The organism is Pseudooceanicola profundus (assembly GCF_054919315.1).
Map to the genome: position 1 here is coordinate 1,975,095 of NZ_CM142898.1, position 224,440 is coordinate 2,199,534.

Below are 224,440 nucleotides of genomic sequence, written 5' to 3' on the forward strand. Positions count from 1 at the left end.
CCGGCGCCTTTGCCCAGACCCGAAAATATGCCGCCATGGCCGCCGAGGCGCTTGGCCTCGCGCTGCCGGACGCGCGCTGAACCCAACAGACTTCGAGGAGATTTCCCATGCGCGATGCTGTCATCGTTTCAACCGCACGCACCCCGATCGGCAAGGCCTTTCGCGGGGCCTTCAACGCCACGCAGGCGCAGGAGCTGATCGGCCATGCCGTGCGTCACGCCGTCGACCGCGCCGGGCTGGAGGGCGGCGAGGTGCAGGACTGCCTGATCGGCTGCGCGATCCAGCAAGGCTCCACCGGGGGCAACATCGGCCGTCAGGCCGTGATCCGCGCGGGCCTGCCCACCTCGGTTGCGGGCATGTCCATGGACCGGCAGTGTGCCTCGGGGATGATGGCGATCGCCACGGCGGCCAAGCAGGTGGTGCAGGACGGCATGGACGTGGTCATCGGCGGCGGGGTCGAGTCGATCTCGCTGGTGCAGAACCAGAAGATGCGCACCGATCACCTGCGCGACCCGTGGATCACCGACCATGTGCCCGCGCTCTACATGTCCATGCTGGAAACCGCCGAGGTGGTGGCCGAGCGCTATGGCGTCAGCCGCGAGGATCAGGACGCCTATTCGCTCCGCTCGCAGCAGCGCACCGCCGCCGCGCAGCAGGCGGGCCGGTTCGATGACGAGATCGTGCCGCTGACCAGCACCATGGCCGTCATGGACAAGGAGACGAAGGAGGTCTCCTACAAGGAGGTCACGCTGGCGCAGGACGAGGGCAACCGTCCCTCCACCACGCTGGAGGGGCTGCAATCGCTGGCCCCCGTCTTCAAGGACGGGCAGGTGGTGAAGGAGGGCAAGTTCATCACCGCGGGCAATGCCTCGCAGCTCTCCGACGGGGCCTCGGCCTCGGTCCTGATGGAGGCGAAGCTGGCCGAGAAGCGCGGGCTGCAACCGCTGGGCCGCTACGTGGGCGTCATGGCCGCGGGCCTCGACCCTGACGAGATGGGCATCGGCCCGATCCACGCGGTGCCCAGGCTGCTTGCGGCCCATGGCCTCAAGATGGACGACATCGGCCTGTGGGAGCTGAACGAGGCCTTCGCCTGCCAGGTGCTGCAGTCGGCCCGTGTCCTCGGCATCCCGGACGAGATCCTGAATGTGAACGGCGGCGCGATCTCGGTCGGGCATCCCTATGGCATGTCCGGTGCGCGGATGGTCGGTCACGCGCTGATCGAGGGCAAGCGCCGCGGCGCGCGCTACGTGGTCTGCACCATGTGCGTCGGCGGCGGCATGGGCGCGGCGGGCCTCTTCGAGGTGCTCTGATGGTCGCGCTGACCGTCGTGCGGCACGGGCAGGCCTCCTTCGGGGCGGCTGACTACGACGTACTGTCGGAGAAAGGCTATGCGCAGGCGTATGCTCTCGGGCAGGCGCTGAGGGGGCAGGGCCTGCGGCCGGAGCGTTTCGTCACCGGCACGCTCCGCCGCCAGAAGGAGACGATGGCGGGGCTGCTGGAGGGGCTGGGCCTCTCGGCGCAGGTCGAAGAGCACCCGGGCCTCGACGAATACGACTTCGCCGGCCTGCTGGCGGCGCGGTTCCGCGACGGCGGCGCGCCCGACGGCATGATGCAGGACGCCAAGACCCATTTTCGCACCCTGCGGGCCGTGGTGGGCGAATGGCAGCAAGACGCGGTGGCCGACCCGCCCGAGACATGGGCCGCCTTCACCGCGCGGGTCGAGGCGGCGCGGGCCCACATGGCGCGGGAGGGGGCGCAGAGCGTTCTGGCCGTCTCCTCCGGCGGGGCGATCGGACAGCTGGCGGCGGCGGCGCTTGGCGCGCCGGGCGCCGCGCAGTTGGCCCTGCAACTGCAGATGAAGAACTGCGCCGTGACGCGCCTGCTGGTGACGCCGCGCCAGACATGGCTGACCGGCTTCAACGAAACGCCGCACATCGACGCCGCCACCGAGGCGGCGTTCCTGAGCTACAGCTAGGGAGGGCTGGGACATGCAGGACAGCGCAACGCTGGACACCGGGGCGGTCGCCCGCTGGCTGAAAGACAACGTCGAGGGGTTCGAGGGCCCGCTGGAGGCCGAGAAATTCGCAGGCGGCCAGTCGAACCCGACCTATCGTCTGAAGACCCCGCGCGACACCTACGTGCTGCGCCGGAAGCCGCCGGGCAAGCTGCTGAAATCGGCCCATGCGGTCGACCGGGAGTACCGGGTGCAGAAGGCGCTGGCCGGGACTGCGGTGCCGGTGGCGCGGATGCATGCGCTCTGCGAGGATGACAGCGTCATCGGCTCGGCCTTCTACGTGATGGAGGAGGTGCGGGGCCGTAACATCGGCCTGCCGACCATGCCGGAGGTGGCCTTCGACCAGCGGCGCCGGATCAACGCCGAGATGGCCCGCGTACTGGCCGCGATCCACGGGGTCGACCTGCAGGCCACGGGGCTGTCCGACTACGGGCCGGAAGGGAACTACTACCGTCGCCAGATCGACCGCTGGACCAAGCAGTACCGCGCCTCCGAGACCGAGGTGATCCCCGAGATGGAGGAACTGATCCCCTGGCTCGATGCCAATATCCCGGGCGAGGACGGGCGGCGCACCCTGGTGCATGGCGACTACCGCATCGACAACCTGCTGTTCGACAGCACGCAGCCGCGCTGCCTCGCGGTGCTGGACTGGGAACTGTCGACCACCGGGCATCCCTTTGCCGACGTGGCCGCGGTGATCATGCAGTGGCAGATGCCCGAGACGAACCGCGGCCTGCGCGGCCTCGATCGCAAGGCGCTTGGCGTGATGGAAGATGAAGACTTCCTCGAAGCCTACTGTGCAGAGGCCGGCATTTCGCAGATTGAAAGGTTCGGCTTCTACCTTGCCTTCACCTTCTTCCGGATGGCCGGTATCATCCAGGGCGTCAAGAAACGCGCGCTGGACGGAAACGCCTCGAACCCCGCGCTCGCGGCGAAGGTGGCCCGGTCGGTGCCCGAGTTCGCGCGCGGCGGGCTTCAGGCGGCACACAGTGTTTGACCCCCGAGGAGACGGAATGAGCGAATTGGAACTGGACCCGGCGCTGGTGGAGGATCCCTATCCCTTCCAGCGGCACATGGGATTCAAGCTGGTGGCATGGAAGGAGGGCTATTCGCGCTTCGAACTGCCCTGGGACGACTATCTGGGGAACCGCTACGGTATCCTGCACGGCGGGATTCACGGCGTGCTCTGCGACACGGTGATGGGCTTTGCCGGCTGCTACACCGGCGATCCGGAGCGCAAGCAGCTGGCCATGACGCTGTCGCTGAACGTGAACTTCATCGGGCAGCTGCAGGGCAAGGTGATCATCGCGGAAGGCTTCCGCACCGGCGGCGGGCGCAAGACCTTCTTTGCCGAGGCCAAGGTGCGCGACGATCTGGGCAACCTGCTGGCCACCGGCTCCGGGGCTTTCCGGATGCGTGGCTGAACGGCGGCCGGATGACGAATGCGAGGGGCGCGGTCCGGCAGGGTCCGCGCCCTTTTTCCTGCGCGGGTCTAGAACAGCGCCTCGGCGCGGAAGGCCTCGGGCACGGCATCGACGCCCTCCAGCACGAGGTCGGCCATGACCTGCGCCACCTTGGGCGCCATGCCGAAGCCGATCTTGAAGCCGCCGTTGGCGATGTAATGCCCGGGCCGCCCCGGCCATGTCCCCAGCACCGGCGCACGGGTCTTGGCGCGGGGGCGCAGCCCGGCCCAGCGGTCGATCACCGGGGCGCCGCGCAGGGCGGGCACCACCTCGCGCGCGCGGGCCACCACGTCATCGAGGAGCTCGTCGGTTCCAAACGGGTCCGTATACTCCCGCTCGCTGGTGGAGCCGATGGCCACGGTGCCGTCCTCGTGCGGCACCACGTGCACCCCGCCCGCGTAGATCTGCGGCATGTCATGGGCGTCATGGGCCAGCAGCGCCGCCTGTCCCTTCACCCCGTTTCCGAGCGACTTGCCGCTGTCCTCGCTCAGGGACTGGAGCCCGGCGACACCGGTGGCCCAGATCACCGCGCCCCGGTTCGGCCCCTCGCTCTCGACCCGGCCGCCCTTGGCGCGGATCGCGGCGACGAGGGCGTCGCAGGCCATGCGCGGATGCATCCGCGCAGTCAGCGTGTCGTGGATCACCTGCCCCGTAGGGCTCTGCGGGGCCCACTCGCTCTGCGCCGGGATCGGCAGCACGCGCCAGTCCGCCAGCCCGTGCCACAGCGTCCGGGCCGAGGCCGCGCGCTCCTGCGCCAGTGTCAGGGATTTCTCGTCCGCCAGCGGCTGTATGCGCCCCAGTCGCTTGTAGCCCGGCGAGCGGCCGGAGATGTCCTCGACCTCCTCCCAGAACGGCTCGGCCATGATCAGGCTTTCGAACTGGAACTGCTTCTTCTCGTTCCACTGGTCGGGCACATGGGGCGCCAATGCGCCCACCAGCCCGCCCGAGGCCCCGGCGCCCGGCCCGAAGGGGTCGATCACCGTGACCGAGGCCCCGGCCTTGAGGCAGGCCCATGCACAGCTGAGCCCGAAGATGCCCGCGCCGCGTACCGTGACCTCTGTCCTTGCCATCGCCCTGATCCCTCGTATCCTTGCGCCGCCATCCATAAGGGAACACGACATGCAGGACCAGACGCCCGAGCGTCGCGGCGGGGTTGCCGATCTCGACTGGCGCGAGGGGGAGATCCCGGTCTCGCGGCTCTTCGACGATCCCTATTTCAGCCTCGAGAACGGGCTGGCGGAAACGGCCTATGTCTTCCTCGCGGGCAATGACCTGCCGGCGCGGTTCCGGGACGGCTTCCACGTGGCCGAGCTGGGGTTCGGCACCGGGTTGAACCTGCTGGCGGCGCTGCGGCTCTGGCGCGAAACGGGGCAGGCGGGGCGGCTGCACTTCACCACCTTCGAGGCCTATCCGATGACCGCGGCCGAGATGCGCCGCGCCCATGCGGCCTTCCCTGAGATCACGGCCCTGTCGGAAGAACTGGCCCCGGTCTGGGGGCAGGCGGCCTTCGACCTGCCGGACCTGTCGTTCCGCATGATCCGCGGCGACGCCCGCGAGACGCTGCCCGCGTGGCAGGCCCGTGCGGACGCCTGGTTCCTCGACGGATTCGCGCCGGCCAAGAACCCCGAGCTCTGGGAGGAGGGCCTTATGGCGCAGGTCGGGGCCCATACCGCGCCGGGTGGCACGGCGGCGACCTATACGGCCGCAGGTTTCGTCAGGCGGGGCTTGCAGGCGGCGGGGTTTGACGTTGTCCGCGCGCCGGGATACGGGCGGAAACGGCACATGACCCGTGCCGTCTTACCGGACCCCTCCCATGGCTGAACAGAACACGCGACTCGGCATCCTGCTGATGATCCTGACGACCTTCGTCTTCTCGGTGCAGGACGCGGTGTCGCGGCACCTGGGCGACAACTACCCGGTCGAGATGATCGTGATGATCCGCTACTGGTTCTTCGGCATCTTCGTCATGGTGCTGGCCGGGCGTCAGGCCGGCGGGCTGCGCAAGGCCGCCCATACGGGCTACCCGCTGCTGCAGGTGCTGCGCGGCGCCCTGCTGGTGGTGGAAATCGGCGTCATGGTGATCGCCTTCACCCTGCTGGGGCTGGTGGAAACCCATGCCGTCTTCGTCTGCTACCCGCTGCTGGTGGCGGCGCTCTCGGGCCCGGTTCTTGGCGAGCGGGTGGGCTGGCGGCGCTGGCTGGCGATCGGCGTGGGCTTCGTCGGCGTGCTGATCGTGCTTGAGCCGGGCTTCGGCGTGTTCAGCGTGAAAAGCCTCGTGCCGCTGGCCGCGGCGCTGATGTTCGCGATCTACGGCCTTCTGACGCGCTACGTGGCGCGGCGCGATGCCTCGGCCACCTCCTTCTTCTGGACCGGCGTGACCGGGGCCGTCATCGCCACCGTCTGGGGCATCTGGTACTGGACGCCCATGACCGGCGGGGACTGGGTGTGGATGGGGCTGCTCTGCATGTCGGGCGCCCTGGGCCACTACCTGCTGATCCGGGTCTACGAACTGGCCGAGGCCTCGGCGGTGCAGCCCTTCGCCTACTTCCAGCTCGGCTTTGCCTCGGTCATCGGGATGATCGTCTTCGGCGAGGTGGTGCGCCTGAACGTGGCCATCGGCGCGGCGGTGATCGTGGGCGCGGGCCTATTCACCTTTTGGCGCGAACGGCGGGCCCAGCAACAGGCTTGAGCCCTTCAGTTCCTTGGTGAAGGGCTGCGGCAGGGGCGCCTTGCCCAGCCGGGCGCGGTAGACCGGCAGGCTTTCCGCCACCCGCATCACGTAGTTGCGCGTCTCGCGGTAGGGGATCAGCTCGACCCAGTCGACCACGTCCACATCCTCGTCGCGCGGATCGCCGAAGTCGTTGATCCACTGCTCGGGCCGCCCGGGCCCGGCGTTGTAGCCCGCCGCCACCAGCAGCACGTTGCCGTCGAAGCGATCGGCCAGGTCGGCGAGGTAGGCGGTGCCGAGCCGCGTGTTGTAGGTCCAGTCGCTGAGGACGGCGGCGGCGTCATGGGGCGTGTCGAAGCCCCGGGCCACCAGCCGCGCCGTGGCGGGCATCAGCTGCATCAGCCCCTGCGCACCGGCATGGCTGCTGACCGAGGGGTCGAATTCGCTTTCGCGCCGGGCGATGGCGAGCGCCATTTCGGGCGGCACCGGCATCTCCATCGCGGCCAGCGGGTGCAGCGCGTAGTAGAACCGCGGCAGCACGATGTCGCGCTGCGCGGCGGCCTTGCCCAGCATGATCTGAAGATGCGGAGAACCCTCCTCCTCCAGCAGGCGGCCCAGCCGTCCCAGCCCGGTCCGGTCAAGGTGATCGGCAAGGTTCACGAGGAACCGCTCGCCGTCGTAGCCCTGACCGGCGGCCAGCAGCAGCATGCCCGCCTCGATCTGGTCGGAGCCCGCGAAATCCGCCTCGTGCCAGTCGCCGAAGTCCTCGTCGCCCGCGAGATCGGGGTCGGGCGGCAGCCCGGCCTTCTCGGCCGAGAGCAGCCCGTAATAGGTCGTCTGGTAGCCGCCGCCCTCGGTATAGGCGGCCATGGCCTCGGCGCTGCGGCCCATGGCCTCCTCGGCACGGCCGATCCAGTACCACGCACGGCCCAGCGAGATCGGCGTCTCGACCCCGTCGCGCAGGCGCTCGAAATGCATCAGCGCGCGCTCCGGGTCATCCAGCCACCGCAGCGCGATGAAGCCTGCGAGGAACTCCAGATCGGCGAAGGCCGCGCCCCCGGTCAGCTGGTTCTGCGCGGCAAGGCGATAGGCGAGGCCGAAGTCTCCCTCGTAGATCTTCTCGCGCACGTAGTAGCGGCGCCGCGGGGCCCAGCTTTCCGCCAGCCCCAGCCCGCCGGGAATCGCCGAGCGTTCCAGCATCAGCGCGATGGCCTCCTCCTCGCGGCCCTTGCGGACGCGCCAGTCGAAGCGTTCGAAGGCCAGCCCGGCATCCTGTTGCAGGGCCTCGGGCAGCGCCTCGATCAGCGTGTCCACGTTGCCTGCGTCATCCTTCAGGCCGCGGCGGGCCAGCGCCAGCTTCCAGCGGGCCTCGCTCACCAGCGGCACCATGCGGTTGGCATCCGCGCTCCAGCCCTGCCAGAGCGCCCGGTCCAGCCGGGCCTCGTGGTGCGGTTTCAACAGGTCGGCGTGGGTGGTGAGGAAGGCGTTATGCTCCTCCTGCGTGAGCGACATGCTGCGCCACGCCAGCACGAGGCTGGCCTCCGCCTCGCCCTGCTGGCCATTGGCAGTGAGCGCCGCTGCGCGCAACAGGACGCCGGTGCCGGTCTGGGCCGCGGTGTCGCCGAAGAAGGCGAGGATCTGATCGGGGCCGGCACCCTGCAACTGGTCCTCGTGCCGGCGCCGCAGGTAGTCGAGGCCGGGCCAGTCAGGGTGCGCCTTCAGGAAGGCCAGCACCTGCTCGAGCGATCCTGCGCCGCTGCGCAGCCGGGTCCATTCGATGATCTCCGCCGCCACCGGCCCGTCGCGCAGCGCCAGCATCTGCGCCCGCGCCCAGTCCCCGCGCCCGGCGGCATGCAGCGCCGAGGACAGCGGCCGTGGCGGCTTGCGCGCCAGCTCCTCGGGAGAGGGCGGTTCCGGTGTCTGGTCGGGCTGCTCCTCTGCCTCCTCGTCCTGCGGGCCGGTCTGCTGCGACAGGACCGGGGCGGCAGCGCCGAGAACGGCCAGAAGCACCAGAATGCGGTAGCGCCGGTGCAAGATCACTTGCAATTCCCCTAATGAAAACGGATAGACACGCGGGAAGATAACCCGGCGCCCTTCGCTCTCAACTCACATTCGCGGCAGAGGCGTCTTTTCGCATGGGTTCGCCTGCACAAACAGCGTCGCAGGCCCGCCCGCCACGTAGAAAGGAGCGTGTCATGTTCAAAGGGTCCATTCCTGCCCTGGTCACGCCGTTCAAGAACGGCGAGCTGGATCTGGAGACGCTCAAGAAGCTGGTCGACTGGCATGTGGAGCAGGGCTCCAACGGCCTCGTCCCCGTAGGGACCACGGGCGAGAGCCCCACGTTGAGCCACCGCGAGCACGAGACCGTCATCGAGGAGGTGGTGAAGGCCGCCGCCGGTCGCATCCCGGTGATTGCGGGCGCGGGTTCGAACAACACCAAGGAAGGCATCCGCCTCATCCAGCATGCCGAATCGGTTGGTGCCGATGCGGCGCTGGTGGTGACGCCCTACTACAACAAGCCGACGCAGCGCGGCCTGATCGAGCATTTCCGCGTGCTGCATGACTGCTGCACCCTGCCGATCGTGATCTACAACATCCCCGGCCGCTCGGTCATCGACATGACCCCGGCGACCATGGGCGAACTGGCCAAGCTGCCCCGGATCATCGGCGTCAAGGATGCCACCGGCAAGCTGGAGCGCGTAAGCCAGCAGCGCATGGCCTGCGGCCCCGAGTTCATCCAGCTCTCCGGCGAGGATGCCACCGCGCTCGGCTTCAACGCCCATGGCGGCGTCGGCTGTATCTCGGTCACCGCGAACGTGGCGCCCAAGCTCTGCGCCGAGTTTCAGGCCGCGACGCTGGCGGGCGACTACACGCTCGCACTCGACTATCAGGACCGCCTGATGCCGCTGCACGAGGCGATCTTCATCGAGCCCGGCCTGGCCGGTGCCAAGTTCGCCATGGCCGAACTGGGCCTCTGCTCGGACGAGGTGCGCCTGCCGCTCACCGGCCTCGAGGACAGCACCATGACCACGATCCGTGCCGCCATGCGCCACGCGGGCCTGATCAACTGATCGCCTGATCCATCGGAAGACAGTGAAGGCCCGGGACGACACCGTCCCGGGCCTTTTCCTTTGGCCTTCATCTTTCCCCAAATACTCCGGGGGAGTCCGCGCCCCGCGCGGACGGGGGGCAGAGCCCCCTCCCGGAAAATGCGCATTTTCCGGTCCGTTTTCTTCGAAGAAAACGGGCAGCGCGGCGGGGTCAGTAGGGATCTTTCGGGCTGCGGTCCTCGGAGAGCGAGCGCGTGGTTGCCGTCGTCAGCCGCTCGATCGCATCGGCGAGGTGCGCCGTCTGGATGTTGTAATCCCCCTGCTCCACCCGGATGTGATGCGCTTCCAGCAGGACGGCGGCATGGCTGACGCCTGCGGGCGGCTCGAACCGGTAGGAGGCCAGTTCGACAAGGAACCCGAGCGGGTCCTTGAAGTAGATCGAATCCATGAAGCCCCGGTCCTTGGGGCCGGAGTGCTTGATGCCGCGTTCGTCGAGCCGCTTGACCGTCTGGGCAAAGGTGGCCTGGCTGACGTTGAAGGCGACGTGGTGCACGCAGCCGGGATCGGTGGGGGTCCGGTCATGGACCGGCACACGTTTCTCGTTGGTGAAGACCGTGATCAGCCGCCCGTCGCCGGGATCGAAGTAGAGGTGCCCCTCGTCCGGGTTGTCGAGGTTCGGCTGATCGAAGACGAAGGGCATCCCCAGCACGCCTTCCCAGAAGTCGATGGTGCTCTGCCGGTCGGCGCCGGTGAGGGTGATGTGATGCACCCCCTGTACCTGAAGCTTGCGCATGGCTCTCTCCGCTTGTAGTTGCGGACAGGGTGCGCAGCGGGGCCGTGCGGGTCAACGGTCTAGGCGCGCAGTGACTGTGCGGGGATTGTGCAGGAGCGCGGGCGGAGGCGGCGCGCGTCCAAGAATTTTTGAAAATTCTTGGCAAAATTCGTCGGAGAATTTTGCGGGGCTCTGCCCCCTTGCGCCGCTGCACGGCGCAATTCCCCCGGAGTATTGGGGGAAAGATGAAAGCCCGGGGCGCGTCTCTGTCCCGGGCCTCATCATGTCCCGTGGCGGGGGTCAGATGCCGGCGTCGATGATCGCGCGGGCAAGGATCGGCACCGTCTGGCTGTTCAGCCCGGCGATGTTCATGCGGCTGTCGCCCACCATGTAGATGCCGTGGTCCGCGCGCAGCTTCTCGACCATCTCGGGCGAGGTGCCGAGGCGCGAGAACATGCCGCGGTGCCGGGCGAGGAAGGCGAAGCGGTCGGAGTTCGACAGCCGTGCCAGCTCTCCTGCCAGCTGCTCGCGCAGGCCCAGCATGCCGAGACGCACCTCTTCCAGCTCGGCCATCCAGTCGGCGCGCAGCTCGGCATCGCCCAGGATCGTCGAGACGAGGCGGGCGCCGTGGTCCGGCGGGAAGGAGAAGTTCTGCCGGTTCAGGAAGGCCAGCGTCTGCTGGTTCACCGCCGTCTTGGAGGTGTCGTGCGAGATCGCCATCAGCACGCCGGTCCGCTCGCGGTAGATGCCGAAGTTCTTCGAGCAGCTTGCCGCCACGATGGTTTCGGGCACCGAGGAGACCACCAGACGGGTGGCGGCCGCGTCTTCTTCCAGCCCGTCGCCGAAGCCCTGGTAGGCGATGTCGATCATCGGCACCGCGCCGGTTTTCAGCAGCGTCTCGACCACGGTCTGCCACTGGTCCAGCGTCAGGTTGGCGCCGGTCGGGTTGTGGCAGCAGCCGTGCAGCAGGATGATGTCACCCTTCCTGGCCTGGCCGAGGTCCTCGATCATGCCCTCGAAGTTCACCTCGCCGGTGGCGCTGTCGAAGTAGCGGTAGGGCACGGTTTCCACGCCCATGAACTTCAGGATCGACAGGTGGTTCGGCCAGGTCGGATCGGAGACGAAGACGCGCACGTCGGGCTTGGCCAGCCGCGCCATCTGGAAGCCGTGGTGCACGGCGCCGGTGCCACCGGGGCTGGCGGCGGCGGCGACCGTGTCGCGGGCCACCGCATCGCCCAGCACGAGCGAGATCATCGCGTCGAGGAAGGCGGGCTCACCGGCGAGGCCGGTGTAGCTCTTGGTGGTTTCCTCTTCCCAGATGCGCTTCTCCGCGGCCTTCACGGCGCGCATCACCGGGGTCACCCCGGAGGCGTTCTTGTAGACGCCCACGCCGAGGTCGATCTTGGTCTCGCGCGGGTCTTCGCGGTACTTCTGCATCAGTGCGAGGATCTTGTCCTCGGGCAGTGGTTTCAGGGCTTCGAACATCAGGCGTCTCCGGTGGCAATCGGGAGGGTGGGGAAGGCACCCCATTCGGTCCAGGACCCGTCGTAGAGCGCGTGATCGGTCTTGCCGATCCGCTCGAGGGCGAGACTGAGCACGGCCGCGGTGATCCCGGAGCCGCAGGAGGTGATCACGGGTTTCGTCATATCGACGCCGGCCGCGTCGAAGATCGCGCGGATCTCCTCGGGGGATTTCATTGTCCCCTCCGCGGTCAGCAGGGTCGAGAAGGGCACGTTGCGCGCGCCGGGGATGTGGCCCGAGCGCAGCCCGGGGCGCGGCTCGGGCGTGGCACCCGAGAAGCGGTCGGCGGCGCGGGCGTCGACGATGACATAGTCGCCCAGCTTCGAGGCGGAGGAGACCTGCGTCACGTCCTTCACCATCTGGTTCTGGCGCCGCACCGTCATGTGGCGGTCGCGGATCACCGGCGGCATGTCCTCCACCGGGCGGCCCTCGGCCTGCCACTTGGGGAAGCCGCCGTCCAGCACGGCCACGTCGAACTGCCCCATCAGGCGGAACAGCCACCAGACGCGGGGCGCCGAGAAGAGGCCGGTGCTGTCATAGACGACGACCTGGTGCCCGTCGCCCACGCCCATGGCGCGCAGCCGGGACATGAACTTCTCCACCGGCGGGGCCATGTGGGGCAGGTCCGAGCGCAGGTCGCTGATCTCGTCGATGTCGAAGAAGCGCGCGCCCGGGATATGGGCGGCGTCGAACTCGGCCTTGGGATCCCGGTCCGAGCCGGGCATGAACCAGCTTGCGTCCAGGATCCGCAGGTCGGGATCCTTCAGGTGAGCGGCCAGCCACTCGGTCGAAACAAGCGTCTTCGGATCATCCACGGCGTCGTCCCCCTCATACGAAAAACGAGGGTATAGCTAGCGCCGCAGCGCCGCAGAGGCAAGCGAGGGCTGGCGGAAACCCTAGTGGTTTTCGCGCAGCAGCCGCTGTTTCTGCCGGTTCCAGTCCCGTTTGGCCTCGGTTGCGCGCTTGTCGTGGGTCTTCTTGCCCTTGGCGATGCCGATCTTCACCTTCACCATTCCGCGGTGGTTGAAGTACATCACCAGCGGCACCAGCGTCATGCCCTTCCGCCCCGTGTCCTGCCACAGGCGGGACAGCTCGCGCTTGGAGACCAGCAGCTTGCGGCGGCGGCGCTCCTCGTGGCCGAACATGGCCTGCTCGTAGGGTGCGATGTAGCTGTTCACCAGCCAGAGCTCGCCTTCGTCCACCGCGGCATAGCTTTCCGCGATGTTGGACTGCCCGGTGCGCAGGGATTTCACCTCGGACCCGGTCAGCACGATGCCGCACTCGAGGTCTTCCTCGATGGCATAATCGTAGCGGGCGCGCCGGTTCTCGGCGATCACCTTGTAATTCGGGTCTGTCGGTTTCTTGGCCATGGTCGCGCTCCTCTACACCAAGCCGCGCGGGCCGTCCATGTTCCCGGCGTGACGCAGCGTTGATGAAGGGCCCTATATTGGGTCGCCCGCCCCCGCGCGCTAGGGTTTGGCGGGAGAAGGAGTATTCCATGACAGAGATGATGAAACGAATCGCGCTGGCGAGCCGTCCCGCGGGCGAACCCACGGCCGAGAATTTCCGCCTCGAGGAGAGCGCCCTGCCGCAGCCCGGCCCGGGCGAGGTGCTGGTACGCTGCCACTACATGTCGCTCGATCCCTACATGCGGGGCCGCATGAGCGACGCGGAAAGCTACGCCGAGCCGGTGGCCATCGGCGAGACCATGACCGCCGGTGCCGTGGGCGAGGTGATCGCCTCGAACCACCCGCGTTTCGCGCCCGGCGATTTCGCCTTCGGCATGTTCGGCTGGGCCAGCCATGGTGTGCAGCCCGGCGACCAGCTGCGCAGGGTCGACCCGCAGGCGGTGCCGATCTCGACCGCGCTCGGCGTGCTGGGGATGCCCGGCCTCACGGGCTGGTCCGGCCTCAGGGCCTACGGCAAGCCGCAGGCGGGCGAGACGCTGGTGGTGGCCGCGGCGACGGGGCCGGTCGGCTCCATGGTGGGCCAGATCGCCAAACGCGCGGGCTGCCGGGTGATCGGCGTCGCGGGCGGGGCCGAGAAATGCCGCATCGCGACCGAGACCTTCGGCTTCGACGCCTGCATCGACCACCGCGGCAAGGACGCCAAGGCGATGCGCGAGGCCCTGGCCGAGGCCTGCCCCGACGGGATCGACATCTACTTCGAGAACGTGGGCGGTGCGGTGCTGGGCGGGGTGCTGCCGCTGATGAACCTGCACGGACGGATCATCGTCTGCGGCATGATCGCCTGGTACAACGGGGTCGAGGACGACCCGACCGCGCAGATGCCGCTGGCCGCGCTCTGGCGCCGCACGCTGGTCAAGCGCCTGCAGATCAACGGCCTGCTGGTGGGCGATCACTTCCACCTCTTCCCAGACTTCGCCAAGGAGGTCGCCCCGCTCGTCGCCTCGGGCGAGATCGCCTACCTCGAGGACGTGGCCGAGGGGCTGGAAAACGCGCCCGCGACCTTCATCAAGCTTCTCAAGGGCGGCAACACCGGCAAGCAGGTGGTCAAGCTCATCTGACGCGAAAGGGCCCCGGCAGTGCCGGAGCCCGTCCATCTTTCGCTCGGAAATATCCCGGGGGGTGCGGGGGGCTGGCCCCCCGCCCGCCTGCGTCGCCCGCTCAGGCCGCCATCACCCGCGACAGGTGATAATCCGTATCCCCCAGCTGCGCGTCGATCATGACGATCCGCTTGGCGTAATGCGCCCCGGGATACTCCCATGTCATCGCGATGCCGCCGTGCATCTGGATCGCCTCCTCGGCCACCAGACGGCCTGCGCGGCCGATCAGGTTCTTGGCCATCGAGGCGTAACGCCCGGCGTCGGGACCGCCCAGTTCGGCCGCGGCCTTGATGGTGATCGACCGCGCCTGCTCGATCTCCGTCAGCATGTCCACCGCGCGGTGCTGCAGCGCCTGGAAGGAGCCGATCGTGCGGCCGAACTGCTTGCGCTGCCCGAGGTACTCCACGGTCATCTTGTGCAGCACGTCCATCAGCCCCACCGCCTCGGCGCAGAGCGCGACGATGCCGGCCGCCTGTGCGTCCTCCAGCGCGGCGCGGGCGTCGGCCAGCAGAAGCTTGCCCGGCGTGGCGTCCAGCACCACTTCCGCCGCGCCGCCGCCGTCGATCATGCCGTAGCCGGTGACCGAGGCCTCCGCCGCCGTCACCTCGAAAAGCGCGAGTGCTCCGTCGAGTGTCGCTGCCACCAGCAGCCGGTCGGCGGCCTGCCCGCCGTAGACCGCGCTCTTGCGGCCCGTGAGCGTGTGGCCCTCACCGGCCGGCGTCGCGGCACAGGCGATCCCGTCGAGGTCATAGGGTGCATCCAGCTCGCCCACGGCCAGGGCATAGGTCACGGCGCCCGACATCAGGTCATCCGCATCGGCACCCGCCGCGGCCAGCAGGCGCGCACCCATGGCGGCCCCCAGCAGCGGCTCGGGGCAGAGTGCGCGGCCCATGGCCTCGAACACGACGGTGATGTCGAAGCCGGAGCCGCCGAAGCCGCCCTGCTCCTCTGTGCCGAAGGCATAGAGCGCCCCCAGTTCCGACAGGCCGGCCCAGAGGGCGGGATCGTGGTAGGGCGCCTCGTAGGCGACCTTGGTGCGGTGCTCGAAGGGGCATTTGTCCGCGAGGAACCGGTTCAGGCTGTCCGACAGCATCTGCCGGTCTTCGGTCAGATCGAAGTTCATGTCACAGCTCCAGCATGGTCTTGGTGAGGATGTTGCGCTGGATCTCGTTCGACCCACCGTAGATCGAGGTCTTGCGCCCGTTGAAGTAGCGCGCGGCATTGTTCGCCGCCTCGACCGGTGCCAGCATCAGGTTGCCGTCGGTGATATGCCCCGGGAAGGGTGCCGACGAGGGGCCGAGCGCCCGGCGTGCCAGATCGCGCAGTTCCTGCATGATCACCGTGCCCTTGATCTTGAGGATCGAGGTCTCGGGCCCCGGAGAGCCCTGTTTCTGCGCCGTGTAGAGCATCCGCAGGTTGGTGATCTTCATCGCCTCGAGGTCGATTTCCACCTGCGCCACGCGGGCGGCAAAGAGCGGGTCCTCGATCAGCGGACGGCCATTGCGCGTGGTGCGGCGGGCCAGTGCTTTGACCTCCTCCAGCGCCTGCATCGAGAAGCCGACACCGGCGATGTTGGTGCGCTCATGGGTCAGCAGGTACTTGGCGATGGTCCAGCCCTGGTTCTCCTCGCCAACGAGGTTGGTGACCGGCACGCGCACGTCGGTGAAGAAGACCTCGTTCACCTCGTGGCCGCCCTCGATCAGGCGGATCGGACGGACCTCGATGCCGGGGGTGTCGATGTCGATCAGCAGGAAGGAAATCCCCTGCTGCTGCTTCACGTCCGGGTCAGTCCGCACGAGGCAGAAGATCCGGTTGGCGTGCTGGCCCAGCGTCGTCCATGTCTTCTGGCCGTTCACGACATACTCGTCGCCGTCGCGCACCGCGCGGGTCTTGAGCGAGGCAAGGTCGGAGCCCGCGCCCGGCTCGGAATAGCCCTGGCACCACCAGTCGTCACCGTTGAGGATGCGCGGCAGGTAATAGTCCTGCTGTTCCTTGCTGCCGAACTTCTGCAGCACCGGCCCCAGCATGGCGAGGCCGAAGGACAGCGGCCGCGGCGCGTAGGCGCGGCAGGCCTCCTCCTCGAAGATGTGGCGTTGTACCGGGCTCCAGCCGGTGCCGCCGAACTCGACAGGCCACGTAGCGGCCAGCCAGCCCTGCGCGTTCAGGATCGCGTGGTAGCGTTCCAGCATCTCCTTGCCCAGTTCGCCGCCATTGCGCACGGCGGTGCGGATGTCCTCGGGCATCTTCTCGGCGAAGAAGGCGCGCACCTCGTCCCGGAAGGCGATGTCCTCGGGGGAATAGCTCAGATCCATCTCAGCTCTCCTTGTTCAGATCGGCAAAGGTGGTCCCGTCCGCGGCCATCTTCCGCAGCAGGGCAGGCACCTGCCAGTAGTAGTCGTCTTCCTGGGCGTAATGCTCGATCCTCTCGATCAGGGTCTTGGCCCCGATGGTGTCGGCATAATGCAGCGGGCCGCCGCGGAACCGCGGGAAGCCGTAGCCGAAGAGGAAGACCATATCGACGTCCAAGGGGCGGCGGGCGGTGCCGTCCTCGACCACGCGGGTGGCCTCGACGATCATCGCGGTCATGTAGCGGTCCACGATCTCCGCGTCGGTGAAGGGATGCTCGAGGCTGCCTTCCTCCTTGCGCACGTCGTCGATGATCCGCAGGGCGCCCGGGTTGGGCACCGGCGCGCCGGTGTCATAGAGGTAGTAGCCCTTGCCGGTCTTGCGCCCGAACCAGCCCTGTTCGCAGATCCGGTCCGCGATGGTACCGGCATAGCGCTGTTCGGGGTCGCGGGTCGCGGCCTTGCGCTTGCGCGTGGCCCAGCCGATGTCGAGGCCCGCGAGGTCGCCCACCCTGTAGGGCCCCATGGCAAAGCCGAAGTCCTCCAGCGCGTGGTCGATCTGTTCGGGCGAGGCGCCGTCCAGCACCATGTAGTCCGCCGCCAGACGGTAGTGGGCGAGGATGCGGTTGCCGATGAAGCCGTCGCAGACGCCCGCGCGCACGCCGACCTTCTTCAGCTTCTTGGCCAGCAGGAAGCCGGTGGCCGTGACGTCCGCCGCGGTCTTGTCGGCGACGACGATTTCCAGCAGGCGCATGATATGGGCCGGGCTGAAGAAATGCAGGCCGATCACGTCCTGCGGGCGCGAGGTGACCGCCGCGATCTCGTTCACGTCGAGGTAGGAGGTGTTCGAGGCGAGGATCGCCCCCGGCTTGCAGATCGTGTCGAGCTTGGTGAAGATCTCCTTCTTCACCGACATCTCTTCGAACACCGCTTCGATCACCATGTCGACCGGGGCGAGGTCGTCCATCTTCAGCGTCGGCAGCAGCTTGGACAGCGCCGCATCGCGTTTCTGCGCGCTCATCTTCCCGCGCGAGACCGCGCCGTCGAGGTTCTTGGTGATCGTGGCAACGCCCCGGTCGAGGCCGTCCTGCGCCACTTCCACCAGCGTCACCGCGTAGCCTGCCGTCAGCAGCGCCGTTGCGATGCCGGAGCCCATGGTGCCGCCGCCGATCACGCCGATGCTTTCCAGCGGACGGGTCGGGCCCTTGGCCTCGGAGATGTTGGAGACGGCGCGTTCACCGAAGAAGGCGTGGATCAGCCCGCCGCGCTGCGGGGTCTCCATGCAGTCGAAGAAGGCCTGACGCTCGAACTTCAGCCCCTCCTCCAGCGGGCCGGTGGAGGCCGCGACCGCCTCGACGCATTTCAGCGGCGAGAAGAGGTGCGGCTGCTTGGCCTTCAGCATGGCGGCGGTGTCTTCCAGCACCTGATCGTCGGGCGTGACCTGCAAGTCGCCCGTGCGGCGGGTGGGCAGGGTGCCGGCGATGACCTCCTGCGCGGCGGCAAGCGCCACGTCGCGGGGCTCACCGGTGGCGATCCGGTCAATCGCGCCCTTCTCAAGCGCCTCGGCTGCGGGAATCTGGCGACCCGAGAGGATCGCTTCCAGCGACCACGGGATATCGGTCAGGCGGGGCAGGCGCTGCGTGCCGCCGGCGCCGGGCAGGATGCCCAGCAGGACCTCGGGCAGGCCGATGCGGGCGCCCTCGATGGCGACACGGGCATGGGTCGACAGTGCCAGTTCTAGCCCGCCGCCAAGCGCGGTGCCGTGGATCACGGCGACCACGGGGGTCGTGCTCTGCTCGATGCGGTTCAGGACCTCGGGCAGGATCGGCTGCATCGGCGGCTTGCCGAATTCACGGATGTCCGCGCCCGCGACGAAGGTCCGCCCGGCGCAGTAAAGGCCGATGGCCTTGGTCTTGCCGCCTGCGTTGATCTCGTTCAGCGCGGCGTCCAGCCCCGCCCGGACGGCGTGGCCGGTGGCATTCACCGGCGGGTTGTCGATGCAGATCAGCGCGACGTCGCCCACGTATTCCACCGTGACGACGTTGTCGGTTGTCGCTGCCGTGTCCATGCGGACCTCTCCTCCTGATGTCTCCTCTGCGCGGCAGGCACGGGGCAGCCCGGCCCGCCGTCGCGGGGTCAAATTAGGGGAGCAGAGAGGTGGGGTCAATCTGCGGAATGATTTTTTGCACTGCGGAAGTTTGCCGTGAGCATGCTTTTCCGCAGAGGGGCTTAGCGTGGGTCAGCCGGGGATGATCTCGAACTTCACCACGTCCACCATGCCGCGATCCGTGATCTTGAGCGCGGGAATCACCGGCAGCGCCACGAAGGCCAGCTGCAGGAACGGCTCCTCCAGCACGACGCCGAGGCTCTTGGCCGCCGCCCGCAGGTCGATCAGCCGGTCGCGGACCTCCTCGAAGGGCTCTAGGCTCATCAGACCCGCCACCGGCAGCGCCAGCTCCGCCAGCACCTTGCCGTTGCGCACCACGACGAAGCCGCCCTCGATCTCGCCCAGCCGGTTCGCGGCAAGGGCCATGTCGTCGTAGTCCGCGCCCACGACGGCGATGTTGTGGTGATCGTGGCAGACGGTCGAGGCGATCGCCCCGTGCTTCAGGCCAAAGCCCTTCACGAAGCCGGTGGCGATATTGCCGTTGATCCCGTGCCGTTCCACCACGGCCACGCGGATCAGGTCGCGGGCGGTGTCGGGGCGCTTGTCGCCGTCCTCGATCGGGATCTCCTCGCGCAGGTGCTGGGTGATGATCTTGCCCTCCATCACCCCGATCACGTCCGTCATGGTCTGGTTGGAGGTCGCGCGGAACGAGGTCGCCGTGACCTTGGGCGCCTTGACCGAGTTGCGCCCCACCGGCGGCGCGATCTGGCGCGTGGCAAAGGCCGCGTCATCCACCACGACGCCACCGGCCAGCACCATTTCGGCGCGGCAATCCTCCAGCGAGGACAGCGCGACGATATCCGCCCGCTTGCCCGGCGCGATCTGGCCGCGGTCCTTCAGGCCAAAGGCCTCGGCGGCCGAGAGGGAGGCCGCGCGATAGGCGGCCAGCACCGGCGTGCCTTGGGCGATCATCCACCGGATCATATAGTCGAGGTGCCCATGTTCGCCGATGTCCAGCGGGTTCCGGTCGTCGGTGCACAGGCACATATAGGCCGAGGTGATGTCGGTCAGGATCGGTTGCAGCGCGGCCATGTCCTTCGACACCGAGCCCTCGCGCAGCAGCACACGCATCCCCTTGCGCAGCTTTTCCAGTGCCTCTTCCGCCGTGGTCGCCTCGTGCTCGGTCCGGATGCCGGCGGCGACATAGGCGTTCAGGTCCTTGCCCACCAGCTGCGGGCAGTGGCCGTCGATATGGCCGCCGCGGAACATCTCGAGCTTGGCCATGCAGCCCGGGTCCTGGAAGATCACGCCGGGGTAGTTCATGAATTCGGCCAGCCCGATGACCTGCGGGTGATCGCGCAGCGGCGCGAGGTCCTCCGCCTCGATCCGGGCACCCGCCGTCTCCATGTGCGAGGAGGGCACGCAGGAGGACAGGTTCACACGGATGTCCATCACCGTCTGGCTGGCGCTGTCGAGGAAATACTGGATGCCCTCCACGCCGATCACATTGGCAATCTCATGCGGGTCGCAGATCGCCGTGGTGATCCCGCGCGGGCCCACGCAGCGGTCGAACTCATGCGGCGTGACGAGCGAGCTTTCGATGTGAAGATGCGTGTCGATGAAGCCGGGGACCAGCGTCAGGCCGGTGACGTCGATCACCTCGACCCCCTCGTAGTCGGCGCCGATGCCGACGATCGTGTCGCCACAGATCGCCACGTCTCCCTCGACGAAAGCGCCGGTGACCACATCCAGCACGCGCCCGCCGCGCAGCACCTTGTCCGCAGGCGCGTCGCCGCGTCCCTGCGCGATCAGATCGGAAAGGGGCATCGTCATGGGGCGTCTCCTGTACAGCTGTGGCGCCAAGCCTCCCGCAATCCGAGGGGTCTGTCCAGCGGTGCCCGTCATCGGTGTCCTTCGGGCAGGGGACGCAGAGAGTGGCTTCTCAGGCGCGCGGGAACGTGGCAGGTAACTGGTATATTAGTGTAAAGGAATCGCCATGAGCCTCTTCGATCTGCCGCCGATCCCCGACATTCCCGTGCTGGGCGAGGGCGAAGGCTACCCGGTGCGCCGCATCTTCTGTGTCGGGCGCAACTATGCCGCCCATGCCGCCGAGATGGGCTACGAGGTGGACCGCGAGCAGCCGTTCTATTTCACCAAGTCGCCCGCCAACATGGTGCTGACCGGCGCCGCCACGCCCTATCCCGGCGGGACCGAGGATTACCATTTCGAGATCGAGCTGGCCGTCGCCATGGGCGCCGAGGTCTTCCAGTGCACCGCGGAAGAGGGCGCCGCGGCGGTCTATGGCTATTGCGCCGCGCTCGACATGACGCGCCGCGACCTGCAGATCCGCGAACGCACCAAGCTGCGCCCGTGGTCGCTGGGCAAGGATGTCGAGCAATCCGCCGTCTTCGCGCCGATCACCAAGGCTGCCGACTTCACCCCCGGAACACAGCGCATCTGGCTGGACCAGAACGGCGAGACCAAGCAGGACAGCACGCTCGACCTGCTGGTGCACAAGGTGCCCGAGATCATCGCCCACCTCTCGACCTTCTATCACCTGCGGCCCGGTGACCTGATCATGACGGGCACGCCCGAGAACGTGGGCCCGGTTCAGCCGGGCGACGTGCTGGAGGCCGGGGTCGAAGGGCTGAGCCCGATCTCCCTGACCATCACCGAGATGGCCTGACCCTCAGCGGAAGAGCCGTCCAATGAAGATCAGGGCGAGGCCGCCGAGATAGAAGGCGGCCCCCAGCCCGAGGATGTAGAGCACCAGTCCCCCGGTGCCGACCGCGCCGGGGTTCAGGAAGTAATAGGGATAGGCGTCGCCGCCCTGCGCCCGGGCAAAGACATAGGCGACATAGAGCAGCGGATAGGCCAGCCAGATCAGCGCCTGCCGCTGCCCCAGCCGGGCCTTGGGCGCGAAGATCACCCACCACAGGCCGACCGCCGCGGGCACGTAGCTGTGCAGCCCCTGATCGGCCAGCCGCCCGATCAGGCGCGGGCCCGGTGCGCCCGCAAGGAGCAGCCAGTAAACCGCGCTCACGATCCCGATCCAGAGCGTCAGGGCCGTCAGCCAGCCGGGGCGGGTCCGTGCGCGGCCAAACCCGATGGCGAGGAAGGTGCCCGCCACGAGGACATTGGTCGTGATGGTGAAGAAGCGCAGCAACCGCCACGCCACCTGAAGCGGCCCGAGGTCCGGGTTGCCCACGGCGGTGTTGATGAACTCACCCGCGAGCGACAGGGCGGCAAGACATCCGATGAGGGCGGCGCTGAGGCGGGCAAGGCGGGTCATGCGCCTTGGGTGGCAGGTTGCGGCGGGGCGGGCAAGGCCTGCCGTACGGGGGTGGCGGGCTTTTTGACAGGTCTGCGCAGCGGCTTGCGTGGTCGGTGCCTGGCCTGTGCCTCTCCCGTGCGTAGCCCGTGCGTAGCCCGTGCATGGCCTGTGCGCGGCCATCGTCCGGGGGTGGCCTGCATTCGAGCCATTGCCGTCTGGCCTTGTCCCGAAGCCGCGGTCTAGGGTGCAGGGCAGGCCCGCGCGGGTGGGCCGTGGCAGTGGGCTGTGACAACGGGCCAGTCCAGACGGGCCAGTCCGGAGGGCCAATCCGGAAGGGCCCATCCAGTGGGCAGGTGCAGGGGAACCGAGATGACCTTTTCCATGATCGGGCGCTGCCCGGAGAGCGGCGCCGTCGGGGCCGCAATCACCACATCCGACCTCGCTGTCGGCAACCGCTGCGTCCACCTCGTCCATGGCCGGGGCGCGGTGCTGTCGCAGCACCGCACCGACCCGCGTCTCGGGATCCTCGGGGCAGACCTGTTGCACCGGGGGCTGGAGGCCGAGGCGGTGCTGGACGAGATCGTCGCCGCCACGCCGGACATCGGCTGGCGGCAGGTGGGCGTGCTGGATGCCCGGGGTCACTGGGCGGTGCACCACGGTGACCGGATGTATTCGATCTACACCCACAGCGCCGGGCCTGAGTGTCTCGCGCTTGGCAATATCCTTGCCAATGACGGGGTGACCGATGCCATGGTCGCGGGGTTCTCTGCCGCCGCCGGCCAGCCGCTGGCCGCGCGCCTGCTGCGCGGGCTGGAGGCCGGGCTGGCTGCGGGGGGAGAGATCCACGGGCCGCTGAAGTCCGCCGCCTTGCAGGTGACGGGGGCGGAGGACATCCCGCAATGCGACCTGCGCATCGACATCTCCGCGGGCTGCGCCGTGGCTGATCTGCGGGCGCTCTACGAGGCCTATGCCCCCCGGGCCGCGGCCCTGCGCCGGGTCGCGCTGACGCCCGACGACGTGCCGGTCAACCGCGGGCTCTTCGAGGCCAGCCTCGACCGGATCGATGACCTCGGTCTGGCAGACCGCTTCCCCGCGCGTCGGAACCGCGCAGGCTGGCAGGTTGCGGACTGACGGCACGCCCGCTGCAGCGCAGCTTCATGGTAAGGGCATCGTGCGGGCGGGGCGGGGCCATCCGGGTGGCCTCTGGGCACATTTGGGCGCCTCGATGCGGCAGAAGCATTTCGCTCCCTGCAGCCCCGCCATGCGTTCAGATGATTTGGAGCAAAATCATTTGAATTACCAACCATTCTCGCGCACATGGACGGCATGTCCGATATTGCACCTCCTCCCGTGCCGGTCCGCGAGCGGATCGGCTTCACCTTCGTGACCCTTGCCCGTCGCTGGCGCCGCGCGATCGACCATGAGCTTGCCCGCGAGGGTCTGACCGATGCCAGCTGGGCCCCTCTGATGCACCTCGCCGAAGGTGGCGACGGCATCCCGCAGGGCGAGTTGGCGCAGCGCGTCGGGGTCGATGCCTCCTCGCTGGTGCGGCTGATCGACCTGCTGGTCGCCCGTGGCTTCGTCGAGCGGCGCATCCCGCCCGATGACCGCCGCGCCCGCCACATCGTGCTGACCCCCGCCGGGGAGGAGGAGGTCCTCCGCGTGCGGTCCCGGGTGCTGAGCATCGAGCGGCGCATGCTGGCGGACCTCGACGATCGCCAGGTCGAGCAGATGATGGCCGCACTGGACGGGATCAACGCCCGCGTGCAGGGCCTGCTGGACGGGGAGCCCACGCCATGACCGCGTTTCTCGCCACGGCGGGCTTCGACGCCGGCCGCCTCTCCTATGCGGCGCGGACCGCAGTCGCCGCGGCCCTCGCCTTCGTGCTCGCGTGGCTTCTGGGGCTGGAACATCCGCAATGGGCAGGCATGGCGGTCTGGGCCGCCTCGCAGCCGACCCGCGGCCAGCTGATCGAGAAGAGCCTGTTCCGGGTGCTGGGCACGGTCGTCGGCTCCATCGCCGGGGTGCTGCTCGTGCTGGGTGCGCAGTACGACACCTCCCTGCTGGTGATCGGTCTCGCGCTCTGGGTGGCGCTCTGCACCGGGGCGGGCAACCTGCTGCGCGGCTTCGTCTCCTACGGGGCGGTGCTGGCGGGCTATACCGCCGCCATGGTCGCCCTGCTGGATGCGGCGCATCCCGATCGCGTGCTGGCGCTTGGCGCGGACCGGATGGCAACGGTGCTGACCGGTGTCATCGTGGCCGCCCTCATCGGCTACGTCTTTGCGCCGCCCGCTGATGGCGGGGGCCTGCGCCGCGGCGTCCTTGCACTGCTGTCGGACCTGCTGGCCCGCGCCGCGCGGCCCGCGCCGACGGATGCCGAGGCCGTGGACCAGGCGATGCTGCACCGGATTGCCGAGGCCGAGGAACTGCTCGACCAGCATGGCGCGGGCTCGATCCGGTCGCGGCACATGGTGCGGGCGACGCGGGACCTGCTGATCGCGGCCATTGCGTTGCTGCTCTGGCGGCGTGGCCGCGGGCGGAGCTTCGAAAGCGCGGCGAGCGCGGCCGGGTTGCAGGACGCGGCCGAGGCGCTGCGGGCGGGCCAGATCGGCAGCGCCGCGCGTGCGCTGGAAGAGGTCTGTGCCACCGGTGGCGCGGTGACCGAGGTGGGTCTCGACCGCACGCTGGCCCCGCTGGCCGAGGCGCTGCGCAGCTGGTCCCCCGAGGGGCCGGTCCGGTCCGAGGCCGCCCTGCCGCAGGTGCTGCACCGCGACTGGGTCGGCGCCCGCGAGGCGATGATCCGCGCCGGCGGCATGATCCTCCTCTTCGGCGCGATCTGGCTTGCGACGGGGTGGAGCGCCGGGGCCTACATGCTGCTCGGCCTGTCGATCATGCTCTCGCTCTTCTCCACCTTCCCCAACCCCACGGGGATGATGCGCTTCGTCTTCACAGGGCAGCTCCTCGGCGTGCTGGGGGCGCTGGCCTGTCGCTGGCTCGCCTGGCCGCTGGCCGGGAGCGAGACGCAGATGATCCTGCTCACGCTGCCCTTCATCCTCGTCGGGCCCTTCCTTGTGGCCCATCACCGGACCACGGCGGCCAGCTTCGACTACAACATGGTGCTGCTGCTGATGCTTCAGCCGCACTGGCCGCTGGAGGGCAGTTTCGTCCAGTCCGCCACCGCCGGGATCGCCGTGATCGCCGCGCCGGCCACGGCCTATGTCGCCTATCGGCTGGTCTATCCCCTGTCTCTGCGGCGGCGGAGCGAGACCCTGCTGGCGATGATGCGCCACGACCTTGCCGATCTCGCCGCCGACCCGCGCGCGCTGGAGCGGCGCAAGACGTGGCAGGCCCGTCTCTATCACCGCACCCTGCGGCTGGTGCGGGTGTCCGAACGCTCCGCCCGGGCCAACGGGCAGGCGCTGGAGGTCTCGCTGGCGCTGCTGACGCTGGGCCACGCGGTGCTCTACTGCCACGGGCTTCTGTCCGATCCGCAGGCGAGCGCCAGCGACCGGCGCGCGGCCCGCGCGGCACTGGCCCGGGTGGCGCGGTTCCGCAGCCAGCCGGAGCGGGCGGGCAGTGCCCTGTCGCGCCTTGCTCTGCGCCGGCGCACCGGCGAGGCCGAGATGCTGCGCGCCGCCGCGGCGGGGCTGCGGCTGGTGGCGCCGGTGGCCTGAGGCTGGCGTGACAGCGGCGGGCAGACCGTGTGCGGTTTGGTTTGTCTGCCTGCACGACAGGGATGCCGATTGTTCGGTCAGGCCGAAAAGAGGGTTCATTCCCCGCCCTCTGGTATCCCTGGGCGGAGTGCATATCTCTGGTACGGGAGGCGCAGACCGCGCTTCACGCCCCATTCAGAGGCCAACAGGAGGGTCATCATGCACCTGCTTTTCCTCACCTGCGCCGCCCTCGCCGCGATCGCCCTTGGCGGTCAGCTGCGGGCCGCCCAGCCCCGCCCGGCCCTCGCCGTGGTGCCCGTGACTGGGCGCGACGCCCGGCCCGCACGACGGTACTGACCACTGCGGCCCGCCAGACGGGCGGGTCAGGCTTCACTCCGAAGCATCGACATTACCCAAGACCACCACTCACGCAGGGCGCCCCACGGGGCGCCCTTTTCGCATCTGTGCCGGTTCGGGACGGACAGGGCCCAAGTCCGGTGGACAATCGCCGGGTGGCTGTTTCTCTCTCGCCAATAACCCGGGCGGTCCGCTCTGGCTGCTGCCCTCAAGCGGTTGCGCGGCGCAGGGTGCCTTCCGTGGCGAGTGGCCCATGGATGGTATGTTGATGGTCGGACGGGTCACTCAGAGTTCATTCTCGAATAGGCCTGCTGATCGAACAATGAATGCAATGATTGATGTCTAATCTCGGAAGGTATGGTGCCTATCTCTTGTTCTGTAAGGCACGACGAAAACAGTCGCGCACCACACTGGACACACACCGACCAAGGAGAGATGTCATGAAATTCGCAGCACTTGCCGCCACCGCCCTGACGATCACCGCGGGTGCAGCCGCTGCGGCACCGCTTGCTCAGGAGGCACAGCAGGTTACCCGCAACGTGCCCGCCGAACTGATCTATGCGCCGACCGACCAAGCCGCGCAGATCAACGACGAGGTTCCGGTGACCCGCGGCACCGTCCGCCACACGGACGCCGACCAGTTCTACAGCTTCGGCGACCGGGCCAAGATGGGTCTGGATGCGGAGCGCACCGTGGGCGTGACAACCTTCCCCCGCGGTGAAACGGGCCCGCTCCCCGATAACGGCCGGTAAGGGCCACGGGGCAGGGCGTGCCGCTCCAGAGGGGCGGCCCCGTTGAAGGCCCCGCTGACCCACCCCACGACCCTCCCGATTTCCTCGGGACCACGGGGCGCGTTTCCCGGACGCGACCCCCACGAGGAAGCCGCCGCTCCCGCCTGACTCCTCCCTGACATGCAGGCGGTGACGCGGCGGCGCTTCGCCACCGGTCCTTCGGGACCCTTGCACTTTTGTGCACTATTCTGATCCAATGGCGCCATGATTGGTTCGTGGTGGCCGGTTGATGGCCTGTCCATCCACCCGTCCCTGCGTCCTCGCCGGCGTCAGGGTTTCAGGCGTTTCAACAAGGATGAACGGCATGGATACCGTCGCACTGCAGGCCTATGCACTGATCATCGAGGAGGGCAGTTTCTCCGCGGCTGCGCGGCGGCTCGGCATCTCCAAGAGCATGTGCTCCAAACATATCAGCGATATCGAGGCCCGGCTTGGCGCCCGGTTGCTGACCCGCTCCACCCGCTCCGTCCGTCCGACGGCGATCGGGCTGGACTACTACGGCAAGGTCCGGCGGATCCTCGACCTCATGGCCGAGGCCGACGAGAGCGTGAAGGCCGAGGTGAACACCGCCTCGGGCCGGCTCAAGATCGGTGCGCCGCTGTCCTACACCAATGCCGTGTTGCAGCCTCATATCCTGCGGTTCTGCCGGAACTACCCGGCGATCCAGCTCGAGATGGTGCTAGACGATGGCATCGTCGACCTGATCGGTCAGGGCTACGACGCCGCGATCCGGGTGGGTGAACTGGAAGACAGCGCGTTGCACGCCCGGCGCATCGACAGCGTCTCGACCTTCATCGTGGGCGCGCCGGCGTACCTTCAGGAATACGGTATGCCCGAGCGACCCGGCGACCTCGCCCAGCATCGGGCGCTGCACTATACCAACATGCGCGGTGCGGGCACCTGGCCGTTCCGGCTGGGACGCGAGGTGCAGCATCAGAAGGTGCACCCCGCCTTCATGACCAATAACGGCGAGATGATCCGCGCCGCGGCGGTGCTGGCATGGGGCTGGCCTTCATGCCCGAGTTCCTGATCCGAAAGGACGTGGAGGAAGGGCGCCTGGTCAGCGTGCTGACGGAATACGAGATGCCCGAACTCCCGGTGAACATCGTCTATCCGTCGCGGCGCAATGCCTCTGCGGCGCTGCGGGTTCTGCTCGACTTCGCGCCGCGGATGGAGGTGCGCTGAGCCAGCGCGCCAGGATTGTCGCCTGATCCGACCTGCCCCGGAGCCGTTCGTTCGGCCCCGGGGTTTCTGTCTGGGCAGCAGCTGTGGTCGTGGCGCCGCGTCCGCGCGGGAGTCGTCGCGCACCTCCTTGATTCGGGTCGCGCCGCAGGCTTTCATGGCCGCGATGGCGCCCGTGGGGGCCCGCAGTTAGGCAAGTATCATGGCAGTGTTTCCCGTCTCCGGTCGTCTCAACCCCCTGTCGCGGCCGGGGGACAGGATGCGGGGGGCGGGCCTGGCGCTGCTTTTGTGTGGTTTGGCGGGCTGCGTATCGCTGGATGCCACGGTGCCCCGCAGCGAACCGCGCCCACAGACCGAGGTGCCGGTGGTGGCCTCTAGCGGGGCCGCGCCGACCCGCGTCATGCCGCTGGTGGAGGGCAACGACGCCCTTGGCGCGCGGTTGAGCATGATCGACCGCGCCCAGCATCGCATCGACATCCAGACGTTCCTGATCCGCCCCGACATGGCCGGGGCGCTGGTTTCGCTGGCGCTGATTGACGCCGCCGACCGCGGTGTCGCCGTGCGCCTGCTGGTGGATGACGCCATGACCACGGCGCGGGATTCGCAGATGGCCTTCCTGTCCTCGCACCCGCGGATCAGCGTGCGGGTGTTCAACCCTCTTGGCGTGCGGTCGTCCAAGGCGCTCAGCTACCTGACGGACTTTCCCCGGGTGAACCGGCGGATGCACAACAAGGCCTTCATCGTCGATGGCCGCCACGCCATCCTCGGCGGGCGCAATATCGCGGATGAATATTACCAGATCGATACCGAATCCGAGTTCGCGGATTTCGACCTGTTCCTGACCGGCGGCGAGGTGGCGGATCTGACCAAGGTCTTCGAGCTCTACTGGAACGACGGCTTCTCCCTGCCGGTCGAGGCCTATGCCCGTCCCGCGCGCACCGACTTCCGCGCCGTGATCGAGGAGGTGCTGGCCCGTAACGCCGAACGCGGCGCAGGGGATGTCTACCGGCAGGCGGTCGGCTCGACCTACCTGAAGGACGTGCTCTCGGGGCGGCGCGCGCTTTACTCCGCCACGGCGGAGGTGCTGTCGGACACGCCGGACAAGCTGCGCCAGAAGGTGCGCGGCGGGCCCCGGCTGCTGGCCGAGGGGCTGATGCAGCGCATCGTCGCGGCGCAGAAGCAGGTGACGATCATCACCCCCTACTTCGTGCCGGAGGAATGGGGCGCGTCGATGCTCGAAGAGCTGGTGGCGCGCGGGGTCCGGGTGCGGGTGGTGACCAATTCCCTTGCCGCGACCAATCATCCCTACGTGCACGGCGGCTACCTGCCCTTTCGCGATCGCCTGCTCGCGGCGGGGATCGAACTCTACGAGGTGAAGCCCTTCCTGCGCGACGCGCCCGACCATCGCCTGACCATGCACACCAAGCTGGTGCTGATCGACGATACCGACACATTCGTGGGATCGCTGAATTTCGACCCGCGCTCGATCAAGGTGAACACGGAGATGGGCGTCGTGGTCCACAGCGCGTCGCTGACCCGCGATCTGCTGGCGGGGATCGAGGATGACATCGCCCGGCTGACCTACCATCTCTCGCTCGATTCCGAGGGTAAAACGCTCTGGTCGGCGCGCGATGCGGGCGGTGCCTACAGCTTCCACGATGAGCCCACCGCCGGGGCGTTCCGGAAGCTGATCGCGAACCTCGCCTGGCTCCTGCCGGTGGATGGGCAGCTCTGACCGCGGCGCGGCGGAGCGGTCGGCCATAACGGAAAAAGCCCCTGAAACCGATTGGTTTCAGGGGCTTTTTTCTGCCAACGGCAGTTGGTGCCCAGGAGAGGACTCGAACCTCCACGACCGTAAGGTCACTGGCACCTGAAGCCAGCGCGTCTACCATTCCGCCACCTGGGCAGGTGCCGTGGAGGGGCGTATATTGATGCTGGCGGGGGGTGTCAACGAACTTTTTGCAGGTTTTTATCCATTCTCTTCTTAACGCCTTGCCGGGGCCCGGGTGGGGGGCTAGGAACAAGGGGAAAGCGCGGTAGCGGGGAGATTTCTTGATGGCAAAGCTGGTGACCATTTTTGGCGGTTCGGGCTTCATCGGGCGCTATGTGGCCCGCCGTATGGCTCTGGATGGCTGGCGCGTGCGCGTCGCCGTGCGCCGTCCGAACGACGCAGGTTTCGTCCGGACCTATGGCAACGTCGGCCAGGTCGAGCCGGTGTTCTGCAACATCCGTGATGACGAGTCGGTCCGGGCCGTGACCCGCGGTGCCGATGCCGTCGTGAACTGTGTCGGCGTGCTGGTCGAAAGCGGCAAGAACTCCTTCGAGGCCGTGCAGGCCGAGGCGCCGGGCCGGATCGCGCGCATCGCGGCAGAGGAAGGCGTGGCCTCCCTCGTCCAGCTCTCGGCGCTTGGGGCCGATGCCGGATCGGCCAGCGACTATGCCCGCACCAAGGCCGCCGGCGAAGAGGCCGTGCTGGCCGCCTTCCCCGGCGCCGTGATCCTGCGTCCCTCCGTGGTCTTCGGGCCCGAGGACGAGTTCTTCAACCGCTTCGCCTCGATGGCGACCCGCGGCCCGGTCCTGCCGGTGGTCGGCGGTGACACCAAGTTCCAGCCGGTCTTTGCCGATGACGTGGCCGCAGCCGCGCAGCTCGGCGCCGAGGGCAAGGCGCCCGGTGGCATCTACGAGCTGGGTGGCCCCGACGTGGTGACCTTCCGCAAGCTGATGGAAGACATGCTGCAGGTGATCCGGCGCAAGCGCATCGTGATGAACGTGCCCTTCGGCGTGGGCAAGCTGATCGGCTGGGTCTTCGACCTGATCCAGAAGGTGACCGGCGGTCTGCTGACCAACAAGGTGCTGACCCGCGATCAGGTGAAGAACCTGAAGAGCGACAACGTGGTTTCCGACGGGGCCAAGGGCTTTGCCGATCTGGGGATCACCCCGGTCGCCTATGGCGCGGTCCTGCCCAGCTACCTCTGGCGCTATCGCCAGAGCGGCCAGTATTCCGACATCAAGAATTCGGCCCGCAACCTCAAGATCTGAGGCCAAGAACTGAAGTTCGGCCCGCAGGACATGAAAAGGCCCCGCTCTCGCGGGGCCTTTTGCGTTCGGGAGAGGCAGCCGGGCGGCAGGGTCGGATCAGGCGTAGATCCAGATCAGCAGCACCACGCCGAGGATCAGCCGGTAGATGACGTAGGGCGTGTAGCTGACGCTGCGCAGCAGGCGCATCATCAGGGTCAGCGCCACGAGGGCCGAGAGGAAGGAGAAGACGGCCGCGATCGCCATGTCGGTGAGGGAGGCCTCTCCGGTCGCGATCACCTCGGCCAGCAGGTAGGCGGCGCTGGCGATGATCGTCGGGATCGACATCAGCATCGAGAGCTTGGCCGCGTCGCGCCGGGTATAGCCCAGCATCAGCGCCGAGGTGATCGTGATGCCGGACCGCGAGGTGCCGGGGATCAGCGCCACCGCCTGCCACAGGCCCATGATCACCGCGTCCTTCACCGACCATTCCCGGTCCTGCTTGAGGCCGCCCTTCTTCTGGTCCGCCCAGTAAAGCAGCAGGCCGAAGCCGATCATCGTCACCGCGATCACCGTGGCGGAGCGCAGCAACTCATCGATGCCCGTCGCCTTCAGCAGCAGGCCGAAGAGGATCACCGGGATCGTCGAGAGGATCAGCAGGAAGGCGAGCTTGGAGCCCGGGGTGTCCATCTTGCCGCAGAGCGCCCGCGGCAGGCCAAAGGTCGCCTCGCGCACATCGGCCCAGAAATAGAGGATCACCGCCCCCAATGTGCCGACGTGAACGGCGACATCCAGCGCCTGCCCCTGATCCGCCGCTCCTGTCAGAGCGGGAATCAGGATAAGATGCCCGGAGGACGAGATGGGGAGGAATTCCGTCACCCCCTGGACCACGGCCAGGAGCAAAAGGTGCAGGAGAGTCATCAGGAGCTCCGATGGTTTCGAGAGTCGGTTTCACCTTTAACCGGTGGTCCCGAAAAGGAAAGTGGGACGGTAGGTATCATATCGGACCTATTTTCGGGGGGAAAAATGACCTCTGACTGGCATTGGGGGCATTTTTCTGATATATAAGTCAGCACTTCTGACTTTTATTCATCCGGGACATTCCGTAAAGAGAACTCCGATCTAGGGACACTAGGAAAGGCAGCGACGTGGCGAAGCAACCTATGCTGAAATTCGTGACCGTTGAACGCGACATGCCCGTGAAGCGTGGCGCCGAAACGCGGAACAAGGATTTCGACGAAATCTACGCTGAATTTGCCGATGCGAAGGCCAAGGAGCAGTCCAGCCGTTGCAGCCAATGTGGCGTGCCCTATTGCCAGTCGCATTGCCCGCTGCACAACAACATCCCCGATTGGCTGAAGCTGACCGCGACGGGCCGCCTGCAGGAGGCCTACGAGGTCAGCCAGGCGACCAACACCTTCCCGGAAATCTGCGGTCGCATCTGCCCGCAGGACCGCCTGTGCGAGGGCAACTGCGTCATCGAGCAATCGGGTCACGGCACTGTGACGATTGGCGCTGTCGAAAAATACATCACCGATACCGCATGGGAAGAGGGCTGGGTGAAGACCATTACCCCTGTGGTTGAGCGCGACCAGTCGGTGGGAATCATCGGCGCGGGCCCCGGCGGCCTCGCGGCGGCCGACATGCTGCGCCGCGCCGGCGTGCAGGTCACCGTCTACGACCGGTATGACCGCGCGGGCGGGCTGCTCACCTACGGCATCCCCGGCTTCAAGCTGGAGAAGGACGTGGTCATGCGCCGGATCGAGCAGCTGGAAAAATCCGGTGTCGAATTCGTGCTGAACTGCAACGTGGGCGAGGATCTCTCCTTCGATGCGATCCGCGGCAAGCACGACGCCGTGCTGATCGCCACCGGCGTCTACAAGACCCGCGACCTGACCGGCCCCGGTGCGGGCGCCGACGGGATCGTGCGCGCCATCGACTACCTCACGGCCTCGAACAAGGCCTCGAACTTCGGCGACGAAGTGCCCGAGTTCACCAGCGGCGAGCTGAACGCCAACGGCAAGAAAGTCGTGGTCATCGGCGGGGGCGACACCGCGATGGACTGTGTCCGCACCGCTGTGCGTCAGGGCGCCGAGTCGGTCAAATGTCTCTACCGCCGCGACCGGGCCAACATGCCCGGCTCGCAGCGCGAAGTGCAGAATGCCGAGGAAGAGGGCGTCGAATTCGTCTGGCTCTCGGCGCCCAAGGCCTTCGCCGGCGACAGCGTCTCCTCGGTGACCGTGCAGAAGATGCGTCTCGGCGCGCCGGATGCCTCGGGCCGTCAGAGCCCCGAGGTGATCGAGGGCGCCGACTACGCCGAGGATGCGGACCTCGTGATCAAGGCGCTCGGCTTCGAGCCCGAGGACCTGCCGACGCTCTGGGGCCAGCCGGAACTGGCCGTGACCCGCTGGGGCACGATCCGCGCCGAATACGGCACCGGCAAGACCAGCCTCGATGGCGTCTTTGCCGTGGGTGACATCGTGCGCGGCGCCTCGCTGGTGGTCTGGGCAATCCGCGACGGGCGCGACTGCGCCACTGCGATGCTCGATTACCTCAACACCGGCGCCGAAGCGGTCGCTGCCGAGTAATCACCGCGGGCCGGGACGGAGCGGATCAGGGAGACGGGGACGATGGAGACCATCACGGGGCACTGCCTCTGCGGCGCCGTCACCCTTACCCTGACAACCTACCGGGCCGAGGTCGGCGTCTGCCACTGCGCCATGTGCCGGCGCTGGAGCGGCAGCGCCTACGCCTTCTTCACCGCCCCCGATGACGCGATCCGTGTCGCGGGGGAGGTGCGCACCCACCGCTCCTCCTCGTTCTCGCAGCGGAGCTTCTGCCCGACCTGCGGCAGCAGCCTCTGGCTGAAGGACGACGGAGCGGAGGAGACGGAATTCTGCGCGGGCCTCTTCGAGGCGGCCCGCGACTTCCCGCTGATCAGCGAAGCCTACGTCGATCAGCGCCTCACCGCCCTCACGCTCGAGGGCGACCATCGGCGGGTGACTGCCGAGACCTATGAAGAGACGTTTCCCTTCGTCCCCACGGCCGAGCTGCCGCAGGGGCGGACCTGAGAAGGAGCCAGCCATGACGACGTTCGACGAAAACTGGGTCGCAGCCGAAGAAGCCAAGCGCAAGTGGATGGCGGAGAACTCGCTGTTCCGCGAAGAGGACGAGAAGTCCTCCTGCGGCGTGGGCCTCGTCGTCTCCATCGACGGCAAGAAGAGCCGCAAGGTGGTCGAGGCGGGCATTCAGGCGCTCAAGGCGATCTGGCACCGCGGCGCGGTGGACGCAGACGGCAAGACCGGTGACGGCGCGGGCATCCACGTGCAGATTCCCGTCCCCTTCTTCTACGACCAGATCAAGCGCACCGGCCACGAGCCGCGCACGGATGAGCTGATGGCCGTGGGCCAGGTCTTCCTGCCCCGCACGGATTTCGGCGCGCAGGAAGCCTGCCGGACCATCGTCGAGACCGAAGTCCTGCGCATGGGCTACTACATCTACGGCTGGCGCCACGTGCCCGTGGACATCACCTGCCTTGGCGAGAAGGCCAACGCGACCCGCCCCGAGATCGAGCAGATCCTGATCTCGAACTCCAAGGGCGTGGATGAAGAGACCTTCGAGCGTGAGCTCTACGTGATCCGTCGCCGGATCGAGAAGGCCGCCGCCGCCGCGCAGGTGAACGGGCTCTACATCGCGTCGCTGTCCTGCCGTTCGGTGATCTACAAGGGCATGATGCTGGCCGAGCAGGTCGCCGTCTTCTACCCCGACCTGATGGACGAGCGGTTCGAGAGCGCCTTCGCGATCTACCACCAGCGCTATTCCACCAACACCTTCCCGCAGTGGTGGCTGGCGCAGCCCTTCCGGATGCTGGCCCACAACGGCGAGATCAACACCATCAAGGGCAACATCAACTGGATGAAGTCCCACGAGATCCGCATGGCCTCGTCCACGTTTGGCGACATGGCGGAAGACATCAAGCCGATCATCCCCGGCGGGTCGTCCGACTCCGCCGCGCTGGATGCCGTCTTCGAGGTGCTGGTGCGGGCCGGCCGGAACGCGCCCATGGCGAAAACCATGCTGGTGCCCGAAGCCTGGTCTCAGCAGGCGATCGAGCTGCCGCAGGCGTGGCGCGACATGTATTCCTACTGCAACGGTGTCATGGAACCCTGGGACGGCCCCGCCGCCCTCGCCATGACCGACGGTCGCTGGGTCTGTGCCGGTCTGGACCGGAACGGCCTGCGCCCGATGCGCTATGTCGTCACCGGCGACGGCCTGCTGATCGCGGGCTCCGAGGCCGGCATGGTGCCCTCGAACGAGGCCACCGTGCGTGAGAAGGGCGCGCTTGGCCCGGGCCAGCTGCTGGCCGTCGACATGGCAAGCGGCAAGCTCTACCACGACACCGAGATCAAGGACAAACTGGCCGCCTCGCAGCCCTTCGGCGAATGGGTCGGCAAGATCACCGATCTGGATCAGCCGCTCTCGGCCGTGACCGAGAAGGCGCTCTATACCGGGGGTGAGCTGCGCAAGCGGCAGATCGCGGCGGGCTATTCGATCGAGGATCTGGAAACGGTGCTCTCGCCGATGGCCGAGGACGCGAAGGAAGCGCTCGCCTCGATGGGCGACGACACGCCCTCCGCGGTTCTGTCGAACAAGTACCGCCCGCTGAGCCACTTCTTCCGGCAGAACTTCTCCCAGGTGACCAACCCGCCGATCGACTCCTTGCGCGAATTCCGCGTGATGAGCCTCAAGACGCGGTTCGGCAACCTCAAGAACGTGCTCGACGAAAGCTCGGCCCAGACCGAGATCCTCGTGCTCGACACGCCCTTCGTCGGCAATGCGCAGTTCGAAGAGCTGATGACGCATTTCAACGCCGACATGGTCGAGATCGACTGTACCTTCCCGGTGGGCGGCGACGATGGAGACGCGCTGCACAAGGGGCTGGAGCGGATCCGCGCCGAGGCCGAGGACGCCGTGCGTTCCGGCGGTGGCCACATCGTTCTGACCGACCATCACCAGGGCCCCGACAAGGTGGCCATGCCGATGATCCTTGCGACGTCGGCGGTGCACTCCTGGCTGACCAAGAAGGGCCTGCGCACCTTCTGCTCGCTCGGTGTGCGTTCGGCTGAATGCATCGATCCGCATTACTTCGCCGTGCTCATCGGCGTCGGTGCGACCATCGTGAACCCCTACCTCGCCGAGGACAGCCTCGCCGACCGGATCGACCGGGGCCTGCTCGACGGCACCCTGACCGAGAACATGGCCCGCTACCGCGAAGCCATCGACCAGGGCCTGCTCAAGATCATGTCCAAGATGGGCATCTCGGTGGTTTCGTCCTATCGCGGCGGTCTGAACTTCGAGGCCGTGGGCCTGTCCCGCGCCATGGTGGCCGAGTATTTCCCCGGCATGACCTCGCGCATCTCGGGCATCGGTGTCTCGGGCATCCAGAAGAAGGTCGAGGCCGTGCACCAGCAGGGCTGGCTGGGCGGTCAGGACGTCCTGCCGATCGGCGGCTTCTACAAGTCGCGCAAGTCGGGCGAGACCCACGCCTGGGAAGCGCAGACCATGCACATGATGCAGGCCGCCTGTAACCGCGCCTCCTACGAGCTGTGGAAGCAGTATTCCGCGCGGATGCAGGCGAACCCGCCGATCCACCTGCGCGACCTGCTGGCGATCAAGCCGCTCGGCACGCCGGTGCCGATCGAAGAGGTCGAAAGCATCACCTCGATCCGCAAGCGTTTCGTCACGCCGGGCATGTCGCTGGGCGCGCTGAGCCCCGAGGCCCACAAGACGCTGAACGTCGCCATGAACCGCATCGGTGCGAAATCCGACAGCGGCGAGGGCGGCGAGGATCCGGCACACTTCGTGCCCGAGCCCAACGGCGACAACCCGTCCGCCAAGATCAAGCAGGTGGCCTCGGGCCGGTTCGGCGTCACCGCCGAATACCTGAACCAGTGCGAAGAGCTTGAGATCAAGGTGGCCCAGGGCGCCAAGCCCGGCGAGGGTGGCCAGCTGCCCGGCATGAAGGTCACCGACCTGATCGCGCGGCTGCGGCATTCGACCAAGGGCGTGACGCTGATCTCGCCCCCGCCGCACCACGACATCTACTCGATCGAGGACCTTGCCCAGCTGATCTACGATCTCAAGCAGATCAACCCGGGCGTGAAGGTGACGGTGAAGCTGGTGGCCTCCTCGGGCGTCGGCACCATCGCCGCGGGCGTGGCCAAGGCCAAGGCCGACATCATCCTGATCTCGGGCCACAACGGCGGCACCGGGGCGTCCCCGGGCACCTCGATCAAGTTCGCCGGTCTGCCCTGGGAAATGGGCCTGACCGAGGCGCACCAGGTGCTGGCCATGAACAACCTGCGCGAGCGGGTGACCCTGCGGACCGACGGTGGCCTGCGCACCGGCCGTGACATCGTCATGGCCGCCATGATGGGCGCCGAGGAATACGGCATCGGCACCGCCGCGCTGATCGCCATGGGCTGCATCATGGTCCGCCAGTGCCAGTCGAACACCTGCCCGGTGGGCGTCTGCACCCAGGACGACAGCCTGCGGGCCAAGTTCACCGGCAACGCGGACAAGGTGGTGAACCTCATCACCTTCTACGCCACCGAGGTGCGCGAGATCCTCGCCTCCATCGGTGCCCGGTCGCTGGACGAGGTGATCGGCCGCGCCGACCTGCTGAGCCAGGTCAGCCGCGGGGCCGAGCATCTGGATGATCTCGACCTCAACCCGCTGCTGATCACCGTCGATGGCGCCCATGCCATCGTCTACAACCGCGACAAGCCGCGCAACGCCGTGCCCGACACGCTGGATGCGGAAATCGTGCGCGATGCCGCCCGCTTCCTGAAGGACGGCGAGAAGATGCAGCTCTCCTACGCGGTGCAGAACACGCACCGGACGGTGGGCACGCGGACCTCGTCGCACATCGTGCGGAAGTTCGGCATGCGCAACGCGCTGCAGCCGGATCACCTGACCGTCAAGCTGACCGGCTCGGCCGGCCAGTCGCTGGGCGCCTTCGCGGCCCCGGGCCTCAAGATCGAGGTGGCGGGCGAGGCGAACGACTATGTCGGCAAGGGCCTCTCGGGCGGCACCGTCGTGGTGCACCCGCCGATGTCCAGCCCGCTGGTCGCCTCCGAGAACACGATCATCGGCAACACCGTGCTCTACGGTGCGACTGACGGTTACCTCTTTGCCGCTGGCCGCGCGGGCGAACGCTTCGCGGTGCGGAACTCGGGCGCCAAGGTGGTGATCGAGGGCTGCGGCTCCAACGGCTGCGAGTACATGACCGGCGGTGTGGCGGTGATCCTCGGCTCGATCGGCGCGAACTTCGGTGCGGGGATGACGGGCGGCATGGCCTATCTCTATGACCCCGAGGCGAAGTCCGCCTCGCTGATGAACATGGAAACGCTGGTGACCTGCCCGGTCACGGTGGCCCATTGGGAAGCCCAGCTGAAGGGCCTGATCGAACGTCACGCCGAGGAGACCGGCAGCCGCAAGGCCAAGGACATCCTGCAGCACTGGGACGTGGAGAAGGCGAACTTCGTGCAGGTCTGCCCGAAGGAGATGCTGGTGCATATCCCGCATCCGCTCGCCATCGAAGAGGCCGCGATGCCCGCGGAGTGATCTGCCGGTTCATGGATGAGAAGGGGCCCCGTCGGATGCGACGGGGCCTTTTCGTTTGGGGGGGCTGCACCGCGCGCTCCGGCCGGGTGCTGCGCTGCCGCTCAATCATGCCATGTCTGGCCGGTCTCCCCGGCCCTTTGGACTTAAGCCCGTGCCCTGCGCGGACGGGGGTCTGTACCGGGGCAACTGGCAGAGGTCAGCTCCTGCGCCGGGCACGGCGCTTCGCCGCGTCTTCCCGTCCCGTCAGCCGCCGTTTCGCTTCCGCGTGTCCCGCCCTTGGCCTATAGTCGCGCCGTGGCACGACAGGCAAAATCATCGGGCAAGCCCCGCAAGGGCAAGGCCACCGGATCGAAGGCAAAGGCCGGGACGGCGAAGAAGGCGCGGATCAAACCGGTCCGCTGGCTTCTGCGAATGTCCCTGCGCGCCCTTGCCGTGGCGGTCGTTCTGGTGCTGCTTCTGGTGCTGGTTACCAGCAAGGCCAACCCGCCCATGGGCGTCTACATGCGGCAGGAGCAGGCCCGCCTCGGCACCATCGAACGCACGTGGGTGCCGCTCTCCGACGTGGCGCCGGTCATGGCGCGGTCCGTGGTGGCGGCGGAGGATGCGAACTTCTGTACCCACTGGGGCTTCGACATGAGCGCGATCCGCACCGCCATCGAACAGGGCGGGCGGCGCGGCGGGTCGACGATCACCCAGCAGGTGGTGAAGAACGTCTTCCTCTGGCACGGGCGCAGCTATGTCCGCAAGGCGCTGGAGGCGCTGCTGACCCCGGTGGTGGAAACCTTCTGGTCCAAGCGCCGCATCGTCGAGGTCTATCTGAACGTGGCCGAGTTCGACGAGGGCATCTTCGGCGTCGATGCCGCGGCCCGGCATTACTTCGGCGTGGCTCCCGACACGTTGAGCGCGCTTCAGGCGGCGCGACTGGCCGCCGTGCTGCCCGCACCGCAGAGCTGGTCGGCCTCCAACCCCAGCAATTACGTGCGCAAGCGGACCGGGATGATCATGGACGGGGCGGCTACGATCCGCGCGGATGGCCGCGCCGCCTGTTTCGAGGATTGAATTTCCCCGTTTTCACAGGCAAGGACGTGGAACCTTCGAAACATCGGCACATCTTTCCGCTCATGACCATGGCCCGCCTCTATCACGTCCCGCTCTCCCCCTTCTGCCGCAAGGTCCGCCTCGTGCTGGCCGAGAAGAAGATCGATTGCGAGTTGGTCGAGGAACGCTACTGGGAGCAGCACCCCGACTTCCTGCGCCGCAATCCGGCGGCCAAGGTGCCGGTGCTGCGGATCGACGGCAAGACCATGTCCGAGAGCGGCCCGATCTGCGAGTGGCTGGAGGAGATGTATCCCGATCCGCAGTTGATCCCCGACACGCCGGACGAGCGCTATGAAGTGCGGCGGCTGGTGAACTGGTTCGACGACAAGTTCCACCACGAGGTGACCTCCAAGCTGCTCTACGAGCGGGTGAACAAGAAGGTCACCGGGCAGGGCTATCCGGACAGCAAGAACGTGAAGTTCGGCGCGCAGCGGATCAAGTTCCACCTCGATTACATGACATGGCTGCTGGACCACCGGCGCTGGCTGGCCGGTGACCGCATGACGCTGGCGGATTTCACCGCCGCGGCGCATCTGTCCTCGCTTGACTATATCTCGGACGTGGACTGGAACCGCTCCGAGGCGGTGAAGGACTGGTACGCCAAGATCAAGTCGCGGCCGGCCTTCCGGAAGATCCTGATCGACCAGGTCCCGGGCTTCCCGCAGCCGCCGCATTACTCCGACCTGGATTTCTGACCGGCGATTTCTGACTGGCGACGTCTGATTGGCGACCGGGCGGGAAGGGGGGCCAGCCCCCCGTCGCGTGCCGCGACTCCCCCCGGGATACTTGGGAAACGAAAATGGACGAGGTGAAGACCCGGCTGATCGCGCGCGCCCTCGAGGAAGGGTTCGATGCCGCGCGGATCTGCCGGCCGTCCGCCGTGCCCGAGGTGGCCGGGCGGCTGAGCGGGTTCCTGGAGGCGGGCTATCACGGGCAGATGGGATGGCTGGAAGATCGCGCCCATTGGCGCGGCGATCCCGCGGCGCTCTGGCCCGAGGCGCGCTCCGTGATCATGCTGGCGGAGAGCTATACGCCGCAGGATGATCCGCTGGCCGGGCTTGCCGAGCCGGAGCGCGGCGTGATCTCGGTCTATGCGCGGGGCAAGGATTACCATGACCTCGTGAAGAAGCGGCTGAAGCGGCTGGCCCGCTGGCTGATCGCCGAGGCAGGCGGCGAGGTGAAGGTTTTTGTCGATACGGCGCCGGTGCCGGAGAAGCCCCTGGCGCAGGCGGCGGGGCTGGGCTGGCAGGGCAAGCACACCAATGTCGTCTCGCGCGAATTGGGGAACTGGATGTTCCTCGGGGCTGTCTTCTCGACGCTGGAGCTGCCGGTCGATGCGCCGGAGGTGGATCACTGTGGCTCCTGTCGGCGCTGCCTGACGGCCTGCCCGACGGACGCCTTTGTGGCACCCTACCGGATGGATGCGCGGCGCTGCATCTCCTACCTGACGATCGAGCACAAAGGCCCGGTGGCGGAGGAGCTGCGGGGGAAGATGGGCAACCGGATCTACGGCTGCGACGATTGCCTTGCGGTCTGCCCGTGGAACAAGTTCGCGCAGGCGGCGCGGGAGATCGGCTACCAGCCGAAGCCGGGCAATACGCTGCCCGAGCTGGCGGAGCTGGTGGGGCTGGACGATGCGGGGTTCCGCGAGCGGTTCCGCGGCTCGCCGATCAAGCGCATCGGGCGCGACCGTTTCGTGCGCAACGTGCTCTATGCCATCGGGAATTCGGGCGCGGCGCATCTGCTGCCGGCGGCGCAGGCGCTCTGCGAGGATGCGGACGAGGCCGTGGCCGACGCCGCCCGCTGGGCCGTGGCCCGGTTGCGCCCCGCCTGAGCGGGGCGCGCAGGGTTTCAGAGGCGTTCGATTGCCAGGGCGATGCCCTGACCGCCGCCGATGCACATGGTGATCAGCGCCTTCGAGCCGCCGATCCGCTCCAACTCGTAGAGCGCCTTGACGGTGATGATCGCGCCGGTGGCACCGACCGGGTGGCCAAGCGCGATGGCGCCGCCGTTCGGGTTCACCTTGGCGGTGTCGAGGCCGAGGGCACGGTTCACCGCGATGGCCTGGGCCGCGAAGGCCTCGTTCGATTCGATCACGTCGAAGTCGCCCGCCGACAGGCCGGTCTTCTCGAGCAGTTTCTCCACCGCCGGGATCGGGCCGAAGCCCATCACCTCGGGGCGCACGCCGGCATGGGCATAACCCAGCACGCGAGCGCGGGGCTTGAGGCCGGCCTTCTCGGCTGCCGCACTACGGGCCAGCACCAGCGCCGCAGCCCCGTCATTGAGGCCCGAGGCGTTGCCCGCCGTCACGCGGCCGTCCTTGCGGAAGGCGGGGCGCAGGCCGGAGAGGGCCTCCAGCGTGGTGGCCTTCGGGTGTTCGTCGGTGGTGAAGGGCACCATGTCGCGCTTCACCTTGACCTCGACCGGCACGATCTGGCGGTCGAAATGGCCAGCGGCAATGGCCGCCGCGGCGCGGGTCTGGCTCTCCAGCGCGAAGGCGTCCATGTCGGCGCGGGTGATCTCGCTCTCGTCCGCCACGTTCTCGGCGGTGATGCCCATGTGGCCGGTGCCGAAGGGGCAGTTCAGCGCGCCCAGCATCATGTCGAGCGTCTGCACGTCGCCCATCTTCTGGCCCCAGCGTTGCGAGGGCACGATGTAGGGCGAGCGGCTCATGTTCTCGGCCCCGCCGGCGAGGGCGAAATCCGCATCGCCAAGCGCCAGTGACTGAACCGCCGAGACGATGGCCTGCGCGCCCGAGCCGCAGAGCCGGTTCACGTTCATGGCAGGGGTCGTATCGGGGATGCCGGCCTGGATCGCAGCGACGCGGCTCAGGTACATGTCGCGGGGTTCGGTGTTGATGACGTGGCCAAAGACCACGTGGCCGATCTGGCCGCCCTCGACGCCCGAGCGCTCCAGCGCGGCCTTGGCCGCCGTCGCGCCGAGGTCGATGGGGGCGACGCCGGAAAGGCTGCCGCCGAAGGTGCCGATGGCCGTGCGGGCCCCGTCGAGGATAACGATATCGTCCATGTCTGGTCTCTCCCTTGAAGGGGCGCTCGTCCTCGCCCCGGTCGCGCGGACATTGCCGCGCAGGTCGGACCATTGCAATGCTGCACCGCCAAAGACGCTGCGACGGTTGCGCGGAATGAAACGAATAGACGGGGTCGGCGGGGGTCAGCCCTGGTCCGCTGTCCCGGTCTCCTCGGGCTCCACCGGCAGGGGACGGGGGCCCTCTGCCTCCAGCACCCAAGCGGCGTGCCCCTCGAGCCGCGCCGCGGTGGGCATCCGGCCATAGCCCGCGCCGCTGTCGAGATCGATCCGGGGCCCGAAATGGCGCGGGGCCTCCAGCGCCGTATGGCCATGGACCACCAGCCAGGGCAGGTCCTGCGCGGCCTCGTAGAAGGCGTCGCGGATCCAGATCAGGTCGTCGATCCGCTGGTCCTGCAGTGCCACGCCCGGCACGATGCCCGCATGAACGAAGAGCTTGTCCCCGGTCTCCAGCCAGTAGGGCAGGCCGGCGAGGAAGGCGGCATGGGCCTCCGGCACGGCGGCCAGCGTATCGGCGTGGATATCCTCCATCGGGCGGCGTTCGTCCACGTCCACGCCATAGCTCTGCAGCGTCGCGAGCCCGCCAAGCCGCCGGTGCGGCCAGGGCAGGCCGGACTTGATATTGGCGTCATGCACGGTGGCATCGGCGAGGAAGCGGCGGAACATCACGTCGTGATTGCCCGCCAGAACGGTCATGTTGCGCCCGGCGGCGGCTTCCGCGATCAGCAGGTCGATGACCCCGCGGCTGTCCGGGCCGCGGTCCACGAGATCGCCCAGCAGGACGAGCCGCGCGCCCGGCCCGCCATCCTGGTCGACCCTTTCGAGCAACTCCTCCAGCCAGGCCCGCTGGCCGTGGATATCGCCGATGGCATAGATCGGATCGCTCATGAGCCCGTCTCCTGTCTGCGCTACCTTTGAACCACCCGGCGGTCCGAACCTCCACCCCCGGCTTCATCTTTCCTGCAATACTCCGGGGGAATTGGCCCCGGCACGGGGCCAAGGGGGCAGAGCCCCGCCGCCGCGCCCCAGCGCGGCCAGACGTCGTGTCGCGCGGGACGCGCGCCCTTTTGGTCAAAAGTGGCGGGACGCGCGTCCTTTTGGTCAAATGTGGCGGGATGCACATCCTTTCGCTCGGGCCCGCCCTTCAAACGAAAAAGGCCCCGGCGTTGCTGCCGGGGCCTCTCGTCTGATCTCGTCCGCCTCAGGCGACGTCGAATTCCAGCGGCTTGACCTGCTGGAACTTGCCGGTGGCCTTCAGCGCGTCGATCGCGTCGTTGGTCATCGCGCCGTCGAGGTAGAGCAGCGCGATCGCCTGACCGCCGGCCGAGGCCCGGCCGAGGGTGAAGTTCGCGATGTTCACGCCGTTGGTCCCAAGCGTCGCACCCAGCGTGCCGATGATGCCCGGCACGTCCTCGTTGGTGGTGTAGAGCATGTGCGGGCCCACTTCGGCGTCCACGTTGATGCCCTTGATCTGGATGAACCGGGGCTTGCCGTCCGAGAAGACGGTGCCGGCGGCAGACCGCTCGCGCTTGTCGGTGACCACGGTCACCTTGATGTAGCCGTCGAAGGCGCCCGACTTGTCCTGGTTCGTGGTGGAGATGCGGATGCCGCGCTCCTTCGCCACGACCGGGGCCGAGACCATGTTCACGTCCGGGTTGGCCTTCTTCATGATGCCCGCCACGACGCCGCAGTTCAGCGCCTCGAGGTTCATGCCCGCCACGGTGCCGTCGTAGAGGATGTTGATCGCCTTGATCGGCTCGTCGGTCATCTGGCCGATGAAGGAGCCGATGTGCCCGGCCAGCTTCAGCCACGGACCCATGACCTTGGCTTCCTCGGCGGTGACGGAGGGCATGTTCAGGGCGTTCTCGACCGCGCCGGTCAGCAGGTAGGCCGACATCTGCTCGGCCACCTGAAGCGCGACGTTTTCCTGTGCCTCGGTGGTGGCGGCGCCGAGGTGCGGCGTGCAGACCACGTTGGGCAGGTTGAAGAGCGGGTTCTCGGTCGCGGGTTCTTCCGAGAAGACGTCGAAGGCCGCGCCGGCCACGTGGCCGGATTTCAGCAGCTCTGCGAGGGCCGCTTCATCGACGAGGCCACCGCGGGCGCAGTTGATGATCCGCACGCCCTTCTTGGTCTTCTCGAGGTTTTCCTTCGAGAGGATGTTCTTGGTGGTCTCGGTCAGCGGCACGTGCAGCGTGATGAAGTCGGCGCGGGTCAGCAGCTCTTCCAGCTCGACCTTCTCGACGCCCATCTTCTCGGCCTTCTCTTCGCCGAGGAAGGGGTCATAGGCCACGACCTTCATCTTGAGGCCGCGGGCGCGGTCGCAGACGATGCCGCCGATGTTGCCGGCGCCGATCACGCCGAGGGTCTTGCCGGTCAGCTCGACACCCATGAACTTCGACTTCTCCCACTTGCCCGCATGGGTCGAGGCAGAGGCCTCGGGGATTTGGCGCGCCACGGCGAACATCATCGCGATGGCATGTTCCGCCGTCGTGATCATGTTGCCGAAGGGCGTGTTCATCACGATGATGCCCTTCTTGGACGCGGCGTCCTTGTCGATGTTGTCGGTGCCGATCCCGGCGCGGCCGATGACCTTGAGGTTGTCGGCGGCGGCGATGATCTTCTCGGTCGCCTTGGTGGCCGAGCGGATGGCGAGGCCGTCATACTGGCCGATGACCTCCAGCAGCTTGTCCTTGTCCTTGCCAAGGTCGGGCTGGAAGTCGACGTCGATGCCGTGGTCCTTGAAGATCTGGACGGCGGCGTCGGACAGCTTGTCGGAAATGAGAACGCGGGGGGCCATGTCTGGGCTCCTTTGGATAAGATCGGGGTGTGGACCGGCACTGCAAGCGCCGGCCGTGCCGTCAAATTCGGGGAAGATGGGGGCGGACCGGGGCCCGCCCGTCAGATCGGATCAGGCCGCTTCGGTCTGGGCCGCGATCTCGGCTTCGAAGGCATGGGCCACCCAGGGCATCAGCGCTTCGACGTCCGAGGTCTCGATCGTGCCGCCGCACCAGATCCGCAGACCGGCCGGTGCATCGCGGTAGGCGCCGAGGTCGAGGCCCACGCCGGCCGCTTCGAGGCGCTTGGCCACGGCCTTGGCAAAGGCGGCGCCGTCCTTGATGCGGTCGTCGGTGAACTTCAGGCAGACCGAGGTGTTCGACCGGGTCGCGTCATCCTCGGCGAGGTTCGCGATCCAGTCATTGGCCTCGCAGAAGTCCCAGATCACCTTGGCGTTCGCATCGGCGCGCGCCATCAGCCCCTTCAGGCCGCCCACGGAGCGGGCCCAGTCCAGCGCGACGAGGTAATCCTCGACCGCCAGCATGGAGGGGGTGTTGATGGTTTCGCCCTTGAAGATGCCTTCGTTGAGCTTGCCGCCCTTGGTCATGCGGAAGATCTTCGGCAGCGGCCATGCGGGGGTGTAGCTTTCCAGCCGTTCCACGGCGCGGGGGCTGAGGATCAGCATCCCGTGGGCCGCTTCACCGCCCAGCACCTTCTGCCAGGAGAAGGTCACCACGTCGAGCTTGTCGAAGGGCAGGTCCTGCGCGAAGGCGGCCGAGGTCGCGTCGCAGATGGTCAGGCCTTCGCGGTCGGCGGGGATCGCGTCGCCGTTGGGGACGCGCACACCGGAGGTGGTGCCGTTCCAGGTGAAGACGACGTCGGTGTTGAAATCGACCTCGGCGAAGTCGACGATCTGGCCGTACTCGGCGGTCTTCACCTCGGCGTCGATTTTCAGTTGCTTGACGACATCGGTCACCCAGCCTGCGCCGAAGCTTTCCCAGGCCAGCATGGTGGCCTTGCGGGCGCCCAGCATGGACCAGAGCGCCATTTCGACGGCGCCGGTATCGGAGGCGGGAACGATGCCGATCTTGTAGTCGGCGGGCACGCCCAGCAGGTCACGCGTCTCTTCGATCGCGGCCTTCAGCTTTTCCTTGCCGATGGCAGCACGGTGCGAGCGACCGAGTGCGGCATCAGCCAGTTTGTCGAGCGTGAACGTGGGGATCTTGGCACAGGGGCCAGAGGAGAAACGCGGGTTTGCCGGCCGCGTTGCCGGTGCATCAATAGCCATGTAGCTATCCTTCCAGATAAGCGCCCTTCGTTGGGGAAGGGTGTCCCACGGACGCATCTAGTGCCTGTCGCGACGTCGCGCAACGAAAATTTTCAGGGGAAAGACGACAATTTGAATGCCGAAAACGACATGGTGTCGCTTTCGGGAGTTCAGGCGCGCAGGGCGTCGTAGGGGACCATGACATGGTCCCGGTAGGCCGGGCGTTCGGTCAGGCGGGCGTAGTAGGCGGCGAGCGCGGGCAGCTCCGGGCGGTCGACCTCGATGTCGTAGTAGCGGTAGAGGACATGGCCGAACTGGATGTCCGCCAGCGTGAACGCCTCGCCCGCGAGGTGGGCGTGGCGGGTCAGCTGCGCCTCTGCGATTCGAAGCGGTTTTTCCAGCGCTGTCATGGCCTTGGCGATGGCCTCGGGGTCCCGCTGATCGGCGGGCGTGCGCACCACGCGCCAGAAGACGGGGCCGGTGAAGCCGAGGGCGACGTTGATCTTGGCCCATTCCGCCCAGCGGTCGATATCGCTCCGGTCGAGGAGGTCGGAGGGCCAAAACGGGCTCCCGCCGTAGCGCGTGGCGAGGTAGCGCAGGATCGCCCCCGTTTCCCACAGGGGCGGGTTGTCGCCGTCGCGCAGGACCGGAACGGTGCCGTTCGGGTTCATGGCGAGGAAGCCCTCGGTATCGGTGACGCCATGGACATGCCCGGCGTCGATCCGCTCATGGGGCAGCTTCAACTCGGCCACGGCCCACATCAGGGCCTGCACGTTGGACGATGTCTTGCGTCCCCAGATCGTCAGCATGTCGTGATTCCTCTTTCGGCTTTGCAAAGCTGTGGTGATTTCGGGCGCGGACAAGGGCGTGCCCGAACCAATGACGCGAACGTGCCTGTGGCCCGGTGCGACGGGCGGGCACCTCGACGGGGCCTTTGCTGGAGCCTTTGCTGCGGCCAGTGCCGGGCGCGCGGGTCCGGCATACGGTGGCCCCGAGGCCGCGCGGGAAAATTCTTGGATGCGCCCGGCGGGCACCAGCCCCGTCAGCCGAGGTGGATCTGCCCTGCGGGGTAGCGCACGCGTGGCGTCGACCGGGTGGCGAGGAAGAAGCCCAGCGTCAGCGGGCCGACACGGCCGAGGAACATGATTGCCATGATCACCGCCCGGCCGAAGCCCGAAAGCTCCCCGGTGAAGCCGCGCGACAGGCCCACGGTGCCGAAGGCGCTGGAGACCTCGAAGGAAATGTCGAGGAAATGCCCCTCATGCGAGGCGGCCAGCAGGAAGACCCCCATGAAGACGATCATCACGCTGATCGCGGTCAGGGCCATGACCTTCAGCACCTCTTCGAGGCTGATGCTGCGCCCGAAGGCGTGCAGCTGCGACTGGGGGCGGAAGAAGGCCATCGTGGCGATCAGCATGACGACGAAGGTGGTGACCTTGATCCCGCCCGCGGTGGAGGTGGGGCCGCCGCCGATCAGCATCATCGAGATGAACATCATCGTCGTGCTGTCGTGCATCGCGCTGATGTCGGTGGTGTTGAACCCGGCGGTGCGGGTGGTGACGCCCTGGAACCAGCTCACCGTCAGCTTGGCCATGACCCCGTGAAGCTGGCCCAGCGTGCCGGGGTTGTGCCATTCCAGCAGCGCGAAGAGCCCGACCGACCAGGGGATCAGCACCGCCGTCCCCAGCAGCATGATCTTGGTATGCAGCGTCCACTGGCGCCAGTTGCGCTGGTTGAACACATCCTGCAGCACCACGTAGCCGATGCCCCCCACGATGAAGAGCGCGGGGATCACGATGTTGACGATCGGATCGGTGGCATAGGGCACCAACCCGTTCGGAAAGGTCGAGAAGCCCGCGTTGTTGAACGCCGAGATCGCGTGGAACAGCGCGGTCCAGAGCCCCTGCCAGACGCCCTGCTGCGGCACGAAGACCAGTGCCAGCAGCAAGGTGCCGGTCATCTCGCAGAAGAGCACCACCTTGGCGATGGTCTTCATCAGCAGGCGGACCTGCGTCATGGAGCTCTGGTTCAGGTCCTCGCGCAGGTAGACATGGCCGGTGATCCCCACCGGCAGGCCGAGGGCCGCCAGCACCAGCACCGCGAAGGTCATGAGCCCCAGCCCGCCGAGCTGGATCAGCAGCGCCAGAACCGCCTGTCCGAAGAGCGTGAGCCCGGTGCCGATGTCGAAGACCGCCAGCCCCGTCACCGTCACCGCGGAGGTGGCGGTGAAGAGCGCGTCGCCCCAGCTGATCGGGATCGTCCGGGCCACGGGCAGCATGAAGAGCGCCGCCCCGGCCAGGATCAGCAGCGCATAGGCCAGCGCGAGGATCGCCGGTGCGGGCATCCGGGCGATACGGCGGGCGGTTGCCTTGGGGATCAGGGCCATGACGGGCTCAGATCTGGTCGCCGAAGCTGCGCAACTCGGGCCGCTTGCCGAGGACGATGATCTTGTCGTCCTGCTCCAGCGTGTAGTCGCGGCTGTGGGCGGGGCGGAACTCGGTCCCGCGCATGACCCCCAGCAGGGTCAGGTCATGGCCGGTGAAGTCGAGCTCCTTCAGCGCCTTGCCCGCCATGCGTTCCGGCACCGCCATGTTGACCACGGAATAGCCGTTGCCGAGGCTGACGTAGTCCAGCATCACGGGGTTGTTCAGCATCTGCGCGATATGGCGGCCCATCTCCTGCTCCGGCAGGATGACCCGGTCCGCGCCGAGCTTCATCAGGATGCGGTGGTGGGTCCGGTTCGAGGCCTTCACCCAGATCGTGTTCACGCCGCAGAGCTTGAGGTTCATCGTGGTCAGGATCGAGGCCTGGATGTCCTCGCCGATGGCGATCAGCGCCACGTCGTAGCGCTCGATCCCGGCCTCGCGCAGCGCGCCTTCGTCGGTGGAATCGAGGATCACGGTCGCGGTCAGCACCGAGGCCATGCTGTTCACCCGGCGCTCGTCCATGTCGACGCCGATCACGTGATTGCCGAAGCGGGCCAGTTCGGCGGCCACGGTCTGCCCGAAGGCGCCGAGGCCGATCACGGCGAAGCTGCGGGTTTCCTTTGCCATTGCGGGCTCCCTCAAGGCGGAATTGGGTCGGCGGAAATGGCTGCGACGCTGCCGCTGCGGCGCGGCGCTGTCAAGCGCACAGGGGCAGGGGGCATCGGTGCGTCGGCGCGGGTTGTGGGGGAGTGGCCGGGGTTGGCGCCGTGGTAATTGGGGGCCGGGAAAGGGGGGCTGTCTGCCCCCCGTCGCGTGCCGCGACTCCCCCCGAGGATATTTCGGAACAGTGGATGCGGGGGTCAGCGGCGCAGGCGGGCGGCGATCTGGCCGAGGGCGAAGAGGATCACCGCGCAGGTGACGATCGAGGGGCCCGCGGGCGTGTCGAGCACCCAGGCGAGGCGCAATCCGCCGAGGGCCGAGATCGCGGCGACGAGGGCGGCAAGGCCCAGCATCGCCTCGGGGGTGCGGGCAAAGGGCCTTGCGGCGGCGGCGGGGATGATCAGCAGCGCGGTGATCAGCAGGGCGCCCACCACCTTGATGGAAAGCGCGACCACGAGGGCGAGGGCGAGGGTGAGGCCCAGCTGCTCCCGCTCGGGGTCGATGCCGGAGGCAGCGGCAAGATCGGGGTTAAGCGTGGCGGTGAGCAGCGCCTGCCAGCGCCAGGCGAGCCAGACCGCCAGCAGGGCGGTGCCACCCCAGACGAGGGCAAGGTCGGATTTCGAGACCGAGAGGATGTCGCCGAAGAGGTAGCTTTCGAGGTTCAGCCGCGCGCCGGGCAGGAAGGCCACCGCCATCAGCCCGAAGGCCAGTGCCGCATGGGCCAGTACGCCCAGCACCGTGTCCATCGCCTGCCCCCGGCGCGAGAGCGCGGTGATGGTCAGCGCCATGATCAGCGCCACCACGAGGACCCCGCCGGGGATCGGCAGGGCGAATCCCAGCGAGAGCGCCACGCCGAGGATCGCCGCATGGGCGGTGGCGTCGCCGAAATAGGCCATCCGGCGCCAGACCACGAAACAGCCCAGCAGCGAGGCGCCCAGTCCCACGCCGACACCGGCAAGCGTGGCGCGGATCAGGAAATCGTCGAGCATTCAGGAGCGTCCTTGGGCAGCGTGGCGCGGGGCCGGGTCGGTCGGGGTGCCGTGATCGGGCCCGTGGTCATGGGGGTGGCCGTGCGTGTGGCCGTGCCCTTTGTCCAGGCCGCCGCCGTGATCGTGGCCGCAGCTTTCGTCATGGTCGTGATCGTGCTGGTGGCGGTAGAGCGCGAGCGCCCCCTGGGTGCCGGCTCCGAAGAGGGCGCGGTACTCGGGCGCGGAGCTGACCACCTCGGGCGTGCCCTGGCAGCAGATGTGGCCGTTCAGGCAGATCACCCGGTCGGAGGCGCTCATCACCACGTGCAGTTCGTGGCTGATCATCAGCACGGCGCAGCCGATCTCGTGCCGGATCTCGTCGATGAGCTGGTAGAAGGCGGCGGACGCGGGCTGGTCCAGCCCCTGCGTCGCCTCGTCCAGCATGAGGATATGCGGCTCCTGCAGCAGAGCGCGGGCTAGAAGGACCCGCTGGAACTGGCCGCCGGAGAGGTCGGCCATCTGGCGTTTGGCGAGGCTGTCGGCCACCCCGGTGCGGGCCATGGCACGGGCGATCGCCTCGGGTTTCGCGCGGTGCGGCAGGTTCAGGAACCGCGTCACGGTCATCGGCAGCGTCGGGTCGATGTGCAGCTTCTGCGGAACGTAGCCGATGCGCAGGCCGGGGGCGCGGTTCAGCGTGCCGCCCGAGGGTGACAGGGCCCCGGCCAGCACCCGCAGCAGCGTGGACTTGCCCGAGCCGTTGGGCCCGACGATGGTCACGATCTCGCCCGGCTCCAGCGCGAGGTCGACGCCCTGCAGCACCTGCTGACCGCCGAAGCCGGCCGTCAGGCCACGGGCGGTGATCAGGCTCATGCCGCTTCCTCCCGGCAGAGCGGGCAGAGGCCCTCGGCCTCGATGGTGGTCTTCTCGACGGCGAAACCGGCGGCGCTGGCGCTGGCGTCCAGCGGCGTCACGCCCTGGGCCTCGGCCACGGCGCCGCACTTGCGGCAGATGAAGAAGGCCGGGTCATGTACCGCGCCGGGATGGGCGCAGGCCACGAAGGCATTCAGCCGCTCGATCCGGTGCGCCAGCCCGTTGTCCACGAGGAAGCCGAGCGCCCGGTAGGCCACCGGCGGCTTGGAGCCGAATCCGTCCTCGGCCAGCCGCGCCAGCACGTCGTAGGCCCCGAGCGAGGTATGGCTCTCCAGCAGGATCTCCAGGGTCCGCCGCCGCACCGGCGTGAAGCTGAGCCCCTTCTCGGCGCAGGCCTCCTCGGCCCGTGCGAGCGCGGCGCGGGTGCAGGCGCCATGGTCATGGGCGGCAAAGCCCACGATGCCCTGCGGGTCGGTCGGAACGTGGCTCATCTTTCGGCTCCAGGCAGTCGTTTTCCGGGCGGTCACGAACGGCAGCCGGGGGAACCCGGCGTTTCGGGGTTGTGATGTTATAACGTACGAGATAAGTGAGGGCTACTATATAACATCTCCCCGGAGGATTTCCATGAGAACCCGCCTGAATGCAAGCCTTGGCCTCGGCTTTTCCGCAGCGCTCTGGGGCGCGACCACCCTTGCAGGGCCCGTGCGGGCAGAGGTGCCCGTGGTCACGGCGGACATTCCCGCGGTGCAGTCTCTCGTGATGCAGGTGATGGGCGACCTCGGCACGCCGGGGCTGGCCATGACGCCGGGGGCCTCGCCGCACGGCTACCAGATGCGCCCCTCCGAGGCGAAGCAGCTGGCCGGCAGCGACGTGGTCTTCTGGGTCGGGCCCGAGCTGGAGCCCTGGCTGGGCGAGGCGATCGGCACGCTGGCGCCGGACGCGCGTTCGGTGGAACTGCTGAAGGCCCCCGGTGTCGAGACGCTGATGTTCCGGACCGAGGCCCTCTTCGAACCGGCGGAGGGCCATGGTCACGAGGAAGGCCATGACCACGACCACGGCGCGCATGATCAGGATGATCATGAGGGGCACGATCATGAGGGACATGACCACGAGGGACATGACCATGAGGGGCAGGGCCACGAGGATCACGCCGACCACGATCATGATCACGACCACGCCGCCGCGCATGACGACCAGGATCATGACGAAGCGCATGAGGGCCACGAAGACGACCACGACCACGAGGGCGCGCATCACCACGACCACAGCGGCACCGATCCCCACGCCTGGCTCGACCCGCAGAACGCCTCGGCCTGGCTGGCAAGCATCGCGCAGACCCTCGCCACGGCCGATCCCGAGAACGCGGCAACCTACGAGTCCAACGCAACCGCCGCGCAGCAGAAGCTCGCAGCCCTGACCGAGACGCTGGACGCGGAGCTCTCCGACCTGCCCGGTGCCTACGTGGTCTTCCACGACGGCTATCACTACCTCGAAAACCGGTTCGGCCTGCCCTCGCGCGGGGCGATCTCCATGAGCGACGCCACCAGCCCCAGCCCGGCCCGCCTTGCCGAGCTGCGCGAGGCCATCGCCGCCGAGGGCGTGACCTGCATCTTCGCCGAGCCGCAGTTCAGCGCGTCCTCGATGGAGCGGATCGCAGAGGACCTCGACCTGAGGACCGGCACGCTCGACCCGCTGGGGCAGTCGATCCCCACCGGGCCGGACTTCTATGCTGACCTGATGGAAGGGCTTTCGGCGTCCCTGCGCGGTTGCCTCGCCGACTGATCCCACGCCAAGAGATACGAAAAGTGAGGGGGCCTGCCGGGAGACCGGCGGGCCCCCAGGCTGTCAGGGGGGGCGAACATGAACGCCGCCAAGGGGCAATGGTCCCAGAGCAGGGCCCCAGTGAGCGGTTCCCGTGCAGGGCCCTTATGAAAGGGTACCAGCCTTGGGGGCCGTCGACGGCCCCCGCTGACCCTCCTGCCTCAACGCAGAAGGATCGCCCGGAAGTCGTTCACGTTGGTGCCGGTCGGGCCGGGCTCGAACAGCGCCCCGACGGCCTCGAAGGCCGAATAGGCGTCATTGCCGTGCAGCAGCGCCGCCGGGTCCACCCCGGCTGCCCGCATCGCGGCCACCGTGTCGCCATCGGCAAAGGCGCCCGCGTTGTCTTCCGACCCGTCGATGCCATCGGTATCCGCCGCCAGCGCCGCGATCCCCGCCACGCCTTCGATCTCCAGCGCCAGCGACAGCAGGAACTCGCTGTTGCGCCCGCCGCGCCCCTTGCCGCGCAGGGTCACCGTGGTCTCGCCGCCCGAGAGGATCATCACCGGCTTCGTGAACGGCCGGTCCTTGGCCTGTACCTCGCGGGCGATGGCGGCATGGACCTTGGCGACCTCGCGGGCCTCGCCCTCGACCGCGTCCGACAGGATCGCCGCCGGCACGCCCTCGGCCTCGGCCACCTCCGCCGCCGCTTCCAGCGAGCGCGCGGCCGAGGCGATGACGGTGACACTGTTGCGGGCAAAGCGCGGGTCCGCGGGATCGGGCGCGTCCTCCGGCGCCTCGCGCAGATGCGCCATGATCCGCTCCGGCAGGGCAATGTCGTAATCCCGGATCGCCTGCATCGCCGCCGCCCGGCCCACGGTCGTCGGCACCGTCGGGCCCGAGGCCACCTCGCCCGGATCGTCGCCCGGCACGTCCGAGACGATCAGGCTCACCATCCGCGCCGGGGCCGCCGCGGCCGCCAGCCGTCCACCCTTCACCCGGCTCACCTGCTTGCGGATCGCGTTCATCGCCCCGATCGGCGCCCCCGAGGCCAGAAGCGCCTCGTTCAGCGCCACCTCGTCAGCCAGCTCCAGCCCCTCCGGCGGGGCCGCCAGCAGGGCCGAGCCGCCCCCGGTCACCAATGCCACCACGAGGTCGTCCTCACTCAGCCCTTCCAGCGCCGCCAGCACCTCCCGGGTCGCCGCCAGCCCGGCCTCGTCCGGCACCGGATGCGCTGCCTCCAGCACTTTCAGCTGCCGGCAGGGTGCGGCATAGCCGTAGCGGGTCACGATCACCCCCTCCAGCGGCCCGTCCCAGAGCGCCTCGAAGGCCTGTGCCACCTGCGCGGCGCCCTTGCCCGCGCCGATCACGACGGTGCGGCCCCTGGGTTTCTCCGGCAGATGGGCGGCCAGCGCCGCCTTCGGGTCGGCAGCGGCAATGGCGGCCTCGAAACAGCGGATCAGGAGGGCGCGGTCGGCTTCGGTCATCGGGGGCTCCACTTGCATGTCTGCGCGCACCATAGCAGTCCGCCGCCCATGTACCAGCCGCACCGGACCACGCCCGATTGCCAAGTGTCGACAACGCGCCTAGGCTTTGCGCGAACGTCATTTCTTCAGCGGAGCATCGCCATGGACGGCGCATACAAGGACAACGACATTTCCCGCGTGGTCGCGGCGGACCGCGCTCATGTCTGGCACCACCTGACCCAGCACAAGCCCTTCGAGACCGGCGAGCCGCGGGTCATCGTCGAGGGCAAGGGCATGCGCGTCTGGGACCAGGCGGGCCGCGAATTCCTCGACGCGGTCTCCGGCGGCGTCTGGACGGTCAACGTCGGCTACGGCCGCGAGAGTATCGCCGACGCGGTCCGCGACCAGCTGGTGAAGCTGAACTACTTCGCCGGCTCCGCGGGCTCGATCCCCGGCGCGCTCTTCTCGGAGAAGCTGATCTCCAAGATGCCCGGCATGAGCCGCGTCTACTACTGCAACTCCGGCTCGGAGGCCAACGAGAAGGCCTTCAAGATGGTCCGCCAGATCGCCCACAAGCGCTACGGCGGCGAAAAGCACAAGATCCTCTTCCGCGAGCGCGACTACCACGGCACCACCATCGGCGCCCTTTCCGCCGGCGGCCAGCCCGAGCGCAACGCCCAATACGGCCCCTTCGCGCCGGGCTTCATCGAGGTGCCGCACTGCCTCGAGTACCGCGCCCATGACCAGGGCTGGGGGGACCTCTCCGGCGAGGCCTACGGCCGCCGCGCCGCCGATGCCATCGAGGAGGTCATCCTGCGCGAGGGCCCCGAGACCGTGGGCGCCCTCTGCCTCGAGCCGATAACCGCCGGCGGCGGCGTGATCGTGCCGCCGAAGGGCTACTGGGAGCGCGTGCAGGAGATCTGCCGCAAGTACGACATCCTGCTGCACATCGACGAGGTGGTCTGCGGCCTGGGCCGCACCGGCACCTGGTTCGGTTACCAGCAGTTCGGCATCGAGCCGGACTTCGTGACCATGGCCAAGGGCGTCGCCTCCGGCTACGCGGCCATCGCCTGCTGCGTCACCACCGAGAAGGTCTTCGACCTCTTCAAGGACGATGCCGCCGATCCGCTGAACTACTTCCGCGACATTTCGACCTTCGGCGGCTGCACCGCCGGCCCCGCCGCGGCGCTCGAGAACATGCGCATCATCGAGGAGGAGAACCTGCTCGAGAACACCCAGAAGATGGGCGAGCGCCTCACCGCCAACCTCCTCGCCCTGCAGGAGAAACACGCGGTGATCGGCGAGGTCCGCGGCCTCGGCCTGTTCCAGGGGGTCGAACTCGTCTCCGACCGCACCACGAAGGAGCCGGTGCCCGAGACGCAGGCCCAGCAGGTGGTGGCCGAATGCGGCGCCCAGGGGGTGATCATCGGCGTCACCAACCGCTCGCTGCCGGGCCTCAACACCACGCTCTGCCTCAGCCCCGCGCTGATCGCCACCGCCGCCGACATCGACCAGATCACCGCTGCCATCGACGTGGCGCTCACGAAAACCTTCGGCTGACCCGGCCCACACCGACACGACAAAGGCCGGGGCAGGTCCCCGGCCTTTTCCATTCGGCCCTTTTCCATTCGGCCCTTTTCCATACGGCCTATCCCATTTCCGTTTCCCAAATATCCTCGGGGGGAATTGGCCCGCAGGGCCAAGGGGGGCAGACAGCCCCCAACCCCGCCCGCCGCAGGCGCCCCCGCCGACCGGCCCGGAGGGCCGATCCGCGGGGCCTAGACCGCGCGACCCGGCGCGCCGTCGATCACTTTCCGGTCCAGCTCTGCCACCAGCGCGCCAGACGTCCGCGCTTCTCCCGCGCACTGTCGCTCATGTCGTCCCAGGCCTCGCCGGCATCCGCGACCACCGGGTCGATGCGCCGCTGCCGGAAGCGGATCCAGCGCACGCGCACGGCCCAGACCAGGGCCAGGAAGACGACGATGATGATGATGTTCAGCCAGGGGATGAAGCGCACGTCCGGCCCCTCGACCTGTGTGACACCGACCGCGTTCGGGAAGATCGACAGGAACTCGTTGCGCCAGCCGTAATGGGTCACCGCCACCCACTTGGGGTTGTCCGAGGTCGAGCGCAGGTCGGCCGCCTCGGTCTGCAGGTTGTTGGTGTCGAACTTGAAATAGGGCGGCCAGCCCCAGCCGGTGTCCTCGTTGCGATAGACCAGCGGCTTGCCGTTGGTCTTGATCGTCTGGATGAAGAAGACGTCCCGGTTCGCCCCGCCGACCTGGTTGCCCGGCCCGGGCGAGGCCCAGAAGATCGAGTTCTCGCCGAAGTCGATCCGCCGTTCGAAGGTGTCGGTGATCCGCACGATGTCGCGCTGTGGCAGCGTGTAGTGGAAGAATGCCGCCACCAGCAGCCAGACGATCGCCCAGAACGTCCATTTCACATAGACCATGAGGGTCCCCTTACCAGAAGTTCACGTAGTAGATGAGGAAGGCCACCACCATCACCGGGACGATGTAGATCAGCAGGATCAGTTTTCGACGGAAGGACTGGTCGTAGTCTTCCAGTTCCTCGCGCATCCACGCCCTGCGGTCCCCGGTGCGGCCCTCGGCCTTCCAGCGCGCCTTCAGCTTGGCGCGCCGCGTCTCCCGCGACCAGATCGACACGATCACGTAGAGCACCGTCAGCACGACGAAGCCGATCAGGACCAGTCGGAACAGCTGAACCATGGATCACTCCCTTCCGCGCAGCACGGCGCCCCAGGGGCCGACCTGCGCAATCCTGTCATCGGTCGCGGGCCGGGCGGCCGGCGCGGGGCGCGGCGACCAGGGCCCGGGAACGGGCGGCGGCGGGGGGCTGGCCTCCATCGTCGCCTCGTGCCCGAAGAGTGCCTGCCGCGCGCCCGCCTTGTCCACCTGGTATTCCCGCGCGAGGAAGTCGGCCACATAGGCCTTCTTGGTCTCGCCCCAGCCGGAATAGAGCCGGTAGAACAGCTCCTTGTGGCAGATGAAGAGCTGGCGCACGTCCTTCGGCGAAAGCTCGGCCAGCACCATGTTCACGAGGTCCCGGTCGGCATGGTCCGCCGCGCGCAGCGTGTAGAAATAGGCCGGGTGATCCGAGGAGATCCGCGGCCAGCGCCCGCCGTCCTCGGCCCAGGCCAGCAGCAGGCGCAGGGCGTGGTATTCCTCGGGCAGCGCCTCGGCATGATCGCGGGCCAGGGCGCGGATGTCGCGCCGGGTGGCCCCCTGCAGGTCCACGCCGCTTTCCTGAGCCGCATCCACGACGATGAAATCCATCTTCTGGCGCAGGATCGCCGCCGCATCGATGCCGCGGGCCTTCACGATGGGCTCCACCAGCCCGTTCTGTTCAAGGAACCGCGCCACCCGGTTGCGCTGCTGGGTGAGCGAGAAGACCTCGCCCGGCAGCCCCTCCAGCGCCGCCTTCGGCCCGGCCGCCAGGCAGGCCGGATGATCCACCCCGCGAAAGACGTAGAGACCGCCGAAATGCGCGGTCCAGAAGTTCTCCTGCCGGAACGACATGGTCTTGAGCCGCACCGGGTTGCGGGTCACGTCGCCGGTGCGTTTCGCGGTGGTGATCATCCTGGCGATCAGCACGTCATCGAACCAGGCGTCCTCCTCCTGCAGGAACCGGTCCGAGAGCTGGCCCAGCTGCTCTGCCGCGCGCACCGTGCCGGTGGTGGTGTCGGCCTCGATCTCGACCCGCCGGATGTCGAAGAGCCGCGCCGGATCGCGGACCGAGAAGACCGAGTTCACCAGCTCCCCCGCCACCGCGTCCTGCGCGGTCAGCGCAAAGAGCTGGCGTTCGTTCTCCTCGATGAAGCTGCGCAGGATCGACCGCGAGGTCGAGAACTTGGCATTGAGCAGCGGCGCGGTCTTCTGGTCGGTGGTCAGCAGGATGAACTGCCGGTTCACCCCGTTGCGGTTGAGGTAGAGCGGATCGTCCAGCTCCTCCCCGATCTCCGGGCTGAAGCCCGAGATGTCGACGTGAAAGTCCGTCAGCGCCGTGCGCTTGCCCGCCAGATGCTCCAGCGCGCGGTTGTAGCGCTCGACCATGGAGGGCGCCTGGATGTGGACGAGGTTGCCGAACATCAGGCATTTTTCGATCAGGCGTTTCATGGGCGGGCCTCCCCCGCGTCGGGGATGCGCATGATCCACACCGCATCGCAGGCCTTTGCCATCCTGACCTGCAAGGGTGCCAAAGCGGCATGCGTCCGGGGCGCCAGCATCCATCCCCTGGCGGGGATGGGATGGGCGCAGCCGCCCAAGGCGCGGCTTTGACCCTGTTGAGGGAGCAGGGGAGGACCGGCCCCGATACCGCTCCGCTCAGGGCGCGGCATCGAGAGGGATCGGCCGCTTCTTCCGCTCCATACGGATGTGTCCGGACGGCAAACCGCGCTCATCCCTTCCCCTCCAGGTACCGCCGTTTCGCCTCGTCCTGCCGCCCGAAGTCCCGCACCATGGCCTCGATCGCCACCTCGTCCGACTTGTCGGCATAGCGAAACTCGCTGTCGGCGTAGCGGTTGATCTCCTGCACCACCATCTCCACCGTGATCGGCTGGCGCAGCTCCGCGATCATCGCCGCCTTGGTCTCGTAGTCCTTGAAGAGGAACCGCTCCGGCTCTTCCATCCAGGCATCGGGCAGCTCGAAATCCATCGCCCGCACCTTCACCGCATCGGTGATGTTCTTGATCGCCCGCCCGGTGAAGCGGGGATCGGCCTGCTGGATCGCCTTCAGGTACGCCCCCAGCTTGGCAATCGTATCGAGCCGCCCCAGGCGGTCCTCGACCTGCTCCCAGACCGCCAGCAGGCCCGCTTCCTTCGGCCGCCCGTGCCCTTCGAAGGAGGCGGCGACGGCGCGCTTGATCTCCTGCGCGGCGAAAAGCTCATGCGCCCCCAGCGGGATGTCGTGCTTCTTCCCCAGCAGAAGGGCGAGGATGTCGATGTAATCCTCCCGCGTCTGCGGCCCGTCGACGAGGAAGCGCGCGCCAGCCCGCTGGCGCAGGGCGTCATCCACGTTCTCGGGATAGTTCGAGAACATGCCGAAGGTGCAGTTCCCCCGCACCACGGTGTTCGCCCCGGCAAAGGCCTCCATGAAGACCGCCGTCACCTCCTGCTGCCCGGCCGAGGACTGCCGGTCCCCGCGCTTGCCCGCGATCTGGTCGATATCGTCGATGGTGCCGAAGCCGATCACCCCCGGGTCCAGCACGTTCTGGATGAAGGCCTTGGCGTTCTGGCCCGACTTGCCCTGGTAGCTGTCGATATTGTCGATGCCGAAGTTCTGGTAGCGGAAGGGATAGCCCGCCGCCTGGCAGTAGTCGTTCAGCAGCCCCGCCATCATCTGGATCAGCGTCGTCTTGCCGGTGCCCGGTGCGCCGTCCCCCATGAAGGTGAAGATGAAGCCGCCCAACTCGGCAAAGGGATTCAGCCGCCGCTCGAAATCATAGGCCATGAGCATCTTGGCCAGCTTCATCGCCTGGTACTTGGCGATGTGGTTGCCCACCACCTCGTGGGGTTTCTTGAAGGCCATGCTCAGCACGCTGCCGCGCGCCTTCGTCGCCGGGGTGAAACCCTGAAGCGTCAGGTCGTCCGCCTCCACCCGCCATGCGGCGGAGGTGAAGGCCTCCAGCCGCGGGGCGGTGGCCGCGCGGGCCGCGACCTTCTCCATGACCTTCTCGGCAAAGCCCGCGACCACGGCCACCAGCCGCGCCTCGTCGGTGCCGAGCGCCGCGATGTCCTGATCCAGTTCCCAGAGCATCCCGTGCAGCGCCAGCGGCGCATTGTCGGTAAGGATCTCCTCCACCTCGCCCGGCTCCACCGTGACCTCGCCCAGATGCGGGGCCAGCAGGTAGGCCAGCGTATTGGCGCAGACATGGAGCACCACCAGCGCCTCCGCCGTCAGCAACGCGCCGAAGTCCGCCTTCCGGTCGCCCGGCAAAGCCCCTTCGAGGTTTGCCTGCTTCAGCCCGTCGAGCCCGGTGGCCTCCGAGACCTGCTCCCCCATGGCCAGCGCCACGGCAAGGGCCCGGCGCAGCGCCCCCATGACGGCCGCCTGCCGGGGTGAGACCAGCGGGTCCTCCGCCTCCGCGCTCTCGATCCGCTCCAGCAGCCGCACGCCCTCGGGCCGGGCCAGGCTGCGCCCGGCCAGTCCCGGCGTGGTGGAGCGGAACCGCCGCCGCGTGCCGATCCCGGAGGACCGCTCCGCCACCGGTGCAGCCCCGCCCGCCGCGATCCGCGGCGCATGGTCAAAGCCCTCGAGCAGGGCAAAGGCCGCGGGGTAGTGCTTCACGATGTCCTCTTCCCGCAACTCCATGCGGTTCCCGGTCATGCTCATGCGCTCCCCCTCATCTTTCGCTCGAAAATATCCCCGCCGGAGGCCTCATATCTCATGTCCCGCCCTCACCGGTAGCGCAGCACGGCGCCGTCGGGCGCGACCACGAACTTGCGCACGTTGGCGAACCCCGGCGGGTTGCGCTCGCTCAGCACCTGGAAGGGCCGCGCCGGCAGGATGACCGAGCGGACCATCTCCGTCGCTCCAAGGTCCACGCCGCGCCCGCCGAAGGGATCGAGCGCATAGACCTCGCGCTCCACCCGGCCGAACCAGCCCTGCGCCTCGGTGGTCACCCGTTCGCTCTCCAGCCGCTCCTCGGTCCAGACCAGCGCCCAGTCCTGCCCCTCGGTCGAGGAGGCCTCGACCAGCACGTCGTGGATCGGCCCGGACTGGCGCGTATAGGCCGAGGAATGCATCGGCCCGATGTGGAAGCGGCGCAGCCGCTTGGGGTGCAGGTGATCGAAATCCGCGTCGAAGCCGCTGGCGATGGTCAGCAGTTTCAGCCCGCCAAGGCTCTGCGCCATCAGGTGGGCCTGCGCCTCGGGCCAGCGACGCTCGTCCTTGGGCAGGGCAACCTTTCCGGTGTCCTCCACCTCCATCAGGTAGAGGCAGGGCAGGTTCACCTCGGTGTCGTAGACCGACCAGTGCAGCAGGTAGCGCCGCCGCCCCTCGCCGAGATCGCCCAGCCAGACCGCCTCGGGATCGTTGCGCGGCCAGAAGAGGTCTCCCCGCGCCAGTTCCTCGTAGTAGAGCCGCTGCGACAGTGCGAACTGCAGCTTGGTCGGCACCTCGAGGTCCCCGATGATCTTGCGCAGCATCTGCGCCTTCAACTCTTCGACCGTGGGCATGTCGCGCAGGTGACGCAGCGCCTGCTGCGCGTCATTGGCCATGACCATCAGCTCCTGCGCCGCCGGAAAGCCGCTTTCGTGGTTGTCGATGGTGAGCGAGCCGAAGAACCGCCCCGTGTCACGCCCGGTCATCAGGTATTTCATCGAGAGCGCGCGGAAGGTGAAGGTCAGCGCCGTCACGTGCCGTGCCAGCGCCGTCACCTCGGCCCGGGTGAAATCGCCCTCCGCCTCCATCACGCCGGCGACCCGGCCCATGTGGGCCATGATCGCCTCGAAGGTGCGGAAATAGCGCCGGGCCGAGACCCCATCGGAAATCCCCACGTGGTCGTTGGCAAGGCTCTTGCTGCTGTCAGTCATCTTCTGCCAGTCATCTTCGGGTCCGTCCGGTTGGCCGCCATGCCGGAACGCACGCAGGGCCATGGGCCCCGCCGGCGGCCGCGTCTCTCACGCGCCGTAGAGATTCTTGTCGTGTTTCTCGACGATCTTCTGGAACCGGCGGGCAAAGCGTTCGTCCGCCTTGGCCTTGGCTTCCAGCACCTCGCGGGCAAAGACCATGTGGCCCTCGTGGGCCTCCAGCATGTCGGCCATGCGGGCATTGGTGGCCGCGCCGATCTGGGCCATGGCCTGCTGCGCCTGCTTGTCGGTCTCGGTGCCGATCTCGTTGATCCGGTGCGCCACGTCCTGCTGCTGCGCGGTCTTCAGCGACTTGGTCAGCGCATCGTAGAGCACGACCCGCTGCTTGGTGTCGGTCTGCAGCTTGTTGATCAGCACCATCTGGGTCGCCGCCTGGTTCTGCAGGCTGTCGACCCAGGACTTGCCCTTCTCGATGTAGCGCTCCAGCGTCTGCGACTTGGCGAGCTTCACCTGCTCGTCCTGCACCAGCGCGTTGTAGCGCCCGTTCAGGTCGGCCAGTTCGGTCTCCAGCTTGGTGCGGGCTGCGGCGTCCTGCTCGACCGAGATCCTGTTTTCCAGTTCGATGATCTTCGGATCCATCGCCGTGATCTCGGCCCGCACGGCCTCCAGCGCGCCCACGGTGGTCTCGCGCTCGTCCAGCGTGTCGGTCAGGTTGGCCTCGACCTTGGTCTTCTGGCTATTGAGCACCTCCAGCTGGCTCTGCAGCAGCCGCGTGATCACGTCGGACTTGGAAATCAGATCCTGCAGCTTGTCGTCGATGGAGGCGGTGCGGATGCGCTCCTGCCGCATCTGGTCCGACTTGTGGCGCGCGAAGATGCCGACGAAGCTTTCCCACCCGGTCTTGGAGCGGATCTCCTCGAAATCCTTGGAAAAGCCCGCCGTCACATCGTCCAGCCCCATGATCAGCTCGGCGATATTGGCGTTCATCGCCTCGGTGTGGGCATGGACATCCGCCAGCGTGGCGTTCTCGATCTCGGCGATCACGTCGCCGCCGGTCTGCATCTTGGCGCGGGCCGCCTCGATCCGGCTGGTCAGTTCGGCGATCTTGGCCTGCGCCTCGGTCACCTCGCTCTGGCTCTGGCGCAGCTGCGCGTCGAAATCGGCCATCGCACTCTCCTCACTGAAATGTCGTCAAAAGCAATATGGGGATCATGCCCCGGTCCTGCAGCGGATGATACCTGTTTTTCATGCCGGAGGGGGCTGTCGCGGGTCAGGATAACCGGACTTGCCAAGGCCGCTGTCCGTTTGCCATTCTGCCGTGGATACAAGTCCCGGGCGCTGTTTTGCCCCAGTTTCGAGGAATATTTTCATGAAAACCTTTCTGGCCGCTGCGGCTTTTGCCCTCGCCACGTCGCCGCTCTGCGCGGATGAAATTTCCGATACGCTGCAAAGCGCGCTCGACGCCTATACCGACGGGGATGTCGCCTACGCCCTCGAAGAGCTGGAATATGCCAAGCAGCAGATGATGGCGCTGAAACAGGATGCGCTGACCCGGTTCCTGCCGGAGGCGCCCGAGGGCTACACCCGCGAGGTCAATACCGACATGAACGCGGGCCTTGCCCTGATGGGCGGCGGCGTCGGGGCCGAGGCCGCCTACATGGACGGCAGCGGAGAGAGCTTCACGGTGCAGCTTCTGGCCGACAACCCGATGGTCGCGGGCATGGGGGCGCTGATCTCCAACGCGGCCGCCTACGGGGCCAAGATCGAACGGGTCGGGCGACAGAAATTCATGGTGCAGGACGGCGCGGCACAGGCGCTGCTGAACGGGCGCATCCTGATCAAGGCCGAGGGCGGCGACATGGCCACCATGCTGGCGCTGCTGGAAACCATCGACTACGCCGCGCTGGGCAGCTTCGGCAACTGACCCTTTACCTCGCGCCCCGGGCGGGCTCTGATGGCACGCACCATCCGGAGACCGCCCATGCCCATCCTGTCCGTCACCCCCGCCGGCCTGCCCGAGATCGAACGCCCCGCGCCCGAGAAGGTGATCGCGGGCGATCCGGTCTTCACCACATGGAACCTCGTGGAGGAGGACGGGCTCTATGCCGGCATCTGGGAATCCACCCCTGGCACATGGCGCATCTCCTACGATGAATGGGAATACTGCCGCCTGATCTGCGGCGTCTCGATCCTGACCGAGGAGGGCGGCGCGTCGGTGACGCTCCGCGCGGGCGACAGTTTCGTCATCCCGCGCGGGTTCCGGGGCAGCTGGCAGGTGGTCGAGACCACCCGCAAGGACTACGTGATCCGGCTCTGATGGCATGAGTATTTGGGGAAAGAGGAAAGCGGGGCGCCCCGCCGTCGCTTTCCGTTTCCCAAATATCCCCGCCGGAGGCTTGAAATCCGACGGCCCGCGGGCCCTCAGATCACGTTCTTCTCCGGCCCGTAGGGGAAGCCCGTCAGGTTCTCGTTCCCGTCCCCGGTGATCAGCAGGATGTCATGCTCCCGGTAGCCGCCCGCGCCGGGCGTCCCCTCGGGAAGGGTCAGCATCGGCTCCATCGAGACCACCATCCCGGGCTCCAGCACCGTGTCGATATCCTCGCGCAGTTCCAGCCCGGCCTCGCGCCCGTAGTAATGCGACAGCACGCCGAAGCTGTGGCCATAGCCGAAGGTCCGGTACTGCAGCAGGTCGCGCTCGGCGAGGAAGGCGTTCAGTTCGGCCGTCACCTCGGCGCAGGAGACGCCGGGCTTGAGCAGCGAGAGCCCCAGCTCATGGGTCGCCACGTTGGCCTCCCAGATCTTGAGCGAGGCGGGATCGACCGCGCCGAGGAAGAGCGTCCGCTCCAGCGCGGTGTAATAGCCCGAGATCATCGGGAAGGTGTTCAGCGACAGGATGTCGCCGTGCTGCAGCCTGCGGGCGGTGACCGGGTTGTGCGCGCCGTCGGTGTTCAGGCCCGACTGGAACCAGACCCATGTGTCGCGGTACTCGGCATCGGGGAAGGCGCGGGCGATCTCGGCCTCCATGGCGTCGCGGCCTGCCATGGCCACGTCGATCTCCCGCACGCCCTCACGGATCGCGTCGCGGATCGCCGCGCCGCCGAGGTCCGCCACCCGGGCGCCCTCGCGGATCAGGGCGATCTCGGCCGGGCTCTTGGACATGCGCTGGCGCATGGACTGGGCGTGGATCGGCACCAGCGCTGCGGGCGAGAGCAGCGCCTCCATGGCGGCCTCCACCGTGCGGGTCAGGTGGTCGCCCTCGATGCCCAGCCGCTTGCCGGTGCCGGTGACCGAGGCCACGGCCCGCCAGATATTATCACGCGCCCAGTCGGTATAGGTGATCGCGTCGCCATGGGACCGGCGCCAGGGTTGGCCCGCGTCGATCCCGGCCGAGATCGTCACGCAGTCGGTGGCGGTCACCACCAGCGCATAGGGCCGGCCGAAGCTGCAGTAGAGGAAGCCGGAGTAATAGGCGATGCCATGCATCGAGGTGAGCACCGCGGCATCGAGGCCCTCGGCGCCGAGGATCGCGCGCAGCCCGGCAAGGCGGGCGTCGTATTCGGCGGGCGCGAAGGGCAGGGGGGCCTTTTCGCCGTTGTGGAAACGGTAGAAGGCGGGACGGTCGTGCTGGGTCAAGGTGACCTCCTGTGAAAGAGGTCCCGGCGTACAGGACTGTAGGGGAAGGGCCCTGATCCCTGCGGGGGATTCGGCGACGCCATCGCCCGGGCCTGGGCAGAGAGTACAGGGGCCGGGGAAACGCGCAAGAGGGCGTGACGCGGCACCGGCGTTCTACGGTCTTTCCCGCCTGCGGGGGGCGGTCTAGGGTCCGCCGAATGATCAGCGCGAATGATCAATTGACCGACCAGACGAAGGACTTGCCATGCTGCGCCCCGGCCCCCGCAACCTGATCACCGATGTGCCCGGCCTGACGGTGGGCCAGTCACAGGACCTCGAGATCCGCACCGGGGTGACGGTGCTGACGGCGGAGACCCCCTTCACCGCGGGTGTCAACGTCATGGGCGGCGCCCCCGGCACGCGGGAGACGGACCTGCTGGCGCCCGACAAGACGGTGCAGCAGGTGGATGCGCTGGTGCTCTCGGGCGGCTCGGCCTTCGGGCTCGACGCGGCCTCGGGGGTGGCGGACCTGCTGCGCGCCCGCGGCCGTGGCTTCGGCCCGCCGGAGGTGCGGGTGCCCATCGTGCCGGGGGCGATCCTCTTCGACCTGCGCGGCGGCGGCAGGAAGGACTGGGCCGAGAACCCCTACAAGGCGCTGGGCCGCGCCGCGCTGGAGGCGGCGGGCCCGGATTTCGCGCTGGGCACCGAGGGCGCGGGCACCGGTGGCACCACGGCGACGGTGAAGGGCGGGCTGGGCTCTGCCTCGGTCGTGTTGCCGTCGGGCCATGTGGTCGGGGCGCTGGTGGCGGTGAACGCGCTGGGCTCGCCCATCGTGGGCGAGGGTCCGGAGTTCTGGGCCGCGCCCTTCGAGGTGGCGGGCGAATTCGGCGGCATGGGCCTGCCCGCCGCCTTCCCGGACCCGCATCTGCCGGTCACCAAGATGCGGATGCACGGCAATACGACCATCGGGATCGTGGCCACGGATGCGGTGCTGGACCAGGCTCAGTGCACGCGCATGGCAACGGCGGCGCATGACGGCTTTGCCCGCGCGCTGGTGCCGTCCCATACGCCGATGGACGGAGACCTGATCTTCGGCGCCGCCACCGGGGCCGTGCCGCTGGCGCAGCCGGTGCCTGACCTGCTGGCGCTCTGCCATGCGGCCTCGATCTGCATGGCGCGGGCGATCGCGCGCGGGGTTCATGCCGCGCGCGCCCTGCCGGGCGACCCGGTGCCGGCCTGGGCGGCCCGTTTCGGCTGAAAGCGGCGGCGGGGGCTGCCCCCCGCGCGCCGGATCTCAGGCCGGTCTTCAGGCCAGTGTGGAGACCAGCAACTGGCTGTCCGCGATCTCCAGCGGCTCGATCACGTCGAGATGGTGCCGCCCCTCGGCCACGATGCAGTCGACCTCCCAGGCCTGCGCCAGGTCCCGCGCGTCGCGCTTGAAGACCGGGCGTTCCTTGGCACCGACCCAGACCGTCACCGGCACGTCAAGGCGCTGCTTCATCAGCAGCGGGCTCTCCGCGGCGGCTTCGGCCATGTCGAGGCGGAAGATCTCGTTCATCGTGGTCTGCAGCAGCGGCCGCAGATCCGCCAGCGGCGAGATCGGCACCACCCGGCGCAGCCGCGCCGCCACCTCTGCCGGCAGCATCCCCGGTTGCAGCATCCGCGCCGCCAGGTGCCCGCCCGCAGAATGGCCGACGATCACCAGCGGCCCCGGCACCATCGCGGCCATGACCGGCAGGGCGCGGGCGATCTGCCGGACCGTGGCCGAGACCCGTTGCTGCGGGCAGAGCGTGTAGCTGGGCATCGCCACGGCCCATCCCGCTGCCTGTGCCCCCGCCGCCAGATGCGAGAAAAGCTTGCGGTCAAAGCGCATCCAGTAGCCGCCGTGGATGAAAACCATCAGCCCTTTCGGCGGTGTGCCGCCGGGCAGATGGGGCTGGAAGAGGTCGAATCGTTCCCTCTCCCCCGTGCCGTAGGCGAGGTCGGATTGCAGCCGCCCCGCGTTGCACTCGGTCTTGCGCCACTGCGCGGCGGCCTCGGCCCATTGGCCGGAATATTGTGGCCCGCCGGGGATATGGCCTAGGTTGTCGTAGTCGTCGTCCAGTACTCCGATAACGTCCATGCCTGGGCTCCTCCCTGCTCTGGCACAAAGAGATGATAGCCGCTGGCCCTATGCGTTGGGAATACTAAGTGCTTCCTCAACGGAAAGTTGAAAGGAGCCCCCCAATGCTGGACACCGCAACCGATCTGAAATCCCTGCTCAAGGACCCGAGCCTGCTGGTCGAGGCGGCCTATCTGGCCGGTGAGTGGGTGCAGGGCGACGATGGCACCTTCGAGGTGACGAACCCCGCCCGCGGCGATGTCATCGCCAATGTCGCGGATCTGTCGCGCGCCCAGATCGCCAAGGCGATCGACGCCGCCTATGACGCGCAGAAGGAATGGGCCAAGCTGACCGGCAAGGAACGCTCGATCATCCTGCGCAAGTGGTTCGACCTGATGATGGAGAACCAGGAGGACCTCGGCACGATCCTGACCGCCGAACAGGGCAAGCCGCTGGCCGAGGCCAAGGGCGAGATCGCCTATGGCGCCTCCTTCATCGAGTTCTTTGCCGAAGAGGCCAAGCGCATCTACGGCGAGACGATCCCGGGCCACCAGCGTGACAAGCGCATCACCGTGATCAAGCAGCCCATCGGGGTTGCAGCATCGATCACGCCGTGGAACTTCCCCAACGCCATGATCACCCGCAAGGCGGGCCCGGCGCTGGCGGCGGGCTGTGCCTTCGTGGGCCGCCCGGCCTCGGAAACCCCGCTCTCGGCACTGGTGCTGGGCGTGCTGGCGGAACGCGCGGGCATCCCCAAGGGCGTCTTCTCGATCCTGCCGTCCTCCTCCTCCTCCGAGGTGGGCAAGGAGTTCTGCGAGAACCCCAAGGTGCGCAAGCTGACCTTCACCGGCTCGACCGAGGTGGGCCGCATCCTGCTGCGCCAGTCGGCGGACCAGGTGATGAAATGCTCGATGGAGCTGGGCGGCAACGCGCCCTTCATCGTCTTCGACGACGCCGATCTGGATGCGGCGGTCGAAGGCGCGATCCTGTGCAAGTTCCGCAACAACGGCCAGACCTGTGTCTGCGCCAACCGGATCTACGTGCAGGCCGGTGTCTATGACGCGTTCGCCGAGAAGCTGAAGGCCGCCGTGGCCAAGATGAAGGTCGGCGACGGCTTCGAGGAAGGGACCGAGCTGGGCCCGCTCATCACCACCGACGCCATCGAGAAGGTGCAGGAGCATATCGCCGACGCCAAGTCGAAGGGCGCGGAGGTGATCCTCGGCGGTGGCGACGTGCTGCAGGGCAAGGGCAACTTCATGGAGCCGACCATCGTGACCGGTGCCACGAAGGACATGCTCTTCTCCACCGACGAGACCTTCGGCCCGCTGGCCCCGCTCTTCAAGTTCGAGACCGAGGACGACGTGATCGAACTGGCCAACGACACGATCTTCGGCCTCGCCTCCTACTTCTACGCCAAGGACCTGAGCCGCGTGTACAAGGTCGCCGAGGCGCTGGAATACGGCATCGTCGGCGTGAATACCGGCATCATCTCGACCGAGGTCGCCCCCTTCGGCGGCGTGAAACAGTCCGGTCTGGGCCGCGAAGGCTCGCACCACGGGATCGAGGACTACCTTGAGATGAAGTACATCTGCATGGCGGTCTGACCCGATCCATCGGCAGGGACCTGCGCGCGGGGCGGCCTTCCGGGCCGCCCCGTTTGCGTGAGAGGCCCAGACGGCGTGTGGCGTGATGAGGGAAAAACACGTCACGATGAGGGGTTCCCGGGGCAAAATCCCGGTTTGGCGCTGCATCGCAGAAAATCGCGGAACCGATGTGGTTTAAGGGGGCTTTCCTTCCTGTGTGAGTAGGCGCGGTTCCGCCGATCCAGTGAAACAACCTCCAAGGACCTATGGCCCTAACCGATACGCAAGGCATTGCCAGCCACCCCGCCCCGGCTTCCTCCGGAAGCACGAAACCCCACCCCCGACACAGCGCCATTCCGGCGGCCGCACGACACGTCCGCGGCTGGCGGTATTTCGCTGGGCTTTTCGGAGGCGAGCACATCGCCGCCACCGAATTCGTCATCGGGGTGACTTTCGTGACCATGGGCGTGGGCACCCGCGAGGTCCTTCTGGGTCTCCTGCTGGGCAACCTTCTGGCGGTGGCCAGCTGGACCCTCGTCACCGCGCCGATCGCGGTCGAGACGCGGCGCTCGCTCTTTTCCTACCTCGAACAGATTGCCGGGCCCTACTTCTCCAAGATCTACAACGTTGCGATCCTGCTCTTCTACGGCTCGCTGGCGGCGGCGATGATCACCGTGTCGGCCTATGCGTTGCGGTTCGCGCTCGGCGTGCCGGTGCAGCTGGAGTGGTATCCGACCTCCGGCATGTTCATCCTCGTAACGCTGCTGATCGCTGCCGTCGTGGTGGTCGTGGCGGCCAACGGCTTCGAGGCGATGGCGAATTTCGCCACCATCTGCGCGCCCTGGATGCTGGCCTGCTTCATCTGCGGGGCCGCCGTGGCGCTGCCGGTGCTGGCGCTGAACGCCACCGGCGAGACCGGCTTTGGCGGGTTCACCAGCTTCATCGAGGTGGCGAAGGACCAGATCTGGACCGGCACCACGCCCGCCGGCGCGCCCGGCATCTCCCTGTGGGAAGTCGCGGCCTTCGCCTGGGCCAATGGCGCGATGGTGCATCTCGGGCTGATCGACATGGCGATCTTCCGCTTTGCCCGCAAGAAGAGCTACGGGCTCTTCTCCGGCATCGGCATGTTCCTCGGCCACTACGTCGGCTGGATCGCCGCGGGCCTCATGGGCGCCGGCGCGGCCGTCCTCGTCGGGCTGCCACTGACCGGGCTCGACAGCGGTGACGTCGCCTATGCGACGCTCGGCTTCATCGGCATCCTCGTGGTGATCTGCGCCGGCTGGACCACGGCCAACGCCTGTCTATACCGCGCCGGGCTTGCGGCCTCGAACCTGATGCCCTCGGTGCCGCGGTCGCGGGTCACGCTCTACGTCGGCGTCGTCATCGCCGTGGCCGCCTGCTTCCCCTTCGTGGCGCGGTCGATCATGCCGCTGACCGTCTATGGCGCGATGCTGCTGGCCCCCGTCGGCGCGATCGTCATCGCCGAGCATTACCTGCTGCCCAGGCTGGGGCTGACTCGCTACTGGGCCCGGTACCACGGGCTCAAGCTGAACCCCGCCGCGCTGCTGGCCTGGGGCGTGGCGCTGGCCTTTGCCCTGACGATGCTGCTGACCGGCGCGATGAGCTTCTACTTCATCTTTATCCCGGAATACCTGATCGCCCTTGCGCTCTACCCGCTGCTGGCCGCCCGGATGGGCGCCCGCAATTCCTGGCCCAAGCGCGAGGAGCAGCAGGCCGCCCGGGAAGAGGCCCTCACCGCCTACGAGGAACGCCGCGAGGCGCGCGAGGCAGAGGCCGCGGAAGTTGAAGACGACGACGAAGACCCCTCCGGCTTCCACACCGCGCGGCTGGCGAAATGGCTGCTCTTCGGGGCGGGGGTGATGCTGCTCTCGATGATCTTCTTCGCGGTCCGCATCATGGTCCTCTCTCCCGAGCCGGAACTGCTGGAGAGCTTCCGCCAGACCTTCCAGATCACTGCGATCGTCTGCACCCTGTGCTACTTCATCACCGCGATCCTCGCGATGCAGGTGACCGACGCGAACGAGGGCTGATCCTCCGGGACAGACCGTCTTCGGGCCAGTTTCGGGCCCCTTGCGCGACCGAAGCCCGGGCCCATGCCTCGCTCTCCCCGGGCGCCGCCCTGTCGCGGCGCCCGGGTCACGTTCGGGGGAGGGGCCCCCGCGGGCCCCTGCGCCCCATTGACCGGCGGGGGCCGCTTGCCTATGCCCTCTCCATGAACGACTGGATCGGCATTCTCCCCCATGATGACACCTCCCGCAGGGGCTGGCACTTCCACGGTGCGGACCTGCGCGGCCCGCTGGAGGGCACGGCCCTCGATGCGGCGCTCGAGGGTCTGGCGAGCGAGTCGATCCTGATGGCCGATGCCGCGGGCGCGCCGTCCGAAACGGTGCCCGCCAACCTGCTGCCCGACCAGCTGCTGCACAGCCCCGGGGGCCTCGTGCTGCCGCCGATGGAACAGGCCAGCCCGGCGGCCCGCATCCGGGCCGAACGGCTTTTGCTGATCGGCTTCATGGCCCTGAACCCCAACTGGGACGGTGTCGTCTGCCTGCCCGGCGAGGTCACCACCTGGGCCAGCCTCTCGGCGGGCGAGGTGATCTTCCTCCAGCAGAGCGTGACCGGCCGTCTCGCCGCCGCCCTCGGCGCGGTGGAGATGCCCGATACGGCCGCGCTCGACACCACGCTCTCGCGGCCCGAGCGCCTCGCCACCGACCTGCGCGCGGCGGAGCTCTCCGGTCAGCCCGGCGCCGCCATGGGCCACCTGCTCGGGGCCGAACTGGCCGCGTCCCGGGGGCTCTGGCTGGGCCAGCAACTGGCCGTCATCGGCACGGGCACGCTGGCGCGCGCCTATGCCGCCGCGCTCAAGGCGCAGGGTGCCCCGGTGACCGAGGCCGCGCCCGAGGCCATGGCCCAGCAGGGCTTCCTCGCCCTCGCCCAGAAGTTCGGCCTTCCGGGCTGAGCCCTCATCCACTGTTCCGAAATATCCTCGGGGGGAGGCCCCGCAGGGGCCGGGGGGCAGACAGCCCCCCTTCACCGACGCGGCCCGCGCCCGGCCGGTTGAAATCCTGTGGCCCCGATCCTGCCCCCGATCCTGCCGATGCCGCCAAGTGATCCCGCCCCGCGCTTGCCAAGCCTGCCCCGCCATGCGACCGTCGCGCCCGAGTTGGAGGCCAATGTGAGGCCTGAGTTGAGGCCCGCCTTGGGGCCCGAGCCGAGGGGAGGCGCCGATGCCGCAGGACCACACCCAGACTGCCACGCAGGCCGGTCAGGACACGGCTGAAAAGGGCGGCCATCACCAGCTGCCCCAGACGGTGGAACCGCGCAATCCCGGCATGCCGCTGGACATGGCCTGGGTCGAGGCGGCCACCGCCAATGCCCCGGCCATCACCCGCCGCTGCGCCACCCTGCCGGGGCGGCGCACGGTGAAGAAGGACCACCAGGCCGCCTGGCTGGCCCGCGCGATCTCCTGCATCGACCTGACCACGCTGGCGGGCGACGACACGCCGGGCCGGGTCCGGCGGCTCTGCGCCAAGGCGCGCCAGCCGGTGCGGGCCGATCTGGCCGCGGCGCTCGACCTGCCCGACCTGACGGTGGGCGCGGTCTGCGTCTACCATGACATGGTGCGCACCGCGGTGAAGGCGTTGCAGGGCACGGGCATTCCCGTGGCTGCCGTCTCCACCGGCTTCCCGGCCGGGCTCTCGCCCTTCCACCTGCGGGTGGCCGAGATCGGCGAGAGCGTCAGCGCGGGGGCCGCCGAGATCGACATCGTGATCTCGCGCCGCCACGTGCTGACCGGCGACTGGCAGGCGCTCTACGACGAGATGCGCGCCTTCCGGCAGGCCTGCGGCGATGCCCACGTGAAGGCGATCCTCGCCACCGGCGAACTCGGCACCTTGCAGAACGTCGCCAAGGCCAGCCTCGTGTGCATGATGGCCGGGGCGGATTTCATCAAGACCTCCACCGGCAAGGAAAGCGTGAACGCCACGCTGCCGGTGAGCCTCGTCATGATCCGCGCGATCCGCGAGTATCACGAGCGCACCGGCATCCGCATCGGCTACAAGCCCGCGGGCGGCATCTCCAAGGCCAAGGACGCGCTGGTCTACCTGAGCCTGATCAAGGAAGAACTGGGCGACCGCTGGCTGCGGCCCGACCTCTTCCGCTTCGGCGCCTCCTCCCTGCTGGGGGACATCGAGCGCCAGCTGGAACACCATGTGACCGGCGCCTATTCGGCCTCGTGGCGCCATGCGGCGGGCTGAGAGATTGAGTATTTTGGGAAAGATGAAGCGGGCGTCGTGCGGGGGCGGGCAATGAGCGTGAAAGAGATCTTCGAGACCATGACCTACGGCGAGGCGCCCGAGAGCGCGGGCGAGGCCCTGGCCTGGCTGGTGGACCAGGGCGACCGTTTCGGCTGTTTCATCGACGGCGCCTTCGCCGAGCCGGGCGAAACCTTCGAGAGCCGCAACCCCGCCACCGGCGAGGTTCTGGCCCATGTGACACAGGCGAGCACCGGGGACGTGGATGCCGCCGTGGCCGCCGCACGGGCGGCCCAGCCGGGCTGGGAGGCGCTTGGCGGTTATGGCCGGGCGCGGCACCTCTATGCCCTGGCCCGGATGGTGCAGAAACATGCCCGCCTGCTGGCGGTGCTGGAAACGCTCGACAGCGGCAAGCCGATCCGCGAGGCGCGCGACATCGACATCGCGCTCGTGCACCGGCATTTCTACTACCACGCGGGCATGGCGCAGCTGATGGAGGCCGAGCTGCCGGGCCGCCGCGCCATGGGTGTCTGCGGGCAGGTGATCCCGTGGAACTTCCCGCTGCTGATGCTGGCGTGGAAGGTGGCCCCGGCACTGGCCATGGGCAACACCGTGGTGCTGAAGCCCGCGGAATATACCTCGCTCACCGCGCTGTGCTTTGCGGATATCTGCCGTCAGGCGGGCCTTCCGGACGGCGTCGTGAACATCGTCACCGGCGACGGTGCCGTGGGCGAGATGGTGGTGACCCACGCTGGCGTGGACAAGGTGGCCTTCACCGGTTCCACCGAGGTGGGCCGCCGTATCCGCACCGCCACGGCGGGCCAGGCCAAGGGGCTGACGCTGGAGCTGGGGGGCAAGTCGCCCTACATCGTCTTCGAGGATGCCGATCTCGACAGCGCGGTCGAGGGGCTGGTGGATGCGATCTGGTTCAACGGCGGGCAAGTCTGCTGTGCGGGCTCGCGCCTGCTGGTGCAGGAGGGCGTGGCCGACCGTTTCCACGCCAAGCTGCGCGCCCGGATGGACAAGCTGCGCGTGGGCAATCCGCTCGACAAATGCATCGACATGGGCGCGATCGTGGACCCGTCGCAGCTGGAACGGATCAGCCGCATGGTGGCGGAGTGCGACGCGGGCGAGGTCCATGCCGCGCCCTGCGCCCTGCCCGAGGGCGGCTGCTACTATCCGCCGACGCTGATCACAGGGCTCTCCGCCTCCGATCCGCTGATGCAGGAAGAGATCTTCGGCCCGGTCCTCGTCTCAGGCACCTTCCGGACGCCCTCAGAGGCGGTGAGCCTGGCCAACAACACGCGCTACGGTCTCGCGGCCTCGATCTGGTCCGAGAACATCAACGTGGCGCTGGAGGTCGCGCCCAAGCTGGTGGCGGGCGTGGTCTGGGTGAACGGCTCGAACATGTTCGACGCGGCGGCGGGCTTCGGTGGCGTCCGGGAGAGCGGTTTCGGCCGGGAAGGCGGCTGGGAAGGGCTGATGGCCTATACGAAGCCCGTGGCCGAAGGCGCGCCGCTGGCGAAACTGGCCCCGATGCTGGGGCAGGGCGGACCAGGGGGCGGGCTGAATCGCACCGCCAAGCTCTATGTCGGCGGCAAGCAGGCCCGGCCTGACGGCGGCTATTCCCGCGCGGTCTATGGTGCGGAGGGCAAGCTGCTGGGCCATGTGGGCGCGGCCAACCGCAAGGATGTGCGCAACGCCGTCGAGGCCGCGCAGGGCGCCGCCGCCTGGGGCCGCACCACCGGTCACCTGCGGGCGCAGATCCTCTACTACATCGCGGAGAACCTCGAGGCGCGGGCGGAGGAATTCGCCGCGCGGATCGACGCGCTGACCGGCTCCGGCGGGGCCGAGGAAGTGGCGGCCTGCGTGAAGCGGCTCTTCACCTGGGGGGCCTGGGCGGACAAATATGCAGGCAACCTCGCGGCGGTGCCGATGAAGGGGCTGGCCATGGCTTTGCGCGAACCCGTGGGGGTGATCGGCGCGATCTGCCCGGACGAGGCGCCCCTGCTGGGGTTGGTCTCGGTGATGGGACCGGCGCTCGCCATGGGCAACCGCTGCGTGCTGGTGGCCTCGGAGATCTTCCCGCTGGCGGCGACGGATTTCTACCAGGTGCTGGAGACCTCGGACGTGCCGGGGGGCGTGGTGAACATCCTGACCGGGGCACATGCGGAACTGGCCCCTGTGCTGGCCAGGCACATGGACGTTGAGGCGGTCTGGTGCTTCTCCTCGACCGACCTGTCACAGGCGGTGGAAGCAGGGGCCGCGGGCAACCTGAAGCGGACCTGGGTGAACGACGCGCGGGCGCGTCACTGGCTGGGGGCCGAGGGCGAGGGACGGGCGTTCCTGGACGCGGCGACAGAGGTGAAGACCGTGTGGGTGCCCTACGGGCTGTGATCCGTGGCGGCGGGGCCGGGGGGCTGTCCGCCCCCCACGGGGCCGTTGGCCCCTCCCCCCGAGGATATTTCTGAAACGAAAATGGATGAGGGCCGTGGGGCCGGGCGGTGTGCCTCAGGTTGTGGAGGCCCTCTCTGCCGATCCGGGGAGGGCATTGCCCGGGCGTTGACGAACTTTCCGATGCAGGGGCCCGGGGCTTGCGAGACCAGACCGCCTTTCCCGTGCCTCAGGCGGCGAAGTCCTCGCGGGCGTAGCCCTGCAGGTAGAGCAGTGCAGTCAGGTCGCCGAAGTTGATCCGCAACTCGCATTCCGCGGCGACCGAGGGCTTGGCGTGCAGCGCGACGCCGGCGCCCGCGCGGGTCAGCATGCCGAGGTCGTTGGCACCGTCGCCGACAGCCATCACCTCGGCCTCGCTCAGGCCGAGACGGGCTGTGATCTGTTCCAGCGCCTCGACCTTGGCGGCACGGCCGAGGATCGGGCGGTCGACCTCGCCGGTCAGCGTGCCCTCGGAGACGAGGAGCGTGTTGGCGCGGTTCTCGTCGAAGCCGACGAGGGTGGCGACCTGCGCCGTGAAGGCGGTGAAGCCGCCGGAGACCAGCGCCGCGTAGCCGCCCTGGGCCTTCATGGTGGCGACCAGCGCCGGGCCGCCGGGCATCAACTCGATCCGCTCGGCCAGGACCTTGCCGATGACGCTTTCGGGCAGGCCCTTGAGCAGGCCGACTCGTTCGATCAGGGCGCCTTCGAAGTCCAGTTCGCCGTTCATGGCGCGGGCGGTGATTTCCTTCACCCGGTCGCCGACCCCGGCCTCGTCGGCCAGTTCGTCGATGCATTCCTGCCGGATCATCGTGCTGTCCATGTCGGCCAGCAGCATCTTCTTCCGGCGGCCCTCGGCGGGCTGCAGGTTGAGGTCGATCCGCATCTTCTGGAAGTCGTCCCAGGCCTGACGGAAGGTGTCCGGCACGGCGGGCAGCGGGAACTCGGCCGCCTCGCCGGTGGCGAGCCAGCGGATATCGCCGCCGCCCCAGGCATTGCGCAGGGCGCTGACGGCGGCGCCGTCGAGGGCGGGGGCCGCGGGATCGCTGGTGAGGGTCACGACGTACATGGAAATCCTCCGGTCTGTTGCGGGGGGATAAAGCACGGGGCGCGCGCCATGGGAAGGGGTTGCCCCTTGCAAATCGCGGGCCGAGGCGCTCCTCATGGCGCCATGATGGAATGGCGCGACGAAGGTATCCTGCTCTCGGTCCGGCGGCACGGGGAATCCGCGGCGATCGCCGAGGTCTTCACGCCCGGGCATGGCCGCCACGTGGGCGTGGTGCGGGGCGGGGGCTCGCGCCGGATCGCGCCGGTGTTGCAGCCGGGCGCACAGCTCGACATCACGTGGAAAGCCCGGCTGGAAGAGCATATGGGCGCCTTCACGGTGGAGCCCGTGCGCTCCCGCGCGGGGGTGATCATGGGCGACCGGATGGCCCTGGCCGGGCTGAACACCGTGACGGCGCTGCTATCCTTCTGCCTGCCCGAGCGCGAGGTCCACGGGCCGCTCTACCTGCGCACGGAACGCCTGCTGGACCTGCTGGAGCATGGCGAGGTCTGGCCGCTGGCCTACCTGCAATGGGAACTGGCGCTCCTGGAGGAGATGGGCTTTGGCCTCGACCTGACGCGCTGTGCGGTGACGGGCGCGACGGAGGGACTGGTCTATGTCTCGCCGCGTACCGGGCGGGCGGTGTCGAAGGCCGGCGCGGGGGAATGGGCGGACCGGCTGCTGCCGCTGCCCGACTGCCTCGCCGGGCGGGGCGATGCGCCGGATGCGGAGATTGCGCAGGCGCTGCGGGTGACGGGGCATTTCCTGAGCGAGCACCTGGCGCCGGAACTGGGGCGCAAGCCGTTGCCGGAGGCGCGGGCGCGGTACCTCGACCTCTTTACCCGCAGGCTCTCTGCCGGGTGAGGTCAGTCCGCGGGGGCGCCTTCGGCGAAGACAAGCTCGTGATCGTCTGGGCCGGTCAGGATCAGCCTGCCATCGTCCATCCGGGCCTGGTTCGCCGCGCCGAGGGCCTTGAGGAAGGCATCCTCTTCGGCCAGATCGGGGCAGGCCATGCGGGTGGCGCCGATCTGCGTCGAGCTGAAGGCGGGGTAGGTCCCGCTCCAGCCGCCGAAGTAGCTGTTGCAGGGCGCGCGGCCCGAGAACCGGGCCTCGTCCAGCACCAGCGTCGCGCGGGAGGTGAAGGGCGCGCCGTTCAGCGTCTCGAGGTGCCATGTGCGGCTGGGATCGGCGAGTTCGGGGCCGGAGGTCGCGCAGGTGCTGAGAAGGGCGAGAAGCGCCGGGGTCAGCAGTTTCATCTGAGCGCCAGCACGAGGTCCACGAGGGTGCCCATGGCGGAGGCGGTCTTCTTCGTGTCCGCGACGGGCAGCTGGGTGCTGCCGATCTGCGCCGCGTAGAGAATGCGCGCGATCTCGGGATTGGTGACGCCGATCTGGCGCAGCAGCTTCTCGAGGTGGGTGAGGCGCCGGGCATCGATCTCGGCCAGCGTTGCGGCGGCGGTAGGCTCGGTCCGGGCCCAGGCCCGCATCGCGGCCTCGGCCGGCAGGCTGTCGGAGAAACCGTCCTGCATCAGCTTGTGCAGCTGGCCGACCGCCTCGGTCTTGTCCTCGGGGTCTTCGAGTGCGGCACCGGCGCTGTCGCCCCAGAAATCGAGCAGGGCCTTGCGATAGGCGGGCACGTCCGGGAAATGCCAGTAGAACGAGCCCTTGGTGGTGTCGAGGCCACGGGCGAGCGCCTCGGCCTTCAACGCCTCGGGCCCTGCCGCGGCGAGGGCATCAAGACCGGCTTTCAGCCAGTCGTCGGGGGAAAGGCGTTGTTTGCGACTCATGACGTTACTCTACGTACGGTGCCGCATGAATGCATGACTATTTCTGGCGATCCTGCGCCGATTGGCCGAATTTCGCCCTTTTTTGTCAGGGGGCGCGGCCGATCCGGCGATTTTCGGCGGGCTTATGCTGCTTTGCAGCGATCCGGCGGCGTCTGCGTGCGCGCTGCGGTGCGTCATGGCGGCGAGTCGGACCCTCGATGGGGCTGCGGATCAGATCCTGGATCAGACTCTGGGACATGCACGAAAAAAGGGCGCGGCCGAAGCCGCGCCCACTGAGATACGAGGGGTCTTGGGGTCTGAAGCCTTATGCCTCGGCGTTCTCAAGCGCCTTGGCCTCGACCGTATCGCCGGAGGCGATCTCGATGCGGCGCGGTTTCAGCGCCTCGGGGACTTCGCGCAGGAGGTCGATATGCAGCATGCCGTTGGCATGGGTCGCCCCCGTCACGCGCATGTGGTCGGCCAGATGGAAGCGCCGTTCGAAGGCGCGGGTGGCGATACCCCGGTGCAGGTAGGTGCGCTGGCTGTCGTCATCGGCCTTCTTGGCGGCGATCACCAGCATCTTTTCCTTGACCTCGACCGAGAGGTCTTCGTCCGAGAAACCGGCGACGGCGAGCGTGATGCGGTAGCCGTTGTCTGCGGTTTTCTCGATGTTGTAGGGCGGGTAGCTCGGCTGAGCGACGTCGTTGGTCAGGACCCGGTCCATCATGTCGGCGATCTGGTCGAAGCCGACGGTGGCGCGATAGAGCGGGGCAAAGTCGAAGTTACGCATGTGGTTATCCTCTGGATAAGCGATACCTGTGATGCCTTCCCGAAGGGACAGGCTGGGATACGGGACCCTGAAGCGGCGTCCCGTAACTGGGATCTGGGAAGGCGGCGGCGGGGTTTCAAGACCCCCGGCAGGCTGTTGCCTGCTCCGCGCGGATCACCCTGTCGCGAGCGCCGCCATCCCGGGTTTCAGGTCACGTCTTCCAGGCGCCGTGGGCCCAGGTTCGCTGCGTCCAGGGCCACGGAGCCTCAGGTCAATGGACCTTGGACCACCGGGCCTCGGATCATTGAAGCCAGAAGCCCACGGCGAGGATCGTGGCAGAACCGGCGAGGAAGAGCGCCCAGTTGATCAGGGTCTGGCGGTTGCTCTGGGACGGTTTGCCCGCCTTCAGCTCGCACCAGCGGCACTGGGTCTCGCCCTGCGGGATAGGGGTGCCGCAGCCGCTGCAGGCCACGGTGGGCAGGTCCGCGGCATCGGGCTTCGCCGCGCGCCGCCGGGCGGGCGGTGCCGGCAGCTCCTTGGGCATCTGTATCGGTGCGCGGGGGGCGCGGGAGCCCTCCGCGCGGCGGGCGCGGGAGCGGCGGATGCCGGTGCCGATGAGCGCAAGCGCACCCATCGCAGGCAGAAGCGCCTGAAAGGGAAGGGCGGAAAGGGCCATGAAAGCCTCCGTTCAGAATGCGAGTCCGCGGACTCGCGTCAGGTCATGCGTCGTGCGGGGGCATGAGGCTGAACGGGGGCGCCCGGGGTTCGGGGCGCAGGCCGTGGGCAGAGCGGGGATCGAGGGCATCGGCGGGGGCCATGCATTGCGGCAGCGCCTCGTCGTCGCCGAGCGGAAGCACGCAGGCCTCCACCGGCAGCGTGGGACTGTTGCCGCTGTCGCTGTCCGGCTGATCCTCGGTCGCCCGGGTGTTGGCCTTGACCGGCTGCACAAGGGCCATGTCGGTCTGGGACACGGTCCAGGACCGGGTGGTCTCGGCCGCTTCGCCCCGGTCGCCCTGACCGGCAAAAAGCGCCAGTGCCAGGGTCGTCAGAACCTGCAGCAGCCAATGCGCCGCCCGCTCCGCCCGGGGGGCGGACCGCTTGGGGCCATGGGGAATACTGCGGGTCATGTGTCATCCGGGGAACGGAGGGGTAGCGGACAATGTAGTCCTCACGGGCCCTCACGTCCAGCGGAGGCTAGTTTCCGGCCCGGATGAATTTCGCACCGGTGTCATTGCGCTGACCGCCCACCACCACGCGGCTCTGACGCGGGGCGGGACCGAGGAAGACGCCCTTGCCGGCGCTCAGCTCTGCCTTGAGGGCTGCGAGCGGGGCGTCGAGCTGCATGCCGAGGGCGACGGGACGGCCCTCGACCTCGGCCTTGGCCGAGATCACCGAGACGATGCGCGGCTTGCCCTCTTCGATGCTGAAGACCGGCGCGCCGGAGGAGCCGAAGTCCACGTCGCAGGACAGGATCAGGATGCCCTCCTGCCGCGCCATGACCGAGCAGATTTCCTGCAGCGCCGGGGCCTCGGCCCGGTCGTGGGCATAGGAGACGACGCCGATCCGCGTGCCCGCCCGGGCCGTGGGCTCGGTTTCGAAGGGGATCACCGTGGTGTTCCGAATCGGCATCTCGAGTTCCAGCAGCGCCACGTCGTCCTGCACCCGCTTGGTCGAGACGGAGGCGCCATAGCGATATTCCGGATGGACCACGGCGCGGCGCACGTTGCGATAGGCCTCGGCCCGGCCATTGCGCCAGCCGGCGCGGAATTCGATCTTGGTGGGGTCGATCCGGGTCCCGGTGTGGCGGTCATAGAGGCAATGCGCCGCCGTCAGCACAAGGTCCTCGGCCACCAGCGCGCCGGTGCAGAAGCCCTTGCCGTCGATGTCGAGCCGCCCGACCGCTTCCCAGCCACGCGAGTCGTCGCCCGTATCGAGCCGCTGCAGCCGGCTGTCCTGCTGCGCGTGGACCGGCTGGCCGAGCAGGGACAGCAGCAGGATCAGCAGCAGCGCGGGGGCGAGCAGATGCGCAGGGCGAGTCACGGGGCGAAGGGCAGGGCGGAACATGGGCGGTCCTGACGGAATCGTTGATCCCTCAGGACTTATTCCCGCTCTGGGGCGGAATTGGGGAAAGACGATGAACGATCCCGGCGCGACTGGGGCGATCGGGGCGCGACAGCCCCGCACCACGGCGGCCGCGTCCCGGTGCGAGTGCGGACATGGCGCCCTCCTTCAGACGTGGCCGGGCTTGGCCGCCGGGTCCAGTGCCCGGGGCGCGGGTCCGCCGGTCGCCCAGTCGAGCAGTTCGACCGTATGCACCACCGGCACCCCGGTGCCCGATCCGATCTGCATCATGCAGCCGATATTGCCCGCGGCGATGACATCCGGCTTCACCGCCTCGAGGTTGCCCACCTTGCGCGCCTTCAACTGGCCCGAGATCTCGGGCTGCATCAGGTTGTAGGTCCCCGCCGAGCCGCAGCACAGGTGCGGCTCCGCCGGTTCCGCCACGGCAAAGCCCGCGCGTTTCAGCAGATCCTTGGGCGCGGTCTTCACCTTCTGCCCGTGCTGCAGCGAACAGGCGGAGTGATAGGCGACCTTCAGGCCCTTCTCCGTCCCTTCGGGAATCTCAAGCCGGGTCAGCAGCTCGCTCACGTCACAGGCCAGCGCCGAGATGCGTGCTGCCTCCTCTGCCAGCGGATCGTTGCGGAACATGTGGCCGTAATCCTTCACCGTGGTGCCGCAGCCCGAGGTGTTGATCACGATGGCATCGAGGCCTTCGCCCGCGATCTCCTGCCCCCACGCCCTGATGTTGGCAGCGGCGGAGCCGTGGCTTTCCGCCGCGCGGCCCATGTGATGGGTCAGCGCCCCGCAGCAGCCGGCGCCCTTGGCCACCACCACGTCGCATCCCAGCCGCCGCAGCAGCCGGATGGTGGCGTCGTTGATGTCGGTGTTCAGCGCCTTCTGGGCGCAGCCGGTCATCAGCGCCACCCGCATCCGGCGCGGGCCCGTGGCCGGGAAGACCTGCGGCGCGTCATTGGGCGACACCGGCGGCACCCGCCTGGGCGCCATGGCGATCATCGCCCGCAGCCGCGGGTCGGGCAGGAACCGCGCGAAGGGACGGCCCAGCTTGGCCCCCAGCAGCGCCATGCGGAAGCGTCCGGGATAGGGCAGGATCCGCGCCAGCACCCAGCGCAGCGCCCGGTCCGACCATGGCCTGCGATAGTGGTCCTCCACATAGGCGCGGGCATGGTCGATCAGATGCATGTAATGCACGCCCGAGGGGCAGGTCGTCATGCAGGCGAGGCAGGAGAGGCAGCGATCGAGGTGTTTCACCGTGCGCTCGTCCGGGACGCGCTCGTTCTCCAGCATGTCCTTGATCAGGTAGATCCGGCCCCGCGGACTGTCGAGCTCGTCGCCCAGGACCTGGTAGGTCGGGCAGGTGGCGGTGCAGAAGCCGCAGTGCACGCAGGACCGCAGGATCTGGTTCGCCCGCGCGGTGCCCGGGTCCGTCAGCTGTTCGGGAGAGAAAGTCGTCTGCATCAGGCCATCGCCTCCGCCAGGAAAAGCCCCGCCACGGGCACGAGGGTGGAAACCGCGCCAAGCGCCGGGGCCCAGACCGGCAGGTCCGGGGCGCGGCGGCGCAGGATCTGCACGACGAGGGCCGTCAGCCCGACCCAGCCGAGGTAGAGCAGGGCGAGGGCCACCAGCGCCCGGCCCGGCTGGGTGCCGGCATCCAGCGGCACGATGCGCAGCACGAAGAGCCCCGCCAGCAGTGCCAGCAGCACGCCGCCCGCCAGCAGCCGCAGCGGCCCGCCGCGCGGGGCGGGCAAGACGAGCATGCCATAGACGATCAGCCCCACGATCACGGCGAGGGCGGGGACGAGAAGCGACATCAGGCGGGCTCTCCCACCGATGGTCCCACCGGCGTCGGGGCCATCAGCCCCGGGTTCAGGAGCCCGCGCGGATCGAAGGTCGCCCGCAACCGCTCCGCCAGGCGGGCCACGCCCGGTGCCTGCGGCTGGAACATCGGCATCCCGGCGCGATAGCCTTCCGACGCCCGCATCAGCGTCGCATGGCCCCCCAGCGCCGCCACCTCCGTCCGCAGCGCCACCGCCGCCGCGGCACTCTCCTCCAGCAGCAGCCACAGGCGCCCGCCGGACCAGTCGCAGATCGCGGGCCCGCGCAGGTTCGCCGCCTCCAGCGCCGTCAGCAGGCGCGGGGCGTCCGTGGGCTTCACCGAGACCTGCCAGACCGCCCCCGTCCGTCCCGCAAAGGGCGTCACGTCGCGCACCGCGCGCCAGAGCGCGGCACTCTCCTCGCCCTCGACGCTGTCGCAGCCGGCGCAGGCCCCCTCCAGCAGGGCGCGGCGGCGATGGGCCACCGATCCCGGCAGCCCCTCGATCCGCACCAGCGTCAGGCTGTCCTCGCCGGCCAGCCCGGCGTCCAGATGCGCCGTCCCGGTCACGTCATAGGGCGTGCCCATGGCGGCGCAGAGCCGCGCCACACCCGCCGCCCCGTCCAGCCCGCGCAGGATCAACGTGCACTCCACCGGCGGCTTCGCCAGCACCTTCAGGCTCACCTCGCTCAGCACGCCGAGGGTGCCCCAGCTGCCCGCCATCATCTTCACGAGGTCATAGCCGGTGACATTCTTCATGACCCGCCCGCCGTTCGACACGAGGCGCCCCGCCCCGTCCACGAACTGCACGCCAAGCAGGAAATCCCGCGCGGCACCGGCCTGCACCCGGCGCGGTCCGGAGACGTTGGCCGCGATCACCCCGCCCAGCGTGGCCGTGCCGGAGGTCCCCATCAGGGCCCGGGCCTCCATCGGCTCGAAGGCCAGCCGCTGGCCCTTCTCCGCCAGCAGGGCCTCGATTTCCGCCAAGGGCGTCCCGGCCCCGGCCACCAGCGTCTGCGCCCCGGGCTCGTAAAGCCGCACACTCGACAGCCCGCCGGTCTCCAGAACATCGCCTGCCACCGGACGCCACGCCAGCCGCGTGCCGCCGCCGCGTACCTCCACGGGGCCGCCCGCGTCCCGCAGGGCCTCCACCAGCTGGCTCTCGCTCTCAGGTCTCATCCACTGTTCCCAAATATCCCGGGGTGAATTGGCCGCAGGCCAAGAGGTGCAGCGCCCCTCCACCCGCCCCGCAGGGCACTCTACCTTCACCCGACATCGCGCACGTCCCCCTCACGGCGCGGTGCCGACACCGCCAGCGGGAAGACCTTCGCCGGGTTCAGCAGCCACTGCGGATCAAAGACATCCTTCACCGCCATCTGCGCTTCCAGATCGGCGGGGGCATATTGCACCTCCATCAGGTCGCGCTTCTCGATGCCGACACCATGCTCGCCAGTCAGGCAGCCGCCGACCTCGACGCAGAGCTTCAGGATCTCCGCCCCGAAGGCTTCGCATTTCTCCAACTCGCCGGGGGTATTGGCGTTGTAGAGGATCAGCGGATGCATGTTGCCGTCGCCGGCGTGGAAGACATTGCCCACGTCCAGCCCGCAGTCCCGGCTCATCTCGCCGATGCGGCGCAGGACGAGGGGCAGGGCGTTCACCGGGATCGTCCCGTCGAGGCACATGTAGTCGTTGATCTGCCCCATGGCGCCGAAGGCGCTCTTGCGGCCCAGCCAGATACGGGCGCTCTCTTCGGGCGAGGTGCTCTCGCGCAGTTCCACCGGGTCGTGGCGCCGGGCGATCTCGAGGATCACCGCCAGCTGTTCCTCGATCTCCGCGTCGGAGCCTTCGACCTCGATGATGAGCAGCGCCTCGCAGTCCGGGTAGCCTGCGCCCGAGAAATCGTCGCAGGCCCGGATGCACGGGCCGTCCATGAACTCGATCGCCACCGGCACCACGCCGGCCTCGATGATATCCGAGACGCAGGCCCCCGCGATCTCGGAGGAGGCATAGCCCACCAGCACCGGACGCGCGCCCTCGGGCTTGGGCAGGATGCGCAGGGTGGCCTCGGTCACGACGCCGAGCTGCCCCTCGCTGCCGCAGACGAGGCCCATGAGGTCCAGCCCGCCCGCGTCCAGATGCGCGCCGCCCAGCTCGATGATCTCGCCATCCATGAGGACCATTTTCACGCCCAGCAGGTTGTTGGTGGTCACCCCGTATTTCAGGCAATGGGCCCCGCCGGAGTTCATGGCGATGTTGCCCGCGATGGCGCAGGCCAGCTGCGATGAGGGATCGGGCGCATAGAAGAAGCCCTCGGCCTCGACCGCGCCGGAGACCGAGAGGTTGGTGCGCCCGGCCTCGACCCGGATCAGGCGGTTGGCGTAATCGGTCTCCAGCACCGCGGTCATGCGCATCAGGCCGAGGACGACGGAATCCGCCGTGGGCAAGGCGCCGCCCGCCAGCGAGGTGCCCGCGCCGCGCGGCACCACCGGCACCCCGAGGGCGTGGCAGATCTTCAGCGCGGCGGCGACTTCCTCGGTCGAGCGCGGCAGGACAACGGCCAGCGGCGGACAGCGGTAGGCACTGAGCGCGTCGCATTCATAGGCCAGCAGCTCTGCCGGGGCGTCGATCAGCGCATCGCCCGGCAGGACGGCACGCAGTTCCGACAGGAGCCGGGGCTTGAGCGCGAGGACGCGCGGATCGGGCTGCGGCATCTGCATAGGTCTCTCCCCTCACACGGGCCCGTGACGGTCCCTCATCCGGAGCGTGCCCGGGGGCCTGTCCGGCCAGTCTCCAAGCCCGGTCTGGGGCCCTGGAGGGCGCCCGTCGCCGGTCTCCTCTGGCCCCGTGGGGCCGCCGGGTCTCCATCCCGGGTCCTGCGGGAAATACAGGCTGGGGCTGCACCGATCAAGCGCCGTGGCGTCAGGCGGCGGTCACACGCAAGTGTGACACCTGTTTCAGCCCGGCGCGCCTATGCTGCGGGCGATGCAGAAGATTTGTCCCGTTTCCTCGCCCCGCACCCTGACCTGCGCCGCGTTGCTCTCCCTGCTGCCGGCGCTGCCTGCGCTCGCCTCCCCGCCCGAAATCGTCGGCGCCACGGCCAAGCGCGCGGCGGGCGGCTGGAACATCTCGGTCACCCTGCGCCATGACGACAGCGGCTGGGAGCATTACGCCGACCTCTGGGAGGTCCTGGACGAGGGGGGAAACGTCCTTGGCGCCCGCAAGCTGCACCATCCTCACGTGGAAGAGCAGCCCTTCACCCGCACGCTGCGGCAGGTCGTCGTGCCGGACGGGACCCGCAAGGTCTATATCCGCGCGCGTTGCAGTGACGGCACCTGGTCCGAGGGGCGCCACAAGCTCAAGCTGACGCGCTGAGGCAGGATCAGGGCCCATGGGCCGGTCGTGTGCCTGTCTTTCGATGGGCGCCGGTAGCCAACCCACCGCGCTGTGTGATGCCTAAGCCTGTCCCGGAGAGCCCCGCAGAGCGCGGGTGCGGGGCTGCGCTTCTGGCACTGGACAGGGCGGGCAGGGGATCACATCCTCCGCAGCAGGCTGTAACAGGGCTTTTCCCGCTGCGCCCCAGACCCCACATGGGGGGCAAGTCGGGGCCCGGGCCCCATGGCCGCCACGGGGGCACATGGGGGAACCGAGCCCGTATCGAAGCCGACAAGGAGAACCGCATGGCAAGCTATCACAAGGACCCGGCGGCGATCGCCGCGCTGAGCCCCGAGGAATACTGGGTGACGCAGGAGGCCGGCACCGAACGCCCCGGCACCGGCAAGTACCTGGGCAACAAGGCGCCGGGGATCTACGTCGACATCGTCTCGGGCGAGCCGCTCTTCGCTTCCTCGGACAAGTACGAAAGCGGCTGCGGCTGGCCGAGCTTCACCAAGCCCATCGCGCCCGCCAACGTCAGCGAGCTGCGCGACACCAGCCATGGCATGATCCGGGTCGAGGTTCGTTCGACCCATGGCGACAGCCACCTCGGCCACGTCTTCCCGGACGGGCCGGTGGACCGGGGCGGTCTGCGCTACTGCATCAATTCGGCCTCGCTCCGCTTCGTCCATCGCGACGACATGGCGGACGAAGGCTATGGCGATTATCTCGACCAGGTGGAGGATGAGACATGACGAGCGAACGCGCCGTCCTTGCAGGCGGCTGTTTCTGGGGCATGCAGGACCTGATCCGCAAACTGCCGGGGGTGGAGAAAACCCGTGTCGGCTATACCGGCGGGGACGTGCCCCATGCGACCTATCGCAACCACGGCACCCATGCGGAGGGGATCGAGGTGATCTTCGATCCGGAGAAGATCAGCTACCGGCAGCTGCTGGAGGTCTTCTTCCAGATCCACGATCCCACAACCCTGAACCGGCAAGGCAATGACATCGGGCTCTCCTACCGGTCGGCGATCTACTACGTCGACGACGCGCAGAAGGCCTGTGCCGAGGAGACCATCGCGGATGTGGAGGCCTCGGGCCTCTGGCCCGGGCGGGTGGTGACCGAGGTCGAGCCCGTGGGCGACTTCTGGGAGGCCGAGCCGGAGCACCAGGATTACCTGGAACGCATCCCGAACGGCTATACCTGCCACTTCCCGCGACCCGGTTGGGTGCTGCCGAAACGCGCGGCGGCGGAATGAGCCAAAGGCCGGTCCCGAGGGGCCGGCCTTTTTTTCTGGTTCTTTTTCTGGCGCTGCGGGCGCGGCTGGACGGGTAAAATTCTTCGAAGAATTTTACCAAGAATTTTCGCAAAATTCTTGGCCGCGGGGGGAGGGGATGTGCGCCCTTCGAACCGGTGCGCCGCCGCGAGGGGCTATCCGTTTTCTTCGAAGAAAACGGTCCGGAATTTTTGAAAATTCCGGGTCCAGGCGCGCTGTGGGAGTGTCGGGTCTGGCGTGGTGCGGGCCTCGGGCGGGGCGGGGGCTGTCTGCCCCCCGTCGCTGGCACGACGTCCCCCGAGGATATTTCAGAACAGTGGATGGGCTCAGGCGAAGAGCGTGGCGAAGTCGTCGCGCAGGGCCTTCTTCTGGACCTTGCCCATGGTGTTGCGGGGCAGGGCGTCGAGGAAGGCGATGTGCTTGGGCTGCTTGAACTTCGCGAGCCGTTCGTTGAGCGCGGCGGCGATCGTCGGGGCATCGGTGCCGGCGCCCTCGGGAACGATCACGGCCACCACCGCCTCGCCGAAGTCGGGGTGGGGAACGCCGATGACGGCGCTTTCCAGCACGCCGGGCAGGTCGTCGATGACCTCCTCGACCTCCTTCGGGTAGACGTTGAACCCGCCCGAGATCACGAGGTCCTTGGCGCGGCCGACGATTGTGACATAGCCCTCGGCGTCGGTGAAGCCGAGGTCGCCGGTGATGAACCAGCCGTCGGCGCCCAGTTCCTCGGCGGTCTTCTCGGGCATCTGCCAGTAGCCCTGGAAGACGTTGGGGCCGCGGACCTCGATCACGCCGATCTCGCCCTGGGCGACGTCGTGGCCCTCTTCGCGTATGCGCAGCTCGACCCCGGGCAGGGGGAAGCCGACGGTGCCGATGCGGCGCTCGCCCTCGTAGGGGTTGGAGACCGACATGTTGGTCTCGGTCATGCCGTAGCGTTCGAGGATCGTGTGGCCGGTGCGCTCTTCCCAGGCCTTGTGGGTATCCACGAGCATCGGGGCGGAGCCGGAGATGAAGAGCCGCATGTTCGCCGCCCGTTCACGGTCGAGGCGGGGATCGGACAGCAGGCGGGTGTAGAAGGTGGGCACGCCCATGAGGCTGGTGGCCTCGGGCATGGCCTCGAGGATCGCGTCGGGGTCGAAGCCCGCGAGGAAGACCACCGAGGCCCCGGAGAGCAGCGCCACGTTGGTGGCCACGAAGAGCCCGTGGGTGTGGAAGATCGGCAGCGCGTGGATCAGCACGTCCTTGTCGGTGAAGCGCCAGAGGTCGCGCAGGGTTTCGGCGTTGGAGGCGAGGTTGGCGTGGCTCAGCATCGCGCCCTTGGAGCGGCCCGTGGTGCCGGAGGTGTAGAGGATCGCCGCGAGGTCGGAGGCCGCGCGGGGGACGGCGTGGAACTCGCCCGAGGGCTGGGCTGATTGCGCCTCGGCCAGGGTGCCGGTGCCGTCGGCGCCGAGGGTGAAGAGACGGGCCGCCCCGGCCAGCGCCGCGATCTCGGCCTCGCGCCTGGGATCGCAGACCACCACGGCGGGGGTGGCGTCGCCGAGGAAATAGGCGACCTCGGGCCCGGTATAGGCGGTGTTCAGGGGCAGGAAGATGCCGCCTGCAAGAACGGTGCCGATGTAGAGTTCCAGCGCGGTGAGCGACTTGGCCACCTGCACCGCCACCCGGTCACCGGGCTGGAGCCCGGCATCGATCAGGGCGCGGGCCATGCGTTCGGCCCCGTCGAAGAGGGCGCGGTAGCTCACGTCTTCCTGCCCGGGGCGGCTTGCAAAGCGCTTCTCGGGCGTCAGGGTCGCGTGGCGGGCCAGCCGGCTGGCCAGGTAATTCTCGTCGTACATGCTGTTCTCCTCCCTCCGGGGCAGGTGGGGCGGGGCCATCCTGCGCGGGTGTCGTACTGTCGCGGGGGCACGGCATGACGCCGGGGCCCGGATTTCTGTCATCCGGCACGGCGTCCCGGATTGCAAGACCCGGCGGGGATTGCCTATGGAGGGACGACCCCACCGCAAGAAGGCCAGACCCATGCAACCGCTTCGCGGCATCCTCCTGAAGATCGGTGCGGTGCTCTGCTTCATCGGCATGAGCACGATGATCAAGCTGACCTCGGACCGTATCCCGGCGGGGGAGCAGGTCTTCTTCCGCTCGGTCTGTGCGCTGCCGGTGATCCTTGCGTGGATCGCGCTGAAGGGGCAGCTGCGCAGCGGGCTGAAGGTGAAATCGCCGGCGGCGCATTTCTGGCGCGGGCTTGTGGGGACCACGGCCATGGGCTGCGGCTTTGCCGCGCTCGCCTTCCTGCCGCTGCCGGAGCAGACCGCGCTCGGCTATGCGACGCCGCTGCTGGTGGTGGTCTTCGCGGCGATGTTCCTGAACGAGAAGGTCGGCATCTTCCGGATCTCGACCGTGCTGGTGGGGCTCGTGGGCGTCATGGTCGTCATGGTGCCGCAGCTCACCCTCTCGCCCGAGGAGGCGATGAACAGCGCCGCCCCGCTCGGCGTGCTGCTCGTACTCTTCGGGGCGGTCTGTGCGGCGCTGGCGCAGATCCACATCCGCAACATGGTGCGGGTCGAGCAGACCTCCGCCATCGTGTTCTGGTTCTCCTCCACCGCAACGCTGCTGTCGCTGGCGACGATCCCCTTCGGCTGGGTCCTGCCCTCGGGCTGGGAGTGGGTGTTCCTGATCTCCACGGGTCTCATCGGCGGGGTGGGGCAGATCATGCTGACCTCCTCCTACCGCTTTGCCGATGCCTCGGTGGTGGCGCCCTTCGACTATGCCTCGATGCTCTTCGCGATCCTCATCGGCTATACGGTCTTTGGCGATGTGCCGACGCTTCAGACCCTCGTCGGGGCAGCGATCATCATCTGCGCGGGCGTGGTGATCATCCTGCGCGAGCGGCACCTCGGCCTGCTGCGCGGGCAGGCGCGGGAGGCGAAGACGCCCCACGGCTGAGGCTCGCCTGACCTCGTGCCCGGAGGCGCGGGTGGCGAAAGGGTGCCGAGTCCTGGAGGAGCTGCGTCGGAAATGCGTTCGTCCTGCGTTTAACAGGCACGGCCAGCGTGCCGGGAGACACAACAACGGACCCGAGATGCCCAAAGACCTGCCGCCCATTCCCCGTGAACGTCCCATCGACCGGCGCAAGGCCCGCCTGCTCTCACCGCTCAGCAGCCGCTACCGGGCCCGCGCCGGGCTGGCGGAGCTGCCCCTGCAGAAGCAGATCGTCTACAGCCACTGCCTGTTGAGCCATGACGGCAGGCTCTTCTTTCCGAAGAACGCCAAGGCGGCCTCCTCGACCACGCGGCGCCATATCGTGCGGCTGGCCACGGGGCAGTTCGACCGCGCCGCGCCGGAGGTGAAGCAGGGCCAGCGGCACTGGCTGGCCTACGAGGCCGCGGTGCAGGACCCGCGCTGCGTGAAGTTCTGCATCACCCGGCACCCGGTGGAGCGGCTGATCTCGACCTTCTTCAACTTCTTCGTGGACGAGGGGCACAAGTCGACCGCCGCGCATCTGGGGCCGATCGAGGCGCGGGGCTACCTGCGTGGGGGCGACACGGGGCGGAACTTCGACGTCTTCCTGGCCTATGTCGAGGAAGCCCATGCCGAGGGGCTGGTCTACTGCGATCCCCACTGGCGGCCTCAGTACATCAACCTTGCCCATGACGAGATCGCCTATGACCTGACCGGCGATATCTCCGAGCACACCGCGATCCTGCGTGAGGCCTTTTCCCGGGCCGGACATGGCGATCCCTTCGCGGGCGAAGACGGGGCCCGGCGGTTCAACGTCTCCTCGAGCGATGCGTTCGAGGTGGGCGCGGCGCAGCGGCGCAAGATCGAAGACCTCTTCGAGCGGGATTACACCCTTTACGGCTATTGAGACGGTCCTGACGCCCTGGCCGGGGAGAGGACGCCCGGGGCATGAACATCGGGACATGAAACCTGAGGCCATGAAAAAAGCCCCGGCAGATGCCGGGGCTTTCTGATCTCTCGCGGAGGGGCAGATTACTCTGCCTTTTCCTCGGCGTCCTTGGCCAGCTCTTCGCCGGTTTCCTGGTCGACCATCTTCATGGCGAGGCGGACCTTGCCACGATCGTCGAAGCCGAGGAGCTTGACGTAGACTTCCTGGCCTTCCTTCAGAACGTCGGAGGGGTGGTTCAGTCGACGGTTCTCGATCTGGGAAACGTGCACGAGGCCGTCCCGCTTGCCGAAGAAGTTCACGAAGGCGCCGAAATCGACGATCTTCACGACCTTGCCCTTGTAGACCTTGCCCTCTTCCGGCTCTGCCACGATCGAATAGATCATGTCATAGGCCTTCTGGATGGCTTCACCGTTGGCCGAGGCGATCTTGATGATGCCGTCGTCGTTGATGTCGACCTTGGCACCCGAGGTTTCCACGATCTCGCGGATGACCTTGCCGCCCGAGCCGATCACTTCACGGATCTTGTCGGTGGGCACCTGCATGGTTTCGATGCGCGGTGCATGGGCCGAGAATTCGCCAACGCCCGACTGGGCCTTGTTCATCTCGCCGAGGATGTGCAGACGGCCGGCCTTCGCCTGGGCGAGGGCGTTTTTCATGATCTCGGGCGTGATGCCCTGAACCTTGATGTCCATCTGCAGCGAGGTGATGCCTTCCTCGGTGCCGGCAACCTTGAAGTCCATGTCGCCGAGGTGGTCCTCGTCGCCGAGGATGTCGGTCAGGATCGCATAGTCACCATCGTCTTCCAGCACGAGGCCCATGGCCACACCGGCCACGGCGGCCTTGAGCGGCACACCGGCGTCCATCATCGAGAGCGAGCCACCGCAGACCGACGCCATCGAGGAGGAGCCGTTCGATTCGGTGATCTCGGACACGATGCGGATCGTGTAGGGGAAGTCGGTCGCGGCGGGCAGAACGGCCTGAAGGGCGCGCCATGCCAGTTTGCCGTGGCCGATTTCACGACGACCGGGCGAGCCGACGCGGCCCACTTCACCGACCGAGTACGGCGGGAAGTTGTAGTGCAGCAGGAAGTTCGATTTGAAGTTCCCGTGCAGCGCGTCGATGAACTGCTCGTCGTCGCCGGTGCCCAGCGTGGTCACGACCAGGCCCTGGGTTTCGCCACGGGTGAACAGTGCCGAACCGTGGGTCCGCGGCAAGAGGCCGGTTTCCACAGCAATCGCACGCACCTGATCGGTGGCACGGCCGTCGATCCGCTTGCCGTTCTTCACCACGTCGCCGCGCAGAACGCTGGATTCCAGCTTCTTCAGCGCCGAGCCGAGGTTCGCGTCTTCGAGCTGTTCTTCGGTGAGGGTGGCCTTGATGGCCTCCTTCGCCGCGCCAACGGCCGCGACACGCTCCTGCTTGTCGGTGATGGCGTAGGCAGCGCGCATCTTGTCTTCACCGGCGGCTTTCACGGCAGCGTAGAGCTCCGAGTAATCCGGCGGGGTGAAGTCGAAGGGCTCTTTCGCGGCGGCTTCGGCCAGGTCGATGATCAGGTCCAGCACGGGCTGCATCTGCTCATGGGCGAAGGTCACGGCGCCGAGCATCTCGTCCTCGGTCAGCTCGTAGGCTTCCGATTCCACCATCATGACGGCGTCCTTGGTGCCGGCCACAACCAGGTCGAGACGCTGCTCGGGGTTGTTGCGCAGGCCCTGCATGTCGTCGACAGAGGGGTTCAGCACGTATTCGCCATCGACGAAGCCGACGCGGGCACCGGCGATCGGGCCCATGAAGGGCACGCCCGAGATGGTCAGCGCGGCCGAGGCGGCGATCATGGCGACGATATCGGGATCGTTGACCAGGTCGTGGCTCAGCACGGTGCACATCACGAGGACTTCATGCTTGAAGCCGGGGGCGAAGAGCGGGCGGATCGGGCGGTCGATCAGGCGCGCGGTCAGCGTTTCCTTTTCGGTCGGCCGCGCCTCGCGCTTGAAGAAGCCACCGGGCACTTTGCCGGCAGCATAGTATTTCTCTTGGTAGTGCACGGTCAGCGGGAAGAAATCCTGACCGGGCTTGGGTTCCTTGGCGAAGGTCACGTTGGCCATGACCGAGGTTTCGCCCAGGGTGGCGATGACGGTGCCATCGGCCTGACGGGCAACCTTGCCCGTTTCCAGCGTGAGGGTTTCGTCGCCCCACTGCATCGTTTTCGTCGTCACGTTGAACATTCAGCGTATCCTATGAGGGAGTGCACCCGGCCCTCCGGGCCTCCCGTTTTGCGTGGCGGCCCCATTGCCGCCGACCCCATCATCATTCCCTTCACAGCGCCGGGATCCGGGCGCTACGTCTCAGATGGGCGGGCCATACATCAGTTTTGGTCGAAAAGAAAGGAAAACGGCGCAGTCTCCGGACCCGAATGCGGGGGAAACGCTGCGGCGGATGGCCCCGGTCGGGGGCCTGAAGGATGGTATTTCAGGGTGGGATCCGGCGTGGTTGCCGGAGGGACCACCCGCCTGCCGGCTGGGGGGCCGTCCCGGGAGAAGACCCGCCCAAAGAAAAAGGGGCCGCGCAGGCGACCCCTTCGATGCGTTCCCTGGGTGTCCCCGGGGAAAGGCTTAGCGGCGCAGGCCGAGACGCTCGATCAGCGACTGGTAGCGTGCCTGGTCCTTGCCCTTCAGGTAGTCGAGCAGCTTACGACGCTGGGCAACCATCATCAGCAGGCCGCGGCGGCCGTGGTTGTCTTTCTTGTGCGTCTTGAAGTGCTCGGTCAGGGTCGCGATGCGCGAGGACAGGATTGCGACCTGGACTTCGGGCGAACCGGTGTCGCCTTCCTTGGTCGCGAATTCTTTCATCACGCGGGCTTTTTCTTCAACGGTGATCGACATCGGGGTCTCCTTGGTTGAAAGGGTTCGGGCACGAGCCGGGATGTCGTCCAGCAAGGTCCATGGAGTCACCGCACCCTCATGGCGCGGATTGCGGGCTGATAAAGCAAGTTTTCCCTTTTGGAAAGGGGATTCGTTGCACCGGATTCCCCCGGCGGCGGGGGCTGCTCAGGCCTCTGCCAGAAGCTCAGGCCTCTGCCAGAAGGCTGTCGGCCTCGGCCTGGGTCAGCACGACCACGTCGGCCAGCGTTGCCGGGGCCGAACCGGACAGGACCGCGACAACCGATCCGTTGAGGAGGACCTGCTGAAGCCCCTCGCCGGCCACCTCCACCAGCGACACCTCGGCCGGGTCGGTGCCGTCATGCACCACCAGCAGCTGGTCGGTGCCGGGTTCGAAGTCCAGCACGCGCGCGGCCTCTCCGCCCGCCATCCAGTCGCCGACGAGGATATCGTCGAACCCCTGCCCGCCGGTGACGATGTCGCTGTTGCCGGCCACGATCGTATCGGCGCCGCCGCCGCCGTTGAGATAGTCTGCGGTGTCCGTGTCGTGCCAGACGCCCTCGGCGTTCAGCCGGGCGACCACGCCGCTGAGCACATCCGCGCCCCAGCCGCCGAAGAGCGTATCGGCACCGTCTCCGCCCATCAGCGTATCATTGCCAAGCCCCCCCAGCAGCGCATCGTCGCCCAGGCCGCCCTCCAGCCAGTCGGCCCCGGCGCCGCCCTCGGCCGAATCGTTGCCCTCGCCGCCATGGAGCAGGTCGCGGTTCATTCCGCCGAGGAGCGTGTCATTCCCGGCCCCGCCGAAGAGGCTGTCGTGACCCTCGTTGCCCTCGATCAGGTCGGCGCCCGCGCCGCCCGCGAGGCTGTCGTCACCGGTGCCGCCCAGAAGCCAGTCGTCCCCATCCGCCCCAGCGAGGCTGTCCGCCCCGTCGTAGCCGCCGATCTGGTCGGGCCCGGCCCCGCCTTGCAGGACATCGTCACCCGGACCGCCCCACTGGATGCCATCGACGGGCAGGGCGCCTTCGTTTGCGGGGCCGTCGGCCACGTCGTCCGCGCTGTCGTCCGCCATGTTGTCGGGCTGCGGTGCGTCGAGGCTTGAGGCCTCGGTGTTGAGAGCGGGAGGGGAGGTATCGAGGGGGGTGCCCGCATCGGCTTCGGCATAGGGGGGCGCGTCATCGGTCAGCCCCGCCGCATCGCCTGTCGCCGCGCCGTCGGTCACGGGGCGCAGGTCGTCATGCAGGGCAGGATCGCCGTGATCGACACCGGCCAGCACATCACCGGCCAGCAAATCGCCCGCCAGCGGTCCGTCGTCGAGGATCTCGTCGATCATGGACCCGCCGCCCGCGGCATCGGTGAGGCGATCCGCCTCCGCGTCGGGCTGGTCGCTCTCGTCCTCCTCCTCGGCCGGATGCAGACCAAGGAAGGCCGTCGCCCCGGCCAGCAGGACGCCCATAAGGCTCGCAATCAGAAACATGTACGCTCCGCTCTCGTCCTCGCGGACAGACCCTTCCCCGCTGCGCAGTATCGGGGGTGGACCGCGGCGCGGTCAAAGCCAATCGCGGCAAATGGTTAACGGCTCATGCCGGCCAGATCTGCGGCGCCGTGGCGTAGGAGATGTAGAGCGGGTGGCGCGGCTGACCCGCCTTGGTGAGCCCGAGCACGTGAAGGTCGCGCCCCGCCGCGCGCAGCAACGCCGTGACCTCCGCGTCGCGGCCCAGATGCGCCCCGTGAAACCCCCAGCCCGCAAGGATCAGGTCGGCCCGGGCGCAGGCGGCCAGCAGGGTCGCGTCAGTCTCGGGGCCGACGGGCGCGGGCGCGGCGCGCAGCGCCTTGGGGTCGGTCTCGCGCCAGGCAAAGAGGTTCACCACCTCCAGCGCACCATAGCCGAGACGGCGCGCCCGCTCCTGACAGCGGGCGATGGTGGGGTCGTTTGCCGCCTCCGTCGCCTTGGAGGGGTTCAGCATGACGAAGGCGAGCCGGGGCGCCTGCGCGTCCCACGTGCGGGTCAGCGCATAGCGATAGCGCAGGCAGGGCGAATAGAGCGCCTCGGAGCGCGTGGTGCCGTCGTCATGCCGGCGGATGATCACCGGTCAGAACCGGAACACGCGGGTCGGATGCAGTTCACCGCCCTTGAAGATACCCACGGCGACCGGCTGGCCGTCGAGGCTGGCCCAGCATTCCTCGCCGTATTCGACATCATGGGCGATCACCATGCCGGGGTTGCCGTTGGTCAGCCGCGCCGCGCCCTCGGGGGTGGCCTTCACCTCCGGCAGGTCGGCGAGGCCGGTCTCCACGGGCAGCAGGTACGGGTCCAGTTCCTCGGTCCGGGCATGGGCCTCGATGGTTTCGAGGGTCACGCCTCTGGCGGCCTCGAAGGGACCCGACCAGACCCGGCGGAGCGTGGCCACATGGCCGTGACAGCCGAGCGCCGCGCCGAGGTCACGCGCGATGGAGCGCACGTAGCCGCCCTTGCCGCAGACCATTTCAAGCACCGCGTGATCGGCATCGGGCACGTCCAGCAGCAGCAGGGAGTCGACATAGAGCGGACGCGCGTCAAGCTCGACCTCCTCGCCGTCGCGGGCCAGCTTGTAGGCGCGCTGACCGTCGATCTTCACCGCCGAGAACTTCGGCGGAACCTGTTCGATATCGCCGAGGAAGCGGGGCAGGGCGGCCTTGATCTCCTCTTCCGTCGGGCGCAGGTCGGAGGTGGCGATCACCTCGCCCTCAGCGTCGTCGGTGTTGGTGGCCGCGCCGAACCGCACGGTGAACTCATAGGCCTTCAGGGCGTCGGTCACATAGGGGACGGTCTTCGTCGCCTCGCCGAGCGCGATGGCCAGAACGCCCGTCGCCTCGGGGTCGAGCGTGCCGGCATGGCCCGCCTTGTTGGCATTGAGCGCCCATTTCACCTTGTTGACCACCGCGGAGGAGGTCAGCCCCGCAGGCTTGTCCACCACCAGCCAGCCGGAAATGTCGCGTCCCTTGCGCTTGCGTGCCATGGGGCTCCCCTGAATGTTGCGTTTCAAGCCGTGGCGGTTAGCGCAGGAGGGCCGCTGGCGTCAACCTCGGGACGGCAACGGCGGGCCCACCGGGGCGGCGGATCGGCGCGTTTCGGGGTCAGCGGGGTGGGCAGCGCGGGGCGGGGGCGTGGCTCAGAACAGGGAGTCGTGCGCCACGGCGTGACAATTGGCGCAGAGGCAACGCAGGGCATCCAGCGGCACGAGGAAATGATCGCGTCCGCCCACCACGTGCACCTGCAGCGCGGCAAGGCCCGCGGGCCCGTGCTGTGCCACGGGGTCACAGCCGCAGGCGGAGCAGGTGGCGCGGCCGTACATCCGCGTGACCTGCGCCAGTTTCGCCGCCCGCAGGCCAAGGCCGCGTTCGAGGATCAGGTGGGTGATCCGCGCCCGCGAGGGGCCGGCCCAGATCCGGTCCTCGACGGTCAGCGGCTCGCGCCACTTGCGCGCGGTGCCGCGCAGGACCAGCTGCATGCCGGCCGCCTTGATCGTGTCGAAGGCCGGGTTGCCGGGGCCGGGCACGATCTCTCCGGGGGCGATGTCGCGGCCAAGCGCCCGTGCGGCGGCAAGGGCATAGAGCGCCACCGGCGGCAGCCGCTGGCCGTCCCCCAGCACCGCCTCGAAGTCGCGCGCCGGGCCGTAGGGGTGCTCCACCCCCGCCAGCAGGTCGCCGGCGGCATGCCACAAATGCTCCGCGGTGACCGCCTGACGCAGCAGCGCGTCGGGCAGTCGCTCCACCATGTCCATGTCGGTTCCTTCCCGGTCAGTCGGCGTGGCGGCCCGTCTTGTAGGGTGCCCAGTCGGTGATCTCGGGGTAATACATCTTCCGCCAGCGGCGTACACGGGGATTCATCATCCGCCGCCAGACCGGCGGGACCATGGCGATCGCCCCCATGAGGGGATAGCCGTAGGGCAGCTGCGGCGCCTCGCTCTCGTCATAGGTCTGCAGCAGGGGGAAGCGCCGGTCGGGCTTGTAGTGGTGGTCGGAATGGCGCTGGAGGTTGATCAGCAGCCAGTTCGACGCGGTCTGCGAGGCGTTCCAGCTGTGGTGCGGCTTCACGTGTTCGAACTTGCCCTGACCAAGGTACTTCCGGGTCAGCCCGTAGTGTTCGACGTAGTTCGTCAGCTCCAGCAGCCAGACCGCCACCAGCGCCTGCCAGAGGAAGAGCGCCAGCCCGACCCAGCCGCCGATGATCAGCGCGAGCGCCAGCATCACGGCCTGAAGCGCCCAGTACCGCCAGAACGGATTGCGCCGGTGGAACGGGCCCAGCCTGCGCCGGGCCAGCATCCGCACCTCGGCCCGCCATGCGGAGCGCGGGCAGTCCCTGAGCACCCGGAAGAAGAACCGGTGGAAGCCCTCGTTGTACTTGGCCGTCACCGCGTCCTTCGGTGTGCCCACGTCCCAGTGGTGCACCAGCAGGTGCTCCGACCGGAAGTGGGAGTAGAGCACCATCGCCAGCAGGATATCCCCCAGCCAGCGTTCGAGCTTGTTCCGCTGGTGCAGCAGTTCGTGGCTGTAGACGATGCCGATGGCCCCGGTCATCACCCCCACGCCGTAGAACAGCACCACCGTCTCCAGCGTCGAGAGATGATCGCTCCGTGTCACGTAGGCGATGAGCCCGTAGAGCGTGACGAACTGCAGGGGCGCCCAGATGAGCGTCACGAGGCGATACCAGAAGAGCTGCTCGACCCCGGTCTCGGGATCGGCATTCTCCTCGTTCAGCCCCTCGATCTTGTCGAGGATCGTCACCATGACCAGCCCGTAGAGCGGCAACAGGATCACGGTCCAGGCGCCCACCACGGCCCCGATCAGGGCCAGCGGTGCCATCAGTACCGACATCCAGAAGGGCATGGCGCGCCAGAACCGTCCGACAGCTTTCGATGGGATCATCAGGGCCTCCATTTGCCGACCCGGGGTGTGCTCTGGGTGCTCCGGGGCTGTGCGCCGGTCTCCCGGGCTTGGCGTCCCTGTCACGGAGTTTCCAACGCCGGCCGGGCGAGGTCAAACGCCTTTCGCATCACCGTGGGCAGATCCGAGGGGCGAAAGGCCGCAGGGGGCAGGAAGCTGCCGCGCTCCGGGTTTGCGCCCTCGGGCACATGGGCGACCCTGACGGCGAGGCGCAGGTGGAAGTGGGTGAAGGTATGCAGCGCCTCGGCCTCCAGCGCCTGCCAGTCCGCCTGAAGCGGCGGGGCGTCCTGCGGGGCCTCGCCCCAGTCGGAGCCGGGCCAGCCCAGCATCCCGCCCAGCAGACCCTTGTCGGGCCGCCGCTCCAGCAGCCATGCGCCATCCGCGCGACGCGCCACATAGGCAATGCCGAGGCGGGTGGGCTTGGGCTTCTTCGGCGTCTTCTTGGGCAGCTCCGGCGCGGTCCCCGCCACGCGGGCGGCACAGGGATCGCGCCACGGGCAGATGCCGCAGGCCGGGTTGCGCGGCGTGCAGATCGTCGCGCCAAGGTCCATCACGGCCTGCGCGTAGTCGCCGGGCCGGGCCGCGGGCGTCAGCGCCTCGGCCAGTGCCGTCAGCTCGGGCTTGGCGGCGGGCAGGGGGGTGTGCACATCATGCAGCCGGGCCATGACCCGTTCCACGTTGCCATCCACCACCACCTCGGCCCGGTCGAAGGCGATGGCCGCCACGGCCCCCGCCGTATAGGGCCCGATGCCCGGCAGCGAGAGCAGCCCCTCCCGGCTGCCTGGAAAGGTGCCGCCGTGCTCCGCCACCACGGCGCGGGCACATTTCAGCAGGTTCCGGGCGCGGGCGTAGTAGCCAAGCCCCGCCCATTCGCCCATGACATCCCCGTCCTCGGCGGCGGCCAGATCGGCCACCGTGGGCCAACGCGTCGTGAACCGCTCGAAGTAATCGCGCACCGCGGCGACGGTGGTCTGCTGCAGCATGACCTCGGACAACCAGACCCTGTAGGGGTCGGGCCGCAGCCCCGCGCGCCGCTCTGCCGGGCCCGTGCGCCAGGGCATCTCGCGCGCATGGCGGTCATACCATGCCAGAAGGGCGCCGCTCAGCTCAGTTTCACGCATTCTTTATGGTCTCCCGCCGCATTCCTCTGGCTCCTGTGGTGCGAGACACTAGAATAGGGCCGAACCACAGGATGCAACCCATGCCCCGCCGCCAGACCTCGACCTATGGATTTGCCCGGACCTCCAAGCTTCTGGAGACCCGTATCCGTCAGGCCGGCGAGACGCGGGGCTTCGCGGTGACGCGGCTGCTGACCCACTGGGACGAGATCGTCGGCGAGGACCTCGCCGCCATGGCCCGCCCGGTGGACGTGAAATACGGCCGCCAGCAAGGCTTCGGTGCCACGCTGACCGTGCTGACCACCGGGGCGCTGGCCCAGATGGTCGAGATGCAGAAGGACAAGATGCGCGACCGGGTGAACGCGGTCTATGGCTACAACGCCATTTCCCGCGTGCGGGTGACCCAGACCGCCCCCACCGGCTTTGCCGAGGGGCAGGTCGATTTCTCGCGCCCGAAACCCAAGGCCCCGGTGGCGCCGGACCCGATGGTCTCGCAGCAGGCCCGGGCCGTGTCACAGGATGTCGGCGACGAAGGGCTGCGCAACGCCCTTGAGGCGCTGGCGAAGAATGTTCTAGGAAAACGCAAGCAATAGGAAAGGACTGCCCATGGACCGCAGGATCTTCATCGCGGCCGGTGGCGCCGCCGTGGCCGCAGCCGGGGGCGTCTGGTACGGCCTGACCCGTGGCGGCGACACCGGGGTGACCCAGATCGCAGCCGCTCAGAACGAGACGCCGGACGACATCGACACCTCTTCCATCGTCGAGATGGTGCAGGGCGACCCGAACGCCCCCGTCACCCTGATGGAATACGCCTCCTTCACCTGCCCGCACTGCGCGAATTTCCACGCAGGCCCCTACAAGCAGCTGAAGGCGGAATACATCGACACCGGCAAGGTGAAGTTCATCTACCGCGATGTCTACTTCGACAAATACGGTCTCTGGGCCGCGATGATCGCCCGCTGCACCGGCCCGATGCGCTTCTTCGGCATCTCGGACATGCTCTTCGACCGCCAGAAGGAATGGCTCGCCGCCGATACCGAGGCCGGCATCGCCAACAACCTGCGCAACATCGGCAAGGTCGCCGGGCTCGACAACGACACGATCGAGGCCTGCCTCGCCGATGACCAGAAGGCCCGCGAACTGGTGGCCTGGTACCAGAAGAACGCGACCGCGGACGAGGTGAACGCCACGCCGACGCTCTTCATCAACGGGGTCAAGCACTCCAACATGAACTACGCGGAGCTCAAGAAACTGATCGACGAGGCCCTCGCCGGATGAGCTACCCGCTGGCCGGCCTGAAGGTCGTTGAACTCGCCCGTATCCTGGCCGGCCCCTGGGCCGGTCAGACTCTGTCGGACCTCGGCGCCGAGGTGATCAAGGTCGAGGCGCCGCAGGGCGACGACACCCGTCGCTGGGGCCCCCCCTTCGTGGAGCGGGAAGGCGACAAGACCGCCTCCTACTTCCACTCCTGCAACCGCGGCAAGAAGAGCATCACGGTCGACTTCCGCACCCCCGAGGGGCAGGAGAAGGTCCGCGAACTGGTCAAGGACGCGGACATCCTGATCGAGAACTTCAAGCTCGGCGGGCTGAAGAAATACGGGCTCGACTACGACAGCCTGAAGGAGGTGAACCCCGGGCTGATCTATTGCTCGATCACCGGGTTCGGCCAGACCGGCCCTTACGCGCATCGCGCGGGCTATGACTACATCATCCAGGGCATGTCCGGGCTGATGTCGATCACCGGCGATCCCGACGGCCAGCCGCAGCGCGCGGGCGTGGCGGTCACGGATATCTTCACCGGCGTCTACTCGGCCACGGCGATCCTCGCCGCGCTGCACCAGCGGGCCGCGACCGGCAAGGGCCAGCATATCGACATGGCGCTGCTCGACGTGGCGGTGGCGATCACCGCCAACCAGGCGATGAACTACCTGACCACCGGCACGCCCCCGGGCCGGACGGGGAACTTCCACCCCAACCTCACGCCCTACCAGGTGTTCGAGACCTCGGACGGCCACATCATCATCGCCACCGGCAATGACGGCCAGTACCAGCGGCTCTGCGACATCCTCGGGCTGGAGTGGATGAAGACCGATCCCGCCTTCGTCACCAACGCGGACCGGATCGCGCATCGCGAGAAGATGACAGAGTTGCTGCAGGCCGAATGCCTGCGCTTCACGAAGGCCGACCTGCTGGCCGCCTGCGAGGCGCAGGGCGTGCCCGCCGGGCCTATCAACACGATGGACGAGGTCTTTGCCGACCCGCAGGTCGTGGCGCGCGGCATGAAGGTGGAGCTGGACGGCATCCCCTCGGTGCGCTCGCCCATGGTCTTCTCGGACGCCGACCTGAAGCTGACCGCCGCCTCGCCCAAGCTCGGCCAGGACGATTGAGGCAAGGGTCCGCCCAAGAGAATTGAGGCCTCCGGCGGGGATACTTGAGAAACGAAAATGACGGGGGCCTCCCCATTTCTGTTTCAAAAATATCCCCGCCGGAGGCTTGAAAGTTCTGGCGCGTCCCTGTCCCGGGGCGCGCCTTTTCGTTCAGTCCATATGCTCCGGCAGCACGAGGTTCAGCACGATCGACAGGCCTGCGGCGGGCAGCAGGCCCGAGGTCAGCAGGATCTGCATCGTGCGTGGCAGGTGTTGCAGCGCGCCGGGTTCCAGTTGCAGGCCGAAGCCGATGGAGAGCGAGACCGCGAAGATCACCATGTTGCGGCGGTTCCAGTCCACGTCGGAGAGCATGTTGACCCCCGCCGCGGCCACCATGCCGAACATCACGATCACCGCGCCGCCGAGCACGTTGATCGGCACGGTCGAGACCAGCGCGCCGAACTTGGGCACCAATCCGCAGACGATCAGGAAGACGGCGCCGATGGTCACCACGTGACGGCTCATCACGCCGGTCATGGAGATCAGGCCGACGTTCTGGCTGAACGAGGTGTTGGGCAGCCCGCCGAAGACCCCCGCCACGGCGGAACCCAGGCCATCCGCGAAGGTGGCGCCGGCGATCTCCTTGTCGGTGGCTTCGCGCTTGGCGCCACCCTTGCAGATGCCCGAGACGTCGCCGACCGTCTCGATCGCCGAGATCACGGCCATGAAGCACATCCCGACGATGATCGCCGCGTCGAACTCGAAGCCCCATCTGAAGGGCATCGGCACATCGAAGATCGGTGCCCGGCCTACGTTGCCAAAGCTGACCTGCCCCATGACGAGGGCCACCACGTAGCCCGAGACGAGGCCCACCAGCACCGCCGCGACCGAGAGCAGCCCCTTGCCGAAGAAGCTGAGCACCAGCGAGACGACGACCACCACCAGCGCCGGGAACCACATGGCGAGCGAGCCGTACTCCGGCTTGCCGATCAGGGGCACGCCCCCCGCCGCGTACTGGATGCCCACGCGCAGCAGCGCCAGCCCGATCATCAGGACGATCAGCCCGGTCACCAGCGGCGGCAGGGCGAAGCGGATGCGCCCGATCACCGTGCCGAGCGAGAAGTGGAAGAGGCCGCCGATCACGATGCCTGTCATCAGCCCGGCCATCCCGTCGACGCCCTGTCCCGCTACGGCCGGGATCATCACCGGCAGGAAGGCGAAGGAGGTGCCCTGCACGATCGGCAGCCGCGCCCCCACCGGGCCGAAGCCGATGGACTGGAACAGCGTGGCGATGCCGGCAAACAGCATCGCCATCTGGATCATGTAGGTCATGTCCGGGAAGCCGAGCGCCCCCTGGTCCGAGCCGAAGCCGAAGCCGGCGGCGCCTGCCACGATGATCGCCGGTGTCACGTTGGAGGCGAACATCGCCAGCACGTGCTGGATGCCGAGCGGCACCGCGTCGATCATCGGGGGCATGTAATCGGGGTCACGCAGTTGCTCATGCGTGCCCAGTCTGGTGTTCACCATCTTCGTCCAACCCTCTTTACCGTGAAACGGGCCGCCTCTGACGGGCGGCTCTCATCACGAAACTATGAGGATCGGCGGGTCCAGTGTCACTTCCTCCAGATTGGCGGTGTCGCCGATCCGGTCGATTACGGCGAAAAGCCCGGGTTCTGCCAAAGGCGTAAGCACGCCGTGCCAGGTCCCGCGGTGAAAATTCACCGCCTGACCGGGGGCGCAGAAGAAGGCCTGCGGCACGCCGGGGCGCCCGTCCACGTCGGGCGCGACGATCACCATCCAGGGCGCCTGCGACATGGAGACGAAGGCCTGCGAGCCCTCGGGATGCCGTTCCAGCAGGTCGAGCGTGTAGGGCAGGCTGCGCGGCTGCGCCCGGAAGATGGAGAGGCCCGCCCGGCCGCCGGGCCCGAAGTCGAGCTGCGCGCGGTCGTTGTAGCGTTCGCACATCCCGGCGTTGATCAGCTTGTCATAGCTCTCGGTCACCTCCAGCACATCGCCGTAGGGGGCGAAGGCGGCGGCGCTGAGCGGCTCGGCGGTGATCCGGGCGGGCATCTGGTTCACAGGGTCAGCCCCGGATGGCGGTTCACGTCCTTGTAGAGCAGGTAGCGGAAGTCCGTGTCGCCCTCGGCCACACAGGCCTGCGGGCAGAAGGCGCGCAGCCACATGAAATCGCCCGGGCCCACGTCGACCCAATCGGTGTTCAGCAGGTAGCGGCCGCGACCCTGAAGCACGTAGAGCCCGTGTTCCATCACGTGGGTTTCGGCGAAGGGAATGCGGTTGCCGGGGCGGATCGTGACGATGTTCACGTGCATGTCGTGGCGCAGGTCATCCGGCGCGACGAAACGGGTGGTGGCCCATCCGCCGTCGGTGTCCTTCATCTCGATCAGCGTGCCCTCGGCATCGCAGGAGACGAAGCTTTCCGGCACGTCCACACCGGGGGCCACTTCGTAGCGCTTGCGCACCCAGTGGAAGGTCACCGGCGCTTGGGATGTGTTCGCCACCTGCCAGTCCGCCCCGGGCGCGAGGAAGGCATAGCCGCCCTCGCTCAACACATGGGCGGTGCCGTCGATGGTGACGGTGAAGGTGCCCTTGACCACGAAGACCACGCCCTCGGCGCCCGCATCGGGCTCGGGCGCGGTGGCGCCGCCGCCGGGGGCCACTTCTACGATCAGCTGGGCGAAGGTCTCGGCAAAGCCGGTCATCGGGCGGGCGATGATCCAGGCGCGGGTCTTGTCCCAGCCCGGCAGGTTGGAGGTGACGATGTCGGTCATCGTCACCGCCGGGATCAGGGCGTAGGAGGTAGTGAAACGGGCAGGCTCGTAGAGCGCCTCGTTCTGTCCGGGCAGTCCGCCTTGCGGCGCATAGTAGCTGCGGGTCACGGCAGCAAATCCTTCAGTCGGTGATAAACAATACGCTCGACCTGAGCGCAGGCCGTCCGGAACTCGGTCTCGCGGTCATTGGCGAGGCGGGTCTCGAAGGCGGCCATGATGGTCGCCTTGGTATTGTCTTTCGCCGCAATGATAAAGGGGAAGCCGAATTTCGACTGGTAGGCCTCGTTCTGCGCCGTGAAGGTGGCGCGCTCCGCATCGGTCAGCGCGGTCAGCCCGGCGGAGGATTGTTCGTCCTCGCTCTCGGGTGTGAGCCGCTTGGCCTGTTGCAGCTTGCCGGCAAGGTCGGGGTGCAGTTTCAGCACGTCCAGCTTCTCCTCGTCCGAGGCCGAGCGCAGGACGCGGACCAGCGCGTTCTGGAGCCCCACGGCGCGGTCATGTGCCGGGCCCAGTTCGAGGTCGAAGGCCCGCTCCGCCACCCAGGGCGAATGTTCGACGATGCCGCCGAAGGTCTTCACGAAGGTCTCGCGGTCCATCTGCGAGGGCTTGAGCCCGAAGCGCGACGGCGGATGCACGGCCTTCCAGTGCTTGGCGATGTCGATACGGCGCGGGAACCAGACGCCCTCGTGGGACTGCGCGTAGTCGAGGAAGCGTTTCAGCGCCATGATGCGGCCCGGACGGCCGAGGATGCGGCAGTGCATGCCGATCGACATCATCTTGGCCGCGCCGGCCTGCCCCTCGGCATAGAGGGCATCGAAACTGTCCTTGAGGTAGGTGAAGAACTCGTCCCCGCCGCCAAAACCCGCGGCCACGGCAAAGCGCATGTCGTTGGCGTCCATCGTGTAGGGGATCACCAACTGGTTGCGGTCACCGACCGGCAGCCAGTAGGGCAGGTCATCGTCGATGGTGTCAGAGACCCAGTCCATCCCCAGCTCTGCCGCCAGCTTGACCGTGTTCATGGAGCAGCGCCCAGTGTACCAACCCTGCGGCGGGGTGCCCACGACCTCGGTATGAAGCCGCACCGCCTCTTCCATGTGGCCGCGCTCTTCCTCTTCGGTCATGTCCTTGTGCTCGATCCACTTCAGCCCGTGGCTGGCGATTTCCCACCCGGCGTCCTGCATGGCCCAAAGCTGTTCGGGGCTGCGGGCGAGCGCGGTGGTCACGCCGTAGACGGTCAGCGGGATCTTCGCCCCGGTGAACAGCCGGTGCAGCCGCCAGAACCCGGCGCGGGCGCCGTATTCGTAGTTGCTTTCCATGTTCCAGTGGCGCTGGCCGGGCCAGGGCGCGGCGCCGACGATCTCGGAGAGGAACGCCTCGGAGGCGGGATCGCCGTGCAGCAGGTTGTTCTCGCCGCCTTCTTCGTAGTTCAGCACGAAGCTCACCGCGATCTTCGCCCCGCCCGGCCATGCCGGATCCGGCGGCGTGGGACCATAACCGATCAGGTTGCGCGGGTAGCGGTGCATGTGGTTCTCTCCCTCAAGTCAGGACCCCGGCAACTCAACGCCGCAGGCCCGGGCAGTTCAAGGGAAAATACGCGAAGGGAGGCTGCGTCATGGCCGAGGGCTATCTGACGACCCATGTTCTGGACACTGCCCGCGGCACGCCCGCCGCAGGCCTTGCCGTGACACTCTACCGGATCGAGGGCGAGAGCCGGGAGGAGCTGGCCTGCATGCTGACCAACGATGACGGGCGCACCGATGCGCCGATCCTGCCGGCAGAGGATTTCGCGCCGGGCCTTTACGAGCTGGTCTTCGAGGCGGGCGCTTACCTCGACGCCAGCGGTACGCCGCCGGAAGAGCCGCGCTTCCTCGACCGGGTGCCGATCCGCTTCGGCATCTCGGACCCGGACGCGCATTACCACGTGCCGCTGCTGCTCTCGCCCTTCGGCTATTCCACCTACCGCGGCAGCTGAAGCTCAGAACTTCGCGGTCAGGTTCAGGGTCAGGCCGTAGTTCTCGTAGGTGTTGGAGCCCAGCCCCTCGACATAGGCCTGCCCGCCCAGAACCGTGCCCTCCGGCAGGGTGCGGCGGAAGCCGAGCCGCGCCTTGGCCCAGCCATCGTTGCGGCCCGGCAGCGCCACCGCCGTCTCGCCCGTGGCGGTGGAGTTCCAGTTGCCCGAGAGCCCGCCCACGAGGGAGAAGTTGCCCACCTCCGCTGTCAGCGGGACGTCGAAATCGAGCCCCAGCGTGACCCGCCCGATCGCCACCATCTGCGCCGGCAGCCCGGCGCCGAGGCTGTCGGTCACCGCGCCATGCTTGGTGGCGCCATAGATGAAGCTGAGGTTGGGCCGCCATGTCACGTTCTCGCGCGGCATCTCGCCCGAGAGCTTGAGCCGGGTCTGCCAGCGCTGGCTGCGATAGCCCACCCGGCCCGCGGGCAGCGTCAGCTTGCTGCGCGACTGGCCATAGAGCAGCCGCCCCTCGAAGTAGAGCGGATGGTCCGTCAGCTGCGCGATCATGTAAGGCCCGGCCAGCCAGCCCTCGGCGAACTTGTCGTCGCTGGTCGTGCCGGTGCCGCTGTGGTCGACCTGCAGCAGGACGCCATAGACCAGCTTCTCGCCCCGGGGCATGTGGAAGCCGAGGGTCGCGCTCATCGTCTCGGTCTCGGTCCCGTCAAGCTTGGACCAGTTCGCCGCCGCCTCGGCCCAGACCGGCAGGCGGTTGCCGGTCTTCAGGCGCAGCGTGCCGTCGTCGCCGGTCACCTTGCTGTAGAGGTTGAACTTGCGCCGGGTCGTCAGGAAATGCAGCAGGTCGGACTGCTGTGCGATCATGGAATTGGTCCGCGCCTCCATCAGGCTGAGGCTGGTGGAGGTCGCGCTGCTCTCCGCCTGCGCCCGGACACCGGGCGCGGGGAGGGAGAGGGTGGCAGTGAGGGCCGCGCACAGCGTGAGACCCGCCTTGCGCAGGCCTGCGCGGCGGGGCCACCGTCTGGCCCTCCATTTGGCCCTGTCATCATCCGATCGCATAGAGCCCCCTTCCCCGGCTGAACGCGTGTCGTCTGTTCCAATCGCTGCCACGGCGGAAAGCCTATGGCGCGGCCACGCCCCTGAAGGGCCCGTGGCGGGTCGTGTCTTCTGAAAGTCCGCGGGATGGGCGTCTGCGCCCCGCCGCCGGGGCGACGCCGTTGCCGCCCGGAAACCATGTCACATGGCACCACGCGGGGATCGGAATCTCCCGCGCTCACGTGATTCAAAGTAATCACCCGGGGGGACGGGATCAACCGTGTGCAAGGCCTCGGAGGGGGCTGGGGCGATCACAATTTGGCCCGGCCCCGCGTTCAGGCGGGACCGGGCCGAATGTCGGTCAGAAGACAGGCGGGATCAGGCCGGTTTGCGCAGCACGGCCATGTAGAAACCGTCCATGCCGCCGCGCTCTGCCCAGAAATCGGGCCGCAGGCGCAGTCCGCCTTCCTCGGCCAGCCACTCGGGCTCCAGTCCGGGCAGGTCCTCGGGCACCGGATCGACGGTCAGCTGCGGGTTGCGCACCTGTGCCTCCTCGATCTGGACCTCGCCTTCGTCCGGCAGAAGCGAGCAGGTGCAATAGACCAGCCGCCCGCCGGGCTTCAGCAGGCTGAGCGCATGGTCGATCATCTTCTCCTGCAGTTCGAAGAGCCCGGCGAAGTCGCTGCCGTCCTTGGCATAGGGCAGGTCCGGGTGGCGCCGGATCGTGCCGGTGGCCGAACAGGGCGCATCCAGCAGGATCGCGTCGAAGGCCTCACCGGTGAAGGCAAGCGCGTCGGAGGCTATGATCGAGGCCGTGAGCCCGGTCCGGCCAAGGTTCTCGGACACGGTTTCAAGCCGCTTCTCCGAGACATCGACCGCCGTCACATCGGCACCGGCTGCCGCCAGCTGCATGGTCTTGCCCCCCGGCGCCGCGCAGAGGTCGAGCACGCGCTCGCCCGGCTGGGCTGCCAGCAGGCGGGCCGGCAGGGCGGCGGCGGCGTCCTGCACCCACCATGCGCCCTCGTCGAAGCCCGGCAGGGCCGAGATCTTGCCCGGCTCCGTCAGGCGGATCGATCCGGTGGGCAGCAGCGTGCCGCCCAGTTGTTCGGCCAGCGCCGCGGCCTGCGCGGGATCGCGCGGGGTGATGTCGAGGGGCGCACCGGCGGCATGGGCCGCCTCCATGCCCTCGATCGCCTCTTCGCCCCAGCCCTCGATCAGCGGCTCGCGCAGCCACTCCGGCATCTCGGGCACGGGCAGGGCAGTCCAGGCCGCTTCCCCGCCTTCCGAGACGCGCCGCAGCACGGCGTTCACGAGGCCCTTGAGATGGCCGTGACGGGGCAGTTTCGAACAGGCCTCGACGGCCTCGTTCACCACGCCATGGGCGGCGGCGCCCTGCACAAGCTCCAGCGCGGCGAGGCGCAGGATGTTCAGTACCTCGAGGTCGGGCAGGCGTTCCATGTGCTGCGACAGCAGCTGATCCAGACGCGGCAGGAAGCGCAGCGTGTCCGAGGTCAGCCGCTGGGTGCGGGCCCGGTCCTCGGGCGCCATGGGCGCAAGCCCGGGGTGCATTTCGCTCAGCAGCTTGCCTTCGGTCAGGACGCCCTCCAGCAGGCGCAGCGCGGCGCGGCGGGGCTCTTTCGGCAGGCGCGGGGCCTGCGGCGTCGGGCGCTCACCCGCGCCGTGGCGCGGCTTGCGGCCCTCGGCCCGGTCTCGGTTGCCGCCCCGGTTTTCGCCACGGCCTTCACCACGCGGGCCACCCCGGTTTTCACCACGCGGGCCGCCACGGCCTTCGCCACGGGGGCCACGATCATCGCGGGGCCCACCGCGGCCTTCACCGCGAGGGCCACGGTCGTCACGGTATCCGCCGCGGCCTTCACCGGGCTTGCCGCCGAATTTGCCCCGGCCTTCGCCGTCGCGGCCCGGACGCCCCTGTCCCGGTTTGCCAACCGGCTTGCCATCGCGCCGTCCCTCGGGGCGGTCGCCGTCCCGGCGGGGCGGACGACCACCCTCGCCTGCGGGGCCACGTTTTTCCCAGGGTTTGCCGCCATCGCGGCCCCCGTCACGACCCCCGTCACGGCCTTCGCCGTCCCGGCGCGGACCGCCCTTGCCGAAGGATTTGCCCTCGGGCTTGCCGCCAAACTTGCCGCTGAATTTCCCATCGGGCTTTCCGCCGGGCTTGCCGGAAGGCTTGCCACCCATCTTGCCTGCGGGTTTGCCGCCCGGCTTGCCCGGCTTCGCGCCCGGCTTGGCCGCGCTCCGGCGTCCGCTGGTCGAGGGATCGGCCCAGGGGTTGCTGCCGCCCGATGCGGGGGCTGCACCACGGCGCGGGGTCGACCCGCCGCCGCGCGAAGAGCCTCCTGCCGTCGGGCGGGGGCGTTTGGAATTGCGATCGTCACTCATGATGGGGGCTCCTTGCCCTTCCGGGGCGGACCCCTATAACAATGGGCCAGCGAAAGAGGAAGCGAAGATGAGCACATCCGACACCCGCGACCTGCCCCCCGCCGCACAGCGCGCCCTCGCCGAAGCCGAGGAACGCCGCCGCAAGGCCGGGGCGTTCGAACTGCCCACCGAGCTGGGCGGCCGTGACGGCCCCGAACCCGTGCGCTTCGGCGACTGGGAAAAGAAGGGCCTCGCCGTCGATTTCTGACCAAGTTGCCGACGTCCTGCCCGAACGCCGCGCCGGTTTCTCCTGCGCGGCCAGAGCCTTGATGGCTCGCGATGCCGGGGCCCCGTCGCGCGGTGCGCCTAGCGCAGCCGCAGCACGGCCGAGTCGCCCGTCCCGCGATCCGAGGTAAAGCGCAGCGCGCCCGCGCCCTTCTCGACCAGCTGGCAATTGTAGGCAAGCTCCTTGCGCCCCCAGAACATCGTCCGGCAGAAATAGCCGTCCTGCCAGCGCCAGTCGCCGGTCACTTGCCGCCCGAAGGCGCGTCCGTCGATTCGCCCCGCGTCGCTCACCTGCAGGCGAATGCCGGGATAGGTCAGCTCCCGCCCCGTGATCTGCGCGACGAAGCCTTCGCGGCTCTCGACCCGGTCGAAGGCGCTGTCAGCCCGCAGCCCGGTGCCAAGCAGAGCGGAGAGGAGGATCGTCCCGGCCATCAGCAGGTGCGTCCACAGCACCTCGGGTCGCCTGTGGGCGGGAAAGCGTAAGGAAAACGTTCGGTCCGGCATACGGGTCTCCCCTCGGTCGCACTGAAGTGATGCCCGGTATACGGTCCCGCGCCGCGATCGGATCACCCGGCCGTTTCTGTCCTGATCCGGTAAACATGCGGTGACCGGACACGCGAAAGGCCCCGCGCGGGGGCCTTTCAAACCAATGTGCCAGACCAGCGAGGGCGGTTCAGAGCCCCAGCACATCCATCATGTCGTAGGACCCCGGCCCCTTGTCCTGTCCCCAGAGCGCGGCCTTGAGCGCGCCGCGGGCAAAGATCGCCCGGTCGGTCGCCATGTGGCGCAGCACGATCCGCTCGCCGGGCCCGGCGAAGAGCACGTCATGCTCGCCCACGATATCGCCACCGCGAATGGCAGAGAAGCCGATGTCGCCGCGCCGCCGGGCGCCGGTGATCCCGTCCCGCCCGCTGTCGCTCACGTCGGTCAGCTTCACGCCCCGGCCCTCGGCCGCGGCCTCGCCCAGCATCAGCGCGGTGCCCGAGGGCGCATCGACCTTGCGGTTGTGGTGCGCCTCGATCACCTCGATGTCGAAATCCTCGTCCAGCGCGGCGGCGACCTTCTGGGTCAGCTTCACCAGCAGGTTCACGCCAAGGCTCATGTTGCCCGCGCGCACGATCACCGCGTGACGGGCGGCGGCCTCGATCTTTTCCAGGTCCGCGGGCTCGAAGCCGGTGGTGCCGATCACGTGGACGGCGCGGGCCTGCGCGGCCAGTTCGGCAAAGGCGACGGAGGCCGCGGGCGCGGTGAAGTCCAGCACCGCCTGCGCCTTGGCCATGGCCTCCAGCGGGTCATCGGTGACCGTCACGCCGAGCGCAGCGCCGCCCATCGCCTCGCCCAGATCCTGCCCGATCCAGTCACTGCCCTCGCGCTCGACCGCGCCAACGAGCCGGGCCTTGCCGCTGTCCAGCACGGTGCGCGCCAGCATCTGGCCCATCCGACCGGAGGCTCCGGTAATCACGATTCCGGGAAGCTCTGCCATGGTACTCTCCGTTTTCTCGCCCTTTCGCGGGCCGGACCCTGCTTAGCCGGTTGCTCCACGCTTGGCAAAGGGGCGGCGAAAGTCTAGATGCGTTGCATGAAACGTCACCAAGATACCGGTATGGGCGCAGGCCCCTCGCAACGTCAGCTTCGCGTCGGCGAAGTCATCCGCCGTGCCCTTTCGGAGGTGCTGGCCCGTGGTGACGTGCATGACCCGGAGCTGAACCGCCTCTCCATCACCGTCGGCGAGGTCCGCTGTTCGCCCGATCTGAAGATCGCCACCGCCTATGTGCTGCCCCTCGGCGGGCAGGGACAGGAGGAGGCGGTGTCCCTGCTGGCCCGCAACAAGAGCGAGCTGCGCCGGATGATCGGCAAGAAGGTGGCGCTGAAGTTCACGCCCGACCTGCGGTTCCGCCTCGACGAGACCTTCGACCGGATGGACGAGACCCGGCGCCTGTTCAACCAGGACGACGTGCGCCGCGACGTGGACGAAGACGCGCAGGACGACGACGGGCAGGACGACGATTTCGGGGATGACGACCGCACCGATGACCGCTCGTAAGACACAGCGCCGCCATCGCCGACTTGCCGGGGCCCTGCTGGGCCTTGCCCTGCCGCTGACGGCGCTCGCCGCCCCCGCAGCGGCGCGGGCCGAGGAGGCCCCCGTCGCCTGCCGCAACGAGATCTACCAGGGCCGCAGCTTCACGCTCTGCGAGGTGGACGTGACCCGCGCCGACCTGCGGCTCTTCCTCTACGATGCCGGTGGCGCGCCCTACGGCGAATTCACCGCGCTTCAGGCCCGGCTCGCCGGGGAGGGCAAGCAGCTGCTCTTCGGCATGAACGCGGGCATGTACCACGAGGACCGCTCGCCGGTCGGCCATTACGTCGAGAACGGCAAGGAGCTGATGCGCGTGATCCCCAACGCGGGGCCGGGCAACTTCGGCATGCTGCCCAACGGGGTGCTCTGCATCAACGAGAACCGGGTCGAGGTGATCGAGACGCTGGCCTTCCAGGACCGGCCCGCCGGCTCCTGCCGCGATGCGACCCAGTCGGGCCCGATGCTGGTGCAGAACGGCGAGCTGCATCCGCGGATCATGCCCGACGGCACCTCGCGCTACGTGCGCAACGGCGTTGGCACCAGCGCCGACGGCAGCCGCGCGGTCTTCGTGATCTCGAATGAGGTGGTGACCTTCTACGAGTTCGCCTCGGTCTTCCGCGACCTGCTGAAACTGCCGAACGCGCTCTACTTCGACGGCAATGTCTCGCGGATCTACGCACCAGAGCTGAACCGCAACGACCTCGGCCGCAAGATGGGGCCCATCGTCGCCGTCACCGCCCCGGCCTCCTGAGGTCCCCACTTCATCTTTCCCGAAGTACCTCCGGTGGACGTCCGTCCGGCACGGGCGGACGGGGGGCAGAGCCCCCGTCTCCGCCAGCCTCACGGGCTGCGGTCCGGAGTGTTGCGGGACACTGCCGCTCCGCGCCCAAAATTCTTCGAAGAATTTTGCCAAGAATTTTCGAAAATTCTTGGAGGCCACCCGCAGCCGGCCTCCCGAAAGACCCACACCCCAAAAAAGAGCCCCGCCACGAAGGCGGGGCACAGGTAGCGTGTCCACGCGCGACGGGCGCGCGGACACCAGGCGGCTCTATGTTCTGGAAAGCTCTCTTGAAACCGGGGCTCAGTTCATCTCGGCGCGGATCTGCTGGCGCAGGAGGTCGATCGGGACCACCTTGCCGTCGCGTTTGAAGCACCAGTAGGTCCAGCCGTTGCAGGAGGGGGCCCCCTCCAGCTGTGCGCCGACCTGGTGGATCGAGCCCTTGACGTCATTCCCGATCAGCGTGCCATCGGCGCGCACCTTGGCCTTGTGGCGGCCGTTCATCGAGAAGAGTTCCTCGCCCGGGCGCAGCATGCCGCGCTCGACCAGCTGGCCGAAGGGCACGCGGGGCTCGGCGCGTTTGGAGGTCGAGACCTGCAGCGCCTCGCGGTCGTACTTGCGCACGTTCGCCAGCCGCTTCTCGGCCACCTCGCGGTAGGTTTCCTCGCGCTCGATCCCGATGAAATCGCGGCCCAGCATCTTGGCCACGGCGCCGGTGGTGCCGGTGCCGAAGAACGGGTCGAGCACCACATCACCGGGGTTGGTCGAGCCGACGAGGACACGGTGCAGCAGGCCCTCGGGCTTCTGCGTCGGATGCGCCTTGTCGCCGTTGGCGTCCTTCAGGCGCTCGCCGCCGTTGCAGATCGGCAGAACCCAGTCCGAGCGCATCTGGATGCCCTCGTTCAGCGATTTCAGCGCCTCGTAGTTGAAGGTGTACTTGGCGCCTTCCGACTTCGATGCCCAGATCATCGTCTCATGGGCATTGGTGAACCGCTTGCCACGGAAGTTTGGCATCGGGTTCGACTTGCGCCAGACCACGTCGTTGAGAATCCAGTAGCCCTCGTTCTGGAGCGCGGCGCCGACGCGGAAGATGTTGTGGTAGGAACCGATGACCCAGATCGCGCCGTTCGGCTTCAGCAGACGGCGGGCCGCCTTGAGCCAGTCGCGGGTGAACTGGTCGTAGGCCGCGAAGCTGTCGAACTGGTCCCAATGGTCGTCGACGGCATCGACGCGGGAATTGTCCGGACGGTGAAGGTCACCCCGAAGTTGCAGGTTATAGGGCGGATCCGCGAAGATCAGGTCGACGGAACACTCCGGGAGGGAATTCATCACCTCCACGCAATCGCCGGCCAAAATAGAGTTCAGCGGGAGCGCGGACGCCCCCTTCACCTTGGTTTTCATCATTCTCTGCCTCAGTATCGGCGCTGTTTTGGTGCGCTCGTTTGATGCCTCAAAAATGAGTCAAACCTGATTCGGGGTCAATTTCTTTTTTGAATCAGGGGGTTAACTAAACCCCTTTACACAAGATATTGTGGACCGGCTTGAAGGATCTTCTATGGTGCGGGGTTATCCCCAGATTTAGGAGGGCCTCGCGGTGGGCCTTGGAGGGGTAGCCCGCGTTCTTCTCCCAGCCATAACCGGGGAAGTGTTGCGCCAAATCCCTCATGATCTCGTCCCGGGCGATTTTGGCCATGATCGAGGCCGCCGCGATGGAGAGCGACAGCGCATCGCCCTTCACGACGGTGGTCGCCGGGATCGTCAGGCCGCGGGGAATCATGTTGCCGTCGATCAGCAGGTGATCGGGCGCCTCGGGCAGCCCGGCCACCGCCCGCTCCATGGCGAGGTGGCTCGCGCGCAGGATGTTCAGCTCGTCGATTTCCTCGACGCTGGCATGGGCGACGCAGACCACCGCCACCTCGGGCAGAATCGCGGCGAGGGCCTCGCGGCGCTTGGGCGTCAGCTTCTTGGAGTCGTTCAGCCCCTCGGGCAGGCGCGACGGGTCGAGGATGACGGCGGCGGCGGTGACCGGCCCGGCGAGGGGGCCACGGCCCACTTCGTCCACCCCGGCGATGCGGGTGGCACCAGCGGCGCAGGCGGCGTCTTCGAAGGAGAAATCTGGTGTGTTCATGCCATGGGATGACCACAGCGGCGGCCTTTGCACAAGCCATTGCACAAGCCTTCGCACAGGCCTTGGCACAGGCCACTGATCGGGCCATCCGGCCCGCGCAGCGCGCCGGGGCAGACAGGCGAAGGGGGCCCGAAGGCCCCCCGATTGCACCGGTCGTTCGTCAGCGGCAGCTCAGCGGCGGCCCTGCGAGCAGTAGGTGCGGGTGTCGTTCCGGCCGACGTTGCGGGTGTAGCAGGTGCTGACCTGTCCCTGACGGCGATCGTCGTGCCGGTTGTAGCGGCTGCGCTCATCGCGGCGGTCGTCATGCCGGTAGGCATCGCGCCGGTTGTTGTAGCGATAGGCGTCGCGGCGGTCGTGGTTGTTCCAGCGATAGTCGCGCTGATCACGGTACTGCGGCTTGGGCTTCGGGCGCATGTGCGCCTCGGTGTACTTCTTCTTGTCCTTCTTGCTGTCGCTGATGGCATTGCCGATCACGACCAGCGCGGTGGCGCCTGCGAGGAACTTCACGAGGTCGTCCCCATCCCGGGCGCTTGCGGGGGCGGCGGCGAAGGTGGTCAGCGCGATTGCGGCGGCGGCCAGGGTGGTGATGGTCTTGCGGAACATGGGATGTCCTTTCGATGGGGCGTTGAGGCTGGCCCGGCGTGACTCGCCATGTCGGACCTTGCCACCCGAACATCGGTCCGGAGGGCGAAATCGGGCAATAACAGCGGGCTGTTATCGGATAACGAGAGGCTCAAACCCCTATTGTTATTGAATATCGCGCAGGCCGGCCGCATGGTTCCCGGCATGAGCCATATCCTGCGCATATCCGGCCTTCTTCTGGCCCTCACGCTGATGCCCGCTGCGGCACAGGCCGCCTGCTACGCCGATTATAAGGCAAAGCGGGACCGGCCGCTGCAACTGCACTACGGGGTCATGCAGGTGAGCAGCTGTTCGCCTGCCGAGGCCCGGCAGGAGGTCGCCGGCCGGCTTGCATCCGCGGGCTGGACGCTGCTCAATGTGCTCTCGACCTTCGACGAGAGCGGGCTGGAGCGCAGGAAAGCCGATGCAGGACAATACTATCTTCGCTTCTGACGCGCGGCGTGCCGGATCGCGGGTCGTCGGCTTGGGGCTGGCGGCCATCGTGCTGATCCTGATGGTCGCCGCTGGGGTTCTCTTCGCGACCCTGCCCGATGCCAACGCCTTCAATGACCGGGTCGAGCAGATCTTCGTCGAGAACGACAACCTCACCGATCAGGCGGAGGTGAAGCTGCTGGAGATCCTCGCGCTGTCCGGCACCGCCTTTGCCGAGACGCTGACCAGCTACCGCATGGTGATCTTCGTGCTGCTGGTCTTTGCCGCGGCGCTGCTGCTGGCGGCGCTGGTGTTCCTGATCATGCTGGTCACGCTGAACCGCCGCATGGCCCAGATCGAGAGGGCGGGCATCGAGGTGAACTCGCTCCTGATCAGCCGCGAGGAAAAGACCGTCTATCTCAACAACCTCGGCTTCAAGCTGACCGATGCGGCAATCGAGACGCTGTCGGTGCTGGCGGAGGCGCGGATGGATGACGAGGTTCTGTCCGGCGTGCAGATCGAGGCGATGATCTCCGGCAAGGCCGAGCACGACTGCGAGGAGGCCGCCGGGGCGACGCGGATCAAGCGGCTGCGCGATACGCTGGGCAACCAGCTGGTGAGCGAGCTGCTGGTGAAGAACATCGCCCGGCGGGGCTACATGCTCTCGGTCGGCAAGGACGTGATCCGGGTGATCTGAGGCCCGAGTCGAAGCCCGAGTCGAGGCCCGAAGTGAGCGCCGCGCAGCGCTCAGGCGCGTCGCGCTCCTGCACAATCAAGGCCTATGGACAAAAAGGCGCCCCGCCTGCGGGGGCAGTGGCGGGGCGCCACCGCGCTGGTCCAGGGGAGTGGGCCCGGCGCGGTATTCCGTGAGTGTGAGTGGTATCGTGTGAGTGGTGGTCGTCTTGAAATCAGTTCGCCAGAAGCGCGGTCACGAGGCCCGCAACGGCGACAACGGCCAGCGTATCGCTGTCCACGCGCACGACGCGGTCATTAAGGATGCGGTATTCCTGACCCTTCGGCGGCGAGGGCAGCTTCTTCAGCTGGGCCGAGCTGGGACGCGGGGCGCTCCGGGCGGAGTCACCGCGCTGCGGTCCCTGATTGTGTTGCGCCTGCTGCTGGGGTTTTTGCTGGTTGCCACCGGGCTTCTGGGCCTGCTGTTGCTGGCCGTTGCCGGGTTTCTGCGCCTGCTGGCCCTTGTGCTGGCCCTGGTTCTGGGCGTTGCCGCAGGACTTGCCCTGGCATTGCTGCTGGGGAGCGGGGTTGCCGGCGGCCATGGCGAGGGGGGCGGTGCCCATGACCGTGGTGGCGGCGAGCAGTGCGATGAGGGTCTTTTTCATATCCGTTGTCTCCGAAGTTCGGGCGGTTATGAAAAGTGATACGCGGTTGTCCGGTTCTTCCGTCGCCGGAAAGCGAACTTTTTTCGGAAAAGTTTTGCGACCCCGGATCAGGCGGGATTCTCGCATTGGAGACCCCGGTGTCTGGACGGGGATCGCCAAGGTGTGCGTCAGTCGAAGCTCATCGGCAGGGCGAAGGAATACCGCGCATTCGTCAGCCCCTTGGGCGCGGCGGGCATCCGGCCCGCGCGTTGCACGGCCTGCAGCGCGGCACGGTCCAGCTCGCCATTGCCCGAGGACCGCGCGATGCCTGCGCCGGCCACCTGACCCGAGGGCGTCACGGTGATGCTGAGCACCACGCGCCCGCCACCGCGCACCCCACGGGGGAAGCGTTTGTAGCGGGCGATCTTGGCGCGGATCTTGGCGCCCCAGACGGTCTCCAGCTTGGCGGATTGCGCCTTGCTCATGGTCGAGGCCTCGGTCCGGCCCGAGTTGCCCGCGAAGGCCGAGCCGCCGCTGCCGGCGGATTTCTGCGCCGCGGAGCCGGCGGAGGATTGCTGCGCCTTCTCCGCCACCTGCGCCTGCCGCTTCGGTTCGGGCTTGGGCTGCGGGCGTTCGCGCGGGGCCTCGGGGCGCTCCGGCGGACGGGGGGAGGACTGCGGTGCAAGCTCGCTTTGCTGGATCTCGGGTTCGGGTTCCGGTTCAGGTTCCGGCGGCGGCGGGGTCGAGAGGTCGATCTCGGGGGTGTCGGGCCGCTCCTCGGTCATGCTGGGCAGCTGGATCGCGGCGCTCTGCACCGGGGCGAGGTCGGGCGGGGCGCTGTTCAGGCGCGGCGCCTCGGCCACCGGCGTCTCGACCGGCGCGGGCGCGATGTCCTGCGGGGTGTCCAGCTCGGGCGGGCGCTCCCATTGCTCGACCATGGTTTCCATCTGCGCGGTCGCGGCGGCCAGCGTCACCATGGCGTCACCACCCTGACCCCCGGCATCGGCGCCGTCCTCGGTGTCGAGCCGGAGCGCGAAGAGGATATGGACCCCGACGGCGAGCGCCACGAAGGCGAGGAGTTCGGCGATACGGATCATTGCGGCGCAATCACGAGAGAGACATTGGAGAGCCCCGCCGCGGCGAGGTCCTTGAGCAGGCGGGCCACGGCGGTGGCCTCGGCCCCCTGATCGGCACGCAGCTGCGGCGCGGGGGCGTCAGGCCCCGCGGCACCGGCCGCCGCGGCCATGGCGGCGATCGCTGCCTCGCCACGCAGGTCCTCGAAGGCGATCTCGCCCTCGGCGGAATAGAAAAGCACCGGGGCGCTCTCGGCCTCCTCGCCACTGGTGGCGACAGGGGGCGCGACGTCGATCGGCTCCGGCGGGGCGAGGCGCGAGGTCATCAGGAAGAAGATCAGCAGCAGGAAGACCACGTTGATCATCGGCACGATGGATTCGCCGCGGTCCTTCTTGGGCGGGGAGGCGAAATTCAGGCTCATTCGACCAGCACCAGCGCTGTATAGCCTGCACCGCGCAGGGCGGTGCCGATGCTGACGATGGATTGCAGGTCCGCGCCGTCGCGGCCGCGCAGGATGATCGGATCGGTCGGGGCCTCGGTCAGCTCGGCCATGGCGGCGATCAGCGCGGCCTCCTTCATCGGCTGGCCGTTCAGGCGAAGCCCCTCCGGGGTCACGTCCACCAGCCGCGGCGGGCCCTCGTAGGCGGTGCCCCCGCCCGAGGCCAGCGGCATCGGCAGGACATGATCCGTGCCAAAGCGCGAGGCCAGCATGAAGAAGACCAGCAGCAGGAAGACCACGTCGATCATCGGCGTCAGGCTGGGCCTGCGGCGACGCCGGGGTGGATCCGAGAAGAGGGTCATTGCGCGGCGACGTCCATCTCAGCGGCGTAATCCTGGGGCATCTCGCGCGGCAGGTTACTGCCCCGCCCGGCGATGAAGATACGGGCGGCGAGGTCTTCCATGTCCTGACGCACGCTGTCGATCACGGCTTCGAACCACGTCAGGGCGGCAGAGGCGGGAATCGCCACGGCCATACCGGCGGCAGTGGTCAGCAGGGCCTCCCAGATACCGCCTGCGAGCATGGCGGGATCCGCGTTGTTGCCCGCCTCCTGCAAGGCCTGGAAGGCCGAGATCATGCCCAGAACCGTGCCCAGCAGACCCAGCAGCGGGGCAATCGTCGCGATCAGTTCCAGCGGGCGCAGGCCGGTGCCGGCGGCACCCAGCAAGCGCTTGGCCACGCGCGAGGCTTCCTCGCGGGCGCTGTCTTCGGGCAGGTCGAGGCTGGCGCGCATGGTGGCGGCGGTCAGCCGCGAGCGCAGGCCGCGCCGCTTGGCGACCATCTGATAGGCCTGCCGGGTCTGGCCTGCCTCCCAGTATTCCACCGCCTTGCGCGAGGCGCGGCGCGACCAGGCACCGGCGATGAAGAAGCGCCAGATCTTCCACAGGATCAGCGCCACGGTGATGACCGAGAGCGCGGCAATGGCCCAGATCGAGGGGCCGCCATCGACGAGGAAGCTCTGCGCACGGCCTGCGGCCTCGGTCACCGCGGCCTGCGGATCGTCGAGGAAGATGTCGGTGAGCGGCACGGCCTCTTCGGCGGGCGCGTCGGGGGCGGCTTCGGTCGCGGCGAGGTCGGATACGGGCGCATCGGCCTCCGCCGGTGCGGCGCTGTCTGCCGTAGGCGTCTCGGCCTCTGCGGGGGCAGTGCCGTCGGCTGCGGGCGCGGCGGTGGTCTCCGCCGGGGCCTCGGTGGTGGCCGCGGGCGTCGCCGCGTCCGCTGCGGGGGTCTCGGCGCCGGGCAGGGCGCGTTGCGGGGCGGCCTCGTCGCTGGCGGCGGGCAGCGCGGTGCCCTGATCCGCGGGGGCGGCCGGGGCGCTCATGCCGGGCATGTCGGTGCTGACGCTGGGGGCCGCATCCTGCGCCATGGCGGCGCTGCCAAGGCCCAGTGCCAGCAGGGCCGCCGGGACGATCCGAAGTTCCGTGTTCCAGTTGCGCGCCATGAATGGCCCCCTTTGATGTGCTCCGGCGCGCGGCTTGGCGCGGGCCTCTGACCCGGCAGGCCCGCCGGGGCGGTCGCCTGCACAGGGTGCGTCGTGGAACCGGTCCCCGTCAAAGCGCAATTCCGCACGGTCACTCCCGTGGCGGCAGGCGGCTGGCCGGATCCGGCAATGTGATGTCGAGGCTGGCAGGCGAGGGGCGACTCGCCGCGGCTGGCGGGTTAACTGCGCTGCTATATAAGCTGACACAAATGGTCAAGTATTGCCATGCCGCCAGAGGTCAAGCCGGCGTGTATCTCAGACGAGGACCACCGGGCGCTCATCCATCATGCAGACCGGGGCATCGGTGCCGAAGACATCGTAGAGCAGCTTGGCCGAGACGACCTTCTCCGGCTTGCCGTCGGCGACGATGCGGCCTTCCTTCATCACCACCAGCCGGTCCGCGAAGGCGGCGGCGTAGTTGATGTCGTGCAGCACGATCAGGATGGTCTTGCCGTCCTCCTCGGCCATGTCGCGCAGCAGCCGCATGAGCGACCGCGAGGCGGCGATGTCGAGGTTGTTGAGCGGCTCGTCCAGCAGCAGGTAGGGCGTCGACTGGGCATAGGCCATGGCGGCGAAGGCGCGTTGTTTCTGCCCGCCCGAGATCTCGTCGAGGAAGCGGTGCGCCAGCGGCTCCAGCCCGAAGCGGGTGAGGGTCTCCTCGACCTTCTCGCGGTCCTCGGGGCCGGGGTGGCCCTGATGCCAGGGGTAGCGCCCGAAGCCCACGAGATCCCGGATCGTCAGGCGGGAGGAGACCTGCGTGCTCTGCGGCATGATCGCCAGCACCTTGGCGAGGTCGCGGTCCTTGCACTGGCCGATCTTCAGGGTGTCGACGCTGATCTCGCCCGTGGTCAGCGTGGCCAGACGCGCCACCAGCGACAGCAGCGTCGACTTGCCCGCCCCGTTGGGGCCGATCAGCGCCGTGATCCCGCCGCGCGGAATGTCGAGGCTGACATCATGCAGGATCGGGTGGTGGTCGATGGAATGGCTCACGTTGCGGATGGAGATCATGCCATGCGCCTCTTCAGCAGGAGGATAAGGAAGGTGATGCCGCCCAGAACCTCGATCACCACGGCGAGCGGGGTCGAGAGGTGGAGCACGCGCTCCATCACCGTCTGGCCGCCGATCAGCGTGATGCAGGCCAGCATGGCCGCCGAGGGCAGGAGCACCGAATGCTTGTAGGAGGGCGTGATCATATGGGCCAGCGCTGCCACGATCAGGCCGAAGAAGCTGGACGGACCCGCCCCGCCCGAGGACATCGGGCCCGCAAGTGCCGTGGCCGAGGCGGTCAGCAGGCAGATCAGCACCAGCGCCTGCCGCTGGCCGCGCCGGGGCGCCTCGCCCAGACCGGTGGCCGCCACCGGGCCGAGGGCGATCACGTCCAGCCGGTGCCGCATCCGCCACGCCATGACCAGCGCCGGCAGCGCCACGATGGCCGCCATGGCGAGGTTCAGCTTGTCGACGTAAGTGAAGCGGGCGAAGGAGACGCTCTGGATCGTCTGGAATTCCGATGGGTCGATCATCCGTTGCAGGAAGCCGGTCAGCGCCCGGATCAGGATGCCCAGAACGATGCCGGTCAGCACCATCTTGAGGATGTCCCCGCGCCCGCCCTTGATCAGCAGCGAGAAGAGCACGAGCCCCATGCCGGTCATCAGCACGAGGTTCATCACGAAGAGCAGCGGCGCCGGGATCGCGGCATAGCCCGCCGCGCCGAAGCTGTGGACGATGGCCGTCAGGATGAAGACATAGAGCGCGTCGAAGCCCATGACCGAGGGCGTCAGGATGCGGTTCGCGGTGATCGTCTGGAACAGCACGGTCGAGACCGCGAGGCAGACCGAGACCAGCGCCAGCGCCGCCAGCTTGGAGGCGCGGAAGGGGATCAGGAAGCTCCACGAGCCGACCGCGCCGAGGGTCATGTAGCCCACGACGGACAGGGCCAGCAGGGTGCCGAGGATCAGGAAGCGCTTACGCAGCATGGCGCGGCTCCCTGTAGAGCAGGTAGAGGAAGAGCGCCGCGCCCACCACGCCCACGGTGGCCGAAACCGGCACCTCGAAGGGCATCCGGATCACCCGGCCGAGGATGTCCGCGGCCAGCACCAGCGCCGCGCCGAAGAGCGCCGACACCGGCAGCGTGCGGCGCAGGTTGTCGCCCAGCAGGCGCGCGGTGAGGTTCGGGATAACGAGGCCGATGAAGGGGATCGCCCCCACGGTCACCACGGTCATCGCCGTGACGACCGAGATCGCCGCCACGCCAAGCGCGGTGATCCGCGCCACGTTCACGCCAAGGCTGCGCGCCGTGCTGGCGCCGAGGCCGAGCAGCGTGATCCGGTCCGCGATGATCCATGTGGCGGCGGCCGAAAGCCCCGCGATCCAGAGCATCTCGTACCGGCCGCGCAGCACGCCCGACAGCTCTCCCGACAGCCATGTTCCGATGAACTGGGTCATGTCGCCCTGATAGGCCACGAAGGTCACCACCGCGCCGATGATCCCGCCGTAGACCAGTGCCACCAGCGGCACCAGCAGCGGCTGGGTCGGGGGCAGGGGGCGGATCAGGGCGAGCAGGCCGATGCTGCCCACCAGCGTGGTCAGCGAGGCGATCGCCATCTTGGCCCAGATCGGCGCGCCGGGCAGGAAGAGGGTCACCAGCAGGATGCCGAGCGCCGCACTCTGGCCCGCGCCTGCGGTCACCGGCTCGATGAAGCGGTTGCGGGCGAGGATTTGCATGACCTGTCCGGTCACCGCGAGCGCCCCGCCGGACAGGATCGCGGCCAGCGTGCGCGGCAGGCGGCTGATCAGGATCAGCCGGGCGGCCTCCGGGTCCGAGAACAGCGTCCTCGGGTCCAGCGGGATCGCCCCGATGAACAGCGAAAGAAGGGCCAGCACTGCCACCAGTGCCAGCCCGAGGAGAAGCGTCAGCCGCCGCATCGGAAGATCAGGAGGCCGTTTCGAGGGCCCCGATCAGCACGTCGAGCGTGCGGGTCAGCGACTGGATGCCGCCGCCGGCGATGTAGCTGTCCGCCGCGGGCAGGAAGATCACCCGGCCCGATTGCCACGCCTTGGTGCCGTGCACCAGCTCGTTGTCCAGCGTGGTGCGGGCATTGGCGTCATCCGCGCCGATGGCCTGCGCCCGGTCGACGACGATCAGCGTGTCGGGGTTGGCCTTGGCCAAGTACTCGAAGGAGACCGCCTCGCCATGGCTGGAGCCGTCGATGTCCTCGACCGCCTGCGGCCAGCCGAGTTCGCTGTGGATCCAGCCAAACCGGCTGTCCTTGCCGTAGACCGAGAGTTTCGGGCCGTTGGTCATCAGGATCAGCGCATTGCCGTGATCCGCGACGAGGGCGCGGGCCTTCTCCAGCTTCGCCTCCAGGGCGGCGTCCAGCTCGGCGGCCTTCGCCTCGGTCCCGGTCAGCTTGCCATAGGTCGCCAGACGGGCGCGGCCATCGGCCACCGCGTCGAAGCCCAGCGTCATGTCGGCGGTGGGTGCGATCTGCGAAAGCGGCTCCACCTGGGCCTGCGAGCGGCCGCCGGCGATGATCAGGTCGGGCTGCGTCGCGGCGATCAGCTCGTAGTTCGGCTCGAAGAGCGTGCCCGCAGCGGGGGCCTCGATGTCCGAGAGGTAGTCGACGTAGAGCGGCGTCGGAACGCCCGCCAGCGTGACGCCGAGCGCGGTCAGCGTGTCCACCGCCGGCAGGTCTAGCGCGATGATCGTCTCGGGCTTGGCGTCCAGCGTCATCGGCCCCGCGGCGGTGTCGAAGGTCACCTCCTGCGCCAGGGCGGGGGTGGCGGCGAGGGTGGCGGCGAGGGTGGCGAGAGTGGCTGCAAGCGCGCTCAGACGCGCGACGGGGCGCGAGGCGGTGGTGAACATGGCTGTCTCCGGATTGCGGATTCTTGGCTGGCGCGGCGCGCTGGCTGAGGTCCCGGCCTGCGTAAATCTGTTGCGAACCGAAGGTCAAGGTCATAACCTAGTGAAACAATCAAGAATTGGAGAGCGGCCATGATGGAAGCGCATACCAAGTTCGAGACCGCCAATGGCTCGAAGTACATGCAGCAGCTGTGCAAGCATTTCGCGCACAAGGTGGCCGTGGATTACGACGCCGAGCGGGCCGAGGCCGCGCTGCCGCCGGGGCCCGCGAACATGACCGCCGATGCCGGGGGCCTGAACATCACGGTCCGCGCGCAGGAGGCCGAAGGGCTGACCGTGGCCAAGGGCATCATCGAGCGGCACCTGATCAAGTTCGCCTTCCGCGAGCCCTTCGACAGCCTGACCTGGTCGGCCTGAGCCCGATACGGGAGGCTGACACCTTAGTCCGACACTGGGTCGCCATGCTGGCGTCCCACGCCGGGCCCCGAGGTGCCTCCCGCCGCCGGCGCCCATTGCAGGGGCCGGTATGCGCCTCGGCCCCGTCCTCGCGCATCCTGAACTGCCCCCTGCCCCGCCATCCGGCGGGGTGTCGCGACTCTGCGCCGCGGGTTTGCGGGCGCACCTGTTGACATTCAGCCGCCTGCCGCCCGATGGTATGGCCGACCGATGGCGGGCCGCTGCCCGCGCCCTCTGGCCAGCAACGGACCCGCGACATGTACAATTTCGACTTCGTCAAACCCACGACCCTGGCCGAGGCCATCGAGGCCCTGCAATCCGACGAGGCACAGCCGCTCTCCGGCGGGCAGACCCTGCTGCCGACCATGAAGCAGCGTCTCGCCATGCCGGAAACGCTGGTCAGCCTGACCGCGATCCCGGAACTGCAGGGCGTCACCATCGCGGATGGCACGATCACCGTGGGCGGCGCGACGACCCATGCCGTCGTCTCGCGGGAGACCGCGGAGGCCTACCCGGCGCTGTCCAAGCTGGCAGGCGGCATCGGTGATGCGGCGGTGCGCAACCGGGGCACCATCGGCGGCAGCCTGGCCAACAACGATCCCGCGGCCTGCTACCCGGCGGCGGCGCTCGGCTCCGATGCGGTGATCCTGACCAACAACCGCGAGATCCCCGCCGACGACTACTTCGAGGGGCTCTTCACCACCGCGCTGGACGAGGGCGAGATCGTCACCGGCGTGCGCTTCCCGATCCCCGAGGCCGCGGCCTACATCAAGTTCGAGCAACCGGCCTCGCGCTTTGCCCTGACCGGCGTCTTCGTCGCGAAATTTGCCGATGGCGTGCGGGTCGCGGCGACCGGCGCCTCGGAAGACGGCGTGTTCCGCTGGACCGAGGCGGAAGAGGCGCTGACCGCCTCCTTCACCCCCGAAGCGATCGCGGAGCTGACCGTTGAGGCCGACGGGATGATGAACGATCTCCACGGCACCGCCGCCTACCGCGCCAACCTCGTGAAGGTGCTGACCGGCCGCGCCGTCGCCGCCTGTCTCTGAGGCCAGCCTCTGACAGCCTGCCGCTGGCACCTGCATGTGAAGGCGGGCGCCGGGGCTGGCATGGGGAGCCCCGGCGTGGCCCCGTTGCGGGCCGGCATCAGCAGGGGTGCTGGCTCCAGTCAGGGTCCGGAAGACGCCTGGCCGCCGCCTGAACCTCGCTGATCGTGTCGCGGTCCTGGGCGCCTGACGCAGGCGACGGGGTTCAGGCCTCGCCCGGATGATGGGCCGGACCGGGACACGTCCCGGCGTCGGCGGGGTGGTGCGCGCCCTAGCTCTCCGCGATCCATCCGGGGGCGTAGGTGATCGCCTCGCAGCCCGCGAACCGCGCCACCCGGCCAAGTTCCGCCTCCAGCCGCGCCATCCGTCCCTTCGAGGCCTGCACGCCCGGCTCCAGCCACAGCCGCGCCACCTCCAGCGTCGACGTCTCGCGCTGCACCTTCATGTCGATGCGCCCGATCAGCCGTTCGCCCTCCAGCAGAGGAAAGACGTAGTAGCCATATTGCCGTTTCGGCGCGGGGACGAAGATCTCGATCCTGTAGACAAAGCCGAAGAGCCGTTCCGCCCGGTTGCGATCCCGCAGCGCCGGATCGAAGGGGCTGAGCACGCGGATGCGCCCCGGTGCGGGGGCGAGCGTGGCGGCCTCTTCCAGAAGGCCGGGACGGGTAAGGACCTTACGGGCCCGGCCGTCGGCACACAGCAGGCTCACCTCCTCCAGCCGGCCCGCCGCGCGTTCGTCCGCGCACCATGCCGCCGCCTCCGCCGGAGTGACATGGGCCCAGAAGGCCGCGATCTCGCCGCTGGTGGCAAAGCCCAGCCGGTCCAGCGCGGCGGCGTTCAGCCAGTCGATGCTCTCCTGTGCCGTGGGGTGCGGGTGGCGCGCGGCCTCGGGCAGAACGCGTTCGGGCAGGTCGTATTGCTTGCGGAAGCCCTGCCGGCGCGCAATCGACAGCTGACCTGCCCGCCAGAGGTATTCCAGCGCCGTCTTCGACGGGTGCCAGTTCCACCAGCCGGGCTCCCCCGCGGGCCGGGGATCGTCATGGAGGTCGGCGGCGCAAACCTCGCCATGATCCCGGACATGGGCGAGGATGCGATCGAGCTCTGCCAGGTAGTCGTCGCCCTGCCAGCCGGACCAGCGCGCGGGCAGTTTCTGCGCGTCCCGGGCAAAGCGCAGGCGCCAGTGAGGATAGAACTCCGACGGGACGATGGCAGCGTCGTGGGTCCAATGTTCGAAAAGGCTGCGGTCGCGTTCCAGCAGCGGGGTCAGGTGGTGTGGGCGGTAGGCCGGGCGGCGCGCCAGCAGGATCATGTGATGGGCCCGGGCCACGGTCTGGACGCTGTCCACCTGAACGAAGCCAAGGTCGCGGATCAGCTGCAGCAGGTCGTCGCCCTTGCCCGGCCCCTGCGGCGGCTGGCCGAGCAGGTGGCGGTGCAGGAAGACCCGCCGCGCCAGCGAGTTGTCTAGGATCGGCATGGCCGGCGCCATGCCTCAGACCTTGCGGAGCGTGTCGCCGTAGTTGATCTTGGGCGCCAGCTCGATCTTGCCCTCGGGCGTCTCCTTGCCCGCCAGCCGGTCGAGGATGATGTTCGCCGCGAGCTTGCCAATCTCCTGCCGGCAGCTGTCCATCGTGGCCAGCTTGCGCGGCAGGCCCTGGAGGAGCGAGACGTCGTTGAACCCGGCGAGGCCGATCTTGTTCGGAATGTCGTATTTCTGCTCGGTCATCCAGAGCAGCCCGCCGGCCCCGATCATATCGTTGGAATAATAGAGGAAATCCAGGTCCGGGTGGCGCACCATCATGTTGCGCGTCATCTCGCGGCCCTTCGCCAGTGCGGAACCGTCGGTGTAGAATTCCGTGTCCGCCACCTCGACCCCCGCCTTTGCAAGCGCCTGGGTGAAACCTTCGTAGCGTTTGCGCGCGCGGTAATCCCGTCCCAGGCTGGTGCCGAGGAAGCCTATCTTGCGGTGACCGGCGGCGATGATCGCCTTGGCCATTTCGCGGCCGGCCCGGCGGTGCGAGATGCCCACGGCGGAATCGATCGGCGTGCCGTCGGTGTCCATGATCTCGACCACGGGGATGCCCGCCGCCTGCATCATGGCGCGGGAGGCGTCGGAATGTTCGAGCCCCGCGATGATCACCCCCGAGGGCCGCCACGACAGCATCTCGTAGAGGACCTTCTCCTCCTTCGCCTGGTCGTAGTCGGTGACACCGACCACCGGCTGCAGGTCGGTATCTTCCAGCGTGCGGCTGATGCCGGTCATCACCTCGGGAAAGACGAGGTTCGACATGGAGGGGATGATCACCGCCACGAGGTTGACCCGCTGACTGGCGAGCGCCCCTGCGATCTTGTTGGGCACGTAGCCGAGGCGCTTGGCGGCCTGCAGCACCTTCTCCCGCGTGGCAGGAGAGACATCGCCGCGGTTGCGCAGCACACGGCTGACGGTCATCTCGGAGACGCCTGACGCCTCGGACACATCGCGAAGGGTGAGCGGGCGTGTATCGGATCGGGTCACGGGCAGCGTCCTGTGTGATTGACCCAATTCGTAGCGCGAAGTGCCTTGAGGGATCAAGCCGTGGCAACTGTCCCCCGGTGCCGGCCGCACTCCGTAAGCGCGTGGTCGCTGGGCCTTTCCATGTTCCGGGCCGCGTCGCGCCGAGTTGAGATGCCGTCACGGTGTCCGCGCCAGCTGCCTCTGCCTGCTCGACCGAAACCTTGGCACCTGTCTTCGATCTGTCTTTCGCGTCGTGGTCCGTCAGGCGCCGCGCAGGTTGCAATCCAACCACCGGCCCGCCGGACCACGGAATCGAGGGGCGGCACCCGGCGCCCCGAGCGGCGGGACCCGGCCAGCGCGCTCTCAGAACTCGGCCCAACTTTCGTCTACCGGGCTCTCTGCGGGGGGCGCGTTGACCACCTGCCGGGGCATCGCCATGCGGCTGGGGGCGCCGTGCCGGATCACGGGGGTGTTCCCGGGGGCGATGCGGAAGGATGCAGCGATCTGGTTCAGTTTCGCCGCCTCGTTGACCATGACCTTGCCGGTGCCATGCACCTGCGTCGCCACCGCGGCATTCTTCTGGGTCACGCCATCCAGTTGATCGACGGCGGTGTTGATCTCCTCGAGCCCGGCGGATTGCTCGCGCGCGGCGGCGGCGATGGAGGAGACCGAGGCCGAGACTTTCTCGAAGTCGCTGATCAGGCTCTCGAAACTCTTGCCGGCCTTGTCCACCAGATCGACCCCGTTCACGACATTCTCGGCGCTTTCGTTGATCAAGGCGTTGATCTCCTTGGCAGCCTCCGACGACCGCTGCGCCAGTGCCCGCACCTCGGAGGCGACGACGGCAAAGCCACGGCCCGCTTCGCCGGCGCGGGCGGCCTCGACCCCCGCGTTCAGAGCGAGGAGATTGGTCTGGAAGGCCAGGTCCTCGATCACCGAGGTGACCTGCGTGATCTTCTGGGACGAGCCCGAGATCTGATCCATGGCGGTCATCGCGTGGCCGACGACCCTGCCGCTGGTCTCCGCGTCCTCGCGGGCGCGGGCCATGACCCTGTCCGCGTCGCTGGCAGAGTCGGCGGTGGATTTGACCGAGGCGGAGAGCTCCGTGATGGCAGCCGCAGTTTCCTCGAGGCTGGCGGCCTGTTCGATGGCCTTCTGGCTCAGGTCGTTGGAGGCGTTCTCCACCTCGCGGGCGTTGCTGTCGATCTCGCTTGCCGCGCCAACGAGGGAGGTGATCGTCTCGTTCAGCCGGGTCAGCGCGTCATTGAAGCCTCGGCGCAGCCCCTCGTATTCCGAGGCGAAGGGCGAGGCGATCTCGGCCGTGAGGTTGCCGGCGGCCAGCTCGGCGATCCCGGCGCTGAGGCGATCCACGACGACCTGCTGCTCGGCGGCCTGCCGATCGCGGGTCATGCGCTCTGCCTGGGCCTCGGTCAGCCGGTCGCAGAGGTTCTCGAGGCTGCGGGCAAGGTCGCCGACGTCCTCACCGCGCGCGGTGAAGGGGATGGGAGAGGCATAGTCGCCACGAGACATCCCCGTGAGCCGGGCACCCAACTGGCTGAAGGGGCGCGAGATCGCCCGCCCGGCAAGCCAGCCGATCAGCGCGATGACCGCCATCATCCCGGCCAGTTGCAGGATCATGGCGCTGCGCAGAGCCTCCAGCGGGGCCATCAGCTCGGCCTCGGCCTGTTGGACCACGACGGCCCAGCGGGCGTCGCCGAAGGACATGACCTGGGCGGTCAGCAGCGCAGGTGCCCCGTGCAGGCCGGTGGTTTCCATCCGGTTGACCGCAACCCCCTCGAATGCCCTGTCGACCGCCGCCAGTTTGGGTGCGGGCTCCAGCCAGGCGGGTGCCTGTGGAAAGCGAGAGCCCGAGCGCATCCGCCCGTCCGGCCCGATGACATAGGCGTCGCCCGTGTCTCCGACAGCGCCATTGGCCCGCAGCTGTGCGTCGATCCAGCGATGCGACAGGACATAGGCCAGCGTGCCGACCTGCGCGCCTGTCCGGTCATAGAGGGCGATGGCCATGGCGGCATCGGGATGGGCGGGCAGGGCGCCGTCGAAATCCGCGAACCGCGGGCCATCGGCCCCCGCGGCCGCCCGCACGGCATTGGCAAGCGGGCTGGCGGCGAGGCTGCCGCCGCTCAGCGGCAGGCCGAAGCTCTCCTCCTTGGCCGCGGAATAGAGCACCGTCCCGTCCCGTCCCGCGATCACGATGTCGAGCAGCCCGCGCGCCTTCATCAGGCTGCGGAAGTACGGGTGATACTTGGCGTGCATGAAGTCGTATTGCGAGCCGGTCCCCGTGCTGGTGAGTTCATCCCGGCGCTGCGGCGGGTTCGGATTCTCGGTGATATACTCCCGCCGCAGCACCTGCCCCGGGTCACCCTCGAGCGCGCCCCAGGCGAGGGCAAAGGAGCTAGCCGCCGCGAGGACCGTCGGATTGGCGCCCTGCGCGGCAAGGCTCGCGTCGACCTCCGTCAGCTCATCGTGGATCGCATCGGCGTAGGTCTTCACGAGGCTGCCCTGCTGCTGCGAGACCTGCTCATCAAGGATCGCGCGGGCGTCCACGTAGGCGGTGGCGGAGACGACGCAGGCCGCCAGAAGGGCGACACCGGTGACCAGAAGCGGCAGCTTCACGACCAGCCGGAGATTGCCGAGTATCGCGCGCGATGGGAGCGGCCCGCGCCTGCCGGCATCCGTCGTGGTGGACGAACCCGCGATATCAGTCATCCTGTGATCCCCTGCATTGCTCCGGCCCGTGCCGGCGGTCCTGCAGAGTGTTGGCGGGGGGATCTTTCTGTGCGCTTAAGCAAGGCGAAAACACCGATCCAGGCCCCCGATTAAGTGTCGCGCATTTTTCCTATCTCGGAGAACTTTGGCGGTCCGGGGCAAAAAATGCCCGGTTCTCCCAATCGTCGCGAGACATCCGCCAAGGGATTTGCTAGGCGGAGCGCGCTGGCCCCGTGGCTCAACTGGATAGAGCAGCCCCCTCCTAAGGGGCAGGTTACAGGTTCAAGTCCTGTCGGGGTCACCAAAAAATCAAGAAAAACAAATGCCTTGTGGCGGCGCTGGGTTTGGCCTGTGCGCCGCCCGGCAGAACGTGGCAGGAACAGAGCGCCTCGCGGCATCGGGCTTCCGTACAAATCCCGTACAGTCTGTTCGCGAATGTTCTGGTCTCGCAAACGAAAACCCCGGCGCGCTGGCGGGCGCAACCGGGGTCGAAGGTCTCTGGGAAACCGTTCATTTGCAGCCCGAAGATAGCGCTCTTCTAGAGGCGCGTCACCCCATCATCGCACTGCATTGGGGGATCACGGTATGAGCGGCATCCCCTCCTTCTCCGAACAGATGCGCCCGGCGCACCTGAGCACCGTGAAGGCGCTCGGCTATGCCCTCACTCTGGGGGATTCGAGCGCTTGGTGGGGGCTGGTGCCGGTGTTCGCGGCGCGTCTCACCCGCGAAGAGCGTGCACACCTCGCCTTCATGGTGCTCAAGTCCCTCGATCCTGAGGCGTCCTGCGCGACCGCAGCTGCAGCTGGGATTGGTATAGGTCATCCTCTGCCACCGCTTCTAGGGGTGATGGATGATGCGACCCGGTGGGCCACCTGGGCCTCGCCTGCTGAGCTGGACGCATATTGCCTTGCCTGCTTCAAGGCGATGCGCCCTGGGCGGCAGGCTGCCTTTCTCGACTATGTGAGTGGGAGGGCGGCGGCGTGAAGGTAGCGACAAACAAGAACGTGAGACCGCTATCGGAGCCCGGCTCACTTGGGCCTCGCGCCGTCACTCTTTTGAACCGGGCGCAATGGTCCGGCGATGTGACCCCCGAACTCGACCGCCAGTACATCGTGAAGGGCTGGCTCGACAGAGCCACCATCTCGGTGGTCTACGGCCCGTCCAATGTGGGCAAGAGCTTCTTTGCCGTCGATGTGGCACACCATGTCTCGAAAGGCATGGCGTGGGGCAACCGGCGCACGAGAAAGGGCCGGGTTCTGTACCTCGCGGCAGAGGGCGGCGGGAACTTCATCAATCGTGTGGCTGCCCTCGATGACCCCCAGTTCTGGCTGATGTGCCAGCCGATCACGCTGACCGGGCGGGAGACACAGGCTCAGCCGCTCGCTGAAGTCATGGATCATCTCGCGCAAATCGGAGGCGAGCGCTTCGACCTGATCATCCTCGACACGATGGCGCGTGTGATGGGCGGTCTTGATGAGAACGCGGCGCCGGACATCGCTGATCTGGTCCGAAACCTCGACGTGATCCGCACCGCGACTGGCGCCCATGTCATGCTCATCCATCACACCGGGAAGGACGCAGCACGGGGCGCGCGCGGCCACTCATCCTTGCGCGCGGCGGTGGATACCGAGATCGAGCTGACGCGGGATGATTTCGGTACCATCACGGCAGAAGTCACCAAGCAGCGCGACGGGCCTACCGGGTATCGCTTCGAGTATCGGCTACGCCAAGTCGAACTCGGGGAAGACCAAGACGGCGATCCGGTGACCACATGCGTAGTAGAGCCAGCGTTGCCGATGGATGGAACGAAGGCGGCAATCCCGGAGACGGCGCAGAAGGCCCTCGCGGTGCTCTCTGAGCTTTTGTCTGAGCCTAAGCATGCTTTGGAGCATACGCGCTCAGGCGGTGCGCTCTGCGTCCGCGTTGAGCAGTGGGCAGAGGCATGCGCTCTGCCTGATGTGATCTCCGCATCTGCGGAGCCCGAGAACAGGCGCCGCATGTGGCGGAAGAGCCGTGATCAGCTGGTGACGGCTGGGTTGATCCGCCACGAGGACGGCCTTGTCTGGAAGGTAGGTGCCCCATGATTTGAACCGGACCGAGCGCCTTGGTCCGGTCTGGTCCGGTCCGGTCCGGCGCTTCGGACCAAGATTTGCGGTCCGGTCTGGTCCGGATCGGTCCGTAAAGAGACAACCTACTGCGGTGCTTAGAGAAATCGGTTTCTCGCACTTGGTCCGGTTCAGGTCCGGACCTTTGGGTCAGGCGAATGCTGGTCCGGACCGCAGGTAGGTTGGAAGGGCCCCCTTAGGGGGGCCTTCCACCCGGTCGGAGCACGCCCGGATCGCCGAGATTAGGTCCGCCACCACCGGGGGCGGGTCCAAAGTCTGGTTGCGGTCCGAAAGAAGCCCCGTGCTCCCCCCATCCACAGATTTTTTTCTGCCAAGGAGGAATTTCTAAGTGCCTGAACAGATGAAACTTTTCCCAATGGAGGACGCCGGGGCACCTGCGCCAGCAGGTCGCCCAAGACGCGAATTTTCCCAACAGGAACAAGAGCTTGTGGAGAGGCTGCTTACTGCCGGGAAGACCACCCACGAAATCGCAGCCAAAATTGGCTGCTCACAGCCAACCCTCCGCCATTTCTTTCAAGGCGGTCCCGGTTGGAACCCACACGGCAAGGGGCCGAAAACAAAGGAAAATCAAGATGAATGATATCGAATACGAAGAGCAGTGCCGGGCAAAAATCGACGAGCAACTGCACGAAGCGGACTTGGCAGGCAATGACCGGGTCAAAGTGCTGCGGTCTTCGCTGATCTGCCTCGAGGTCCAACGGCGGATGCTCGAGGAGGCGCTGGCCGATCAGGGTTGTGACCTGGACGCAATCCACACCGATGCCATCACGCCGACGATCCGTAAGGGTCTTTACCTGGTGCGCGCGGGTGCGGCCAGCGCGGGCATGACGCCTGCAGAAACCGCTGGACTGCTCTTCGGAGCAGCCATGCGGGTTGCAGAGAACAACCGTGGGCCGCAGCTGGCCTTCGTCTGGGCCTCGCGGATGCTGGCGAAGTTTGCGGACTTGACGGATCGGGGGGCGGCATGCAAACACTGATGAGTGTTCGCCGGATGTTCGCGGGCGCAACCTCTTCGGAGGGGCGCCCTACCGCAACAGACCGCAGGAACGCACCTCAGATCGGAACCGCGCCAGCGGGCCTCGAGGAAACCGGGATGCTATCGCATCCTTCGTTTTGTCGTGGAGCTGGAGCAGTTCAATGACCCTCCAAAAATTTGATACCTCGCCGCGTCTGTCACCGGCCTTCAGCCTCGAAATGAAGGCCAGCCCGCAAGGCGTCATCGAAGGTCTGGCATCGCCGTTCGGCGGTACGCCTGATTCCTACGGCGATTGCATCGCACCTGGCGCGTTCACGAAGTCCATCGCCTCACATCGCGCCGCAGGCACCATGCCTGCGCTTCTCTGGGCGCATGACCCCAGCAAGCCAGTTGGGACATGGAAGCGCATAGAGGAGCGCCCGGACGGCCTTCATGCCGAAGGGCAACTCAATCTCAAGACGCAGGCAGGGCAGGAAGCCTTTGAGCATGTGAAAGCGGGCGACTCCACGGGCCTCTCGATTGGCTTCGTCCTTCCGGCCGGCGCGACCACCTGGCGCGAGGGGGCTCGCTGGATCCTTGAGGCCGACCTTCTCGAGGTCAGCCTCGTAACGATCCCGGCGGCGCCGAAGGCCCGCATTCATTCCGTGAAATCGCTCGAGATCCGCTCGCGGACCGAGCTGCGGGACCTTCTTAGGGAAGCGGGACTCGCGCGCGCGGCGGCAGAAAAACTCAGCCTGGGCGGATGGCCTGCCCTTGCTGGCAACGAAACCAACATGGCGGAGATCGGCGCACTGCTGCGCGCCTCTGCCTCCAAGCTGAAAGGCTAACAGATGAACATTGAAGACATTCAAGCAACCCTTGGTGAAATTGAGCGCAAGGCAGCCGCTGGTGCTGCTCTGCGCGAGGACCTGGGCAAGATCGGCGATCGGCTTGCGGCCCTCGAGATGCGGAATACCGACCTCGAACAGATGCTCGCGAGCGGGAACCGCCGTGGGGGCAGTGCCGAGCGCGGCACTCCGGAACAGCGCGAACACCTCGAGGTGTTTAAAAAGTGGCTGCGGAACCCGAAATCTAGCCGCATCCGTGGTGAACTTGAGGTTGCCGAAACCAAAGCTGCGTCTGGCCTCACGGACACCGCAGGCGGCGCCCTGGTGCCCGAACTCATCCTCGGCGAACTTAACCGCCGCGTGAAAGACGGCAGTCCCATGCGGCAACTCGCGAACGTCATGGATGTTGCCTCGGGGGACATGAAGTACCCCATCGGCAACAATGATGCGACGAGCGGTTGGGTAGGGGAAACCGATACCCGCGCGGCAACCGGCGAGCCGACCATTGAGTCGCGCACCCCGACCGGCGGCACGGTCTATGCCTACATCAAGGCGACCGAAGAGCTGCTGCAAGACTCGCGGTTCCCGATTGATGAATGGTTCGTCAATGCCGTGACGGATGAGATTATCAGCACCGAAGGCGCGGCATTCATCAGCGGGAACGGGACGAAGAAGCCGACCGGCCTGCTGAACGCGGTGCCTGACCGTCGATGACAACATCACGGAACCCGGTATGGTCAAGTGGTACATCCGGCGCCGCGTGTTTGGGACGCCGCTCGATACCGAAGCGATGCTCGCGGTGAAGTGCGCTGAAAGCTGAGGCACACCACCAATCGAAAAGGGGCGCCCTGCGCCCCTTTTTTCATCTACCCTGCATATACATCGCGCGTGAAGCATGCGGCAGCCCACGGGTGCGCGGACTAATTCCGCTTCCGCCGGCAGCTGTGCTCAGGCACTCGTCTTCCAGCGACCACCATCAAGAGGGGGTAGCGTCGAGTACGGAAGGTCAAAATCGCAACGAATGCCGCTATCAACTTCGTCACGCTGTGCCGGTTTTACAGTCCGGCCTTGATCTGCGAGCGTTCGCCGCAGGTCGGCCAGTTCTGCTGCGAACTCGGCTTCACTCTTTGCGTGCATGTTACCCTCCCAGGTTGATCAGGCGATGCTTCGTGTGGATTGCGACGCCAGACCCTATTTTACCACAGTAGTCAATGAAAAGATCGTAGTACTCTCGGACAGCGCTATTCAAACCTGCGTCAGCTCCGAAGTTTTCAATCTTGAGCTTCAGCTTCTCTGACTCAAGGACGCGCATCGGGATGCCTCGACCATGCGAGTTCCACTCTGTTGCATCCCCTAGAAGCTCGGCGATCTCTGTTGCGCGTTGCTTCTTATAATCCTCATCAACTGGGCTCCCGTCGGTCTCTCGGTGGGTCCAGTCCTTGAACTTGTACTTAGTAAGCCACGCTTCGATCAGGTCTGCGGAGTGCTTGCGGGCCTGTTCGATGGTGAAGAGTTCCGCCGGGTCAAACTTTCTGACAAGGAACTCAACTTCGGCCAGGGTAATCTCGCCGTTTCGGCTCTTGTCGATCAGGCTGTTGTACTTCCCGAGGTAGCCCATCCCAGGAACCCATCTGCCATCGCGATTGTAGATCTGCGGGTCAATCGGCCCCAGAACCGAGTAGTAGTCCATATAGATCGCATCTCCGGACAGGCAAAGCACCGTGCCGGCCGAGTAGGCGAAGTTTGGGACCACGAATATCACTGTGTCAAAGTGGTGACGGAACACGTCGCTGAGGCGCTCGACGACCTCGACGCTACCGCCGTTCGTCTCGATGACCACCACCAGTTGGTTACGCCGCCCCTGGGTAGCAGCAATATGCTCAACCTCGCGCCTCACCGTGTCGTCGATGCCAATCTGCATCGGCGCGCGAATTAGGATTACTTCACCTTTAAGCTGGTCCTCAAGCGCCGCGCACTTCTGTGCCAAGAGCTCCTGGATGATGTCGTCGGTTTTAATCGCTACCATGGGTTCAATATCCTAAACTCTGCGAGAATCAGAATCGAAGCCGAACCATGTGTCAAGTACTTCGCTTTACTTCTCTATGCATGAATACGCTAATTTTCCATCAACGTGCGCGCGGACACTTCAGTGGTCCAAGGTGGGGGCACTCCTGAAGCCTAGCTCGCGGTGCTGACGTCGGCGCGACTGCGAAGCGTTGCGGCCCAGCTTGCGGTGCGCGGCTCCTCACACTGCCTGTTCAGGTTGCTGCTGAAGGTCTGGCGCGCTATTGGCACGATAGGTAGTCCAGTCCCCCGAGGGGGATTGACCGTTTCGCGTCTTCTGGGCAATGTGTCCGTGGGCTTCGAAACCCGGACGATGATAGCTGCAACACCTGACTAGGGTTTCATCCGTTGGCGCGGATGACAGCGAATGCGTGACCGCTTGGCGGCGTCACGACCACCGACAGCATATGTCGGGGTGGTGGCGCTATGCAAGACCTTCGGGAAAAACGTCACGCCTCTCTCATCGGAGGTTTCGAACACCCCGGCGCCAGTCCGTCGCTGGCATGGCCTTCGAAAGCCGCAACGATGAGAACCAAAATGACCCAACAAACGACCCGCCCGGACTCCGCCCTGTCGCCTGACGATTGGGCCGTGTTTCACGACGCCCTCGTGCTGGCCCATGACGCCCTGGGCAAAACGCCCGAGGAGGTGGACCCCGCTTACCTGAGCGTCTGCTGTGCTGACCTACGAAGCGCCCTGCGCCGTGTTGGGGGTGCAGCATGAAGACGTTCAAAGCCACCACCATGTCTCGCCGCACTATGCTGACCACGTTTTCCTCTACTGGCGCGATGCTCACCTTGCCTGTGTTGGGCCGAGCTGACGTAGAAGACCCGATCCTACCGCTGTACAGACAGTGGGTCAGTGCGCGCGCCGAATGGTATCGCTACGCCGACCTGCCTGGCAATGGTGACTGGGACATGCCGGAGAGCCAAGCAGCACAAGCCGAGGAAGATGCTGCGTTCTGGGCCTTGATCGAGATGACCCCAACTAGCATGGCAGGCATTGCTGCGCTGGCCCAAGTTCTATGGGACCTCGAGGGGCCCACAGTTACATTGGGTCAAGAAGGGTATCGCGAGCAGGCGTCTACTCCGAGCTGTAAGTTGATGAGCGCGATCTGGCGCGCGGCTAGCGGGCAAAAGGGTTTGCCGTTGGATAGCAAAATGGAGACAGATCAGCGCTGGTAGACATGCGCTCGAACTTTCGGTCATTGACTGATTGCGCGGAGTGTGAGACAACTTCGCTCATTGAGTGATGGAGCGAAAAATGCAGCTTAATGACTTTGCTGAAGAGTTCGGACTTGCACGGGCGGATGCTGAAAACTGGCTGGCGCGGGTCGAGCTGCGCACGGACTACCAGCCGACCGCGCGAGGGCGCTCGCGCGAGTTCAGCCGCGAGAACGTGGTTGAGCTCGCGATGATCGCCAGTCTGGTGGCGGTCGGCTTCCGTCCGTCGAAAGCGGTCGTCTGGGCTGAGATCGTCGTCGATGAATATCGCAACCGGCGGAGCGCGCCGGAGTTCCTGGCATTCCCTGCACAGAAATTCGAGCGCTGCATCAGCGGCGATGAAGTGTCGCCGGACCAACTGGCGGAACTCGCGGCGCTGTCGCCGTTTCGGGCTGCGATCATCATCAACTCCGGGGACGTCGTGCGCCGGGTCGAGTCGCTGTTCACAGAGGCCGCGCTTTGAGACGATAGGTGGTTGGTTCGCGAGGGCCAGCCGCCATGCCTCCGCACCGGCAGCGACTGCCGTCAAAGTAACACACTCCAAGAGTGGGGTTGGACATGAACAAGTCCCAGTTGATTGAAGGGTTGACGACTGGTTCGCGTCTATTGGACGACGGTAAAACCTGTGAGGAATGGTCCAGTATCCTCAAAAGCCGTGGTGTGAAGGCGGAACCGGATACTATCCGGAAAGAGGCGAACAAGCTCGACCTGGGGCACAAGATATTCGGGAAATTGTTTATCACTGGCGAGCAAATCGACCAGATGGGAGGGGTCTTGGAATGCCACTCGAGACAAAGCTGCGAGGCAACGTCTGGTGGGCGTCTGGCCGCGTCGAATACAACGGCCGGCCGATCTCCGGATACGTGCGGAGAAGCACTGGCTCATCTACGGAAAAAGGCGCAAGGGACTGGATCGAAGCCTACGAAGATGCCGAAATCCGTCGTTACCTCCTTGGTCCAGAAGCCGATAAGCTGACGATGGGTGATGCAATCAAGCTCTACAATGCCACTTCATCAGAGGCGAAGAGGCTACTCTTCATCGTGGAAGAGCTTGCAAGCCAAGGCGTGAACTTCCTCGCGCTGCCCGTCGATATTTTCACCGGAAAATACCTGCGGGAACTAGGACGCGACCTGAAACCGAACGCCGCAACGGACACGATGTGGCGCGAGGTCGTGTCTCCTATTCGCGCTGTCATCAACAACGCGCATGATCTCGGTAAGTGTCATCCGATCCGGGTGAAGCGATACTCCGAAAAAGAGCGAATTGCCCACGATGTCGCCCGTGGGAAGCAAAGCCGCGTCGAGCGCACCCCATCGGACAAATCGTGGATCGCTGCGTTCGGCGCGGCTGCTGATCCGTGGAATGCGGCCTTGGCCAGATTCATGTTTGAAACGGCTGCGAGGATCGACCAGGCGGTTTCTATCTCGCCTGGCGATCTCGATCTGATGAACAAGCGCGTCCGTCTCAAAGCGCAGAAGGGCCATCCCGAGCAGTGGGTCACGATCTCACATGCGATGATGGTTGAGCTTGCCAACCTGCCTCCGAAGCGGCCGAAGAACCGGAAGACAGGCAAGCTGATGGAGGCGCGCGTTTTTGGTTACGGCAGCCCCACGGGATACCATGGCCGTTGGAAGACGATCTGCAAGCAGGCGGGTATCCCGTATCTCTCGGCGCACCCTGCGGGGCGCCATGGTTTCTTCACAGAGCTCACTGTGCGGCAAGGTGTGGACCCGGTGGAGGCAGCGAGGGCTGGACGGTGGTCAGACGCTTCTCTGCCGATGAAAACCTATGCGCATGCCGAGCAAAATGAGGCGGATATAAGAGAGAGATTTCGTACAGATCGCGTACAAGTCGACGAGCGAAAAGTCGTTAACAGTCAGAATAGTAAAGGAAAATCGAAAGATGGATGAAACCCTCCTAAGGGGCAGGTTACAGGTTCGAATCCTGTCGGGGTCACCAGCTTCCCGCTCCGGATCATCCCCTCGGCACCGCGGCGTCCCCGCCGGTCCTAGCCGAGCGAGACCAGTGCCTCGGCCACTTTCACCGGGTCGTACTTCGGCGCGCTGTCCTGTTTCAGCGCCATCCGGTGACAGGGGATGCCGTGGCGCTCCGTGACGGCGGTGCAGTCCGTTTCGGAGGTTGAGCTGTCGCAGAGCACGTGGGTGATCAGATCGGCCGTCGCCGGGCCCGCGCCGGTATCCGCCCGCAGCGGTGCGAGGAGCGCCCCCACCTGCGCGGCGAGGTCATGGCCAAGCGCCTCCGGGTCGGGGCCGAGGCTGGGCAGGTAGACCTTTGGCACGGGACGGGCCGCGATCGCCCGCCCGACCCCGGAGGGCAGAAGGTTGGCGATGACGCTGGAATAGAGGCTGCCGGGCGGAAAACAGATCACGTCGGCCCGGGCGATGAGCCTGCGGTTGCGCTCAGGCAAGGGGATCAGGCCGGGCGCGATTTCGCCCGCGCCATCGCTGAGGAAGCAGCGCCGGATCGGCCTGTCGAGCGGCGGCGCCTCCTTGCCGCTGATCAGCCGCTGGCCGATCACCCGCCGCCCGTCGGCGAGCTCGACACCCAGTTGCAGCGTCTCGTCCACCACGGAGCGGACGGTGCCGCGCACGTCCACCATCTTGGACATCAGGAACAGCACCGGTTCCAGCTTGCGCCCGTGGCTGAGGTAGCCCCCGGCAAGGATCAGGTTTCCGATGCTGGCATTGCGGTAGTCGAAGCCAGCCGGGGCCGCCTCGAGGAAATGCCCGAGCAGCGTCTGGATCAGCGCGCCCATGGGCTGCGGCACGGCGACGGCCAGCGGGTGTGTGCCGGCGGCGATCTGCGCCACCTCCGCCCGCAGCGCATCGGGCGCGGCCTCCTGCGACAGGCGATAGCTGAAGAGCGCGTAGATGTCCGGCTGGCCCAGCACGGTCTCGTCGGCGAGGGCCATCAGCCGGCTGCGCAGGTCGCCGACGGCGGGCATGCCGAAGGCCTCGCGCAGGACCTGCGAACTGCCGCCGCTGTCGAAGGGCGTGATCAGGTGCACGGAGTTGAACGTGTAGGTCTTGAGCTGCCGAGAGATCCCGTTGAGCGCGCTGCCGCCACTGAAGAACAGCACCCGCGGGCCAAGGTGCGGCGCGCTGCGGGCCCGGGCGACGCGCAGGTCGTCGGGCACCGGGACCTGACGCTCGATCCGGAGGTCTGTCATCCTGCGCTCATCCGGCGGTCGTCTCCATCCTGCGAGGGGCTGCGTGTCTCGGGCACGCGCGCGGCGCTGTCTCGCAGGGCAGGGGACCTGCTCCGCCGGGCGGTGTCAAGCGGCGAACAGGCGAGGCAAGGCGCCGGGGTCACGCCCGGTGGTCTGACGGTTTCGAGGGGGCAGGACGCGGGCACTGGCAGGCGAAAGCAGGCGGGCGCCAGCCAGTGAGTCCAGCCGGGGGCGGACGGGAGGCGGTGCTTCAGGCCCACGCGCGTCGTTGTCCGGACCGCGGAGTGGCAGCGGGTCGGGGCCCGTGTCGTGAGAGCCGCCCTGCGACCACCGTCAGGGCAGGCCCCGGCCAAGAGAAAAGGGGCGCCGCCTGCCGGCGCGCCCCTCTCCGCGTGTTGCATCCATCCTGCGGCCCGATGGCCGCGTCCGGGTCAGCCCGCCTGGGTGAAGAAGCGGGTGTCGAGGTAGGCTTCGATCGCTTCCGAACCGCCCTCGGTGCCGTAGCCGCTGTCGAGGATGCCGCCGAAGGGCACCTCGGGGATGCCGAGGCCGAGGTGGTTCACCGTCATCATCCCCGCCGCCACGCGCGAGCGCAGCTGGTCGGCGGTGGTGGAGTTGGTGGTGAAGGCATAGGAGGCGAGGCCGAAGGGCAGCCGGTTTGCCTCGGTGTAGGCCTCTTCCGGGTCCGAGAAGCGGTTGATCACGGCGACGGGGCCGAAGGGCTCCTCGTTCATGATCCGGGCCGAGGTCGGCACGTCCGCGACAACCGTGGGCTCGAAGAACCAGCCCTTGTTGCCGATCCGCTTGCCGCCGGTCAGCAGACGGCCGCCCTGATCCACGGCATCGCCGATCAGCTCCTGCAGCGCGGGGATGCGGCGGCTGTTGGCCAGCGGGCCCATGTCGACACCCTCTTCGGTGCCGGCGCCGACCTTCACCTTGGCCGCAGCCTCGGCGAAGCCCTCGGTGAAGCGGTCGGCGACGCCGTCCTGCACGAGGAAGCGCGTGGGAGAGACGCAGACCTGCCCCGCGTTGCGGAACTTGTGCGCCACCATGAGCGAGAGCGCCTTGTCGATGTCCGCGTCATCGAAGATCAGCACCGGCGCATGGCCGCCCAGTTCCATCGTGGCACGCTTCATATGCAGCCCGGCGAGGGCGGCCAGCTGCTTGCCCACGGGGGTGGAGCCGGTGAAGGAGATCTTCTTGATGGTCGGATGCGGGATCAGGTACTCCGAGATCTCCGCCGGAACACCGTAGAGCAGGTTCACCACGCCCGCCGGCACGCCCGCATCGGCGAAGCAGCGGATCAGCTCTGCGGGGGAGGCGGGGGTCTCTTCCGGGGCCTTCACGATGATCGAGCAGCCCGCCGCGAGCGCGGCGGAGAGCTTGCGAACCACCTGGTTGATCGGGAAGTTCCAGGGCGTGAAGGCGGCCACCGGGCCGACCGGCACCTTGTGGGTCATGTTCAGCACGCCCGGGGCGCGGGCGGGGATCACCTGGCCGTAGGTGCGGCGCGCCTCTTCGGCGAACCAGTCGATGGTGTCGGCGGCCATGACCACTTCCAGTTTCGACTGGGGCAGGGGCTTGCCCTGCTCGGCGGTCATCATGGCGGCGATGGCATCGGCGCGCTCGCGCATCAGGTCGGCGGCGCGGCGCATCAGCTTGGACCGCTCCATCGCGGGCGTCACGCGCCAGATCTCGAAGCCGTTCGCGACCGAGGCGAGGGCGCGGTCCATGTCGGGCTTGGTGGCGTGGGCCACCTGGCCGATGACCTCCTCCGTGGCGGGGTCCACCACGTCGATCCGCAGGCCTTCGGCCCCGTCGCACCAGGTGCCGTCGATGAAAAGCCGGGTGTCGGGATAGGTCGTCATACTCTGTCCTGTGGTTGAGGGGGCCCTTGTCGCGCGGGCCGATGCGCAGGGCGTAAGCAAAGCGCGGCAGCGGATCAAGCCAGCCTTGCATAATACTTCCTTATCCGGGGTATTGCGCGTCCGTCCTGACCCTGTCGCGCTGCCCCGGGGGCACCCTCGCGCCCGTCCATGCACCGCCACGCACCCCCACCTGCCGGGGCAGAGCGACGCAAGGCGGCGCTTGCGGTTTCGCCACGGCGCAAAAGACGATATTGCGGAGCGGCACAGGATGGAGCGGAGGCCCGGGCCTCCCGGGGGAGCGGCTGGTGAACACGGAACAGATGGCGGAACAGGTGATCGCGGGCGACCGCCGGGCCCTGAGCCGGGCGATCACCCTGGTGGAAAGCGCCCGCAAGGACCATCGGGAGCAGGCCGTCGCGCTGATCGAACGTCTTGCGGGCTCGGGCCGGCAGGCGCTGCGCATCGGGCTCTCCGGCACCCCGGGCGTGGGCAAGTCCACCTTCATCGAAAGCTTCGGCATGATGCTGACGGCGCAGGGGCTGCGCGTCGCCGTGCTGGCGGTGGACCCGTCCTCGGCGCGCTCCGGGGGCTCGATCCTCGGTGACAAGACCCGGATGGAACGGCTCTCGCGCGATCCGAACGCCTTCATCCGCCCCTCGCCCAGCCAGACCCAGCTTGGCGGCGTGGCGCGCCGCAGCCGCGAGGCGGTGGCGATCTGCGAGGCGGCGGGCTTCGATGTCGTGCTGATCGAGACGGTGGGCGTCGGCCAGTCCGAAACCGTGGTGGCCGAGATGGCCGATCTTTTCATCCTGCTGCTGGCCCCCGCGGGCGGGGACGAGCTGCAGGGCGTCAAGCGCGGGATCATGGAGATGGCCGACATCATCCTCGTGAACAAGGCCGACGGCGATCTCAAGCCGGTCGCGACCCGCACCTGTTCGGACTACGCCGGGGCCCTGCGCCTGCTGCGCAAGCGTCCGCAGGATCCGCAGGGCTTTCCCAAGGCGATGATGGTCTCCGCCATGGAGGAAACCGGCCTCCAGACCGCCTGGGACGAGATGCAGGCCCTCACCGCATGGCGCCGCGAGAGCGGCCATTTCGACGGCATGCGTGCGGCGCAGGCGCGCTACTGGTTCCGCGAGGACGTGCGCAACGCGCTGCTGTCCCAGCTCGACACGCCCGAGGCCCGCACTCGGATGGCCGATCTCGCGGCGGAGGTCAGCGCAGGGGGCCTCACCCCCGCCCGCGGGGCCGAGGAGATGCTGCACTGGCTGCGCCGCGCGTGACGCGCTTCATTTTCTTGCCCCGAGTATCCTCGGGGGATGGCCCCACAGGGGCCGGGGGCAGACAGCCCCCTGCGCGCCCGAGGCGTGCCCCAACAACGAGCATTCAAACCCCGGCCAAGGCACGATAGTTTGACCGTCATGGATTCGGCACTCGACTGGCACATGGCAAAGGCCCTGCTGGAATGGCAGGTGGAACTCGGCGCGACCGAGGCGATCCTCGATGCGCCGGTGAACCGCTTCGAGCTGCCCAAGGCCGAGCCCGCCGCCGTGGCCCCCAAGACGAAGGACGGCCGCCCCGTCGCGCCGCCGCCCCCCGTCAACCGGGCCGAACCCGACGCGGTGGAGATCGCCCGCCATGCGGCCCAGCAGTGCGGCAGCCTCGAGGCGCTGCAGGCGGCGCTGGCGGGCTATGAACATTGCGCGCTCAAGCAGGGGGCCAAGTCGCTGGTCTTCAGCGACGGCCACCCGGGCGCGAAACTGATGATCATCGGCGAGGCCCCGGGCCGCGACGAGGACCGCGAGGGCAAGCCCTTCGTCGGCCGCGCGGGCCAGCTGCTCGACCGGATGCTGGGCGCGATCGGCATGGACCGCCGCTCCGACGACCCGGCCAAGGCGGTCTACATCACCAACGTGGTGCCCTGGCGTCCGCCGCAGAACCGCGATCCCGAGCCGAAGGAAATCGCGATGATGCTGCCCTTCATCCAGCGCCACGTGGCCTTGGTGAAGCCGGACGTTCTGATCCTGATGGGCAATACCTCCTGCCAGGCCGGGCTGGGGCAGCGCGGCATCCTCAAGCTGCGCGGTCACTGGGCCGAGGCCTATGGCCGCCCCGCCATGCCCATGACCCATCCCGCCTACCTGCTGCGCCAGCCGTTGGCCAAGCGCGAGGCCTGGGCCGACCTGCTGGCGATCCGTGCCCGGCTGAACGGGGCCTGAAATGGGGGCCTGAAATGGGAGCCTGAAATTGGGGCTTGAAATGGGAGCCTGAGCGGCGTGCCTCCGACGCCCGGCGCCCCGCCCGCCCCGTTCCGGGCCGCTTTCCAAGGCCCATTCTGCGGGACCAGCCAGACACGATACCGAAACCAGATCGACGACCTGCTCAAGGAGAGGCCCATGGCCGAGGAAAAACCCTTCATCCCCGTCCGGATCGCGGTTCTGACCGTCTCCGACACCCGCTCGCTGGCCGAGGACCGCTCGGGCGGCACGCTGGTGGGGCGGATCGAGGCGGCGGGCCATCACCTCGCGGCCCGGACGATCCTGCGCGACGACCGCGCCGCCATCGCCGATCAGCTGCGTACCTGGATCGCCGACAAGGAGATCGACGTGATCCTTTCCACCGGTGGCACCGGGCTGACCGGCCGTGATGTCACCGTCGAGGCGCACCGCGATGTCTACGAGAAGGAGATCGAGGCCTTCGCCACGGTCTTCACCATCGTCTCCATGAAGAAGATCGGCACCTCCGCGGTGCAGAGCCGGGCCACCGGCGGCGTGGCGGGCGGCACCTATCTCTTCGCGCTGCCCGGCAGCACCGGCGCCTGCAAGGATGCCTGGGACGAGATCCTCGTCCACCAGTTCGACTATCGGCACAAGCCCTGCAACTTCGTCGAGATTTTTCCCCGTCTCGATGAACACCTGCGACGGAAATGACAGGGGCCTGCGTAGGACCCTATACTCAAGATCGTAACGGGAACGTGGCTTGGCGAAAGCGACGTTGCCCTGTTGACTCATCCTGCCGGGCGTTCCGGCCGTAAGCCATTTCAAGACCTGACCGAGGTGCCATGCGTTTCCTGCGCCAGAGCCTGACTGGATTGTTCCTCCTCGCCCTGACCCTGGCGGGGCTGCTCTATGCCGGTGTCCTCGTGAAGGACGCGGTGCAGGACCGGATGAGCCAGGAACCCCGCATCCCGCAGGCGCGGGAGCGGATTTTCACAGTCAACGTGGTGCCCGCGCAGGGCGAACGCATCGCCCCGGTGATGGAGGCCTACGGCGCCATCGCCAGCCGGCGCGAGTTGCAGATCCGCGCTGCTGCTGCAGGGCGGCTGGTGGAGTTGTCCGAGGATTTCGAGGATGGCGCGGCGGTGACCGCGGGGCAGGTGCTGGCCCGGCTCGACCCGGCCCCGGCGCAGGCCGCACTCGACCGCGCAGATGCAGACCTGATGGATGCCGAGGCCGAGCGTCGCGACGCCGAGCGCGCGCTGGAGATCGCCCGTGACACGCTCACCGCCGCCGAGGAACAGGCCGAGCTGCGCGCCGCGGCCTTCCGCCGACAGAGCGACCTGCGCGACCGGGGCGTCGGCTCCGCCGCGCTGGTGGAGGAGGCCGAACTGGCCGCCTCCTCGGCCCGGCAGTCGGTGCTCTCGTCCCGCTCGGCGCTGGCGCAGGCCGAGGCGCGGGTGGATCAGGCGGATACCTCCCTCGCCCGGGCGCGGCTCACCCGTGCCGACCTCGCCCGGGACCTCGAGGACCTGACGATCACCGCGCCTTTCAACGGTACGCTCAGCGAGGTGGCAGGCGTCGAGGGTGGCCTCGTCTCGGGCAATGAACAGCTGGCGCTGCTGGTGGACGGCGACGCGCTGGAGGTGGCCTTCCGGGTCTCGACCCCGCAATACGCGCTGCTGCTGGATGCCAACGGCGATCTGCGCGACCTGCCGGTGACCGTGACGCTGGATGTCTACGGCGTGGCGCTTCAGGCAACGGGCCGGATCAGCCGCGACAGCGCGGCGGTGACCACCGGCCAGTCGGGCCGCCAGCTCTATGCCCGTCTCGATCAGGCGCGCGGCCTCAAGCCCGGCGATTTCGTGACCGTCGCCATCGAAGAGCCGCCGCTCGACAACGTGGTCCGTCTGCCGGCCACGGCAATGAATGCCGCCGGTCAGGTGCTGGTCGTGGGCGCGGACGAGCGGCTGGAGCCGGTCATGGTCGAACTGGTGCGCCAGCAGGGCGACGATATCCTCGTGCGCGGCGACGGGCTGGAAGGCCGCGCCGTGGTGGCCGAACGCACGCCGCTTCTGGGCGCGGGCATCCGCGTGCGCCCGGTCTATCCGGCGGGACGGGAGCCCCGGCAGGAGGCCGCCGTGGACGACGCCGAGCTGATCGAGCTGACAGATGACCGGCGCGCCCGGCTGATCCAGCTGATCGAGGCCAACCCCCGGATGCCGGAGGACGTGAAGGCCCGCATCCTCGGGCAGCTGAGCCAGCAACGGGTGCCCGCCAAGGTGGTGGCCCGGATCGAAGACCGGATGGGGGGCTGACCCATGGCCCACCGGGAGGAGCGCGATCTGGGCGAGGCGAAGGGCCTCCTGTCCTATTTCACCCGCCACCGCACCGCCGCCAACCTGCTGCTGGTGGTGCTTCTGGCCCTCGGCATGGCCGCCGTGCCCCGGATGCGGGCGCAGTTCTTCCCCGACGTGGTGATCGACGACATCGACGTTTCCGTCAGCTGGGACGGTGCCGGGGCGGAGGACGTGGATGCCGCCATCGTCCAGCTGCTGGAGCCTGCCCTGCTGGCGGTGGAGGGCGTGGCGGCGACGTCGTCCATGTCGCGCGAAGGCTCGGCCCGGGTGACGGTGGAGTTCGAACCGGACTGGGACATGGCCCGCGCCGTCAACGACGTGCAGACCGCCGTGGACGCCGTGACCAACCTGCCGGAGGAGGCCGACGACCCCGAGGTCAGCCGCGGCGGCTGGCGCGACCGGGTCACCGACGTGGTGATCACCGGGCCCGTGGGCGCCGAACAGCTGGGCAATTTCGCCGATGAATTCGTCACCCGCCTCTTTGCCGAGGGGGTGACCCGCACCACGATCCGGGGTGTCGCGGCGCCCAACACCGTGGTCGAGGTGCCCTCGATCAACCTAATCGCCCATGACATCACCATGCGCGAGATCGCGGATGCCATCGAGGCCGAGGTGGACGCCGATCCGGCGGGCGACGTGACCGGGGCCAATGCCCGTGTCCGCACCGGGATCGAGAAACGCTCCGCCGACCAGATCGCGGGCATCGTGCTGCGGACCAATGCGGACAATTCCAACCTGACCGTGGGCGACGTGGCGACGATCCGGGTGGAAGGGTCGAACTACAACCGCTCCTACTACGTGGGCGAGAACCCGGCGATCTCGATCCGGGTCGACCGCTCCGAGAAGGGCGATGCGATCAAGATCCAGCGCCAGGTGGAGGAGGTCGCCGCCGAGATGCAGCCGACACTGCCTGAAGGCACCTCCATCGACCTGATCCGCACCCGGGCGGAATCGATCACCGCGCGGCTCGACATCCTCGTGGACAACGGGCTGATGGGGCTGGGGCTGGTGGTCGTGCTGCTGTTCCTGTTCCTCAACGCGCGCACGGCGGTCTGGGTCGCGGCCGGTATCCCGGTGTCGATGCTGACGGCCATCGCGCTGATGTATGCCTCCGGCCTGACGATCAACATGATCTCGCTCTTCGCACTGATCATCACCATGGGCATCGTCGTGGATGACGCCATCGTGGTGGGTGAACATGCCGATGCCCGGTTGCGCCGCTACGGCGAGGGCCCGATCCGCGCCGCAGAGACAGCGGCCCGCCGCATGGCGATGCCGGTCTTCTCGGCGACGCTGACCACGGTGATCGCCTTCTTCGGGCTGACGGTGATCGGCGGGCACTTCGGCTCGATGATCAGCGACATTCCCTTCACGGTGATCGTGGTGCTTCTGGCCTCGCTGGTGGAATGCTTCCTGATCCTGCCGAACCACATGTCCCATGCCCTTGCCCACGCGGGGGAGCGGCATTGGTACGACGCACCCTCGCGCTTCGTAAACCGGGGCTTCGACTGGATGAGCCTGCGGCTCTTCCGGCCGCTGATGGCGGGGGTGATCCGGGCCCGCTACCCGGTGCTGGCCCTCGTGATCGCGGTCTTTGCCTCGCAGGTGGCGGTCTTCATCCGTGGCGACGTGCCGTGGCGCTTCTTCAACTCGCCGGAACAGGGCTCGATCTCGGGCAATTTCGCCATGGTCGAGGGCGCCTCGCGCGAGGACACCTTTGCCATGATGCGCGAGATGCAGCGCGCCACCAATGCGGTCGCCAAGCGCTACGAGGAGAAGTACGGCCGCAACCCGGTGGACTATGTCCTGACCGAGGTCGGCGGCAGCACCGGGCGCGGCCTCTCGGGGACCGAGAACAAGGACGGCGACCTGCTGGGCTCCATTGCGATCGAGCTGATCGACGCCGACCTGCGGCCCTATTCCAGCTTCGCCTTCCTCGGCGATATCCAGGAAGAGGTGCAGCAGACCCCGCAGGCCGAGGTCGTCTCCTTCCGCGGCATGCGCTCCGGCCCCGGGGGCGATGCGCTGGACGTGCAGTTCTACGGCGCCAATGCCGAGACGCTGAAGGCCGCCTCCGAGGCGCTGAAACAGGCGCTGCTGCCCTATCCGGAGGTTTCGGCGGTGGAGGACAACCTCTCCTACGACAAGGAAGAGCTGATCCTCGAACTGACGCCGCAGGGGCAGGTGCTGGGCTTCACCACTGCCGATCTGGGCACCGTCCTGCGCCACCGGCTGAACGGGATCGAGGCGGCGACCTATCCCGACGGGCCGCGCAGCGCGACGATCCGCGTGGAACTGCCCGAGGACGAGCTGACCGCCGACTTCCTGACCCGGATCCAGCTGCGCACCGCCTCGGGCGCCTATGTCCCGTTGGCGGATATCGTGCGGGTCGAGCGGCGGTCGGGCTTCTCCACCGTGCGGCGCGAGAACGGGCTGCGGGTGCTCTCGGTCAATGGCGACATCTCCGAGGACGACCCGGCACGGGCCGCCGAGATTTCCCGCGCACTGGAACATGAGATCCTGCCCGATGTCGCCTCGCGCCATCAGGTCGACTGGCGCATGGCGGGGCTGAGCGAGCAGGAGGACGAGTTCCTTGGCGATGCCTTCACCGGGCTGGTGATGGTGCTGACGGGGATCTACCTGACGCTGGCCTGGGTCTTCTCCAGCTGGACGCGGCCACTGGTCGTGATGGCGATCATTCCCTTCGGGTTGGTCGGCACGATCTACGGCCACGGGCTCTGGGATGTGCCGATGTCGATGTTCACCGTCGTCGGCCTGCTGGGGATGACCGGGATCATCATCAACGATTCCATCGTGCTGGTGACAACGATCGACGAATACGCCGAGAGCCGGGGCCTCTTCCCCGCGATCATCGAGGGCACGGCGGACCGGCTGCGGCCCGTCCTTCTGACCACGCTGACGACGGTGCTGGGCCTTGCGCCGCTGCTCTACGAGAGCTCTTCGCAGGCGCAGTTCCTGCGGCCCACGGTGATCACGCTGGTCTATGGCCTTGGCTTCGGGATGCTTCTCGTGCTGCTGGTGGTGCCGGCACTGATGGCGATGCAGCACGACCTGCGGCGCCAGATGACGGCGCTGCGCCGGGCCCTGCGCGGCAGCGGGCGGGCTCGTGGCCACCCGGCGCGGGCCATGCAGGGGCTGCTGGCGGCGGGCGTGGTGCTGGTGCTGGGCTGGCTGGCGGCGACCATGGGTTGGGTCGCGGTGACCGGCGCGCTGCCCGCGTGGCTGGGGGCGGCCCTGCCGCTTGCGGGGGCCGCGCCGATGCTGGCGGCCATGGCAGTCTTCGTGGCCGGGGCGCTGGTGCTGTCGGTGCTGCTCTTCGCGCTCGGGGCCGGGGGTGTCGCCCTGCGGCGTCGCCCGCACGCTTGAGGGGGCGGGCCTGAGCGGCTTGCGGCTGAGTGGAGCGGAGCGGACGAAGACGACCGGCGAGGCCCTGCCCGTTTTCTTCAAAGAAAACGGTCCGGAAAATGCGCATTTTCCGGTGACGGCCTCGGGCGGATCAGGATCGCGGCGGCGGTGGGAGGCGGATCAGCCCTTGCAGCCGTGGATATCGACGGCGTGGTTCTGTCCGAGCACGGTGATGCGCAGCTGGGACCGTTCCAGCGCGAAGGCGCCGCCGGCGCTGTGCACCAGCTCCGTCCGGGCCACCAGCGTGCCGCCGCGCCGCGCCGTCTCGGCCGGGGCGACCCAGATCATCGGGTCCGGCGTCTCGATCACGGCGATCTCCTGCCCCCCGGCAGAGGGCATCTCGATCTCGGCGGTGAGCGTCAGGCCATCCGCGGCGGGGGCGATCCGGCAGCTGACGCGACCGACGCGGGCCTCGCGCGCGGTGTAGGGCTGATCGGCGAGGGCCGCGGCGAGGGCCGGCGTACGGGTGCCGGCGCCGTCCACGGCACCGTCGAGGTCCAGCGTCGTGAGCAGGCAGGTGTCCTGACAGACGCCCAGTTCGACCTCGCCCTCCAGCCGCACGGCGGCGCCCGCATCGCGGGGATAGATCCGCAGCGGCAGGATCACCCGGTCCTTGTAGCCGATGGTGCGGTAGCCGCCGCTGTCGAAGACCGAGGGCGTGGGCCACATCACCTCGACCCGGTCGAGGTTGCGGGAGCCGCGCCAGACGAAGCTGGGCGGCACGCCGGCATCACCGGGCGCGCGCCAGTAGGTCTTCCACCCCGGCGCGAGGTCCAGTTCCAGCCCGGCCATGTGGCTGCCGTCCGGCAGGCGCCAGCCCTCCACCAGCTTGGCAGAGACCGTCGCGCCCAGCAGGCCGGGCGTCTCGGCGTGGCTCGTGACGGGCAGGAGGGCCGCGCAGGCCCCGGCCAGCAGCCCCAGAAGGCGGCTCCGGCGGGAAGGTCGGACTGTGGTGCTCATGCCTGATCGATGCGCCATTCCGGGCCTTCGGACAACTCACATTCGGGTTAGGGAATTGTCACATCGCGAAGCAGCTTGCCAGTGACGCCTTTTGGCATCATGCTGATACGTATTCGAACAGGGCATTGCGCGGGCGGCATAGAATCTTGGCAGATATCTCCAATTTGACAGGGCAACTTCTGATTGCCATGCCGGGGTTGCGGGATGAACGGTTCGAGCATGGCGTGATCCTGCTCTGCGCCCATTCACCGGACGGGGCCATGGGCCTCATGGTCAACCATCCGACCCGCGATGTGCATCTCTCGCAGATGCTGGAACAGCTCAACATCGACAAGCCGGGGATCGAGGACGACCTGATCGTCTACGCCGGTGGCCCGGTCGAGCCGGAGCGCGGCTTCGTCCTGCATTCGGCGGAGTATTCCTCTGTCCTTTCAACAATCAACGTGCGGCCCGGCATCTGCCTGACCGCCACCCGCGACATCCTCGAGGACGTCGCGGGCGGGCAGGGTCCGCTCGAGACGATGGTCGCGCTCGGCTATTGCGGCTGGGGGCCGGGGCAGCTGGAGCGGGAGCTTTCCGAGAACGGCTGGCTTCTGGGCGAGGCGAGCGCGGAGCTGGTCTTCCACGCCCCCGACGATCGGAAGTGGGCGCTGTCGATGCAGGCCCAGGGAATCTCCCCGCGCAACCTTTCCGGGCAGGCCGGCCACGCCTGACGTGCTTTGGCGTCAGAATCGCTTTACGGCGCATAGGAGGTCGATTCGGGACCTCCCCGCGGGGCGGCGGCGCGGCGCAGCCGGTCATTGATCGCCCGCCCCAGACCGCGATCCGGCACCGGGGCCACCGCGATTCTCTCGGCCCCGGCCCGGTCCAGCTCATGCAGGCAATGGAAAAGCCGCGCGGCGGCCTCCACCAAGTCGCCCGAGGCGGAAAGCGTCATCGCGCCCTCGGCGCCCGCCGGCAGGGGACCGAAGCCGAGGTAGGTCTCGCCCGGCTCGGGCGCGATGGCCTCCAGCCGGACCCGCCCGCGCGGCGCGTAATGCGAGGTCATCTGCCCGGGCGCGGTGATCCCGGCCGCGGCCTCGGGCGGCTGCGGCATCTCTCCCAGCACCTCCGCCAGAGCCTCCGCCGGCAGGCCGCCGGGGCGCAGCAGGCGCGGGGTGTCGTGCGTCAGGCCGAGGATCGTGGATTCGACCCCGACCGCGCAGGGCCCGCCATCCAGCACGGCCTCGATCCGGCCATCGAGCGCCTCCATCACGTGGGCAGGCTCGGTCGGGCTGACCCGGCCCGAGGGGTTGGCGGAGGGGGCGGCCAGCGGGCCGCCGAAGCGCAGCAGCAGGTCGCGCGCCAGCGGATGCGCAGGCACCCGCAGCGCCACGCTGTCGAGCCCGGCCGTCACCAGCGGCGACAGCCCGGCGTTTTCGGCCAGCGGCAAGACCAGCGTCAGCGGGCCGGGCCAGAAGGCCTGCGCGACGGCCTCGGCCCGGTCATCCCATTTCACCAGGCGGCGCGCGGTGGCGATATCGGGCAGGTGCACGATCAACGGGTTGAAGCGCGGCCGGCCCTTGGCCTCGAAGATCCGCGCCACGGCGACGTCCGAGCGCGCATCGGCCGCCAGCCCGTAGACCGTCTCGGTCGGCATCGCGACGAGGCCACCGGCGCGCAGGATGGCGGCGGCGCCGTCCTTTCCGGTGTCATCGGCGGGCAGGAGACGGGTCTGGGACATCGGGCAGGGCACCTCGGGCCGGGATCAGGGATGGGGGCGCGGGCCGTGCCGGCCTTCGGACGCCACGTCGTGGAGCGACGCTATGACGCTGCGTTCCAGTTGATGACAGGGGGCGCGCTCATACGATACGTGCCACCCAGTTGTTACAGGCGCTCAGCCGCTATGCCAAGGTGCCGAAGGGGAGGACCAAGCCATGCCGTATCAATCGCCTGTGCGCGACTTCACGTTCCTGTTCGACAAGGTCGTCGGCCTCGATCAGGTTTCCGCAACCGAGATGTTCGCGGAAGCGACCGCCGAAACGGTCGAGGCGATCCTCACCGAGGCCGCCCGCCTGAACGACGACATCCTTGCGCCGCTGCGCCGGAATGGCGACCTGCATCCTGCCGTGCTGGAGAACGGCGTGGTGCGGACCTCGCCCGGGTTCCACGAGGGCTACAAGGCGATTGCCGAGGGCGGCTGGGTCGGCATTTCTGCGCCCGAGGAATTCGGCGGCATGGGCCTGCCGCTGGCGCTGACCACCGCCTTCAACGACATGATCAGCGGTGCCTGCCTGTCGCTGGGGCTGAACCCGCTGCTGACGCAGGGCCAGATCGAGGCGCTGGAACATCACGCCAGCGACGAGATGAAGGCGCTCTACCTGCCCAAGCTGATCAGCGGCGAATGGACCGGCACGATGAACCTGACCGAGCCGCAGGCCGGGTCCGACGTGGGTGCGCTGCGATCGAAGGCAGAGCCGCTGGAGGATGGCACCTATGCCGTCACGGGCCAGAAGATCTATATCTCCTGGGGCGATCACGACTTCGGCGGAAACGTCTGCCACCTCGTGCTGGCGCGGCTGCCCGACGGTGCGCCGGGCACGCGCGGCATCAGCCTCTTCATGGTGCCCAAGTACCTGCCCAAGGATGACGGCACGCTGGGCGAGGCAAATTCCCTGCGCGTCGTCTCGCTGGAGCACAAGATGGGCCTGCACGGCTCGCCGACCGCCGTGATGGAATTCGACGGGGCCAAGGGCTGGCTGGTGGGCGCCCCCCACAAGGGCATGGCCGCCATGTTCACCATGATGAACAACGCCCGCCTCGGCGTGGGCGTTCAGGGCATCGGCTCGGCCGAGGGGGCCTACCAGGCGGCGCTGGAGTATGCGCTGGACCGCAAGCAGGGCAAGACGCCGGTCGAGGGGCCGGGCGGCATCGTCGACCACGCCGACGTGCGCCGGATGCTGCTGACCATGAAGGCCGAGATCTTCGCCTCGCGCGCCATCGCGCTTGCCTGCGCCGTGGCGTTGGACATGGGCCGGGCCACGGGCGATGCGGACTGGAACGCCCGCGCGGCCTTCCTGACGCCGATCGCCAAGGCCTTCGGCACCGACGTCGGGTGCCGCGTGTCCGACATGGGCGTGCAGGTGCACGGCGGCATGGGCTTCATCGAGGAGACCGGCGCGGCGCAGTTCTTCCGTGACGTGCGCGTCACCGCGATCTACGAGGGCACCAACGGCATCCAGGCGATGGACCTTGTGGGCCGCAAGATGATGGACGGCGGCGAGCAGGCCTATGGCCTCCTCGAGGAAATCCAGTCCCTGTCGGAGAGCGCCCGCACCAGCCACGCCACCCTGGCCGAGCCGGTCTGGCAGGCGGCCGAGACCCTGCGCGAGGCCACCGAATGGATGGTCGGGCAGGAGATGAACGACCGCTTCGCGGGCTCCGTCCCCTATCTGGGGGCTTTCGCCCGCGTGCTGGGGGGGTATTATCACCTCAAGGCCGCCATCGCCGAGGAGGGCGAGGCGGGACCCCGGCACAAGCTGGCGCAGTTCTACGTGGACCGCCTGCTGCCGGAACACAGCGCATTGGCCACCCACGCGATGGCCGGGGCCGAGGGGCTCTACGCGCTCAGCATCGAGGAGCTGACCGGCACATGATGGATGGCGCAGCGGGCACGATCCGCACACCCTGGGACACTCCCCCGGCACCGGGCGAGGCGATCGAGGTGGCGGAGGGCGTGCTCTGGTTGCGGCTCCCCCTGCCGATGGCGCTGGACCATGTGAATGTCTACGCGCTGGACGAGGGCGATGGCTGGACGATCATCGACACCGGCATCTGGACCGAGGGCTGCCTTGCCGCTTTGCAGGCGGCGCTGGAGGGTCCGCTGGCGGGCAAGCCCGTGCGACAGGTGGTGCTGACCCACCACCATCCGGATCACGCGGGCCTCGCCGGCTGGCTGATGGAGACGCAGGGCGCCCCGCTCGCCGCCACCCGGACCAGCTGGCTCACCACGCGGATGCTCCAGCTTGACGAGGAGACGGAGGCGACCGCCGCCTCGGTGGCCTACTGGCAGGCGGCCGGGCTCAGCCCCGAGATGCTGGCCCGCAAGCGGGCCGAGCGGCCGTTCAATTTCAAGGACATGGTCTGGCGCATCCCCACCGGCTACACCCGCCTGAAGGACGGGCAGCGCTGGCGCATGGGCGGGCGCGACTGGGTCATCCGCACGGGCGACGGCCATGCGCCGGAACACGCGACCTTCTGGAGCCTCGACGACAACCTTGTCATCGGCGGCGACCAGCTGCTGCCCTCGATCAGCGCGAACATCGGCGTCAATGCCTCGGAGCCCGAGGCCAACCCGCTGGCGGAATGGCTCGACAGCTGCGCCCGCTTTGCCGATTACGCCCGCGAGGACCAGCTGATCCTTGGCGGGCACAAGCTGCCCTTCACCGGCCTGCCCCTGCGCCTGCGCCAGATGTCCGAGAACCACTACGGGGCGCTCGCCCGGCTGCGTGATCACCTCGCCACGCCGCGTGTCGCGGTCGAGTGTTTCCCGTCGCTCTTCAAGCGCGCCATCGACGAACGTGTTTTCGGCCTCGCGCTTGTGGAAACCGTGGCCCACCTGAACTACCTCCTCGAGGACGGACAGGCGACACGGCGCAAACGGGAGGACGGGGCGTGGCTATGGGAGAGGACATAAGGACGGTGGCCGAAGCGGCGGAGGAGCATTGCCCGCGTCGCCACGAGGCCCATGCCGATCCCGCCTTCGCCCCCGCGGTGGAGCTGCCCGCGCAGGTCACCTCCAAGCCGCAGCGCGCCAAGAGCCCGGCGGAATGGGCCTACGAGCGCCTGATCCTCTACATCCAGAACTTCGAATCCACGCTCGATGCCGAGCACGAGGTCGCCATGGGCTTTGCCGGCTCCGACGCGGGCGTGCTGCGGATCGAGGGCATGGGCTTCTTCGAGCCCGACATCGTCACCTTCTACGGTTCCGATGCCGGCGGGGCGAAGACCCAGCTGATTCAGCACGTCAGCCAGCTCTCCGTGATCCTGCGCGCCATGCCCAAGGCCCAGCCCGCCGTGGCGCCCCGGCGCATCGGCTTCCGTCTTGCGGCGGATCTGGAACAGGAGGCCGAAAAGGACGCGCCCGAAGTGTCGCAGGACGGACAGGAGTGATGACAGCTGTCCTGAATTCGGCTAACAAAATTCCGATTTGGCGTCTCGTCGACGCGCAACAGGGACCCGGTCAGCGACCGGACAGGAGAGGAAGCGACCATGGCAGAGCACAAGCACGGCACGATGAACATCGAACCGCAGGAAAAGACCTTCAACGGGTTCATCACCGCGACCAAGGTCGTCGTGGGCATCGTTTTCGTGGTCCTGCTGATCATGGCTGTCTTCAACAGCTGATCCCCTCCTCTCTGGACAGCGGGGCCTCCGTGCCCCGGAATGGAACGGCTCGTGGAGGAGGCGGGCCACAACGGGAGACGACCCCCGCATGATGCGCCTTCTACTGGTCCTCGCGGCCGTTCTCGGTCTCGCGGCCTGTGCCAACAACCCGACCTCCGCGCCCCAGGCCGAGGTCACCCGCGCGGCCTATTCGATGCCCGGCCAGCCCGAGCTGAAGCTGATCACGATGATCTCGAACCGCACCGGCAAGGGCGGTCATACCGCGCTGCTGATCAATGCCTCGCAGCGGGTGATCTTCGATCCGGCCGGGTCCTTCCACCATCCCCAGACCCCGCGGTCGGGTGACGTGCTCTACGGCATCTCGCCGGCCTTCGAGGATGGCTACCTGCGGATGCACGCCCGGCCCGAGTATCACGCGGTGGTGCAGACGATCACCGTCTCGCCCGAGGTGGCGGAAAAGGCGTTGCAGCTGGCACAGGCCAATGGCCCGGCGCCGGGCGCCTATTGCGCCAACCACACCGCGCGGCTGCTGCGTCAGCTGCCGGGGTTCGAAAACGTGGATCAGACCTTCTACCCGCGCCAGCTGGCGATCAGCTTCTCCGAGCTGCCCGGCGTGCGCACGAACACCCTCTACGAGGAATTCACGCCGGTCGCGGGCGCGGATGACATCTTCCTGCCGAAACGGCGGGTGGCCGCGCTTCAGTAAAGCAGTGCCAGCATCGCGGCGAGCGTCAGGGCGCCTGCCGCGATCGCCGCGAAGGTGTGCTTGGTCAGGACGCCCACGGCAATCGTGACAATGGCAGCGGTCAGCCGGGCAGGCTCCACCTCGCCACCGTTGGCCGCGGGCCAGAGCACCAGCGGTGCCACCAGCGCTGGCAGCACCGCCACGGCGGTGTAGCGCAGGTGGCGCAGCACCCACTCCGGCAGGTTCCGGTCCCCGATCACCCCGAGGAAGACGAACCGCAGGAAGAAGCTGCCGATCCCCAGCAGGATCACGACGGTCCACAGGTCGATACGGTCGATCATTTGGCGCCTCCGGTCATCACTTCCACCCGCGCACCGGCCATCATGCCCGCAATGGCGGCCACCATCAGGCCGAGGTTGTAGGGCATCCACGCCAGCAGCAGCGACAGCAGGATCGCCACCAGCGCCGCGGCGAGATGGGCGCGGGTCTTCAGCATCGGCGCCACCATGGCCAGGAAGGTGATCGGCAGCGCGAAGTCGAGCGCGAACTCCGGCGGGATCCTGTTGCCCACGAGCGCGCCGACGATGGTCAGCAGGTACCAGAACGGGCAGATCGCCGTCACGGTGCCGAGGAAATAGCCCATCTTCTGCGGCGTGCCCCAGTCGGGGTGCTTGGGATAGGTCACCATGGCGAGGGCATAGGACTGGTCCACCGTCAGGTAGGCCGCCAGCGCCCGCTGCCAGAGCGGCGCCGCGCCGAGGTGCGGCGTCAGCGAGGCGGAGTACATCGCCATCCGCAGGTTCACGGCCAGCGCCGAGGCCAGCGCCACGAAGGTCGGCGCATGGTCCGCCAGCAGGCCGATGGCGGTGAACTGTGCGGCGCCCGCGATCACGGCCAGCGAGACGGCGGTCGCCTCAAGGGCGTTCAGCCCGGCGTCGGCGGCCACCACGCCGAAGAGCATGGCAAAGGGGCCGACCACGAGGGCGAAGGGGGCGCCATCGCGCAGACCCAGCCAGAAGGCGGATTTCGAGATTGAGGACATCGCGGGGAGACCTTGGGACAGAACTGCTGACCCGCCTACCTGCCCCGGCGCCACGATGCAATCGCGCGCAGGCGCGGCGAGCGGCCCCGCTCTGTGCAGCGCTGCGAAGACGGGCCGCGCGCGGCCCCTGCATCCACTGTTGGAAAATATCCTCGGGGGGGGGGGCCGCAGGGACCGGGGGGCAGACAGCCCCCCTTTCCTCGTGGGTCCGGTGCGCCCGGCCCGTTTCGGCGCAGGCCGTCGGTCAGCGCAGGCCGGTCTCTTCCAGCATGCCGCGGCGCTTGGCCTCGTAGTAGTAGCCGCGGGAATACCATTTGACCGCATTGTCATAGGAGCCATCGGCCAGCAGCCAGGCACCCCGGAGGTATTTCACCGCGTACTTGAGATTGGTCTCGGCATCGAGCAGATCGGTCGGCTTGCCGGCAAAGCCCATGGAGCGGGCGGTGGCGGGCAGGATCTGCAGCAGGCCGTAATAGGGGCCGTTGCGGGCCTCGGGGCGGTGGGTGCTCTCGCGCACGACCAGCCGCTGCACCAGGGGCACCGGCACCTCGTAGGTGTCGGCATACTTCACGATCAGCTGGCGAAGTTCAGGCGTTTCATTGGGATAGAGCGGAGTCGCAAGGGCGCGGGTCACCTCGGGCGTCTCGTCTGGCGTGTGGCCACAGGCCACCAGCGGCAGGGACAGAGCAAGCGCGAGGCAAATCGTCTTCACGTGTCTGGTCATGGGATGCTCCGGCGCGGAATGCGCCACTGATCCCTCGTTTACCTTATTTTACTGGGTCGACAAAGCGCGCTGCGCTGCGGCAATCCGACCGCAGGCGGAGCTTTGCCGAAGCTTCCGGGCGCGTTCAGTCGAAGATGCCCGCGACCCGTCCCAGCAGCATGAAGGCCCGCGCGGTGCGGGTTTCGGCCAAGTCGTTGATTTCCGTATCGGAGGCGGTCTGTTCCAGTTCCGCGAACATCCGGTCGAAATGGCGCAGGAAGTGATGCGCCGCATCGCGGAAGATCGGGTCCTGTTTCATCCGGCCTGCGGCAAGGGCCAGCGAGGACCGGTCCCGAACGCCACCAAGCGCCGCAACCACGCGGCCCCGTTCGCCCTTGGCGAAGCGGCGCCAGATCTCGGGCCGGGCCAGATCGGGGCGCAGGTCGTCCATGTAGATGCCGTCCTGGCTCATCAGGGTCAGCACGTCCTGCGCGGCCTGGATCAGCTGCGCCGCCTGCCGGTCCTTCAGCGCCTTGCGCAGGGCGGCAAAGCCTTCCTCGTCCTCGGCGGTCTCGGGGAAGTTCAGCGCGCGGATGAAGGTGTTCCGGTCCAGCGGCGGTGCCATGTCCTCGGGCCGCGTGCCAAGGGGCAGGCCGGGCTGGTCGTCCGCCGGGGCGGGCGGGGCCGCCGGTGCGGCGTCGGGGCGGATGCCGTTCTGGTGCCGGATCGTGGTGAAGGTCGCGATTGCCGTCTCGGTCTTCTTCTGGGCGGCGGCGATCTGGTCGAGCTTGCGGGAGATCGTCTCCTCGCTCGACCCGCGCCGGCCCTGGTTCTGGGCGACATAGGCCTGCCGGATGCCGTCGATGGCGGCCCGCAGGCGGGCGCTCTCCTCCCGCATGATGCGGGCCGAGCGCGCGGCGGCGGCGGCCACCCAGATCATCGCCACCGGCAGGAAGATCGCCAGCATGGTCAGGACGAATCGCAGAGTATCCGGCGCAAGGCCGTCGGGGCCGGGCGTCAGCGTCATGAAGAAGACACCCGATCCGGCCAGCCAGAGCAACGAAAGGACAAGCGCGATGATCTCGCCCGCGCCATATTTCGGCGGCTCGGGGCGGTCGTAGATCCCCATGGGGGTGGGGCGCGATTCCTGCGGCTCGCTCATGATCGTCGTCCTGTCCGGCCTGCCCGGACGCCCGCGCCGCCCCTCGGGGGCATGTGCGGGGCCGGGCTCTACTGCGGTCATTTATAGACGATTTTCAGAATTTCATACGAACGTTCGCCGCCGGGGGTGCGGACCTCGACGCTGTCGCCCTCATCCTTGCCGATCAGCGCCCGTGCAATGGGCGACTTGATGTTCAGCAGGCCGGCTTCGATGTTGGCCTCGTATTCGCCGACGATCTGCCAGGTCTTCTCCTCGTCGGTGTCCTCGTCCACCACGGTGACGGTGGCGCCGAACTTGATGGTGCCGGAGAGCGTCTTGGGGTCGATCACGTCGGCCAGTGAGAGGATGCCTTCGAGTTCCTTGATCCGGCCCTCGATGAAGCTCTGCTTCTCGCGGGCGGAGTGGTACTCGGCGTTTTCGCTCAGGTCGCCGTGTTCGCGCGCTTCCGCGATGGCCCGGATGATGGCCGGGCGCTCTTCGGATTTCAGCTTCTTCAGCTCGATTTCGAGTGCGGTGGCCCCCGCGCGGGTCATCAGTATCTTTTCCATTGGCCCATCCGTAGCAGTAGCAAAGGGGCCCGCAGAGGCCCCTTTGCTGAATTTATCAGTCCGGCTACCTGACCCAAGCAGGGCCCCGAATGCAAGGAAAACCCGCGCTGTCGGCAAGCTTCCCCGCTTCCCCAGGGACCGGTGCCGATCCGGGCCTCGATGTCACCCCCCGAAGCGGGGCCCCGCTGCTGATCCGGGATGTCGGGTCTTCCTGCCGGCGTCGCTCAGGACTGGTGCGAGGCCACTTCCCATTCCAGCCCGTCGCGGTCGTGGAAGTAGAACCGCCGCCCCGGCGCGTAATCCGCGTGGTTGCCCGGGGTGAAGCCCGCGGCGGCCACCTTGGCCTCCACCGCGTCGATGTCATCGGTGAAGACGGCGAGGTGGTTCAGCATCCCCACGGTGTCATAGCTGGACAGCCCCGTCTGCACCGCGTCCGCGCGGGTGTAGAGCGCGATATAACTGTCGTCGGTGCCCACATGGACCGAGCGGCCCTTGTCCTTGGACGGGCCCTGCCAGCGGATGTGCCAGCCGAAGACCTCCACCAGCCATGCGGCGGTGGCGTCGGGGTCGGTCACGGTGACATTGGCGTGTTCGAGGCGCGGGATCATGGTCGTCTCCTTCTTCTCGCGTCTGATGTTGTGTCAGCGTACCGCCTCAAGTAAACTTGAGGTCAATGGGAAAGAAATACGGCAGGGCAGGGGGTTGCGATGAGGCGTGGGCTGGCGATCGGCGAAGTGGCTGCGCGTACCGGGCTCGCCGTCTCGGCAATCCGGTACTACGAGGACGAGGGCCTTCTGACTGCCGAACGCAATCCGGCGGGGCAGCGGCAGTTCGAGAAGGCCGACCTGCGGCGGCTCTCCTTCATCATGATCGCGCAGAAGATGGGCTTCTCCATCGCGCAGATCCGGGCGCAGCTGGAGGGGCTGCCCAAGGGGCGCACGCCGACCGCGGCCGACTGGCGCGCGATCTCGACCCGGTTCCGGGCCGATCTCGACCGTCGCATCGCGGTGCTGGAGCGGCTGCGCGACGACCTCGACGGCTGCATCGGCTGCGGCTGTCTCAGCCTCGCAAGCTGCCGCCTGAACAATCCGCAGGACCGCGCGGCGCGACTTGGCGCCGGGCCGCGCTACCTGTTGGGCGACACACCGGACGATGTGCGCAGGGAGGCCAGCGCGGACGAAGGTTGAACGTTGCGTTGGAAACGCCGTGGGATCGCGGCGTTTTGCACGCGCGGCAATTGACCTCTCGGCAAGCGGCGGGCTATCCCTTCGCAACTATCTTACCCACAAGGGCCTGCAGGGAGAGGAAACAGATGACCGAAGTTCAGCGCGAAGCCATGGAATACGACGTGGTGATCGTCGGGGCGGGCCCGGCGGGCCTGTCGGCGGCCATCCGGCTGAAGCAGCTCGATGCCGATCTGCAGGTCGTCGTCCTCGAAAAGGGCTCGGAAGTGGGGGCGCATATCCTCTCGGGTGCGGTGCTGGATCCGGTCGGCCTGACCAAGCTGATCCCCGACTGGAAGGAAAAGGGCGCACCGCTCAACACCCCGGTGACGGAAGACAACTTCTACCTGCTGGGCGAAGCGGGCAAGATCCGCGTGCCGAACTTCCCGATGCCGCCGCTGATGAACAACCACGGCAACTACATCGTCTCGATGGGCAACGTCTGCCGCTGGATGGCCGAACAGGCCGAGGAACTGGGCGTCGAGATCTTCCCCGGCATGGCCTGCTCCGAGCTGGTTTACGGCGAGAACGGCGAAGTCAAAGGCGTCGTCGCCGGTGAGTTCGGCAAGAACGCCGACGGCACCGAGGGCCCGGGCTACGAGCCGGGGATGGAGCTTCTGGGCAAATACGTCTTCATCTCCGAAGGCGTGCGCGGCTCGCTCGCCAAGGAGCTGATCGCGAAATACGACCTCTCCAAGGGCAAGGAGCCGCAGAAGTTCGGCATCGGCATGAAGGAGATCTGGGAGATCGACCCGGCCAAGCACAAGCTTGGCTCTGTCAGCCACACCATGGGCTGGCCGCTCGGCTCCAACGCGGGCGGGGGGTCGTTCATCTACCACCTCGAGAACAATCAGGTCTACGTCGGCTTCGTGGTGCACCTGAACTACAAGAACCCGTATCTCTTCCCCTACATGGAATTCCAGCGCTTCAAGCATCACCCGATGGTGGCCCAGTTGCTCGAAGGCGGCAAGCGTGTGGCCTACGGCGCCCGCGCCATCACCGAGGGCGGCTACCAGTCGATGCCCAAGATGGTCATGCCCGGCGCGGCCCTGCTGGGCTGTTCGGTCGGCATGGTCAACGTGCCGCGCATCAAGGGCAACCACAACGCCATGCTCTCGGGCATCGCCGCCGCCGAGGCCGCCCACGAGGCAATCGCCGCCGGTCGTGCCTCGGACGAGCTGACGGCCTACGAGACCACGGTGCGCGAAGGCGAGATCGGGCAGGACCTCAAGAAGGTGCGCAACGTGAAGCCGCTGTGGTCCAAGTACGGCCTCTTCCCGAGCCTCGCGCTCGGCGGGCTGGACATGTGGACCAACACGCTCGGCTTCTCCTTCCTCGGGACCATCGGCCACGGCAAGACCGACGCCGAGGCGACCGAAACCGCGGACAAGCACACGCCCATCGACTACCCCAAGCCCGACGGCAAGCTGTCCTTCGACCGGCTGACCAACGTGAGCTTCGCCATGACGAACCACGAGGAAAGCCAGCCCTGCCACCTCAAGCTGGCCGATCCAGAGATCCCGCTGAAGAAGAACCTGCCGCAATATGCGGGCCCCTCCGCACGCTACTGCCCGGCAGGCGTCTACGAGTTCGTGGGCGAGGGCGACGAGAAGACGTTCCAGATCAACTTCCAGAACTGCGTCCACTGCAAGACCTGCGACATCAAGGACCCGGCCCAGAACATCAACTGGACCACGCCGCAGGGTGGGGACGGGCCGAATTATCCCAATATGTGATCGCCGGCGATCACGGTTGAGCGAGAATCCGATCAGGCGGGGTGTCCGAAGGGGCACCCCGCATTGATTTGCATAACGCGTCTCGGCTAGCTTGGTTCCCAACCCGGGGAGATTTTTTCCCGATCGACACAGCAGGCAGGGAGCAAGCGCATGTCGGGCAGCAAGATCCGCGCAGTTGCAATGGTTCTGACACAGGGTCTGGCGATCGCCGGACTGGGACAGGGCGCCTCGGCAGAGCCGTTGCCCGGTCTCGCCGGCGAGTATCTCGCCGCACGGCAGGCCCGCGTGACCAGCGACTACGGCTCCGCCTCCGGATATTACGCGGCCGCGCTGAAGGCTGATCCCGGCAATCCCGCGCTGCTTGAAGGCGCCGTCCTCTCCGAAATGGCCGTGGGCCGTCTGGACGCGGCGCTGCCCTATGCCCGCGCGATGGAGGAACAGGGCGCCGAGAGCCAGATCGCCCGCATGGTGCTGGCCGCCGCCGAGGCGCAGTCCGGCGATTTCGCCGCGCTGCTTGCGCGGATCGAGGATGGGCGCGGTGTCGGCCCGCTGGTCGACGGTCTGCTGGTTGCCTGGGCGCATGTGGGCATGGGCGACATGGCCAAGGCGCTCGTCGCCTTCGACGCGGTGGCGGATGAACGCGGCCTGCGCGGCTTCTCGCTCTACCACAAGGCGCTGGCGCTCTCGCTGGCCGGCGACTTCGAAGGCGCCGAGGCGATCTACTCCGGCGAGGAGGACGGCCCGCTCCAGATGACCCGTCGCGGGGCGCTCGCGCGGATCGAGGTGCTGTCTCAGCTCGACCGGCCCAAGGATGCGCTGACCGTGATCGAGGCGCTCTTCGGCCCCGATCCCGATCCGGTCGTCGGCGGAATGCGCGCGGCCCTGCAGGCCGGCCAGACCCTCGATTTCGACTATGCCCGCAACGCCGCAGATGGCGTGGCCGAGATCTTCTATTCCGTCGCTGCCGCCCTCGATGGCGATGCGACCGACGATTACACGCTGATCTACTCGCGCACCGCGGAATACCTGCGGCCTGACCACATCGACGCGATCCTGCTCTCGGCGGAACTGCTCGACGACATGGGCCAGCCCGATCTCGCCACCGCGGCCTACCGCCGGGTGCCGCGCGACAATCCCGCCTTCCACGCCGCCGAACTGGGGCGTGCCGATGCGCTGCGCCGCGCCGGGCGCACCGATGCGGCGATCGAGGTGCTAACCTCGCTCTCGGACACCCACGGCGATCTGCCGCTGGTTCACGCCACCATGGGCGACATGCTGCGCGGCACCGGGCGCTACCGCGAAGCGGTGCAGGCCTATGACGAGGCGCTTGCGCTCTACACCACCGAGGATCGGTCGCAGTGGTTCCTGCACTACGCCCGCGGCATCGCGCAGGAGCGCCTCGGCAACTGGACCGCGGCCGAGGCCGACTTCCGGCAGGCGCTGGAGATGAACCCGGAAGACCCGCAGGTGATGAACTACCTCGGCTATTCCATGGTCGAGAAGCGCGAGAACCTCGACGAGGCGCTTGCCATGATCGAACGCGCTGCCGAGGCGAAGCCAGACAGCGGCTACATCATCGACAGCCTCGGCTGGGGGCTCTACACGCTGGGCCGCTACGAGGAATCCGTGGGCCACATGGAGCACGCGGCAGAGCTGATGCCGGTGGATCCCACGGTCAACGACCACCTCGGCGATGTCTACTGGGCGGTCGGGCGCCACATGGAAGCCCGGTTCCAGTGGACCCGCGCGCTCTCCTTCGACCCCGAGCCGGAGGCCGCCGATCGCATCCGCCGCAAGCTGAACGTCGGCCTCGACGCGGTGCTTGCCCAGGAGGGCATGGAGCCGCTACAGGTGGCGGGCGACGACCGCTGACGGCCGCCTGACCGGGCGCCGCCCCGGCGGGCGGCGCATCGGGACGGGACGAAAGCAGGCTGAGTTCATGACGGACGGGACAACCGCCACGCGGCGCGAGATCGCGCGGGCCAAGATCAACCTCGCCCTCCATGTCACCGGGCAGCGCGGCGATGGCTATCACCTGCTCGACAGTCTCGTCTGCTTCGCCGATTTCGGCGATGTGCTGGAGGTGACGCCGGCCCCGGAAAACAGCCTCACCCTCGACGGCCCCCTCGCAGAGGGCGTGCCTGCCGGCCCCGAGAACCTCGTCTTCCGCGCCGCCAGCTTCTTCGGCCAGCCCGCCGCGATCCGCCTGACCAAGCATCTGCCCATGGCCGCGGGGATCGGTGGCGGCACCGCCGATGCGGCGGCCGTCCTGCGGGCGCTCTCCGCGGCCACCGGCCGTCCCGTGCCGGAGAACGCGGAACGCCTCGGCGCCGACCTGCCCGCCTGCCTGCGGTCCCGCGCGCTGCGGATGCAGGGCGTGGGCGAACGGCTGGAGGATGTCCCCGGCCTGCCGCCGCTGCCCGCGGTCCTCGTGAACCCCGGCCTGGGCGTCGAGACGCCTGCGGTCTTCAAGCGGCTGACCCGCCGCACCAATCCCGCGCTGCCCGTCCGCCTGCCGGACTGGCCGGACGCGGCCAGCTGCGCGGCCTGGCTCTCCGGGCAGCGCAATGACCTCGAGACCCCGGCCCGCGACATCGCCCCGGTGATCGGCGATGTGCTCGAGGCCCTCGCCGCGACGCCGGGCTGCCTGCTGGCGCGCATGTCCGGCTCCGGCGCCACCTGCTTCGCGCTCTACCCGGACCGCCGCGCCGCCGAGGCCGCCGCCGCCAGCCTCGCGCCCACTGGCTGGTGGGCCCGCGCCACGACCCTCAGCTGACGCGCGCCCAGGCTTTCATCTTTCCCCAAATACTCCGGGGGAATTGGGCCCGGCATGGGCCCAAGGGGGCGGAGCCCCCCGGAATTTTCAAAAATTCCGGACCGGAAAATTCGAATTTTCCGATCACCGCGCCCTGCAATGGAAGCGCTCCCTCTCCCCCACGCACAGAAAATTCTTCGAAGAATTTTCCCAAGAATTTTCGAAAATTCTTGGTCGATCCCGGAGAGCCCCCCGGAACGCAAAACGCGCGCCCGGTAAGGGGCGCGCGTTCGGGGAACCCGTGAGGGGCGCTGCGGCTTACGAGACGTCCTTGTAGGAAATCTCGGCCTTGTCGGAGCCGGTCTTGCCGCGGCGCACGATGAGGCGGTTCAGCGCGTGGATATAGGCCTTCACGCTCGCCACGACGGTGTCGGTGTCGGCGGACTGACCGGTCACGATGCGGCCTTCCTCGTCGAGGCGCACCGAAACGGTGGCCTGCGCATCGGTACCCTCGGTCACGGCGTGGACCTGGTAGAGCTGAAGCCGGGCGCCGTGCGGGAAGATCTGCTTCACCGCGTTGAAAGCGGCATCCACGGGGCCGTCGCCGGTGGCGGTGACGCTCTTGTCCGCGCCGTCGACCGAGAGGGTCATCTCGGCGGTCTGGGGACCTTCGGTGCCGCAGACGACCTTGAGCGACTTCAGCACGAGGCTGTCCTCGCCCGCGTCATCGGAGACCCGCACGAGCGCGATGAGATCCTCGTCGAAGACCTCCTTCTTGCGGTCGGCGAGGTCCTTGAAGCGCACGAAGACGTCGTTGAGCTGGTTCTCGCCAAGTTCGATCCCGAGGTCCTTGAGCTTGGAGCGCAGCGCCGCGCGGCCCGAGTGCTTGCCCATGACGAGGTTCGTGGCCGACAGGCCAACGTCCGCCGGGCGCATGATCTCGAAGGTCTCGGCGTTCTTGAGCATGCCGTCCTGGTGGATGCCGCTCTCGTGGGCGAAGGCGTTCTTGCCGACGATCGCCTTGTTGAACTGCACCGGGAAGCCCGAGACCGCGGAGACGCGGCGCGAGATGTTCATGATCTTGGTGCTGTCCACGCCGGTGGCATAGGGCATGATGTCGTTGCGGACCTTCAGCGCCATGACCACTTCTTCGAGCGCGGTATTGCCCGCCCGCTCGCCGAGGCCGTTCACGGTGCATTCGATCTGGCGTGCGCCCGCTTCCACGGCGGCGAGGCTGTTGGCCGTCGCCATGCCGAGGTCGTTGTGGCAGTGGGTCGAGAAGATCACCTCGTCCGCGCCGGGCACACGCTCGAGGAGCATGCGGATCAGGTCGGCGGACTCGCGCGGGGCGGTGTAGCCCACGGTGTCGGGCACGTTGATCGTGGTGGCGCCGGCCTTGATGGCGATCTCGACCACGCGGCAGAGATAGTCATGCTCGGTCCGGGTGGCGTCCATCGGCGACCACTGGATGTTGTCGCAGAGGTTGCGCGCGTGGGTCACCGTCTCGTGGATCCGCTGGGCCATCTGGTCCATGTCGAGGTTCGGGATCGCACGGTGCAGCGGCGAGGTGCCGATGAAGGTGTGGATACGCGGCGAGGGCGCGGATTTCACGGCGTCCCAGGCGCGGTCGATGTCCTTGAAGTTCGCCCGGGCGAGGCCGCAGATGGTCGAATTCTTGGAGTTCTTGGCGATCTCGCTGACGGCGCGGAAATCGCCTTCGGAAGCGATCGGGAAGCCGGCCTCGATGATGTCGACGCCCATCTCGTCGAGAAGCGCCGCGATCTCGAGCTTCTCTTCGTGGGTCATGGTCGCGCCGGGGCTTTGTTCGCCGTCACGGAGCGTGGTGTCGAAAATGAGGACGCGGTCCTGTTCGGATGCTTTGGTCATGTCGGTGTTCTCTCTAATCTCCAGGTGCCTTGGCGCGAAACGGCTATTCCTCTGAGCGGTCGCGCCGAAACGGCACGCTCAGAGGCGCGTTAGGAGAAGCAGCAGGGCGGCAGCCGACAGACCGCCGGAACGGCGGGTCGCGCTCATGGAGATATGATGGCCCTGAGTGGTCATGAGGGCTGTGTAATGCGCGGAAACTGGATTGAAAACCCGGAAATTCCGCTGCAGTGCCGCAATTGGGGAAGGGCCGCTGACGTATCGGCAGGGCCCGGCGGGCCCTGCGATGCCGCTTACTCCGACGGGGCGGTCGGGGGCTCTTCCGTCGCTTCCGCGGTCGTCGCTCCTTCGAGGGCCCCGTTGTCCCAGGTGCCCGAGGCTTCCTCGCCGCTGGAGTAGCGCATGGTGCCCTGCCCATGCCGCTTGCCGCTGAGGAATTCGCCCTCGTAGACATCGCCATTGGCGTAGGTCGCGACACCGGTGCCGCTGATCTCGCCCGCCTGCCAGTCGCCTTCGTAGGTGAAGCCGTCGGGCATGGTGATCTTGCCCGTGCCCTCGCGCTTGCCCGCGACGAAGCCGCCCTCGTAGACGGTGCCGTCGGCATAGGTCGCGGTGCCGGTACCGCTGCGCTGCCCCTCGGACCACTCGCCTTCGTAGCGGTAGCCGTCGGGGAAGGTGATCACGCCGTAGCCGTCGTTCTTGGCGCCCTTGAAGGCGCCCTCGTAGACCAGCCCGTTGGCGTAGCGGGCGATGCCCTCGCCCTCGATCACGCCGGCGGTCCACTCGCCCTCGTAGGTCGAGCTGTCGGGGTAGGTGATCTTGCCCTGCCCATCGGGCAGGTCCTCGCGGAACTGGCCCTCGTAGACGGAGCCGTCGGGATAGACCACGCGGCCTTCGCCGCCGATCTTTCCGGCCACCCAGCTGCCGGTGTACTCGTAGCCGTCCGCGCCCGAGAAGGTGCCGGTGCCATCGCGCCGGTCCTCGTGGAACTCGCCCTCGTAGATGTCGCCGTTGGCATACGTGACCTTGCCTTCGCCCTCGCGACGGCCCGCGATCAGCGTGCCCTCGTAAACGTCGCCATTGGGCTGGGTCAGCGTGCCGATACCGTTGATCTGGCCGTCTTCCCAGCTGCCGGTATAGGTCAGCCCGTCCGGCGTGGTCAGCGTGCCTTCGCCCCAGCGTTTGCCGTCCTTCACGGCGCCCTCGTAGACCTCGCCATCGGCGTAGGAGATCTTGGCCTGACCGCTTTCGACGCCGTTCACCCAGTCGCCTTCATAGGTGTAGCCGGAGGGGGCGACCATCGTGCCGCGCCCGTCATGGAGCGCATTGCGGAACTGGCCCTCGTAGCGCGAGCCGTTGGCATAGGTCACGACGCCCTGCCCGGTGATCTTGCCCTCGGACCACTCGCCCTCGTAGGTGCCGCCGTCGGAGAAGACGATCTTGCCCACGCCGTCGGGTTTGCCCTTGGCGAACTCGCCCTCGTAGACCGAGCCGTCGGGGTAGCGCGCGGTGCCGCGGCCCGCGATCTCGCCCTCGACCCAGTCGCCGGTGTATTCATATCCGTTGGGTAGCCGGTAGGTGCCGGTGCCGTGCTGAAGGCCGTTGAGGAAGGTGCCTTCGTAGACGCCGCCTCCCTCGTATTGCTTGGTCTGGACCTCTCCGTCCTGCGCCATGGCAAACCCGGCCCCAAGGGCCAGCGCCGCACAGGTTGCGATCAACGCGCGTGGTTTCATACCAACTCCCCATTCCGCCCCACCGGCGGGTTGCGTAGGCAAGGTAGAGGACCACCTGCCGCCGGGCAATGTCTTTCCGGGAAATCACCTTTTCCTCCGCCGCTTGCCTCGCTAATCAGGGGAGAACGCAGGAAAGGGGGGCCGGATGGCCGAACGGTTTCGCATCACGCTGGCACAGCTGAACCCCACGGTCGGCGACATCGCGGGCAATGCCGCCAAGGCGCGCGCCGCCTGGGAGGCGGGCCGCGAGGCAGGTGCCGACCTCGTCGCCCTGACCGAGATGTTCATCACCGGCTACAACACGCAGGACCTCGTGGAGAAGCCCATCTTCCACCAGACCGCGATCGCCGCGATCGAGCAGCTGGCCCGCGACTGTGCCGATGGCCCCGCGCTGGCCGTGGGCGGCCCCTGGGTCGAGGGGGCGGAGCTCTTCAACGCCTACCACATCTGCCGCGGCGGCAAGGTCGTGAGTCGCGTGCTCAAGCACGAGCTGCCCAACGAGACCGTCTTCGACGAGGTCCGCATCTTCGACAGCGGGCCGCTTGGCGGGCCCTATTCCGTGGGCAACACCCGCATCGGCTCGCCGATCTGCGAGGACGCCTGGCACCCCGATGTCTCCGAAACGCTGGCCGAGACCGGGGCCGAGTTCCTGCTGGTGCCCAACGGCTCGCCCTACTACCGCGGCAAGATGGACACGCGGTTCAACCACATGGTCGCCCGCGTGGTGGAGACCGGCCTGCCGCTGATCTACCTGAACATGATCGGCGGGCAGGATGACCAGGTCTTCGACGGCGGCTCCTTCGGCCTGAACCCGGGCGGCGAGATGGCCTTCCACATGCCGGTCTTCGACGAGGAGATCGCCCATGTGGACCTGGTCCGCGGGCCCGAGGGCTGGCGCATCGAGGAGGGCCCCAAGGCCCGTATCCCCGACGACTGGGAGCAGGATTACCGCGTCATGGTCGAGGGCCTGCGCGACTATTGCCGCAAGACCGGCTTCGCCAAGGTGCTGCTGGGGATGTCCGGCGGGATCGACAGTGCGCTGGTGGCGACCATCGCCGCAGATGCACTCGGCCCCGAGAACGTGCGCTGCGTGATGCTGCCGTCCGAGTACACCTCCGAGCATTCGCTGGAAGACGCCAAGGCCTGCGCCACCGCGCTCGGCTGCCACTACGACTTCGTGCCGATCAGCGCGGGCCGAGACGCGATCACCGCGACGCTGGCGCCGCTCTTCGAGGGGCTGGCCGCCGACACGACCGAGGAGAACATCCAGTCCCGCCTGCGCGGCCTGTTGCTGATGGCGCTGTCGAACAAGTTCAACGAGATGCTGCTGACCACCGGCAACAAGTCCGAGGTGGCGGTGGGCTATGCCACGATCTACGGCGACATGGCGGGCGGCTACAATCCGATCAAGGACCTCTACAAGACCCGCGTCTTCGAGACCTGTCGCTGGCGCAACGCCAACCACCGCGGATGGATGATGGGCCCCGAGGGCGAGGTCATCCCCGAGCGGATCATCACCAAGCCGCCCTCGGCCGAGCTGCGCCCGGACCAGAAGGACAGCGACTCGCTGCCTGACTACCCGGTGCTGGACGGCATCCTGACGATGCTGGTGGATCAGGATGCCTCGGTCGCGGATTGCGTCGCGGCGGGCTATGACAAGGCGGACGTGAAGCGGGTGGAGCACCTGCTCTACATCAGCGAGTACAAGCGCTTCCAGTCGGCGCCGGGCGCGCGGCTGACGAAGAAGGCCTTCTGGCTGGACCGCCGCTATCCGATTGCGATGCGGTGGCGCGACAACGAGGCGTAAGGCGCGGCGCCGGGGTGCCGGTGCGCTCCGTCGACCGGGGGTGTGCCGATGCCTCGGCGTCTGCCCGGCCCTGAGGCCTGCCAATGCCCCGGTGCCGGCCCGGCCCTTAGGCCGGGCGGGGTCTTCAGGGGCGCGGCCCGCGCCTCACGCCTTTTCCGAGAACTCGTCCCAGGCCTCCAGCGCCTTGGCCGCGTACATCATGGCCGGCCCGCCGCCCATCTGCACCGACATTGCCAGCACGTCACCCAGTTCCTCGCGGGTGGCGCCTGCTTTCATCAGCGCCTCGACATGGAGCACGATGCAGGCCTCGCAGCGCTGGGACACCGCGATGCCGAGCGCAACGAATTCCTTGGTCTTGAGGTCCAGCACGCCGTTTTCGGCGACGGCCTTGCTCAAGCCGCCAAAGGCGCGCGTGGTTTCGGGAATGGCCTTGTAGAGACCGCGCAACTGGGTGCGCGTGCCTTCGATCTTGTCCGTCCAGCTCATGGCTGCGTCCTTTCGAATATACCTGCCCGCAGGAAACACATTCGAAAGGTTGCAACTTTGATCCGGATCAGATTTGGTCCAGATCCGGGCCGCGCCACGGGAAATGACGCGCCGTCAGATCGGGATCAGTTCGCCCGGTGGGCGACGAACATCAGGTTGTTCGCGGGCATCTCGATGACCTTCTCCAGCTCCAGCCAGTTGGCGTGCAGCATCTTGGTCATCTCCGTGTCATCCTTGTAGCCGATCAGCGGATCGCGCGCCTTCAGCTCGGCGTCGAAGCGGACGTCGCCCTCGCTGGTCAGGGCGCCGGAGCGCTTGAAGGGGCCATAGACCGCCAACCGTCCGCCCCGGTTCAGCGCCTTGGCGGCCTGTTCGATCACCATGTCGGCGTCCTGGGTCGAGATCAGGTGCAGCAGGTTCACCACCATGATCAGGTCGTTGCCGCCGTGGATCGCGGACCAGCCGTGCCGGGTGGCGTCGATCCGGATCGCCGGGCGCAGGTTGGGCAGGCCCGCCGCCGCCACGTAGGCGTCGATCGAGGTGATCCGCGTCGGGTCGATGTCGCTGGGCTGCCATGTCAGGCCGGGGAAGGCGCCTGCCATGCGCACCACGTGTTCGCCGGTGCCGGAGGCCAGCTCCAGCGCCTTGCCGGTCTCGGGCACCACCGTCTCCAGCGCATGCAGGATCGGGGCAAGGTTCCTCTGCGCGGCCGGGCTGCTCAACGCGCCTGCCGGCGGGGTGTCGAGAGTGGGGGACAGCGTGTCGATCGTCATGCCGCGAACCTTTCAGGAGAGAGAGCGCCCACCACGGAGGCGGGCAGGGCGGGGGAACGTCCCATCAGAAGATCGGACGCGAGGCGGCTGGCCGCCGGAGCTGTCTGGAAGCCATAGCCTCCCTGTCCGGCCAGCCAGAAGAAATCGGGGCAATCGGGCGCGCGGCCGATCACCGGGGTGCGGTCGGGCGCGAAGCTGCGCAGCCCGGCCCAGGAGGTCTCGACCCGGGTGACCGGGGCGGTGACCATCTCCTCGTAGCGGGCCAGCCCCTCGGCCAGCACCATGTCGTCGGCCCATGCGTCATGGGGCGCGACGGGGTCCTCCTCGGAGGGGGAGACCAGCAGACCACCGGTGTCGGGCTTGGCGTACCAGCTCTCGTTGACCCCATCGATGAAGGGCCAGCCGGAGGTATCCGCCCCGCCCGGTGCCGGCAGCCGCGCCATGGAGCGGCGGAAGGGCCGGATATCCATCGGCCGTGCGCCGGCCATCACGGCCACCTCGTCGGCCCAGGCCCCGGCGGCGTTGACCAGCGTCGCGGCGCGGAAGCTGCGTCCGGCGGTCTCCACCTCCCAGTGGCCGTCTGTGCGGCGGATCGCCGTGACACGGGCGCCTGTGACGATCTCGACCCCAAGGGAACGGGCGCGCTTGCGGGCGCTCTCCATGATCCGGTGGGTGTCCATGTCATAGGCCTCGTCGTACCAGGCCGCGTAGGCGCAGGTGACGGGATGCAGGATCGGCACGGCGGCGCGGGCCTCGGCCACGGTGATCGGGGCCATGTCGTTCGCGGCGGCCTCGGCCTCGAAGGCGGCGCGCTCCTGCGGGCGGCCCACCAGCATCAGGCCGCGGCGGGTCAATACGCCGCCGTCCGTTTCGCGATGCTCTGCCAGGCTGGCGTGGTTCAGCGCGCGGATGGTCTCGTTGCCGTATTGCGCGATGAAGATCGCCGCCGACCGGCCCGAGGCGTGGTAGCCCAGTGCCGGTTCTGCCTCGAGCAGGGTGACCGAAGCGTCCTCGGCCAGCCGGGCTGCGGCGGTCACGCCGGCAACACCGCCCCCGATGATCAGGATGTCTGCCAAATTTGTCCTCCCATTAGGACAAAATGACACAGCTTTGCGAAAGGCGGTAGTCCATCAGGAGATACGAGTATTACCGAATTTGCATATCTCTTGGGCGCGGGCCGATTCCAAGGGGTCGGAATTGCGGTGTGACGCGGCGTTAGTCTTGTTTCGGGAATATGCGGTTTCAACACGCGAAACGGCAATTGCCGCTGTATCGAAGCCGGGCGAAACAGCGCGATGCCGAAACCGAAAAGACCCGCGCCGGAGCGCGGGTCTGAAGGATCGCAGGGCACCGTCCGCGGTGCCTGACCGTCGGGTTACTGGGGGATTTCGCCCGTCAGGCCTTCGACGTAGAAGTTCATGCCGGCCAGCGTGCCGTCATCGGCCACTTCGCCTTCGGCCAGCCAGTCGCTGCCGTCTTGTTTCTTCAGCGGGCCGGTGAACGGATGGTATTCGCCCGCGGAAATGGCGTCGCGCATGGCTTCTGCCTCGGCCTTCACCTCGGCGGGGACCGCGTCGGTGATGTCACCGATGCCGACCATGCCGGTGTTGATGCCTTCCCAGACGCTGTGGCTTTCCCAGGTGCCGTCCATCGTCGCCTTCACGCGCGAGACGTAGTAGGGCGCCCAGTTGTCGATGATCGACGAGACGCGCGGCGAGGGGGCGTATTCGCTCATGTCGCCGGCCTGGCCGAAGCCGATCACGTTGCCCGCATCCTGCGCGGCGGCCAGCGGCGCGGTGGAGTCGGTGTGCTGGAAGATCACGTCGGCGCCCTGTTCGATCAGGGTGCGTGCCGCGTCGGCCTCTTTCGCCGGGTCCATCCAGGTGTAGAGCCAGATGATCTTCATCTCGACGTCGGGGTTCACCTTCTTGGCGTGGATATAGGCCGAGTTGATGCCGCGCACGACTTCGGGGATCGGCACCGAGGCGATGTAGCCCAGCACGTTCGACTTGGTCATGTGGCCCGCGATGGTGCCCATGACGGCGCGGCCTTCGTAGAAGCGCGCGGAATAGGCCGAGACGTTGTCGGCGGTCTTGTAGCCGGTGGCGTGCTCGAACTTCACGTCCGGGAACTTGGCCGCGACGTTGATTGTCGGGTCCATGTAGCCGAAGGAGGTGGTGAAGATGATGTCGGCGCCGCCCAGGGCCATCTGGGTCATGGCGCGCTCGGCGTCGGGGCCTTCGGGCACCGATTCCTGGTAGACCATCTCGACCTTGTCCTCGCCGATCTCCTCGACCATCTTCATGGCGGACTCATGGTGGTGCTGGGTCCAGCCGCCGTCATTGATCGGCCCCACGTAGATGAAACCCACCTTGGTCTTCTCCTGCGCGAAGGCCGGACCGGTCATGGCGAGCGGCAGCGCAACGGCGGCTGCGGCCCCTTTCAGAAACGTTCTCTTCTTCATCTGCATCTCCCGATTATTATTGCAGGGCCTCATTGAGAGGCGTGGAAAGTCCGACCCAGCGAGGCAGGCGCGCCGCTGCGATGGGACGACATGATGACCAGCACGAGGATGGTGATCAGGTATGGCGACATGGAAAGATATTCCACGGGGATGGCAAGGCCCGCCGCCTGCAGGTTCAGCTGCAGCACGGTGACCCCGCCGAAGAGGTAGGCGCCCAGCAGGACGCGGCCCGGTTTCCAGCTGGCAAAGACCACGAGGGCGAGGGCGATCCAGCCGGTGCCGGCGGTCATCCCGTCGACCCACTGGGGCACGCGCAGCAGGCTGATGTAGGCCCCGCCCATGCCCGCGCAGGCGCCCCCGAAGAGGATCGCGAGGATGCGGATGCGCCGCACCTTGTAGCCAAGAGCATGGGCCGCCTCGTGGTTCTCGCCCACGGCGCGCAGGATCAGCCCGGCGCGGGTGAATTTCAGCATCGCCCAGACCGCGACCACGAGGGCAAGGCCGACATAGACCATCAGGTCGTGGCTGAAGAGGATGCGCCCCACCACCGGCAGGTCGCTCAGCACCGGCAGGTCGAGCCGCTGCGCCGGCGGCGGCCGTTCCCCCACGTAGCGTTGCCCGATCAGCGCCGAAAGGCCGAGCCCGAAGAGCGTCAGCGACAGCCCCGAGGCGACCTGGTTGGCGAGCGCATATTGCGTCAGTGCCACGAAGAGCAGCGACAGCCCCGCGCCCCCCGCCGCCGCACCGACGAAGCCCATCAGCGGCGACCCGGTCTCGACTGCGACGGCAAAGCCGCAGATCGCCCCGGTGATCATCATCCCCTCGACGCCGAGGTTCAGGACGCCTGCCTTCTCCACCACCAGTTCCCCGATGGCCGCGAGCAGGATCGGCGTCGCCGCCACCATCAGCGAGGCCACGAGAAGGACGGGATTGATCGCGCTCAGGTCCATGGGGCCAGGCCTCCGTTGATCGTGTCGATACCGCTCATGCCGTCTCCGCCTTCGCCAGTTTCAGCCGGTAGTTGGTCAGCACGTCCACCATCAGCAGGAAGAAGAGCAGCATCCCCTGGAAGACCTGGATCGCCGAGGAGGAGAGCCCCATGCTCGACTGCGCGATCTCGCCGCCGATGTAGGTCAGCGCCATCAGCAGCCCGGCCAGCAGAATGCCCACCGGGTGCAGCCGTCCGAGGAAGGCCACGATGATCGCGGTAAAGCCGTAGCCCGCGTTGAAATCGATGCTGATCCGCCCGGAGGGGCCGGCGACCTCGAAGAGGCCCGCCATGCCGGCGAGCGCCCCCGCCAGCCCCATGCAGAGCAGCACCAGCTGCTTCGGTTTCACGCCGGCAAAGCGCGCCGCGCGGGGCGCCTCGCCGGTCAGCCGGATCTGGAAGCCCAGCAGGTGCCGGTTCAGCAGGATATAGGCCATGATCACCGCGATCAGCGCGGCGACAACGCCCCAGTGCATTCCCGATCCGGCGATCAGTTCGGCGTTATGGGCGCTCGGGTATTGCTGCAGGTTGCGCGAGCCCGGGAAGCCGTAGCCCTCCGGGTTCTTCAGCAGCCCCAGCGAGACCGAGGCGAGGAACTGCTCGGCCACGTAGACCAGCATGAGGGAGACGAGGATCTCGTTGGTGCCGAAGATCACCCGCAGCGCCGCCGGGATCATCGCCCAGAGACAGCCGCCGAGCGCACCACAGATCACCATCAGCGGGAACAGCCACCAGGCCTCCAGCGGGTAGAAGGCCAGCGCCACCCCCGCGCCCGCGATGGCGCCCATGATGTACTGCCCCTCCGCGCCGATGTTCCAGATCCCGGCCCGGAAGCCGAGGCTCAGCCCGATGGCGATCAGCACCAGCGGCGCGCCCTTCACCAGCATCTGCGGCCGGTAGTAGAAGGCGAATTCCCCGAACAGCGGATCCCAGAAGATCGTCCGTATCGCCAGCAACGGGTCCTTGCCGAGGAAGGCAAAGAGCAGCCCGCCCGCCACCATCGTGGCCACCACCGCCACCACCGGCGCCAGGTAGGCCCAGACCTGCGACGGCTGGCGTCGTTTCTCCAGCTTCAGCACGCGCCGCGCCCCCCTTCATCTTTCCGGAAATACTCTCGGGGGGCCCGGGGGGCAGACAGCCCCCCGCCCCTCCGCCAGGACGGGCGGCCAGACTGGCGCCCTGACAGGCGCACGGACTGGCACCGGGTGCGGTCCCCCCCCGGATGGTGTCGCCTGCTCTCAGACATGCGCCACCTCCATCCCGTGCGATCCGCCCATCATCAGCCCGATCTCGTCCACGGTCAGCCCCTGTGCGGGGCGGATGTCGCTCAGCCGGCCCTCGTTCAGCGCCGCGAACCGGTCCGAGATCTCCATCAATTCGTCGAGGTCCTGCGAGATCACGATCACCGCCGTGCCCCCGGCTGCCAGATCGAGGATCGCCTGCCGGATCGTCGCCGCGGCGGCGGCATCCACGCCCCAGGTGGGCTGGTTCACCACCAGCACCTGCGGGTCCTGCATCACCTCGCGGCCGATGACGAACTTCTGCAGGTTGCCCCCCGACAGCGCCCGTGCGGCCACCTCCGGCCCCGGGGTGCGCACGTCGAAGCGGGCGATGACCTCCTCGGCAAAGCTCCGCGCCTTGCCCCATTTCAGGAAGCCGTTCGACATCAGTCCGCGTCGCTCCGCCCCGGTCAGCAGGGCGTTCTCGGTCAGGCTCATGTCTGGCGCCGCCGCATGGCCCAGCCGTTCCTCCGGCCCGGTCAGCAGCCCCAGCCGGCGCCGCGCCATCGGCCCCATCCCGCCCACCGGCGTGCCGTCGAACTCCACCATCGCCGGGGCCGAGAGGATCTCGCCCGAGAGCGCGCCCAGCAATTCGTCCTGCCCGTTGCCCGCGACACCCGCCAGCCCCAGGACCTCGCCCGCGCGCACCTCCAGCGAGATGCCCTTCAGGGAGGTGCCGAATTCACCGGGGCTCTTCACGCTCAGCCCCTTCAGCGCCAGCCGCACCGCACCCGGGGCCTTGGCCTCGCGCGAGGGCGTGTGCAGCTCGCTGCCCACCATCATCTCGGCCATCGCCCGCGCGGTGGTCTCCTTCGGCACGCAGGTGCCCACCTTCTTGCCGAGCCGCAGGATCGTCGCCCCGTCGCAGAGCGCCCGGATCTCTTCCAACTTGTGCGAGATATAGAGGATCGAGGTGCCCTCATCACGCAGCTTCATCAACGTGCGGAACAGGATCTCCACCTCCTGCGGCGTCAGCACCGAGGTCGGCTCGTCCATGATCAGCAGCTTGGGATCCTGCAGCAGGCAGCGCACGATCTCGACCCGCTGGCGCTCGCCCGCGCTCAGGTCGCCCACCGTGCGGAACGGATCGAGCGGCAGGCCGTAAAGTTCCGACACCTCCCTGATCCGCCCGGCCAAGTCCCGCGGCCTCGGCGGGTTCTCCATGCCGAGCGCGATGTTCTCCGCCACGTTCAGCGCGTCGAAGAGACTGAAGTGCTGGAACACCATGGCCACGCCCAGTTGGCGCGCCATCGAGGGCTCCGCCGGGACATAGGACCGCCCGTCCAGCACCATCTCGCCCGCATCCGGCTTCACGAGGCCATAGATCATCTTCACCAGCGTGGATTTCCCCGCGCCGTTCTCGCCCAGCAGGGCATGGACCTCGCCCTTGCCGATCTCGAAGGAGACATCGTCATTGGCAACCACCCCGGGATAGGCCTTGGTCAGCCCCCGGATCGACAGTAGTGACTGGCTCACGCGCGCAATTCCCCCTCGTTCAGGTCTTCGTCCGGGCCCGCACCACGGTGCACCGCGACCGGGCCTGCGCGCAACATCTGCGTCGCGACCCCAAGCGCGATCGCCTGGGGATGCTTGCCTAGCGCCGGGTCCCCGATCGGGCAGGCGATCCGCGCGACGGCCTCGGGCCCGTGGCCCATCCCGGCCAGCCGGTTGCGGAACCGCGCCCATTTCGTCGCCGATCCGATCACGCCCGCGCGCCCGAAGCCCCGCCGCAGCAGCGCATCGCAGAGCGCGAGGTCCAGCGCGTGGGAATAGGTCAGCACGATATGTTCGGCGTCCCGCGGCGCATGGGCGGCCAGCCGGACCGGGTCTGCCACGGGCACCACGCTCACGCCCTCGGGCACCGCGTCCGGGAACCGCTCCGCCCCGGTATCGACCCAGGTCACCGCCATCTCCGGAAGCGGCACCAGCGTTGTCACCAGGGCCCGGCCCACGTGGCCTGCGCCCCAGATCCAGACCGCGCGGGCGGGCACCAGAACGGGCTCCACCAGCCAGCCGCCGTCCAGCTGCACGTCGACCTCCGCGCCCTGTGCCCGGGCCGCGGCCAGCCCCCGGCGCAGCGCCAGCGGCATCTCTCCCGCATCGCCCACCGCACGGGCCACCACCGTCACACCCTCCAGCGCCGCCACATCCGCCGCCGTATAGGGCTCGAAGGCCAGCACGACCGACCCGCCGCAGCATTGGCCCAGCTCCGGCCCCAGCGCGCGCGTCACCAGCCTCGGCGCCTCCAGCGCCCGCGCGAGGGCGATCGCCTCGTGCTCCAGCGCGCCGCCGCCGATGGTGCCCGCGACGGCCCCTGCGGTCACGACCATCGCCGCCCCCGCCTCGCGCGGGGAAGAGCCGCGCACCTGCGCGATGACCACGCGCACGGCGCGTCCCTCACGCGCCACGGCGCGGCTCAGCTGGGCGACATCAAACTCCATCGCGCACCTGCATCACGGCCTTCAGCACCCGTTCCGGCGTGGCCGGCGCGTCGAGGGCGGGGTAGCCCGGCCCGCAGGCCGCCACGGCATCGGACAGCGCCATCAGCACAGACATGCCCAGCATGAAGGGCGGCTCGCCCACGGCCTTGGAGCGATAGATCGTCTCCTCGGGGTTGCGCCCGTCCCAGAGCGCCACGTTGAACACCTCCGGCCGGTCGCCGCAGGCGGGGATCTTGTAGGTCGAGGGCGCATGGGTCCGCAGCCGCCCCTTGCCGTCCCAGACCAGCTCCTCGGTGGTCAGCCAGCCCGCGCCCTGCACGAAGCCGCCCTCGACCTGCCCGATGTCCAGCGCCGGGTTCAGGCTGCTGCCCGCATCGTGCAGCAGGTCGGCCCGCAGGATGCGGTACTCGCCGGTCAGCGTGTCGATCACCACCTCCGAAACCGCCGCGCCATAGGCGAAGTAGAAGAACGGCCGGCCGTGGCCCCGGATGCGGTCCCAGGCCACTTTCGGCGTCTTGTAATAGCCCGTGGCCGACAGGCTCACCCGGTTCTCGTAGGACAGTTTCGCGGCCTCGGCGAAGGAGATCACCTCGCCCCCGATCCGCACATCCCCGCCCTCGAAAACCACCTCCGACCGGCTGGCCTGATACAGCCCAGCCAGGCAGTCCGCCATCCGGGCCCGGATCGTGTCGCAGGCGGCCTTCACCGCCATCCCGTTCAGGTCCGACCCGGAAGACGCCGCCGTGGCCGAGGTGTTGGGCACCTTGCCGGTATCGGTCGCGGTGATCCGCACCGCTTCCATGCCGACGCCGAACCGGCTGGCGGCAACCTGCGCCACCTTCTGGTTCAGCCCCTGTCCCATCTCGGTCCCGCCATGGTTCAGGTGGATCGAGCCGTCCTGGTAGACATGCACCAGCGCCCCCGCCTGGTTCAGGTGGGTCAGGGTGAAGGAAATCCCGAATTTCACCGGCGTCAGCGCGATGCCCTTCTTCAGGATCGGCTGCTCCGCGTTCCACTCCGCCACCGCCGCCCGGCGCGCCGCATAGTCCGAGGTCTCCACCAACCGCTCGGTCAGCCCGTGCAGGATGAAATCCTCAACCGCCTGCCCATAGGGCGTGGTCTGCGCCCCCAAAGGCGCCTCGGGCACCGCCTCCGGCGCCCCCAAAACCGTGGCCCCGCGCGAGGCTGCGTCTTCGTCCATCCACTGTTCGGAAATATCCTCGGGGGGGAATGCCGCGTCAGCGGCAGGGGGGGCGGACAGCCCCCCAACCCCGCCCGCCGCAGGCGCGTCCATGTCCGCCGCACCCGCATCCGCATCCAACCCGGATGCCTCGGCATAGTAATTCACCCGCCGCACTTCCAGCGGGTCCAGCCCGAGCGCGTGGGCCACGTGGTCCATCACCCGCTCGATCCCCAGCATCCCCTGCGGCCCGCCAAAGCCCCGGAAGGCGGTCGCGCTCTGCATGTTGGTCTTCAGCCGGTGGCTTTCGATCCGGCAGTGCTCGAGCAGGTAGGCGTTGTCGGCGTGCAGCATCGCCCGGTCCGCGACCGGCAGCGAGAGGTCCATCGACCAGCCGCAGCGGGTGTACTGCCGGAAATCCACGGCCCGAACGCGACCGGTCTCGTCATAGCCCACATCGTAGTCGATGCGGAAATCGTGCCGCTTGCCGGTGATGACCATGTCGTCGTCCCGGTCATAGCGCATCTTGCAGGGCCGCCCGGTCGTCAGGGCCACCACGGCGCAGGCGCAGGCCAGCGCGTTGCCCTGGCTCTCCTTGCCGCCAAAACCGCCGCCCATGCGCCGGGTCTCGACCCGGACGGCGTGCATCGGCTGGCCGATGGCCTCGGCCACCTTGTGCTGGATCTCGGTCGGATGCTGGGTCGAAGACATGACCTGCACCCCGCCATCCTCCATGGGCAGCACCAGCGCGGCCTGTCCCTCGAGGTAGAAATGCTCCTGCCCGCCCATCTCGATCCGGCCCGCCAGCGTCAGGGGTGCGGCCTCCAGCGCGGCGCGGGCATCGCCCTTCTCGTAGACCCGCGGGCCCTCCTCGAACCGGCTGTCGAAATCCAGCGCATCCTCGATGGAGAGCACCGGCGTCTCCTCGGCAAAGACCATCGCCGCCTTGCGCGCGGCGCGGCGCGCGGCGAGGTGGCTGGTGGCCGCCACGACAAAGACCGGCTGGCCGAGGTAATGCACCTCGCCGGTGGCCAGCAGCGGCTCGTCATGGGCCGAGGGCGAGACGTCGTTGGCAAAGGGCAGGTCGTCCGCGGTCAGCACCGCCACCACGCCCTCCGAGGTGCGCACCGCGTCGAGGTCGAGGGAGACGAGCTTGCCCGCCGCCACCGTGCTCAGCCCGAAGGCCAGGTGCAGCGCATTGGCGGGCAGCGGGATGTCGTCGATATAACGCGCCGCCCCGGTGACATGGAGCTTCGCACTGTCATGGGGCAGGGGGGAGGAGACGCTCATGCCGAGACCTCCCGCACCCGCGTCGCCGCGCCGATATCCTCGAGGAAGTAGCGCGTCAGCATGTTGCGGACCGCCTCCAGCCGGTAGGCGGCCGAGGCCCGCATGTCGCTGAGCGGCTGGAAGTCCTCGTCCCAGGCGCCCCAGGCCGCCTCGATGGCCTCCTCGCCCCAGTCCGCGCCGATCAGCGCGGCCTCGACGGCCGTGGCGCGTTTCGGGATGCCCGCCATGCCGCCAAAGGCGATGCGGGCCCCGGCCACGCGGCCATCCTCCAGCGTCACGTTGAAACAGCCGCAAACGGCCGAGATGTCCTGATCGAACCGCTTCGACAGCTTGTAGCAGCCCAGCCGGTCGGGCTGGTGCGGAATGCTGATCGCCTCGACGAATTCGCCCGGTGCCCGGTCCTGCTTGCCATACTCCAGGAAGAAATCTTCCAGAGCGATCTCGCGCCGGGTCTCGCCCTTGCGCAGGTGCAGCCGCGCGCCAAGCGCGATCAGCGCGGGCGGGCCGTCCCCGATGGGCGAGCCGTTGGCGATATTGCCGCCGATGGTCGCGGCATTGCGCACCTGGACGGATCCGTAGCGCGTCAGCATGGCGGCGAAATCCGGATAGCGCCCGCTGACGGCAGGGATCAGCTGGCTGATGGTGACACCGGCGCCGATCACCAGCGCCTCGTCCGTTTCCTCGATGCCCTGAAGATCGGCGCAGCGATGCAGGAAGGCGACCGGGCCGAGGCGGCGCAGCGCCTTGGTCACATGCAGGCCCAGGTCGGTGGCCCCGCCCACGAGGACGCCGTCGGGATGGGCGGCGTACCAGGCGGCGAGGTCGTCCGAGGTCTCGGGAAGGGCAACGTCGGTCGCGGGGTCGAAGGCGGCGGCGGGCAGGGCGCCGGGCAAGGCGGGGACCACGGCGGGCGCCGCCATAGCAGCCTCGGCAGCGCGCACGATGGGGGCATAGCCGGTGCAGCGGCAGAGGTTGCCCGCCAGCACCTTGTCCACATCGGTCTCGCCCGTGGCATGGGCGGCGGCCAGCGACATGACGATTCCCGGCGTGCAGAAGCCGCACTGGCTGCCGTGCTTGTCGATCATCGCCTGCTGCACCGGGTGCAGCGTGCCGTCGGGGGCGGCGAGGCCCTCGACGGTGGTGACGGATTTGCCGTGCAGCTGGGGCAGGAAGAGGATGCAGGCGTTCACGGCCTTGGGGCCGTGCTCATCGGTGACCATCAGGGTACAGGCGCCGCAATCGCCCTCGTTGCAGCCTTCCTTGGTGCCGGTCAGCCCCCGGATCTCGCGCAGCCAGTCGAGCGCCGTGACCGTCGGATCGGTAACGTCCATCTCCACCCGCTCTCCGTTCAGAAGAAAGGAGATCTCCATGTGTATCTTCCGCCGCGTTACCCTGTTTGACCGGACACACACCCCTTCGATGCGGCGTAGAAGGGCGCTGGCCTTGTTGTTTTCAGACTACAGAAAAGAGGCAGATTCGAAACCACGCAAGAGTTTCCTGCTCAAAGGCTGGGCGGACCCTGCGGAAACGCTCATGAATTCAGCGTGCTGGCGGGGTGCGGCGCCTGCGCGGAAGGCGCCCCCTGCGGCGCAGACATCAAGGGCCGAGCCCCGCGCCTAGGCTGGAAGAACGCCACTATGACTGCCCCGCGCGCGACCGCGCAGGTCTGCCCGGAATTTTCAAAAATTCCGGTCCGGAAAATTCGAATTTTCCGGGCAGAGACGCGGGCCGGTCGCGGGGATCGCCAAAATTCTTCGAAGAATTTTGCCAAGAATTTTCGAAAATTCTTGGGCGCCCGGAGGGGACGGCGGTTACAGGTCCTCGACCGCCATCACCCCGTTCAGGCTCTTGATCGCGCCGCGGATCTCGGGCGAGACGGGGAACTGCTGGCCCGCGTCGATCTCCACCTCGCCGGGCAGCCCCGGGTCCATCAGGCAGAAGCGCACCGGGCCGCGCGCCGCGTTCTTGGCGGCCTCCCGCGCACCTTCGAGGATGCCGGCCACCGCGGGGATCGCCGCCGCCTCCTCGATGAAGACGAGCAGCCCGCCGCCGCCCGCATCGGCCACCACGTTGTCCACCGGTGCGACAGACCGCGCGAGCAGGCGCAGCTGGTCACTCTCCATCGTCGCCTCGACCGTCAGCACCACCTTGCAGCCGGTCTCGAGGTTGTCGCGCGAGACCTCCAGCACGTCCGAGAACAGCATCGTCTCGTAGGCGCCGGTGGTGTCGGAGAGCTGCACGAAGGCAAAGCGGTTGCCCTTGGCGGATTTCCGTTCCTGCCGTCCGGCGACGATCCCGGCCATCTTGGCCACGTGGGGGCCGTTCTGGGCCTTGGCAATCACGTCGTCGAGGGTCATCACCCCCGCCCGCTTCAGCGCCGAGGCGTAATCGTCGAGCGGGTGACCCGAGAGGTAGAAACCGACGGCCTTGAACTCCTCGCCCAGCCTCTCGGCGGGCAGCCAGTCGTTGCAGGGCGTCAGGCGCGGCTCGGGCAGGTCATCGCCCGCCTCGCCGAAGAGCGACACCTGGTTCGAGGTCTTCTGCTCCCAGATCGCGGCGGAATATTGCACCAGCCCGTCGAGGCTTTCGAAGACGCGGCGGCGGTTGCTGTCGATCTCGTCGAAGGCACCGGAGCGCGCCAGCATCTCCAGCGGCCGCTTGCCGACCTTCTTCAGCTCCACCCGGCGGGCAAAGTCGTAGAGGTTCACGAAGGGCTTGTCGCGGCCATCGACCTTGCGGCCGTCGGTCACCAGCTTCATCGCCTCCAGCCCGACGTTCTTGAGCGCGCCGAGCGCATAGACCAGCGCCTGGTCCACCACCTTGAAGGTCGCGTCCGAGCGGTTCACGCAGGGCGGCACCCAGGGCAGGCCGAGGGCCTTCTTCAGCTCTTCGAAATAGACGCCCAGCTTGTCGGTGAGATGGATATCGCAGTTCATGACACCGGCCATGAACTCGACCGGGTGGTTCGCCTTCAGCCAGGCGGTCTGGTAGGACACCACCGCATAGGCCGCCGCGTGCGACTTGTTGAAGCCGTAGTTGGCGAATTTCTCCAGAAGGTCGAAGACCTCCGAGGCCTTCTTGGCGTCCACGCCGTTCTCGCCCGCGCCCTTCTCGAACTTGGGGCGTTCGGCGTCCATCGCCTCCTTGATCTTCTTACCCATGGCGCGGCGCAGAAGGTCGGCGCCGCCAAGGCTGTAGCCCGCCATGACCTGGGCAATCTGCATCACCTGTTCCTGGTAGACGATGATGCCCTGCGTTTCGGCGAGGATATGGTCGATCGTGGGGTGGACCGAGGTGATCTCGCGCTGGCCGTTCTTGACCTCGCAGTAGACCGGGATGTTCTCCATCGGGCCAGGCCGGTAGAGCGCCACGAGCGCGACGATATCCTCGATGCAGGTGGGCTTCATGCGCTTGAGCGCATCCATCATGCCCGAGCTTTCCACCTGGAAGACCGCGACCGTCTTGGCCTTGGAATAGAGGTCGTAGGTGCGCGCATCGTCCAGCGGGATGGCGTTGATCTGGTTCTCGGCCCCCGGCGCGGGCTCGTAGAGTTGGGTGCCGTCGGCGGCGACATGCAGGTCGCGCCCGCCCCAGTGGATCTGCTGGATCGCGTTCTGGATCACCGTCAGCGTCTTCAGGCCGAGGAAGTCGAACTTCACCAGCCCGGCCTGTTCGACCCATTTCATGTTGAACTGGGTCGCCGGCATGTCCGACCGCGGATCCTGGTAGAGCGGCACCAGCCGGTCCAGCGGCCGGTCCCCGATCACGACGCCCGCCGCGTGGGTCGAGGCGTTCCGCAGCAGCCCCTCGACCTGCATGCCGTATTTCAGCAGCCGGTCGACGACCTCCTCGTTGCGGGCCTCGATCCGCAGCCGTTCCTCCTGCTGGAGGGCCTCCTCGATCGAGACCGGCTTCACCCCGTCCAGCGGGATCATCTTGGACAGCCGGTCCACCTGGCCATAGGGCATCTGCAGCACGCGCCCGATGTCGCGCACCGCCGCCTTGGAGAGCAGCGCACCGAAGGTGATGATCTGCCCCACCTTGTCGCGGCCATAGCGCTCCTGCACGTAGCGGATCACCTCTTCGCGGCGGTCCATGCAGAAGTCGATGTCGAAGTCGGGCATCGACACCCGTTCCGGGTTCAGGAAGCGTTCGAACAGCAGCGAGTAGCGCAGCGGATCAAGGTCGGTGATCGTCAGCGCATAGGCCACGAGCGAGCCTGCACCCGAGCCCCGGCCCGGGCCGACGGGGATGTCGTGTTCCTTGGCCCACTTGATGAAGTCCGCAACGATCAGGAAGTAGCCCGGGAAGCCCATGCCCTCGATGATGCCCATCTCGAATTCGAGCCGTTCGTAGTATTCCTCGACCGGGGCGGCATGGGGGATCACGGCGAGACGGGCGTCGAGACCCTCCTTCGCCTGCCGGCGCAGTTCCTCGACCTCGTCATCGGCGAATCGCGGCAGGATCGGCGCGCGCTTGTAGGCCATGAAGGCGCAGCGCTTGGCGATCTCGACGGTGTTCTCGACCGCCTCGGGCAGGTCCGCGAAGAGCGTCACCATCTCCTGCTGCGACTTGAAGTAATGCTGCGGCGTCAGGCGGCGGCGCGGATGCGCCTGATCGACATAGGCGCCCTCGGCGATGCAGATCAGCGCATCGTGGGCCTCGTACATGTCCGACTTGGGGAAGTAGACATCGTTCGTGGCGACCAGCGGCAGGTCCATGGCATAGGCCATCTCGACGAAGCCGCGCTCGGTCAGGCGTTCGGCCTCGGGCAGGCCGCCCTCGCCGGGGTGGCGCTGCAACTCGACATAGAGACGGTCGGGGTAGATCTCGGCCAGCCGGGTCATGAAGGCCTGCGCCTCGGGCCGGTGCCCGCTGCGCAGTAGCTGCCCCACGGGGCCGTTCGGCCCGCCCGAAAGGCAGATCAGCCCCTCCGAGAACTCCTGCAACTGCGCCAGCGAAACCTGCGGCAGCGCGCCGCCCGCGTCCACGTAGAGACAGGAGGAGAGCCGCATCAGGTTCTCGTAGCCGGCCTCGCTCTGGGCCAGCAGCACGACGCCGGCGGGCAGCTTGGGCTTCTCGCCCGGCTGGGTCTCGAGGTAGGTGACATCCACCTGGCAGCCGATGATCGGCTGGACCCCGGCGCCCGAGGCGTAGACGGAAAATTCCAGCGCCGCGTACATGTTGTTCGTGTCCGTCACGGCGACGGCGGGCATATCCATTTTGTCGCAAAGTGCCGGCAGCTTTTTCAGCCGCAGGGCGCCTTCGAGTAACGAATATTCGGTATGGGTGCGGAGGTGGATGAATCGCGGTTCGCTCATGGGGCTCAGCGTATCTCTGCCAGTCGACGGGGAAAAGATCAGATCCGGCGGCACGAAACTGGACGGAAGACCCCCGAACACGGTATGAACCCCGCAAGGGACAGTGAAAAAAGGCCTGAATTGATGAAACGAGCATTCTTCGCGGTCGTCACGACCGTCATGGTCGCTGGCTGCATGGACAGCGGTCAGCCCAAATCCGCACCGCAACCCGATCCGCACACCGTGCCGACGGGCAAGATCAACAAGGTCCACGTCGCGCTGATCTATCCGGAGTGATCCGGACGGGGATCGGCGTCGCAGGACGCTGACGTTGATGCCGTCGCGCCCTCTGGCGCGATGGCCCTACCAGTGCGGCGGTTTCTCGTCGCCAAGGTAGATCGATCCGGGCGCGGCGGACTCCCGTTCCGCCTCCCGCTCCATCAGCAGCTGGACGCGCCGTGTCAGCATGGCGATCTCGGTTTCCTGGCGGGCCACGACGTCCGACAGATCCTCGATCGTGCGTGCCATGTGGGCGACGTGTTCCTCGAGGGCGCTGGGCCCTTTGGCTGTCTGGTCCGTCATATCGGTTCCCCGGTTGTCCCCTGTGTCATGCTACCCGCTGGCCGTCACGACGGCCAGCCTCTGCCCTTGCTCTGCCCGGCACGGTGCGGCGGGGCCTGTCATAGCGGTTGTGGCCCTGTCTGCAAAGGGCGCGTGCAAAGGCCCCCGCTTGCCCCTTACCGGCCCTTGGGCTAGACCGCGCGGCGAGACAGGCTGAGAGGACCACCCGATGGCCAAGGTGAAGAAGACCCCCCGCCCCAAGGCAGAGACGCCGAAGGGCTTTCGCGACTATTTCGGCACCGAGGTGACCGAACGCAGCCATATGCTGAGCCAGATCGCGCGGGTCTACCATCGCTACGGCTTCGAGGCGCTGGAAAGCAGCGCGGTGGAGACCGTCGAGGCGCTGGGCAAGTTCCTGCCCGACGTGGACCGCCCGAACGAGGGTGTCTTCGCCTGGCAGGAGGACGCCGAGGGTGACAAGCCCGGCGACTGGCTGGCCCTGCGCTATGACCTGACCGCGCCGCTTGCGCGCGTCTATGCCCAGCATCGCAACGACCTGCCCACGCCCTACCGGCGCTATGCCATGGGCCCGGTCTGGCGCAACGAGAAGCCCGGCCCGGGCCGCTTCCGGCAGTTCTACCAATGCGACGCGGACACCGTGGGGACCTCCTCCATGGCGGCGGATGCCGAGATCTGCGCCATGCTGGCCGATTGCCTCGAAGAGGTCGGCATCCCGCGCGGCGACTACGCGGTGCGGGTGAACAACCGCAAGGTGCTGAACGGCGTGCTGGAGACCATGGGCCTGTCCGACGAGGGCGGCGCGGATCGCGATGCGGTGCTGCGGACCATCGACAAGTTCGACAAGGTCGGCGCCGATGGCGTGCGCGAACTGCTGACCAAGGGCCGCCTCGATGCCTCTGGCGCCTTCATCGACGGCGTGGGCCTCTCGGCCGATCAGGCCGAACCGGTGATCGCCTTCCTGACCTCCAAGGCCGACGACCCCGCCAAGACGCTGGCCAACCTGCGCGCCGCCGTGGGCGGCTCTGCCGTGGGCGCCGAGGGCGTGGAAGAGCTGGAAACCATCGCGGCGCTGCTGGACGGGCAGGGCTATGATACCGGTCAGATCGACATCGACCCCTCCGTCGTGCGTGGCCTCGGCTATTACACCGGCCCCGTCTTCGAGGCGGAGCTGACCTTCGAGATCCTCGACGAGAAGGGCCGCAAGCGGCAGTTCGGCTCGGTCTCGGGCGGCGGGCGCTACGATGGCCTCGTGAAACGCTTCACCGGGCAGGAAGTGCCTGCCGTCGGCGTCTCCATCGGGGTCGACCGGCTGCTGGCCGCGCTTCATGCCAAGGGCCGTATCGGCGGCACGGCGGCGGGCCCCATCGTGGTGACCGTGATGGACCGCGACCGGATGGCCGACTACATGGCGATCGTGGCCGAACTGCGCAACGCCGGCCTGCGGGCAGAGGTCTACCTCGGCAATCCCAAGAACTTCGGCAACCAGCTGAAATACGCGGACAAGCGTCAGAGCCCCGCCGCCGTCATCGAAGGCGCGGACGAGAAGGCGCGCGGCGTGGTGCAGGTCAAGGACCTGATCCTCGGCGCCAAGATCGCCGAGAACGCGACGCTGGAAGAGTGGAAGGAGCGCCCCAGCCAGTACGAGGTCCCCCGCGACCAGCTGGTGGCCAAGCTGCGCGAGATCCTCGCCGAGAACGGGCTGGGCTGAGCCATGAGCATCGTGAACGATCGCGCCCCCTACCGGGCCGAGGCCGCGCGCCTGCGGGCCATCTTCGAGGCACAGGGCGCCGTCCCGGTGGAGCCTGCGATCCTGCAGCCCGCCGAGGTCATGCTCGACCTCTACGGCGAGGACATCCGTGCCCGCGCCTATGTCACCTCCGACCCGCTGCGGGGCGAGCAGATGCTGCGCCCCGACTTCACCGTGCCGGTGGTGCAGATGCACATGGCGCAGGGCGCAGAGCCCGCGCGCTACACCTACGCCGGCGAGGTCTTCCGCCGTCAAGAAGAGGACCCCTCCCGCCCCAGCGAATATTCGCAGGTGGGCTACGAGGTCTTCGACGGCACCGATCCCGCCGCCGCCGATGCCGAGGTCTATGCCCTGATCGAAAGCGTCGTGCGCCCGCTGAGGCTGAAGGCCTCGACCGGGGACATGGGCATCCTTGCCGCCACCGTTTCCGGGCTGGAGACGACGGAGCGGCGCAAGCGGGCGCTGCTGCGGCACATCTGGCGGCCGCGTCGCTTCCGGGCGCTGATCGACAAGTTCTCGGGCAAGGAGCCCATGGCGCAGCCGCGTCGTGAGTTGCTCGCCGCGGCCGATCCTTTTGCCGGGGTCAAGGTCGACACCGGGCTGCGCAGCCGCGCGGAAGTGGCCGAACGGCTCGACGCGCTGCGCGAGGAGGCAGCCGCCGCGCCGCTCAGCCGCGACCAGGTGGAACTGATCGAGGCGGTGCTGAATGTCCGCGAGACGCTGCCCTTCGCGCTGGAGCGCCTGCGGGACATCGCCGTGGACATGCCCGCCCTCGTCCCGGCGGTGGAGCGTGTCGCGAACCGCTGCGCCGCGCTGGACGCGCGCGGCATCGACGTGGCTGGCCTCGATTTCGAGGTCGCCCATGGCCGGGCGCAGATGGAATACTACGATGGCTTCGTCTTCAGCTTCGCGGTCGAGGGGCGCCCCGATCTGCCACCCGTGGCCGTGGGCGGGCGCTATGACGCGCTGACCCGGGTGCTGGGGGGCGGGACCGAGATCCCGGCTGTCGGCGGGGTGATCCGCCCCGGCCTGATGCTGGACCTGAAGGAGGGCCGGGCATGACCATCAAGCTTGGCGTGCCGTCCAAGGGGCGGTTGATGGAGAAGACCTTCGACTGGTTCGGCGCCCGGGGCGTGACCCTGTCGCGCGCCGGATCGGACCGCGAGTACGCGGGCCGCGTCGAGGGCGCGGAGGGCGTGGAACTGGTGCTGCTCTCGGCGGGGGAGATCCCGCGCGAACTGGCGGCCGGGCGCATTCACCTCGGCGTGACGGGCACCGATCTGGTGCATGAAAAGCTGGCCCAGTGGGACCAGCAGGTCGAGGAACTGGCCGAGCTCGGCTTCGGTCAGGCGGACCTGATCATCGCGGTGCCGCAGTGCTGGGTCGACGTCGACACGCTCGACGATCTGGACGCGGCGGCGGCGGCCTTCCGGCGCAAGCACGGCTTCCGGATGCGGATCGCCACCAAGTACCATCGCCTCGTGCGGGACTTCTTCCGCGATCAGGGCGTGGCCGACTACCAGCTGGTCGACAGTCAGGGCGCGACCGAGGGCACGGTGAAGAACGAGACCGCCGAGGCGATCGCGGACATCACCTCCACCGGCGAGACGCTGCGGGCGAACCACCTGAAAATCCTCGATGACGGGCTGATCCTGCGCTCGCAGGCGACGCTGTTCCGGGCCCGCAAGGCCCCGATGGACGATGCCGACCGCGCGGCCATGACGGCGCTGGCGGCCAAGTTGGGCGTCGATTGAACCGGTCTTGAGAGACGCACGACGGGAGGCGGCTTCGGCCGCCTTTTTCGTGCCCGACAGGGCGACCCTCGCGCCGCCCTCTTCGGGTCGGCGCCTCAGACTAGCCGCTACAGGCTGCTCCGTTCAGGCCGTCCCGATCAGGCCGTCCCGATCAGGCTGCCCTGATCAGGCTGCCCCGATCAAGCTGCCTTGTGTCGCATGATCGCCGCTTCCGGGTGGCTCAGCAGGCGGCGGGCGTAGTGGCCATAGGCACCCGGATCGCGCAGCACCTGCGGGAAGACCTCCTGCAGCCGGGCGCGGTCTTCGGTCCCCAGGAGCGACAGGTCCGCGCTGCCGGGGTGGAAGCTCTCTGCCTCGGTGCCGTTGGCAAAGAGGATCTGGTGGCTGTCCAGCATCAGGTGGATGTAGGTCACCTCCGCCATTTCCAGATCGCGCCGGACCGAGCGCCCGTCCACGAGGTCCCGGGCGGCGACCAGCACTTCGTCGGTGTTGAAGAGCCGCTGCGCCACGGCACCGCGCACCAGCATCCGGTGGCCGGGCGAAACGATCAGCTCTCCCTCGGGGCGGTTCAGGCCGAAGGCACCGGCGCGGATGCGGATCGGGCGCAGCTCGGGCATCGCCATGAGCCGGGCGCCGGTCATGTGGCGCTTGCCGATCCAGCGGATCGGGGACGGGCCGCTGTCCTTGGTCACCACCAGTTCGCCGGGGCGCAGGGTCTCGACCAGGCGGGGGCCTTGCGGGGTGCGGATGCGGGTGCCGGGGGCGAAGCAGATGACGCCGGCCCCGGGGGCGTCGGGCGCCCGCTGTGCCCGCATCAGCCCCGGCGAGCGGGTCCGGTCGAGGCGGCAGCGCACGATCCACAGATCGCGGTCTGCCGGCGGGATCTGATCCACGAACATGAGCAGCGGCTGCAACCGCGGTCCGAGGTCGATCAGCGTGACCCGGTAGGCCTGTCGCCCGTCGGTCACGTCGAAGCCGCTGTCCGCGAAGGGGGCGTCGTCAAGGGTGGGATCGGGCAGGGCCGCGTCCCCTGCCAGTGCCCGCCCCACGAGCCGGCGCACCATCGGGGCCGCCCGCCGATGCAGGGCGATCTGCTCATCCGTCCTTTACAGTCGCAGGACCGCACCGGGCCCGTCCACGCGCAACGGTTCCCCATGCCAACGCCAGACCGTGCCCGGCGTAAGGGCGGAAACCGTGGCACCGGCAACGCCGTCCACATCTGTCTGCGACCAGGAAATGCCGTCCGTGCCACGAATGCACGTTCTCATGCCTGCCTCATTGTCTGCTCGTTGGGGGTCCTTTGGCGGACCCTCCGGTTATGACCTCCTGTATACCACGAAAAGGCGAGCAGGGGAACGCGTCAGTTTCCTGACCCTGAGATTGGTCCCGGGCAGGCGGGTGTTTTTCGGCCCCGTTCGCAAAATGCCCGTCCTTTTCGCGGTTTTTCGGGTATTGTGCCTGCTTTCCGGGCGCTCCTTCTCCGGGCAGATGCCCGCCTGTTGCGCAAATGCCGCGACGCGGCGTGGGTGCGAGTGGTGCAATCTCTGGTTGTTTTGCCGGAGGGGGCGGGCGTGGTATTCTTGGGTCAGTCCCGGGATGTCTCCTCCCTGCCCGGGCCGCGACCTCGGTTGCACGAGGAACCGGGATGCGCAGGCATCCCGGTTTTCCCGTCTCTGCCCTTTCCCTCGCCGTGTTGACATGCAATGCCGGGATTCCCGGCGTGATGCCGAATGGCCATTGCGCGGCCGGGGCCTGCCAGTGATGCTGCGCCGGGGATCACGCGGCCCAGACCGCGACGAGGCCGCGACGAGGGGAACCAGACCACATGACCGACACGCCGCCCGAGCTGCCGCGACACCTCCAGGGGGTGCACAACCTGCGCGACCTGGGTCATATGCCGCTGGAACAGGGCGGGCAGACGCTGCCCAACCGGCTCTGGCGCGGGGATGCGCTGCGCGGGCTGACGGCGGCGGACCGGGCCGCGCTGCGGCGCTGCGGGCTGACCCACATCGTCGATCTGCGCGCCGAGGACGAGGCGCAGCGCGCGCCCAATCCGGCTGACCGTTTCCCCGGCATCCTGCGCGCCCATGTGCCGCTCTACGACGGGCTCGCCCCGGCGGAGCAGGCCGCGCGCGAGGCGGGCGAGAGCTTCGACATGGCCGAGCGCTACCTTGTGGCGCTCGACAGCTGCCGACCGGCGTTCTCGCGGGCGCTGCGCACCATCGCCGCGGCCGAGGAGAGCGGGCCGGTGCTGATCCACTGCACCGCGGGCAAGGATCGGACCGGGTTGATCGTGGCGCTGCTGCTGCTGAACGCCGGGGTGACCCGCGCGGCGGTGATCGAGGATTTTGCCCTGACCGCCAGCCACGGGGCCGCGCTGATGGCGCTCCTGCGGGAGCGGATGCAGGACCGCGGCACCACCGCTGAGGCTGCGGCCCGCATCCTCGCCAGCCCGCCGGAGGCGATGGCACATGTGATCGACTGGCTCGACAGTGGCTTCGGTGGGGCGGCGGGCTATCTCGACGCGGTGGGCGTGGATGAGGCGACCCGCCAGAAACTCGCGGCCTGGTTGATCAGCGCCTGACGTCAGCGGACCGAGGTGACCTTACGGCATGTCGCTTTCCGGCCTGCCGCTCCGGCACCCGAACGCGGGGCACGGTCCTTCAGGGCTTTGCGCCCGGGCGGCGATGATTGCATGCCTTTTACCTGCAAAATCGCCCAAGTCATTGGCTGAAATGGATAAGTGACGCGAAGCGGACGGGGCTGCCCTTGACACACCGGGAAGCCGCGTCATCTTTGACGCGCAGCCGGGCCTGCCAATTCAAGGCAGGCTGCAGGGAGGGCCAGCGTCGAAAACGACCAGTTGCCGCGCCGATGACAAGGCTCCGGGCCGTTTTCTCCTGCCCGGATGCCGCGAGTTCGCAGGACTGCCGCCATCCGGCAACTGCTGAAGATTTTGAGCACGTACCACCCGACGGGAGGAGCAAGAGAATGACATTTCAACGACCCCACCGCCTGCTGAGCAGTGCCGCGCTCGCGCTGGTTCTGGGCGCCGCAGCCGCGCAGGCGCAGGACCTGCGGTTCTGGACCACAGAGGAACAGCCCGAGCGTCTCGCCAAGCAGCAGGAAATGGCCAAGGCCTTCGAGGCCGAGACCGGCGTCGCGGTCGAGGTCATCCCCGTGACGGAGAGCGAACTGGGCACCCGTGCCACCGCCGCCTTCGCCGCCGGCGACCTGCCGGACGTGATCTATCACCCGCTGCAATACGCGCTGCCCTGGGCCGAGGCGGGGATCCTCGACTACGACGCGGCGACCGAGGTGGTCGAGGACCTGGGCGAGGACACCTTCGCCCCCGGTGCCATGGCCATGGCGGCCTTCGACGGCGGCGTGGCCTCCGTGCCGGTCGACGGCTGGACCCAGATGATCCTCTACCGCAAGGACCTCTTCGAGGAGAACGGGCTGGAGCCGCCCACCACCTACGCCGCCGTGGAGGCCGCGCTCGACAAGCTGTCGAACCCGCCCGAGATGTATGGCTTCGTCGCCGCAACCAAGGTCGACGACAACTTCATGAGCCAGGTGCTTGAGCATGTCTTCCTCGCCAACGGGATCACGCCGGTGGGCCCCGACGGGTTCATGGCGCTGGACGAGGCCAAGACCATCGAGGCGCTGGAATTCTACAAGAAGATCGCCGAGGCCTCGCCCCCGGGTGACCTCTTCTGGAAGCAGTCGCGCGAGGTCTATTTCGCGGGCAACGCGGCGATGATCATCTGGTCGCCCTTCATCCTCGACGAGCTGGCCGGCCTGCGCGACAGCGCCCCGCCCACGATCAATGACGATCCCGCGTCGGACGAACTGGCCTCCAAGACCGGCATCGTCACCAACTTCGCCGGGCCGTCCAATCCCGATGGCGCCGCATGGTCCGAGATGAACATGTTCGGCATCACCGTGGACGCCGAGATCGACGAGGCCATCGACTTCGTGAAGTACTCCATGGGCGAGGGCTACATGAACACGCTGGCAATCGCGCCGGAGGGCAAGTTCCCGATCCGCCGCGGCACCGAGGAGAACTCGACCGAGTTCTCGGACGCCTGGGCGGAACTGCCCGTGGGCGTGGACCGCAAGGCGCCGCTCGGCGACCTCTATGCCCCCGAGATGATCGAGGAGATCGTCGCGGGCCTCGACAGCGCGCAGCGCTGGGGCGTGAAGGACGGGCAGCTCGGCCTCGCCTCGAAGATGGTGAACTCGCAGGTCATCAACCGCGCCGTGCGGGAGTACCTCGACGGCGCGCGCGATGCCGCTGCCACCGTCGAGATGATGAACGACGAATTGGCCAAGATCCAGTAACGCCGATCCTGACGCGGCCCCGCCCTTCCCGGCGGGGCCGTCCTGTTTCCAGACCCAATGACCGGCCCCCACATGACCGACCTGACCCCTCCCACCCGCCGAGGCCCGCTGGCCAAGCGCGAGGCCCGGCTGGCCTGGGGCCTGCTGGCGCCCACGCTGGTGAGCGTCTCCCTCGTGGTGATCGTGCCGCTGCTTGCGATCTTCTGGATTTCCTTCAAGCCGGTCGAGCTGGCCGACCTGCGCCCCACGGCCCCCATCGTCCGTGAGAGCCTGCGCGGTGATGGCGACGACATGCGGGTGGAATACCGGCTGCGCAATTCCTCCCGCACCGATCCCATCGCGGGCGTCACCCTGAGTGATACGCTGCCCGAGGGCCTCGTGCCCGCGGGCGAGATCGAGGGGCCCTGTACCCTCGAGGGCCAGCGGCTGACCTGTGATTTCGGTGATATCGAGGGCGGGTTCAGCGACCGCATTCGCGTGCCCGTCGCGCTGGACGGCGATGCAGACGCCGTGGAGGCCGCCGCCGAGGCGAGTGCGCCCGTCGTCACCGGCAAGGGCCGCAACGTGCTGACCGACGCCACCTTCACGCTGGACAACTTCCGCATGGTCTTCGACGGCGGCGAGTTCTGGTCCGTCCTGGGCATCACGCTCTTCTACGCGGTCTTCGGCACCGTCGGTGCGCTGGTCGTCGGGCTCTTCGCCGCGATGCTGCTGGACAAGAGCTTCCGCGGGCAGGGCATCCTGCGCGGGCTCTACCTCTTCCCATACGTGGCCCCGGTGATCGCGGTGGCCTTCACCTGGGTGACGCTCTTCGATCCCTTCTCGGGCTCGGCCAACGCGCTGCTGGTGCAGATGGGCGTGAGCACCCAGGCGATCAACTTCTTCGGCGAGCGGCCGCTGGCGCTGATCATGGTCACGCTCTTCGAGATCTGGCGCTACTTCCCGCTGTCCTTCCTCTTCATCCTCGCGCGGATGCAGTCGATCGACACCGACATGTACGAGGCCGCGGACATGGACGGCGCCTCGCCGTTCCAGAAGTTCTGGTACCTCTCCCTGCCGCAGTTGCTGGGGATCCTCTCGGTCCTCTTCCTGCTACGCTTCATATGGACCTTCAACAAGTTCGACGACATCTTCCTGCTGACCGGGGGCAATGCAGGCACGCGGACCCTGACGGTGAATGTCTACGAACAGGCCTTCGCGCTTTCCAACATCGGGGCCGGGGCCGCCGTGGCGGTGGTGGTCTTCCTCTGCCTGCTGATCTTCTCGGTCCTCTTCTTCAAGACCATGAGCCGGGAGGAGGGGCTGTGACGATGCGTTGTGCGATCACCACGGGCCGGGCGTCCGGCCGCGCCGTCGGAGCCTCCGGCGGGGATATTTTCGAACAGTGGATGATAGGGCCCGTGCAGGCCCGGGAGGTCCGGGCATGACTGCGATCCGTCAGGGACATGTGACCGGCGCGCTGCTGGGCGTGCTCTGGATGGCCGTGGTGGCGGTGACGGTGGCGGTGGCCATGTCCTTCGCCACCGGGGCCGGGTTCCGGCCCGGGCTCATCGGCAGTCTCATTGCGGGGCTCGTCTCGGGGCTGGCGCCGCTCTACCTGCCGAACCGCTGGGCGGTCTCGGGGCTGATGCTGGTGCTGGTCGCCCTGCTGAGTTTCGCGGGCGTGGGGCCGGTCCTGATCGGCTCGGGCGCCGGGGCGGTGGCGGTCGTGCTGTCGCTGATGGTCACGGCGCTTGCGGCGGGCATCGGGCTCTGCGCGATCCTGTCCGGGGTGCGGCCCGGGCCGCTGACCCGCCATGTGTTCGAGGCCGCGGTGATCCGCTTCCTCACCGGCTTCGGCTACATCTTCTTCACCGCGATCGTGATCATCCCCTTCTACGTCATGGTCATGACCTCGCTGAAGAGCCAGCAGGCGCTGTTGCAGAACCCGCTCGACTTCTCGCTCGACCTCGGCCGGGGCGTCGATCTCTTCCGCTCCTACATCGAGCTTTTCCGGGATTTCAACTTCGGCACCTACCTCTGGACATCCTTCTACGTCTCGGTGCTGACGGTGATCATCACGCTCGCCTTCTCGATCCCCGGGGCCTATGCCGTGGCGCGGCTGCGCTTCCGGGGCGCCAAGGCCTTCTCCCGCGGGATCCTGCTGATCTACATGGTCCCGATGATCGTCCTCGCCCTGCCGATCTACATCGGCTTCTCCATGGCGGGGCTGCGCAACACGATCTTCGGGATCGTGATCATCTACCCGGTCACCACGATCCCCGTCGGTCTCTACATGCTGCAGGGCTACTTCCGAGGCCTGCCGGCCGAGGTGGAGGAAGCGGGCCTGATGGATGGGCTCTCGCGTCTCGCCGTGATCTGGAAGATCACCCTGCCGCTGGCGCTGCCGGCGCTGGCCTCGGTCTCGCTCTACGTGTTCATGATCGCCTGGAACGAGTTCCTGCTGGCCTTCATGCTGCTGGACGACCCGTCGAAATTCACGCTCACCCGCGGGGTGACGATGCTCAATTCCTCCGAGATCCCGCGCCAGCACCTGATGGCCGGGGCGGTGATCGCCACGCTGCCGATCATGGTGATCTTCCTCGGGCTGGAACGTTTCATGACCAAGGGCCTGACCGCAGGCTCTGTGAAAGGATAAGACATGTCTGCAATCACGCTGTCTGCGGTGGAGAAATGGTATGGCGACGTCGTCGTCATCAAGGGCATCGACCTCGAGATCGAACCGGGCGAATTCGTCGTCTTCGTCGGCCCCTCGGGCTGCGGCAAGTCCACGCTCCTGCGGATGATCGGGGGGCTGGAAGAGACCAGCCGCGGCCAGATCCTGATCGACGGGCGCGATGTCACCGATCAGCCGCCCTCGGGGCGGGGCCTCTCCATGGTGTTCCAGTCCTATGCGCTCTACCCGCACATGTCAGTGGCCGAGAACATGGGCTTCGCGCTCAAGACGGCCGGCGCGCCGAAGGCCGAGATCGAGCAGAAGGTGACCGCGGCTGCCGATGTCCTCAAGCTCGATGCCCTGCTGGACCGGCGGCCCAAGGACCTCTCCGGCGGGCAGCGCCAGAGGGTCGCCATCGGGCGCTCCATCGTGCGCGACCCCACGGCCTTCCTCTTCGACGAGCCTCTCTCGAACCTCGACGCGGCGCTGCGGGTCGAGATGCGCTACGAGATCGCCAAGCTGCACCAGCGGCTCGGCAAGGCGATGATCTACGTGACCCATGACCAGGTCGAGGCGATGACACTGGCGGACCGGATCGTGGTGCTGGAAGGCGGCCATATCGCACAGGTCGGCCGCCCGCGCGACCTCTACGAGAACCCCGCCAACCTCTTCGTGGCGCAGTTCATCGGCAGCCCGAAGATGAACGTCATGCCTGTGACGATGTCGGCCACCGGTTACAGCCTTCCCGCCGGTCGCGGCGGCGAGGTGACGGGCAAGGGCGCGGCCACCCGCCTCGGCATCCGGCCCGAGCATATCGCCCTCTGCGCCCCCGGGGAGGGCCAGTTGGACGGGACGGTCGACGTGGTGGAATACCTCGGCGCGGATACCTTCCTCGTCCTCGAGTGCGGGCTGGAGGAAAAGGTGACCGTCCGGGTGATCGGCGACAGCGATCTGCGCCCCGGTGCCACCACCGGCCTGGCGTTCGATCCCGCGCGGCTGATCTTCTTCGACGCCAATGGCCAGGCGCTCTGACCGGGCATTTTCGTTTCCCAAATATCCCCGCCGGAGGCCGCGGCCCGTCAGGGCCGCAAAACATCGCTTGCGGGGGCGCCAGCCCCCGCGCCGCAAGGTCAGGCCTGTCTGAGGGCCTGTCTGAGGGCCTGTCTGAGGGCCAGTCTCAGGGCCAGTCTCAGGGCCTGTCTCAGGGCAGCACGGTGAGCCAGAACCACACGGTCAGCAGCGCCGTCGCCGTCGCCACCAGCACCGAGGAGGCGGAGACCCTGAGCGCCCGCCCGTAGATCGAGGCGAAGACGTAGGTGTTGATGCCCGGCGCCACCGAGGCCATGATCACCGCCCCGCGGAGGTCCGCGGGCGACAGCCCCAGCAGGACCCCCATGCCAAGGGCGATGGCCGGGTGCAGGATCAGCGAGAGGAAGCAGATCATCGCGATCACCCGCCCGTCGCCCTCCAGCTTGTAGCGCACGAGGATGCCGCCCACGGCGAAGAGTGCCACCGGCAGGCCGGCGCGGTTCATCAGGGCGATGGCATCCCAGATCGGCTGGGGCAGGGGCAGGTTGATGACGTTCACGATGAAGCCCAGCAGAAGCGCCACCACCAGCATGTTCTTCGACAGCTGGCGCAGGATTTGCAACGGCAGCCGCGCGATGCTCAACCCGGTCTCCCGCGCGCGCACGACCTCCATCACCGTGGTGCCCAGCGTGTAGCCCACCGGCGCATGGATCGAGATCACCGCGTAGGCCGCGTTCAGTTCGTCCTGCCCATAGGCGCGTTCCACCACCGGCAGGCCCAGCATCATCGTGTTGGAGAACTCGGCGATGAAGCCGATCACTACGCTGTCCTGCCAGCTGCGCCCGAAGACGAAATGCGCCACGAGGAAGCCCACCACGAAGGCAGCGATCGCCCCGGTGTAGAAGGAGGCCAGCAGCGCCGGGTGCATCGCCTGCGCAAGGTCGAGCTGCGCCACCCCGGTGAAGAGCACGCAGGGCAGGGCGTATTTCTGCGCGAAGGTCATCAGCCCGTCGATGGCGATGGCCGAGATGCCCCCGGACCGGGTCGCGGCATAGCCGGCCCCGATCACAAGGAAGACGGGGAGGACGACGTAGAAGAGGGTTTCCATGGGAAGGTCAGGCCAGTGGGAGAGTGAGGGTCATGCCATCGTAGGCAGCCGAGATATGTCCGGGCGTCTCCGCTTCGACCGTCGCATGGTCGAGGTCAATATGCATGTTGGTCAGCACGGCGCGTTTCGGGGCCATGCGGTCGATCCAGCCCAAGGATTGCGCAAGATGCGAGTGGGTCGGATGCGGATCGCGGCGCAGCGCGTCAAGGATCCAGATCTCGAGATCCGCCAGTGCGGGCCAGGCCTCGGCAGGGATGTCCTTGACGTCGGGCAGGTAGGCCAGCCCGCCGACCCGGAAACCGAGCGCGTCGATGGAGCCGTGGTTCACCCGGAAGGGCGTGAAGGTCAGGGGCCCTCCGGGACCGTCGATGGTCACGTCGCCGTCGATGGTGTGCAGGTCGAGGATCGGCGGATAGGGCGACCCCTCGGGCTGGACAAAGGCATAGCCGAAGCGCTGGATCAGCGCGTTCTGCGTGTCGCCATCGGCCCAGACCGGCAGGCGGCTCTTCATGTTGAAGACGATCTGGCGCAGGTCGTCGATGCCGTGGACATGGTCCGCATGGGCATGGGTATAGAGCACCGCATCGAGCCGCGCGACGCCCGCGTCCAGCAGCTGCGCGCGCATGTCGGGCGAGGTGTCGATCAGGACCGTGGTCGTGCCCTCCGGCCCCACGCGCTCCACCAGCAGGGAACAGCGCCGCCGGGTGTTCTTGGGATCGGTCGGATCGCAGTCGCCCCAGAGCCCGCCGAGGCGGGGCACGCCGCCGGAGGAGCCGCAGCCGAGGATCGTGGCACGCAGTTCACTCATCAGGCGGCGGCCTCGTAGGCGGCGGCTTTCCAGAACAGCCGGTCGAAGTTCTCCTGCGTCCGCGCCGCGAAGTCCGCGTAGTCGAGGCCGAAGGCCTCGGCGCCCACACGGGCGGTCAGGGCGGAATAGGCGGGTTCGTTGCGGCGCCCGCGATGGGGCGGCGGCGCAAGGTAGGGGCTGTCGGTCTCCACGAGGATCCGGTCAAGGGGGGCGGCGGCAAAGATCTCGCGCAGCTCCTTCGACTTGGGGAAGGCCGCGATGCCGGACATCGACAGGTAGAACCCGAGGTCGAGCGCCGCCTTTGCCAGTTCGGCGGAGGAGGAGAAGCAGTGCATCACGCAGGAGAAGGGCGCGTTCGCGTGTTCCTCGGCGAGGATGCGGGCCATGTCCTCGTCCGCATCGCGGGCGTGGATGATCAGCGGCAGCCTGGTGCGGGCCGCGGCCTCGCAGTGCAGCCGCAGGCTGGCCTGCTGCACCTGCGCCGTCTCGGGCGTGTAGTGGTAGTCGAGCCCGGTTTCCCCGATGCCCACGAACTTGGGATGGACGGCGAAGCCCACCAGCTGGTCGACGGTCGCCGGGGGCTGTTCGGTCACCGACATCGGGTGCACGCCCGCGGCGTAGAAGACGCCCGGATGGGCCTCGGCGATGGCGCGGACATTGGGCTCCTGCGCCAGCTTGGTGCAGATGGTGACCATGCGCGTCACCCCGGCCTCCGCCGCGCGGGCGATGACATCGGGCAGTTCGCCTTCGAAGTCCTTGAAGTCGAGGTGGCAATGGCTGTCGGTGATCTGGATCGGGTCGGTCATGTCTGTCTCGGAGGGGGCGCGCCCGGATGGCGCCGCCCGGATGGATGTGCCCGGATCGCGTGGCCCCGGTCGGGCCCTGCCGGTATGCTGGATGCGCGGCCCCGTCAGGCCCGAAAGGGCAGGGGCTGCGGGGTGGGGCGCGCCAGACGGGCCTCAGCCCGCGGCGGTTTCCTGTATCTTGAAGACGGTATCAAGGATCAGGGCGGCAGGGTCAAGGTTGACCGCCAGCCCGTGCTGCACCCGTCCGCCGATGCTCTGTGCCGCCTCGGCCCAGCGACGCGCTGCATGGGGATTGGGCGCCAGACGCAGCAGCAGCTCCCCTTCGCCCCGGGCGGCCTGCGGTTCGGGCGGCAGGCCCGTCGCGCCGGTGCGGGCGATGCGCATCATCAGGAGGTCGAGGAGCGCCACCAGCAGGGCACGCTTTTCCTCCGCCCCGCGGGCGGCGGCGCCATCGGCAAGGGCGAGCGCGCGGCCCCGGTCCAGCCGCGGCAGGTCGTGGAAGAGCGCCAGCAGGTCGCGGTACATCTCGACCCCGCCCATCTGCGCCAGTCGCACCGCCTCGCCGACGGACCCCGCGGCGAGGGCGGCCAGCGCCTCTTCCGCACCTTCGGTGGCAATGCCTGCCTGCTCCAGCGCGGCGGCGATCTCGTAGGGCGCGAGCGGCGTCAGGCGCAGCTCGCGGCAGCGCGAGCGGATGGTGGGCAGAATGGCGGAGGGCCGGTGGCAGACCAGCAGCAGCACGGTGCGCGCGGGCGGCTCTTCCAGCAGTTTCAGCAGGGCATTGGCTGCCTGCACGTTCATCTCGTCGGCGGCATCCACGATGATCACCCGCCGCCCGCCATCGGCCTGCGACATCTGCAGGAAATGCTTCACCCGCCGCACGCTGTCGACGTTGATCTGCTGGCCGACGCGGCCGGTCTTCTCGTCCACCGGGCGGGTCAACCGCAGCAGTGCGGGTTCCGATCCGGCGCGCATCCGGGCCGCGACGGGGTGGTCTTCGGAGATGTCCAGCGTCTCGGGCGGGGGCGGCGCGCCGAAAAGCCCGCCGCCGTCGTCCTCGGGCGTGGCCAGCAGGAAGCGCGCGATGCGCCATGCCAGCGTCGCCTTGCCCACGCCGCGCGGGCCGGTGATCAGCCAGCCGTGGTGCAGCCGCCCGCCGGTATAGGCGGAGAGGAAGCCCGCCTCGGCCTCGGCCTGACCGAAGAGGCGCGGCGTGTCGCGCGGATGGGGGGCGCCCTCGATCCGGTCGGGTTCGGGCAGGTCTGCGGGGTCGCTCATGCCGGGGTCTCCGCCAACCGGGCCTCGACCACCTGCGTCACCTCGGCGGCCACGGCCTCCAGCGTGCGGTTGCCGTCGATCACCACGAAGCGGTCGGCGTATTCTTCCGCCAGGGCGAGGAACCCCTGCCGCATCCGGCGTTGCAGGTCGGCGCCGAAGGTCTCGAACCGTTCCTCCGTGCCCTGCCGCCCGAGCGCGCGGGACAGGCCGGTTTCCGGGTCCATGTCGATCAGCAGGGTCATGTCCGGTTCGCGACCGATCATCAGGGCGTGCAGCTTGTCCACGACCGCGCGCAGGTCGCCCCGCGACAGGCCCTGATACATCCGCGTGCTGTCGGCGAACCGGTCGCAGACCACCACGGCACCGCGCTCCAGCGCGGGCAGGATCGTGCGTTCCATGTGGTCGCGGCGTGCGGCGGTGAAAAGCAGCGCCTCGGTCTCGGCCGACCAGCGGTCGGGGTCGCCCTCCAGAACGAGGCGGCGGATCTCCTCGGCCCCGGGCGAGCCACCCGGTTCGCGGGTCAGCACGACCTCGCGGCCCTGCGTGCGCAGATACTCCGCCAGACGCCGGGCCTGCGTGGACTTGCCCGACCCGTCTATGCCTTCGAAACTGAGAAACAGGCCCTGTGTCATGCTCCTGCTCTAAGCTGCGCGGGAGCCGCTGTCAAAACCCGTCAAAAACCGCCCTCGGGCCCGTCGCGCAATTGCTTGATCAGCTTGGTCGATGCGGTTCGCAGGCGCACGCCGAAGCCGCCCGTGGTCACATCCGACATGGCGACCAGCGGCAGGCTCTTCTCGGGCAGGCCCTCGGGCTTGAGGATCAGCTGGGCGATCTGGTCGCCGGCCTTGATCGGCGCGCGGATCGGGCCGTTGTAGACCACCTCCGCGGGGACGCTTTCGGCGTTCAGCACCGGCAGCAGGGCCTTCTGGTCCTGCGCCACGGTCAGGCCGACGGAGGGCTGCGCCCCCATCCAGACATCGGCGCGGGCGATCTCGGTTCCGGCGGTGGCTATCTCAGCTTCGGCGAATTGGCGAAAGGCCCAGTTCACGACCGAGCGTGCCTCCTCGGCCCGGGTACGGGTGCTGTCCATGCCGGAGAGCACGAAGATCACCCGGCGGTCGCCCTGCTTGGCGGAGCCCACGAGGCCATAGCCCGCTTCTTCGGTGTGGCCGGTCTTGAGCCCGTCCGCGCCGATCCCCATGCCGAGCAGCGGGTTGCGGTTGTGGACGTTCTGCGGCGCGCGGCCATCGAACTCGAAGCGCTGCTGCGCGAAGAGCGGGTAGAACTCGGGGAAATCGGTGATGATGTGCTGTGCCAGCAGCGCAAGGTCGCGGACCGACATCATGTGCCCGGCCTGCGGCCAGCCGTTCGAGTTGGTGAAGGTGGAGCTGGTCATGCCGAGCTGCTGCGCCCGCTGGGTCATGTACCGGGCAAAGCCTGCCTCGGTCCCGTCCGGGCTGAGCGCCTCGGCGATGACGGCGCAGGCGTCGTTGCCGGAGAGCACGATGATCCCGTGCAGCAGGTCCTCCACCCGGACCTTGTCCGTGGTGTCGAGGAACATGGTCGAGCCGCCGTAGTTCATCGCGTGGGTCGAGACTGGAAGCCGTTCGTCCAGCGTCAGCCGCCCGTCGCGGATCGCCTCGAAGGCGACGTAGAGCGTCATCAGCTTGGACATGGAGGCCGGCGGGATCGGCGTGTCGGCGTCCTTGGCCAGCAGGATCGTGTTCGTGGTCTGGTCGAGGATGAAGGCCGCCCGGGCCGAGGTGTCGAAGGCGCGCGCAGGCAGCGCGGTGCCGAGTGCCAGCGTCATGGCCAGAGCAAGGGCCGGCGTGGCCCCGGCCAGCAGACGTGCGCTGCGCCCGAGGGGCTGCGCAAGGCGCCGGGAAAGGGGCCGGGTGAGCGGCTTGCGCGGCGTGGACGCGCGGGCGGGTCGGGTGCGAAGGGCGGTCATCATCGTCGTCGGCCTCTTTCTGAAAGCCGCCCGGTCGCCGCCCCAGCGGCTCCGGGCCTTGGATCGTCTCAGTTTGTCACGGCATAGGCGTCGGTGAAACCGGTCGCCTTGATCTTCTTGAGCAGCGAGTCGCGTTCGCCCGCCGTGGCGGCGGGGCCCACGACCACGCGCCAGAAGGTCTTGCCCTGGGTAGTCTGCTTGCGGATCGTCGGCACCATGCCCGCGTTGCGCATCTGCCCGGCGGCATTCTCGGCATTGGCCTCGACCGAGAAGATGCCGATCTGCAGGTAGGGCTTGGAGAGCGTCGAGGTCTTGGCCGGGGCTTTTGCCGGGGCCGCGGCGGGCGCTGGGGCCGGGGCAGCGGCGGAGGGTGTGGCCATCGCCTCGGGCGCCATCACCGGCGCGGGGGGGCTCTCGGCCTCGACCGCGTCAAGGGCCGCGGCGGCCCCGGGTGCGGGATCGAGCGCGGTGGCCTCGATCGCATCGGGTGCTGCCAGCGTCTCCGCCTCGGCGGGGGCCGGCACCGGGTCCTCGGCCACTTCCTCGCGGCGCAGCGCGGTCACGTTCAGCTCCACCGGCTTGCCGGCCAGCATCCCCAGCGTCGCCGCCGCGTCAGACGAGACCTGAAGCCGCGGCCCGGGCATGGCCCGTTCCCGGCGGAAGAGCGCGCCGATGACGAAGTTGCCGTTGCTTTCGTTGCGGATGATGACCCGCTCCGGATCGTTCACGTCGGGGTGCGCGACCCAGACGCCGCCCAGCGAGGGCCGCCCATCCCAGAGACCGGCCTCGGTCACCTGGAAGACCTCCGGCGCCTCGACGTCGCGTTCGACGAGCTTGGTGGCGCGCGCCGGGCCCGAGGCCTCGGCGGCACCGCCCTTGGGGCTGAAGAGCGCGAAATCGCCGCCGTCCTGGCAGGCGCCCAGCAGGGTCACGGCGCAGGCCGCGGCAGCGATGCCGCGCCAGCGGCGGGTGGTGCGCAGGCCGGTGCGCAGGTCACTCTGGAGGACGCCGGTCCCCTCGGTGCCGGTCCGGGTGCCCGTCGCGCTCTCGTGGCCCGTCGCGCTCTCTTGGAATGTCATGCCTCGTCCTCTGCCCGATCGCGGTCATTGCCGCCTGTGCGCCGTTCTCCGGCTGTCCTGCCTCTGATGCGGCCCCATGCCGCCTGCGCCGCAGTGTAGCGGCTTGCATGTGTCAAGGAAAGCAGGGGCTGGGGGATCGGCAGATAATCCCTTCGTGATCGGCACCCTTTCAGAATCAATTGCCGGCCCGTATGGACATCCGGACCCGGCCCGACGACCCGCCGGTGGCGCCCGACCGTGGAGGAGTGGCAGAGTGGTCGATTGCTCCGGTCTTGAAAACCGGCGTACGTGCAAGCGTACCGTGGGTTCGAATCCCACCTCCTCCGCCAATTCCCATGTTCTTTGGATGACGGCGGCCTCGTGGACGCAGTATTTCCACGATTTGTCCATGTTGTGCACAACATCTGACCCCAAACCAGCTCACAGGATTTGTGGGGTAAAATGTGGGGTGAAAAAATGGATGGGAATGTCGTCGGTGTTGGCGCACGTGGAAAGCAGCGCGGTCCGCACATGGAGTCGAGGCTTACCGCGGCTTTCGTCCGCTCGGCGCCGCCAGGAAGGCATACTGACGGCGGCGGGCTTTATCTCCATGTCGATGCTACAGGTGCACGACGTTGGTTGCTGCGCTTGACGGTGAGAGGGCGCCGCCGCGACTACGGCCTCGGATCCGCGCGCGTCGTCACGCTCGCGGACGCTCGTGCAAAGGCTCTGGAGTTGCGTCGGGTGGTAGCTGGTGGTGGGAACCCACGGTCGTATGCCAGGGCGATCAAGGGGAAGGACATCACCTTCGCCGAGATGGCGCGCCGGGTTCATGAGCGAAAGTTCAAAGACCGCCACAACAACGGCAAACACATCGCACAGTGGATAAGGACATTGGAGACTTACGCGTTTCCGACCATTGGGCACATCTCTGTCGACGATATTCATCAAGACGAGATCGAACACATCCTGGACCCGATCTGGACTAAGAAGCCAGAGACCGCCAGGAGGGTGCTTCAGCGGATATCCGCAGTTTTCGACCATGCTTGCGGTGCGGGCTACCGAGCGAGCGGGAATCCGGCGCAGGGCCTTGCCCGGCTGATGCGTGACCAGAGGGATCGACCGCAGAACTTCACGGCCATCGATTACGCAGAGCTTCCCTCTCTATGGGGTGCCTTGTGCGAGTCGGAAGCCATTGGAGCATATGCCCTGCGCTTTACGATCCTGACTGCCCTTCGGTCGGGCGCCGTGCGCCTCGCGGCATGGGACCAGTTCGATGACGGGTTTGAGCAATGGACGATCCCAGCGGAGAACATGAAGGGACGAGAGGAGTTCGTGGTGCCTCTCTCGATGCCTGCGCGCGACATCCTTACAGCCCTGGCCGCGAAGAGAACCCCGGCAAGCACGCTGGTCTTCCCATCCCCAAGCAACCCACTGAAGCCTCTCTCTGAGAACACGATGAGGAAGCTACTCCAAAGCCACTATGAGGATGCCACCGTTCATGGGATGCGGGCCGCGTTCCGCACTTGGTCTACTGAGATTGTTGATGCGCGGGACGACGTCGCGGAGACCGCATTGGCTCATGTGGTTGGGAGTAAGACGGTTCGCGCTTACAACCGCGCTGAGCGGATGGACGAAAGGCACATGCTTATGGAGGCGTGGGGATTGTGGGTTCTGGGCGACCACATCCCATTCAACGATTTGAACACGCTCAATGGTGAGATCATGAAGCGATGGATGGGCGGGGAGGATTTCTGAGCCTGCCTCCGACCATATTCTATGGCAGAAAAAGACCGCCGGAATGCATGGCATCCCGGCGGCGATCACTGAGTGATCTATGGAGGTGATCCGCCTCCGCATCACGCATGGTATTGGATCACCAGTTTCGCAGGCTTAGCTGCAACAGCGCCAGTAGCCCGTCACCATCTCCACCTTGCCGAAGCGCAGGCGAGTATGGGGACGAACGTAATGGCAGCAACGAACGGCCATCAGCACGACTCCTCTCAGTCCAGGGCGAGGCCTTGAACCGGCAGGGAAAAAAGAGTATTGTGCCCACAAGTGGGAGGACACATTTCCCCTGCCTCAGAGCGACGCAGCCACAATCACCGGATGCGCTCTGAACCGGATACGGCCTCGTTTGGGTGTGCAAGACCCGCGCGAGGCCGTTTCTACATCCGGCAGCTCTTAGTTATACTGTATCCTGAATTCCGCTGCTTTGCAAGCGTGTATGTTCTGAGTGGACTTGCGTCATTATGACGTGTATGTTGATCGTATCTGGAATTCTGTAACGTCTTGGGGTCGCGCCTATATGACTGATAACGCTCTGAAAAATGCACGGGATGTGAAGTCGGCTATGGCTGCTCGTATCCAGAAGCTTGAGGAAGAGATGAAACAAGCGCGGGCAAACCTCGCAAGAGCTGAGCGATTCATCGCTGAGTATCAAGCGTTCGAATCGGGCGATTCCGAGGGTGTAGAGCAAGCCACGCCGCTTATGCCTGGGCTTCCGGATGAGAACCGGACGCCTGCGGCTTCAGGTGGTTCGAGTCTGGTTTTGCCGAGGCCGAAGAACCCCAAAAAAGAGGATGTCGCCGCCGCTACAGTCTCAATTATCCGCGAGCGCGGAGTTCCCGTGATGCGAGACGAGCTGTTCGATGCGCTAAGCGAGCGCGGGATACATATCTACGGGAAAAACCCGCAGATGGTGCTGTCGACTATGCTGTGGAGGCAGCCTAAAGTTGTGGCACGGTTGAAGCGTGGTGGCTATTGGCCTGCCGAAGATGAGGTGCCTGAGGGGGAAGAGGTCGTGTCTCGAGACGCCGAGGAATGATACATACGAATCGTCCTTGTTCATCTATCTTGCGCTTCAGTGGACATCTTGAGCCTCTGTCTTGCACGGGGTGTCGGTTCTTGTGTGCTGCGTTGCTCCGATCTGGAGTGATGCGGTTGGGCTGTCGCGCTTGCCTGTGAGCGTTCAAGAGACGTGAGCCGGGCGCGGATTGTGTCCCGAAGCATGATCAGCTCACGAAGAATACGGCGAACAGGGCGCCTACGAATGCGCTGCACATTGCCCACAGGAGTGGGCGCAAGCGGCCTGCGCTGGCATTGGCTGGGACCTGATGCTTGGCGAGAAGGTGCCTGGTTCCCTGGATTGTGGTTTCCAGTTCGCCAAGGTTGGCGATGATCCTCGACAGCTCCGACTTGATGTCCTTTGCTGACGTCTGTTGATCGCGCAGGAGGGAAAGCGTTTCCGCCACCCCTGCGATGACCCGCTCCGTGCCCCGTGCTGCTGCGGTCGCAGCTGAACGGGTGTCGCGAACCTCCTTCTCCCAATCGATTGTATCGTGCATTCAGTTTCTCCATGTCTTGGTTGATGGTGTGGATAAGATGGTTTGCATCGGCTCGTGTGTGGCCGCTGTCGATGCTCGTCCACTCCTGCTTTCGTCTGGGAATCTTACCTTCAGCCGTGATCCGTCGAGCTCCAGCTCCCTCGTGAATTGTCGGGATCGTGGCGATGCCGCGCGACGCGTATGATCGGTGATCGATCATCGACGCGTCTGGGTAGCCCCAGGTTCGCATCATCTCGTTGTGAAGATGCGCCCATTCTTCTGCGGCAGCTTCCACGGCGTTCTTGCGCGCCATTCCGATCACGCTCCTTGGCCTGCCGCGTCCGCCGGTCTTCTGGTGTAAATCGAAGCATACGAGGTGGAAATGAGGGTTGGCGCGGTCGTTGCCACTCTGGTCGTGTATTGCGGCGACATATCCGGCTTGACCCTTGGTGATCTGCTCGGCGAAAGCCTGCATAAGTTGGATGCGTTGGGATGGGGACGCTTCCACGGGCAGTGCCACGATGAAGCGCTCGCAAACACGGCCTTTTCGCCGCGCTGCTTCTGTCTCCGCGCGGACGGCTGTTAATGCATGTGATGGCGAGGAAAGCCGTGCAGCGACTACGCTGCGAGCGGCGGTTTTCCGAGTGATGTATCTCAGGTGCGCCGAAGTCTGGCCTGCAATAGCGCGTCGGTTCGCGCCGGCCTTCGGGGAGAAGGTCCGAACGCTATGTCTGAATGAAAATAGTGCCATCTGCCCATTTCGCTGCCGAGGACAAAATCCCTATTTTGTCCGTTGTGCGCCTTACAAACTGGACATAGGGAAGATGATCATGAACGAAAAAATGGAGCGGTCGCTTGAGGGTGTTCTCATGAATGCACTTCGGCATTGCTCGCGTTACCGGCTTTCTCAGCACGATCTTTCGCGGACGCCAAGGAGCGTTCAGCTTGGTATCGCATCGCGGATGATGGACTGGCTCGAAGAAGAAGTCGCCATTGCGGAAGCGACGGTGAGCGGAGGGGCAGGGGCGCGCCCCTCCGGTTCAGACGACGATACGTTCACGCCCCGACATACGCTTACTCGATCAAGGTCCCAGGCGCGCTGACGGCCTTCGGTGAAACCCTGTAGCCTTCACCAATGCTTTCGATGTGCCCATCGGTGACCAGGCTTTCCAGCGCGCGCTTGACAGCCTTGCGTAGGCTGTCGGGGTTGTCGCGCACCTTGCTAAATGCGGCGCCGCAGCTTGCGCCTACGGCGGTCGCGTGCACGATCCCCGCTGGGTCCTGAGCGGCGAACTGCTTCATGAGCCGGAGAACGTCCTCTTGGCGCGCATCGGCCTGGCCGCGTGGCTTCTTGTTGTCATTCGCCGGACTTGCGATTTTAGCGAGGGCGCGTGCCTCCATCGGGCGGGCGACAGGCACAGATACCGCCTCTCCATCTTCGTCGAAGCCGACCCGGTGGCTGGTGACCTCGAATGGAATAGCTCCGACCTCTTGGGCGTTCTTTTGCTTCTTGGCGGTGAGGAAAACCACCTTCGTCGGCCCGTTCTCGGGGGCTTTGTTCAGCATGCAAAGAAGATCGAGGTTGCCCTCGAAGGCTGACGATCCGCGAGGGCGGTCGGAACCGCTACTGCCGACATGATGCACGAACAAGACTGCGGCATTTGCCGACTGTGCGATCCTGCCCGCGTTTCCCACGACTGCGCCCATTGAGGACGAGGAGTTTTCGTCCGCATCGCCAATGCAGCGGTTCAGCGTATCGAACACCACTAATGCCCGATCGGCCTGATGCTCGGCTTTCTTGGCCTCACAGAGCGCGGTGATCCTCGCGACGCATGAGGGATCGGTCAGGTCAGGGGCGTCATGCACGACGTAAAAGGGTGCGGTCGCGAAAGAGGGATCGCTTGCATAGGGAAACGCCCGGCACAAGACGCCGTGAGGGTCTTCGGCGGCGAAGTAGAGGACGACAGAGTTCTTGACTGCGAGGCCGCCGAAGTTCCGACCCTGAGACACATGGGCTGCAAGGGCCGCCACGATTGTCGTTTTCCCGAGGCCGGGTGCGCCGGCGAGCATTCCGACTTCGCCAGGCCAAAGCAGGTTCTTCACGATGTAGGGCCGATTCAGTTCCGGCCGGAAGTCGGCGGCTTTGGTGCACAGTGGTTGGTGCAGTGAGGTTTCGGTTCTATATCCCATGGCAATTTCCTTCTGGGGTGTATGGAGCGGCTTGATTGCTGCTCCCTCTGAGAAGGACATTGTTCCGATGAGGTCCGGACAAAAACGAAATCGGAAAAAAATTTCCCCGGACGGACGGACAGGACCCAAGACCCCCTGAGGGGCTTGGGTCCTGTCCGTCCGTCCGGCGTGAAGTGCTTTCAATCCGTTCTTAATCCACGTCCCGATCAAAGTGGGGCTATTTGTGGGTCGATGTGTTGACAGGTCTTACAAAATACAATAATAACAATATATTAGGTTAGATGTTCGTCGGACACCTCCTCCGCCACTTATTGCTATCATGTGTTTCTTATTTGAATAATTTAGACTCGTGGAGTTGTTGTCCCCCAATTTATCCCCCGGTGCGTTCGGGGCCGGTCCTCTGACGTTTGATGTTCTTGAGGCGGGAGTGTCGACGACCCGGCAGGCGCGAGCACGAGAGCCCTGGCGCCGACTGAAGGTCTTGATTGTGTGCGCCAGGCTTGCCCCGCGTTCGCTGTGGGTGTCGTTGCCCCGACAGCTTGTGCATGGGTGCGTTCCAGCGGCCGGGCTGGCATTCAGCGCCGAGCTGCGAGGCTGCTCCATCCCGGCACAGAGGCCGCTAGCGACCGTGCGTGCGATTTCATCGGCGTCGAGGCCAACGTGGCATTTGGGATCATGTGTCTTCCATTCTTGGACGGCTCTCGTAAGCACACTTGCAGACATAGAGAAAAATGCGAACGATCGGCACGCGTCGTCGTGATACGTCGCGCAGCAAGTTGAAAGTTGGACCGTTTTTCTAACGGATTCCGAACAAGGATTTTAAGACAAGGGCATTCGATGGCTGACGATTTTGGCACTACGGTAGAAACCTCTGGAACCTTACTGATCGGGCGGAGCGTAACCGGCGTCATCGATGTCTCTGGTGATCGCGACTGGTTCGCGGTTCAGCTGGTTGCCGGCCACCAATACACCATCGAACTGGAAGGACAGTCGACCGGGGCAGGGACTCTCTACGATCCGATGATCCAGGGCGTCTACACCGCCGCCGGGAGCCAGATAGCGAATTCCAGCGATGACAACGGCGGCGACGGACGTAACAGTGAACTGCTCTTCACCGCGACGGAGACCGCTACCTACTACATCTCGGCGAGGGCAGCCTCGAGCTCCTACGTGGGCTCCTACCGGCTGTCGATTTCCGATACGGCGAATGCACCTGTCACGGGGGCGGTGGCGATCACCGGCTCCGCCCGGCCCGGCGAGGTGCTGGTCGCCGACACCTCCGCTCTCGGTGACGAAGACGGGCTGGGCGAATTCCTCTACCAGTGGTTCCGCGACGGTGTGGTGACCGAAGGTGCGACGACCGATCGGATCACGCTGGGGGATAGCGATATCGGGTCCACCTTCTCGGTGCAGGTTTCCTACGAAGACGGGGTGGGGGCGCTCGAAAGCCTCACCAGTGCGGCCAGCGCCACAGTTAGTAACCACGCCGAAGGCGACCCGGGCAGCGTGGAGCGACAGGTCTCGGTCGGGACCTTGTATGGCCAGCAAACCGATCCCGCGATGGCGACGCTGTCGGATGGGCGGTTCGTCATCGTCACTGCCTCCTCGAGCGGTGTCTTCGGGCAGTTCTACAGCGCGGCCGGCGCGGCGGAAGGGCCGCGTTTCCAGATCGACGAATTGCAGAACCGCTACCAGTACAACCCGGAGGTCGCCGCGGATGGCGACGGCGGCTTCTTCGTCGTCTGGCAGGGCAATGCAGTGGACGGCACCGGATACAATATCCTCGCCCGGCATTATGACAGCGCCGGACAGGCCATCGGGTCCGAAGTCCAGGTCAACACCGAGGTTGCCGGCCGCCAGATCGAGCCGCGCGTGGCACAACTGTCGGATGGCGGTCACATCGTGATCTGGCAATCCGGCCCGGAGAACCTTAGTGACCTGACGGTCGGCCAGGACGGCTCCGGCTGGGGGATCTTCGGCCAGCGCTATGATAGCGCGGGCGTCGCCGCTGGCGGGGAGTTCCAGGTCAACACGCTGAGCGAGCACCACCAGTGGTCTCCCAGCGTCGCGGCCCTGTCCGATGGCGGTTTCGTCGTCACCTGGTCCACCCGGAACGGCAACACGTCCGACACCGACATTCACGGCCAACGGTATGACGCAAGCAGTGTGGCCGTCGGCGAGGAATTCGTGGTGAACAGCCACACCGACGGGAGCCAAAGTTTCTCAGATGTTACGGCGCTTTCCGGCGATCGCCTCCTCATCACATGGTCCTCCTTCGACGAACGCGCCGTGATCGGACAGATTTTAGACAGCGCCGGCACGCCCTCCGGAGAGGCCTTCGAGATCAGCAGCAGCGAGTCGGCCAGCGTCACCGATACCAGGTATCCGAGCGCTACGGCTCTCTCCGATGGGGGCTTCGTTGTTGTCTGGTCGAGCAACGCCTATCCCAACGATGCCCTCTTGGGGCATCGCTTCGACGCCTCCGGCGCCTCGGCCGGCGGCATCTTCGAGATCAACCTTGACACCAACGGCGAGCGGACGCCCATCGACAGCGGCACCGAGGGTGCCGTGACTGCGCTGGAGGACGGCGGCTTCGCGGTTGCCTGGGAGATTGACTACCGTAACGGCCTGAGCGGCCGGATCTACGCCGACAACCATTTCCCCGCCGGGGAAGTTGTGATCACGGGTGACGCGGCCGAAGATGAACGCCTCCGCGCCGATACCTCGTTCCTCTCCGACGCGGAGGGCCTTGGCAGTCTCAGCTACCAGTGGCTGCGGGATGGCGTCGTGATCAACGGCGCGACCGAGGACGGTTTCACATTGAACCAGCAGGACGTGGGCACCCAGCTATCGGTCGTCGTGACCTACATCGACAGCGAGGGCGCGCTGGAGACAATGACCAGTGCCGCCACCGATGCGGTCCGGAACGTGAACGATGCCCCCACCGGGGTCTTGGGCCTCCAACGTTCCATTACCGAGCGCAGTCTCGCTACCGCACGGCTCAACAGCGTGGATGATGAGGACGGGCTGGGCGAGATGGCGTACCAGTGGTTGCGGGACGGCGAAGAGATCGAGGGCGCGACCCGGCTCACCTACCTGCCGCGTCAGATTGACGTAGGCACGCAACTCACCATCCGGGCGACCTACACCGATGGGCAGGGCACAGTCGAGACACTGACATCTTCCCCGAGCAATCCGGTCATCAACGTGAACGACACCCCGCGCGGTCAAGTCGTGATCACCGGGTCGCCGGTCCAGCACGAGGTCCTCACTGTGGACACCTCGGGTCTTACGGACGCCGACGGGCTGGGCACCTTCTCCTACCAGTGGCTCAGCGATGGCGCCGTTATCGACGGGGCGACGGAGGCGACCTTTGCGCCCGGCCAGGCACAGGTGGGCCGCCAGATCTCGGTGCAGGTCTCCTACACCGATGCCTATGGCACCGAGGAGAGCGTTACGAGCGCCTCCACTGCAGAGGTCACCGACGTCAACGACCAGCCCACCGGCACCATAGCGATCACCGGTCTTGCGCTGCAGGGCAACGTCCTGCGCGCCATTCCCGCTGACCTCGCGGACGAGGACGGACTGGGCTCCTTGACCTATCAGTGGTTCCGGGATGGGATCGCCGTCACCAACGAGACCGGTTCAACCTATACCGTCACCACCAACGACTTCGATGCCTTCCTTACGGTCCGTGCGACCTATGTCGACGGCTTCGGCACGACCGAGACCGTGACCTCGGAGCCCGTGGGCTTCGGCGCGCGGGTTGAGATGACCTCGCGGCCCAGCGTCAACCCGATCACCCACCTCGGCGGTGAGTTGAACGAACGCTTCTCTGGCTATGAACAAGGCGACCTGCTGGCGGGCGGCAACGGCCATGACACCATTCTCGGCGGCGACGGTAACGACACGATCCTCGGCTATCTTGCGGATGCGCAGATCGAGGGGCCCGGCGAACAGTACAACTACGGTGAGGCGGTGTTGGCCGACTACAGCCCCCTGACCGTCTCCATGACAAGCGTGCAGGAAACCTCGGCCAGCAGCGTGACTGTCTCAGGCTTCGTCTCGCCGGAGGTCTTCACGACCGAAAGCGCGGATGTGGTTGTCGTGATGGATATCTCGGGCAGCACCTCAAGCGGCTTCGTCGGGACCTACAACGTGCCCGATGCCAACCGGGATGGCACGGGCGGTACCGTACTGGACGCGGAGATCGTGGCCTTCGACAGCTTGATGGAGTCGATCACCAACGAGGCCCGCATGGGCGACTCCGTGGTCACGTTGATCCCGTTTTCCTCCGGAGCAAGCGTCTATGCACGGGGCACCGCCGGGGCTGATGCGAACCAGGATGGCCTTGCCGATATCGTGCGCGCCTCGCAGAACCTGCGCTCCAACGGTGGGACTGATTTCCTGCCGCCGCTCGATCTCGCGATCTCGCATTTTCAGGCTTCCCCGGCGGAGCAGCGAATTCTCTATTTCCTCTCCGATGGCGAGGCCAGCACCTCCGGGGTGCCTTATCGCGTACAGCAGTTGCAAGCCCTCGGGGTGGATGTCCGCACCTATGCGGTGGGCACGGATGCCTCCGAAGACAACATGGATTACATCGACGACGGTATCCTCAATGGTAGTGCAACCGTCGTGGCCGATCCCAGCCTGCTCTCTGCGCGGCTGACCGAAAGCACAATCGACCGCAGCGCGATTTCAGCCGTTCAGGTGCTGCTCAACGGGCAGGTCGTCAACACCTACGATGCCTCGATCCTCACACCCTCCCCCTTCGGACTGCGCTTCGATTTGGACGTGGACGGGTTGACCAGCGAGACTGACACGGTCGAGGTCCGCGTCATCGCTGCCGATGGGGCGAGCACCACAGTCAACGTCCGAAACGAGATCTACGACGCTGGTCCAACGGATCACGACGTGCTCTATGGCGGCAACGGGCATGACAGCATCGACGGCGGCCCCGGAGACGATGTGCTCTACGGCGGCGAGGGGGCGGACAGCCTGATAGGCAACTACGGCGACGATACGCTCGACGGTGGCGTGGGTGTGGACACGGCCCTGTATGACCTCGACCGTGCCGATGCCTTCATCATTCGCTACGGCGACGAGGCAACAGTAACCTCGTCTTACGGGACAGACGTATTGCGCGCCGTCGAACTGCTTCAGTTCAATGACGAGCTTGTTCGGTTCTCCTCGTTGCCCGACACGGCGCTGATCCGTCACCTCACCCTGACAGGCTCGACCGGCAACGATGTCATGCGTGGCGAAAGCGGGAACGACACGCTGCATGGCGAAGATGGAAGCGACACACTGATCGGCAACGCCGGGAACGACGTGCTGATCGGCGGCAGTTCCACCTTGGACGTGCGGGACGTGATCTACGGCGGCGAGGGCGACGACAGTATCGACGGCGGTTATGGCAACGACGAACTTCGCGGGGATGCCGGTACCGATACGATCACCGGGGGCTTCGGCGTCGACACAATCTTCGGCGGCGATGGCAATGACGTACTGACCGGGCAGGCATGGTCGGACCTGATCTTCGGCGGCGCGGGCGACGATTTCATCAACGGCGGCTTCGGATTCGACCGCGTTAACGGCGGCATCGGCGCAGACCGCTTCTATCACCTCGGCACGGAGGGCCACGGATCAGACTGGATCCAAGATTACAACGGCGCCGAAGGCGACGTGTTGATCTTCGGCCAGACCGGGGCCAGCGCGGACCAATTCCAGGTGAACTTCACCGAGACGCCCAACGCCGGTGCGGACGGCGTGGCAGAGGCCTTCGTCATTTACCGACCCACGGGGCAGATCCTGTGGGCGCTCGTCGATGGCGAGGCACAGCGTGAAATCAACCTCGTCCTCGGTGGTGAGACCTTCGATTTGGTCTACCCGTAGTCTCGGCCCGAGCCTGCGTCTCGGCGGTCTTCGGACGTTCGACGCACGTGCGATCCCGCCCGAGATCCACCGCGGAAGCGGATATTCCGGCAAGCCTGCCTTGCCGGGATCGAGGTGCTCGGCACTGAGGGCGGGAAGCGCACTTGCAGCGGGGCCGCAAGACAACTGAAGCATCAGGCATGAGCGGCCTACGCTCCTCGAACCTCCGAAGCCCATTTGGCAGGGTGCTGAAACAGGTCTGAGGAGCGCGCCACTCGCCTCGCTCGTCAGGCCCCGGTGGGCTGGTCTGCCCCTCTTGGGGGGCGCGGTTAGAAGGTTAGTGCATGATTGGCCTGTGTTCCATCGGGATGGTGGTCTCGGGCGCTGGTGGCCGATAGCCCAGAGCGCTGTGTGGTCGCACGGTGTTGTAGTGGCGGCGCCATCTTCCGATCAGGATCTGCGCCTCTCTCAGCGAATAGAAAATCTCGCCGTTGAGCAACTCGCCGCGGAGCCTTGCGTTGAAGCTTTCGACGTAGCCGTTCTCCCGAGGCGATCCAGGCTCGATGTACGCCGTTCTGGCTCCGACAGCTTCGATCCACTCTCGGACCTTGATGGCGATGAACTCAGGCCCGTTGTCCGACCTGATCTACGCCGGCGGGCCGCGCAGGATGAACAGATCGGTCAATGCATCAACGACGTCGGCGGCGTTGAGCTTGCGCTTTACTCGGATCTTGAGAACCTCTCGGGTATGTTCGTCGATGATGGTGACCATGCGGTAGGCGCGCCCATCCGCTGTCCGGTCCTGTCTTGGACAAAGCCAAAGGACCAGACGTGGTTCGGGCGTTCCGGCCTCAGCCGTACGCAAGATCCATCCACTGCCCGGCAGGGCATTGCGCAGCAATGTCCCGAGAGGGGGCCAGCCAGAGCCGACCGCGTTTCTTCCGTTTTGGCGGGACCTTGAGCCCTTCACCCCGCCAGATCCGTTCCACACGCTTATGGTTCACACACCAACCAGCCTGAACCAGCATCCCGGTCACCTGCCGGTAGCCGTATCGGCCGTAGAGCCGTGCCAGTTCGATGATGTCCGCTGTCTGGCGTTCTTCATCGTGATAGCCAGCGGGGACCTTGCGCTGCGTGGAACGATACTGCTCCGGAGCCCGGCAGGCGCGGCGTTCGCAAACGCCGAGCTCCTGACGAACATGGTCGATACAGCGGCGGCGACGCGAAGAGCTCAATAGGGCTGACACGTTCAGGGCCATAAACCATCCACCGGATGGTTTGCCTTATGCCCTTCATCCCGTGCTGCCTTCGACAGAATGAGCTTGTCCAGCGTCAGGTCTGACACTGCGCGCCGAAGCCGGGCATTCTCCTACTCGAGCTCCTTCAAACGCTTCAGTTGATCGCGGATCATCCCGCCATGTTCACGCCGCCAGCGGTAGTAGGTCTGCTGCGTCACGCCGATCTGCCGCACCGCGTCCGCGATCTTCGCGCCCTGACCCTGTAGTACCTCGACCTGCCGCAGCTTCGTTATGATGTCTTCGGGCTTATCTCGTTTGCCTGCCATCGTCGTAGTCCTCCATGATCCGGGATAAACTATCCCTAGGAATGGACCACTTCAGTGGGGCAAGACCAACCGGACAAGGAGGATTGGCGCACCGTCAGGCGTGCACGGCTGGCATGATTTGGGGAGTGGCCTGGGGGGAACACCGGCGCGGACGGCTCCCGCGCCAGTGTCGCGATCGTCAGAGCAGCAGGTTGGGCAGTACGTAGACGATGCCCGGGAAGACCGCCAGGACCATGACGAAACCCACCATGATCAGCAGGTAGGGCAGCACCATGCGGGCGATCCGCCCAAGCGGTTCCTGCGTGATGTTCTGGATCACGAAGAGGTTGAAGCCCACCGGCGGCGTGACCCTCGCCGCGCCCCTGCTGGCGCAGGGCCTCAAGAAGGTGAAGTTCGCGAATTCCTGGCTGCCCGAGGGCTCGAACCTGCCGGCCTACGTCGCACTTGGGAAAGGCTACTGGGAGGCGCGCGGCTATGACGTCGAGATCACCCCGCGCGTCAGCGGCGAGCAGATCTCGACCGGGGAGTTCGACATCGGTTTCCTCAACGGCTCGACCCTGCCCGTGCAGCGCGCCCGCGGCGTCGACCTGATCGCCGTTGGTCAGATGGACTACAAGACCACCATGGGCGTCGGCCTGCTGGCCTCCTCCCCCATCGCCTCGCCTGCCGAACTGGCCGGGCATTCGCTGGGCTCCTCGCCGCGCTCGTCGGAATATCCCTTCCTGCCCGCCTACGCCAAGGCGGCCGGCCTTGACCTGTCCGAGGTCGAACAGGTGCAGCTGGACAGCCAGGTGCGGGAAACCGCGCTGCTGCAAGGCACCGTGGATGCGATCACCGGCGTCGGCTCGTCGATCCTGTCAAAGCTTCTGCCGCAGGGCGAGAAGGTGAAGTTCATGCTCTATAACGATGCCGGGCTGGACCAGCTGATGGGGCAGACCATGGTCGTGACCCCGGCGATGCTGGACAAGGACCCCGAGATGGTCGCCGCCATCGTCGACGGCATGATGGAAGCCATCAAGTTCGCCGCCCTGAACACGGAAGAGGCGATCGAGACTTTCCTGGGCCAGGTCCCGGAAATGGCGCTGAACGCGGTCGCCAAGGAACAGCTGGCGCTGTCGCTGGGCATCACCCAGACCATGAACCTCGTGCCCGAGGTGCAGGAGAACGGCATCGGCTTCATGAGCGCCGACAAATACGTGGGGATGTGGAACCTCGCACAGGAATACGTGATCAAGG

The 224,440-nt window shown here is 67.6% G+C and carries 199 protein-coding genes, 3 tRNA genes and 3 pseudogenes (2 of these 205 only partly in view); 92 read left to right on the forward strand and 113 right to left on the reverse strand.

Annotated features, from left to right (window positions below; translation table 11 throughout):
• The 5 genes in view from ACX9MO_RS09060 to ACX9MO_RS09080 are tightly spaced (at most 27 nt apart) and all read left to right on the forward strand, a layout consistent with a single transcriptional unit that may run on beyond the window.
• A protein-coding gene (locus tag ACX9MO_RS09060; RefSeq protein ID WP_462214289.1) for an SDR family NAD(P)-dependent oxidoreductase crosses the window boundary here: on the forward strand, window positions 1-80 show its final stretch. 850 nt of this gene lie to the left of the window's left edge; 80 of the gene's 930 nt are visible here — the last part of the coding sequence; its start codon lies off the left edge, out of view; its stop codon occupies window positions 78-80.
• 27 nt (window positions 81-107) lie between these two features.
• Window positions 108-1,310: an acetyl-CoA C-acyltransferase gene (locus tag ACX9MO_RS09065; RefSeq protein ID WP_222490646.1), complete on the forward strand. Its 1,203-nt coding sequence runs from the start codon at window positions 108-110 to the stop codon at window positions 1,308-1,310.
• A complete protein-coding gene (locus tag ACX9MO_RS09070) occupies window positions 1,310-1,975 on the forward strand; it encodes a histidine phosphatase family protein (protein WP_462214290.1) in 666 nt (221 codons plus the stop codon). Before ACX9MO_RS09065 ends, ACX9MO_RS09070 begins: the two co-directional genes overlap by 1 nt.
• 13 nt (window positions 1,976-1,988) lie before the next feature.
• Entirely contained in the window at window positions 1,989-3,011 is a 1,023-nt protein-coding gene (locus tag ACX9MO_RS09075) for a phosphotransferase family protein (protein WP_462214291.1), read from the forward strand.
• 16 nt (window positions 3,012-3,027) lie between these two features.
• Window positions 3,028-3,438, forward strand: a complete 411-nt coding sequence (locus ACX9MO_RS09080; protein WP_462214292.1) for a PaaI family thioesterase — start codon at window positions 3,028-3,030, stop codon at window positions 3,436-3,438.
• Between the two features lie 68 nt (window positions 3,439-3,506).
• Here ACX9MO_RS09080 and ACX9MO_RS09085 read toward each other — a convergent pair whose 3' ends face one another.
• Window positions 3,507-4,547, reverse strand: coding sequence for an NAD(P)/FAD-dependent oxidoreductase (locus ACX9MO_RS09085; RefSeq protein WP_222490642.1), 1,041 nt, complete (start codon window positions 4,545-4,547; stop codon window positions 3,507-3,509).
• Window positions 4,548-4,596: 49 nt separating this feature from the next.
• Here ACX9MO_RS09085 and mnmC2 point away from each other — a divergent pair, with 49 nt between their 5' ends.
• Entirely contained in the window at window positions 4,597-5,298 is a 702-nt protein-coding gene (mnmC2, locus tag ACX9MO_RS09090) for a tRNA (5-methylaminomethyl-2-thiouridine)(34)-methyltransferase MnmC2 (protein ID WP_462214293.1), read from the forward strand.
• Window positions 5,291-6,166, forward strand: coding sequence for a DMT family transporter (locus tag ACX9MO_RS09095; protein WP_462214294.1), 876 nt, complete (start codon window positions 5,291-5,293; stop codon window positions 6,164-6,166). Before mnmC2 ends, ACX9MO_RS09095 begins: the two co-directional genes overlap by 8 nt.
• Here the strand turns inward: ACX9MO_RS09095 and ACX9MO_RS09100 are convergent.
• Complete coding sequence (locus tag ACX9MO_RS09100; RefSeq protein ID WP_462214295.1) at window positions 6,122-8,185, reverse strand: lytic transglycosylase domain-containing protein; 2,064 nt, start codon at window positions 8,183-8,185, stop codon at window positions 6,122-6,124. The genes ACX9MO_RS09095 and ACX9MO_RS09100 overlap by 45 nt on opposite strands.
• A 155-nt stretch (window positions 8,186-8,340) precedes the next feature.
• On the opposite strand from ACX9MO_RS09100, the gene dapA reads away from it, so the two are divergent.
• Window positions 8,341-9,216, forward strand: coding sequence for a 4-hydroxy-tetrahydrodipicolinate synthase (gene dapA, locus ACX9MO_RS09105; protein WP_462214296.1), 876 nt, complete (start codon window positions 8,341-8,343; stop codon window positions 9,214-9,216).
• Between the two features lie 190 nt (window positions 9,217-9,406).
• Here the strand turns inward: dapA and ACX9MO_RS09110 are convergent, their stop codons facing one another.
• The 4 genes from ACX9MO_RS09110 to smpB all read right to left on the reverse strand — a co-directional run bounded on the left by ACX9MO_RS09110 (window position 9,407) and on the right by smpB (window position 12,858).
• Window positions 9,407-9,988, reverse strand: a complete 582-nt coding sequence (locus ACX9MO_RS09110; protein ID WP_462214297.1) for a VOC family protein — start codon at window positions 9,986-9,988, stop codon at window positions 9,407-9,409.
• A gap of 279 nt (window positions 9,989-10,267) precedes the next feature.
• Window positions 10,268-11,452, reverse strand: a complete 1,185-nt coding sequence (locus ACX9MO_RS09115; protein WP_462214298.1) for an amino acid aminotransferase — start codon at window positions 11,450-11,452, stop codon at window positions 10,268-10,270.
• Window positions 11,452-12,303: a 3-mercaptopyruvate sulfurtransferase gene (sseA, locus tag ACX9MO_RS09120; RefSeq protein WP_222490636.1), complete on the reverse strand. Its 852-nt coding sequence runs from the start codon at window positions 12,301-12,303 to the stop codon at window positions 11,452-11,454. Before sseA ends, ACX9MO_RS09115 begins: the two co-directional genes overlap by 1 nt.
• An 81-nt stretch (window positions 12,304-12,384) precedes the next feature.
• Window positions 12,385-12,858 (reverse strand): SsrA-binding protein SmpB, encoded by a 474-nt coding sequence (gene smpB, locus ACX9MO_RS09125; RefSeq protein WP_462214299.1) that lies wholly within the window; start codon window positions 12,856-12,858, stop codon window positions 12,385-12,387.
• Window positions 12,859-12,986: 128 nt separating this feature from the next.
• Here smpB and ACX9MO_RS09130 point away from each other — a divergent pair, with 128 nt between their 5' ends.
• Window positions 12,987-14,015, forward strand: a complete 1,029-nt coding sequence (locus tag ACX9MO_RS09130; RefSeq protein WP_462214300.1) for an NADP-dependent oxidoreductase — start codon at window positions 12,987-12,989, stop codon at window positions 14,013-14,015.
• 100 nt (window positions 14,016-14,115) lie between these two features.
• Here the strand turns inward: ACX9MO_RS09130 and ACX9MO_RS09135 are convergent, their stop codons facing one another.
• The 4 genes from ACX9MO_RS09135 to ade form a co-directional block, all read right to left on the reverse strand.
• Window positions 14,116-15,177, reverse strand: a complete 1,062-nt coding sequence (locus ACX9MO_RS09135) for an acyl-CoA dehydrogenase family protein (protein ID WP_462214301.1) — start codon at window positions 15,175-15,177, stop codon at window positions 14,116-14,118.
• A gap of 1 nt (window position 15,178) precedes the next feature.
• Complete coding sequence (locus tag ACX9MO_RS09140; RefSeq protein ID WP_462214302.1) at window positions 15,179-16,366, reverse strand: acyl-CoA dehydrogenase family protein; 1,188 nt, start codon at window positions 16,364-16,366, stop codon at window positions 15,179-15,181.
• A gap of 1 nt (window position 16,367) precedes the next feature.
• Complete coding sequence (locus tag ACX9MO_RS09145) at window positions 16,368-18,467, reverse strand: 3-hydroxyacyl-CoA dehydrogenase NAD-binding domain-containing protein (RefSeq protein WP_462214303.1); 2,100 nt, start codon at window positions 18,465-18,467, stop codon at window positions 16,368-16,370.
• A 171-nt stretch (window positions 18,468-18,638) separates the two neighbouring features.
• The gene (gene ade, locus ACX9MO_RS09150) at window positions 18,639-20,339 is read right to left on the reverse strand and encodes an adenine deaminase (RefSeq protein ID WP_462214304.1); all 1,701 of its coding nucleotides are present in this window, start codon (window positions 20,337-20,339) and stop codon (window positions 18,639-18,641) included.
• Window positions 20,340-20,502: 163 nt separating this feature from the next.
• Between ade and ACX9MO_RS09155 the strand changes: the two genes are divergently transcribed.
• A complete protein-coding gene (locus ACX9MO_RS09155; RefSeq protein WP_462214305.1) occupies window positions 20,503-21,192 on the forward strand; it encodes a fumarylacetoacetate hydrolase family protein in 690 nt (229 codons plus the stop codon).
• Window positions 21,193-21,195: 3 nt separating this feature from the next.
• On the opposite strand, the gene ACX9MO_RS09160 is transcribed toward ACX9MO_RS09155, so the two are convergent.
• The gene (locus ACX9MO_RS09160; protein ID WP_462214306.1) at window positions 21,196-21,798 is read right to left on the reverse strand and encodes a Pr6Pr family membrane protein; all 603 of its coding nucleotides are present in this window, start codon (window positions 21,796-21,798) and stop codon (window positions 21,196-21,198) included.
• Between the two features lie 351 nt (window positions 21,799-22,149).
• Here ACX9MO_RS09160 and ACX9MO_RS09165 point away from each other — a divergent pair, with 351 nt between their 5' ends.
• The 7 genes and pseudogenes from ACX9MO_RS09165 to ACX9MO_RS09195 all read left to right on the forward strand — a co-directional run bounded on the left by ACX9MO_RS09165 (window position 22,150) and on the right by ACX9MO_RS09195 (window position 29,498).
• Complete coding sequence (locus ACX9MO_RS09165; protein WP_462214307.1) at window positions 22,150-22,911, forward strand: DUF1028 domain-containing protein; 762 nt, start codon at window positions 22,150-22,152, stop codon at window positions 22,909-22,911.
• A gap of 195 nt (window positions 22,912-23,106) precedes the next feature.
• The gene (locus tag ACX9MO_RS09170; RefSeq protein WP_462214308.1) at window positions 23,107-23,580 is read left to right on the forward strand and encodes a MarR family winged helix-turn-helix transcriptional regulator; all 474 of its coding nucleotides are present in this window, start codon (window positions 23,107-23,109) and stop codon (window positions 23,578-23,580) included.
• Window positions 23,577-25,454 (forward strand): FUSC family protein, encoded by a 1,878-nt coding sequence (locus tag ACX9MO_RS09175; protein WP_462214309.1) that lies wholly within the window; start codon window positions 23,577-23,579, stop codon window positions 25,452-25,454. The genes ACX9MO_RS09170 and ACX9MO_RS09175 overlap by 4 nt, the downstream gene beginning before the upstream one ends.
• A 198-nt stretch (window positions 25,455-25,652) precedes the next feature.
• Window positions 25,653-25,790, forward strand: a complete 138-nt coding sequence (locus tag ACX9MO_RS09180) for a hypothetical protein (RefSeq protein ID WP_462214310.1) — start codon at window positions 25,653-25,655, stop codon at window positions 25,788-25,790.
• A gap of 440 nt (window positions 25,791-26,230) precedes the next feature.
• A complete protein-coding gene (locus ACX9MO_RS09185; protein WP_462214311.1) occupies window positions 26,231-26,542 on the forward strand; it encodes a hypothetical protein in 312 nt (103 codons plus the stop codon).
• Between the two features lie 343 nt (window positions 26,543-26,885).
• Window positions 26,886-27,766, forward strand: a pseudogene (locus ACX9MO_RS09190) (LysR family transcriptional regulator).
• 322 nt (window positions 27,767-28,088) lie between these two features.
• The gene (locus ACX9MO_RS09195) at window positions 28,089-29,498 is read left to right on the forward strand and encodes a phospholipase D family protein (protein ID WP_462214312.1); all 1,410 of its coding nucleotides are present in this window, start codon (window positions 28,089-28,091) and stop codon (window positions 29,496-29,498) included.
• 85 nt (window positions 29,499-29,583) lie between these two features.
• On the opposite strand, the gene ACX9MO_RS09200 is transcribed toward ACX9MO_RS09195, so the two are convergent.
• Window positions 29,584-29,669, reverse strand: a tRNA-Leu gene (locus tag ACX9MO_RS09200).
• Window positions 29,670-29,818: 149 nt separating this feature from the next.
• Here ACX9MO_RS09200 and ACX9MO_RS09205 point away from each other — a divergent pair.
• Window positions 29,819-30,802, forward strand: coding sequence for a complex I NDUFA9 subunit family protein (locus ACX9MO_RS09205; RefSeq protein ID WP_462214313.1), 984 nt, complete (start codon window positions 29,819-29,821; stop codon window positions 30,800-30,802).
• A 96-nt stretch (window positions 30,803-30,898) separates the two neighbouring features.
• On the opposite strand, the gene ACX9MO_RS09210 is transcribed toward ACX9MO_RS09205, so the two are convergent.
• Entirely contained in the window at window positions 30,899-31,699 is an 801-nt protein-coding gene (locus tag ACX9MO_RS09210; RefSeq protein WP_462214314.1) for an undecaprenyl-diphosphate phosphatase, read from the reverse strand.
• A gap of 227 nt (window positions 31,700-31,926) precedes the next feature.
• Between ACX9MO_RS09210 and ACX9MO_RS09215 the strand changes: the two genes are divergently transcribed.
• From ACX9MO_RS09215 to queG, 6 genes are all read left to right on the forward strand, one after another.
• Window positions 31,927-33,366, forward strand: coding sequence for an NAD(P)-dependent oxidoreductase (locus ACX9MO_RS09215; RefSeq protein ID WP_222490619.1), 1,440 nt, complete (start codon window positions 31,927-31,929; stop codon window positions 33,364-33,366).
• Between the two features lie 42 nt (window positions 33,367-33,408).
• Window positions 33,409-33,849 (forward strand): GFA family protein, encoded by a 441-nt coding sequence (locus ACX9MO_RS09220; RefSeq protein WP_462214315.1) that lies wholly within the window; start codon window positions 33,409-33,411, stop codon window positions 33,847-33,849.
• A 13-nt stretch (window positions 33,850-33,862) separates the two neighbouring features.
• Complete coding sequence (gene gltB / locus ACX9MO_RS09225; RefSeq protein ID WP_462214316.1) at window positions 33,863-38,404, forward strand: glutamate synthase large subunit; 4,542 nt, start codon at window positions 33,863-33,865, stop codon at window positions 38,402-38,404.
• Between the two features lie 294 nt (window positions 38,405-38,698).
• On the forward strand, window positions 38,699-39,463 hold the full coding sequence (gene mtgA, locus ACX9MO_RS09230; protein ID WP_462214317.1) for a monofunctional biosynthetic peptidoglycan transglycosylase: 765 nt from the start codon (window positions 38,699-38,701) through the stop codon (window positions 39,461-39,463).
• A 68-nt stretch (window positions 39,464-39,531) separates the two neighbouring features.
• Window positions 39,532-40,197 (forward strand): FtsZ-binding protein FzlA, encoded by a 666-nt coding sequence (fzlA, locus tag ACX9MO_RS09235; RefSeq protein WP_222492858.1) that lies wholly within the window; start codon window positions 39,532-39,534, stop codon window positions 40,195-40,197.
• Window positions 40,198-40,301: 104 nt separating this feature from the next.
• A complete protein-coding gene (queG, locus tag ACX9MO_RS09240) occupies window positions 40,302-41,336 on the forward strand; it encodes a tRNA epoxyqueuosine(34) reductase QueG (protein ID WP_462214318.1) in 1,035 nt (344 codons plus the stop codon).
• 17 nt (window positions 41,337-41,353) lie between these two features.
• On the opposite strand, the gene ACX9MO_RS09245 is transcribed toward queG, so the two are convergent.
• The 10 genes from ACX9MO_RS09245 to ACX9MO_RS09290 all read right to left on the reverse strand — a co-directional run bounded on the left by ACX9MO_RS09245 (window position 41,354) and on the right by ACX9MO_RS09290 (window position 52,004).
• Window positions 41,354-42,529 carry an acetyl-CoA C-acyltransferase family protein gene (locus tag ACX9MO_RS09245; protein WP_462214319.1) on the reverse strand — a complete coding sequence of 392 codons (1,176 nt, stop codon included), beginning with the start codon at window positions 42,527-42,529 and terminating at the stop codon, window positions 41,354-41,356.
• A 144-nt stretch (window positions 42,530-42,673) separates the two neighbouring features.
• Entirely contained in the window at window positions 42,674-43,435 is a 762-nt protein-coding gene (locus tag ACX9MO_RS09250) for a metallophosphoesterase family protein (protein WP_462214320.1), read from the reverse strand.
• 313 nt (window positions 43,436-43,748) lie between these two features.
• A complete protein-coding gene (gene serA, locus ACX9MO_RS09255; protein ID WP_222490613.1) occupies window positions 43,749-45,344 on the reverse strand; it encodes a phosphoglycerate dehydrogenase in 1,596 nt (531 codons plus the stop codon).
• 111 nt (window positions 45,345-45,455) lie between these two features.
• Entirely contained in the window at window positions 45,456-46,610 is a 1,155-nt protein-coding gene (locus tag ACX9MO_RS09260; RefSeq protein ID WP_222490612.1) for a phosphoserine transaminase, read from the reverse strand.
• Between the two features lie 149 nt (window positions 46,611-46,759).
• Window positions 46,760-47,398: a glutathione S-transferase family protein gene (locus ACX9MO_RS09265; protein WP_462214321.1), complete on the reverse strand. Its 639-nt coding sequence runs from the start codon at window positions 47,396-47,398 to the stop codon at window positions 46,760-46,762.
• 233 nt (window positions 47,399-47,631) lie between these two features.
• Window positions 47,632-48,975, reverse strand: coding sequence for a TrkH family potassium uptake protein (locus ACX9MO_RS09270; RefSeq protein ID WP_462214322.1), 1,344 nt, complete (start codon window positions 48,973-48,975; stop codon window positions 47,632-47,634).
• Window positions 48,976-48,982: 7 nt separating this feature from the next.
• A complete protein-coding gene (locus ACX9MO_RS09275; protein WP_222490610.1) occupies window positions 48,983-49,642 on the reverse strand; it encodes a potassium channel family protein in 660 nt (219 codons plus the stop codon).
• A gap of 233 nt (window positions 49,643-49,875) precedes the next feature.
• Window positions 49,876-50,664 carry a metal ABC transporter permease gene (locus ACX9MO_RS09280; protein WP_462214323.1) on the reverse strand — a complete coding sequence of 263 codons (789 nt, stop codon included), beginning with the start codon at window positions 50,662-50,664 and terminating at the stop codon, window positions 49,876-49,878.
• The gene (locus tag ACX9MO_RS09285) at window positions 50,665-51,513 is read right to left on the reverse strand and encodes an ATP-binding cassette domain-containing protein (protein ID WP_462214324.1); all 849 of its coding nucleotides are present in this window, start codon (window positions 51,511-51,513) and stop codon (window positions 50,665-50,667) included.
• Window positions 51,510-52,004, reverse strand: a complete 495-nt coding sequence (locus ACX9MO_RS09290; protein ID WP_222490607.1) for a Fur family transcriptional regulator — start codon at window positions 52,002-52,004, stop codon at window positions 51,510-51,512. Before ACX9MO_RS09290 ends, ACX9MO_RS09285 begins: the two co-directional genes overlap by 4 nt.
• A gap of 133 nt (window positions 52,005-52,137) precedes the next feature.
• Here ACX9MO_RS09290 and ACX9MO_RS09295 point away from each other — a divergent pair, with 133 nt between their 5' ends.
• Entirely contained in the window at window positions 52,138-53,295 is a 1,158-nt protein-coding gene (locus ACX9MO_RS09295; RefSeq protein ID WP_462214325.1) for a zinc ABC transporter substrate-binding protein, read from the forward strand.
• Window positions 53,296-53,495: 200 nt separating this feature from the next.
• Here the strand turns inward: ACX9MO_RS09295 and ACX9MO_RS09300 are convergent, their stop codons facing one another.
• Window positions 53,496-54,758, reverse strand: coding sequence for a glycerate kinase type-2 family protein (locus ACX9MO_RS09300; protein WP_462214326.1), 1,263 nt, complete (start codon window positions 54,756-54,758; stop codon window positions 53,496-53,498).
• Window positions 54,759-54,899: 141 nt separating this feature from the next.
• Between ACX9MO_RS09300 and ACX9MO_RS09305 the strand changes: the two genes are divergently transcribed.
• Complete coding sequence (locus ACX9MO_RS09305; protein WP_462214327.1) at window positions 54,900-56,297, forward strand: aminotransferase family protein; 1,398 nt, start codon at window positions 54,900-54,902, stop codon at window positions 56,295-56,297.
• Window positions 56,298-56,544: 247 nt separating this feature from the next.
• Here the strand turns inward: ACX9MO_RS09305 and ACX9MO_RS09310 are convergent, their stop codons facing one another.
• From ACX9MO_RS09310 to ACX9MO_RS09320, 3 genes are read right to left on the reverse strand one after another with little or no spacing between them, the layout of a single operon-like run.
• On the reverse strand, window positions 56,545-57,189 hold the full coding sequence (locus tag ACX9MO_RS09310; protein WP_462214328.1) for a DUF1523 family protein: 645 nt from the start codon (window positions 57,187-57,189) through the stop codon (window positions 56,545-56,547).
• A 10-nt stretch (window positions 57,190-57,199) separates the two neighbouring features.
• Complete coding sequence (locus ACX9MO_RS09315) at window positions 57,200-57,466, reverse strand: hypothetical protein (RefSeq protein ID WP_222494413.1); 267 nt, start codon at window positions 57,464-57,466, stop codon at window positions 57,200-57,202.
• Between the two features lie 3 nt (window positions 57,467-57,469).
• The gene (locus ACX9MO_RS09320; RefSeq protein ID WP_462214329.1) at window positions 57,470-58,873 is read right to left on the reverse strand and encodes a DUF6638 family protein; all 1,404 of its coding nucleotides are present in this window, start codon (window positions 58,871-58,873) and stop codon (window positions 57,470-57,472) included.
• A gap of 30 nt (window positions 58,874-58,903) precedes the next feature.
• Here ACX9MO_RS09320 and ACX9MO_RS09325 point away from each other — a divergent pair, with 30 nt between their 5' ends.
• Window positions 58,904-59,035 (forward strand): hypothetical protein, encoded by a 132-nt coding sequence (locus ACX9MO_RS09325; RefSeq protein ID WP_462214330.1) that lies wholly within the window; start codon window positions 58,904-58,906, stop codon window positions 59,033-59,035.
• 118 nt (window positions 59,036-59,153) lie between these two features.
• Here ACX9MO_RS09325 and ACX9MO_RS09330 read toward each other — a convergent pair whose 3' ends face one another.
• The 3 genes from ACX9MO_RS09330 to ACX9MO_RS09340 form a co-directional block, all read right to left on the reverse strand.
• A complete protein-coding gene (locus tag ACX9MO_RS09330) occupies window positions 59,154-61,088 on the reverse strand; it encodes an AAA family ATPase (protein WP_462214331.1) in 1,935 nt (644 codons plus the stop codon).
• 65 nt (window positions 61,089-61,153) lie between these two features.
• Window positions 61,154-62,290 carry a hypothetical protein gene (locus tag ACX9MO_RS09335; RefSeq protein WP_222494407.1) on the reverse strand — a complete coding sequence of 379 codons (1,137 nt, stop codon included), beginning with the start codon at window positions 62,288-62,290 and terminating at the stop codon, window positions 61,154-61,156.
• Window positions 62,291-62,377: 87 nt separating this feature from the next.
• Entirely contained in the window at window positions 62,378-63,454 is a 1,077-nt protein-coding gene (locus ACX9MO_RS09340) for a hypothetical protein (protein ID WP_222494405.1), read from the reverse strand.
• 202 nt (window positions 63,455-63,656) lie between these two features.
• Here ACX9MO_RS09340 and ACX9MO_RS09345 point away from each other — a divergent pair, with 202 nt between their 5' ends.
• Together ACX9MO_RS09345 and ACX9MO_RS09350 are read left to right on the forward strand one after the other, a co-directional pair.
• Window positions 63,657-64,211, forward strand: coding sequence for a hypothetical protein (locus tag ACX9MO_RS09345; protein WP_462214332.1), 555 nt, complete (start codon window positions 63,657-63,659; stop codon window positions 64,209-64,211).
• Between the two features lie 57 nt (window positions 64,212-64,268).
• Window positions 64,269-64,604, forward strand: coding sequence for a cupin domain-containing protein (locus ACX9MO_RS09350; protein ID WP_462214333.1), 336 nt, complete (start codon window positions 64,269-64,271; stop codon window positions 64,602-64,604).
• Between the two features lie 104 nt (window positions 64,605-64,708).
• On the opposite strand, the gene ACX9MO_RS09355 is transcribed toward ACX9MO_RS09350, so the two are convergent.
• Window positions 64,709-65,920: an aminopeptidase P family protein gene (locus ACX9MO_RS09355; RefSeq protein ID WP_462214334.1), complete on the reverse strand. Its 1,212-nt coding sequence runs from the start codon at window positions 65,918-65,920 to the stop codon at window positions 64,709-64,711.
• Window positions 65,921-66,164: 244 nt separating this feature from the next.
• On the opposite strand from ACX9MO_RS09355, the gene ACX9MO_RS09360 reads away from it, so the two are divergent.
• Entirely contained in the window at window positions 66,165-67,157 is a 993-nt protein-coding gene (locus ACX9MO_RS09360; protein ID WP_462214335.1) for a P1 family peptidase, read from the forward strand.
• Between the two features lie 48 nt (window positions 67,158-67,205).
• On the opposite strand, the gene ACX9MO_RS09365 is transcribed toward ACX9MO_RS09360, so the two are convergent.
• Window positions 67,206-68,021: an alpha/beta hydrolase gene (locus tag ACX9MO_RS09365; protein ID WP_222494389.1), complete on the reverse strand. Its 816-nt coding sequence runs from the start codon at window positions 68,019-68,021 to the stop codon at window positions 67,206-67,208.
• A 104-nt stretch (window positions 68,022-68,125) separates the two neighbouring features.
• On the opposite strand from ACX9MO_RS09365, the gene ACX9MO_RS09370 reads away from it, so the two are divergent.
• The 5 genes from ACX9MO_RS09370 (at window position 68,126) to ACX9MO_RS09390 (ending at window position 76,251) form a co-directional block, all read left to right on the forward strand.
• Window positions 68,126-69,604, forward strand: a complete 1,479-nt coding sequence (locus ACX9MO_RS09370) for an NAD-dependent succinate-semialdehyde dehydrogenase (protein WP_462214336.1) — start codon at window positions 68,126-68,128, stop codon at window positions 69,602-69,604.
• 425 nt (window positions 69,605-70,029) lie between these two features.
• Window positions 70,030-71,634 carry a purine-cytosine permease family protein gene (locus ACX9MO_RS09375; protein WP_462214337.1) on the forward strand — a complete coding sequence of 535 codons (1,605 nt, stop codon included), beginning with the start codon at window positions 70,030-70,032 and terminating at the stop codon, window positions 71,632-71,634.
• Between the two features lie 182 nt (window positions 71,635-71,816).
• On the forward strand, window positions 71,817-72,560 hold the full coding sequence (locus tag ACX9MO_RS09380; protein ID WP_462214338.1) for a 2-dehydro-3-deoxygalactonokinase: 744 nt from the start codon (window positions 71,817-71,819) through the stop codon (window positions 72,558-72,560).
• A 268-nt stretch (window positions 72,561-72,828) separates the two neighbouring features.
• Window positions 72,829-73,857 carry a deoxyribose-phosphate aldolase gene (gene deoC, locus ACX9MO_RS09385; RefSeq protein WP_462214339.1) on the forward strand — a complete coding sequence of 343 codons (1,029 nt, stop codon included), beginning with the start codon at window positions 72,829-72,831 and terminating at the stop codon, window positions 73,855-73,857.
• A gap of 51 nt (window positions 73,858-73,908) precedes the next feature.
• Window positions 73,909-76,251, forward strand: a complete 2,343-nt coding sequence (locus ACX9MO_RS09390) for an aldehyde dehydrogenase family protein (protein WP_462214340.1) — start codon at window positions 73,909-73,911, stop codon at window positions 76,249-76,251.
• Between the two features lie 226 nt (window positions 76,252-76,477).
• Here ACX9MO_RS09390 and serB read toward each other — a convergent pair whose 3' ends face one another.
• A complete protein-coding gene (serB, locus tag ACX9MO_RS09395; RefSeq protein WP_462214341.1) occupies window positions 76,478-77,353 on the reverse strand; it encodes a phosphoserine phosphatase SerB in 876 nt (291 codons plus the stop codon).
• Between the two features lie 105 nt (window positions 77,354-77,458).
• Here serB and recO point away from each other — a divergent pair, with 105 nt between their 5' ends.
• Entirely contained in the window at window positions 77,459-78,193 is a 735-nt protein-coding gene (recO, locus tag ACX9MO_RS09400) for a DNA repair protein RecO (RefSeq protein ID WP_222494431.1), read from the forward strand.
• A 2-nt stretch (window positions 78,194-78,195) separates the two neighbouring features.
• Here recO and ACX9MO_RS09405 read toward each other — a convergent pair whose 3' ends face one another.
• From ACX9MO_RS09405 to ACX9MO_RS09450, 10 genes are all read right to left on the reverse strand, one after another.
• Complete coding sequence (locus ACX9MO_RS09405) at window positions 78,196-78,585, reverse strand: META domain-containing protein (protein WP_462214342.1); 390 nt, start codon at window positions 78,583-78,585, stop codon at window positions 78,196-78,198.
• Window positions 78,582-79,115: a TetR/AcrR family transcriptional regulator gene (locus tag ACX9MO_RS09410; protein WP_222494332.1), complete on the reverse strand. Its 534-nt coding sequence runs from the start codon at window positions 79,113-79,115 to the stop codon at window positions 78,582-78,584. Before ACX9MO_RS09410 ends, ACX9MO_RS09405 begins: the two co-directional genes overlap by 4 nt.
• A gap of 304 nt (window positions 79,116-79,419) precedes the next feature.
• The gene (locus tag ACX9MO_RS09415) at window positions 79,420-79,884 is read right to left on the reverse strand and encodes an Hsp20 family protein (RefSeq protein WP_222494330.1); all 465 of its coding nucleotides are present in this window, start codon (window positions 79,882-79,884) and stop codon (window positions 79,420-79,422) included.
• Between the two features lie 280 nt (window positions 79,885-80,164).
• Window positions 80,165-80,539, reverse strand: a complete 375-nt coding sequence (locus ACX9MO_RS09420) for a hypothetical protein (protein WP_462214343.1) — start codon at window positions 80,537-80,539, stop codon at window positions 80,165-80,167.
• A 43-nt stretch (window positions 80,540-80,582) separates the two neighbouring features.
• On the reverse strand, window positions 80,583-80,990 hold the full coding sequence (locus ACX9MO_RS09425) for a hypothetical protein (protein WP_462214344.1): 408 nt from the start codon (window positions 80,988-80,990) through the stop codon (window positions 80,583-80,585).
• 67 nt (window positions 80,991-81,057) lie between these two features.
• Window positions 81,058-81,927 carry a trypsin-like serine peptidase gene (locus tag ACX9MO_RS09430; protein ID WP_462214345.1) on the reverse strand — a complete coding sequence of 290 codons (870 nt, stop codon included), beginning with the start codon at window positions 81,925-81,927 and terminating at the stop codon, window positions 81,058-81,060.
• A 165-nt stretch (window positions 81,928-82,092) separates the two neighbouring features.
• On the reverse strand, window positions 82,093-83,400 hold the full coding sequence (gene glcF / locus ACX9MO_RS09435) for a glycolate oxidase subunit GlcF (protein ID WP_462214346.1): 1,308 nt from the start codon (window positions 83,398-83,400) through the stop codon (window positions 82,093-82,095).
• Entirely contained in the window at window positions 83,400-83,753 is a 354-nt protein-coding gene (locus tag ACX9MO_RS09440; RefSeq protein ID WP_462214347.1) for a hypothetical protein, read from the reverse strand. Before ACX9MO_RS09440 ends, glcF begins: the two co-directional genes overlap by 1 nt.
• Window positions 83,753-84,934: an FAD-binding protein gene (locus ACX9MO_RS09445; protein ID WP_462214348.1), complete on the reverse strand. Its 1,182-nt coding sequence runs from the start codon at window positions 84,932-84,934 to the stop codon at window positions 83,753-83,755. The genes ACX9MO_RS09440 and ACX9MO_RS09445 overlap by 1 nt, the downstream gene beginning before the upstream one ends.
• Before the next feature lie 86 nt (window positions 84,935-85,020).
• The gene (locus ACX9MO_RS09450; RefSeq protein WP_462214349.1) at window positions 85,021-86,472 is read right to left on the reverse strand and encodes an FAD-linked oxidase C-terminal domain-containing protein; all 1,452 of its coding nucleotides are present in this window, start codon (window positions 86,470-86,472) and stop codon (window positions 85,021-85,023) included.
• A gap of 265 nt (window positions 86,473-86,737) precedes the next feature.
• On the opposite strand from ACX9MO_RS09450, the gene ACX9MO_RS09455 reads away from it, so the two are divergent.
• The 3 genes from ACX9MO_RS09455 to msrA all read left to right on the forward strand — a co-directional run bounded on the left by ACX9MO_RS09455 (window position 86,738) and on the right by msrA (window position 88,388).
• Window positions 86,738-87,127 (forward strand): hypothetical protein, encoded by a 390-nt coding sequence (locus tag ACX9MO_RS09455; protein ID WP_261398348.1) that lies wholly within the window; start codon window positions 86,738-86,740, stop codon window positions 87,125-87,127.
• Window positions 87,128-87,432: 305 nt separating this feature from the next.
• Window positions 87,433-87,882, forward strand: coding sequence for a peptide-methionine (R)-S-oxide reductase MsrB (gene msrB, locus ACX9MO_RS09460; RefSeq protein WP_462214350.1), 450 nt, complete (start codon window positions 87,433-87,435; stop codon window positions 87,880-87,882).
• The gene (gene msrA, locus ACX9MO_RS09465; RefSeq protein WP_462214351.1) at window positions 87,879-88,388 is read left to right on the forward strand and encodes a peptide-methionine (S)-S-oxide reductase MsrA; all 510 of its coding nucleotides are present in this window, start codon (window positions 87,879-87,881) and stop codon (window positions 88,386-88,388) included. The genes msrB and msrA overlap by 4 nt, the downstream gene beginning before the upstream one ends.
• A 344-nt stretch (window positions 88,389-88,732) precedes the next feature.
• Here the strand turns inward: msrA and ACX9MO_RS09470 are convergent, their stop codons facing one another.
• Window positions 88,733-90,241 carry a malonate--CoA ligase gene (locus tag ACX9MO_RS09470; protein WP_462214352.1) on the reverse strand — a complete coding sequence of 503 codons (1,509 nt, stop codon included), beginning with the start codon at window positions 90,239-90,241 and terminating at the stop codon, window positions 88,733-88,735.
• Between the two features lie 181 nt (window positions 90,242-90,422).
• Between ACX9MO_RS09470 and ACX9MO_RS09475 the strand changes: the two genes are divergently transcribed.
• Window positions 90,423-91,346 (forward strand): DMT family transporter, encoded by a 924-nt coding sequence (locus ACX9MO_RS09475; RefSeq protein ID WP_222494308.1) that lies wholly within the window; start codon window positions 90,423-90,425, stop codon window positions 91,344-91,346.
• Window positions 91,347-91,482: 136 nt separating this feature from the next.
• Window positions 91,483-92,268, forward strand: coding sequence for a sulfotransferase family 2 domain-containing protein (locus ACX9MO_RS09480; RefSeq protein ID WP_462214353.1), 786 nt, complete (start codon window positions 91,483-91,485; stop codon window positions 92,266-92,268).
• A 125-nt stretch (window positions 92,269-92,393) separates the two neighbouring features.
• On the opposite strand, the gene pnp is transcribed toward ACX9MO_RS09480, so the two are convergent.
• The 8 genes from pnp to mutY form a co-directional block, all read right to left on the reverse strand.
• Window positions 92,394-94,532, reverse strand: coding sequence for a polyribonucleotide nucleotidyltransferase (pnp, locus tag ACX9MO_RS09485; RefSeq protein WP_222494304.1), 2,139 nt, complete (start codon window positions 94,530-94,532; stop codon window positions 92,394-92,396).
• A gap of 387 nt (window positions 94,533-94,919) precedes the next feature.
• Window positions 94,920-95,189, reverse strand: a complete 270-nt coding sequence (gene rpsO / locus ACX9MO_RS09490) for a 30S ribosomal protein S15 (protein WP_222494302.1) — start codon at window positions 95,187-95,189, stop codon at window positions 94,920-94,922.
• 184 nt (window positions 95,190-95,373) lie between these two features.
• Complete coding sequence (locus tag ACX9MO_RS09495) at window positions 95,374-96,660, reverse strand: calcium-binding protein (protein WP_462214354.1); 1,287 nt, start codon at window positions 96,658-96,660, stop codon at window positions 95,374-95,376.
• Between the two features lie 103 nt (window positions 96,661-96,763).
• Window positions 96,764-97,273 carry a DUF1643 domain-containing protein gene (locus tag ACX9MO_RS09500; protein ID WP_462214355.1) on the reverse strand — a complete coding sequence of 170 codons (510 nt, stop codon included), beginning with the start codon at window positions 97,271-97,273 and terminating at the stop codon, window positions 96,764-96,766.
• Window positions 97,274-97,276: 3 nt separating this feature from the next.
• A complete protein-coding gene (gene truB, locus ACX9MO_RS09505) occupies window positions 97,277-98,182 on the reverse strand; it encodes a tRNA pseudouridine(55) synthase TruB (RefSeq protein ID WP_462214356.1) in 906 nt (301 codons plus the stop codon).
• Between the two features lie 153 nt (window positions 98,183-98,335).
• Window positions 98,336-98,947, reverse strand: a complete 612-nt coding sequence (locus tag ACX9MO_RS09510) for a hypothetical protein (protein WP_462214357.1) — start codon at window positions 98,945-98,947, stop codon at window positions 98,336-98,338.
• Window positions 98,948-98,963: 16 nt separating this feature from the next.
• Window positions 98,964-100,091: an alkane 1-monooxygenase gene (locus ACX9MO_RS09515; RefSeq protein ID WP_462214358.1), complete on the reverse strand. Its 1,128-nt coding sequence runs from the start codon at window positions 100,089-100,091 to the stop codon at window positions 98,964-98,966.
• Window positions 100,092-100,171: 80 nt separating this feature from the next.
• Window positions 100,172-101,230, reverse strand: a complete 1,059-nt coding sequence (mutY, locus tag ACX9MO_RS09520) for an A/G-specific adenine glycosylase (RefSeq protein ID WP_462214359.1) — start codon at window positions 101,228-101,230, stop codon at window positions 100,172-100,174.
• A gap of 80 nt (window positions 101,231-101,310) precedes the next feature.
• On the opposite strand from mutY, the gene ACX9MO_RS09525 reads away from it, so the two are divergent.
• Genes ACX9MO_RS09525 through ACX9MO_RS09535 form a run of 3 tightly spaced genes read left to right on the forward strand, consistent with a single transcriptional unit; the run spans window position 101,311 to window position 103,614 of the window.
• Entirely contained in the window at window positions 101,311-101,820 is a 510-nt protein-coding gene (locus ACX9MO_RS09525) for a DUF721 domain-containing protein (RefSeq protein WP_222494289.1), read from the forward strand.
• Between the two features lie 13 nt (window positions 101,821-101,833).
• A complete protein-coding gene (locus tag ACX9MO_RS09530) occupies window positions 101,834-102,505 on the forward strand; it encodes a DsbA family protein (RefSeq protein ID WP_462214360.1) in 672 nt (223 codons plus the stop codon).
• Window positions 102,502-103,614 carry a CaiB/BaiF CoA transferase family protein gene (locus tag ACX9MO_RS09535; protein ID WP_462214361.1) on the forward strand — a complete coding sequence of 371 codons (1,113 nt, stop codon included), beginning with the start codon at window positions 102,502-102,504 and terminating at the stop codon, window positions 103,612-103,614. The genes ACX9MO_RS09530 and ACX9MO_RS09535 overlap by 4 nt, the downstream gene beginning before the upstream one ends.
• Window positions 103,615-103,764: 150 nt before the next feature.
• Here ACX9MO_RS09535 and ACX9MO_RS09540 read toward each other — a convergent pair whose 3' ends face one another.
• From ACX9MO_RS09540 to puuE, 4 genes are read right to left on the reverse strand one after another with little or no spacing between them, the layout of a single operon-like run.
• The gene (locus tag ACX9MO_RS09540; protein ID WP_222494276.1) at window positions 103,765-105,120 is read right to left on the reverse strand and encodes a uracil-xanthine permease family protein; all 1,356 of its coding nucleotides are present in this window, start codon (window positions 105,118-105,120) and stop codon (window positions 103,765-103,767) included.
• A 54-nt stretch (window positions 105,121-105,174) separates the two neighbouring features.
• Window positions 105,175-105,663: an ureidoglycolate lyase gene (locus ACX9MO_RS09545; RefSeq protein WP_462214362.1), complete on the reverse strand. Its 489-nt coding sequence runs from the start codon at window positions 105,661-105,663 to the stop codon at window positions 105,175-105,177.
• 5 nt (window positions 105,664-105,668) lie between these two features.
• A complete protein-coding gene (locus ACX9MO_RS09550) occupies window positions 105,669-106,490 on the reverse strand; it encodes a bifunctional allantoicase/(S)-ureidoglycine aminohydrolase (protein WP_462214363.1) in 822 nt (273 codons plus the stop codon).
• Window positions 106,487-107,902, reverse strand: coding sequence for an allantoinase PuuE (puuE, locus tag ACX9MO_RS09555; RefSeq protein ID WP_462214364.1), 1,416 nt, complete (start codon window positions 107,900-107,902; stop codon window positions 106,487-106,489). Before puuE ends, ACX9MO_RS09550 begins: the two co-directional genes overlap by 4 nt.
• Window positions 107,903-107,991: 89 nt before the next feature.
• Between puuE and uraH the strand changes: the two genes are divergently transcribed.
• A complete protein-coding gene (uraH, locus tag ACX9MO_RS09560; protein WP_462214365.1) occupies window positions 107,992-108,351 on the forward strand; it encodes a hydroxyisourate hydrolase in 360 nt (119 codons plus the stop codon).
• A 3-nt stretch (window positions 108,352-108,354) separates the two neighbouring features.
• Here the strand turns inward: uraH and ACX9MO_RS09565 are convergent, their stop codons facing one another.
• Window positions 108,355-109,209 carry a hypothetical protein gene (locus ACX9MO_RS09565; RefSeq protein ID WP_462214366.1) on the reverse strand — a complete coding sequence of 285 codons (855 nt, stop codon included), beginning with the start codon at window positions 109,207-109,209 and terminating at the stop codon, window positions 108,355-108,357.
• 549 nt (window positions 109,210-109,758) lie between these two features.
• Complete coding sequence (locus ACX9MO_RS09570) at window positions 109,759-111,024, reverse strand: RsmB/NOP family class I SAM-dependent RNA methyltransferase (protein ID WP_462214439.1); 1,266 nt, start codon at window positions 111,022-111,024, stop codon at window positions 109,759-109,761.
• An 823-nt stretch (window positions 111,025-111,847) separates the two neighbouring features.
• Between ACX9MO_RS09570 and ACX9MO_RS09575 the strand changes: the two genes are divergently transcribed.
• Entirely contained in the window at window positions 111,848-112,027 is a 180-nt protein-coding gene (locus ACX9MO_RS09575) for a DUF1674 domain-containing protein (protein WP_222494269.1), read from the forward strand.
• Window positions 112,028-112,125: 98 nt separating this feature from the next.
• Here ACX9MO_RS09575 and ACX9MO_RS09580 read toward each other — a convergent pair whose 3' ends face one another.
• Window positions 112,126-112,497 carry a dihydrodipicolinate reductase gene (locus ACX9MO_RS09580; RefSeq protein ID WP_462214367.1) on the reverse strand — a complete coding sequence of 124 codons (372 nt, stop codon included), beginning with the start codon at window positions 112,495-112,497 and terminating at the stop codon, window positions 112,126-112,128.
• Window positions 112,498-112,717: 220 nt separating this feature from the next.
• A complete protein-coding gene (gene dapB, locus ACX9MO_RS09585) occupies window positions 112,718-113,527 on the reverse strand; it encodes a 4-hydroxy-tetrahydrodipicolinate reductase (RefSeq protein WP_222494267.1) in 810 nt (269 codons plus the stop codon).
• A 120-nt stretch (window positions 113,528-113,647) separates the two neighbouring features.
• Here dapB and rbfA point away from each other — a divergent pair, with 120 nt between their 5' ends.
• Together rbfA and ACX9MO_RS09595 are read left to right on the forward strand one after the other, a co-directional pair.
• A complete protein-coding gene (gene rbfA, locus ACX9MO_RS09590) occupies window positions 113,648-114,088 on the forward strand; it encodes a 30S ribosome-binding factor RbfA (protein ID WP_462214440.1) in 441 nt (146 codons plus the stop codon).
• Complete coding sequence (locus ACX9MO_RS09595) at window positions 114,060-114,875, forward strand: phosphodiester glycosidase family protein (protein ID WP_462214368.1); 816 nt, start codon at window positions 114,060-114,062, stop codon at window positions 114,873-114,875. The genes rbfA and ACX9MO_RS09595 overlap by 29 nt, the downstream gene beginning before the upstream one ends.
• Window positions 114,876-115,205: 330 nt before the next feature.
• Here the strand turns inward: ACX9MO_RS09595 and ACX9MO_RS09600 are convergent, their stop codons facing one another.
• From ACX9MO_RS09600 to ACX9MO_RS09610, 3 genes are all read right to left on the reverse strand, one after another.
• A complete protein-coding gene (locus ACX9MO_RS09600) occupies window positions 115,206-116,306 on the reverse strand; it encodes a DNA methyltransferase (protein ID WP_462214369.1) in 1,101 nt (366 codons plus the stop codon).
• A gap of 103 nt (window positions 116,307-116,409) precedes the next feature.
• Complete coding sequence (locus ACX9MO_RS09605) at window positions 116,410-117,030, reverse strand: ribonuclease HII (protein ID WP_462214370.1); 621 nt, start codon at window positions 117,028-117,030, stop codon at window positions 116,410-116,412.
• Window positions 117,031-117,201: 171 nt separating this feature from the next.
• Window positions 117,202-117,633, reverse strand: coding sequence for a hypothetical protein (locus tag ACX9MO_RS09610; protein WP_462214371.1), 432 nt, complete (start codon window positions 117,631-117,633; stop codon window positions 117,202-117,204).
• Between the two features lie 183 nt (window positions 117,634-117,816).
• Between ACX9MO_RS09610 and ACX9MO_RS09615 the strand changes: the two genes are divergently transcribed.
• Together ACX9MO_RS09615 and ACX9MO_RS09620 are read left to right on the forward strand one after the other, a co-directional pair.
• Window positions 117,817-118,104, forward strand: coding sequence for a hypothetical protein (locus ACX9MO_RS09615; RefSeq protein ID WP_222494259.1), 288 nt, complete (start codon window positions 117,817-117,819; stop codon window positions 118,102-118,104).
• A complete protein-coding gene (locus ACX9MO_RS09620; RefSeq protein WP_222494257.1) occupies window positions 118,076-118,780 on the forward strand; it encodes a hypothetical protein in 705 nt (234 codons plus the stop codon). Before ACX9MO_RS09615 ends, ACX9MO_RS09620 begins: the two co-directional genes overlap by 29 nt.
• A gap of 211 nt (window positions 118,781-118,991) precedes the next feature.
• Here ACX9MO_RS09620 and ACX9MO_RS09625 read toward each other — a convergent pair whose 3' ends face one another.
• The 9 genes from ACX9MO_RS09625 to ACX9MO_RS09665 all read right to left on the reverse strand — a co-directional run bounded on the left by ACX9MO_RS09625 (window position 118,992) and on the right by ACX9MO_RS09665 (window position 126,314).
• Window positions 118,992-119,420 carry a hypothetical protein gene (locus tag ACX9MO_RS09625; protein ID WP_462214372.1) on the reverse strand — a complete coding sequence of 143 codons (429 nt, stop codon included), beginning with the start codon at window positions 119,418-119,420 and terminating at the stop codon, window positions 118,992-118,994.
• 167 nt (window positions 119,421-119,587) lie between these two features.
• Window positions 119,588-120,496: an energy transducer TonB family protein gene (locus ACX9MO_RS09630; protein WP_462214373.1), complete on the reverse strand. Its 909-nt coding sequence runs from the start codon at window positions 120,494-120,496 to the stop codon at window positions 119,588-119,590.
• Window positions 120,493-120,894, reverse strand: coding sequence for an ExbD/TolR family protein (locus ACX9MO_RS09635; RefSeq protein WP_315900530.1), 402 nt, complete (start codon window positions 120,892-120,894; stop codon window positions 120,493-120,495). The genes ACX9MO_RS09630 and ACX9MO_RS09635 overlap by 4 nt, the downstream gene beginning before the upstream one ends.
• A complete protein-coding gene (locus tag ACX9MO_RS09640) occupies window positions 120,891-121,274 on the reverse strand; it encodes an ExbD/TolR family protein (RefSeq protein WP_462214374.1) in 384 nt (127 codons plus the stop codon). The genes ACX9MO_RS09635 and ACX9MO_RS09640 overlap by 4 nt, the downstream gene beginning before the upstream one ends.
• A complete protein-coding gene (locus tag ACX9MO_RS09645; RefSeq protein ID WP_462214375.1) occupies window positions 121,271-122,413 on the reverse strand; it encodes a MotA/TolQ/ExbB proton channel family protein in 1,143 nt (380 codons plus the stop codon). The genes ACX9MO_RS09640 and ACX9MO_RS09645 overlap by 4 nt, the downstream gene beginning before the upstream one ends.
• A gap of 294 nt (window positions 122,414-122,707) precedes the next feature.
• Entirely contained in the window at window positions 122,708-123,460 is a 753-nt protein-coding gene (locus ACX9MO_RS09650; RefSeq protein ID WP_462214376.1) for an iron ABC transporter ATP-binding protein, read from the reverse strand.
• Complete coding sequence (locus ACX9MO_RS09655; RefSeq protein ID WP_222494247.1) at window positions 123,457-124,425, reverse strand: iron chelate uptake ABC transporter family permease subunit; 969 nt, start codon at window positions 124,423-124,425, stop codon at window positions 123,457-123,459. The genes ACX9MO_RS09650 and ACX9MO_RS09655 overlap by 4 nt, the downstream gene beginning before the upstream one ends.
• On the reverse strand, window positions 124,415-125,374 hold the full coding sequence (locus tag ACX9MO_RS09660; protein ID WP_462214377.1) for an ABC transporter permease: 960 nt from the start codon (window positions 125,372-125,374) through the stop codon (window positions 124,415-124,417). Before ACX9MO_RS09660 ends, ACX9MO_RS09655 begins: the two co-directional genes overlap by 11 nt.
• Window positions 125,375-125,381: 7 nt before the next feature.
• Window positions 125,382-126,314 (reverse strand): siderophore ABC transporter substrate-binding protein, encoded by a 933-nt coding sequence (locus tag ACX9MO_RS09665; RefSeq protein WP_462214378.1) that lies wholly within the window; start codon window positions 126,312-126,314, stop codon window positions 125,382-125,384.
• A 132-nt stretch (window positions 126,315-126,446) separates the two neighbouring features.
• Between ACX9MO_RS09665 and ACX9MO_RS09670 the strand changes: the two genes are divergently transcribed.
• Together ACX9MO_RS09670 and ACX9MO_RS09675 are read left to right on the forward strand one after the other, a co-directional pair.
• Window positions 126,447-126,728: a DUF2218 domain-containing protein gene (locus tag ACX9MO_RS09670; RefSeq protein ID WP_462214441.1), complete on the forward strand. Its 282-nt coding sequence runs from the start codon at window positions 126,447-126,449 to the stop codon at window positions 126,726-126,728.
• A 296-nt stretch (window positions 126,729-127,024) separates the two neighbouring features.
• Entirely contained in the window at window positions 127,025-127,813 is a 789-nt protein-coding gene (locus ACX9MO_RS09675; RefSeq protein WP_462214442.1) for an FAD binding domain-containing protein, read from the forward strand.
• Window positions 127,814-128,081: 268 nt separating this feature from the next.
• Here the strand turns inward: ACX9MO_RS09675 and ACX9MO_RS09680 are convergent, their stop codons facing one another.
• The 3 genes from ACX9MO_RS09680 to ACX9MO_RS09690 form a co-directional block, all read right to left on the reverse strand.
• Window positions 128,082-129,284: a winged helix-turn-helix domain-containing protein gene (locus tag ACX9MO_RS09680; RefSeq protein ID WP_462214379.1), complete on the reverse strand. Its 1,203-nt coding sequence runs from the start codon at window positions 129,282-129,284 to the stop codon at window positions 128,082-128,084.
• 15 nt (window positions 129,285-129,299) lie between these two features.
• Entirely contained in the window at window positions 129,300-130,256 is a 957-nt protein-coding gene (locus ACX9MO_RS09685; protein ID WP_462214380.1) for a LacI family DNA-binding transcriptional regulator, read from the reverse strand.
• Between the two features lie 408 nt (window positions 130,257-130,664).
• Complete coding sequence (locus ACX9MO_RS09690; RefSeq protein ID WP_462214381.1) at window positions 130,665-133,028, reverse strand: methyl-accepting chemotaxis protein; 2,364 nt, start codon at window positions 133,026-133,028, stop codon at window positions 130,665-130,667.
• A gap of 227 nt (window positions 133,029-133,255) precedes the next feature.
• On the opposite strand from ACX9MO_RS09690, the gene ACX9MO_RS09695 reads away from it, so the two are divergent.
• The 6 genes from ACX9MO_RS09695 to ACX9MO_RS09720 all read left to right on the forward strand — a co-directional run bounded on the left by ACX9MO_RS09695 (window position 133,256) and on the right by ACX9MO_RS09720 (window position 137,671).
• Window positions 133,256-133,332 (forward strand) — tRNA-Arg (locus ACX9MO_RS09695).
• A gap of 281 nt (window positions 133,333-133,613) precedes the next feature.
• Window positions 133,614-134,012: a hypothetical protein gene (locus tag ACX9MO_RS09700; RefSeq protein WP_462214382.1), complete on the forward strand. Its 399-nt coding sequence runs from the start codon at window positions 133,614-133,616 to the stop codon at window positions 134,010-134,012.
• A 98-nt stretch (window positions 134,013-134,110) separates the two neighbouring features.
• Entirely contained in the window at window positions 134,111-135,112 is a 1,002-nt protein-coding gene (locus tag ACX9MO_RS09705; protein ID WP_462214383.1) for an AAA family ATPase, read from the forward strand.
• A gap of 614 nt (window positions 135,113-135,726) precedes the next feature.
• A complete protein-coding gene (locus ACX9MO_RS09710) occupies window positions 135,727-136,131 on the forward strand; it encodes a hypothetical protein (protein WP_462214384.1) in 405 nt (134 codons plus the stop codon).
• 160 nt (window positions 136,132-136,291) lie between these two features.
• Window positions 136,292-136,957 (forward strand): HK97 family phage prohead protease, encoded by a 666-nt coding sequence (locus tag ACX9MO_RS09715; protein WP_462214385.1) that lies wholly within the window; start codon window positions 136,292-136,294, stop codon window positions 136,955-136,957.
• 3 nt (window positions 136,958-136,960) lie between these two features.
• A complete protein-coding gene (locus tag ACX9MO_RS09720) occupies window positions 136,961-137,671 on the forward strand; it encodes a phage major capsid protein (RefSeq protein ID WP_462214386.1) in 711 nt (236 codons plus the stop codon).
• Window positions 137,672-138,095: 424 nt separating this feature from the next.
• Here the strand turns inward: ACX9MO_RS09720 and ACX9MO_RS09725 are convergent, their stop codons facing one another.
• Window positions 138,096-138,983, reverse strand: coding sequence for an SDH family Clp fold serine proteinase (locus ACX9MO_RS09725; protein WP_462214387.1), 888 nt, complete (start codon window positions 138,981-138,983; stop codon window positions 138,096-138,098).
• A 757-nt stretch (window positions 138,984-139,740) separates the two neighbouring features.
• On the opposite strand from ACX9MO_RS09725, the gene ACX9MO_RS09730 reads away from it, so the two are divergent.
• The 3 genes from ACX9MO_RS09730 (at window position 139,741) to ACX9MO_RS09740 (ending at window position 142,154) form a co-directional block, all read left to right on the forward strand.
• Window positions 139,741-140,205, forward strand: coding sequence for a hypothetical protein (locus ACX9MO_RS09730; protein WP_462214388.1), 465 nt, complete (start codon window positions 139,741-139,743; stop codon window positions 140,203-140,205).
• Window positions 140,206-140,284: 79 nt separating this feature from the next.
• On the forward strand, window positions 140,285-140,707 hold the full coding sequence (locus ACX9MO_RS09735) for a hypothetical protein (protein ID WP_462214389.1): 423 nt from the start codon (window positions 140,285-140,287) through the stop codon (window positions 140,705-140,707).
• Between the two features lie 316 nt (window positions 140,708-141,023).
• On the forward strand, window positions 141,024-142,154 hold the full coding sequence (locus tag ACX9MO_RS09740) for a site-specific integrase (protein WP_462214390.1): 1,131 nt from the start codon (window positions 141,024-141,026) through the stop codon (window positions 142,152-142,154).
• Window positions 142,155-142,252: 98 nt separating this feature from the next.
• Here ACX9MO_RS09740 and ACX9MO_RS09745 read toward each other — a convergent pair whose 3' ends face one another.
• Both ACX9MO_RS09745 and ACX9MO_RS09750 read right to left on the reverse strand, forming a co-directional pair.
• Window positions 142,253-143,434: a GAK system CofD-like protein gene (locus tag ACX9MO_RS09745; protein ID WP_462214391.1), complete on the reverse strand. Its 1,182-nt coding sequence runs from the start codon at window positions 143,432-143,434 to the stop codon at window positions 142,253-142,255.
• 431 nt (window positions 143,435-143,865) lie between these two features.
• Window positions 143,866-145,302: an NAD-dependent succinate-semialdehyde dehydrogenase gene (locus ACX9MO_RS09750; RefSeq protein WP_462214392.1), complete on the reverse strand. Its 1,437-nt coding sequence runs from the start codon at window positions 145,300-145,302 to the stop codon at window positions 143,866-143,868.
• Window positions 145,303-145,622: 320 nt separating this feature from the next.
• On the opposite strand from ACX9MO_RS09750, the gene meaB reads away from it, so the two are divergent.
• From meaB to ACX9MO_RS09775, 5 genes are all read left to right on the forward strand, one after another.
• Window positions 145,623-146,585, forward strand: coding sequence for a methylmalonyl Co-A mutase-associated GTPase MeaB (gene meaB / locus ACX9MO_RS09755; RefSeq protein WP_462214443.1), 963 nt, complete (start codon window positions 145,623-145,625; stop codon window positions 146,583-146,585).
• Between the two features lie 138 nt (window positions 146,586-146,723).
• Window positions 146,724-147,521, forward strand: a complete 798-nt coding sequence (locus ACX9MO_RS09760) for a uracil-DNA glycosylase (RefSeq protein ID WP_222494230.1) — start codon at window positions 146,724-146,726, stop codon at window positions 147,519-147,521.
• Between the two features lie 177 nt (window positions 147,522-147,698).
• Window positions 147,699-148,232 carry a molybdenum cofactor biosynthesis protein B gene (gene moaB / locus ACX9MO_RS09765; protein WP_462214393.1) on the forward strand — a complete coding sequence of 178 codons (534 nt, stop codon included), beginning with the start codon at window positions 147,699-147,701 and terminating at the stop codon, window positions 148,230-148,232.
• Between the two features lie 131 nt (window positions 148,233-148,363).
• A complete protein-coding gene (locus tag ACX9MO_RS09770; protein ID WP_462214394.1) occupies window positions 148,364-149,836 on the forward strand; it encodes an efflux RND transporter periplasmic adaptor subunit in 1,473 nt (490 codons plus the stop codon).
• A gap of 3 nt (window positions 149,837-149,839) precedes the next feature.
• The gene (locus ACX9MO_RS09775) at window positions 149,840-153,265 is read left to right on the forward strand and encodes an efflux RND transporter permease subunit (RefSeq protein ID WP_462214395.1); all 3,426 of its coding nucleotides are present in this window, start codon (window positions 149,840-149,842) and stop codon (window positions 153,263-153,265) included.
• Window positions 153,266-153,424: 159 nt separating this feature from the next.
• On the opposite strand, the gene ACX9MO_RS09780 is transcribed toward ACX9MO_RS09775, so the two are convergent.
• Window positions 153,425-154,264, reverse strand: coding sequence for a protein-disulfide reductase DsbD domain-containing protein (locus ACX9MO_RS09780; RefSeq protein WP_462214396.1), 840 nt, complete (start codon window positions 154,262-154,264; stop codon window positions 153,425-153,427).
• A 164-nt stretch (window positions 154,265-154,428) separates the two neighbouring features.
• Here ACX9MO_RS09780 and ACX9MO_RS09785 point away from each other — a divergent pair, with 164 nt between their 5' ends.
• Window positions 154,429-154,977, forward strand: a complete 549-nt coding sequence (locus tag ACX9MO_RS09785) for a YqgE/AlgH family protein (RefSeq protein ID WP_315900529.1) — start codon at window positions 154,429-154,431, stop codon at window positions 154,975-154,977.
• Window positions 154,978-155,000: 23 nt separating this feature from the next.
• On the opposite strand, the gene ACX9MO_RS09790 is transcribed toward ACX9MO_RS09785, so the two are convergent.
• Window positions 155,001-155,987 carry an L-threonylcarbamoyladenylate synthase gene (locus ACX9MO_RS09790; protein WP_462214397.1) on the reverse strand — a complete coding sequence of 329 codons (987 nt, stop codon included), beginning with the start codon at window positions 155,985-155,987 and terminating at the stop codon, window positions 155,001-155,003.
• Between the two features lie 193 nt (window positions 155,988-156,180).
• Here ACX9MO_RS09790 and ACX9MO_RS09795 point away from each other — a divergent pair, with 193 nt between their 5' ends.
• The 5 genes from ACX9MO_RS09795 to ACX9MO_RS09815 all read left to right on the forward strand — a co-directional run bounded on the left by ACX9MO_RS09795 (window position 156,181) and on the right by ACX9MO_RS09815 (window position 160,355).
• Entirely contained in the window at window positions 156,181-157,899 is a 1,719-nt protein-coding gene (locus ACX9MO_RS09795; protein ID WP_462214398.1) for an acyl-CoA dehydrogenase, read from the forward strand.
• A complete protein-coding gene (locus ACX9MO_RS09800) occupies window positions 157,896-158,939 on the forward strand; it encodes an MBL fold metallo-hydrolase (RefSeq protein ID WP_462214399.1) in 1,044 nt (347 codons plus the stop codon). The genes ACX9MO_RS09795 and ACX9MO_RS09800 overlap by 4 nt, the downstream gene beginning before the upstream one ends.
• Window positions 158,924-159,415 (forward strand): DUF6173 family protein, encoded by a 492-nt coding sequence (locus ACX9MO_RS09805; RefSeq protein ID WP_462214444.1) that lies wholly within the window; start codon window positions 158,924-158,926, stop codon window positions 159,413-159,415. Before ACX9MO_RS09800 ends, ACX9MO_RS09805 begins: the two co-directional genes overlap by 16 nt.
• Before the next feature lie 99 nt (window positions 159,416-159,514).
• Window positions 159,515-159,649 (forward strand): aa3-type cytochrome c oxidase subunit IV, encoded by a 135-nt coding sequence (locus tag ACX9MO_RS09810; RefSeq protein WP_222494221.1) that lies wholly within the window; start codon window positions 159,515-159,517, stop codon window positions 159,647-159,649.
• Window positions 159,650-159,737: 88 nt separating this feature from the next.
• The gene (locus tag ACX9MO_RS09815; RefSeq protein ID WP_462214400.1) at window positions 159,738-160,355 is read left to right on the forward strand and encodes a hypothetical protein; all 618 of its coding nucleotides are present in this window, start codon (window positions 159,738-159,740) and stop codon (window positions 160,353-160,355) included.
• On the opposite strand, the gene ACX9MO_RS09820 is transcribed toward ACX9MO_RS09815, so the two are convergent.
• The 6 genes from ACX9MO_RS09820 to ACX9MO_RS09845 form a co-directional block, all read right to left on the reverse strand.
• Window positions 160,349-160,675 (reverse strand): AzlD domain-containing protein, encoded by a 327-nt coding sequence (locus ACX9MO_RS09820; RefSeq protein ID WP_222494219.1) that lies wholly within the window; start codon window positions 160,673-160,675, stop codon window positions 160,349-160,351. The two genes, ACX9MO_RS09815 and ACX9MO_RS09820, sit on opposite strands and share 7 nt — an antisense overlap.
• Window positions 160,672-161,376: an AzlC family ABC transporter permease gene (locus ACX9MO_RS09825; protein ID WP_222494218.1), complete on the reverse strand. Its 705-nt coding sequence runs from the start codon at window positions 161,374-161,376 to the stop codon at window positions 160,672-160,674. The genes ACX9MO_RS09820 and ACX9MO_RS09825 overlap by 4 nt, the downstream gene beginning before the upstream one ends.
• A 244-nt stretch (window positions 161,377-161,620) precedes the next feature.
• Entirely contained in the window at window positions 161,621-162,100 is a 480-nt protein-coding gene (locus tag ACX9MO_RS09830) for a transglycosylase SLT domain-containing protein (protein ID WP_222494216.1), read from the reverse strand.
• Window positions 162,101-162,224: 124 nt separating this feature from the next.
• Window positions 162,225-163,241: a hypothetical protein gene (locus tag ACX9MO_RS09835; protein WP_462214401.1), complete on the reverse strand. Its 1,017-nt coding sequence runs from the start codon at window positions 163,239-163,241 to the stop codon at window positions 162,225-162,227.
• A gap of 77 nt (window positions 163,242-163,318) precedes the next feature.
• Window positions 163,319-163,789, reverse strand: a complete 471-nt coding sequence (gene greA, locus ACX9MO_RS09840) for a transcription elongation factor GreA (RefSeq protein ID WP_222494212.1) — start codon at window positions 163,787-163,789, stop codon at window positions 163,319-163,321.
• 224 nt (window positions 163,790-164,013) lie between these two features.
• A complete protein-coding gene (locus tag ACX9MO_RS09845) occupies window positions 164,014-164,397 on the reverse strand; it encodes a VOC family protein (RefSeq protein ID WP_222494210.1) in 384 nt (127 codons plus the stop codon).
• A gap of 99 nt (window positions 164,398-164,496) precedes the next feature.
• On the opposite strand from ACX9MO_RS09845, the gene soxR reads away from it, so the two are divergent.
• From soxR to ACX9MO_RS09865, 4 genes are all read left to right on the forward strand, one after another.
• Entirely contained in the window at window positions 164,497-164,976 is a 480-nt protein-coding gene (soxR, locus tag ACX9MO_RS09850; RefSeq protein WP_462214402.1) for a redox-sensitive transcriptional activator SoxR, read from the forward strand.
• 125 nt (window positions 164,977-165,101) lie between these two features.
• Window positions 165,102-166,748, forward strand: coding sequence for an electron transfer flavoprotein-ubiquinone oxidoreductase (locus ACX9MO_RS09855; RefSeq protein WP_462214403.1), 1,647 nt, complete (start codon window positions 165,102-165,104; stop codon window positions 166,746-166,748).
• 180 nt (window positions 166,749-166,928) lie between these two features.
• Window positions 166,929-168,620, forward strand: a complete 1,692-nt coding sequence (locus tag ACX9MO_RS09860) for a tetratricopeptide repeat protein (protein ID WP_462214404.1) — start codon at window positions 166,929-166,931, stop codon at window positions 168,618-168,620.
• Window positions 168,621-168,687: 67 nt separating this feature from the next.
• On the forward strand, window positions 168,688-169,524 hold the full coding sequence (locus ACX9MO_RS09865; RefSeq protein ID WP_462214405.1) for a 4-(cytidine 5'-diphospho)-2-C-methyl-D-erythritol kinase: 837 nt from the start codon (window positions 168,688-168,690) through the stop codon (window positions 169,522-169,524).
• A 297-nt stretch (window positions 169,525-169,821) separates the two neighbouring features.
• Here ACX9MO_RS09865 and ACX9MO_RS09870 read toward each other — a convergent pair whose 3' ends face one another.
• On the reverse strand, window positions 169,822-171,390 hold the full coding sequence (locus ACX9MO_RS09870) for a 2-isopropylmalate synthase (RefSeq protein WP_462214406.1): 1,569 nt from the start codon (window positions 171,388-171,390) through the stop codon (window positions 169,822-169,824).
• A 290-nt stretch (window positions 171,391-171,680) separates the two neighbouring features.
• A complete protein-coding gene (locus tag ACX9MO_RS09875; RefSeq protein ID WP_462214407.1) occupies window positions 171,681-173,120 on the reverse strand; it encodes an MORN repeat-containing protein in 1,440 nt (479 codons plus the stop codon).
• Between the two features lie 145 nt (window positions 173,121-173,265).
• Between ACX9MO_RS09875 and ACX9MO_RS09880 the strand changes: the two genes are divergently transcribed.
• A complete protein-coding gene (locus ACX9MO_RS09880) occupies window positions 173,266-174,927 on the forward strand; it encodes an NAD+ synthase (RefSeq protein ID WP_462214408.1) in 1,662 nt (553 codons plus the stop codon).
• 144 nt (window positions 174,928-175,071) lie between these two features.
• Here ACX9MO_RS09880 and ACX9MO_RS09885 read toward each other — a convergent pair whose 3' ends face one another.
• The 11 genes from ACX9MO_RS09885 to dnaE all read right to left on the reverse strand — a co-directional run bounded on the left by ACX9MO_RS09885 (window position 175,072) and on the right by dnaE (window position 191,150).
• The gene (locus ACX9MO_RS09885) at window positions 175,072-175,413 is read right to left on the reverse strand and encodes a carboxymuconolactone decarboxylase family protein (RefSeq protein ID WP_462214409.1); all 342 of its coding nucleotides are present in this window, start codon (window positions 175,411-175,413) and stop codon (window positions 175,072-175,074) included.
• A gap of 125 nt (window positions 175,414-175,538) precedes the next feature.
• A complete protein-coding gene (locus ACX9MO_RS09890) occupies window positions 175,539-176,186 on the reverse strand; it encodes a DUF938 domain-containing protein (RefSeq protein WP_462214410.1) in 648 nt (215 codons plus the stop codon).
• Window positions 176,183-177,262 carry an NAD(P)/FAD-dependent oxidoreductase gene (locus tag ACX9MO_RS09895; protein WP_462214411.1) on the reverse strand — a complete coding sequence of 360 codons (1,080 nt, stop codon included), beginning with the start codon at window positions 177,260-177,262 and terminating at the stop codon, window positions 176,183-176,185. The genes ACX9MO_RS09890 and ACX9MO_RS09895 overlap by 4 nt, the downstream gene beginning before the upstream one ends.
• A gap of 299 nt (window positions 177,263-177,561) precedes the next feature.
• A complete protein-coding gene (locus tag ACX9MO_RS09900; RefSeq protein ID WP_462214412.1) occupies window positions 177,562-178,650 on the reverse strand; it encodes a BMP family ABC transporter substrate-binding protein in 1,089 nt (362 codons plus the stop codon).
• A gap of 29 nt (window positions 178,651-178,679) precedes the next feature.
• Complete coding sequence (locus tag ACX9MO_RS09905) at window positions 178,680-179,600, reverse strand: ABC transporter permease (protein WP_222494191.1); 921 nt, start codon at window positions 179,598-179,600, stop codon at window positions 178,680-178,682.
• Between the two features lie 34 nt (window positions 179,601-179,634).
• A complete protein-coding gene (locus tag ACX9MO_RS09910) occupies window positions 179,635-180,717 on the reverse strand; it encodes an ABC transporter permease (protein ID WP_222494189.1) in 1,083 nt (360 codons plus the stop codon).
• A 159-nt stretch (window positions 180,718-180,876) separates the two neighbouring features.
• Entirely contained in the window at window positions 180,877-182,394 is a 1,518-nt protein-coding gene (locus tag ACX9MO_RS09915; RefSeq protein ID WP_462214413.1) for an ABC transporter ATP-binding protein, read from the reverse strand.
• On the reverse strand, window positions 182,391-183,359 hold the full coding sequence (xdhC, locus tag ACX9MO_RS09920) for a xanthine dehydrogenase accessory protein XdhC (protein WP_462214414.1): 969 nt from the start codon (window positions 183,357-183,359) through the stop codon (window positions 182,391-182,393). Before xdhC ends, ACX9MO_RS09915 begins: the two co-directional genes overlap by 4 nt.
• Complete coding sequence (locus ACX9MO_RS09925) at window positions 183,349-185,829, reverse strand: xanthine dehydrogenase molybdopterin binding subunit (protein ID WP_462214415.1); 2,481 nt, start codon at window positions 185,827-185,829, stop codon at window positions 183,349-183,351. Before ACX9MO_RS09925 ends, xdhC begins: the two co-directional genes overlap by 11 nt.
• Entirely contained in the window at window positions 185,826-187,199 is a 1,374-nt protein-coding gene (gene xdhA / locus ACX9MO_RS09930; RefSeq protein ID WP_462214416.1) for a xanthine dehydrogenase small subunit, read from the reverse strand. The genes ACX9MO_RS09925 and xdhA overlap by 4 nt, the downstream gene beginning before the upstream one ends.
• A gap of 441 nt (window positions 187,200-187,640) precedes the next feature.
• The gene (gene dnaE, locus ACX9MO_RS09935) at window positions 187,641-191,150 is read right to left on the reverse strand and encodes a DNA polymerase III subunit alpha (protein ID WP_462214417.1); all 3,510 of its coding nucleotides are present in this window, start codon (window positions 191,148-191,150) and stop codon (window positions 187,641-187,643) included.
• A 123-nt stretch (window positions 191,151-191,273) separates the two neighbouring features.
• Here dnaE and ACX9MO_RS09940 point away from each other — a divergent pair, with 123 nt between their 5' ends.
• Window positions 191,274-191,426, forward strand: coding sequence for a hypothetical protein (locus ACX9MO_RS09940; protein WP_222494170.1), 153 nt, complete (start codon window positions 191,274-191,276; stop codon window positions 191,424-191,426).
• A 66-nt stretch (window positions 191,427-191,492) separates the two neighbouring features.
• Here ACX9MO_RS09940 and ACX9MO_RS09945 read toward each other — a convergent pair whose 3' ends face one another.
• Complete coding sequence (locus tag ACX9MO_RS09945) at window positions 191,493-191,711, reverse strand: SlyX family protein (RefSeq protein WP_462214418.1); 219 nt, start codon at window positions 191,709-191,711, stop codon at window positions 191,493-191,495.
• Between the two features lie 208 nt (window positions 191,712-191,919).
• Between ACX9MO_RS09945 and hisS the strand changes: the two genes are divergently transcribed.
• From hisS to hisG, 3 genes are read left to right on the forward strand one after another with little or no spacing between them, the layout of a single operon-like run.
• Complete coding sequence (hisS, locus tag ACX9MO_RS09950) at window positions 191,920-193,419, forward strand: histidine--tRNA ligase (protein WP_462214419.1); 1,500 nt, start codon at window positions 191,920-191,922, stop codon at window positions 193,417-193,419.
• A 12-nt stretch (window positions 193,420-193,431) separates the two neighbouring features.
• Window positions 193,432-194,520, forward strand: a complete 1,089-nt coding sequence (locus ACX9MO_RS09955) for an ATP phosphoribosyltransferase regulatory subunit (RefSeq protein WP_462214445.1) — start codon at window positions 193,432-193,434, stop codon at window positions 194,518-194,520.
• Complete coding sequence (gene hisG, locus ACX9MO_RS09960) at window positions 194,517-195,212, forward strand: ATP phosphoribosyltransferase (protein ID WP_222494156.1); 696 nt, start codon at window positions 194,517-194,519, stop codon at window positions 195,210-195,212. Before ACX9MO_RS09955 ends, hisG begins: the two co-directional genes overlap by 4 nt.
• 179 nt (window positions 195,213-195,391) lie before the next feature.
• Here the strand turns inward: hisG and ACX9MO_RS09965 are convergent, their stop codons facing one another.
• A complete protein-coding gene (locus ACX9MO_RS09965; protein ID WP_462211731.1) occupies window positions 195,392-196,276 on the reverse strand; it encodes a Hint domain-containing protein in 885 nt (294 codons plus the stop codon).
• A gap of 761 nt (window positions 196,277-197,037) precedes the next feature.
• Here ACX9MO_RS09965 and ACX9MO_RS09970 point away from each other — a divergent pair.
• The 5 genes from ACX9MO_RS09970 to ACX9MO_RS09990 all read left to right on the forward strand — a co-directional run bounded on the left by ACX9MO_RS09970 (window position 197,038) and on the right by ACX9MO_RS09990 (window position 203,244).
• Window positions 197,038-197,796 (forward strand): tyrosine-protein phosphatase, encoded by a 759-nt coding sequence (locus ACX9MO_RS09970; protein ID WP_462211732.1) that lies wholly within the window; start codon window positions 197,038-197,040, stop codon window positions 197,794-197,796.
• A gap of 407 nt (window positions 197,797-198,203) precedes the next feature.
• Window positions 198,204-199,556 (forward strand): ABC transporter substrate-binding protein, encoded by a 1,353-nt coding sequence (locus ACX9MO_RS09975; protein ID WP_462211733.1) that lies wholly within the window; start codon window positions 198,204-198,206, stop codon window positions 199,554-199,556.
• A 72-nt stretch (window positions 199,557-199,628) separates the two neighbouring features.
• Window positions 199,629-200,864, forward strand: a complete 1,236-nt coding sequence (locus ACX9MO_RS09980; RefSeq protein ID WP_462211734.1) for a carbohydrate ABC transporter permease — start codon at window positions 199,629-199,631, stop codon at window positions 200,862-200,864.
• A gap of 115 nt (window positions 200,865-200,979) precedes the next feature.
• A complete protein-coding gene (locus ACX9MO_RS09985) occupies window positions 200,980-202,194 on the forward strand; it encodes a carbohydrate ABC transporter permease (protein ID WP_462211735.1) in 1,215 nt (404 codons plus the stop codon).
• A gap of 3 nt (window positions 202,195-202,197) precedes the next feature.
• The gene (locus tag ACX9MO_RS09990) at window positions 202,198-203,244 is read left to right on the forward strand and encodes an ABC transporter ATP-binding protein (protein WP_462211736.1); all 1,047 of its coding nucleotides are present in this window, start codon (window positions 202,198-202,200) and stop codon (window positions 203,242-203,244) included.
• Window positions 203,245-203,413: 169 nt separating this feature from the next.
• On the opposite strand, the gene ACX9MO_RS09995 is transcribed toward ACX9MO_RS09990, so the two are convergent.
• From ACX9MO_RS09995 to ACX9MO_RS10025, 7 genes are all read right to left on the reverse strand, one after another.
• Complete coding sequence (locus ACX9MO_RS09995) at window positions 203,414-204,349, reverse strand: AEC family transporter (RefSeq protein WP_222494130.1); 936 nt, start codon at window positions 204,347-204,349, stop codon at window positions 203,414-203,416.
• A 7-nt stretch (window positions 204,350-204,356) separates the two neighbouring features.
• Window positions 204,357-205,157 (reverse strand): MBL fold metallo-hydrolase, encoded by an 801-nt coding sequence (locus ACX9MO_RS10000; protein ID WP_462211737.1) that lies wholly within the window; start codon window positions 205,155-205,157, stop codon window positions 204,357-204,359.
• Window positions 205,157-205,963 carry a TatD family hydrolase gene (locus tag ACX9MO_RS10005; RefSeq protein WP_222494126.1) on the reverse strand — a complete coding sequence of 269 codons (807 nt, stop codon included), beginning with the start codon at window positions 205,961-205,963 and terminating at the stop codon, window positions 205,157-205,159. The genes ACX9MO_RS10000 and ACX9MO_RS10005 overlap by 1 nt, the downstream gene beginning before the upstream one ends.
• 153 nt (window positions 205,964-206,116) lie before the next feature.
• Entirely contained in the window at window positions 206,117-207,241 is a 1,125-nt protein-coding gene (locus ACX9MO_RS10010) for a DNA polymerase III subunit delta' (protein ID WP_222494124.1), read from the reverse strand.
• Window positions 207,238-207,873, reverse strand: a complete 636-nt coding sequence (gene tmk / locus ACX9MO_RS10015) for a dTMP kinase (RefSeq protein ID WP_462211738.1) — start codon at window positions 207,871-207,873, stop codon at window positions 207,238-207,240. The genes ACX9MO_RS10010 and tmk overlap by 4 nt, the downstream gene beginning before the upstream one ends.
• A gap of 41 nt (window positions 207,874-207,914) precedes the next feature.
• Entirely contained in the window at window positions 207,915-209,051 is a 1,137-nt protein-coding gene (locus ACX9MO_RS10020; protein WP_222494419.1) for a D-alanyl-D-alanine carboxypeptidase family protein, read from the reverse strand.
• A 209-nt stretch (window positions 209,052-209,260) separates the two neighbouring features.
• A complete protein-coding gene (locus ACX9MO_RS10025; RefSeq protein ID WP_462211739.1) occupies window positions 209,261-210,271 on the reverse strand; it encodes an SPOR domain-containing protein in 1,011 nt (336 codons plus the stop codon).
• 239 nt (window positions 210,272-210,510) lie between these two features.
• Here ACX9MO_RS10025 and ACX9MO_RS10030 point away from each other — a divergent pair.
• The 3 genes from ACX9MO_RS10030 (at window position 210,511) to ACX9MO_RS10040 (ending at window position 213,077) form a co-directional block, all read left to right on the forward strand.
• A tRNA-Ser gene (locus ACX9MO_RS10030) sits at window positions 210,511-210,600 on the forward strand.
• A gap of 127 nt (window positions 210,601-210,727) precedes the next feature.
• Window positions 210,728-212,008 (forward strand): tyrosine-type recombinase/integrase, encoded by a 1,281-nt coding sequence (locus ACX9MO_RS10035; RefSeq protein ID WP_462211740.1) that lies wholly within the window; start codon window positions 210,728-210,730, stop codon window positions 212,006-212,008.
• Window positions 212,009-212,486: 478 nt separating this feature from the next.
• Window positions 212,487-213,077 carry a hypothetical protein gene (locus tag ACX9MO_RS10040; RefSeq protein ID WP_462211741.1) on the forward strand — a complete coding sequence of 197 codons (591 nt, stop codon included), beginning with the start codon at window positions 212,487-212,489 and terminating at the stop codon, window positions 213,075-213,077.
• Between the two features lie 187 nt (window positions 213,078-213,264).
• On the opposite strand, the gene ACX9MO_RS10045 is transcribed toward ACX9MO_RS10040, so the two are convergent.
• Complete coding sequence (locus tag ACX9MO_RS10045) at window positions 213,265-213,597, reverse strand: hypothetical protein (RefSeq protein WP_462214499.1); 333 nt, start codon at window positions 213,595-213,597, stop codon at window positions 213,265-213,267.
• A gap of 175 nt (window positions 213,598-213,772) precedes the next feature.
• Window positions 213,773-214,327, reverse strand: a pseudogene (locus ACX9MO_RS10050) (MobA/MobL family protein); the annotation flags it as partial.
• 73 nt (window positions 214,328-214,400) lie between these two features.
• On the opposite strand from ACX9MO_RS10050, the gene ACX9MO_RS10055 reads away from it, so the two are divergent.
• Window positions 214,401-214,679 (forward strand): hypothetical protein, encoded by a 279-nt coding sequence (locus ACX9MO_RS10055; RefSeq protein ID WP_462211742.1) that lies wholly within the window; start codon window positions 214,401-214,403, stop codon window positions 214,677-214,679.
• Here ACX9MO_RS10055 and ACX9MO_RS10060 read toward each other — a convergent pair.
• Entirely contained in the window at window positions 214,651-215,766 is a 1,116-nt protein-coding gene (locus ACX9MO_RS10060; protein ID WP_462211743.1) for an AAA family ATPase, read from the reverse strand. The genes ACX9MO_RS10055 and ACX9MO_RS10060 overlap by 29 nt on opposite strands.
• An 837-nt stretch (window positions 215,767-216,603) precedes the next feature.
• Here ACX9MO_RS10060 and ACX9MO_RS10065 point away from each other — a divergent pair.
• The gene (locus ACX9MO_RS10065) at window positions 216,604-221,661 is read left to right on the forward strand and encodes a VWA domain-containing protein (protein ID WP_462211744.1); all 5,058 of its coding nucleotides are present in this window, start codon (window positions 216,604-216,606) and stop codon (window positions 221,659-221,661) included.
• Window positions 221,662-221,977: 316 nt separating this feature from the next.
• On the opposite strand, the pseudogene ACX9MO_RS10070 reads toward ACX9MO_RS10065, so the two are convergent.
• Together ACX9MO_RS10070 and ACX9MO_RS10075 are read right to left on the reverse strand one after the other, a co-directional pair.
• Window positions 221,978-223,204 (reverse strand): annotated as a pseudogene (locus ACX9MO_RS10070) (IS3 family transposase).
• Window positions 223,205-223,382: 178 nt separating this feature from the next.
• Entirely contained in the window at window positions 223,383-223,523 is a 141-nt protein-coding gene (locus ACX9MO_RS10075; RefSeq protein ID WP_462211745.1) for a hypothetical protein, read from the reverse strand.
• Here ACX9MO_RS10075 and ACX9MO_RS10080 point away from each other — a divergent pair.
• Window positions 223,510-224,440, forward strand: partial view of an ABC transporter substrate-binding protein gene (locus ACX9MO_RS10080; protein WP_462211746.1) — the 5' portion only. It continues 131 nt past the right edge of the window; the window shows 931 of its 1,062 coding nt (coding positions 1-931); its start codon is at window positions 223,510-223,512; its stop codon lies beyond the right edge, outside the window. The genes ACX9MO_RS10075 and ACX9MO_RS10080 overlap by 14 nt on opposite strands.

Excerpts from the sequence above, each read along its gene's own strand:
- ACX9MO_RS09065 (WP_222490646.1), top strand. The coding sequence starts at position 108 with ATGCGCGATGCTGTCATCGTTTCAACCGCACGCACCCCGATCGGCAAG.
- ACX9MO_RS09070 (WP_462214290.1), top strand. The coding sequence starts at position 1,310 with ATGGTCGCGCTGACCGTCGTGCGGCACGGGCAGGCCTCCTTCGGGGCG.
- ACX9MO_RS09075 (WP_462214291.1), top strand. The coding sequence starts at position 1,989 with ATGCAGGACAGCGCAACGCTGGACACCGGGGCGGTCGCCCGCTGGCTG.
- ACX9MO_RS09080 (WP_462214292.1), top strand. The coding sequence starts at position 3,028 with ATGAGCGAATTGGAACTGGACCCGGCGCTGGTGGAGGATCCCTATCCC.
- ACX9MO_RS09085 (WP_222490642.1), bottom strand. The coding sequence starts at position 4,547 with ATGGCAAGGACAGAGGTCACGGTACGCGGCGCGGGCATCTTCGGGCTC.
- mnmC2 (WP_462214293.1), top strand. The coding sequence starts at position 4,597 with ATGCAGGACCAGACGCCCGAGCGTCGCGGCGGGGTTGCCGATCTCGAC.
- ACX9MO_RS09095 (WP_462214294.1), top strand. The coding sequence starts at position 5,291 with ATGGCTGAACAGAACACGCGACTCGGCATCCTGCTGATGATCCTGACG.
- dapA (WP_462214296.1), top strand. The coding sequence starts at position 8,341 with ATGTTCAAAGGGTCCATTCCTGCCCTGGTCACGCCGTTCAAGAACGGC.
- ACX9MO_RS09110 (WP_462214297.1), bottom strand. The coding sequence starts at position 9,988 with ATGCGCAAGCTTCAGGTACAGGGGGTGCATCACATCACCCTCACCGGC.
- ACX9MO_RS09115 (WP_462214298.1), bottom strand. The coding sequence starts at position 11,452 with ATGTTCGAAGCCCTGAAACCACTGCCCGAGGACAAGATCCTCGCACTG.
- smpB (WP_462214299.1), bottom strand. The coding sequence starts at position 12,858 with ATGGCCAAGAAACCGACAGACCCGAATTACAAGGTGATCGCCGAGAAC.
- ACX9MO_RS09130 (WP_462214300.1), top strand. The coding sequence starts at position 12,987 with ATGACAGAGATGATGAAACGAATCGCGCTGGCGAGCCGTCCCGCGGGC.
- ACX9MO_RS09135 (WP_462214301.1), bottom strand. The coding sequence starts at position 15,177 with ATGAACTTCGATCTGACCGAAGACCGGCAGATGCTGTCGGACAGCCTG.
- ACX9MO_RS09140 (WP_462214302.1), bottom strand. The coding sequence starts at position 16,366 with ATGGATCTGAGCTATTCCCCCGAGGACATCGCCTTCCGGGACGAGGTG.
- ACX9MO_RS09145 (WP_462214303.1), bottom strand. The coding sequence starts at position 18,467 with ATGGACACGGCAGCGACAACCGACAACGTCGTCACGGTGGAATACGTG.
- ade (WP_462214304.1), bottom strand. The coding sequence starts at position 20,339 with ATGACGATGCCCCTTTCCGATCTGATCGCGCAGGGACGCGGCGACGCG.
- ACX9MO_RS09155 (WP_462214305.1), top strand. The coding sequence starts at position 20,503 with ATGAGCCTCTTCGATCTGCCGCCGATCCCCGACATTCCCGTGCTGGGC.
- ACX9MO_RS09160 (WP_462214306.1), bottom strand. The coding sequence starts at position 21,798 with ATGACCCGCCTTGCCCGCCTCAGCGCCGCCCTCATCGGATGTCTTGCC.
- ACX9MO_RS09165 (WP_462214307.1), top strand. The coding sequence starts at position 22,150 with ATGACCTTTTCCATGATCGGGCGCTGCCCGGAGAGCGGCGCCGTCGGG.
- ACX9MO_RS09170 (WP_462214308.1), top strand. The coding sequence starts at position 23,107 with ATGTCCGATATTGCACCTCCTCCCGTGCCGGTCCGCGAGCGGATCGGC.
- ACX9MO_RS09175 (WP_462214309.1), top strand. The coding sequence starts at position 23,577 with ATGACCGCGTTTCTCGCCACGGCGGGCTTCGACGCCGGCCGCCTCTCC.
- ACX9MO_RS09180 (WP_462214310.1), top strand. The coding sequence starts at position 25,653 with ATGCACCTGCTTTTCCTCACCTGCGCCGCCCTCGCCGCGATCGCCCTT.
- ACX9MO_RS09185 (WP_462214311.1), top strand. The coding sequence starts at position 26,231 with ATGAAATTCGCAGCACTTGCCGCCACCGCCCTGACGATCACCGCGGGT.
- ACX9MO_RS09205 (WP_462214313.1), top strand. The coding sequence starts at position 29,819 with ATGGCAAAGCTGGTGACCATTTTTGGCGGTTCGGGCTTCATCGGGCGC.
- ACX9MO_RS09210 (WP_462214314.1), bottom strand. The coding sequence starts at position 31,699 with ATGACTCTCCTGCACCTTTTGCTCCTGGCCGTGGTCCAGGGGGTGACG.
- ACX9MO_RS09220 (WP_462214315.1), top strand. The coding sequence starts at position 33,409 with ATGGAGACCATCACGGGGCACTGCCTCTGCGGCGCCGTCACCCTTACC.
- gltB (WP_462214316.1), top strand. The coding sequence starts at position 33,863 with ATGACGACGTTCGACGAAAACTGGGTCGCAGCCGAAGAAGCCAAGCGC.
- fzlA (WP_222492858.1), top strand. The coding sequence starts at position 39,532 with ATGGCCCGCCTCTATCACGTCCCGCTCTCCCCCTTCTGCCGCAAGGTC.
- queG (WP_462214318.1), top strand. The coding sequence starts at position 40,302 with ATGGACGAGGTGAAGACCCGGCTGATCGCGCGCGCCCTCGAGGAAGGG.
- ACX9MO_RS09245 (WP_462214319.1), bottom strand. The coding sequence starts at position 42,529 with ATGGACGATATCGTTATCCTCGACGGGGCCCGCACGGCCATCGGCACC.
- ACX9MO_RS09250 (WP_462214320.1), bottom strand. The coding sequence starts at position 43,435 with ATGAGCGATCCGATCTATGCCATCGGCGATATCCACGGCCAGCGGGCC.
- serA (WP_222490613.1), bottom strand. The coding sequence starts at position 45,344 with ATGGCCCCCCGCGTTCTCATTTCCGACAAGCTGTCCGACGCCGCCGTC.
- ACX9MO_RS09260 (WP_222490612.1), bottom strand. The coding sequence starts at position 46,610 with ATGGCTATTGATGCACCGGCAACGCGGCCGGCAAACCCGCGTTTCTCC.
- ACX9MO_RS09265 (WP_462214321.1), bottom strand. The coding sequence starts at position 47,398 with ATGCTGACGATCTGGGGACGCAAGACATCGTCCAACGTGCAGGCCCTG.
- ACX9MO_RS09270 (WP_462214322.1), bottom strand. The coding sequence starts at position 48,975 with ATGGCCCTGATCCCCAAGGCAACCGCCCGCCGTATCGCCCGGATGCCC.
- ACX9MO_RS09275 (WP_222490610.1), bottom strand. The coding sequence starts at position 49,642 with ATGGCAAAGGAAACCCGCAGCTTCGCCGTGATCGGCCTCGGCGCCTTC.
- ACX9MO_RS09280 (WP_462214323.1), bottom strand. The coding sequence starts at position 50,664 with ATGCTCGACGATTTCCTGATCCGCGCCACGCTTGCCGGTGTCGGCGTG.
- ACX9MO_RS09285 (WP_462214324.1), bottom strand. The coding sequence starts at position 51,513 with ATGAGCCTGATCACCGCCCGTGGCCTGACGGCCGGCTTCGGCGGTCAG.
- ACX9MO_RS09290 (WP_222490607.1), bottom strand. The coding sequence starts at position 52,004 with ATGAGCCACGTTCCGACCGACCCGCAGGGCATCGTGGGCTTTGCCGCC.
- ACX9MO_RS09295 (WP_462214325.1), top strand. The coding sequence starts at position 52,138 with ATGAGAACCCGCCTGAATGCAAGCCTTGGCCTCGGCTTTTCCGCAGCG.
- ACX9MO_RS09300 (WP_462214326.1), bottom strand. The coding sequence starts at position 54,758 with ATGACCGAAGCCGACCGCGCCCTCCTGATCCGCTGTTTCGAGGCCGCC.
- ACX9MO_RS09305 (WP_462214327.1), top strand. The coding sequence starts at position 54,900 with ATGGACGGCGCATACAAGGACAACGACATTTCCCGCGTGGTCGCGGCG.
- ACX9MO_RS09310 (WP_462214328.1), bottom strand. The coding sequence starts at position 57,189 with ATGGTCTATGTGAAATGGACGTTCTGGGCGATCGTCTGGCTGCTGGTG.
- ACX9MO_RS09315 (WP_222494413.1), bottom strand. The coding sequence starts at position 57,466 with ATGGTTCAGCTGTTCCGACTGGTCCTGATCGGCTTCGTCGTGCTGACG.
- ACX9MO_RS09320 (WP_462214329.1), bottom strand. The coding sequence starts at position 58,873 with ATGAAACGCCTGATCGAAAAATGCCTGATGTTCGGCAACCTCGTCCAC.
- ACX9MO_RS09325 (WP_462214330.1), top strand. The coding sequence starts at position 58,904 with ATGATCCACACCGCATCGCAGGCCTTTGCCATCCTGACCTGCAAGGGT.
- ACX9MO_RS09330 (WP_462214331.1), bottom strand. The coding sequence starts at position 61,088 with ATGAGCATGACCGGGAACCGCATGGAGTTGCGGGAAGAGGACATCGTG.
- ACX9MO_RS09335 (WP_222494407.1), bottom strand. The coding sequence starts at position 62,290 with ATGACTGACAGCAGCAAGAGCCTTGCCAACGACCACGTGGGGATTTCC.
- ACX9MO_RS09340 (WP_222494405.1), bottom strand. The coding sequence starts at position 63,454 with ATGGCCGATTTCGACGCGCAGCTGCGCCAGAGCCAGAGCGAGGTGACC.
- ACX9MO_RS09345 (WP_462214332.1), top strand. The coding sequence starts at position 63,657 with ATGAAAACCTTTCTGGCCGCTGCGGCTTTTGCCCTCGCCACGTCGCCG.
- ACX9MO_RS09350 (WP_462214333.1), top strand. The coding sequence starts at position 64,269 with ATGCCCATCCTGTCCGTCACCCCCGCCGGCCTGCCCGAGATCGAACGC.
- ACX9MO_RS09360 (WP_462214335.1), top strand. The coding sequence starts at position 66,165 with ATGCTGCGCCCCGGCCCCCGCAACCTGATCACCGATGTGCCCGGCCTG.
- ACX9MO_RS09365 (WP_222494389.1), bottom strand. The coding sequence starts at position 68,021 with ATGGACGTTATCGGAGTACTGGACGACGACTACGACAACCTAGGCCAT.
- ACX9MO_RS09370 (WP_462214336.1), top strand. The coding sequence starts at position 68,126 with ATGCTGGACACCGCAACCGATCTGAAATCCCTGCTCAAGGACCCGAGC.
- ACX9MO_RS09380 (WP_462214338.1), top strand. The coding sequence starts at position 71,817 with ATGAACGACTGGATCGGCATTCTCCCCCATGATGACACCTCCCGCAGG.
- deoC (WP_462214339.1), top strand. The coding sequence starts at position 72,829 with ATGCCGCAGGACCACACCCAGACTGCCACGCAGGCCGGTCAGGACACG.
- ACX9MO_RS09390 (WP_462214340.1), top strand. The coding sequence starts at position 73,909 with ATGAGCGTGAAAGAGATCTTCGAGACCATGACCTACGGCGAGGCGCCC.
- serB (WP_462214341.1), bottom strand. The coding sequence starts at position 77,353 with ATGTACGTCGTGACCCTCACCAGCGATCCCGCGGCCCCCGCCCTCGAC.
- recO (WP_222494431.1), top strand. The coding sequence starts at position 77,459 with ATGGAATGGCGCGACGAAGGTATCCTGCTCTCGGTCCGGCGGCACGGG.
- ACX9MO_RS09405 (WP_462214342.1), bottom strand. The coding sequence starts at position 78,585 with ATGAAACTGCTGACCCCGGCGCTTCTCGCCCTTCTCAGCACCTGCGCG.
- ACX9MO_RS09410 (WP_222494332.1), bottom strand. The coding sequence starts at position 79,115 with ATGAGTCGCAAACAACGCCTTTCCCCCGACGACTGGCTGAAAGCCGGT.
- ACX9MO_RS09415 (WP_222494330.1), bottom strand. The coding sequence starts at position 79,884 with ATGCGTAACTTCGACTTTGCCCCGCTCTATCGCGCCACCGTCGGCTTC.
- ACX9MO_RS09420 (WP_462214343.1), bottom strand. The coding sequence starts at position 80,539 with ATGGCCCTTTCCGCCCTTCCCTTTCAGGCGCTTCTGCCTGCGATGGGT.
- ACX9MO_RS09425 (WP_462214344.1), bottom strand. The coding sequence starts at position 80,990 with ATGACCCGCAGTATTCCCCATGGCCCCAAGCGGTCCGCCCCCCGGGCG.
- ACX9MO_RS09430 (WP_462214345.1), bottom strand. The coding sequence starts at position 81,927 with ATGTTCCGCCCTGCCCTTCGCCCCGTGACTCGCCCTGCGCATCTGCTC.
- glcF (WP_462214346.1), bottom strand. The coding sequence starts at position 83,400 with ATGCAGACGACTTTCTCTCCCGAACAGCTGACGGACCCGGGCACCGCG.
- ACX9MO_RS09440 (WP_462214347.1), bottom strand. The coding sequence starts at position 83,753 with ATGTCGCTTCTCGTCCCCGCCCTCGCCGTGATCGTGGGGCTGATCGTC.
- ACX9MO_RS09445 (WP_462214348.1), bottom strand. The coding sequence starts at position 84,934 with ATGAGACCTGAGAGCGAGAGCCAGCTGGTGGAGGCCCTGCGGGACGCG.
- ACX9MO_RS09450 (WP_462214349.1), bottom strand. The coding sequence starts at position 86,472 with ATGCAGATGCCGCAGCCCGATCCGCGCGTCCTCGCGCTCAAGCCCCGG.
- ACX9MO_RS09455 (WP_261398348.1), top strand. The coding sequence starts at position 86,738 with ATGCAGAAGATTTGTCCCGTTTCCTCGCCCCGCACCCTGACCTGCGCC.
- msrB (WP_462214350.1), top strand. The coding sequence starts at position 87,433 with ATGGCAAGCTATCACAAGGACCCGGCGGCGATCGCCGCGCTGAGCCCC.
- msrA (WP_462214351.1), top strand. The coding sequence starts at position 87,879 with ATGACGAGCGAACGCGCCGTCCTTGCAGGCGGCTGTTTCTGGGGCATG.
- ACX9MO_RS09470 (WP_462214352.1), bottom strand. The coding sequence starts at position 90,241 with ATGTACGACGAGAATTACCTGGCCAGCCGGCTGGCCCGCCACGCGACC.
- ACX9MO_RS09475 (WP_222494308.1), top strand. The coding sequence starts at position 90,423 with ATGCAACCGCTTCGCGGCATCCTCCTGAAGATCGGTGCGGTGCTCTGC.
- ACX9MO_RS09480 (WP_462214353.1), top strand. The coding sequence starts at position 91,483 with ATGCCCAAAGACCTGCCGCCCATTCCCCGTGAACGTCCCATCGACCGG.
- pnp (WP_222494304.1), bottom strand. The coding sequence starts at position 94,532 with ATGTTCAACGTGACGACGAAAACGATGCAGTGGGGCGACGAAACCCTC.
- rpsO (WP_222494302.1), bottom strand. The coding sequence starts at position 95,189 with ATGTCGATCACCGTTGAAGAAAAAGCCCGCGTGATGAAAGAATTCGCG.
- ACX9MO_RS09495 (WP_462214354.1), bottom strand. The coding sequence starts at position 96,660 with ATGTTTCTGATTGCGAGCCTTATGGGCGTCCTGCTGGCCGGGGCGACG.
- truB (WP_462214356.1), bottom strand. The coding sequence starts at position 98,182 with ATGGCACGCAAGCGCAAGGGACGCGACATTTCCGGCTGGCTGGTGGTG.
- ACX9MO_RS09510 (WP_462214357.1), bottom strand. The coding sequence starts at position 98,947 with ATGGACATGGTGGAGCGACTGCCCGACGCGCTGCTGCGTCAGGCGGTC.
- ACX9MO_RS09515 (WP_462214358.1), bottom strand. The coding sequence starts at position 100,091 with ATGATCCCATCGAAAGCTGTCGGACGGTTCTGGCGCGCCATGCCCTTC.
- mutY (WP_462214359.1), bottom strand. The coding sequence starts at position 101,230 with ATGCGTGAAACTGAGCTGAGCGGCGCCCTTCTGGCATGGTATGACCGC.
- ACX9MO_RS09525 (WP_222494289.1), top strand. The coding sequence starts at position 101,311 with ATGCCCCGCCGCCAGACCTCGACCTATGGATTTGCCCGGACCTCCAAG.
- ACX9MO_RS09530 (WP_462214360.1), top strand. The coding sequence starts at position 101,834 with ATGGACCGCAGGATCTTCATCGCGGCCGGTGGCGCCGCCGTGGCCGCA.
- ACX9MO_RS09535 (WP_462214361.1), top strand. The coding sequence starts at position 102,502 with ATGAGCTACCCGCTGGCCGGCCTGAAGGTCGTTGAACTCGCCCGTATC.
- ACX9MO_RS09540 (WP_222494276.1), bottom strand. The coding sequence starts at position 105,120 with ATGGTGAACACCAGACTGGGCACGCATGAGCAACTGCGTGACCCCGAT.
- ACX9MO_RS09545 (WP_462214362.1), bottom strand. The coding sequence starts at position 105,663 with ATGCCCGCCCGGATCACCGCCGAGCCGCTCAGCGCCGCCGCCTTCGCC.
- puuE (WP_462214364.1), bottom strand. The coding sequence starts at position 107,902 with ATGCACCGCTACCCGCGCAACCTGATCGGTTATGGTCCCACGCCGCCG.
- uraH (WP_462214365.1), top strand. The coding sequence starts at position 107,992 with ATGGCCGAGGGCTATCTGACGACCCATGTTCTGGACACTGCCCGCGGC.
- ACX9MO_RS09565 (WP_462214366.1), bottom strand. The coding sequence starts at position 109,209 with ATGATCGCACAGCAGTCCGACCTGCTGCATTTCCTGACGACCCGGCGC.
- ACX9MO_RS09575 (WP_222494269.1), top strand. The coding sequence starts at position 111,848 with ATGAGCACATCCGACACCCGCGACCTGCCCCCCGCCGCACAGCGCGCC.
- dapB (WP_222494267.1), bottom strand. The coding sequence starts at position 113,527 with ATGGCAGAGCTTCCCGGAATCGTGATTACCGGAGCCTCCGGTCGGATG.
- rbfA (WP_462214440.1), top strand. The coding sequence starts at position 113,648 with ATGGGCGCAGGCCCCTCGCAACGTCAGCTTCGCGTCGGCGAAGTCATC.
- ACX9MO_RS09595 (WP_462214368.1), top strand. The coding sequence starts at position 114,060 with ATGACGACCGCACCGATGACCGCTCGTAAGACACAGCGCCGCCATCGC.
- ACX9MO_RS09600 (WP_462214369.1), bottom strand. The coding sequence starts at position 116,306 with ATGATGAAAACCAAGGTGAAGGGGGCGTCCGCGCTCCCGCTGAACTCT.
- ACX9MO_RS09605 (WP_462214370.1), bottom strand. The coding sequence starts at position 117,030 with ATGAACACACCAGATTTCTCCTTCGAAGACGCCGCCTGCGCCGCTGGT.
- ACX9MO_RS09610 (WP_462214371.1), bottom strand. The coding sequence starts at position 117,633 with ATGTTCCGCAAGACCATCACCACCCTGGCCGCCGCCGCAATCGCGCTG.
- ACX9MO_RS09615 (WP_222494259.1), top strand. The coding sequence starts at position 117,817 with ATGAGCCATATCCTGCGCATATCCGGCCTTCTTCTGGCCCTCACGCTG.
- ACX9MO_RS09620 (WP_222494257.1), top strand. The coding sequence starts at position 118,076 with ATGCAGGACAATACTATCTTCGCTTCTGACGCGCGGCGTGCCGGATCG.
- ACX9MO_RS09625 (WP_462214372.1), bottom strand. The coding sequence starts at position 119,420 with ATGAAAAAGACCCTCATCGCACTGCTCGCCGCCACCACGGTCATGGGC.
- ACX9MO_RS09630 (WP_462214373.1), bottom strand. The coding sequence starts at position 120,496 with ATGATCCGTATCGCCGAACTCCTCGCCTTCGTGGCGCTCGCCGTCGGG.
- ACX9MO_RS09635 (WP_315900530.1), bottom strand. The coding sequence starts at position 120,894 with ATGAGCCTGAATTTCGCCTCCCCGCCCAAGAAGGACCGCGGCGAATCC.
- ACX9MO_RS09640 (WP_462214374.1), bottom strand. The coding sequence starts at position 121,274 with ATGACCCTCTTCTCGGATCCACCCCGGCGTCGCCGCAGGCCCAGCCTG.
- ACX9MO_RS09645 (WP_462214375.1), bottom strand. The coding sequence starts at position 122,413 with ATGGCGCGCAACTGGAACACGGAACTTCGGATCGTCCCGGCGGCCCTG.
- ACX9MO_RS09650 (WP_462214376.1), bottom strand. The coding sequence starts at position 123,460 with ATGATCTCCATCCGCAACGTGAGCCATTCCATCGACCACCACCCGATC.
- ACX9MO_RS09655 (WP_222494247.1), bottom strand. The coding sequence starts at position 124,425 with ATGCTGCGTAAGCGCTTCCTGATCCTCGGCACCCTGCTGGCCCTGTCC.
- ACX9MO_RS09660 (WP_462214377.1), bottom strand. The coding sequence starts at position 125,374 with ATGCGGCGGCTGACGCTTCTCCTCGGGCTGGCACTGGTGGCAGTGCTG.
- ACX9MO_RS09665 (WP_462214378.1), bottom strand. The coding sequence starts at position 126,314 with ATGTTCACCACCGCCTCGCGCCCCGTCGCGCGTCTGAGCGCGCTTGCA.
- ACX9MO_RS09670 (WP_462214441.1), top strand. The coding sequence starts at position 126,447 with ATGGAAGCGCATACCAAGTTCGAGACCGCCAATGGCTCGAAGTACATG.
- ACX9MO_RS09675 (WP_462214442.1), top strand. The coding sequence starts at position 127,025 with ATGTACAATTTCGACTTCGTCAAACCCACGACCCTGGCCGAGGCCATC.
- ACX9MO_RS09680 (WP_462214379.1), bottom strand. The coding sequence starts at position 129,284 with ATGCCGATCCTAGACAACTCGCTGGCGCGGCGGGTCTTCCTGCACCGC.
- ACX9MO_RS09685 (WP_462214380.1), bottom strand. The coding sequence starts at position 130,256 with ATGACCGTCAGCCGTGTGCTGCGCAACCGCGGCGATGTCTCTCCTGCC.
- ACX9MO_RS09690 (WP_462214381.1), bottom strand. The coding sequence starts at position 133,028 with ATGACTGATATCGCGGGTTCGTCCACCACGACGGATGCCGGCAGGCGC.
- ACX9MO_RS09700 (WP_462214382.1), top strand. The coding sequence starts at position 133,614 with ATGAGCGGCATCCCCTCCTTCTCCGAACAGATGCGCCCGGCGCACCTG.
- ACX9MO_RS09710 (WP_462214384.1), top strand. The coding sequence starts at position 135,727 with ATGAATGATATCGAATACGAAGAGCAGTGCCGGGCAAAAATCGACGAG.
- ACX9MO_RS09715 (WP_462214385.1), top strand. The coding sequence starts at position 136,292 with ATGACCCTCCAAAAATTTGATACCTCGCCGCGTCTGTCACCGGCCTTC.
- ACX9MO_RS09720 (WP_462214386.1), top strand. The coding sequence starts at position 136,961 with ATGAACATTGAAGACATTCAAGCAACCCTTGGTGAAATTGAGCGCAAG.
- ACX9MO_RS09725 (WP_462214387.1), bottom strand. The coding sequence starts at position 138,983 with ATGGTAGCGATTAAAACCGACGACATCATCCAGGAGCTCTTGGCACAG.
- ACX9MO_RS09730 (WP_462214388.1), top strand. The coding sequence starts at position 139,741 with ATGAAGACGTTCAAAGCCACCACCATGTCTCGCCGCACTATGCTGACC.
- ACX9MO_RS09735 (WP_462214389.1), top strand. The coding sequence starts at position 140,285 with ATGCAGCTTAATGACTTTGCTGAAGAGTTCGGACTTGCACGGGCGGAT.
- ACX9MO_RS09740 (WP_462214390.1), top strand. The coding sequence starts at position 141,024 with ATGCCACTCGAGACAAAGCTGCGAGGCAACGTCTGGTGGGCGTCTGGC.
- ACX9MO_RS09745 (WP_462214391.1), bottom strand. The coding sequence starts at position 143,434 with ATGACAGACCTCCGGATCGAGCGTCAGGTCCCGGTGCCCGACGACCTG.
- ACX9MO_RS09750 (WP_462214392.1), bottom strand. The coding sequence starts at position 145,302 with ATGACGACCTATCCCGACACCCGGCTTTTCATCGACGGCACCTGGTGC.
- meaB (WP_462214443.1), top strand. The coding sequence starts at position 145,623 with ATGGCGGAACAGGTGATCGCGGGCGACCGCCGGGCCCTGAGCCGGGCG.
- ACX9MO_RS09760 (WP_222494230.1), top strand. The coding sequence starts at position 146,724 with ATGGATTCGGCACTCGACTGGCACATGGCAAAGGCCCTGCTGGAATGG.
- moaB (WP_462214393.1), top strand. The coding sequence starts at position 147,699 with ATGGCCGAGGAAAAACCCTTCATCCCCGTCCGGATCGCGGTTCTGACC.
- ACX9MO_RS09770 (WP_462214394.1), top strand. The coding sequence starts at position 148,364 with ATGCGTTTCCTGCGCCAGAGCCTGACTGGATTGTTCCTCCTCGCCCTG.
- ACX9MO_RS09775 (WP_462214395.1), top strand. The coding sequence starts at position 149,840 with ATGGCCCACCGGGAGGAGCGCGATCTGGGCGAGGCGAAGGGCCTCCTG.
- ACX9MO_RS09780 (WP_462214396.1), bottom strand. The coding sequence starts at position 154,264 with ATGAGCACCACAGTCCGACCTTCCCGCCGGAGCCGCCTTCTGGGGCTG.
- ACX9MO_RS09790 (WP_462214397.1), bottom strand. The coding sequence starts at position 155,987 with ATGTCCCAGACCCGTCTCCTGCCCGCCGATGACACCGGAAAGGACGGC.
- ACX9MO_RS09795 (WP_462214398.1), top strand. The coding sequence starts at position 156,181 with ATGCCGTATCAATCGCCTGTGCGCGACTTCACGTTCCTGTTCGACAAG.
- ACX9MO_RS09800 (WP_462214399.1), top strand. The coding sequence starts at position 157,896 with ATGATGGATGGCGCAGCGGGCACGATCCGCACACCCTGGGACACTCCC.
- ACX9MO_RS09805 (WP_462214444.1), top strand. The coding sequence starts at position 158,924 with ATGGGAGAGGACATAAGGACGGTGGCCGAAGCGGCGGAGGAGCATTGC.
- ACX9MO_RS09810 (WP_222494221.1), top strand. The coding sequence starts at position 159,515 with ATGGCAGAGCACAAGCACGGCACGATGAACATCGAACCGCAGGAAAAG.
- ACX9MO_RS09815 (WP_462214400.1), top strand. The coding sequence starts at position 159,738 with ATGATGCGCCTTCTACTGGTCCTCGCGGCCGTTCTCGGTCTCGCGGCC.
- ACX9MO_RS09820 (WP_222494219.1), bottom strand. The coding sequence starts at position 160,675 with ATGATCGACCGTATCGACCTGTGGACCGTCGTGATCCTGCTGGGGATC.
- ACX9MO_RS09825 (WP_222494218.1), bottom strand. The coding sequence starts at position 161,376 with ATGTCCTCAATCTCGAAATCCGCCTTCTGGCTGGGTCTGCGCGATGGC.
- ACX9MO_RS09830 (WP_222494216.1), bottom strand. The coding sequence starts at position 162,100 with ATGACCAGACACGTGAAGACGATTTGCCTCGCGCTTGCTCTGTCCCTG.
- ACX9MO_RS09835 (WP_462214401.1), bottom strand. The coding sequence starts at position 163,241 with ATGAGCGAGCCGCAGGAATCGCGCCCCACCCCCATGGGGATCTACGAC.
- greA (WP_222494212.1), bottom strand. The coding sequence starts at position 163,789 with ATGGAAAAGATACTGATGACCCGCGCGGGGGCCACCGCACTCGAAATC.
- ACX9MO_RS09845 (WP_222494210.1), bottom strand. The coding sequence starts at position 164,397 with ATGATCCCGCGCCTCGAACACGCCAATGTCACCGTGACCGACCCCGAC.
- soxR (WP_462214402.1), top strand. The coding sequence starts at position 164,497 with ATGAGGCGTGGGCTGGCGATCGGCGAAGTGGCTGCGCGTACCGGGCTC.
- ACX9MO_RS09855 (WP_462214403.1), top strand. The coding sequence starts at position 165,102 with ATGACCGAAGTTCAGCGCGAAGCCATGGAATACGACGTGGTGATCGTC.
- ACX9MO_RS09860 (WP_462214404.1), top strand. The coding sequence starts at position 166,929 with ATGGTTCTGACACAGGGTCTGGCGATCGCCGGACTGGGACAGGGCGCC.
- ACX9MO_RS09865 (WP_462214405.1), top strand. The coding sequence starts at position 168,688 with ATGACGGACGGGACAACCGCCACGCGGCGCGAGATCGCGCGGGCCAAG.
- ACX9MO_RS09870 (WP_462214406.1), bottom strand. The coding sequence starts at position 171,390 with ATGACCAAAGCATCCGAACAGGACCGCGTCCTCATTTTCGACACCACG.
- ACX9MO_RS09875 (WP_462214407.1), bottom strand. The coding sequence starts at position 173,120 with ATGAAACCACGCGCGTTGATCGCAACCTGTGCGGCGCTGGCCCTTGGG.
- ACX9MO_RS09880 (WP_462214408.1), top strand. The coding sequence starts at position 173,266 with ATGGCCGAACGGTTTCGCATCACGCTGGCACAGCTGAACCCCACGGTC.
- ACX9MO_RS09885 (WP_462214409.1), bottom strand. The coding sequence starts at position 175,413 with ATGAGCTGGACGGACAAGATCGAAGGCACGCGCACCCAGTTGCGCGGT.
- ACX9MO_RS09890 (WP_462214410.1), bottom strand. The coding sequence starts at position 176,186 with ATGACGATCGACACGCTGTCCCCCACTCTCGACACCCCGCCGGCAGGC.
- ACX9MO_RS09900 (WP_462214412.1), bottom strand. The coding sequence starts at position 178,650 with ATGAAGAAGAGAACGTTTCTGAAAGGGGCCGCAGCCGCCGTTGCGCTG.
- ACX9MO_RS09905 (WP_222494191.1), bottom strand. The coding sequence starts at position 179,600 with ATGGACCTGAGCGCGATCAATCCCGTCCTTCTCGTGGCCTCGCTGATG.
- xdhC (WP_462214414.1), bottom strand. The coding sequence starts at position 183,359 with ATGGAGTTTGATGTCGCCCAGCTGAGCCGCGCCGTGGCGCGTGAGGGA.
- ACX9MO_RS09925 (WP_462214415.1), bottom strand. The coding sequence starts at position 185,829 with ATGAGCGTCTCCTCCCCCCTGCCCCATGACAGTGCGAAGCTCCATGTC.
- xdhA (WP_462214416.1), bottom strand. The coding sequence starts at position 187,199 with ATGGAGATCTCCTTTCTTCTGAACGGAGAGCGGGTGGAGATGGACGTT.
- dnaE (WP_462214417.1), bottom strand. The coding sequence starts at position 191,150 with ATGAGCGAACCGCGATTCATCCACCTCCGCACCCATACCGAATATTCG.
- ACX9MO_RS09940 (WP_222494170.1), top strand. The coding sequence starts at position 191,274 with ATGAAACGAGCATTCTTCGCGGTCGTCACGACCGTCATGGTCGCTGGC.
- ACX9MO_RS09945 (WP_462214418.1), bottom strand. The coding sequence starts at position 191,711 with ATGACGGACCAGACAGCCAAAGGGCCCAGCGCCCTCGAGGAACACGTC.
- hisS (WP_462214419.1), top strand. The coding sequence starts at position 191,920 with ATGGCCAAGGTGAAGAAGACCCCCCGCCCCAAGGCAGAGACGCCGAAG.
- hisG (WP_222494156.1), top strand. The coding sequence starts at position 194,517 with ATGACCATCAAGCTTGGCGTGCCGTCCAAGGGGCGGTTGATGGAGAAG.
- ACX9MO_RS09965 (WP_462211731.1), bottom strand. The coding sequence starts at position 196,276 with ATGGTGCGCCGGCTCGTGGGGCGGGCACTGGCAGGGGACGCGGCCCTG.
- ACX9MO_RS09970 (WP_462211732.1), top strand. The coding sequence starts at position 197,038 with ATGACCGACACGCCGCCCGAGCTGCCGCGACACCTCCAGGGGGTGCAC.
- ACX9MO_RS09975 (WP_462211733.1), top strand. The coding sequence starts at position 198,204 with ATGACATTTCAACGACCCCACCGCCTGCTGAGCAGTGCCGCGCTCGCG.
- ACX9MO_RS09980 (WP_462211734.1), top strand. The coding sequence starts at position 199,629 with ATGACCGACCTGACCCCTCCCACCCGCCGAGGCCCGCTGGCCAAGCGC.
- ACX9MO_RS09985 (WP_462211735.1), top strand. The coding sequence starts at position 200,980 with ATGACTGCGATCCGTCAGGGACATGTGACCGGCGCGCTGCTGGGCGTG.
- ACX9MO_RS09990 (WP_462211736.1), top strand. The coding sequence starts at position 202,198 with ATGTCTGCAATCACGCTGTCTGCGGTGGAGAAATGGTATGGCGACGTC.
- ACX9MO_RS09995 (WP_222494130.1), bottom strand. The coding sequence starts at position 204,349 with ATGGAAACCCTCTTCTACGTCGTCCTCCCCGTCTTCCTTGTGATCGGG.
- ACX9MO_RS10000 (WP_462211737.1), bottom strand. The coding sequence starts at position 205,157 with ATGAGTGAACTGCGTGCCACGATCCTCGGCTGCGGCTCCTCCGGCGGC.
- ACX9MO_RS10005 (WP_222494126.1), bottom strand. The coding sequence starts at position 205,963 with ATGACCGACCCGATCCAGATCACCGACAGCCATTGCCACCTCGACTTC.
- ACX9MO_RS10010 (WP_222494124.1), bottom strand. The coding sequence starts at position 207,241 with ATGAGCGACCCCGCAGACCTGCCCGAACCCGACCGGATCGAGGGCGCC.
- tmk (WP_462211738.1), bottom strand. The coding sequence starts at position 207,873 with ATGACACAGGGCCTGTTTCTCAGTTTCGAAGGCATAGACGGGTCGGGC.
- ACX9MO_RS10020 (WP_222494419.1), bottom strand. The coding sequence starts at position 209,051 with ATGACGCTGGCACTCGGCACCGCGCTGCCTGCGCGCGCCTTCGACACC.
- ACX9MO_RS10025 (WP_462211739.1), bottom strand. The coding sequence starts at position 210,271 with ATGACATTCCAAGAGAGCGCGACGGGCCACGAGAGCGCGACGGGCACC.
- ACX9MO_RS10035 (WP_462211740.1), top strand. The coding sequence starts at position 210,728 with ATGGATGGGAATGTCGTCGGTGTTGGCGCACGTGGAAAGCAGCGCGGT.
- ACX9MO_RS10045 (WP_462214499.1), bottom strand. The coding sequence starts at position 213,597 with ATGCACGATACAATCGATTGGGAGAAGGAGGTTCGCGACACCCGTTCA.
- ACX9MO_RS10055 (WP_462211742.1), top strand. The coding sequence starts at position 214,401 with ATGATCATGAACGAAAAAATGGAGCGGTCGCTTGAGGGTGTTCTCATG.
- ACX9MO_RS10060 (WP_462211743.1), bottom strand. The coding sequence starts at position 215,766 with ATGGGATATAGAACCGAAACCTCACTGCACCAACCACTGTGCACCAAA.
- ACX9MO_RS10065 (WP_462211744.1), top strand. The coding sequence starts at position 216,604 with ATGGCTGACGATTTTGGCACTACGGTAGAAACCTCTGGAACCTTACTG.